At 45.3% G+C, this 230,686-nt stretch carries 192 protein-coding genes, 4 tRNA genes, 13 pseudogenes and 2 other annotated features (2 of these 211 cut by a window edge); of the genes and pseudogenes, 50 read left to right on the top strand and 159 right to left on the bottom strand.

The features are described 5' to 3' along the window. From L0M14_RS03910 to L0M14_RS03870, 10 genes are all read right to left on the bottom strand, one after another. Window positions 1-1,091 carry the 5' portion of a glycoside hydrolase family 88 protein gene (locus L0M14_RS03910; protein ID WP_235120937.1) on the bottom strand. Its footprint begins 31 nt before the window's first position, so 1,091 of the gene's 1,122 nt are visible here — the first part of the coding sequence; it begins with the start codon at window positions 1,089-1,091; its stop codon lies beyond the left edge, outside the window. Window positions 1,092-1,109: 18 nt separating this feature from the next. Further along, on the bottom strand, window positions 1,110-1,718 hold the full coding sequence (locus tag L0M14_RS03905) for a heparinase II/III family protein (RefSeq protein ID WP_405031038.1): 609 nt from the start codon (window positions 1,716-1,718) through the stop codon (window positions 1,110-1,112). A 68-nt stretch (window positions 1,719-1,786) separates the two neighbouring features. Next, complete coding sequence (locus tag L0M14_RS03900) at window positions 1,787-2,980, bottom strand: hypothetical protein (protein ID WP_235120936.1); 1,194 nt, start codon at window positions 2,978-2,980, stop codon at window positions 1,787-1,789. Between the two features lie 70 nt (window positions 2,981-3,050). After that, window positions 3,051-3,599 carry a helix-turn-helix transcriptional regulator gene (locus L0M14_RS31375; RefSeq protein WP_311198827.1) on the bottom strand — a complete coding sequence of 183 codons (549 nt, stop codon included), beginning with the start codon at window positions 3,597-3,599 and terminating at the stop codon, window positions 3,051-3,053. A gap of 82 nt (window positions 3,600-3,681) precedes the next feature. Then, window positions 3,682-4,665, bottom strand: a complete 984-nt coding sequence (locus L0M14_RS31370; protein ID WP_311198826.1) for a response regulator — start codon at window positions 4,663-4,665, stop codon at window positions 3,682-3,684. Further along, entirely contained in the window at window positions 4,658-4,960 is a 303-nt protein-coding gene (locus L0M14_RS03890) for a sensor histidine kinase (protein ID WP_235120935.1), read from the bottom strand. The genes L0M14_RS31370 and L0M14_RS03890 overlap by 8 nt, the downstream gene beginning before the upstream one ends. 26 nt (window positions 4,961-4,986) lie before the next feature. Further along, on the bottom strand, window positions 4,987-6,483 hold the full coding sequence (locus tag L0M14_RS03885; RefSeq protein ID WP_235120934.1) for a cache domain-containing sensor histidine kinase: 1,497 nt from the start codon (window positions 6,481-6,483) through the stop codon (window positions 4,987-4,989). A gap of 77 nt (window positions 6,484-6,560) precedes the next feature. Further along, window positions 6,561-7,958, bottom strand: coding sequence for an ABC transporter substrate-binding protein (locus tag L0M14_RS03880; protein WP_235120933.1), 1,398 nt, complete (start codon window positions 7,956-7,958; stop codon window positions 6,561-6,563). Window positions 7,959-8,073: 115 nt separating this feature from the next. Further along, the gene (locus L0M14_RS03875) at window positions 8,074-8,913 is read right to left on the bottom strand and encodes a carbohydrate ABC transporter permease (protein ID WP_235120932.1); all 840 of its coding nucleotides are present in this window, start codon (window positions 8,911-8,913) and stop codon (window positions 8,074-8,076) included. Window positions 8,914-8,946: 33 nt separating this feature from the next. Continuing rightward, entirely contained in the window at window positions 8,947-9,882 is a 936-nt protein-coding gene (locus L0M14_RS03870; RefSeq protein WP_235120931.1) for a carbohydrate ABC transporter permease, read from the bottom strand. A 226-nt stretch (window positions 9,883-10,108) separates the two neighbouring features. Here L0M14_RS03870 and L0M14_RS03865 point away from each other — a divergent pair, with 226 nt between their 5' ends. After that, the gene (locus L0M14_RS03865; RefSeq protein WP_235120930.1) at window positions 10,109-11,791 is read left to right on the top strand and encodes a methyl-accepting chemotaxis protein; all 1,683 of its coding nucleotides are present in this window, start codon (window positions 10,109-10,111) and stop codon (window positions 11,789-11,791) included. 122 nt (window positions 11,792-11,913) lie between these two features. Here the strand turns inward: L0M14_RS03865 and L0M14_RS03860 are convergent, their stop codons facing one another. After that, on the bottom strand, window positions 11,914-12,285 hold the full coding sequence (locus tag L0M14_RS03860) for a MerR family transcriptional regulator (protein WP_235120929.1): 372 nt from the start codon (window positions 12,283-12,285) through the stop codon (window positions 11,914-11,916). Window positions 12,286-12,396: 111 nt separating this feature from the next. On the opposite strand from L0M14_RS03860, the gene L0M14_RS03855 reads away from it, so the two are divergent. Both L0M14_RS03855 and L0M14_RS03850 read left to right on the top strand, forming a co-directional pair. Continuing rightward, the gene (locus L0M14_RS03855) at window positions 12,397-12,789 is read left to right on the top strand and encodes a carboxymuconolactone decarboxylase family protein (RefSeq protein WP_235122805.1); all 393 of its coding nucleotides are present in this window, start codon (window positions 12,397-12,399) and stop codon (window positions 12,787-12,789) included. Window positions 12,790-12,928: 139 nt separating this feature from the next. Then, the gene (locus tag L0M14_RS03850) at window positions 12,929-13,036 is read left to right on the top strand and encodes a YjcZ family sporulation protein (protein WP_235120928.1); all 108 of its coding nucleotides are present in this window, start codon (window positions 12,929-12,931) and stop codon (window positions 13,034-13,036) included. A gap of 62 nt (window positions 13,037-13,098) precedes the next feature. On the opposite strand, the gene L0M14_RS03845 is transcribed toward L0M14_RS03850, so the two are convergent. Then, window positions 13,099-14,361, bottom strand: a complete 1,263-nt coding sequence (locus L0M14_RS03845) for a mannosyltransferase family protein (protein ID WP_235120927.1) — start codon at window positions 14,359-14,361, stop codon at window positions 13,099-13,101. Window positions 14,362-14,641: 280 nt separating this feature from the next. On the opposite strand from L0M14_RS03845, the gene L0M14_RS03840 reads away from it, so the two are divergent. The 5 genes from L0M14_RS03840 to L0M14_RS03820 all read left to right on the top strand — a co-directional run bounded on the left by L0M14_RS03840 (window position 14,642) and on the right by L0M14_RS03820 (window position 17,720). Beyond that, on the top strand, window positions 14,642-15,658 hold the full coding sequence (locus tag L0M14_RS03840) for a glycosyltransferase family 2 protein (RefSeq protein WP_235120926.1): 1,017 nt from the start codon (window positions 14,642-14,644) through the stop codon (window positions 15,656-15,658). A 4-nt stretch (window positions 15,659-15,662) separates the two neighbouring features. Next, complete coding sequence (locus tag L0M14_RS03835) at window positions 15,663-16,118, top strand: GtrA family protein (RefSeq protein ID WP_235120925.1); 456 nt, start codon at window positions 15,663-15,665, stop codon at window positions 16,116-16,118. A 68-nt stretch (window positions 16,119-16,186) separates the two neighbouring features. Then, on the top strand, window positions 16,187-16,477 hold the full coding sequence (locus L0M14_RS03830; protein ID WP_235120924.1) for an alpha/beta-type small acid-soluble spore protein: 291 nt from the start codon (window positions 16,187-16,189) through the stop codon (window positions 16,475-16,477). Between the two features lie 469 nt (window positions 16,478-16,946). Then, complete coding sequence (locus tag L0M14_RS03825) at window positions 16,947-17,393, top strand: Hsp20/alpha crystallin family protein (RefSeq protein ID WP_235120923.1); 447 nt, start codon at window positions 16,947-16,949, stop codon at window positions 17,391-17,393. 108 nt (window positions 17,394-17,501) lie between these two features. Beyond that, window positions 17,502-17,720: a hypothetical protein gene (locus tag L0M14_RS03820; protein ID WP_235120922.1), complete on the top strand. Its 219-nt coding sequence runs from the start codon at window positions 17,502-17,504 to the stop codon at window positions 17,718-17,720. 299 nt (window positions 17,721-18,019) lie between these two features. On the opposite strand, the gene L0M14_RS03815 is transcribed toward L0M14_RS03820, so the two are convergent. Then, the gene (locus L0M14_RS03815) at window positions 18,020-19,279 is read right to left on the bottom strand and encodes a hypothetical protein (RefSeq protein ID WP_235120921.1); all 1,260 of its coding nucleotides are present in this window, start codon (window positions 19,277-19,279) and stop codon (window positions 18,020-18,022) included. A 33-nt stretch (window positions 19,280-19,312) separates the two neighbouring features. Between L0M14_RS03815 and L0M14_RS03810 the strand changes: the two genes are divergently transcribed. After that, window positions 19,313-19,672: a hypothetical protein gene (locus L0M14_RS03810; protein WP_235120920.1), complete on the top strand. Its 360-nt coding sequence runs from the start codon at window positions 19,313-19,315 to the stop codon at window positions 19,670-19,672. A gap of 3 nt (window positions 19,673-19,675) precedes the next feature. Here L0M14_RS03810 and L0M14_RS03805 read toward each other — a convergent pair whose 3' ends face one another. The 7 genes from L0M14_RS03805 to L0M14_RS03775 form a co-directional block, all read right to left on the bottom strand. Beyond that, window positions 19,676-19,936, bottom strand: a complete 261-nt coding sequence (locus L0M14_RS03805; RefSeq protein ID WP_235120919.1) for a hypothetical protein — start codon at window positions 19,934-19,936, stop codon at window positions 19,676-19,678. A 26-nt stretch (window positions 19,937-19,962) separates the two neighbouring features. Beyond that, window positions 19,963-20,205: a spore germination protein gene (locus L0M14_RS03800; RefSeq protein WP_235120918.1), complete on the bottom strand. Its 243-nt coding sequence runs from the start codon at window positions 20,203-20,205 to the stop codon at window positions 19,963-19,965. A 187-nt stretch (window positions 20,206-20,392) separates the two neighbouring features. After that, window positions 20,393-20,713 (bottom strand): hypothetical protein, encoded by a 321-nt coding sequence (locus tag L0M14_RS03795; protein ID WP_235120917.1) that lies wholly within the window; start codon window positions 20,711-20,713, stop codon window positions 20,393-20,395. Window positions 20,714-20,901: 188 nt separating this feature from the next. Further along, window positions 20,902-21,126: a DUF1128 domain-containing protein gene (locus L0M14_RS03790; RefSeq protein ID WP_235120916.1), complete on the bottom strand. Its 225-nt coding sequence runs from the start codon at window positions 21,124-21,126 to the stop codon at window positions 20,902-20,904. Between the two features lie 110 nt (window positions 21,127-21,236). Then, on the bottom strand, window positions 21,237-21,875 hold the full coding sequence (locus L0M14_RS03785; RefSeq protein ID WP_235120915.1) for a TetR/AcrR family transcriptional regulator: 639 nt from the start codon (window positions 21,873-21,875) through the stop codon (window positions 21,237-21,239). Between the two features lie 62 nt (window positions 21,876-21,937). After that, a complete protein-coding gene (locus tag L0M14_RS03780) occupies window positions 21,938-22,576 on the bottom strand; it encodes a YigZ family protein (RefSeq protein ID WP_235120914.1) in 639 nt (212 codons plus the stop codon). Window positions 22,577-22,734: 158 nt separating this feature from the next. Beyond that, window positions 22,735-24,090: a glucose-6-phosphate isomerase gene (locus tag L0M14_RS03775; protein ID WP_235120913.1), complete on the bottom strand. Its 1,356-nt coding sequence runs from the start codon at window positions 24,088-24,090 to the stop codon at window positions 22,735-22,737. 185 nt (window positions 24,091-24,275) lie between these two features. On the opposite strand from L0M14_RS03775, the pseudogene L0M14_RS03770 reads away from it, so the two are divergent. Next, window positions 24,276-25,153: pseudogene (locus tag L0M14_RS03770) on the top strand (NAD(P)-dependent oxidoreductase); the annotation flags it as partial. A gap of 27 nt (window positions 25,154-25,180) precedes the next feature. Beyond that, entirely contained in the window at window positions 25,181-25,567 is a 387-nt protein-coding gene (locus L0M14_RS03765; protein ID WP_235122804.1) for a PilZ domain-containing protein, read from the top strand. Between the two features lie 268 nt (window positions 25,568-25,835). Here the strand turns inward: L0M14_RS03765 and L0M14_RS03760 are convergent, their stop codons facing one another. Then, complete coding sequence (locus tag L0M14_RS03760) at window positions 25,836-29,531, bottom strand: carbohydrate-binding domain-containing protein (protein WP_235120912.1); 3,696 nt, start codon at window positions 29,529-29,531, stop codon at window positions 25,836-25,838. A 478-nt stretch (window positions 29,532-30,009) separates the two neighbouring features. Here L0M14_RS03760 and L0M14_RS03755 point away from each other — a divergent pair, with 478 nt between their 5' ends. Continuing rightward, on the top strand, window positions 30,010-31,053 hold the full coding sequence (locus L0M14_RS03755; RefSeq protein WP_235120911.1) for a LacI family DNA-binding transcriptional regulator: 1,044 nt from the start codon (window positions 30,010-30,012) through the stop codon (window positions 31,051-31,053). 224 nt (window positions 31,054-31,277) lie between these two features. Here L0M14_RS03755 and ppnP read toward each other — a convergent pair whose 3' ends face one another. Then, entirely contained in the window at window positions 31,278-31,595 is a 318-nt protein-coding gene (gene ppnP, locus L0M14_RS03750) for a pyrimidine/purine nucleoside phosphorylase (RefSeq protein WP_235120910.1), read from the bottom strand. A 233-nt stretch (window positions 31,596-31,828) separates the two neighbouring features. Then, a complete protein-coding gene (gene tkt / locus L0M14_RS03745; protein WP_235120909.1) occupies window positions 31,829-33,850 on the bottom strand; it encodes a transketolase in 2,022 nt (673 codons plus the stop codon). A gap of 274 nt (window positions 33,851-34,124) precedes the next feature. Between tkt and L0M14_RS03740 the strand changes: the two genes are divergently transcribed. Both L0M14_RS03740 and L0M14_RS03735 read left to right on the top strand, forming a co-directional pair. Beyond that, window positions 34,125-35,426 carry a DUF1800 domain-containing protein gene (locus tag L0M14_RS03740; protein ID WP_235120908.1) on the top strand — a complete coding sequence of 434 codons (1,302 nt, stop codon included), beginning with the start codon at window positions 34,125-34,127 and terminating at the stop codon, window positions 35,424-35,426. Between the two features lie 20 nt (window positions 35,427-35,446). Continuing rightward, window positions 35,447-36,676, top strand: a complete 1,230-nt coding sequence (locus tag L0M14_RS03735; RefSeq protein WP_235120907.1) for a DUF1501 domain-containing protein — start codon at window positions 35,447-35,449, stop codon at window positions 36,674-36,676. Between the two features lie 228 nt (window positions 36,677-36,904). On the opposite strand, the gene purU is transcribed toward L0M14_RS03735, so the two are convergent. Then, window positions 36,905-37,804: a formyltetrahydrofolate deformylase gene (gene purU, locus L0M14_RS03730; RefSeq protein WP_235120906.1), complete on the bottom strand. Its 900-nt coding sequence runs from the start codon at window positions 37,802-37,804 to the stop codon at window positions 36,905-36,907. 21 nt (window positions 37,805-37,825) lie between these two features. Continuing rightward, the gene (locus L0M14_RS03725) at window positions 37,826-38,953 is read right to left on the bottom strand and encodes a deoxyribonuclease IV (RefSeq protein ID WP_235120905.1); all 1,128 of its coding nucleotides are present in this window, start codon (window positions 38,951-38,953) and stop codon (window positions 37,826-37,828) included. Between the two features lie 120 nt (window positions 38,954-39,073). On the opposite strand from L0M14_RS03725, the gene L0M14_RS03720 reads away from it, so the two are divergent. Further along, window positions 39,074-39,514: a DUF2621 domain-containing protein gene (locus L0M14_RS03720; protein WP_235120904.1), complete on the top strand. Its 441-nt coding sequence runs from the start codon at window positions 39,074-39,076 to the stop codon at window positions 39,512-39,514. Window positions 39,515-40,131: 617 nt separating this feature from the next. On the opposite strand, the pseudogene L0M14_RS03715 reads toward L0M14_RS03720, so the two are convergent. From L0M14_RS03715 to L0M14_RS03625, 19 genes and pseudogenes are all read right to left on the bottom strand, one after another. Further along, window positions 40,132-41,495, bottom strand: a pseudogene (locus L0M14_RS03715) (sugar phosphate nucleotidyltransferase). Then, window positions 41,492-42,598 carry a glycosyltransferase gene (locus L0M14_RS03710; protein ID WP_235120903.1) on the bottom strand — a complete coding sequence of 369 codons (1,107 nt, stop codon included), beginning with the start codon at window positions 42,596-42,598 and terminating at the stop codon, window positions 41,492-41,494. Before L0M14_RS03710 ends, L0M14_RS03715 begins: the two are co-directional and overlap by 4 nt. A gap of 16 nt (window positions 42,599-42,614) precedes the next feature. Then, the gene (locus tag L0M14_RS03705) at window positions 42,615-43,952 is read right to left on the bottom strand and encodes a UDP-glucose dehydrogenase family protein (RefSeq protein ID WP_235120902.1); all 1,338 of its coding nucleotides are present in this window, start codon (window positions 43,950-43,952) and stop codon (window positions 42,615-42,617) included. A 32-nt stretch (window positions 43,953-43,984) separates the two neighbouring features. Continuing rightward, complete coding sequence (locus L0M14_RS03700) at window positions 43,985-44,575, bottom strand: putative colanic acid biosynthesis acetyltransferase (protein WP_235120901.1); 591 nt, start codon at window positions 44,573-44,575, stop codon at window positions 43,985-43,987. 22 nt (window positions 44,576-44,597) lie between these two features. Further along, window positions 44,598-45,887, bottom strand: a complete 1,290-nt coding sequence (locus L0M14_RS03695; RefSeq protein ID WP_235120900.1) for a glycosyltransferase WbuB — start codon at window positions 45,885-45,887, stop codon at window positions 44,598-44,600. Then, on the bottom strand, window positions 45,880-46,794 hold the full coding sequence (locus L0M14_RS03690) for a glycosyltransferase (protein WP_405031035.1): 915 nt from the start codon (window positions 46,792-46,794) through the stop codon (window positions 45,880-45,882). Before L0M14_RS03690 ends, L0M14_RS03695 begins: the two co-directional genes overlap by 8 nt. 40 nt (window positions 46,795-46,834) lie before the next feature. Next, the gene (locus tag L0M14_RS03685; protein ID WP_235120898.1) at window positions 46,835-47,095 is read right to left on the bottom strand and encodes a glycosyltransferase family protein; all 261 of its coding nucleotides are present in this window, start codon (window positions 47,093-47,095) and stop codon (window positions 46,835-46,837) included. A gap of 13 nt (window positions 47,096-47,108) precedes the next feature. Beyond that, on the bottom strand, window positions 47,109-48,458 hold the full coding sequence (locus L0M14_RS03680) for a hypothetical protein (RefSeq protein ID WP_235120897.1): 1,350 nt from the start codon (window positions 48,456-48,458) through the stop codon (window positions 47,109-47,111). A 14-nt stretch (window positions 48,459-48,472) separates the two neighbouring features. Beyond that, the gene (locus tag L0M14_RS03675) at window positions 48,473-48,787 is read right to left on the bottom strand and encodes a hypothetical protein (RefSeq protein WP_235120896.1); all 315 of its coding nucleotides are present in this window, start codon (window positions 48,785-48,787) and stop codon (window positions 48,473-48,475) included. Beyond that, window positions 48,787-49,629, bottom strand: coding sequence for a glycosyltransferase family protein (locus tag L0M14_RS03670; RefSeq protein ID WP_235120895.1), 843 nt, complete (start codon window positions 49,627-49,629; stop codon window positions 48,787-48,789). Before L0M14_RS03670 ends, L0M14_RS03675 begins: the two co-directional genes overlap by 1 nt. Continuing rightward, window positions 49,629-51,011: a lipopolysaccharide biosynthesis protein gene (locus tag L0M14_RS03665; RefSeq protein WP_235120894.1), complete on the bottom strand. Its 1,383-nt coding sequence runs from the start codon at window positions 51,009-51,011 to the stop codon at window positions 49,629-49,631. The genes L0M14_RS03670 and L0M14_RS03665 overlap by 1 nt, the downstream gene beginning before the upstream one ends. A 105-nt stretch (window positions 51,012-51,116) precedes the next feature. After that, complete coding sequence (gene gmd, locus L0M14_RS03660) at window positions 51,117-52,109, bottom strand: GDP-mannose 4,6-dehydratase (RefSeq protein WP_235120893.1); 993 nt, start codon at window positions 52,107-52,109, stop codon at window positions 51,117-51,119. Window positions 52,110-52,131: 22 nt separating this feature from the next. Further along, window positions 52,132-53,073: a GDP-L-fucose synthase gene (fcl, locus tag L0M14_RS03655; RefSeq protein ID WP_235120892.1), complete on the bottom strand. Its 942-nt coding sequence runs from the start codon at window positions 53,071-53,073 to the stop codon at window positions 52,132-52,134. A gap of 20 nt (window positions 53,074-53,093) precedes the next feature. Next, window positions 53,094-53,792, bottom strand: a complete 699-nt coding sequence (locus L0M14_RS03650; RefSeq protein ID WP_235120891.1) for a sugar transferase — start codon at window positions 53,790-53,792, stop codon at window positions 53,094-53,096. A gap of 11 nt (window positions 53,793-53,803) precedes the next feature. Continuing rightward, the gene (galU, locus tag L0M14_RS03645) at window positions 53,804-54,691 is read right to left on the bottom strand and encodes a UTP--glucose-1-phosphate uridylyltransferase GalU (RefSeq protein WP_235120890.1); all 888 of its coding nucleotides are present in this window, start codon (window positions 54,689-54,691) and stop codon (window positions 53,804-53,806) included. 249 nt (window positions 54,692-54,940) lie between these two features. Next, window positions 54,941-55,621 (bottom strand): CpsD/CapB family tyrosine-protein kinase, encoded by a 681-nt coding sequence (locus L0M14_RS03640; protein ID WP_235120889.1) that lies wholly within the window; start codon window positions 55,619-55,621, stop codon window positions 54,941-54,943. After that, window positions 55,602-56,351, bottom strand: coding sequence for a YveK family protein (locus tag L0M14_RS03635; RefSeq protein ID WP_235120888.1), 750 nt, complete (start codon window positions 56,349-56,351; stop codon window positions 55,602-55,604). The genes L0M14_RS03640 and L0M14_RS03635 overlap by 20 nt, the downstream gene beginning before the upstream one ends. A 113-nt stretch (window positions 56,352-56,464) precedes the next feature. Beyond that, window positions 56,465-57,231, bottom strand: a pseudogene (locus tag L0M14_RS03630) (tyrosine-protein phosphatase). Next, window positions 57,225-57,626: a hypothetical protein gene (locus L0M14_RS03625; protein WP_235120886.1), complete on the bottom strand. Its 402-nt coding sequence runs from the start codon at window positions 57,624-57,626 to the stop codon at window positions 57,225-57,227. The pseudogene L0M14_RS03630 and the gene L0M14_RS03625 overlap by 7 nt, the downstream one beginning before the upstream one ends. Before the next feature lie 166 nt (window positions 57,627-57,792). On the opposite strand from L0M14_RS03625, the gene L0M14_RS03620 reads away from it, so the two are divergent. Next, window positions 57,793-58,164: a helix-turn-helix domain-containing protein gene (locus L0M14_RS03620; RefSeq protein WP_235120885.1), complete on the top strand. Its 372-nt coding sequence runs from the start codon at window positions 57,793-57,795 to the stop codon at window positions 58,162-58,164. Between the two features lie 266 nt (window positions 58,165-58,430). On the opposite strand, the gene L0M14_RS03615 is transcribed toward L0M14_RS03620, so the two are convergent. The 16 genes from L0M14_RS03615 to L0M14_RS03540 all read right to left on the bottom strand — a co-directional run bounded on the left by L0M14_RS03615 (window position 58,431) and on the right by L0M14_RS03540 (window position 77,773). Next, entirely contained in the window at window positions 58,431-58,949 is a 519-nt protein-coding gene (locus tag L0M14_RS03615; RefSeq protein ID WP_235120884.1) for a tyrosine-type recombinase/integrase, read from the bottom strand. Between the two features lie 20 nt (window positions 58,950-58,969). Further along, the gene (locus L0M14_RS03610) at window positions 58,970-59,971 is read right to left on the bottom strand and encodes an LCP family protein (protein ID WP_235120883.1); all 1,002 of its coding nucleotides are present in this window, start codon (window positions 59,969-59,971) and stop codon (window positions 58,970-58,972) included. A gap of 275 nt (window positions 59,972-60,246) precedes the next feature. Further along, window positions 60,247-62,043 carry an ABC transporter ATP-binding protein gene (locus L0M14_RS03605; protein WP_235120882.1) on the bottom strand — a complete coding sequence of 599 codons (1,797 nt, stop codon included), beginning with the start codon at window positions 62,041-62,043 and terminating at the stop codon, window positions 60,247-60,249. 12 nt (window positions 62,044-62,055) lie between these two features. Further along, window positions 62,056-63,234, bottom strand: a complete 1,179-nt coding sequence (locus L0M14_RS03600; protein WP_235120881.1) for a nucleotidyltransferase domain-containing protein — start codon at window positions 63,232-63,234, stop codon at window positions 62,056-62,058. 13 nt (window positions 63,235-63,247) lie between these two features. After that, window positions 63,248-63,676, bottom strand: coding sequence for a lasso peptide biosynthesis B2 protein (locus tag L0M14_RS03595; RefSeq protein WP_235122803.1), 429 nt, complete (start codon window positions 63,674-63,676; stop codon window positions 63,248-63,250). A 36-nt stretch (window positions 63,677-63,712) separates the two neighbouring features. Then, window positions 63,713-64,006: a lasso peptide biosynthesis PqqD family chaperone gene (locus L0M14_RS03590; RefSeq protein WP_235120880.1), complete on the bottom strand. Its 294-nt coding sequence runs from the start codon at window positions 64,004-64,006 to the stop codon at window positions 63,713-63,715. Beyond that, window positions 64,003-64,953: an aldolase gene (locus L0M14_RS03585; protein ID WP_235120879.1), complete on the bottom strand. Its 951-nt coding sequence runs from the start codon at window positions 64,951-64,953 to the stop codon at window positions 64,003-64,005. The genes L0M14_RS03590 and L0M14_RS03585 overlap by 4 nt, the downstream gene beginning before the upstream one ends. A gap of 99 nt (window positions 64,954-65,052) precedes the next feature. After that, a complete protein-coding gene (locus tag L0M14_RS03580) occupies window positions 65,053-65,181 on the bottom strand; it encodes a paeninodin family lasso peptide (protein ID WP_235120878.1) in 129 nt (42 codons plus the stop codon). 38 nt (window positions 65,182-65,219) lie between these two features. Then, the gene (locus L0M14_RS03575) at window positions 65,220-65,348 is read right to left on the bottom strand and encodes a paeninodin family lasso peptide (RefSeq protein WP_235120877.1); all 129 of its coding nucleotides are present in this window, start codon (window positions 65,346-65,348) and stop codon (window positions 65,220-65,222) included. A gap of 40 nt (window positions 65,349-65,388) precedes the next feature. Beyond that, a complete protein-coding gene (locus L0M14_RS03570; protein WP_235120876.1) occupies window positions 65,389-67,329 on the bottom strand; it encodes an asparagine synthase-related protein in 1,941 nt (646 codons plus the stop codon). After that, window positions 67,329-68,567, bottom strand: coding sequence for a sulfotransferase family protein (locus L0M14_RS03565; RefSeq protein WP_235120875.1), 1,239 nt, complete (start codon window positions 68,565-68,567; stop codon window positions 67,329-67,331). Before L0M14_RS03565 ends, L0M14_RS03570 begins: the two co-directional genes overlap by 1 nt. A 129-nt stretch (window positions 68,568-68,696) precedes the next feature. After that, complete coding sequence (locus tag L0M14_RS03560; RefSeq protein WP_235120874.1) at window positions 68,697-70,103, bottom strand: hypothetical protein; 1,407 nt, start codon at window positions 70,101-70,103, stop codon at window positions 68,697-68,699. 117 nt (window positions 70,104-70,220) lie between these two features. Continuing rightward, window positions 70,221-71,072, bottom strand: a complete 852-nt coding sequence (locus L0M14_RS03555; protein WP_235122802.1) for a carbohydrate-binding protein — start codon at window positions 71,070-71,072, stop codon at window positions 70,221-70,223. A 101-nt stretch (window positions 71,073-71,173) separates the two neighbouring features. Beyond that, a complete protein-coding gene (locus L0M14_RS03550; protein WP_235120872.1) occupies window positions 71,174-72,397 on the bottom strand; it encodes a hypothetical protein in 1,224 nt (407 codons plus the stop codon). A gap of 184 nt (window positions 72,398-72,581) precedes the next feature. Further along, a complete protein-coding gene (locus tag L0M14_RS03545) occupies window positions 72,582-77,204 on the bottom strand; it encodes a carbohydrate binding domain-containing protein (RefSeq protein ID WP_235120870.1) in 4,623 nt (1,540 codons plus the stop codon). Between the two features lie 11 nt (window positions 77,205-77,215). Further along, the gene (locus tag L0M14_RS03540) at window positions 77,216-77,773 is read right to left on the bottom strand and encodes a DUF1565 domain-containing protein (RefSeq protein WP_235120869.1); all 558 of its coding nucleotides are present in this window, start codon (window positions 77,771-77,773) and stop codon (window positions 77,216-77,218) included. Between the two features lie 426 nt (window positions 77,774-78,199). On the opposite strand from L0M14_RS03540, the gene L0M14_RS03535 reads away from it, so the two are divergent. From L0M14_RS03535 to L0M14_RS03515, 5 genes are all read left to right on the top strand, one after another. Next, on the top strand, window positions 78,200-79,054 hold the full coding sequence (locus L0M14_RS03535) for an ABC transporter permease (RefSeq protein WP_235122801.1): 855 nt from the start codon (window positions 78,200-78,202) through the stop codon (window positions 79,052-79,054). A gap of 13 nt (window positions 79,055-79,067) precedes the next feature. After that, window positions 79,068-79,940, top strand: coding sequence for a carbohydrate ABC transporter permease (locus L0M14_RS03530; RefSeq protein ID WP_235120867.1), 873 nt, complete (start codon window positions 79,068-79,070; stop codon window positions 79,938-79,940). A gap of 41 nt (window positions 79,941-79,981) precedes the next feature. After that, a complete protein-coding gene (locus L0M14_RS03525) occupies window positions 79,982-80,644 on the top strand; it encodes an extracellular solute-binding protein (protein ID WP_235120865.1) in 663 nt (220 codons plus the stop codon). Window positions 80,645-80,715: 71 nt separating this feature from the next. After that, on the top strand, window positions 80,716-81,681 hold the full coding sequence (locus L0M14_RS03520) for an extracellular solute-binding protein (protein WP_235120864.1): 966 nt from the start codon (window positions 80,716-80,718) through the stop codon (window positions 81,679-81,681). Window positions 81,682-81,824: 143 nt separating this feature from the next. Next, the gene (locus tag L0M14_RS03515) at window positions 81,825-84,056 is read left to right on the top strand and encodes a helix-turn-helix domain-containing protein (protein WP_235120862.1); all 2,232 of its coding nucleotides are present in this window, start codon (window positions 81,825-81,827) and stop codon (window positions 84,054-84,056) included. 72 nt (window positions 84,057-84,128) lie between these two features. On the opposite strand, the gene L0M14_RS03510 is transcribed toward L0M14_RS03515, so the two are convergent. The 11 genes from L0M14_RS03510 to L0M14_RS03460 form a co-directional block, all read right to left on the bottom strand. Beyond that, entirely contained in the window at window positions 84,129-86,045 is a 1,917-nt protein-coding gene (locus L0M14_RS03510; protein WP_235120860.1) for a hypothetical protein, read from the bottom strand. A gap of 45 nt (window positions 86,046-86,090) precedes the next feature. Next, window positions 86,091-87,155 carry a beta-galactosidase BglB gene (gene bglB / locus L0M14_RS03505; protein WP_235120858.1) on the bottom strand — a complete coding sequence of 355 codons (1,065 nt, stop codon included), beginning with the start codon at window positions 87,153-87,155 and terminating at the stop codon, window positions 86,091-86,093. Window positions 87,156-87,377: 222 nt separating this feature from the next. After that, a complete protein-coding gene (locus L0M14_RS03500) occupies window positions 87,378-88,460 on the bottom strand; it encodes an RCC1 domain-containing protein (protein ID WP_235122800.1) in 1,083 nt (360 codons plus the stop codon). A gap of 180 nt (window positions 88,461-88,640) precedes the next feature. Further along, a complete protein-coding gene (locus L0M14_RS03495; protein ID WP_235120857.1) occupies window positions 88,641-90,878 on the bottom strand; it encodes a Calx-beta domain-containing protein in 2,238 nt (745 codons plus the stop codon). A 56-nt stretch (window positions 90,879-90,934) separates the two neighbouring features. Further along, window positions 90,935-91,660 (bottom strand): IS21-like element helper ATPase IstB, encoded by a 726-nt coding sequence (gene istB / locus L0M14_RS03490; protein WP_235120163.1) that lies wholly within the window; start codon window positions 91,658-91,660, stop codon window positions 90,935-90,937. 1 nt (window position 91,661) lies between these two features. Beyond that, window positions 91,662-92,141, bottom strand: a complete 480-nt coding sequence (locus L0M14_RS03485; RefSeq protein WP_235120855.1) for a hypothetical protein — start codon at window positions 92,139-92,141, stop codon at window positions 91,662-91,664. A 5-nt stretch (window positions 92,142-92,146) separates the two neighbouring features. Then, window positions 92,147-93,148: an IS21 family transposase gene (gene istA / locus L0M14_RS03480; protein WP_235120854.1), complete on the bottom strand. Its 1,002-nt coding sequence runs from the start codon at window positions 93,146-93,148 to the stop codon at window positions 92,147-92,149. A gap of 84 nt (window positions 93,149-93,232) precedes the next feature. Then, a complete protein-coding gene (locus tag L0M14_RS03475; protein WP_235120852.1) occupies window positions 93,233-94,618 on the bottom strand; it encodes a hypothetical protein in 1,386 nt (461 codons plus the stop codon). A gap of 854 nt (window positions 94,619-95,472) precedes the next feature. Then, the gene (locus L0M14_RS03470; RefSeq protein ID WP_235122799.1) at window positions 95,473-96,129 is read right to left on the bottom strand and encodes a dTDP-glucose 4,6-dehydratase; all 657 of its coding nucleotides are present in this window, start codon (window positions 96,127-96,129) and stop codon (window positions 95,473-95,475) included. Window positions 96,130-96,260: 131 nt separating this feature from the next. Further along, a complete protein-coding gene (locus tag L0M14_RS03465) occupies window positions 96,261-96,725 on the bottom strand; it encodes a hypothetical protein (RefSeq protein WP_235120843.1) in 465 nt (154 codons plus the stop codon). Beyond that, window positions 96,704-97,768, bottom strand: coding sequence for a DUF3231 family protein (locus tag L0M14_RS03460; protein WP_235120841.1), 1,065 nt, complete (start codon window positions 97,766-97,768; stop codon window positions 96,704-96,706). Before L0M14_RS03460 ends, L0M14_RS03465 begins: the two co-directional genes overlap by 22 nt. A gap of 187 nt (window positions 97,769-97,955) precedes the next feature. On the opposite strand from L0M14_RS03460, the gene cysC reads away from it, so the two are divergent. Next, complete coding sequence (gene cysC, locus L0M14_RS03455) at window positions 97,956-98,558, top strand: adenylyl-sulfate kinase (protein WP_235120840.1); 603 nt, start codon at window positions 97,956-97,958, stop codon at window positions 98,556-98,558. 47 nt (window positions 98,559-98,605) lie between these two features. Here cysC and L0M14_RS03450 read toward each other — a convergent pair whose 3' ends face one another. The 4 genes and pseudogenes from L0M14_RS03450 to L0M14_RS03435 all read right to left on the bottom strand — a co-directional run bounded on the left by L0M14_RS03450 (window position 98,606) and on the right by L0M14_RS03435 (window position 101,239). Next, a complete protein-coding gene (locus tag L0M14_RS03450; protein ID WP_235122798.1) occupies window positions 98,606-99,613 on the bottom strand; it encodes an HD-GYP domain-containing protein in 1,008 nt (335 codons plus the stop codon). Window positions 99,614-99,858: 245 nt separating this feature from the next. Continuing rightward, a pseudogene (gene rfbB, locus L0M14_RS03445) lies at window positions 99,859-100,832 on the bottom strand (dTDP-glucose 4,6-dehydratase). A gap of 214 nt (window positions 100,833-101,046) precedes the next feature. Continuing rightward, a tRNA-Leu gene (locus L0M14_RS03440) sits at window positions 101,047-101,128 on the bottom strand. 39 nt (window positions 101,129-101,167) lie between these two features. Further along, window positions 101,168-101,239: transfer RNA gene (locus L0M14_RS03435), tRNA-Glu, on the bottom strand. Window positions 101,240-101,392: 153 nt separating this feature from the next. Here L0M14_RS03435 and corA point away from each other — a divergent pair. Continuing rightward, window positions 101,393-102,322: a magnesium/cobalt transporter CorA gene (gene corA / locus L0M14_RS03430; RefSeq protein WP_235120838.1), complete on the top strand. Its 930-nt coding sequence runs from the start codon at window positions 101,393-101,395 to the stop codon at window positions 102,320-102,322. An 86-nt stretch (window positions 102,323-102,408) separates the two neighbouring features. On the opposite strand, the gene L0M14_RS03425 is transcribed toward corA, so the two are convergent. The 4 genes from L0M14_RS03425 to L0M14_RS03410 form a co-directional block, all read right to left on the bottom strand. Next, a complete protein-coding gene (locus L0M14_RS03425) occupies window positions 102,409-104,154 on the bottom strand; it encodes a methyl-accepting chemotaxis protein (protein WP_235120837.1) in 1,746 nt (581 codons plus the stop codon). 147 nt (window positions 104,155-104,301) lie between these two features. Further along, window positions 104,302-104,390: transfer RNA gene (locus L0M14_RS03420), tRNA-Ser, on the bottom strand. A 6-nt stretch (window positions 104,391-104,396) separates the two neighbouring features. Then, window positions 104,397-104,472 (bottom strand) — tRNA-Asn (locus L0M14_RS03415). An 18-nt stretch (window positions 104,473-104,490) separates the two neighbouring features. Next, window positions 104,491-104,964 carry a SprT family protein gene (locus tag L0M14_RS03410; protein ID WP_235120835.1) on the bottom strand — a complete coding sequence of 158 codons (474 nt, stop codon included), beginning with the start codon at window positions 104,962-104,964 and terminating at the stop codon, window positions 104,491-104,493. 198 nt (window positions 104,965-105,162) lie between these two features. Between L0M14_RS03410 and L0M14_RS03405 the strand changes: the two genes are divergently transcribed. The 3 genes from L0M14_RS03405 (at window position 105,163) to L0M14_RS03395 (ending at window position 106,649) form a co-directional block, all read left to right on the top strand. Further along, a complete protein-coding gene (locus L0M14_RS03405) occupies window positions 105,163-105,522 on the top strand; it encodes a hydrolase/acyltransferase (RefSeq protein WP_235120833.1) in 360 nt (119 codons plus the stop codon). A 135-nt stretch (window positions 105,523-105,657) separates the two neighbouring features. After that, window positions 105,658-105,822, top strand: a complete 165-nt coding sequence (cmpA, locus tag L0M14_RS03400) for a cortex morphogenetic protein CmpA (protein WP_235120831.1) — start codon at window positions 105,658-105,660, stop codon at window positions 105,820-105,822. A gap of 191 nt (window positions 105,823-106,013) precedes the next feature. Next, window positions 106,014-106,649, top strand: coding sequence for a hypothetical protein (locus L0M14_RS03395; RefSeq protein WP_235120830.1), 636 nt, complete (start codon window positions 106,014-106,016; stop codon window positions 106,647-106,649). Between the two features lie 614 nt (window positions 106,650-107,263). Here the strand turns inward: L0M14_RS03395 and L0M14_RS31795 are convergent. From L0M14_RS31795 to L0M14_RS03360, 7 genes and pseudogenes are all read right to left on the bottom strand, one after another. Beyond that, the gene (locus L0M14_RS31795; RefSeq protein ID WP_350340505.1) at window positions 107,264-107,485 is read right to left on the bottom strand and encodes a S1 RNA-binding domain-containing protein; all 222 of its coding nucleotides are present in this window, start codon (window positions 107,483-107,485) and stop codon (window positions 107,264-107,266) included. Window positions 107,486-107,608: 123 nt separating this feature from the next. Then, a pseudogene (locus L0M14_RS03390) lies at window positions 107,609-109,518 on the bottom strand (Tex family protein); the annotation flags it as partial. Window positions 109,519-109,657: 139 nt separating this feature from the next. Continuing rightward, the gene (locus tag L0M14_RS03385; RefSeq protein WP_028553893.1) at window positions 109,658-110,008 is read right to left on the bottom strand and encodes a type II toxin-antitoxin system PemK/MazF family toxin; all 351 of its coding nucleotides are present in this window, start codon (window positions 110,006-110,008) and stop codon (window positions 109,658-109,660) included. A 3-nt stretch (window positions 110,009-110,011) separates the two neighbouring features. Then, entirely contained in the window at window positions 110,012-110,293 is a 282-nt protein-coding gene (locus L0M14_RS03380; protein ID WP_311198824.1) for a CopG family ribbon-helix-helix protein, read from the bottom strand. Between the two features lie 250 nt (window positions 110,294-110,543). Continuing rightward, on the bottom strand, window positions 110,544-112,139 hold the full coding sequence (gene alr, locus L0M14_RS32190; protein WP_405030817.1) for an alanine racemase: 1,596 nt from the start codon (window positions 112,137-112,139) through the stop codon (window positions 110,544-110,546). 182 nt (window positions 112,140-112,321) lie between these two features. After that, window positions 112,322-112,411, bottom strand: a pseudogene (locus L0M14_RS32185) (SEC-C metal-binding domain-containing protein); the annotation flags it as partial. A gap of 1,517 nt (window positions 112,412-113,928) precedes the next feature. Then, window positions 113,929-115,227: an outer membrane lipoprotein-sorting protein gene (locus tag L0M14_RS03360; protein ID WP_235120827.1), complete on the bottom strand. Its 1,299-nt coding sequence runs from the start codon at window positions 115,225-115,227 to the stop codon at window positions 113,929-113,931. 497 nt (window positions 115,228-115,724) lie between these two features. On the opposite strand from L0M14_RS03360, the gene istA (L0M14_RS03355) reads away from it, so the two are divergent. Both istA (L0M14_RS03355) and istB (L0M14_RS03350) read left to right on the top strand, forming a co-directional pair. Further along, window positions 115,725-117,263, top strand: a complete 1,539-nt coding sequence (gene istA / locus L0M14_RS03355) for an IS21 family transposase (protein ID WP_235120825.1) — start codon at window positions 115,725-115,727, stop codon at window positions 117,261-117,263. 64 nt (window positions 117,264-117,327) lie between these two features. Then, a pseudogene (gene istB, locus L0M14_RS03350) lies at window positions 117,328-118,009 on the top strand (IS21-like element helper ATPase IstB). Between the two features lie 174 nt (window positions 118,010-118,183). Here istB (L0M14_RS03350) and L0M14_RS30875 read toward each other — a convergent pair. The 15 genes and pseudogenes from L0M14_RS30875 to rfbA all read right to left on the bottom strand — a co-directional run bounded on the left by L0M14_RS30875 (window position 118,184) and on the right by rfbA (window position 133,540). Further along, entirely contained in the window at window positions 118,184-118,309 is a 126-nt protein-coding gene (locus L0M14_RS30875; protein WP_260115435.1) for a hypothetical protein, read from the bottom strand. 73 nt (window positions 118,310-118,382) lie between these two features. Then, the gene (locus L0M14_RS03345; protein WP_235120823.1) at window positions 118,383-119,789 is read right to left on the bottom strand and encodes an undecaprenyl-phosphate glucose phosphotransferase; all 1,407 of its coding nucleotides are present in this window, start codon (window positions 119,787-119,789) and stop codon (window positions 118,383-118,385) included. A 5-nt stretch (window positions 119,790-119,794) separates the two neighbouring features. Then, window positions 119,795-120,660 (bottom strand): annotated as a pseudogene (locus L0M14_RS03340) (glycosyltransferase family 2 protein). A gap of 98 nt (window positions 120,661-120,758) precedes the next feature. Further along, window positions 120,759-121,706, bottom strand: coding sequence for a glycosyltransferase family 2 protein (locus tag L0M14_RS03335; protein ID WP_235120821.1), 948 nt, complete (start codon window positions 121,704-121,706; stop codon window positions 120,759-120,761). Next, the gene (gene rfbD / locus L0M14_RS03330) at window positions 121,703-122,557 is read right to left on the bottom strand and encodes a dTDP-4-dehydrorhamnose reductase (RefSeq protein WP_235120819.1); all 855 of its coding nucleotides are present in this window, start codon (window positions 122,555-122,557) and stop codon (window positions 121,703-121,705) included. The genes L0M14_RS03335 and rfbD overlap by 4 nt, the downstream gene beginning before the upstream one ends. A gap of 3 nt (window positions 122,558-122,560) precedes the next feature. Next, window positions 122,561-123,577 carry a dTDP-glucose 4,6-dehydratase gene (rfbB, locus tag L0M14_RS03325; protein ID WP_235120810.1) on the bottom strand — a complete coding sequence of 339 codons (1,017 nt, stop codon included), beginning with the start codon at window positions 123,575-123,577 and terminating at the stop codon, window positions 122,561-122,563. A gap of 13 nt (window positions 123,578-123,590) precedes the next feature. After that, window positions 123,591-124,136: a dTDP-4-dehydrorhamnose 3,5-epimerase gene (gene rfbC / locus L0M14_RS03320; protein WP_235120809.1), complete on the bottom strand. Its 546-nt coding sequence runs from the start codon at window positions 124,134-124,136 to the stop codon at window positions 123,591-123,593. A 265-nt stretch (window positions 124,137-124,401) separates the two neighbouring features. After that, a complete protein-coding gene (locus tag L0M14_RS03315) occupies window positions 124,402-125,307 on the bottom strand; it encodes an NAD-dependent epimerase/dehydratase family protein (RefSeq protein ID WP_235120800.1) in 906 nt (301 codons plus the stop codon). A 50-nt stretch (window positions 125,308-125,357) separates the two neighbouring features. Then, window positions 125,358-127,553: a glycosyltransferase gene (locus L0M14_RS03310; protein WP_235120798.1), complete on the bottom strand. Its 2,196-nt coding sequence runs from the start codon at window positions 127,551-127,553 to the stop codon at window positions 125,358-125,360. Next, entirely contained in the window at window positions 127,550-129,346 is a 1,797-nt protein-coding gene (locus tag L0M14_RS03305; protein WP_235120797.1) for a glycosyltransferase family 4 protein, read from the bottom strand. The genes L0M14_RS03310 and L0M14_RS03305 overlap by 4 nt, the downstream gene beginning before the upstream one ends. Window position 129,347: 1 nt before the next feature. After that, window positions 129,348-130,460 (bottom strand): class I SAM-dependent methyltransferase, encoded by a 1,113-nt coding sequence (locus L0M14_RS03300; protein ID WP_235120795.1) that lies wholly within the window; start codon window positions 130,458-130,460, stop codon window positions 129,348-129,350. 13 nt (window positions 130,461-130,473) lie between these two features. Next, complete coding sequence (locus L0M14_RS03295) at window positions 130,474-131,421, bottom strand: ABC transporter ATP-binding protein (RefSeq protein ID WP_235120793.1); 948 nt, start codon at window positions 131,419-131,421, stop codon at window positions 130,474-130,476. Beyond that, window positions 131,406-131,789, bottom strand: a complete 384-nt coding sequence (locus L0M14_RS03290; RefSeq protein WP_235120791.1) for an ABC transporter ATP-binding protein — start codon at window positions 131,787-131,789, stop codon at window positions 131,406-131,408. The genes L0M14_RS03295 and L0M14_RS03290 overlap by 16 nt, the downstream gene beginning before the upstream one ends. Window positions 131,790-131,801: 12 nt before the next feature. Beyond that, entirely contained in the window at window positions 131,802-132,590 is a 789-nt protein-coding gene (locus L0M14_RS03285) for an ABC transporter permease (protein WP_235120789.1), read from the bottom strand. A 69-nt stretch (window positions 132,591-132,659) separates the two neighbouring features. Continuing rightward, a pseudogene (gene rfbA, locus L0M14_RS03280) lies at window positions 132,660-133,540 on the bottom strand (glucose-1-phosphate thymidylyltransferase RfbA). A gap of 153 nt (window positions 133,541-133,693) precedes the next feature. On the opposite strand from rfbA, the gene L0M14_RS03275 reads away from it, so the two are divergent. Then, on the top strand, window positions 133,694-136,114 hold the full coding sequence (locus L0M14_RS03275) for an O-antigen ligase family protein (RefSeq protein WP_235120787.1): 2,421 nt from the start codon (window positions 133,694-133,696) through the stop codon (window positions 136,112-136,114). 154 nt (window positions 136,115-136,268) lie between these two features. On the opposite strand, the gene L0M14_RS03270 is transcribed toward L0M14_RS03275, so the two are convergent. From L0M14_RS03270 to L0M14_RS03230, 9 genes and pseudogenes are all read right to left on the bottom strand, one after another. Then, a complete protein-coding gene (locus L0M14_RS03270) occupies window positions 136,269-136,502 on the bottom strand; it encodes a hypothetical protein (protein WP_235120785.1) in 234 nt (77 codons plus the stop codon). A gap of 621 nt (window positions 136,503-137,123) precedes the next feature. Next, entirely contained in the window at window positions 137,124-138,752 is a 1,629-nt protein-coding gene (gene groL, locus L0M14_RS03265) for a chaperonin GroEL (protein WP_235120783.1), read from the bottom strand. A gap of 134 nt (window positions 138,753-138,886) precedes the next feature. Beyond that, window positions 138,887-139,168 carry a co-chaperone GroES gene (groES, locus tag L0M14_RS03260; protein WP_235120781.1) on the bottom strand — a complete coding sequence of 94 codons (282 nt, stop codon included), beginning with the start codon at window positions 139,166-139,168 and terminating at the stop codon, window positions 138,887-138,889. 319 nt (window positions 139,169-139,487) lie between these two features. Further along, window positions 139,488-140,245, bottom strand: a pseudogene (gene tatC / locus L0M14_RS03255) (twin-arginine translocase subunit TatC). A 70-nt stretch (window positions 140,246-140,315) separates the two neighbouring features. Beyond that, window positions 140,316-141,014 carry a twin-arginine translocase TatA/TatE family subunit gene (locus L0M14_RS31360; RefSeq protein ID WP_311198822.1) on the bottom strand — a complete coding sequence of 233 codons (699 nt, stop codon included), beginning with the start codon at window positions 141,012-141,014 and terminating at the stop codon, window positions 140,316-140,318. 39 nt (window positions 141,015-141,053) lie between these two features. Beyond that, window positions 141,054-142,064 carry a molybdopterin-binding protein gene (locus L0M14_RS03245; RefSeq protein ID WP_405031032.1) on the bottom strand — a complete coding sequence of 337 codons (1,011 nt, stop codon included), beginning with the start codon at window positions 142,062-142,064 and terminating at the stop codon, window positions 141,054-141,056. A 5-nt stretch (window positions 142,065-142,069) separates the two neighbouring features. Beyond that, window positions 142,070-142,561: a molybdopterin adenylyltransferase gene (mog, locus tag L0M14_RS03240; protein ID WP_235120777.1), complete on the bottom strand. Its 492-nt coding sequence runs from the start codon at window positions 142,559-142,561 to the stop codon at window positions 142,070-142,072. A gap of 19 nt (window positions 142,562-142,580) precedes the next feature. Beyond that, a complete protein-coding gene (gene moaC / locus L0M14_RS03235; RefSeq protein WP_235122796.1) occupies window positions 142,581-143,018 on the bottom strand; it encodes a cyclic pyranopterin monophosphate synthase MoaC in 438 nt (145 codons plus the stop codon). Window positions 143,019-143,084: 66 nt separating this feature from the next. Continuing rightward, window positions 143,085-143,705 (bottom strand): 5-formyltetrahydrofolate cyclo-ligase, encoded by a 621-nt coding sequence (locus tag L0M14_RS03230; protein ID WP_235120776.1) that lies wholly within the window; start codon window positions 143,703-143,705, stop codon window positions 143,085-143,087. A gap of 358 nt (window positions 143,706-144,063) precedes the next feature. Between L0M14_RS03230 and abc-f the strand changes: the two genes are divergently transcribed. Then, window positions 144,064-146,007 (top strand): ribosomal protection-like ABC-F family protein, encoded by a 1,944-nt coding sequence (gene abc-f, locus L0M14_RS03225; protein ID WP_235122795.1) that lies wholly within the window; start codon window positions 144,064-144,066, stop codon window positions 146,005-146,007. Window positions 146,008-146,725: 718 nt separating this feature from the next. Here abc-f and L0M14_RS03220 read toward each other — a convergent pair. The 7 genes and pseudogenes from L0M14_RS03220 to L0M14_RS03190 form a co-directional block, all read right to left on the bottom strand. Then, complete coding sequence (locus L0M14_RS03220) at window positions 146,726-148,285, bottom strand: 2-isopropylmalate synthase (protein ID WP_235120774.1); 1,560 nt, start codon at window positions 148,283-148,285, stop codon at window positions 146,726-146,728. Between the two features lie 316 nt (window positions 148,286-148,601). Continuing rightward, window positions 148,602-148,880, bottom strand: a binding site (T-box leader). A 169-nt stretch (window positions 148,881-149,049) separates the two neighbouring features. Then, window positions 149,050-149,291: a binding site (T-box leader), on the bottom strand. 76 nt (window positions 149,292-149,367) lie between these two features. Then, window positions 149,368-150,417, bottom strand: a complete 1,050-nt coding sequence (gene tsaD, locus L0M14_RS03215) for a tRNA (adenosine(37)-N6)-threonylcarbamoyltransferase complex transferase subunit TsaD (protein ID WP_235120772.1) — start codon at window positions 150,415-150,417, stop codon at window positions 149,368-149,370. Continuing rightward, a complete protein-coding gene (rimI, locus tag L0M14_RS03210; protein ID WP_235122794.1) occupies window positions 150,414-150,950 on the bottom strand; it encodes a ribosomal protein S18-alanine N-acetyltransferase in 537 nt (178 codons plus the stop codon). Before rimI ends, tsaD begins: the two co-directional genes overlap by 4 nt. Before the next feature lie 117 nt (window positions 150,951-151,067). Continuing rightward, window positions 151,068-151,700, bottom strand: a pseudogene (tsaB, locus tag L0M14_RS03205) (tRNA (adenosine(37)-N6)-threonylcarbamoyltransferase complex dimerization subunit type 1 TsaB); the annotation flags it as partial. A 71-nt stretch (window positions 151,701-151,771) separates the two neighbouring features. Next, complete coding sequence (tsaE, locus tag L0M14_RS03200; RefSeq protein WP_405031029.1) at window positions 151,772-152,260, bottom strand: tRNA (adenosine(37)-N6)-threonylcarbamoyltransferase complex ATPase subunit type 1 TsaE; 489 nt, start codon at window positions 152,258-152,260, stop codon at window positions 151,772-151,774. Between the two features lie 244 nt (window positions 152,261-152,504). Further along, on the bottom strand, window positions 152,505-152,687 hold the full coding sequence (locus L0M14_RS03195; protein WP_235120769.1) for an H-type small acid-soluble spore protein: 183 nt from the start codon (window positions 152,685-152,687) through the stop codon (window positions 152,505-152,507). A gap of 14 nt (window positions 152,688-152,701) precedes the next feature. Beyond that, window positions 152,702-152,869, bottom strand: coding sequence for a hypothetical protein (locus L0M14_RS03190; protein ID WP_235120767.1), 168 nt, complete (start codon window positions 152,867-152,869; stop codon window positions 152,702-152,704). Between the two features lie 167 nt (window positions 152,870-153,036). Between L0M14_RS03190 and ku the strand changes: the two genes are divergently transcribed. Continuing rightward, window positions 153,037-153,939: a non-homologous end joining protein Ku gene (gene ku, locus L0M14_RS03185; protein WP_235120764.1), complete on the top strand. Its 903-nt coding sequence runs from the start codon at window positions 153,037-153,039 to the stop codon at window positions 153,937-153,939. On the opposite strand, the gene L0M14_RS03180 is transcribed toward ku, so the two are convergent. Continuing rightward, the gene (locus L0M14_RS03180; protein ID WP_235120763.1) at window positions 153,932-154,879 is read right to left on the bottom strand and encodes an ATP-dependent DNA ligase; all 948 of its coding nucleotides are present in this window, start codon (window positions 154,877-154,879) and stop codon (window positions 153,932-153,934) included. The genes ku and L0M14_RS03180 overlap by 8 nt on opposite strands. A 222-nt stretch (window positions 154,880-155,101) precedes the next feature. Between L0M14_RS03180 and ligD the strand changes: the two genes are divergently transcribed. After that, window positions 155,102-155,983 (top strand): non-homologous end-joining DNA ligase, encoded by an 882-nt coding sequence (gene ligD, locus L0M14_RS03175; protein WP_235120761.1) that lies wholly within the window; start codon window positions 155,102-155,104, stop codon window positions 155,981-155,983. An 87-nt stretch (window positions 155,984-156,070) separates the two neighbouring features. Beyond that, window positions 156,071-156,388, top strand: coding sequence for a hypothetical protein (locus L0M14_RS03170; protein ID WP_235120759.1), 318 nt, complete (start codon window positions 156,071-156,073; stop codon window positions 156,386-156,388). Window positions 156,389-156,413: 25 nt separating this feature from the next. Here the strand turns inward: L0M14_RS03170 and cls are convergent, their stop codons facing one another. Then, the gene (gene cls / locus L0M14_RS03165; RefSeq protein ID WP_235120758.1) at window positions 156,414-157,844 is read right to left on the bottom strand and encodes a cardiolipin synthase; all 1,431 of its coding nucleotides are present in this window, start codon (window positions 157,842-157,844) and stop codon (window positions 156,414-156,416) included. A 293-nt stretch (window positions 157,845-158,137) separates the two neighbouring features. On the opposite strand from cls, the gene L0M14_RS03160 reads away from it, so the two are divergent. From L0M14_RS03160 to L0M14_RS03130, 6 genes and pseudogenes are all read left to right on the top strand, one after another. Beyond that, window positions 158,138-159,694 carry a spore germination protein gene (locus tag L0M14_RS03160; protein WP_235122792.1) on the top strand — a complete coding sequence of 519 codons (1,557 nt, stop codon included), beginning with the start codon at window positions 158,138-158,140 and terminating at the stop codon, window positions 159,692-159,694. After that, window positions 159,651-160,957, top strand: a pseudogene (locus L0M14_RS32315) (Ger(x)C family spore germination protein). Before L0M14_RS03160 ends, L0M14_RS32315 begins: the two are co-directional and overlap by 44 nt. 267 nt (window positions 160,958-161,224) lie before the next feature. Then, window positions 161,225-162,757 carry a GerAB/ArcD/ProY family transporter gene (locus L0M14_RS03145; protein WP_235120753.1) on the top strand — a complete coding sequence of 511 codons (1,533 nt, stop codon included), beginning with the start codon at window positions 161,225-161,227 and terminating at the stop codon, window positions 162,755-162,757. A 45-nt stretch (window positions 162,758-162,802) separates the two neighbouring features. After that, entirely contained in the window at window positions 162,803-163,807 is a 1,005-nt protein-coding gene (locus L0M14_RS03140; RefSeq protein ID WP_235120751.1) for a M23 family metallopeptidase, read from the top strand. Between the two features lies 1 nt (window position 163,808). Beyond that, the gene (locus tag L0M14_RS03135; RefSeq protein ID WP_235120750.1) at window positions 163,809-164,267 is read left to right on the top strand and encodes a bactofilin family protein; all 459 of its coding nucleotides are present in this window, start codon (window positions 163,809-163,811) and stop codon (window positions 164,265-164,267) included. Window positions 164,268-164,463: 196 nt separating this feature from the next. After that, window positions 164,464-165,210 (top strand): HAD family hydrolase, encoded by a 747-nt coding sequence (locus tag L0M14_RS03130; protein WP_235120748.1) that lies wholly within the window; start codon window positions 164,464-164,466, stop codon window positions 165,208-165,210. Between the two features lie 21 nt (window positions 165,211-165,231). On the opposite strand, the gene L0M14_RS03125 is transcribed toward L0M14_RS03130, so the two are convergent. Together L0M14_RS03125 and L0M14_RS03120 are read right to left on the bottom strand one after the other, a co-directional pair. After that, window positions 165,232-166,179 (bottom strand): ABC transporter permease, encoded by a 948-nt coding sequence (locus L0M14_RS03125; protein ID WP_235120747.1) that lies wholly within the window; start codon window positions 166,177-166,179, stop codon window positions 165,232-165,234. Beyond that, on the bottom strand, window positions 166,163-167,101 hold the full coding sequence (locus tag L0M14_RS03120; RefSeq protein ID WP_235120745.1) for an ABC transporter ATP-binding protein: 939 nt from the start codon (window positions 167,099-167,101) through the stop codon (window positions 166,163-166,165). Before L0M14_RS03120 ends, L0M14_RS03125 begins: the two co-directional genes overlap by 17 nt. 145 nt (window positions 167,102-167,246) lie before the next feature. Here L0M14_RS03120 and L0M14_RS03115 point away from each other — a divergent pair, with 145 nt between their 5' ends. Further along, window positions 167,247-168,449: a sensor histidine kinase gene (locus tag L0M14_RS03115; protein ID WP_235120743.1), complete on the top strand. Its 1,203-nt coding sequence runs from the start codon at window positions 167,247-167,249 to the stop codon at window positions 168,447-168,449. 66 nt (window positions 168,450-168,515) lie between these two features. Next, window positions 168,516-169,214: a response regulator gene (locus L0M14_RS03110; protein WP_235120741.1), complete on the top strand. Its 699-nt coding sequence runs from the start codon at window positions 168,516-168,518 to the stop codon at window positions 169,212-169,214. 72 nt (window positions 169,215-169,286) lie between these two features. Here the strand turns inward: L0M14_RS03110 and L0M14_RS03105 are convergent, their stop codons facing one another. From L0M14_RS03105 to L0M14_RS03050, 12 genes are all read right to left on the bottom strand, one after another. Beyond that, window positions 169,287-169,790, bottom strand: a complete 504-nt coding sequence (locus L0M14_RS03105) for a hypothetical protein (RefSeq protein WP_235120739.1) — start codon at window positions 169,788-169,790, stop codon at window positions 169,287-169,289. A 106-nt stretch (window positions 169,791-169,896) separates the two neighbouring features. Further along, the gene (locus L0M14_RS03100; RefSeq protein WP_235120738.1) at window positions 169,897-170,739 is read right to left on the bottom strand and encodes a hypothetical protein; all 843 of its coding nucleotides are present in this window, start codon (window positions 170,737-170,739) and stop codon (window positions 169,897-169,899) included. After that, window positions 170,721-172,133: a hypothetical protein gene (locus L0M14_RS03095; protein WP_235120736.1), complete on the bottom strand. Its 1,413-nt coding sequence runs from the start codon at window positions 172,131-172,133 to the stop codon at window positions 170,721-170,723. Before L0M14_RS03095 ends, L0M14_RS03100 begins: the two co-directional genes overlap by 19 nt. Before the next feature lie 146 nt (window positions 172,134-172,279). Continuing rightward, the gene (locus L0M14_RS03090) at window positions 172,280-173,653 is read right to left on the bottom strand and encodes a beta-barrel domain-containing protein (RefSeq protein ID WP_235120735.1); all 1,374 of its coding nucleotides are present in this window, start codon (window positions 173,651-173,653) and stop codon (window positions 172,280-172,282) included. Next, window positions 173,650-175,863, bottom strand: coding sequence for a peptidase domain-containing ABC transporter (locus L0M14_RS03085; RefSeq protein ID WP_235120733.1), 2,214 nt, complete (start codon window positions 175,861-175,863; stop codon window positions 173,650-173,652). Before L0M14_RS03085 ends, L0M14_RS03090 begins: the two co-directional genes overlap by 4 nt. A gap of 284 nt (window positions 175,864-176,147) precedes the next feature. Then, window positions 176,148-177,635, bottom strand: coding sequence for an anthranilate synthase component I family protein (locus L0M14_RS03080; protein WP_235120731.1), 1,488 nt, complete (start codon window positions 177,633-177,635; stop codon window positions 176,148-176,150). A 279-nt stretch (window positions 177,636-177,914) separates the two neighbouring features. After that, window positions 177,915-179,081: an IS110 family RNA-guided transposase gene (locus tag L0M14_RS03075; RefSeq protein WP_235120730.1), complete on the bottom strand. Its 1,167-nt coding sequence runs from the start codon at window positions 179,079-179,081 to the stop codon at window positions 177,915-177,917. Window positions 179,082-179,375: 294 nt separating this feature from the next. Then, window positions 179,376-179,528: a hypothetical protein gene (locus tag L0M14_RS03070; protein WP_235120728.1), complete on the bottom strand. Its 153-nt coding sequence runs from the start codon at window positions 179,526-179,528 to the stop codon at window positions 179,376-179,378. Window positions 179,529-179,621: 93 nt separating this feature from the next. After that, the gene (locus L0M14_RS03065) at window positions 179,622-179,786 is read right to left on the bottom strand and encodes a class IIb bacteriocin, lactobin A/cerein 7B family (protein ID WP_235120727.1); all 165 of its coding nucleotides are present in this window, start codon (window positions 179,784-179,786) and stop codon (window positions 179,622-179,624) included. Window positions 179,787-179,807: 21 nt separating this feature from the next. Then, window positions 179,808-179,972 carry a class IIb bacteriocin, lactobin A/cerein 7B family gene (locus L0M14_RS03060; RefSeq protein ID WP_235120725.1) on the bottom strand — a complete coding sequence of 55 codons (165 nt, stop codon included), beginning with the start codon at window positions 179,970-179,972 and terminating at the stop codon, window positions 179,808-179,810. A 52-nt stretch (window positions 179,973-180,024) separates the two neighbouring features. Further along, a complete protein-coding gene (locus L0M14_RS03055) occupies window positions 180,025-180,477 on the bottom strand; it encodes a GyrI-like domain-containing protein (RefSeq protein ID WP_235120723.1) in 453 nt (150 codons plus the stop codon). Window positions 180,478-180,708: 231 nt separating this feature from the next. Continuing rightward, the gene (locus L0M14_RS03050) at window positions 180,709-181,533 is read right to left on the bottom strand and encodes a hypothetical protein (RefSeq protein ID WP_235120721.1); all 825 of its coding nucleotides are present in this window, start codon (window positions 181,531-181,533) and stop codon (window positions 180,709-180,711) included. Window positions 181,534-181,982: 449 nt separating this feature from the next. On the opposite strand from L0M14_RS03050, the gene L0M14_RS03045 reads away from it, so the two are divergent. From L0M14_RS03045 to L0M14_RS03035, 3 genes are all read left to right on the top strand, one after another. Then, window positions 181,983-182,222 (top strand): hypothetical protein, encoded by a 240-nt coding sequence (locus L0M14_RS03045; RefSeq protein ID WP_235120712.1) that lies wholly within the window; start codon window positions 181,983-181,985, stop codon window positions 182,220-182,222. A gap of 103 nt (window positions 182,223-182,325) precedes the next feature. Then, a complete protein-coding gene (locus tag L0M14_RS03040) occupies window positions 182,326-182,817 on the top strand; it encodes an ATP-grasp domain-containing protein (RefSeq protein WP_235120704.1) in 492 nt (163 codons plus the stop codon). Then, on the top strand, window positions 182,814-183,500 hold the full coding sequence (locus L0M14_RS03035) for an ATP-grasp domain-containing protein (RefSeq protein WP_235120702.1): 687 nt from the start codon (window positions 182,814-182,816) through the stop codon (window positions 183,498-183,500). Before L0M14_RS03040 ends, L0M14_RS03035 begins: the two co-directional genes overlap by 4 nt. Before the next feature lie 58 nt (window positions 183,501-183,558). Here the strand turns inward: L0M14_RS03035 and L0M14_RS03030 are convergent, their stop codons facing one another. The 9 genes and pseudogenes from L0M14_RS03030 to gltB all read right to left on the bottom strand — a co-directional run bounded on the left by L0M14_RS03030 (window position 183,559) and on the right by gltB (window position 197,193). Continuing rightward, a complete protein-coding gene (locus L0M14_RS03030) occupies window positions 183,559-184,215 on the bottom strand; it encodes a response regulator transcription factor (protein ID WP_235120700.1) in 657 nt (218 codons plus the stop codon). 3 nt (window positions 184,216-184,218) lie between these two features. Next, entirely contained in the window at window positions 184,219-185,271 is a 1,053-nt protein-coding gene (locus L0M14_RS03025; protein WP_235120699.1) for an ATP-binding response regulator, read from the bottom strand. A gap of 49 nt (window positions 185,272-185,320) precedes the next feature. Beyond that, entirely contained in the window at window positions 185,321-187,249 is a 1,929-nt protein-coding gene (locus L0M14_RS03020; protein ID WP_235120698.1) for a sensor histidine kinase, read from the bottom strand. Window positions 187,250-187,397: 148 nt separating this feature from the next. Then, complete coding sequence (locus L0M14_RS03015) at window positions 187,398-187,865, bottom strand: carbohydrate binding domain-containing protein (protein WP_235120690.1); 468 nt, start codon at window positions 187,863-187,865, stop codon at window positions 187,398-187,400. Window positions 187,866-188,098: 233 nt separating this feature from the next. Then, a complete protein-coding gene (locus tag L0M14_RS03010; RefSeq protein ID WP_235120689.1) occupies window positions 188,099-189,262 on the bottom strand; it encodes a copper amine oxidase N-terminal domain-containing protein in 1,164 nt (387 codons plus the stop codon). A 1-nt stretch (window position 189,263) separates the two neighbouring features. Next, complete coding sequence (locus L0M14_RS03005) at window positions 189,264-190,325, bottom strand: S41 family peptidase (RefSeq protein WP_235120687.1); 1,062 nt, start codon at window positions 190,323-190,325, stop codon at window positions 189,264-189,266. Next, window positions 190,313-190,669, bottom strand: a complete 357-nt coding sequence (locus L0M14_RS03000; protein WP_235120685.1) for a S41 family peptidase — start codon at window positions 190,667-190,669, stop codon at window positions 190,313-190,315. The genes L0M14_RS03005 and L0M14_RS03000 overlap by 13 nt, the downstream gene beginning before the upstream one ends. Before the next feature lie 360 nt (window positions 190,670-191,029). Next, complete coding sequence (locus L0M14_RS02995; protein ID WP_235120684.1) at window positions 191,030-192,514, bottom strand: glutamate synthase subunit beta; 1,485 nt, start codon at window positions 192,512-192,514, stop codon at window positions 191,030-191,032. Window positions 192,515-192,601: 87 nt separating this feature from the next. Next, window positions 192,602-197,193 (bottom strand): annotated as a pseudogene (gene gltB, locus L0M14_RS02990) (glutamate synthase large subunit). Between the two features lie 399 nt (window positions 197,194-197,592). Between gltB and L0M14_RS02985 the strand changes: the two are divergent. The 4 genes from L0M14_RS02985 to L0M14_RS02970 all read left to right on the top strand — a co-directional run bounded on the left by L0M14_RS02985 (window position 197,593) and on the right by L0M14_RS02970 (window position 201,035). Then, window positions 197,593-198,564, top strand: a complete 972-nt coding sequence (locus L0M14_RS02985) for an HD domain-containing protein (protein ID WP_235122791.1) — start codon at window positions 197,593-197,595, stop codon at window positions 198,562-198,564. A gap of 45 nt (window positions 198,565-198,609) precedes the next feature. Continuing rightward, window positions 198,610-199,191: a thymidine kinase gene (locus L0M14_RS02980; protein WP_235120676.1), complete on the top strand. Its 582-nt coding sequence runs from the start codon at window positions 198,610-198,612 to the stop codon at window positions 199,189-199,191. Between the two features lie 93 nt (window positions 199,192-199,284). Beyond that, window positions 199,285-200,463, top strand: coding sequence for an MGDG synthase family glycosyltransferase (locus L0M14_RS02975; protein WP_235122790.1), 1,179 nt, complete (start codon window positions 199,285-199,287; stop codon window positions 200,461-200,463). Further along, window positions 200,457-201,035, top strand: a complete 579-nt coding sequence (locus tag L0M14_RS02970) for a hypothetical protein (protein WP_235120674.1) — start codon at window positions 200,457-200,459, stop codon at window positions 201,033-201,035. Before L0M14_RS02975 ends, L0M14_RS02970 begins: the two co-directional genes overlap by 7 nt. Window positions 201,036-201,289: 254 nt before the next feature. Here L0M14_RS02970 and L0M14_RS02965 read toward each other — a convergent pair whose 3' ends face one another. The 8 genes from L0M14_RS02965 to L0M14_RS02930 all read right to left on the bottom strand — a co-directional run bounded on the left by L0M14_RS02965 (window position 201,290) and on the right by L0M14_RS02930 (window position 212,979). Next, entirely contained in the window at window positions 201,290-206,131 is a 4,842-nt protein-coding gene (locus tag L0M14_RS02965; protein ID WP_235120673.1) for a X2-like carbohydrate binding domain-containing protein, read from the bottom strand. A gap of 193 nt (window positions 206,132-206,324) precedes the next feature. After that, window positions 206,325-206,654 carry a DUF2653 family protein gene (locus tag L0M14_RS02960; RefSeq protein WP_235120671.1) on the bottom strand — a complete coding sequence of 110 codons (330 nt, stop codon included), beginning with the start codon at window positions 206,652-206,654 and terminating at the stop codon, window positions 206,325-206,327. Between the two features lie 3 nt (window positions 206,655-206,657). Next, a complete protein-coding gene (locus L0M14_RS02955) occupies window positions 206,658-207,287 on the bottom strand; it encodes a hypothetical protein (RefSeq protein ID WP_235120669.1) in 630 nt (209 codons plus the stop codon). A 149-nt stretch (window positions 207,288-207,436) separates the two neighbouring features. Beyond that, a complete protein-coding gene (locus L0M14_RS02950; protein WP_235120668.1) occupies window positions 207,437-208,654 on the bottom strand; it encodes a WD40/YVTN/BNR-like repeat-containing protein in 1,218 nt (405 codons plus the stop codon). A 63-nt stretch (window positions 208,655-208,717) separates the two neighbouring features. Continuing rightward, window positions 208,718-208,930, bottom strand: a complete 213-nt coding sequence (locus tag L0M14_RS02945) for a CLC_0170 family protein (protein ID WP_235120666.1) — start codon at window positions 208,928-208,930, stop codon at window positions 208,718-208,720. 51 nt (window positions 208,931-208,981) lie between these two features. Continuing rightward, a complete protein-coding gene (locus L0M14_RS02940) occupies window positions 208,982-210,229 on the bottom strand; it encodes a Ger(x)C family spore germination protein (protein WP_235120665.1) in 1,248 nt (415 codons plus the stop codon). Further along, on the bottom strand, window positions 210,198-211,319 hold the full coding sequence (locus tag L0M14_RS02935) for a GerAB/ArcD/ProY family transporter (protein ID WP_235120663.1): 1,122 nt from the start codon (window positions 211,317-211,319) through the stop codon (window positions 210,198-210,200). Before L0M14_RS02935 ends, L0M14_RS02940 begins: the two co-directional genes overlap by 32 nt. Continuing rightward, a complete protein-coding gene (locus tag L0M14_RS02930; RefSeq protein WP_235120662.1) occupies window positions 211,267-212,979 on the bottom strand; it encodes a spore germination protein in 1,713 nt (570 codons plus the stop codon). The genes L0M14_RS02935 and L0M14_RS02930 overlap by 53 nt, the downstream gene beginning before the upstream one ends. A gap of 191 nt (window positions 212,980-213,170) precedes the next feature. On the opposite strand from L0M14_RS02930, the gene L0M14_RS02925 reads away from it, so the two are divergent. Continuing rightward, window positions 213,171-214,154, top strand: a complete 984-nt coding sequence (locus L0M14_RS02925) for a M23 family metallopeptidase (protein WP_235120661.1) — start codon at window positions 213,171-213,173, stop codon at window positions 214,152-214,154. Further along, a complete protein-coding gene (locus L0M14_RS02920; RefSeq protein ID WP_235120654.1) occupies window positions 214,151-214,591 on the top strand; it encodes a bactofilin family protein in 441 nt (146 codons plus the stop codon). The genes L0M14_RS02925 and L0M14_RS02920 overlap by 4 nt, the downstream gene beginning before the upstream one ends. Window positions 214,592-214,849: 258 nt before the next feature. On the opposite strand, the gene L0M14_RS02915 is transcribed toward L0M14_RS02920, so the two are convergent. From L0M14_RS02915 to L0M14_RS02875, 9 genes are all read right to left on the bottom strand, one after another. Beyond that, window positions 214,850-218,065: a cadherin-like beta sandwich domain-containing protein gene (locus L0M14_RS02915; RefSeq protein WP_235120652.1), complete on the bottom strand. Its 3,216-nt coding sequence runs from the start codon at window positions 218,063-218,065 to the stop codon at window positions 214,850-214,852. A gap of 175 nt (window positions 218,066-218,240) precedes the next feature. Continuing rightward, on the bottom strand, window positions 218,241-219,269 hold the full coding sequence (locus L0M14_RS02910; RefSeq protein ID WP_235120641.1) for an ABC transporter substrate-binding protein: 1,029 nt from the start codon (window positions 219,267-219,269) through the stop codon (window positions 218,241-218,243). A 14-nt stretch (window positions 219,270-219,283) separates the two neighbouring features. After that, a complete protein-coding gene (locus tag L0M14_RS02905) occupies window positions 219,284-220,048 on the bottom strand; it encodes an ABC transporter permease (protein ID WP_235120640.1) in 765 nt (254 codons plus the stop codon). Further along, window positions 219,981-220,820 carry an ABC transporter ATP-binding protein gene (locus tag L0M14_RS02900; RefSeq protein WP_235120638.1) on the bottom strand — a complete coding sequence of 280 codons (840 nt, stop codon included), beginning with the start codon at window positions 220,818-220,820 and terminating at the stop codon, window positions 219,981-219,983. Before L0M14_RS02900 ends, L0M14_RS02905 begins: the two co-directional genes overlap by 68 nt. A gap of 69 nt (window positions 220,821-220,889) precedes the next feature. Continuing rightward, window positions 220,890-222,143 carry a DUF445 domain-containing protein gene (locus L0M14_RS02895; protein WP_235120637.1) on the bottom strand — a complete coding sequence of 418 codons (1,254 nt, stop codon included), beginning with the start codon at window positions 222,141-222,143 and terminating at the stop codon, window positions 220,890-220,892. A gap of 256 nt (window positions 222,144-222,399) precedes the next feature. Further along, window positions 222,400-223,824: a DUF4179 domain-containing protein gene (locus L0M14_RS02890; RefSeq protein ID WP_235120636.1), complete on the bottom strand. Its 1,425-nt coding sequence runs from the start codon at window positions 223,822-223,824 to the stop codon at window positions 222,400-222,402. Further along, complete coding sequence (locus L0M14_RS02885) at window positions 223,817-224,335, bottom strand: sigma-70 family RNA polymerase sigma factor (RefSeq protein WP_235120634.1); 519 nt, start codon at window positions 224,333-224,335, stop codon at window positions 223,817-223,819. The genes L0M14_RS02890 and L0M14_RS02885 overlap by 8 nt, the downstream gene beginning before the upstream one ends. 192 nt (window positions 224,336-224,527) lie before the next feature. After that, window positions 224,528-225,199: a class D sortase gene (locus L0M14_RS02880; RefSeq protein ID WP_235120633.1), complete on the bottom strand. Its 672-nt coding sequence runs from the start codon at window positions 225,197-225,199 to the stop codon at window positions 224,528-224,530. Beyond that, window positions 225,192-230,686: the 3' portion of an Ig-like domain-containing protein gene (locus L0M14_RS02875; protein ID WP_235120631.1), read on the bottom strand. Its footprint extends 580 nt past the window's final position; the window shows 5,495 of its 6,075 coding nt (coding positions 581-6,075); the start codon falls outside the window, past its right edge — the gene reads right to left on this strand; the stop codon is at window positions 225,192-225,194. Before L0M14_RS02875 ends, L0M14_RS02880 begins: the two co-directional genes overlap by 8 nt.

Raw genomic sequence — 230,686 nt, 5'->3', positions numbered from 1 at the left:
AGGCGGGCCAAGCCCTCGACGAAATAGTAGTCGCCGTAAATCAGCGGCACATCAATATTTTTCCCTTCCGGATAGTGGCTCGTTCCATTCAGGATGAGGCCTTCTTCCGCTGGATCATCCCAAGCTCCATAGTTCGTGTACAGCGATTCCAGGATGCGCTCACCGGCTTTCCGGTATACCTCACTCTCTACAGCAGGTACTTTGTCGGCTAAAAGAAGCAGTCCGCTTGCGGCACATGATCCTGCAGAGGAGTCGCGGTACTTGGTAATTTCAGGCGGCAGTCGGAAATCCCAGTGCGGCACATGATCTTCGGGCAGTTGAGAAATAAAGTAGTGGGCAACGCGCTTGGCTGCGGCCAGATAGGTCTCTTTCCCCGTATGATGATAAGCCAGGGTGAGGCCGTACAGCGCCCACGCTGTGCCTCTTGACCAACCGGACTCAGGCGCGAACCCTTGACCTCCAAGTCCTTCGATGCGCTCTCCAGTGACGGGGTCGAAATTCACGATATGATACACCGAACCGTCCGGACGGATAAAATGCTCAACAACCGTGTCCAAGTGAGCCTCTGCGATGTGCCGATAGCGGGGATCTCCGCTTTCCTTCGACGCCCAGAAGAGCAGCGGCATGTTCATGCAGCAGTCGATGATCGCAATGCCGGCGTTATCCTCTCCTTCTCTCCAAGGGTTCCACGCGCGAATGTAGCGGCCTTGCAGGTTAAAGCGCGCAGCCAGCAGATTGGCTGCCAAAAATGCTCTGCGCCTAGATTCTGGCGCCTGGTTCAGCTTGTAATTCGCTATGCTGGTCAGCGTCCACATAAAGCCCATATCATGATCAAGGCGATAATAATCGTGCAGCACCTGATCGAGCGTCTCTTCGCACTCCTCGGCCAGCTTCCTTAGGCGCTCATTACCGCTTTCGCTGTGCAGGAGCCATAAAATTCCCGGCCAGAATCCGGCCGTCCACCAGTAAGGCTGCTCCAATACATACGTTCCTCCATTGCTTGCATGAGGAAATTGTGAACCGATACGCTGGCTGGTCCGCTCTACCTTCTCTAACGTCTTTTGCCATGCTCCCTCTACCCAATTATGCATCTTCGCATCTCCTTGACCTTATATAGATTCATGAATATATTCAAAGCGCACTGAAACGACGGTCGTCTCCGCAGGCTGCTTAACACTGAAATCAATCGCATACCACGGGGTTGGAACTCCAAAATGATCACTATACACGGATGGAACAATCACAGGATGAATCGCATCCTGGTCATAATGAATCCGAAGGCTCTGCCCATTACTTCCTGGAACGACAATAGTGCCTGCCGATTCCTGCAAAGGCTCGGTTCTTGTTACAAAACGCTCCACGATGCTTTGCGGCTCGGCTGTAAACGCATACGTGTCAACTAGCTCCAGCACTGGCTTCTCGGACTTGTGCCAAACGAATCTTCTTACAAGCTGCCGCAAATGAGGCACTGTGTAAGCTCCGGCTATATCGAGCTCGAACACATCCGCTTCCTCCGTCAGTTCCACATTCTGTACAACCGCTTTATAAGCCTGCCCCGCTTCTTGCAAACACCCATTAATGATAGGTACAGAGTGCCCTAATGAGCTATTGCAGGCATACGTATACCTCTCCGCGCCAAAGTAGCCCGCTGTGTATTCCCCGCTGCCCAAATCTGCGATAAAGGCCTCTCCGCTGCAGGCAAGGATGAACTGTCCCACATCATTATGATTATGAGGCTCATCGTTATGCCCTCCTTTAGCGGCAAAGCCATATTCGCCTTGTGTGCTTACGTTCCGGGATACAAGCCACTGAGCATGATCGAGATAATAGTCAGCCGCCCCCCATGTGGGACTTCCTGCGCAGGCTGCGCCCAAATGAGATTCCGCAGCGCCGGAGCGAACCGCGCGCAATGATCCTCCGTGAACGGAGCGCGCAACTCGGCAGGGGCCGGAGCCACATCCGGATAAAGCTGCGACAAGTAATGCGACAGTCCAAGGTGTACGCGTGTGTACTGCGATGAATCGGAGAAATTAACGGTCAAATCACCGGTTAAATAACTTTTTTGCTGAAAGAGCGCGATTTGGTGCACCTTACCCTGATCGAAAAGGTTCACTCTTCCCGAAGTCCGTTTCTGAAGCAAATCGGCAAAATAAGTGAAATATCCGAAGCCGTAGTTCCAGTAGCCAATTCCTTCCTGACAGGCTCCGTCCTCGCCAAAGCCCTTCAAATAACATTCCATACTGCCCAGAGCCTTGCTGATGATCTCCGTCAGCTTCTCTCCCTCTTCAAGGAGCAGCAGAGCTGCTGCGCCAATGGAGCCGGCACATACTGCCGCCCAGTTATGCTCCGCATCTTCCCAGTGGTAAGGGCCATGCTGCAGATACGGCCTGAATAAACGGAGGGAAACCTCCTCCTGAATCCGGCTGCGCAGCAGAGGAGGCAGGGATTCTCCCGCCAAGTTCAACAGCTCGCTGAGCGTAAAGCCAGTCTCCGCCGCAAACAAGTCGATATGTGTCCTCCGCTGCTTTCTCCCCCAAACAGATTCATCCCCGCTATCAAACGAACCGTCTGTCTCCAGACTTCCTCTGAGATGTGCAGGGAGACACCAGGAATATTCATTGCATACCGACCAAATGATGTCCTGAAGGGCATCGCGGTACTGCTCATTCTCCGGCTCCAGCAGAGTCAGCAGACCAAACGTCGTCAGTCTCCGTCTTCGATCAAAATAGACCTTCTCGAAAGCAAGCCTGTTTCCGTTTTCTTCAAAAAGCTTAAATAGCGAATAGGAAGACTCGGGAACCGGTTCAAGCAGCAACCGCTCTCCTTCCTCTATGATTTCTCGGATCAAAGCCTCATGAGGGGATGAGCAGCGCAGCGTCCGCCAATAATCCCTAGAGTCCGCTGTGGAAAGCAGAAATTCGGCGCTGACCGGCAGCAAGCCTTTCATGCCACTGCCAATGTCACTATGCTCTGCAAACATAAAGAGTCTCCTTCTTGGGAACTGTTAGTTGCCTATATCTATTCGATGCCGATAGAAGCCCATTCAACTTTTACCCCCGGTACTCCAGAGGCGTCACGCCGGAATGAGTCTTGAAAATTTTAATAAAATAACTCTGATTGTCATAGCCGAGCAGCTCGCAAATTTTACCGACAGAATGAGTTGTTTGATCAAGCAGCTCCTTCGCTCGTTCCATCTTCATACGAGTGATGTACTCAATGAAGGTTTCTCCCATTTCTTTCTTGAAGAGCCTGCTGAAATAGCTCGGGTTGAGGAACAGATGGTCCGACACCTCTTCCAGACTGATTCTCTTATCGAGATGCAGCGATACATATTTGCAAGCCTCCGCGACCTCCGGACGCAGATTGCTCGCGCTCGCCTTGCCGGTCCAATCTACAACCGCCCGCAAATGCTCGAACAGCCATGCCTTCATCTCGGAGAGCGAGTCAATATCAATAATTTCCTTGTGAAGCGTATCCGCCGTATAAGCGGAACGGGTAATTTGCCTGGATTGAAGCTTCAGCTTCATATCGAGCACGAGCTTAAGCATCCAGTCCTTCACGGTTTCCGGTGGGTATTCGCCATCGCTAATTCGATCCATCCAAGCTTCAACAGCACTTCGGATTTCATCTTCTCCCGATTTTTTGACAATCAGAAGCTCCCGGAACTCAGAACTGGCTTGATCATAAAAAGTAAACAGATCCTGACCCTGTTTCTGCAGGCTTAGAAGCTTTCTTGCGGATCATCGAGCCCGGAATCTGATAAAACCGCTGCGCATCGTTCTCCAGTAGTGGAAGCAGCTTGGCCTTGAGCTCTTCAGGACTGTCTGCGCTGTCTCCAATCACAAAGCTCATTTGAAGCTTCAGTGTTTTAAGAAGAGCCTCCTGAATCGTCTTCAGCGCAATAGCGATTTGGTCATAGACATTCGTTTTCAGGTCGGGACGGTAAGAGAACAGCAGGATGGATTCCTTGGACCCGTAGCCGATGTGAAGACCTTGTATGTGCAAGGACTGCATAACTTCCTCGAGCACGTTGTTGATGGCGAAGCGCAAGGTTTGTACAGATAGGAACCGCAGCTTGGCTTGGCGAAACGACTCGACCCGTCCCACGGCTGCAATGCAAGAGCTTCCCTCTTCCAGCAAACCATAGGAAGCCGCTTCTTTTCTCCACTCCTGAGGGGATAACACCGGTTGATGCAAAAAATTGCGAATCCACTGTTCTTTACGCACTTCCCTGGTTTCATCGACCATATGCAGGAGACGGGATTGTTGACCGCTAACCTGTTGTTCCGTATCTAAGCTTTCCTTAAATTGACCAAGCAGCCTCTCCAAATCAACAGGGTTAAGCGTATCCTTCAATAAGTACTCCTGTACGTTCATGCGCATCGCCTGCTGGGCAAACTGGAATTCACTATGGCAGGAGAGAATGGCAACACGTACATTCGGCTTCTCTTTTTTTAACAAACCGATAAACTCCAATCCATTCATCTTGGGCATTCCGATATCCGTAATGACAATATCCGGCAAATCCATGCGCGCTTGCTCCCAGGCATCCAAACCGTTATCATGCGTACCGATCAGGCGGAGGCCGAGCTCCTCCCAAGGAATCGCCTCTGACAGCAGCTCAATAACCGGATAATCATCGTCAACCAACATAACCTTATACATCCTCTGCCTCCTCTCGATACGGAATCTTCATGACAATGCAGGTGCCGTCGCCTGGATTGCTAATGACATCCAACCGGAATCCATCACCGAAGGTGAGCTTCATCCGTTCGAATACATTTCGCAGTCCAATGCCGGAGAAGCCGCCGCCTAGATCCTCCTGGCCGGAATCCGGTGGGGGACTTGAACTGATTTTGGCCTTTAAAGCCTCTACTTGCTGGACCGACATGCCTGTTCCATTATCTTTAATCGTCAGATGCAGCATTTTATTCTCCAGCGTTACACGAATTTCAATCATGCCAGCGCTCCGGTTCAATCCATGAATCAAGGCATTCTCGATAATCGGCTGCAAAAAAAGCGCGGAACCTTTACTAAAAAGGCATTAGAATCCACATCGCAAACCAGCTGCGCTTCTTCCTTCTGACGCATATTCATCAGACTCACATAGCTTCCAAGCAGATCGATTTCCTCATGCAGGGTGATCACGTCTTTGTCTTGGCTTACCGTCATTCGAAGCAGCTTGGATAAAGAGCCGATCATCTCCGCACTTTCCTGATCCCCGCGGCGCATGACCTTCATTCGAATCGAGTTCAGCACATTGAAAAGAAAGTGCGGGTTAATCTGCGCTTGCAGCATCGCCAGCTCCGCCTTCCGCTTTCGGGACTGTGTGTCCGACACTTCATGAATCATGTCATTAATCTTATCGAGCATCTGGTCAAATGAAAATCCGAGCCTCCCTACCTCGTCCTGTCCATGAATACCCGTTCGGATCAGCAGATTGCCCTTCTGAACTTTGGTAGCCGCCCGCCCAAGAAGTACCAGCGGCTTGGTAAACGTACTGAGTAAATACAAGAGAAGCAGTAAAAAAATCAAGAAAAATATCAATTGAAAGCTGAGAACTTTATTAAAAATGGTGCTTATATTCACGATCGCTTTCTTATAAGGCTGCTGATAAACCAGATGCCAATCTGTGAAGGAGAGCATCTGTTCCGTGATGAGATAATTCTCTCCCTCTATGGGTACAATGCTCGACGCTTGATTCCGTTCATTAAGTCTGGAATAGTCATACGTTGTTCCAACCATCTTCGGATCGGGATGGGATACGATATGATTGCTGCGGTCAACAATCATCACTTCCTCCTCCGTCGACAGCTTGTCAAAAATCTGATGAATCTGATTCTCCATCACCGTGACTATCACATAGCCCAGAATGGATTGGTCCCCATTCCGTATGGTTCTTACGACCGAAATTTGATAAGGACTGGGATGATCAAGCTGATCTTGCTGGAACACGGCCGGAGTCGGACCTGTCCAATAAGACTGGAATCCCTTGAGCCTCTCCACTTCGGGAAACCAGCTTTCCTTATAGAAATTTAGAGGATTATAGTCAGCTTGCGAGTAGTTCGTGAAGTATCGCCCGTCGGCCAGCAGAATCGTGACATAAAAGCGATCCGTCCATGTACCGATATTCTCCAATTGCTCCGTAATCCTGTTTTCTTCCCGGAACCTGTCGTAGATGTCCGCTTCATTGGAACCGTGCTCATTAGGTACGATTTTGAAATAGGTGCTGAATTGTGTGTTGGATTGCACGTAGTTGGCGATATTCAGCATATTTTTGATCATGCCTGTCACCAATTGATTCACAAGCATCAGGGATTCCTGTGCATTGGAGGTGGCTTGCTTCTTGACCGCATCCTGCGTCCAATAATTATAAAAATACAGAGAACACGCTGCAGGCAGCAGAATACACGCAAGCGAAGCTATCATCAGCTTGTATCGAATCGACCGAAAGGTGAACGCGCTACGAATACGGTTCCACATGAAAAGCAACCCCTAACCCTTAAAATAGAAATATGGGGCAGTTGTTAGCCGCCCCATATTTCTATCAGTATACCAAATTATTTTTTGTTTGCGGCGATAATCTGATTCGTGCGATCTTGAGAGTTTTTCACCGTTGTATCGATATCCTGTTTGCCGAAGATCAGCTTCTCGAACTCTTCGTTCAGCGCTTTGTAAACTTCAGCTTGATAGGAAGCTGCAGGAACCATTTGAGATGCTTTCGATACTTGTAGCGTCTTGATCAAAGAAGCCTTGTCGACCTTTTCAGGGTTTTTCGTAGCGCTTAGAATCGTATCGATGATTTTAGTCAGGTCCTCAGATTTCACTTTGCTCCAGGATGGAACGTTCTTACCTTGAACAAGCTGACCTTCCGTTGTGTACCAACGAACGAATTTGTACGCTTCTTCCTTATGCTTGGAACTAGCCGCTACGGATACGAAGTCTGTTGTCACAGGCGTGTAACCGATCGGATCGCTCGCGTTGTTTTTAGGGAATGGAGCTACAGCTACGTTGAAGTTCAAAGGTACCTTCTCCGTTCCGCCAAGCTCTGTATTCATCCAGCTGCCGATGGCCAGCATACTAGCGGATTGGTTAAAGAATTGTGTGCGGTAAGCAAGTTTCTGGGAAATCATATCTGCGTAAGGAACCGCGGATTTGTCTTCTTTCTCCATTTTGACACGAAGCTCAAGCGTTTTCTTGAAGTTAGGGCTATCCAAGTTGGAAGTTCCGTCTGCTTTCAGAATATCGGAATCCTGGGGTTGGTTTTCCATAGCCAGTTTCAAGTATTCCAGCCAACCGCCGTTTTGAGGACCGTGGAAGTATGTTCCGTAACGTTTGGAGGTTCCTTCGCCTTTCGTCAGTTTTTTCGCATAATCTGCGAAATCGTCCCAAGTCCAATCCGTAGGTACTTTCAGTCCTGCTTCATCCAGATGATCCTTGTTCAGAAGGACATACCATGGGTTGAATTTACCAGGAAGCGCATACACTTTGCCGTTGAGGTGAGTATCTACTTTGTACTCTTCTTCTTCTTTGTAATTGCCGTCCTTGGCGATGAACTCATCAATAGGGGCAGCCATACCCAGGTTTACACGCTGTGCATAGCTCGCAGGGTCACTGAACATCACGATATCCATCGTTTCGCCGGAAGCAGCAGCCAAGTCAAGCTTTTTCGTTGCTTCTTGGGTATCGCCTTTTTCACTCAAGCCCACAAGCTCTACTTTAATTCCTGGGTTCGCTTTTTCAAAAGCTGCGATCGTTGGCGTCCAGTTATACGTTGTATCCCTACCGTCAAATGCATAGAGTCGAAGATTTACCTGTTCTTTGGATGCTGACGTCGCTTGACCGCCAGTAGCCGCCGGTGTGGAAGCGCTGTTATTCGACGGTGCGGAGCTGCAGCCCGCCACGACACTAAGTACGAGACCTGAAGCGACTACACTGGACCATAATTTCTTTTTCATAGAAACCCTCCTTAGTTTATCTTGCTCTGTTCATAGTTCAGATTATATAGGTTACTGCTAGAAACCTCATGATCGTAATTTGACTGTTTTGCAAATATTTTGACTTTATTCGCTATTAGCCTTTCACACCGCCAACGGCAATACCCTCGATGACACTCTTCTGTCCAATGATGAACACGATGATCAAAGGAAGAATGGCAGACACGGTACCAGCCATAATCAGGGAGTAGAACTCGCCGCTCATGGAAGTGAATTTTTGGATAGCAATTTGCAGAGTAAGCAATTTCTCAGAGCGAATGAAAATCAGCGGATTCTGATAATCATTCCATGTCCAAATGAAGCGAAGAATCGCGTAAGTAGCAACAGCAGGTCTGACTAGCGGCAGAGCGATGAAATAAAAGATTTTGAAATGACCCGCTCCATCGATTTTGGCAGATTCAATGTAATCATTATGCAGTCCCATAAAGAATTGGCGCAGCATGAATGTCCCCAGTACACTGAAGCAGCCCAGCGCGACCAAGCCCAGATGGCTGTCGAACAAACCGATCGCACGGTATAAAATGAACTGCGGCACCAAAACCGCTTGTGTCGGAATCATGTAGGTGACAAGTACAATCAGGAACAACCACTTGCTTGCTTTAAATTGGACTTTGGAAAAGCCGTAAGCTGCCAGTGATGAGATCAGACAGGAAATCAGTGTTGTGAGAACGGCAACCTTGATCGAGTTCCAGTAATATAAGTAGAACTTGCTCTCTCCCAGCCACACTTCTTTATAATTCTCAATGGCCCTCCATTCATGCGGAATCCATTGCATCGGATATACGAATACCTCCGACTCCGCTTTGAATGAGGTCACAATCATCCAAATGAACGGCATTAAGAACAAAATACTTCCGGCAAACATAATCAGCGTAATGATAGACTTGCGGATATGTTCTAGTGTTGTAGAATTCATTGCGGCTCTCCTTTCTTGGCTCAATCAGCCCTATTAATAATTAACCCATTTCTTCTGCGCAACCCATTGCCCCCATGTGATAAGAAGGACGAAGAGCAGTAAGACGGTAGCCATCGAAGAGGCATATCCGATTTTTAAGTTCACAAAAGCTGTATCATAGAGATACCATACCATCATGGAGGTGGAACCGATTGGTCCGCCTTGTGTTAGAACGGCAATGATATCAAACACTTTAAACGTTGAGATAATTCCCGTAATCAGAAGGAAGAACGAAGTTGAAGACAGCATCGGAAACGTAATCTTCGTAAATTTGGTCCAAGTGTTCGCTCCATCGATATCCGCAGCTTCATACAAGTCTTTCGGTATAGATTGCAATCCTGCGATATAGATGATCATGTTAAATCCAATCGAAGTCCAAACGGTAATCATCATGATAGAGATAAGCGCAAAGTTCGGATCTGCAATCCATTTCGGCGGGTCGCTGATCCCGATCGATTTCAGAAACTCATTAATCGGTCCATACGATGGCTGAAACAGCACCTGCCACACGACCGCTACCGCTACGATACTGGATACATAAGGCATAAAGTAGGCAATTTTGAAGTAGCTCTTGGCGTACACATACTTGTCGATCAAGATCGCAAGTATCATCGAAATGATCATGTAAATCGGCACAGCCAGCAAAAATACCAGGTTATTGCGGACCGAGCGAATAAATTGCATATCGTGAAATAATTTTTGAAAATTCTCAAATCCTGTCCACTTGATGCCGTTCCAACCTGCTACAAAGTTCCAATCTGCGAAACTGAGTACGATCGTCGCCAGAATAGGCAGCAAGATCAGCACGCTTACTCCAATCAGCATAGGACTGACAAATAGGAATCCTGCCAACGTCTCCCCTTTTTGCAGGGAACGGGAACGTTTGCGGGTAGTGACCTTGGCGTTCACTGCTGCAGCTTGTTGTTCCATACCTTTCACCTCGTCGTGTATTGATATGTTCTCATTATAAAAAAATTTTTCACAGCATGATGACGGTATTTTGATCAAATCCAATACTATTTTTACATCTTTGCAGTGGAAGCATTTAACAGGTATGAAACAAATTACGACTTTTATTGATGTTTTTCGACAAAACAACCGATATAATGGAAGAAGAGTAACTGATATAAATATTCGGGAGGGTAAATAAGCAGCTATGCGCATAACAACAAAAGTTTTGACTGCAGTCGCCTCTTTGGCAGGACTTAGTATTGCTCTAAGCCTCGCCATGTTCGTACAAAACCAATTAACGGAAAAAGACTATAACCATGTCATCAATCAGCAGGAAGAACAACGATATGTCATCCGTTCCATTCAATTCCGTTTAGCAGGAATGTCCAATGATGAGCGGGCGCTGCTGCTGACGGGCGACACCGGTTATCGGGATGAAATCTTGAGTAAGCGAGAAGATACTTCCAAGCTGCTCAAAGAATTGGATTCCGTAAGCGATGTGCAAACAGCTGAGTTTCGAGAAAAATTGAACACGAATTATCAAGCCTATCTGAGCGCCAGTGATCTAGTTCTATCCGCGGCTGCCAAGGGTAATAAAGCTGAAGCCTCACGCATTCATCTGGGAGATGAACGTAATGCCCGCAAAGAGCTGGACCCCGTGATCAGTGATCAGATGAAGCAATTGGAAAGTGATTTGAACGCACAAATTGACATTATTCATGCAAGAACTTCCGCACAAAGAACCGAAATTATGGTAGTGCTGTTGTTCACACTGCTAATTGCAGCTGTTATTGGACTCATCATGATACGAACGCTCCGCCCCCTACGCAGAGTCGCTGATCAGCTTCAGGATATCGCTTCCGGCGATGCCGATTTAACCGTACGCATAGACCTTACATCCAAGGACGAAATCGGTGCGGTTGCCGGTGCTTATAACCTGATGGTCGAGAAGCTGCAGACTCTTTTGCTGCAGGCACGAACAACCGCCAGCCACGTAGCCGCCTCCTCGGAGCAAATGATGGCAGGTGTGGAAGAATCCAATAAAGCCATGGAGCAAATCTCCACTTCCGCCCAGCAAGTCGCTGAAGCTTCAGAAGATCAAATGCGGCAATCCGAGCAGGCCATGGACATAACCGAACGACTGAATAACGGCATGCAGGAAATTAATGCAAACAGTCAGCAGGCGGCCAGCTTATCAGAGTCGGCTACCTCTCTTTCCAAGAACGGGGTTTCATCTGCAAATGAAGTGCTCAGCCAAATGCAAGTGCTTAATCAAACTGTTCATGAGACGGCGGGAGTCATTCGCAAGCTCGGGGAACGCTCCGAAGAAATCGGCAGCATCGTGATGCTCATTCAAGACATCTCCAATCAAACCAACCTGCTTGCGCTTAACGCTTCTATTGAAGCAGCCCGAGCCGGAGAAATGGGCAGAGGCTTTGCCGTAGTGGCGGGTGAGGTACGCAAATTAGCTGAGCAATCGTCGCAATCTGTGTCTAAAATCAATGAACTGGTCTCTTCGATTCGCGAAGAAACTCTCCTTGCCGAGAAATCCATGGAGCAGGGAACACACATGGTCGCTGTGAGTTTGGAGCAGGTGAATGCGGTCAATCAATCATTCATTACGATCGATAGCTCTATCACCCATGCAGCCGATCGGATGCAGCAGGTATCCACCGCCATCGAGCAGGCGGCTACCGGAACTGTCCACATTGCGGGTATGCTGGAGAGTGTCAATTCAAGTTCAATCAGATGGGCCAGCTCCTCACAAGAAACTGCTGCGGCCACTGAAGAACAGCAGGCCTCCATGGAGGAGATGGCGGCTTCAGCTGCATCCATGACGCGAATGGCCGAAGAATTGTCTGCTTTACTTAGCAAATTTAAATTGTAAGAAAAGATAAGAGCAGAGCTCCTACTAACGAGGACTCTGCTCTTTATTTTCTTCCTTTGCAAAATTGATATTTGGATTGCATACATACATGTGACCTAATCAGGGAGAGCTCGCTCTTTCTTTTATGTTCCCTCCTCCATCCGCTTATAAAGAAGTATTTTCTTCTCAATGCTGCCCGCATGCTCAAGCAGCTCCTCGATATGCCGCTTCACTTGGTGATGATGCTCCTCAAGCAGCCTCCGCCTCTCCGTCACAGTCGAATCCCCTTGGCTGCGCAGCTGAGCATACCGCTTCATCTGGGCTATTGGCATCCCCATATCTCTGAGCCTTATCAAAAATTCCAGCCACGACAAATCAGCTTCCGTGTATTGCCTATAGCCGCTGGCGTCCCTGGAAACATGTCGCATTAAGCCTATCTTCTCATAGTATCTCAGCGTATGGGCACTTAAGCCGGTATGCTCGGAGATTTGTTGAATATTCCATTGTTTATCCATGCTTCTAGTATACCTCGAAAAAAAAGCTGCGAAAACCACTTGCATTAGAGCGCGCTCTAAGCCTTACCATAAGCGTATGCTTTTTATACGAATGGAGGAATAGCGATGACAATGACTGGCACTGAACGCTTTGAAAGAGGCTGGGAAAAATTGATGGAGGTTGACGGAGAAGGCGGCAAACGTGTGGTCGATTCCCTTCAGGCCGTAGCCCCGGATCTGGCACGATATGTAATTGAGTTTGCTTTTGGAGATATCTACTCACGGGAGGGGCTGACGTTACAGCAGAGGCAGCTGGTCACGCTTGCCGCGCTGACAGCTCAAGGCGGATGCGAGCCGCAGCTGCAGGTACACGTGAATGCTGCGCTCAACGTAGGTCTCACCCCGCGTGAAATTGTAGAAGCTGTCATGCACTGTACGCCATACTCAGGATTCCCCCGGGTTCTCAACGCCATGTTTGTGGTGAAACGAGTCTTCGAAGAACGACAGCTGATCGAGGAGGTTTAGCATAAACCAAGTAGGCCTCCCCCCGTAATATTCGTACTAGCCGTATGAAAAGAGCAATAACATTTTTGGGATACGGGACATTCATCCATACTCCTTCTAGACAAAAGACATATAGTGTATGGTGAAGGGAGGGATTTACATGAGTTATGGTTGCGGAACTGGAGTTGGTTACATGAGCACAACTGTAGTCCTTGTTTTATACATCCTCTTGGTTATCGTTCTTAGCACATTTGGATTCGGACTGTAATAGCATACAAAACGGCTGGACGTTCCAAGACGTACCAGCCGTTTCTCTTGTTTGAACGACATTTAGATGACAAAATAATAGCCGTTAAAATAACCGATGGTCGTGATCACGTTGAGTATGATAAAGAACATGAGATACAGGAGTCTGACGTTGTCGTGCTTTGCTGAAAGACTCATCAAATACATATAAAAAGGAAGACTGACCATCATATAACGCACTACACTGACCAGAAACAGCGGTTGACTGGAAAACGGAATCACGATAAGCAGAACGCCGTATATGTAAAAAAGCAATTCCTTTCGATCCCGAAGCAGCTTCTTACCACTCGTCAACAGATAGGCGATGAAGATGACAAAGACAGCAGTTGAAACTGTAAAAGCAATCAAGCCATTGTCCCAGCCATCAGGCGTGGAGAAATAGGGATTCTTCAAAAAACCAACATAGTTTGTAAAAGGGGCTGTGGTATAGCGGAACCAATGCAGGCTTTGCTCATGGAAGGGAGCCAGCCAATCTCCGGTGATGCTCTTCATGTGCAGCAAATAAAGGCCCATTGGAACAAGAGACAGCATACTATAGAGCGCATATTTCAAGTAGCGCCGCGTCCAGTGAAGGCCTTCATCTAAACAGATCGTCCCCAGTACAAAGGCAAGATTCACAAAGCCCGGAACTCTGGTTACCGTCGATAAGCTTGCCGCGAGAAATGCAAGCCCATACTGCTTATTCCCGGAGTAATAAATGGAAGCCGCGGACAGCAGCAGAAACAAACTCTCCGTATACGGAACAGAGTAGTAAAGGGACGAGGGATAAATCAATATCAGTAGGAGTACGCTGCCCGCTTGGCTTCTGCTAAAACCCCGCTGTAAGGCAATGGCATATACGTAGAACAGAGCCCCCAGTAAAAAAAGATTGGATAAGATCATACCGACAATGGATGGATCCAGCCTAATGATTATACCTGACAAATAAATAAGCAAAGGGTATAAAGGGAAAAACACCCAATTGGCTGCCGTATGCGGCTCATCCATCTTCACTTGATCGTAGCCATGCTCCGCGATTTTTAAATAGGAATAGGTATCGAATTTAATAAAATCTTCAAGCTCCAGTTTCCTCGTACTGTCCAGCTTCTCAGGCAGCTTCATCGTCCATTCGGATACACTGCCTGGTGCATCTTGCTGATAAGTAGGCCGCACCGAGAATTCGCTGAACAAATTCATTCCAACATAGCCGGTGAAGAGCAGCAGCGCTCGGCTAATCAGCATCAGAACAACAACAGACATCACGATGCGAACGGACATCGGCTTCTTCGCCCGATCCACTCCATCCATCTTCCTCACAACTCCTCACACTTTCCTCATATCCTTACCGGTGAACATTCGCTTAACAAATTTCACTTTACGGCCTTACAAGATGAAGTCCAAGTTAATTTTTTTGTAAATACCTCCTTTAATAGAAACATCATCCATATTTATAGCGTTTATTAGATGGACGCAGCTAGCGAGCAAATGGTTTTCATTTATTAAATTAAAATTTCGCTGACGTTTGCGCTATAATGAATGCAAGATATGGAAAAGCTAACCTACTCTTCAAGGATGGAGACGAAGACTTGTGACTAATCCCGTTTTAACCATCGTCGTGCCCTGCTACAACGAGGAAGAAGTGCTGCCAGAAACAGTATTTCAACTGAGCGGCGTTCTGGACTCATTAATCGAGGAGCAGCTGATCTCCTCTTCTAGCACCATGCTGCTTGTTGATGACGGCAGTAAGGATGCGACATGGCCATTGATTGAACAATTTCACTCGGTTAACCCCTTTGTAACAGGACTCAAGCTGGCCAGAAATGCCGGTCATCAAAGAGCTTTGTTGGCAGGACTCATGAAAGCTAGGAGCTACGCCGACTGCGTCGTCTCTATTGATGCGGATTTACAAGATGACGTGGATGCAATCCGCGAGTTTGTTGTCCGATACCGCGAAGGCTATGATATCGTATATGGCATTAGACAAAGCCGCTCTACGGATACCTGGTTCAAAAGAGCCACTGCGCAAGGATTTTATAAGCTGATGACCCGAATGGGCGTCAACATTCACTATAATCATGCCGACTTCCGACTCATGAGCAAGCGGACGCTGGATGAGCTTGATAAATTCCAGGAAGTGAATCTATTCTTACGCGGCATGGTCCCTTTGCTCGGCTTTCGTTCTACGAAAGTGTATTATGACCGCAAGGAGCGGTTTGCGGGAGAATCCAAGTACCCGCTCAAAAAAATGCTGGCTTTTGCCTTCGACGGCATTACATCGTTCAGCGTTACACCTATCCGCTTTGTAACTGCGATGGGATTCGTTCTGTCCGCGCTTAGCATTGTCGCTGGCATTTACGCAATTATCGGCAAACTCTTAGGTTCTACCGTAACCGGCTGGACTTCGCTTGTCCTCTCGGTTTGGCTGATCGGGGGCGTGCAGCTGCTCGCGTTAGGGTTGATTGGAGAATATGTTGGAAAGATTTACAAGGAAGTCAAACGCCGTCCTCTATATATCATTGAAAAAGAAGCGATATCAGATAGCACTCAGCTTGCACAGTCCCATCACCAGCATCTAACCAAGTCGGCACCATCATCAGGTAGTTAATAAGATGAAACATTTACGACGTTTATTAACGGGCAGCTTCGTTCGCTTCCTGCTCGTGGGCGTACTCAATACACTTGTCGGACTAGGGAGCAGCTTTGCGTTTTTTAACCTTGCACACCTGAATTACTGGCTATCCACTTTCGCCGGCAACACGATCGGAGCTATCGTCAGCTTTGCCCTGAATCGGACCTTCACGTTCCGGTCTGAGGTCAGCATAAAGAACAGCTGGTGGAGATTTGCAATCGTCATCGGCTGTTGCTATGGTATCTCCTATGGATTCAGCTGGTTCCTTGCAGGTACAGCGTCCCGCCTGCTTCCAGGGGTAGGTCCTACTCTCCTTCACAATGCAGCTATTTTAGTCGGAAACGGTTTGTATACGATTGGAAATTATTTAGGTCATAAATATTTTACGTTCCGAAGTTTTGCCTCCAATGCCCCGGCAAATCCTCAGCAAAGCTGAAATTACATGAGGAGGCATTCTGCTAAATATCCCAATGCAAGGGTATCCTAGCCATGAGGTGATCAATCATGGCTCGAAGAAGAAGCAATCGGGCGATAGTCCCCGGTTCCGAGCATGGCTTGGGCCAGCTTAAGGCCCAAGTGATGAAGGATAAGGGCTACCCCGTGAACCCAGATCGTCCCGATCTGGTGAAGTACGAGGTAGCCCGCACGCTAGGCGTGCCGCTTACGCCCGGCTATAACGGGCAGCTGCGATCCGAAGACGCCGGCCGAGTCGGCGGTCCGATTGGCGGCGCTATGGTGCGCGAGCTCGTGCGCATGGCGCAGCAGCAGCTCGCGCAGCAGCGTACAGAGAGGTAAGATAACTCCTAGCTAAGTGGGTGGAGCCTTAGCTCCGAAGCAATTCAGGTACTTATGCGGGGTCTCTACACCTGCAAGTTCTAGAATGGTAAGGAAAAGCGGCGGTCCACGGACCGTTGCTTTTTGATTTTCGCTTTGTTACACATTTTTGTTCCTATTCAAATATCGTTCTGTAGCGCCACTTGGTAGCACGCTGTAACAACACGCGATTCATGGGAGCGCATATGAGTTACTTTTTCCGACTCGTTAGTAAACATGATAGGATTTGTTGTTAAAGAGAGTTATCGGAATCACGAATAGGCAGTATGTTAGGGCGGCCGCCCTGATTTTTAATAAATGAAAATTGAAGCTCAATCGTTTTGGAAGAAGCTTAGTCTACGGAGAGTATGCCATATTCCGCCAAGAGCTCACATAGGCTAGAAGGAGGTCAACTTCGAAACGTAAGTCTGAAGTCAGTAGGTGATGCCCATTGAAGCCGAATAATAGCAATCGTACGCCCAAAACCGACTGGAAAGGGCTTCAAGCACAAGCAGGCGATGTGCTGGGACCTGATTTCTGGCAGGATATTGCCAGCGTCCTCCCGCTTACCGGCCCCAGAGTCGATATGTATGAAACGGCCAATGAAGTCGTAATTATCATCGAGGTTCCCGGACTCTCCTCACCTCAGCAGGTGCAGCTCTCCGTCGTCGAATCGAATCTGGTTATCAGAGGGACTCTGGTTCGCCCTTACCAAGTGTTGGATGAACAAATGAAAATGTCCGAGCGGTTTTTCGGTTCCTTCGAAAGGCGAATTCCTCTGACCGGAAGAGCGCTGACAGATCGAATGCAGGCCCGATATCATAACGGTTTGCTCATTATACGAATCCCCTTATCCCCGGCATCAGGTGAAACTCAGATCCCCATTCACTTCACCTAACGTTTGGCCATCACGGCTAAGCGTTTATTGGATTACACAAAGAGGGATAAATGCTCCGGTTGTCCCCATATATATAGAGTAATCAGAGTCATCAAGGAGGCATTGACCATGGTACATATTCGATTTCAAAATATCCATATAGACTCCATCCAAGACTCTTCAAGTGTCAATAAAGGGGATAATCGAATTGTTGGACGCAAGCATCACAGTAAGTCCAATGACGGCTTCGGCGAAATATCCGGTAAAAACAATCAAGCGGCAGCGAACTCCCATGTTGTCATCGACCGGGACCGAGTTGACACCCCTCAGCACAATCGAAAAGGCTAAATTATGGGTATGTGGTTTTTTAAAAAGCAGACGCCGCCCAGTAAACCCGCTCATGCTGCTCCAGTCCCTACTCCTATTCCTAGTCAGACTGATTTCCCTACTCAGGCTCGTACTCCTTATCAAAAAACAGTAAAGGAGCTGACGGCTGTCAAAGAGCAATCCATGGTCAAAGATTTAGAAGCCAGGATTCAGAAATTAGAAGAACGATTGGCAGATATTCATTCGAAAAGGCCGGAAATCCGCATCGATACACTGCATGTGCATCAACCTGTCCTAGAAAATTTGACCTTTCGTCTCGATCATATCGATATCAAAGAGTTAAGTGGCTCTCTCAATCTGGGTAACAATTTCGGCGCCAAGCCGAACACCTCTTCAAAAGAGGGAGCCGATCGCGCGGCGAGCTCGGGCGCGGCCGGATCCGCGGAGGCTGCTCGCGCGGCGAGCTCGGGCGCGGCCGGATCCGCGGGAGCTGCTCGCGCGACGAGCTCGAGCTCGGCCGGATCCGCAGGAGCCGATCGCGCAACGAGCGCGGGCGCGGCCGGATCCGCGATGGCAGCTCGCGCGGCGAGCTCGGGCGCGGCCAGATCCGCGGAGGCCGCTCCCGCGGCGAGCTCGGGCTCGGCCGGATCCGCAGGAGCCGCTCCCGCGGCGAGCTCGGGCTCGGCCAGATCCGCGGAGGCCGATCGCGCGGCGAGCTCGGGCGCGGCCAGATCCGCGGAGGCCGATCGCGCGGCGAGCTCGGGCTCGGCCGGATCCGCAGGAGCCGCTCCCGCGGCGAGCTCGGGCTCGGCCAGATCCGCGGAGGCCACTCGCGCGGCGAGCTCGGGCGCGGCCGGATCCGCGGAGGCTGCTCGCGCGGCGAGCTCGGGCGCGGCCGGATCCGCGGGAGCTGCTCGCGCGACGAGCTCGAGCTCGGCCGGATCCGCAGGAGCCGATCGCGCAACGAGCGCGGGCGCGGCCGGATCCGCGATGGCAGCTCGCGCGGCGAGCTCGGGCGCGGCCAGATCCGCGGAGGCCGCTCCCGCGGCGAGCTCGGGCTCGGCCGGATCCGCAGGAGCCGCTCCCGCGGCGAGCTCGGGCTCGGCCAGATCCGCGGAGGCCGATCGCGCGGCGAGCTCGGGCGCGGCCAGATCCGCGGAGGCCGATCGCGCGGCGAGCTCGGGCGCGGCCGGATCCGCAGGAGCCGCTCCCGCGGCGAGCTCGGGCTCGGCCAGATCCGCGGAGGCCACTCGCGCGGCGAGCTCGGGCGCGGCCAGATCCGCAGGAGCCGCTCCCGCGGCGAGCTCGGGCTCGGCCGGATCCGCAGGAGCCGATCGCGCGGCGAGCTCGGGCGCGGCCGGATCCGCAGGAGCCGATCGCGCGGCGAGCTCAGGCGCGGCCAGATCCGCGGAGGCCGATCGCGCGGCGAGCTCGGGCTCGGCCAGATCCGCGGGAGCCGATCGCGCGGCGAGCTCGGGCGCGGCCAGATCCGCGATGGCCGATCGCGCGGCGAGCTCGGGCTCGGCCAGATCCTCTGCCTCCCCGGCAGCGGAGCGAACATCGACCGGACTCCGCTTCAAAGTTCCATCCAATCCTTCTGGAGGTGCTTAATCATGTCATCCTTCATGTCGCCCAATTTCATTATTGGCTCGATCCGAATTGGATCCGTCGAGAGTGCCTCCTGCATCAATATGGGCAATAACTGGCCTACCGGATTTGAAAGCACGCAGAAGACCGTCCAGGGCTTCGGCTCCGTCGCTGGCGACCACAATCAAATTGTAGGTACCCGCTCTCTGCTGAACGATTCCGATTTCCTAGATATGTTGAATATTGAAGGTAATGAGACGCCGGAGTGGCTTCAAGAAATAATTGTGAACAGCTCAGAAGCCGCTGGCTTTTCCATACCTGAAGATACTCCCTCTCCTTCTGAGGAAGAAGAATCTTCATACCAAGAAACACCTTCCGCGAAATAACGCTCAAGCACGCCCGATAATAAAGTCACCTTTGGTATACGGGGCATCAATAATATCGTTATCGTAGATGGTGTTAATACTGCCGCTAACTTGGTTGTTCTCGCCGCTCACAGAGCCTTGGGCGCTATTCTCCTTGCTGTTGCAGGACCATAGCAATTGCGTATTGGTGCCAATGAAAATTCCTGAGGAGTTTTGAATCGAGATCACATGAATCTGGTCAAATTGAATGGACGGCGGCTGAACAGCAGCAGCTGCAGCTCTCATCAATACCTCCCTGTTCATCCCATCACCTACGCCTGATTCGTAATTGCCGGTTTGAAATCCTGATCGTTAATCGGAGCATCAATGAAGTCGTTATCGTAAATAAAGTTAACCGTGTTAGCTACCATGACAGTCCCTATATTCTCTCCCGAGGCTATGTTGTTTTTACTGTGCGCATCCCAACTGGACTGAGCGTTCTCCCCGATTCCGATGGTTGCATTGGTATTGAGCGAGTTAATATTAATCATGTTGAACACGATGGAACTTGGCATACTTCCACTCCTTCCGCAGGTAGGCTGGAGCCTATACTTGGCGAAAACCTATATGTTAGCCTATTCCACCATGGAAGGATAGGTGCTGATTTTTTCCAAATACCCGCCGCGAAAAAAAAGAAGAAGGGCTCTATCTTCATCCAGACAGAGACCCTTCCTATTTACTTGAAGCGAAAATAACGGAGCTTTAGAACCAGAAGCCAGGGCCTCCGAAGCCGCCAAAGCCGCCGCCATATGGGTAGCCTCCAAAACCTCCACCGAATCCTCCGCCAAAGCCGCCGTATCCTCCATAGGCATACGGAGCCGTGCCTACTGCCAACAGATCAAACAAAACAAGCGGAATAATGGCTTTTGTTTGAACTTTTTTTCCTTTTTTAGGAGCCAAATATAGTGTATGTCCGCTGATCCGAACCAATTTCCCCGATACTTGTGTTCCGTCTTTTTTCAAGGCAAAGATTTCTTTGCCCACCAGCTTTTTAACGTCATCTTTGCGAATCTTAGTTGACATGTACGTCCACCTCCTGTAGTATCAGCCAGTCATTTCTCTATACTGTACGCATAAGTGTGACAGGGTGATTGGATAATTGTCCGTTACGCTCCTAAAAAATACGCAAAGATCCCGCGCCAACACGAAAAAACGAGCTCTCTTTTTCCAAGAGAACCCGTTCCCAAACAGTAGCCGCTACAAGCGTAGGATTACGCTTTTCGCAGTTTACCTAGCTCAGAAGTAATCGCGTCGATTTCGCTGATGCTGAATTTATCCTTGCTCACGACCATATCATACAAATCCTTAAGATCCTCGTAGGCATCCTGCTTCATATTCGAAGCTTTAATGGATCCGCCGGTCGCCATGCGAAGCTTCTTTTTTATTTCTTCAAACATAAATTCGACATTTTCTTCAGACCATTGATTCAAATCCATTCGTAACCATTCATCCTTTCCTATGCACGGGTCGTCTTCCGCTATATTGTAACACGTTTGTCTCAAAAAAGAAGGTCACCAATATGCTTAGACGCTGCACCGCACTAAACTTATGCGGAAGGATTCACCAAGGAAACATGAGCACGCTGCTGATCCAAAGAATCGATACCTACACTTATACAAATTAAACGTACATGCTCTTCTGCCAGTTTACGCACTTCTTCATAGGTTTGACCGAACTGAATGCTGTAGGAGATAAAACCGTGTAAAGACATAAACAGATTCCAAGGGAGCATATACTTCTTGCTTTCCATTCCATGCTGGCTTGCGAGCACCTGCCTGATAACAATGGCAAACATCTCCATACACTGTGCCTGCTCTGTTCGGGAATACTGCTGAAGCTCAGGCTCGTTAATCATAAACATCATTTCGTAATGATTCGGGTTATGAAGTCCAAACCATATGAATTCCAGCATCAGCTTGTGAAGCAAATTGACATTAAAGCCCTGCTCACGCATAATCATTTCCTTTTGCCGCTGCAGAAGCATGGAAAAGTCATCCTTGATTAAGGCATAAAACAGCTCCGCCTTATCATTAAAATGATAGTACAAAGCTCCATGACTGTAACCCATTGCTTTTGCAATGCTTCGCATCGTTAAAGCGCGATAACCGTAAGTATTGAATAATTCCCGAGATTCCGCAAGAATCCTTTCTCTGCTAAGCTCTTGTGCGACTGCTTTCCTCGCCATCCTAATCCCTCCGCATCCTCAGCTGTATGAAATTGTCTCTCTGGTCCTTCAGAATCTGCCGATTACGGCAGACTCTTATGAAACTTGTACTCGCACTCTCCCATAACGACAACGGCTTGACCCTGGGTAATATCCGTTACCCAACTCACAAACGACTCCGCTTGGTCTGCTATCGGGTAGCAAGTAGCGGTGACCTTATCCGTAAATCCGACGTCTCCGAGCAGCATTCCCTGATTCCTAAGTTCATTCTCCAGCTTTCCGTACCACGTGTAATCGACCTCGACCTTAACTAGACGATGATTGACCTTGTACACCGGCTTCGCTGCTTCAATGCCCGCCACAGCTCCATCCGTATACGCACGAATGAGTCCGCCCGCTCCGAGCATAATCCCTCCAAAATACCGAGTTACGACGACTGCGATATTTTTGAGTCCCTGATGCTTAATGACCTCCAGAATCGGTTTGCCGGCAGTACCGCTAGGCTCCCCGTCGTCCGACTGCTTCTGAATTTGGTCTCTTTCTCCGATCACGTAAGCCGAACAATTATGAGTAGCAAGTGCATGCTCTTTTTTAATAGAGTCAATAAATGCAATAGCTTCCTCTTCCGACTCTACGGGCCTAGCGTGACCGATAAATCTAGATCTCTTAATAACAATTTCTGACGATCCGTACGATTCAATGGTTTTAAAATGTGCTAACATAGCCGACCTTTCCAGAATAGAAAGAAACACCTGTTTCATCCATTCTACACATATCAGAATAGTTCTACAATATAGCAAGAAAATTTACCACATAAATTATGGAAAAAGACAGAGATAAAAAAACGACCGCCCCCTAAGGTTTGATCGTTTTTTTTCTACTAATTTTGCAAGCGAGCTTCCAGCTCAGCCTTTTCTTTCTCATAGCCCGGTTTGCCCAGCAACGCGAACATGTTCTTTTTATAAGCCTCAACACCCGGTTGGTCAAAAGGATTTACGCCGAGCAGATAGCCGCTGATGCCGCAAGCTTTCTCGAAGAAATACACCATATAACCGAACGAATACGGCGTCATATCCGGCAGTGTAACGATCAGATTAGGCACTCCGCCGTCTGTGTGAGCCAGCATTGTTCCTTCAAAAGCTTTCTTATTGACAAAATCCATCGTCTTCCCGCTCAGGAAGTTAAGACCGTCCAGATTATCGCTGTCCGTACCGATGGTAATGTGGTCTGCGACTTGATCGACCTGGATGACCGTCTCGAACAGAATACGATTACCCTCTTGCACGAATTGACCCATAGAGTGAAGGTCTGTTGAGAAATCAACGGAAGCCGGATAAATCCCTTTGTTATCCTTGCCTTCGCTTTCGCCAAAAAGCTGCTTCCACCATTCGGAGACAAAGTGCAAAGACGGTTCATAGTTGACGAGAATCTCGATCGCCTTCCCTTTGCGATACAGGGCATTACGAACCGCTGCGTATTGATAGCTGAGGTTTTCACTCAGATTAGGGTTCGAGAATTCCTTGCGCGCGTCAGCCGCGCCTTTCATCATCGCTTCGATGTCAATGCCAGCCGCAGCAATCGGCAGCAGTCCTACTGCAGTCAGTACCGAGTAGCGTCCGCCTACGTCGTCGGGGATAATGAAGGACTCGTAGCCCTCAGCTGTCGCGAGCGACTTAAGTGCGCCTCTTGCTTGGTCCGTTGTTGCATAGATGCGTTTGCGTGCTGCTTCCTTGCCGTACTTCTTCTCAAGCACTTCACGGAAAATACGGAATGCAATAGCCGGCTCAGTTGTTGTTCCGGATTTGGAAATAACGTTAACGGAGAAATCTTTGCCTTCGAGCAGCTGCAGCAAATGAGTAACATAGGTAGAACTGATATTGTTACCCACGAAATAAATCTCAGGAGTCTTACGTTTATCTTTAGGAAGAATATTATAGAAGGAATGCGACAGCATCTCAATCGCTGCACGGGCACCCAGGTAGGAGCCGCCGATCCCGATCACGACTAATGCATCTGAATCAGATTGGATTTGTTTCGCTGCAGCTTGGATGCGAGCGAACTCTTCACGATCATAATTTTCAGGAAGATCCACCCATCCTAAATAATCGGAACCTGCACCTGTTTGGTTATGTAATTGATCATGTGCCGCTTTCACCTGCGCAGCCATATAATCAACCTCATGCTGAGAAATAAAGGATAATGCCTTACTGTAATCAAACTGCAGTTTAGTACTCAATACTCTCTCCTCCACTCTATTTTTTTCCTTTTCCTAGCATACTTATTTGGTCGCATAAATGCAAGCAAGAAGAAGGGGGTTTCACATGCTCCAATGATGCCTTCCAGATTCTTTGAAGTTCTTGCGCACTCCCGCTTTCGCACCGCCTATCCGGCATGATAAAATGATGCTTGAGGTGATACTCCATGAAGCATATTGGATTCATTGGGCTTGGCACTATGGGCAAACCTATGGCAGCCAACCTGATTCAAAAAGGTTATACCGTAACCGTATATAATCGGACCGCCGAAAAAACGGACGAGCTTGTCAGTATGGGTGCTGAAGTCGCCCGCACTCCTGCAGAGGCTGCGCAGCTGCGGATGTGCTGATTACTATGATCAGCAACGATGATGCTTTGCTCGAGACGTTCTACAGCGAACACGGGATTCTGAGCGGGCTGCACCCTGCGCTCACGATCATCGACTCCAGTACCGTCGCTCCGCAGACGAGCCAGCGGCTCGCAGAAGAGCTGGCTGCCCATTATGTAGATTTCCTGGACGCTCCCGTTACGGGCAGCAAGCCGGCAGCAGAAGCCGGAACGCTTACGTTCATGGTTGGCGGCAGCAAGGAAGTATTCGAAGAGCATTATGATCTGTTCATGGCTATGGGCAGCAAAGCACTTCACCTGGGCCCTTCCGGGTCGGGCTCATATGCCAAGCTGGCGCACAACACCATGGTTGGCATTAACATGGCAGGACTTGCTGAGGGACTAGCCATTGCGACAAAAGCCGGTGTGAACCCGGCCCAGTTCCTGGAGATTGTCCGCTCGGGAGGGGCGAACAGCAAGCAAGTTGAACTGAAAGGCGACAAAATCATCGATCGCGACTTCAGCAATCAATTCTCTCTGAAGCTAATGCTGAAGGATTTGCTTCTGGCAGGAGACCTGACAAGCAAGTTCCAGCTCCCTTCTCCCATGCTGCATTCCGCTGCCTCTCTGTATCAAATGGGCTTAAGCAAAGGGCTTGGCGAAGAAGATCTGTGCTCTGTGGTTCAATGCTATGAGGACTGGATTCAACAGCAGGTCGTACGCCCGTCCGAGGAAGCTGTGCAGATGAAGGAAGCTGAAGCACCAGCCTCAGTCTTATCCGGACGCGAACGCCGTAGAGATACGCGAGTCAAGCTGGATATCAAGCTGCTGCTTTCCATTTATCAATGGGAGCAAGAGGGTTCATTCTCCGGTCAAAATATCGAGGGCATCTTGTATGACCTGTCTGAAAGCGGGCTGCAAATTTCTTCCGAATTCCCGCTTGCCCCGGATATGTTTATTGTCATTCACTTTCCACAAGAAGCGGAGCTGCCGCCAATTACAGCTCGGGTCATTCGCATCGAATCGAAGGACGAACAGTTCCGCTACGGCTGTATGCTGTCAGGGCTTCCGCCTTACGTGCGCATCAAGCTGGAGCAGTATATCGAACAGAACATTGAGCGTGCGCTGTAATCATGCGGGTGCTGCTTAACTGAAAAGAGCCTGCGGCTTTAGATCCGCAGGCTCTTGAGTTTGTTGATAAAGTGTTCTCATTACGAGCTTCAGTAGCTTTTCTCCGATTGCTGTTGACATTTTGTTATTTGATTGAATAAGTGCCTTCTAAGGTGATAACGAAACTGTCCAAGGCAAACGCTACGCTTCTCCGAAAACTACTGAGCCCTCCATTTCTCTTTATCACATCTAAGAGCCTGCGGCTTTGATTCCGCAGGCTCTCTTAATTTTACTCAGCAATCAATCGAGCAAGCACTTCCGCACACTCTGCTCGAGTAGCGGTTCCTTGTGGTACGAACTGCCCCTCATCCCTGCCGTTCAGCAAGCCAAGTGCATGCGCCTCTTTCACAGAGCTCTGGGCCCAGTCGCTAATGCTGCTGCCGTCAGCAAATGGCTGCTCAGGCTTCGTCCCGTCGGAGGTGGCCACGCCCTTGGCTATCTGATAAGCGCGAACCAGCATGACGGCCATCTCTTCGCGTGTAATCGTCTCATTCGGAGCGAATTCCGATGAGGCGCGCCCCTCGACTATGCCCGCTTCGCTGGCAGCAGCGACCGGTTCGGCAAACCAATCGGCCGACTGTATGTCTGCAAATGCAGGAATGCGATTTGCTTTTAAGCCCATAGCACGGGCTATCATTGCGGTAAACTCAGCACGTGTCACTTCTTTGCTAGGAGCGTAGTCCGTATCATTTACCCCTTCGATGATATGCTTGGCAGCCAGCTTCTTGATAGCTTTTCCAGCCCAGAAGGATTCGCTGACATCGCTAAACGATTTGTCATAGCTTAGAACGGCATAGCTGCTGAAGTGATGAATAGCTGCCTCCATTTTGCCGTCAATCAGCTTACCGCCGACATATTCTAACTTACCATCCTCAGCGATGTAGTAAATGCCCAGCAGATCTTGATCCGCATGCTCATCGACTTGTAAGGCAATCGTGATAGGCTCATCGAATTGAGAAAGCGTAACTTCTTTCCCATCCTTATCTGTAATGGCAAGCGTGAAATTCCATACCTCACCTGCAGAAGCTACTTGCGCATGATTTTGGTGTGCAGCTTTGTCAAGCAGGGAAGCATGCTCCCCAGGGGAGGACGGTTCCATACCGAGAGTAATCGTAGCATCCTCGAGCTTGTCGGCTGTAACAAGGCTGCCAAGCTTTTGGAGAACGCTGCCCGGAATCTGAACTCGAATCTGGTCATTGCTCAGTTCTATCGTTTCCGTCTTATCAATATTTGCAGCCTTTGCAGGAAGGATGACTTTCGCGGTTCCTTTTGCTATGGCTACGGCAATCTTCCCTGCTTGGTCAGCTTGTGGCAGGTTCATGATCTCCGAGTTCTCTGTTGTGCCTGTGCTGGTACCACCGCCGCCTCCTCCAGTCGATTTCCGAACTGGTACAGCCGCTTTCTCAGCAGAATATACACTTTCGCCAACACTATTGGAGGCTGTTACTACATAATAGTAGGTGGATCCGTTTACAACATTGGTGTCTACGTAGGTTGTACTGCTTAAGTTTGTGCCTACAGCTGAATAAGGACCGCCCGATTCTCCGTAGCGCTTCACATGATAATACGTCGCTCCTGTTACTGTAGACCAATTCAGTGTTACTTGCCCGTTTCCGGCAGCTGCACTCAAATCTGCAGGCGCTGCAGGGACGCCCTCTTGTTCGGTATCATTCGTAAATCTGACATTGTCCAAAAACATGCTTCCTGCAAAATCGCTGCCCACATCCGCTACGATAATGGAGATATCCCGCATGAGCGTATCCGCTGCCAGCACTTTGCCATCCTTGATATGATCCAAATCAAAATAAGCATGATACCCATACAGCCCGTCGCTTGTCTTCTCCTGCTGAGATAAAGCCGCTAACGGAATATCAACATTCTCCGCAGCTTGCGCCCAGTAGCCCAGAGTCGGCGGCGCCAAGGCCAGGTTGATAGATAAAACTCCAGCACTTGCCCGTTCCGGCTTCAGATAAAAATCAAAGGCAAAGTACTTATTGTCACCTCGAGTGGCATTAATATTGCCTAACATAATACGAGGCGCCGATGCCCAGCCGTCTGTCGGCTTCACATCCGGGTATGCTGCATCCCAAGAAATCGCCTTCGATCCGTTGGCATCCTGAATGGTAAGAGCTGTCTTCACACCCGAGGCCGCGTCCCAATTCCAGCCTTGACGCGTACCGTCTTCAAAATTCGAAGGCAGCGCTGCGACTCCAATTGGCGCATGCTCCACTGGCTGCTCTGTCACCGTGCGGTTGCCTGTTATCGTAAGATTGTCTAATGCAATCTCCTCAGTCCCCGAAGCCCCTACAAATAAAATAAGGTTAGTCAGCTTACTATCCGCCGTATCCTTTGCAATCGAGTCAAAATTCGGAGAATCTGCTGTTGTGATCGTAAGCTTTGCTTTATACGTGCTGTCATCCTGCTGGACAAAATCAGCCGGCTGCACAGCTACCGCACGCAGCGGATTCGCCCAGCCGTGGGTCGAGCTCTGCGGTATAGCTGCAATCGATACCGTTGTCGGTGCTGCGGCGATCACGTCCATCGTCAGCTTCTCCGCTCCAAAAATGTCCGGCTGAGCGGACCAACCATCAACGGAAAGGCGTACATTCGCCCAGTAGTTGCCTTCAGATATATCGCTGCTGGCGCTCATACCGGTAAGCAGAAGCGCATTGCTGCTATTACTTAAAGTGACCGACTTGACCGGACTGTCGCTGTTCACTCCAAAGCCTTGTAAGGTCCCGTCATTAAAGTCCCAGAGCTTCGTCGTAAAGCTCGCCTTGGTTCGGTCGATAGGCTCATAGGGAATACCTTTAATTCTGGCTCGCACATATTCTCCCGATACCGTTAATTCTTCCGGAGCCCATACTTGATCTGCTCCCGGGTCTAGCTTAGTGCCCACGCTCTTCCCAAGCTCAAAGGGCAGGAAGGCCGCAGAGGTTTCGCTTTTGTTCGTCAAAGACCAGTTCGCCCAACTGATGTTGTTCGCATTCAAAAACTCAATCCAGTCATCAGCCTTATCGAGGAAAGGTCCGTTGTTACCGCTGGCCTCGCTCGTTCCCCATTCTGTCGCAAACAGTGCCACGCCATGCTCAAGTGCATACTTTGCATTACTCATCACGTTTGTTCTGTCGCTGGAATCTGCCGATGGCATATGCGTGCCGGTATAGAAATGCACCGTATACATCGTATTGTCATCCGCTATCGGATTGTCCGCAGCCAGATCAGCCCTTTGGCTCCAATTTGGACTTCCCACAATGACGATATTGGTGTTACCGTTATCGCGCAGCATATGAATGATGGGCTCCGCATACGACTTAACTGCAGCCCAGCCTGCTGCGTCATTGGTCACTCCTGGCGTATTTCCACCGTTTGGCTCATTGGCCAGCTCATACAGAATGTGTTTATCGTTCGGGTAAAGTGTAGAAATTTCCTGGAAAAAATCTTTCGCACCTTTGTAGGTCTCAGCATTCGGGTCCCCCGGATTATGGACGTGCCAATCGACAATAACATACATATCGTTAGCTATTGCATAATTAATTCCGTCGATGACCTTTTGCTTGATCTCAGGGTGAGTCGCATAGCCATCCTCGCCCACATACATAGCTAGGCGAATCAGATTTGCCCCCCAGTCATGCGACAATGCGGCAAATGCATTGTTATTGATGATTTCCGGGTACCACTGCAAGCCGTGCGTGCTCATCCCTCTTAATTGGATTGGGTTTCCTTGAGCGTCGCCGAGGGTCTTCCTCCCGTTATTCTCGATTAGCTGAAGCGCTCCACCAACCGAGGGCTTAACAGCGGGAGCAGCTTCCAAATGCTCATAATTGCCGGCCTCCGCACTCACTTTAACTGGTACAGACGAGACCAGCAAAATTACTATAGCTAGTAATGTAAAAAATTGTTTCATGCTTGCTTTCGTGTTCATCGATAGCCTCCTTAAGCATTTAGGTCGCTATAAAAATCTTAAGCGCATTTACTTGTAACGAAAACGTTTTCGTTTTAGCATACGAATAACCCATATATCATTGCTGTACTAGACTTATTAATCTGATCTTTAACTTTCATAAGCTTATGTGGAATGAACACGCGTTTATTCTTGGGTTGAATGGAACGAAGTTTTGTCGAGCTTGCTAAAAGATGACTGAATGCTTTTTCGATTACCGATTTACCAGCTTCTCTCTCTTGGCTGCCACGACATTATCACCTACTTTTCTTTAAAAGGATCTCAGAGACTTGGACCATATAAGCGCTTTCATATCTCTGCTGCATGATGAGACACTAGGTGTCTTCGCTGATATTTTTGATTATAGCATACTTTTTCCAAGATTCAACGAAAACGTTTTCCCTTTTAGAATCATTAATGTTGCCACATCCATTGCATCCTACTCACAAACAGGCTATCCTTGAAGAAACAACAAGAAAGAAATAAGGTGCCTCTCATGGTTCGAAATATTCGAGACATTGCAAGGTTTGCGGGAGTGTCCGTTGCCACTGTCTCTAAAGTCATAAATAATTATCCGAATGTAAGTTCAAAAACAAAAGAACGGGTCCTCCAGATTATTCGCGACGAGCAGTTTATTCCAAACTCTACAGCGCGCGGGCTGGTAAAGGGCCGTTCCAATACCATCGGCATGTTTCTTACTACGGGATTATCCCACCCGTTCCTTGTCAATGTCTTGGCTGGAATGGAATCCGTCCTCAAGGAAGTCGGATACGACATCATTTATTTAGCCAATTCTGAATGGAATTCGGATTATAGTCTTGTTCGCCACTGCATGAGCCGGAATGTTGAAGGAGTTCTCATCTTTGGCTTTCAACGCCATGATTTTAATTTTGATGAAATGCTTCAATCCGAAATCCCTTCCATGTTCATTGATATGGACGTTATTGGACCCCGGGCCGGATATGTGACATCGGATAACGTGGAGAGTATGAAGACTGCCGTTCGCTATTTGCAGCAATTGCAGCATCGGAAAATCGCTTTTGTTGCAGGTCAGCTGGATTCCTATGTAGGTAAGATTCGATTCGAGGGCTATCGACAGGCATTAATGGAAGCAGGCTTGCCTTATGTATCGGAGTATATTTCCATAGGCGACTTTACCAAGGAAAGCGGCTATAAAGCTATGAAATCCTTCATGGAGCTGGAGGTTCCCCCTACTGCGATCATATGCAGCTCGGACATGGGCGCTATCGGTGTGATCGAAGCTGCTGGGGAAGCAGGGATATCCGTTCCCGGCGATGTCTCGGTCGTAGGATTTGACGATATTGAGATGTCGAGACATATGTACCCGAAGCTGACCACAATTCGGCAGGATTTCATGACGATCGGCAGCCAATCCATCTTGCTTCTCAATAAGATGATTCATACACCTAATTTTCCTCCGCCTGCTCTCATCGTTCCTACAGAGCTTATTGTCCGGGATTCATGCGCGGTGTGTAAGGAATGAAAAAGGACCTCTACAAAGTAGAGCCAGACTGTTCATTACGAGCTTCAGTAGCTTTTCTCCAATCCGTGTGAGACATGTTGCTCTTTCCGTCGCTAGGAAATTACAAGGCGTCTCTACTTCGTAGGTAGGCAAATTGCGCAGCCCAGATAATTAAAAAACTCCCGCTTTCCCCTTGTCGTACCCTAAGGTACAGACAACAGGCTGCGGGAGTTTTTGTTCGTTCATTACTCGTTGATGTACGAGCAGATGTAATCACTAACCACGGATACTTCCAGCTTGAACTTGGAGTTCGCAGGAACCGTGAACTCGCCTTGTCCGCTGATGGAGATCCATTCGCTGCTGCCTGGCAGCAGCACTTTCAATTCACCGGATTGGATTTCCATAATTTCTTTGGCATCCGTTCCAAATTCGTATTCACCTGGCATCAGGATGCCAAGCGTTTTTTTGGTTCCGTCAGCAAATACGACGGTACGGCTTGTTACTTTGCCGTCAAAGTAAACATTGGCTTTGGTAAGCACGGTTACATTTTCAAAGCTGGACATGATCTACGTTTCCCCCTATGGTTAGTTGCATCCCGCGGCAAAGGCTCGTCTGGCGAACCGACTGTGCCGGTTCAGTGCTATGGCCAAGTCTGTGAGCAAGCAGCCGGAGAAGCCTGCCAAAGTAATCAAACCCTAGTCAAACAGCGGGTCGTGATCACTTGTCGGCAGGCAAAATCCCGACGTATGCTCAAACGCTGCCGCGAGATGCTATTATTTCATTTCATGAATACATATTAGGAAAGCAAAGCCTTCACGCGAGCTACCACATTTTCAACGGAGAAACCGTACTCTTTCAGGACGCGGTCTCCAGGAGCGGAAGCACCGAATGTGCTGATTCCCAGAATGGAGCCTTGATCGCCTACATACTTTTCCCATCCTAATGGATAAGCCATTTCTACAGCAAGACGTTTCTTCACTTCAGGTAGAATAACGGAATCCTTGTACGATTGCGGCTGCTTCTCGAACAGCTCCAAGCTTGGCATGCTGACAACGCGAACGTGGATGCCTTCTGCTTGAAGTTGTTTTTGAGCTGCTACAGCCAATTGAACTTCGGAGCCTGTCGCCAGGATCTGTGCATCCGGTTTGCCGTTAGCTGCATCGGAAATTACATATGCGCCTTTGTCGATGTTCGCTTTAGCAAGCTCTGCGGAACCTTCCAAGATTGGCAGATTTTGACGCGTCAGCACCAAGGCTACTGGACCTTCCTGTTGGGATAACGCATAGCGCCATGCTTGGGAAGTCTCGTTACCGTCAGCTGGACGCATTACAGTAACACCCGGGATAACGCGAAGAGCAGGAAGCTGCTCGATCGGTTCGTGAGTCGGACCGTCTTCACCAACAGCGATACTGTCGTGTGTCAGCACGTAAACAACCGGAAGCTTCATCAGTGCAGCAAGACGAATGGAAGCGCGCAGGTAATCGGAGAATACGAAGAAAGTCGCTCCGTATACTTTCAGACCGCCGTGAAGCGCCATACCGTTCAGAGCCGTACCCATACCGAACTCGCGTACACCGAACCACAGGTTGCGGCCCGCATAGTTAGCGGATGTGTAGTTGCTTTCGCCTTTGATCATGGTGTTGTTGGAGCTTGCAAGGTCGGCAGAACCGCCAATCAATTGCGGCAATTTGCCCGCAATGCCATTGATGGCATTACCGGAAGCTGCGCGTGTAGCCAATGGCTTGTCTTCTGTGGAATAGACAGGAAGTCCAGCGTCCCAGCCAGCAGGAAGCTCGCCGTTAACAGCCATATTGAATTGAGCCGCCAGCTCAGGGTGTGCGGATTTGTAAGCATCCATCAACTTGTTCCAAGCAGCTTCAGCGTTACCGCCGTTTTCTTTTACTTGTGCGTAGTGAGCTCTTACTTCATCCGGTACGAGGAAGTCAGGCTCTTCCGGCCAGCCGTAAGCTTGCTTGGTCAGCTTCGCTTCGTCCGTGCCAAGCGGTGAACCGTGAGGGCCTGCGTGTCCGCCTTTTCCGCCTTTGTTCGGGCTTCCGAAGCCAATTGTTGTACGAACTTCGATCAAAGTAGGTCGAGTTGGGTCCGCCTTCGCTTCTTCCAGAGCTTTGGAAATTGCAGCAAGGTCGTTCTCTTGCTCTACGCGCAGATACTGCCAGTTTGCAGATTCAAAGCGTTTTTGAATATTCTCGGAGAAAGCCATGTTCAGCTCGCCATCCAAGGAGATATCATTGGAATCATAAAGCATAATCAACTTGCCCAGCTTCAGGTGACCTGCCAAGGAAATCGCCTCGTAGGAAACGCCCTCCATCAAGTCGCCGTCGCCGCAAATTGCGTAGGTATAGTGATCAATTACATTGAAGCTATCTTTGTTGTAAGTTTCTCTAAGATGCGCTTCAGCCATTGCCATACCTACAGCCATACCTACACCTTGTCCAAGAGGACCGGTTGTTGCGTCTACACCTGCTGTGTGGCCGAACTCAGGGTGACCAGGCGTTTTACTTCCCCATTGACGGAAATTCTTGATTTCATCCAGGGAGAGATCATATCCGCAAAGGTGCAGCATGCTGTACAGCAGCATGGAGCCATGTCCTGCAGACAGGACAAAGCGGTCACGGTTTACCCATTTCGGGTTAGCCGGATTGTGCTTCATATGCTGTGTCCACAGCACATACGCCATGGGAGCTGCCCCCATTACGATACCTGGATGGCCGGATTTAGACTTTTCAATCGCGTCGATACCGAGAGTACGGATTGTATTCACCGCAAGCTGCTCGATCGTTTGATTCGTAGCTGTCATGAAACGTTCCTCCTATATATGTTCATTGGTTTTTGATTCTTTTACTTGTACATACAAGTTAATTTGCTCACTTGCATTATTGTACCATTTGCTTTGAGGCTTTGCCACATTAACGGATAAAATCTTAGCTTTTTGATAATAAATTACCAGACCTTATCTTTTCTTTTTTTTGATTTTTTGCGTTTTAGATTTTTTTCACCGTTAACGAAACAAAGCGTATCATAAGAACGTCTATAATAATATATATTTCTACATATTTCACGGAGGTGAAAAAGTGTCGCAAATTTGGACAGAACACGAAGTCATACATCTGCTTAATCGTGCGTCCTTTGGTGGGACTAAATTAGAAATAGATGCTTGTCTTAAACTAGGAAAGCTAGAAACTGTCAACCGTCTAATTACCGGACAACCATTAACAGATTATCCGCAATCAATGAAGGAGATGAATGATGTAATATGTGATGGTATTGCTTTAAATTCCAATCAACTAGGTGATCAACAGTTATATTGGTTTTATCGCATGATCAACACAAGCGCGCCGCTTATTGAGAAAATGACTCTATTTTGGCACAGTCATTTTGCCACATCAATTGGGAAAGTTCATTTACCCCCTTTAATGTTGAGGCAAAATGAACTTTTCCGAAGGTATGCTCTGGGATCTTTTAGAGACTTACTTAATGAAATAGGTACCGACCCAGCTATGATGATGTGGCTTGATGTTGGACAGAATCGAAAAGGCAGTCCCAATGAAAACTATGCGCGAGAGGTTATGGAACTATTTACTTTGGGAAGAGGCTGCTATAGCGAACAGGATGTTAAAGAAGCAGCCCGCTCCTTTACGGGCTGGAATTACGACCGTGTAAATGATCTGGTCGATTTGGATCCTGCACAACATGACTCAGGAATGAAGACCGTGCTTGGTAAAAGCGGCTTCTTGGATGCAGATGATATTATCAATATCCTAATAGGACAAGACGCATTATATTCATTCATAGCCAACAAATTACTTCAATACTTTGCTCTTCCCAACCCTCCTCAAACATGGGTTGCAGAAGTAGCCTCTCAACTAAAAAAATCCCAAAATATTGGAGATACCATTTCCACTATTTTTTTATCAGACAAATTCTACGAAGAACATGTTGTAATGTCCCTTATAAAGTCGCCAGTCGAATATATCGTTACTCTAAGCAGATTGCTTCCTTTGCCTTTCAACAGATACATAATTAATATTGCAAAAGCAATGGGACAAGAATTATATAATCCTCCTAATGTAGCCGGTTGGCAAGGTGATCAAGCTTGGCTATCCACAACTTATCTATTCTCTCGCTTTCAGTTTGTAGAATGGGCTGTTAAATATATCAGCATCTCATGGCTGCAGCCATTTTCTGAAACTGAAAAGATGCCAACTTTAGACAGAATTAAATTCATGGGAAGGCAGTTAAGCATTCCTGTTCTAAGTCCCGCTACATTATATGGGTTAACCAATTTCGCAAGTACAAGTCGACTACATACAAAAGATGAAGTATGCCCATTCATACATCTCATGCTCATGTGTCCAGAAGCTCAACTGAAATAATGAGGAAGGAGGATTAGTTCATGAATTTGACTAGGAGAGATTTCTTAATAAAAAGTTCTCAGCTAATTGCCACAATTAGCTTAGGCGGTTTCTCTAGAATCGGACAAGCAGTTTACGCCAATAATGATGCTGCGACTTTACCAGTAAAATCACCCACTCTTGTAGTCGTTCAACTATCTGGCGGTAATGATGGATTAAACACAGTTATTCCCTATACAAACGGCCGATATTATGACGCCAGACCGACTCTCAGATACAAGCAAGAGGAAGTACTTCCTCTCAACAATCAAATAGGATTACATCCTTGTTTAAGAAATTTACAATTTATGTTCCAAGATGGAAAACTCGCTATTGTTCAGGGTGTTGGGTATCCAAAACCAGATCTCTCTCACTTCCGCTCCATGGAAATCTGGCAAACAGGTGTACCTGAATCAATTGCAACAACGGGATGGTTAGGAAGGTATATAACATCGTCCTCCGCGGATCACCACCTTCCAGCTATCCAAATAGGCGCTGGTACCGTGAATAAAGCTTTCATATCTCCCGGTTCGGATGTTCCGGTTGTTCAATCTTTAGAAACATTTCGAGCATTTACTTCAAGCACACCTGATGCTTATCAAAAAAATCTAATAAAATCAGCTCTAAACATCTATCAAACTCATTCTCAGAATGATTATCTACAAGTCGTAAGCCAAAGAGGGCTCTCGGCATTTAACAACCTTGAAGCAATCAAATCCATCGTCAGCTCTTATGTAAAAAAAGCCGATTATCCAAACACACAGTTTTCTCAGGATCTACAGCTTACTGCAAAACTAATAAGCGGAAAAGCGGGAACCCAGATTTACTATTTGCAACTAGGTGGTTTTGACGATCATGTTCAAGAAAAGCAACAACACAAAGAAACATTAAAAACATTAGACGATGGTCTTGGAGCGTTCTTTAAGGATCTTAAGGAAAACGGAACACACAATGATGTAATCATTATGGTTTTTTCCGAGTTTGGTCGCCGATTAAGGGAGAATAGCAGCGGCGGCACCGATCACGGCACTGCCGCACCTGTATTCATAATAGGTGAAAGAGTGAAAGGAGGGCTTTACGGTTCACACCCCAATCTCACCACTCTTATTAATGGTGATCTTAAATGCGAAGTCGATTTCCGTTCAATATATCATACAATAATTGATAAATGGTTACATGGCGATGCCACTAATACCCTTGGGGGAACATTTGAAAATTTACCATTTATATAAAGTAAACAGGGTGTAAAAAGTAAGTTGATCTGGATTACTATATTTACACAAAAAAAATATTATAAGACAAATGGGCATCAGCACTATATTGCTTCTCTATGGTGAAAGAAGTCATATAGTGCTGATGCCCATTTAAAACTTAGTTTATAAGACGTATATATGTCTAGACAACCTTTTGTATGTGTACGGACTGATTATATGTGCCAATTTAGTACAACATTCATTTTATTAATTAAATACAACTGTTTTATTGTTATGAACAATGATTCGATCCTCGACATGCCAAGAAACTGCCCTAGCCAGAACGATCCGTTCGATATGCCGCCCAATTCGCTTTAAATCCTCTACGTTATCACGGTGACTTACCCGCTGTACATCCTGTTCGATAATTGGTCCGCCATCCAGCTCTTCTGTCACATAGTGCGCTGTTGCGCCAATGATTTTCACACCGCGATTATGCGCTTGAGCATAAGGCTTGCCTCCTACGAAAGCAGGAAGGAACGAATGGTGAATGTTAATGATGCGATTTGCAAAATGCTCGATAAACGCAGGTGAAACGATCTGCATATATCTAGCCAAAATGATAGCATCCACATTGTCACCAACAACTTCAAGCTGACGTTGCTCGGCATCTTTTTTCGTATCGGCAGTTACCGGGATATAATGATACGGGATTCCAAACGGTTCTACGAGCGATCTCATATCGTGATGGTTACTGATTACCATAGCGATATCCGCATTCAAATCACCAGCTCTCCAATGCCATAGCAATTCGAGTAAACAGTGATCCTCCTTGGACACAAAGATGGCAATGCGCTTCTTCTGCGCGGCGAGCGATAAACTCCAGTCCAAACGGAAATGATCAGCCACTTTTGAAAAATCATGTTTTAACTGCTCAACCCGAGCACTTAAATCAGGTAAATCAAACTCAATTCTGATGAAGAACATTCCGCCTTCCGGATCCATCGTGTATTGATCTGATTGTACAATATTTGCTCCGTATTCAAATAAGAACTGAGACACCGCTGCTACGATTCCCGGCTGGTCAGGACAAGAAATTAGCATCCTAGCGCGATTGATTGTGGTGTCCCCTCCTCTTAAAGGAGCCGTATTACTCGCTTGATTCATGATGTTCCTCCTGCTATTATGTTAGTCGTTCTTGAGTGCTTCTTGGCCTGCAAACCACACGGTTAAGCGATGATTAATCTGTTCCTCGGTTAATTCGGGCAGCAAACGTTCTTCGTGAATGATATCGTATAAACGTTCCATAGGTTCACGACCATCCGCTTTCTTTGCCTTCGCATCGCTTTTTAACAAATCCCAAGTATTCAAAACAAAGTCACGATAATGAATGTCTTTCTTCGTAAGCAAGTGATCGATACGTTCCACATGATCAAGGAAATCTCCACCAAAGCGTTCACTCAGATTTCCCGATAAAAGTGCTATCTCTGCTTCATACATAGGGCGCTGAGACTTATCCTCTTTCCCGATCCATGGAGTCTCGAGGATCATCGGCAGATGCTGCAGCTTCTCATGCCGTGCAACATTATTCATTGCTTGAAAGCCGATCCATCCTGAACCTACAGGGGCATGTCGGTCTTTACTGGCTCCTCGCGCATTCTTACTATCGTTCAAGTGAATGACGCCTAATTTGCTCAAACCAACCACACGATCAAAATGATCCAGTACACCATCCAGGTCATTAACAATATCATATCCTGCATCATGTATATGACAAGTATCCATACATACTGTCAATTTGTGATTATCCGCAACTTTGTCCATGATCGCAGCGATTTCTTCAAAACTTCTTCCGATTTCTGTACCCTTGCCCGCCATCGTTTCCAGAGCAATATTCACCTGTGTGTCTTTTACTCCAGCCAATACTTCATTAAGTCCATCAGCGATACGAGCAATACCGTATTCGGCATCTTTATCCGTATAAGCTCCCGGATGTAAGACAATATTCCGAACTCCAAGATAATCGGTGCGTCGAATTTCCTCTTGTAGGAAACGGACAGCCAACTTGAAAGTGTCTTCTTTATAGGAACCAAGATTAATGATATATGGGGCATGCACGACAATTTCATGAATGCCATGCTTATCCATCAAAGCTTTGCCTTCTTCAATAAACTGTGTTTCTATCGGCTTTCGACGGGTATTTTGCGGTGCACCTGTGTATATCATAAATGTGGAAGAACCATAAGAAATTGCTTCCTCAGCAGCATTTAATAATCCTTTATCGGAAAAAGAGACGTGTGATCCAATTTTGGGCATGATCGTTAACTCCTTTATATAGGTTTACTACTCCCTTATTTTACTCGCTCTGTCGCAAGAAATCTATAAATGAGGTATAATTCATACATAAACTATAATGTTATTTGAGGTGACAAATATATGAATGGTGATTTTTTTATGTGGTTTATTATCTTCTGGGTGTTTATCCTGCTCTTCTTTATGTCGGTTGGTGGTTACTTCATGTTCCGCAAGTTCTTAAAAGTATTGCCCAAAGAAGATGGAAAATCAAAACTGGATTGGCAGAATTATTACGTCGACAATTCCAGACATCTATGGACAGATGACTCCAAAAGATTCCTGGATCAGTTGGTATCTCCTGTGCCAACTCCATTTAGAGACATTGCCAAGCATTCCATTGCCGCAAAAATCGGCGAAGTCGCTTTGGAAGAGGGGGCATCCAAAGTTACTAGAGATCACTGCATAAAAGGGTATATTCTAGCTACTCCGAAGCGAGACTACAAAAGTTTGACAAGCTTTCTTGAGAAGCAGCAAATTGATTATAGTTCTCATAAGCATCTACTGGAAAGAGCAGGCTATTGAAATTAGTGCCTGCTCTTTTTTTGCACGAGAAATAGATACAGGACCTGACAGAAAGATGGAACAATATCAGCTGTACAAGCACCTTGTACGCTTTTTTCCTTACCTGCAACAAAAACAAACGACACAGGACTTAATCCCATGCCGTTTTGGATTTACTTTTATTACAGGTCAGGTCTTTGGGTTTAACTTAATGACATTGATTCATACAGTGGCCTTTTTGCTACAAAAAATATCTATGCTGTAAAAACAATTGGCGTAGGGAAATTGAAGCTCTTATCCATCTGGCTTATCATTCCCAGTTGAAGATCAGGAAATACACCACAAGCACATTCTTTACAATGCCCCAATGGTATAGTATTTCTATAAAAGCCTGTCTTAAAAACGGTCTCCGCGCTATTTTTCTTCATTATATTATTACAACTAACGCAAAACACTAGTTCTGAATTACTCACAAATCACCAACCCCCCCAAAGTAACTTCTTTGTCGTAAAGTGTTACAATATGTATATTGCTATCATTATATGATACGTTATGTAACAAATCAATACATTTAAAAAAAAATAAAAAAAACCCTGAAATTGTCCATTGGACAACTCCAGGGTTATATTATTCTTGCATTAAATTACACATTGAGCAATCTCATGCCAATCCATATACAATCGAATATTATCCTCCTCGACCAGTTCACTTCCGTTTGCACTTCAATGAATTCTAGGTCAGTAATGGCCTTAATACTATGGCGGGAACGAATTGGAATTTGAATGACATCACCCGATTTTACATGAATAAGCTTTTCATTCAGGACTAGTTCACCTTCCCCGGAAATAATCGTCCAAGTCTCACTTCTTTTATGATGAAGCTGATAGCTAGAATTCTTATCTTTAAGAATGCAAATTCTTTTTGTTAGAACATAATTTTCGTCTGATAGTTTGCTATAATCTAAAACCTTGTACCAACCCCAACGTCTTTCTTCGTACATCGGTCTTTGGTCTATATTCTTCATAATATCCTTAATTCGTGGGCTAGCTGTTTTATCAGAAACTAAGATTCCATCAGGGCTTGTTGCCACTACTATGTCTGACAGACCAATAACAGTAACGGGTATCTCCAATTCGTTCACTACATGAGTGTTCAAAGAATCACTACTAATAATCCCGTTACCTATTACATTTGAACCAACTTGTTCAGTCAGAGTATTCCAGGTTCCCAAATCCTTCCAATAACCATCATATGAAGTGACAACAACATGGTTCGCTTTTTCCACCACTTCATAATCAAAGCTAATTTTATTTAAACGTCCATAATTTTTAGACAACTCATCATAATGAATAGGCAGACCCTTCTCAATTAAAAGGTTAATAAGATAATTTAATTTAAAAGCAAAAACCCCACAATTCCATAACGCTCCCTGGTTGATCAGAGTTTTCGCTTGGTCTTCATGGGGTTTTTCAGTAAAATGACTAACTTTATTATACAATCTGCTCGAATCAAACGTTTCAGGCACAATATAACCATATTTCTCCGAAGGATATGTTGGTTTCACACCAATTAGTGCCAAATCAGCTTCAGATTCTTCAATAATTTGTTTAAGTTCTTTAATTTTCCCAAAAAATTCATTTTCCACAAAAGGATCAACCGGCAGTACTGTAACCACTTCATTCAAAGATACCCCTGCAATAGAATACAAGTACACAGCTGCTAGAGCAATCGCCGGGAACGTATCTCTTCTTTCAGGTTCAACAATGATTGGTGCATTGGAACCCAGCTGACTGTATATCATGTCCAATTGTCCCTTACCTGTTGCTACATAAGTGGATTTTTCCAAACCAACCTTGCCAATTTGCCTCCATACTCGTTGGACCATAGATTCCATCTCTTTGTGTTCATTTTCTAGTACTTTCAAAAATTGTTTGGAACGCGAGTCGTTCGACAGCGGCCACAAACGCTTTCCCGATCCTCCAGACAATAATACAACTTTCATAATTTATGCCTCCTATGTTTCATTTCTATAATTTCATTAATGCGTTGTACAATACTTTGTTTATCATTTAGTGCTGTGTGATCACGATTGTACTTATTTATTATTTGATTGATCTGATCTTTAGTTAAGGATTCCACCCGCAAATCATCCCAGTCCTTTAAAGAGCATAAACGCTTATGCTTCAGGTAACGAATGGTGTTTTTATCTTCATTCATATCGTTTCTTTTAAGAATCAAGAGGGGTCTGTTTGCTAGTACCGCTTCGCTAGCTGTACCCCAGCCAGCCTTCGTAATAATTAAATCGCATGCCGCGACATAGTTCTGTGATTCTAAATAATGATGGGGAATCACTGTAACATTCGGATGATTGAAACCATGACTGCTAGAAACAATAAATGCAACCTCGGTGCTGTCCCAGATTTTCCACGAAGATATAATATTCATATTAACTTTCATACCGAGACCTACATACACAAGCATTTTCGATTGCTCTATATTTGCCTCATCTCTGATCCTTGCTACTTCCCCCATATCCAACTCCCTGCTGACCAACTGAAATGAATCATTAGAGAGTCTTCCCCATAATGGTTCGTTCGCACCGCCAAATGCTAGATAATGATCCATTTTGCTGTAAGCATTCTTTAAAAATACAAGTTCATATTCCGTTAGCCAGTTACGGTACGCCGTGTACCACGTAAAGTTCGATAAACCGACCGAAGGAATCCCTAAAGAACTTGCACTAATAAATGGAATTGGGGCAATATCTGAGATGACCAGCTCCACCTTTAATTCTAAAAGAAAGTCAACTTCTTTCTGCACTCTTTCATCGACCGATTCTATATATAACCGATACTCTTCCTTCAACTTAGTTATATCCGGTTCTAGTGAGCCTTGTTGTAAAAAGTATCCTATATCATTATTAACGTTGCGGTATTGTACCTGACTATATGGAGCCATCGACTGCTTAATAAAATCCATCGAAAATGAAGTACAAACTATTACACGCAAGTCAGGTCGAATTACGATTAACTCACGAATAATCGCTATGCACCTCGTAGCATGTCCATAACCATAATCAGATATATAATAAGCAATAGTCTGCACCTGACACTCCTCAGAATTAATTGACTCTTTCCAATTCTTCAGCATTCTTTAAACGATTGAAGTGAGGACGTCCGATCGAATAATACTGAAATTTTGAATTGACGAGTTTGTTTTCATCGAAAACGTTTCTTCCATCAATCAATACCGGCGTTCTTACGACTTTGCCAAGTTCTTGCAAATCGATGTTGCTAAACTCATCCCACTCTGTTAACAAACAAATTGCATCAGAACCAGCGGCTGCTTCCATCGCATTATTGCAATACTCCAGTCCAACGATACCCGAGAAAACTCTGAATTTTTCCATTGCAATTGGATCATAGACTTTAAGTTTAGCACCCAGCTTCACCAAAGTTTCTACTATCTCAATGGAAGGTGCCTCTCGAACATCATCCGTATTAGGTTTAAAAGCCAGCCCCCAGATGGTGATCGTTTTATCTTTAAGATCTCTGTAAACATCCATTAATTTATTCGTTACGTTGAACCGTTGATCTTTGTTCACCTCAACTACTGCTCTGAGTAATTTAAAATTGTATTCTACATTCCCAGCAATTTGAATCAGAGCGTCCGTATCTTTAGGGAAACAGGATCCTCCATAGCCGATGCCAGCAGATAGAAATGATGGCCCGATTCTACGATCCTGCCCCATACCTTTGGCCACCATAGTGACATCCGCGCCTACCTTCTCGCATATATTCGCAACTTCATTAATGAAGGATATCTTCGTAGCTAAGAAAGCATTTGATGCGTACTTAATCATTTCCGCGCTTCGAACATCAGTAACGATAATATTTTCAGTAAGAGGTTTATGTAAATCACAAATCTGTTGTTCCGCTCTCTTGTTATTCACACCGATTACGATGCGATCCGGATGAAACGTATCTTTTACAGCAGAACCCTCTCTTAAAAATTCAGGTACTGAAACTACGTCAAAATTATGAGCGGTCAACTCACTCATAATGCTTGCTATATGTTCGTTAGTTCCTACAGGCACTGTGCTTTTAGTCATAATAATTTTATATCCGTTCAAAGCAACTGCAACTTCTCGAACAGCTTGTTCGATATATTGTAAATTCGCTTCTCCATTTGGCAGCGAAGGAGTTCCTACGGCAATAATAATGATCTCTGCACTTTTTACTGATTTAGACAAATCACTCGTAAATGATAGTCTGTTCTCCGAGACATTATGTTCAATCAAGTCTTTCAGACCTGGCTCAAAAATGGGAACTTCTCCTCTAAGCAGCATATCAATTTTGGATTTATCCTTGTCCACACAAGTAACTTCATTGCCAAGATTGGAAAAACAAACACCTGATACCAGACCGACATACCCAGTTCCTATTACAGTTATTCTCATAACTACTCCTCCTATTTCTTTGCATATTCTATTTATACTGCTTGTGCTTGTGTTGAGCTGCTTTCAGCCATTTCAAAACGATGTTTTAGAAATTTTGCAGGGCTTCCACCATGCACTTCATTAGTGGGAATATCTTTCATAATGGTACTTCTGGCCGCAGCTACGGCCATCTCACCTACGGTTACACCTGGGTAGACAAACACATCGCTTGCAATCCAAACTCCATCATGTACGCATATCGGCTTCGTAATTAAGCCGAATTGAGGATCTTGTATATCGTGGCTTCCCGTGCACAAATAAGCATGCTGTGAGATAACGCAGTGTTTCCCGATTGTAATAAAATCCAAACTATAGAACTCTGCGTGGTCCCCCACCCATGAATGATCTCCGATTGTAACTTTCCACGGGTAAGTGAATCGGGCACTCGAACGTATTTGGACGTTTTTCCCAATATTTGCACCGAATAGTCTGAGTAAAAACCTTCTCCAGGCATACATATTGTGAATAGAAAATCTGAAAATGCTTCCTTGAACTAACCACCAAAGCAGGACGATAACCCCACTTCTCCCTCTTGAATACCAGTCCTGATTATATTGATCTAACCTAATTTTGTTTTTCACCATTGGTACCCCTACTTATCATCATTCAGGAATGCCCCTGTGCTTTTACACCATTGTTCGTAACTGGTGTGAAACCAATAAAGCTTTTGTAGTCTTTTACAAAGTCTTTCATTATGTTTTCAATGCTCAGACAGTTCACAGCATAATCTCTGGCATTTTCCCCATAAGTTTGACGACCCACTTTATCGTCCGACAGATTCAAAATGGCATTTGCCAGACTTGATACATCTTCAGCAGGAACCACTAGCCCTGCATTAGCTTGTGTAATAACCGAATGAACTGCTGTGTTCGCATCCGCTGTAGCAATGATGGAACGTCCACTTGCAAGCATGCCGGTTAACTTGGATGGCATAACCAGATCCGAAGCACTTTTCTTTTGAATCAATGCGTGAGTATCCGCTGTGTTCAGCAGTTCATTTAACATATCCTTAGGTTGAAGTGGCAGAAAATAGACATGTTCCAGACGATACTGCTCCGCCATTTTCACAAGTCTAGTCTTAGAAGCACCGTCACCACACATGATAAACTTGATGTTTGGACGCTCCTTCAATAAGTTCGCGGCTTCCAGCAGATATTCCAACCCCTGCTTTTCCCCCATGTTTCCGGAATATAGGACTACGAAATCATATTCTTTAATTCCTAATTGGTTCCTATAACCTTGCGGTATCTCTTTCATAGGAAAAATATCCGATACAACGACCCAATTGGGAAACAGACGTATCATATCCCTTGAAATCCCTTTGTTAGCTATCCGATCATTCATAGACTCCGAAATTGACGACACAATAGTAAACTTTTTCATCATCCAACGTTCAATGTTACGGACAATGGAGCTAACCGCCTCTTTGTTCGGAAGAATCCCTAAATCGAAAGCTGCGTCTACCTCTAAATCCTGTACATGGAGCCATGACTTAACATTGAATATTTTTGAAAATAAAAGAGCCATTGGCGATATGGCCAATGGCGGTTCGATTACTAATATTAGATGTGGCTTCCAAAACATTTGTTTGATCACCACAGGAATGCTAGAAAGCGCAAACGAAGCAAGATGCAGCAAGCGCTTTAAGCCAGAAGGGCTTCGTGGAATCCACAGGGGACATCTAAAAACCTGTGCTCCACCAACATTCTCCTTGATATACTTAAATGCCGAATATCCTTGTCTAACTTTCCACTCCGGATAGTAAGGTGGAGCAGTTATTACCCTAACCTCATATCCATTCTTGGTTAGCCATTCTACCATTTCAGCATTATATTTACCGATTCCCGTTAATTCGGGAGCATAATTAATGCTGTACAATAATATTTTGTTAGACACTAGCATCCCCTCTAACCTTAAAGGATTGCGGTCTTCTTTCCCTAGTTCGAAGTATGTTCGTATACTCCCTTTCCAAAGCCATCCCGATCTTATCCCATTGGTAATAATCCCTTACCATATGTTGAGCATTATTGCCGATAATACTTCTTAATTCTTCATTTGCCAAAAGTGCATTAATTTCCTTAGCGAATTGTACATGATCACACGACGAGACCTTACCTGCCCGATTCGATTCAACTTCTCTCCAGATATTAATTTTATCCGAGATAACAACAGGCACACCACAAGCCATCGCTTCAACAACTGCAATACCGAAGTTCTCAGAATATGATGGCAATGCAAACACATCTGCATCTCTTAATACCGCCAGTTTATCCTCACCTGTTAACATACCTGTAAAAATAACTTTATCGGTGAGATTTCGCTCTCCGATCCATTCTCTTACTTTATCCCCAAAGCCTTCATTATCTGGACCGGTGATAACTAGAACTGCATCCTGATGTTGTTGTTGTACAAGATCGAAAGCCCCAATCAGGATGTCGAGACCTTTTTTAAAGTTAATTCGACTAAAAAATAAAATAATTTTCTTACCATTTAATTCAGGATATTTCTTACGAAACGTCCCGTTTTTAGGTAAGTGATCATACTCACTTACGTTTAGTCCGTTAGGCACTACAAAGCCGGGAGCATTGAATGTCACGGGTTCTGCAAGCGTCATTTCTTCTGCAGCCGTATAATGCAGAGCTGCTGCTTCTTTTATATTTTTGTTTTCAAACAAAAGTTCCATTACCATTTTTCTCAGGCGATGCCGTTTGTACATAAAGGGATCTAATGTTCCATGAGGACGGACAATGTAGGGAACTCCATGTTTCCGGCAATAATGTCCTGTCACTAGACTATGGAACAAATATAAGGAATGAGAATGAACGATATCAAATTTCGGTATATCATTTTTTAAGTGCGTTCGCAAGTGGCAATGAAGTATGCCAAAACCTTGGTTGCTGGACAGGAAAATATTTAATTTCTACGCCATTTTTCATCACAGGAGTATCCAAAGGCACATCCAGATGACTGTTTCCGTCAATATTAGTCGTGTAAATGCTAACCTCATGACCTAGTCTGACTAAAGCACTAGCCATCTCTATTCCAGCTTTGACTGGTCCGCCATACCTCGGGGCCAGATGGGGTAAAACATGTAGAATTCTCATGAAACTCCTCTTCCTATAATTGATTTAGAGTGCCTATAGGGGGTGTTCTTAATGAATTAGAACGACCATCAACAGTATCTTGTTCATTTTTCTCAGACAAGGAGGATTTCCATTGAAGTAAGAAATACGCGACACTGAAAAGAATTAAAAAAGCATATTGCTCGAGTATATTCGTTGCAAAGCATAAAACCACGCCTACAATTACTAATACAACGGTATCTGTCGCGGATATTTTGGAATTCCTTATTTGCAGCAGAACCCAGCCTGCCACTAAAATGATTGCTATAAGCAGAGCTACGAAACCATATTGAACAATAATTGCGTTAATAGTACCGTCAACAATCTCAGTTTTTAAATCCAAATTATATTGTTTGTTTAACAAGACGCTAGTATTTGTTCCGTAACCGATACCCCTTCCGAATAAGACATTAAATGTAGGGTTATTTTCAATAAAATCTTGTATCACCTTAATTCTGCCATCCTCGAGTTGAACTTGAAGAATATCACCACGTTGAGCAACTTTTGTTACAATTTGTATCAAATAAGGTGCAGCAACGCTAGAGAAAAATAACATACTGATTAGTAAAAAGTTTAACTTATTCGATTTATCATTCTCTATTAAATGTTTAACAAGACAAGCTGCCATGATTAAAACACATGCTATGAGTGCAGCACGTGTTCCGGAAATACCTGCAACTACGAAGCAACAAAGCTGTAATATGTTCAAATACTTCAATTTAAGCTCAGCGAATTTCTTGCTTCTGAGAACATAAAAAACGCTGGCGCTTCCAACTGCAAAATATCCGGCCAATGAAATACCGCCGAAAGTACCTAATAGCCTCAGTGAAAATGGATTGGTAGCTCCATACACTTTCATATAAACCATATACTGAGCGACAATTACTATGAGCTCAATAAATAATAATCCAACTAATACATGAAAAATAGACTTAATAAATTTTAATTCACGAAAGGTTTCTGTTAACTTTACGCATGCTAAAGCCAATATTAAAGGGCGAATCCCTGCCACTAGCTGCGGAACATTCATACCTTTCATCTCGATAACCAAGACTGAACCACCATAAATAATGATGAATAATACGGAGTAGTATAGTAGTGCATTTTTCATAAATGCCTGTTTGCTTCTGATTCCAATATCTTTTATAAAAGATAGCAGCAGCAGCAATATGAGCAAATAATCCTTTAAAAACCGTAAACTAATTCCAAACAATGGCTTGTTGATCCCAAATTTGTAGTATGATACTTTGCCATATACAATATCATTGAGTGCTTCAGGCAAATATGGCAACACGGAAAATATAATAAACAAAATAACTATACTTTTTATTAACCTATCCAACATTGTCACCTTTTCTCTTAAGCATTATTACGCATCAGTGTCTTGATCATGCTGTCCCCAACATTGATAGGAAGAAACTTGTCTCTTATTTTTATAATTCCTTTAACTTTCTCCTCGGTAACATTATTTTGAATGTCGGTAATAGCCATATCGATCATTTTTGCTAATTCCTTAGGATCATCGTTCTCATAAATATAAAATGAATTTTCGCTGAATTTATCCATATCGCCAATATTAGATGAAATGATCAGGTTACTCGTTGCAATGTAGTCAAATATCTTAGATGGAAATGACGCCTGTGCAAATTCAATGTTCTCTCTTTGCGGATTCACTAATATATCCGATTCGTACATATGTTGAATCGATTGCTCGTATTCAGGAAACCCAAATATTGAATTCTGGAATCTTGACCAGTCTCCAACATTTTTCCAAGAGGCCCTTTACCGGATATTTTTAAAACGAAGTTTTTGTCCGTATATTTCAGTGCTTCTATTAATACATCAATGCCTCGCTCATGATCCAAACCACCCGCATACATCAACGTGATCGGATGCGTCTTTGATTTTGAACTACTTCGTTTAAATGCAAGTACTTTTTGGTTCGTTAATCCGTTTAGAATATAATATGGTTTACTTCTTATTCTGGAGATTAAATGTCTGGATATTAATATAGCCCCATCAACATATTTGCTGACAACCTTTTCTACGAAGTTAAATATGTGTCTTTTTCTCCCTATATTAGGCAAAGAAAAATAGCCATCCTCATAATCAACGATAATTTTTACTCCTAAAAATATTTTGCACAGAAGAGCGGCTAATGCAACTTCGGGTTTGTAATTCCAAAATAAGATATAATCTATTTTTTCTTTTTTATGTATGTTACTTATGCAAACTGTCATAAGCACAATCGAACTTATGATATTCAAGAGTGGTAAGTCCCAAATACCTACGTAATATAAATCATTATCAAGTTTACTTTTAGTACCTTTGTATATTTTTCCGCTTTTATTATTAACTAATCCGCTGGACAGAAGTGAAACCTTATGACCGTTTAGTTCCAATGAACTTCGAATCTGATTGATTTTATTGTTTGCAGCTTGCGCAAACGTACTTTGATTATTCCTAACTGATAAAACATCATCCAACATATAGTTGCACAGATATAAAATCTTCACTATAAGCCACCTTCTTCAACTGAAGCATTTCGCATCAGGGCAGATTTCTTTTTTGAATAAAACTCGAAATACACTTGAATTGGTCCTGCGACCGAAAACAACGATAATGAACAGATGGTTGCCAGTATAATACCGGAATTTCCAAGATGCATATTCTTTGCTAAATAAATGCCTAAGGGAATATTGATACAACCGCCAATAATTAATGCAATAAGTTGAACATTGGTCTTATTAATACCATTTAGCAGATACGCAAATATATTGTTCCAAATAGATAATGCAGTGTAAATCCCCATTAAAACAAAAACAGATTTGCTAATCGAAAATGATGTACCCATCCATACATGTATAATTGGATTTGCTATAATAATTAATCCTGCAATACTTATCACGAGTGGAACCATTAGGAGCATCAATTTATTCAAAGTTCTCCTGATCCAGCTATAATCCTTTCTTGTATAAGCATCCGTATATGCTGACCATAATGGTGCCATAATTAGTGAAGCAATAATGGTAAACACACTAAAAAGCTTAAACACGATTTGATATTCGGTTACGTATTGCGGACCTAGGGTTTGCAAAATAACCATATTACTGCTCATGGTGATAACCATCGCCATAATTTGCAATATAAAAAATTTGATTCCTACATTAAATATTTCACCAACAAGTGAACGGTCAACATACGAATAATGCGGTCTTATATTGGTATATTTAAATTTAAAGATATATATATTGGAAATGACTAACGTTAAGAGTGACACCATACTAAAGATAATGCTCAAACTGATTAAACTTGAAAATCCAATTAGATGAAAAACATAAATCAAAATAACAATTGCGATATTCGTCAATAGAGTTATTAAACCAGGTATGAAGGAATTCTGATTGGCAAATGCAACCGAATTGATTAAGGAAAACAAAAAAACAAACAGATAACTAATTATAATTATGCTTATAGAGATGTCTATTGAAAATTTACCATTTGAAATGTTAAATATATTGTCCCATTGTAATAGAGGATTCACGATTAAAAATATAAGTAACAGAGCAATTACTATGATTGTCATAACAACATACGCAGTGCTGACGTACTTCCTGCCTAACACGTACTCTTTTAATGCAATCTTTTCTGCAAGTCTATACCTTAGTCCATTCCCTAACCCCAAATCAAATAAAGTTATCCAGGATAACACGGACAATATGGTTAGCCATACGCCGTAAGTTTCTCCATCTTTAAGAAAATCATAGGTGCTCCTGACAAGTAAAAAACTGATTATCACTGAAAGACCTTTAACGCCAAAATTAATAACTATATTTTTAATAACCTTTGAAGATCTGCTTGAATCATTTGTCCAAATTCTACTCAAGAGGGCTCTCATTTTGAATCTCCTAGTTCAGAATCAATCCACCGATCACGTTAGATGAAGAAATACAAAAAATCGACCAACGAAGAGGTCGATTTTTGCATTCTTTATGGGTACTAATTAGGTTGCATATACGAATTGATTATATCTGCTCTCAGCTTCCACTCTCTTGAGGTCTTCATCGACCATCATATGAATTAATTGTTTAAATCCTACTTCCAGTTCCCAGCCTAATTTTTCCTTAGCCTTGGAACAGTCACCGAGCAGAAGATCAACCTCTGCAGGTCTCACAAATGCTTGGTCGATGACAACATGATCTTCATAATTTAAGCCTACGTAAGAGAAAGCTACTTCAAGTAATTCTTTAACTGTATGCATTTCACCAGTAGAAATGACATAATCGTCCGGCTCATCCTGTTGGAGCATTAGCCACATTGCTTTTACATAATCGCCTGCAAACCCCCAGTCACGCAGGGAATCCAGATTCCCCATTCTCAGTTCCTTTTGAAGTCCAAGCTTAATTCTCGCTACGCCATCTGTTACTTTACGTGTAACAAACTCCAAGCCTCGACGAGGGGATTCGTGGTTAAATAGAATACCTGAGCATGCAAACATATCGAAACTTTCACGGTAGTTTACAGTTATCCAATGGCCGTATACTTTAGCAACTCCATATGGACTGCGTGGATAGAATGGAGTCGTTTCTTTCTGTGGAGTCTCTACTACTTTACCAAACATCTCACTACTGGATGCTTGATAAAATCTTGCATCAGGTTTAGCAATGCGAACTGCTTCGAGCATATTTGTTACACAAATTGCAGTAATTTGTCCAGTTGCGATAGGTTGTGGCCAAGATGCGGCTACGTAGGACTGAGCTGCCAGGTTATATACTTCATCTGGCTGAGAAATTCTTACCGCTTCAATCAGAGAAGCCAAGTCTGTAAGGTCACCAGAAATCCATTCAATTTTATCCTTAATATTTTGTACATTTTCAAAATTTTGAGTACTAGTCCGGCGACGTAAGCCATAAACCTTATACCCTTTACTTAATAAAAGCTCTGCCAAATAAGATCCGTCTTGTCCTGTTACTCCAGTAATAAGTGCTGATTTCATATGATTTCCTCCATTTGTTTTATTATTTTGTTACTAATACGTGATTGTCTAAAAACCATTGATATGCGGATCGAACCCCATCTTCAAGTGTGATCTTCGCTTGCCAGCCTAAATCATTAATTTTGGCAACATCAACTAGCTTCCGCGGGGTTCCATCAGGTTTCGTCGTATTAAAATATAATTCACCTTCATACCCTACGACTTGCTGGACTAATTCGGCGAGTTCCTTAATGGAAATGTCATCCCCTACACCAACATTGATAATTTCATCATCTTCATACGTTTTCATTAAGAAAAGACAAGCATCAGCCAGATCGTCAGCATGCAGGAACTCACGTTTCGGAGTACCTGTACCCCAAATCTCTACTTGTGGCAAAGAGCGTTCCTTAGCTTCATGAAATTTACGTATCATCGCGGGCAAGACATGTGATTTTTCCAAATCAAAATTATCATTAGGGCCATACAAATTAGTAGGCATTACTGAAATATACTTTGTCCCATATTGTCTATTGTAAGATTGGCACATCTTAATGCCGGCTATTTTGGCAATTGCATAGGGTTCGTTAGTTTGCTCTAACTCTCCCGTCAACAAGTACTCTTCCTTAAGCGGCTGAGGGGCGAGCTTCGGATATATACAAGTTGATCCAAGAAACAAGATTTTTTCAACTTTTGTTTGATAAGCGGCCTCAATTATATTTGTTTGAATAAGAAGATTATCTCTGATAAAATCGGCAGGATAATCATTATTTGCAACAATTCCCCCCACTTTTGCCGCAGCCAGGAATACATAATCAATGTTCTCCTCATTAAAAAACTGACGAACTTCTCCATAATTTCTTAGATCAAGTTCTTTGCTGTTTCGGTATACTAAGTTGGAGTAACCTTCAGATTGCAACTTCCTTAATATGGCGGACCCTACTAGACCTCTGTGACCTGCCACATAAATTTTTGCACCTTTTTCCATAATCCACCTCATTCTAACAATTAAAATGCATCCTTTGACCCTAGTAGTACAGCGAAAGTTTTACATATTATTTTAAGATCGTAAAAAATCGTACGTTTGGTTATGTACTCCAAGTCGAGTTCTACCATCTCAGCGAAACCAACATTACTTCTCCCGCTTACCTGCCATAAACCAGTACAGCCAGGTGTAACCGCAAGTCTTTGTCGATCATATGCAGTGTACTCCGCTACTTCTCTTGGAAGGGCAGGTCTTGGACCAACAAGACTCATATCACCCTTAAGCACATTCCAAAGCTGGGGTAACTCATCAATACTCGTTTTTCTAATAAATTTACCAATCCTGGTTACACGCGGATCATCTTTCATTTTAAACATTGCACCGCTAACTTCATTCTTGCTCAAAAGTTCCGGCAATAAAGCTTCAGCATTGGTTACCATGGAGCGAAACTTGTACATTCCAAATTCCTTCCCATCCTTACCGACGCGAATTTGTTTGAAAAATACAGGACCTTTACTGTCTTCTGCCTTAATCATAATGGCTACGATCAGCAATATCGGAGAAAGAAAGCATATACCAAGAAGTGATAAACTGATATCTGATACTCTCTTAGCAAATTGATAGAAAGGTAGGTTTCTGCCAAGTGTAACGGTTTTACCAACGGACGGATTTTTATATTGTCTGTTCCTCTCTACTGTTGCCTCTAGTTCAGATACACTCATAGTTCAACCTCCTATACCGCGTATATACTTTTCTTGCTTAAAATTTCTTCTAAAGCAGCTAACAGTGGACCGCTTAATTCTTTATTCATCAATGCAAAGTCTAGTGAGGTTAAAATAAAACCAAGCTTTTCACCTACATCGTATCTTGTACCTTCAAAGTTGTACGCGTAAACCATTTCCAGATCATTTAGCTTTTGAATGGCATCGGTCAACTGAATTTCACCACCTGCGCCTACTTCTTGACTTTCTAAAAAGTCGAAGATTGCTGGTGTTAGAATATATCTTCCCATGATTGCCATATTGGAAGGCGCCTCAGCTCTGTTCGGCTTTTCGACTAAATTCTTCACCTGAAATAGTCTTCCGTACTTATCCAATGGGTCAATGATACCGTAACGGTGAGTAACATCATCAGGAACATTCTGGACTCCAATTACCGATTTTCCCGTAAGTTCAAACTGCTTAATCAGTTGAAGCAGACATGGCGTCTCGGCTTTGACAATATCATCGCCAAGCAAAACCGCGAAAGGCTCATTACCAATAAATTTTCTTGCGCACCAGACTGCATGCCCTAATCCTCTTGGTTCCTTCTGCCTTATGTAATGGATATCAACCATTTTCGAAGATCTTCTAACTTCTTCCAACAACTCTAACTTTTTGCTTTCAAGAAGTTTCTGCTCTAATTCAAACGCACTGTCAAAATGATCCTCAATCGCTCGCTTACCTTTACCTGTAACGATGATGATGTCTTCAATGCCTGATTCAATTGCTTCTTCTACGATGTATTGAATTGTTGGCTTATCTACGATAGGAAGCATTTCTTTAGGCATTGCCTTTGTCGCGGGTAAAAACCTCGTACCCAAACCAGCAGCAGGAATAATGGCCTTCTTTACTTTTCTCACTTAGTTACCTCCATTTCTATGTTTACTCCTAATCCACCTATTATAAAAGTGTTAGGTATTCCGTCTTTGTTTCATAAGACAGAATACCTAGCACTTTTACGTGCTAGTAGGGCATCTAACCCCTCCTCACAACATACCATTGACGATTAACGTCTAAGGCGGGAACCGCCCACAGCATGCCCGAGTATCTACAGTGATAAAGGTACAGTAGACATTACCTCACAGCTTTCATGCTTCATGTTTGTACATTTAATTGTAGTAGAAGGTCTCACTCTTCTTATTAGGCTTATTATTAATGACTACACCAAGAATTTTTGCTTTGACTTGTTCGATTTTTGCAATTGCTTTTTTAGCAAACTGCCGCTTTACCTTCCCATGATTCACCACAAACAACACACCATCACACATGGTCGATAAAATTTGAGGATCAGTTACTGCTAAAGCAGGCGGTGAATCAATCAGTATCACATCAAATTCATCAACAAGCTTTTCTAGAAGTGCTTGCATTCTCATTGAAGAAAGTAATTCGGATGGATTTGGGGGAACCGGACCTGACGGTATAATTGACAAGTTGGGAATGTCTGTATCTAGAATAATATCTGGGGCGGAATTCTTATTAGCTAGCAAGCTAGTAAGTCCGATTCTATTGGATTTTAGAAAGAATTGGTGAAGCGAAGGATTTCTTAAATCAGCATCAATCATAAGTACTTTCCTATTTTCCTGTGCATAAGAAACAGCTAAATTTGCAAGTGTTGTTGTTTTACCTTCACCAGGAATGGATGAAGTAACTAGAATCTTTTTCAATTCCGTATCAACCGAAGAAAAGGTCAAGTTCGTTCGTAAGGTTCGGTATTCTTCTGAAATATGAGAACTAGGATTCATTTGTAGAATGAGATTATGTTGTTTACTTTTATTGGTTAACACTGACACTAGCTTCACCACCCCTACTTTGACGTTTTGAACTACTTACACTAACATCCTTCATTTTCATTTTTGAGACTGATATTAATGTTGGAATACCAAGATAGTTCTCGACATCTTTTTCCGTCTTTATTGTGTCATTCAGATATTCGAGCAGGAATACGATTCCTAAAGAAATCATTAAAGAGACCAAGAAGCTGATTATGATATTGTTTTGTGGCTTAGCGTTAATAGGTGCTGGATTATCAATTCCTTTTGCTTTATTTAATATGGTTACATTGTCTACATTCATAATGTTTGGAATCTCTTCTTTAAAGACCTCGGCGACAGCATTCACAATTTTTGCTGCCATTTGGTAAGAACTATCATTTACGACTATTGTAATAACTTGTGTTTCATTAGCAGAATTAATCGATATTTTTCGACTCAACTGTTCGGATGAAAGTTTAATATCCGGATATTTCTCCACAACTTTATCCATAATACTTGGCGTTTTGATAATTTCTTTGTAAGTATTAACCAATAGAATACTTGCATTAATTGTTGCTGTATCGATATATTGGACCCCTTGATGTTCGGATGATTTGTTGACAATCAGTTTGGCGCTAGCTGAATAAATTGGCTGAATATATGTATAGCTGTAAATTCCTGTGATAACACATGCGATAACAACCAAACTAATAATTAACCACAATTTTCTCCATACTATTTGCAGATATTCTCTCAATTCGAACTCCATAGTAGCCTCCATTTTTACTTTATAGATACGTTTTGTATCTAAAATACTAAGATACATTTCGTATCATGTCAAGCGTAATTATTCCTTTTTTAATTCCCTGTTGTTGTTTATGCCTATATTCTAAGTTTCCATAAATCAAAATACTTCTTCTTTTTCACTTCTGTAGGAATGGATCTATTTCGAACTAGACGAAAGGCATTATCTTTAAACTGTTCAACTAAAGATTTTCCTATTTTTTTCTCTAGAAATAAATATCCTTGTTTTAAAAGTATCGGTCTCGATGTTACATTATGGCCATCTGATCCTACGAAATGTATCATCCCACTTTTACACAATTCAACTGCGAAATTCTGTATTTCCTCCCATGTGCACCCAATAACGATGAAGCAGTAACTTGAAATAAAACACCTTGATCAAAAAAAGACCTGATGGAGGACTTATTCTTCAGAAATCCAAAGTTTCTTTCCGGATGTGCAATAACAGGTACAATCTGTAGAATGGACAACTCATACAAAAGATCATGAAAATTAGTAGGAATTCCATAGGAAGGGAGTTCCAATATCATAAATCGTGATTGATTAATTGTAGTCAGCTTTCCTGTATATAGTTCTTCAACGATTGACTTTCGAACATGTATTTCTTGACCGGTTATGACAGTTAGATTTACTTTGACGGACTCTAATGCAGCGTTCATTTGACTTACCTTTAATTCGATACTTTTAGCATCATTAACGTACTTCCCTTTGCCATAGTGAGGAGTTGCCACAATAACACCTATATCATTCAATACTGCTCCTTTCGCCATTGCGATACTTTCTTCTAAGCTTCCCGCTCCGTCATCAATGTTCGGCAAAATGTGGCAGTGGGTATCGATTAACATACAATATCTACCAACGCCTTATTTGCGTAGTCAAGATTAAAGTACTCATATTGTCTCGCAGCTTTTCTGCGATGAATTGCATCATTTTTTATAACTGTACTCAAGGTAATCAATGCGTTGTCAACTTCCTCTCCTCTCCATTCAAAAAGGTATTCATAGTCTAACTTAGTTTTCCGACAATCCTTCATGTCCCCTTCAAGTGTTATTACAATTTCATTTACAATAAATTGAAAACAACACACTACATTTTCATTTTTAGGCAACCTTAAAAAAGACCTAAACACCATACCTTTAGAATCCATATCAGTTATATTCAATTTCGTGCTTTTCGATGTTACTTTTTTCCTTTGATCTCTGAAATTCTCATCAAACAATTTTTTATTACTTTCATACATTATTCTCCCCTAACAACGACTTCTCCCAGTATACGGATACAATATGTATCGGTATATACAGTATAAATTCTATATTTGCCGTTTTCTAACTATAAGAAGACTGGTATAATAGTTCTAACAAACTGGTTATACTGTTTATAAACTTATCGATTGTGAGGAATTAATTATGAGTAAATATGGTGACAGAATTGCCCTACTGCGTGATAAGCACGCGCTTACGCAGGAAGAGCTTGCTAATAAATTGGGAATTTCTAGAGCTTCACTATCTCACTACGAAACATCGAGACGCGAACCTGATTATGACACAATCAATAAAATCGCCACTTTTTTTAAGGTTTCTATTGACTATCTACTTGGCAGAACGAATTCTCCTGAACAAGTTTTAGACGAAGACATTAAGGAATTTGCAGATAGTCTTGAATTGTCGGATGATAAAATTCTTGAGAAGTTTTCACTAACAATCGATGGGAATAAATTAACTTCTGAAGAAGCTAAACGATTTATTGCTTTTGTAAGGGCTGAACGTTCTCTAAAATAGTTTCTTCCTTACTGGATTCATTAATGCTCATTAATTTGTACTTACTTTCATCTAGTTTCAGCACTTTCATTATTTCCATAATGTCGAGTTTAATAACATCCTGTTGATTCATGGATTAACCCCCAATTTTTAACTCTACTGAAGATTTTTTCAGGCGTCATTGATACGTTATGTACCTAATTTATGATACATCATGTATCATGTCAAGGATATTTTGAAAATAAGTTATGAAAGCGTTTAGATTAATTAGGAGATTCCCTTACTAGTTATTTCATTTGATCACTTTGTACACCAATATATCTAAGAGTAACCGAGGGTGCAGAATGGTTAAATAGATCCCTAAGTACTGTCAGATTTCTAGTTTTTTGATAGTAGTGATACCCAAATGTTTTTCTCAGTGTATGAGTGCCAACATCATCCAGGCCAGCTTGCTTAGCAGCCTCGTTCAATATTCGATAAACACGAATTCTTTTGATAGGCTTCCCTGTTCTTTGAGACGGAAATAAAAAGTCATCATCGGTCATGTACTTTACATATTCATAGATCCATTCAACCAACTGATTACTGATAGTAAAAGTCTTCTCTTTCTTCGTTTTCCCCTCTTTTATCGTTACTTTATTTTTCCCTTTTAGATCCTTTACTTTTAAAGTTAACAAGTCATTTAAATGAAGACCTGAGTTTATCCCGATTGTGAACAATAACCAATCTCTATCGGATTGGTTTTTTAATATTGCCTGAATTTCTTCAATTTTATCCTGGTCTCTTATCGGCTGTACAACTTGCATGATTATCATCCCTTTCTTTCCTATTGGAAATTTATTGTCATTATTTTTTGAACTTCTTCCGAATCAGGCAGCCAATAATATAACTTTTTATTTAATAAAGGATCTTCTTCATAGCCGCTTTTTCCGGGAATCTGAATGTATTTTAGATCCTCACTATCTACTCCTTTAAATAAGCGCACTAGACTTAATAAATCCGTATCCGTAAAATTGGTATCAACTAAATCTTTCTTTAAATCAGGAAGCATGGCGATTGTTTTCCATATTTGGTCTGGAGCTAATAAGCGTTGGGCTACACTTCTCAATATTTTAAATTGCTCATTCTGACGGCCAAAATCTCCGTTTGAGAACGCCCATCTTTCTCTAATAAGCTTCAGTGCTTCTTCACCATTGATATGTTGCACTCCGGCCGATAATTGTTTGTGGGTACCTTTTAACAAAACATCTTGATCAAGTTTAACCTCGACCCCATCCAGAGAATTTATCAAATTCATAAAACCAGAGAAGTTCGTTTTTACATAATAATGTATTGGTATTTGCAAAAAGTTACTTACTGTTTGTAGGACTTCTTCCGTCCCTTCTCTACTCCCTCCCCTCTGTTCACCCAAATAATGAGCATGATTTATTTTGGTGTAACCGACCCCTTCTATATATACTCTGGTATCCCTAGGAACTGATACAATTGTCGCTTCTCTTAGATCTGGAATTACATGAACCACCATAATAACATCTGAACGGGATAGTTCGTCCGCACGGGCATCTATCCCTAGAACAAGAATATTAAATGGTTTACTGACTCGAGTACTGGGCTGCACTGGTTCTTTAGACCCAAAGGTAATCTGACCTTGCTCTTTGTTTCCCCCTCCAAATGTAAGCGCTTGAATATTTCCACTCGGCGTTACCAGAGCAGGAATGTCAGAGCTGCCGAAATGTCTGAAAGGATCGCTAAACCAACTTATTGCCAAACAAATAAGGAGTATGGTACCTAAAAAGGCAATGGCTATTAAAATTTTTCGTCTCCTCATCAGCAAGCACTTCCCTCTAATCCCGAATGATACATATTGTATCATTTATTAGTTGTCTTTACAACCGTTTTATAAGCACACAGTCTTATTTTTCGCAAGTCCCTCCTTATAGTAGGACTAATTTTCCCGCGAAATAGGATACAAAGACCCAATATAGCTTTTAAACAATTAGTAAATTCATCCTACATTCACTACATTTATGATACAAATTGTATCATATACAAGCAGACTACCTTCAGATACTGCAATACCTGAAAAACAGTCCCTCGCTCTCTCTAACTTACCTCTGCTTGATACCCTAACAGCTTACTAAACAGACCTTTAGATTCCTGAGATAACTTTTGATAACTACCTTGTTGAGTTACCTGTCCGTGTTCCATTACAATGACTTGATCAGCACTGCGAATAGTTGATAACCTATGAGCGATGACAATAATGGTCAACTTTCCCTTCATATGCTCAATCGCTTCTTGAATCTTTTTCTCATTTTCGCTATCCAGCGCGCTAGTAGCCTCATCAAGTACAAGTATGGATGGTTTACGTAATATGGCTCTTGCTAGAACAATACGTTGTCGTTCGCCTCCAGAGAGCCTTACTCCACGATCTCCGATGATCGTATCAATGCCCTGAGGTAATCTTCTAACAAAATCATCGGATGCTGAGAAGGCTAATGCTTCCCATAATTGTTCGTCACTTGCACTAGGATCTACCATCATCAAATTTTCTCTAATACTCGCATGAAACAAGAAAGGATCTTGTGCGACGTAACTAATTGAACTTCTCAATGGAAATAACATCTCTGAAGTGAGGGGATCGTTATCTATTAGGATTTCACCTTGTTCCGCTTGAATTAAGCCCATTAGAATATCGATTAAAGTGCTTTTTCCTGCACCTGATTTTCCCACAATAGCAGTCATACCTCTAGCTGGTATGAACAGATTAATATCTTTAAGTGCGTATACTTTCTCATCTTCATTATAACGAAAACTTACTTGGTTACATCTTATACCGTCTTCAATGATAAGTGATTCTGTAAATTTGTAATTCTGTGCTGTCAATTCTCTTGCAGCTTTGCATTGATTTTGCAAATTCGTTACGGCTTGAAAGGCTGAAAACATAGAAACAATGTATTCCACACTAGATTGAATGGATGTAAACCGCGGCCACAAACGTGAAAAGATGATAATAATTAGCATAAGCTGTTCCGCTGACACTCCAAGAATCTCAAACGATAGAAAAATAAATAGCGCCACTAATACAGCAGCTGATATCTTATGGAAAAACTGAGTTTTCGAATTTAGTTTTACAAAATTGACTGCATTCGACTGTATTTGGTTACATACGCTTTGAAACCAATCTAAATGGGACTTTTCAAGTCTATTACTTTTAATATCTTTAATACCGTTAAAGTGTTCTGTTATTCCATTAAAATATACTTGTGAAAGTTCTGATGATCGGTCACCTAACGTTTTAGCCCGCTTCACATTTTTTCGCATAAATACAAAAATAGCCAAACCACAGATCAGAATCAGAACAGTAAGCTTAGCTGAGAGTAAAAAAGCAAAACCAATTTGTATGAAGGTGAAGATCACAGATGCTGCCAATTGTAATACGAAGTTAGTTCCTTGCCCGACACGCGCTAACTCAGTCGTTAATATGTGACTGAATTCCGCTCTTCTCTTTTTCACGAAAAATATCCAATTCGCTTCAATTAGAGAACGATACGTATCCCATCTTAACTTCCTGATAAAGCCCTGTTGGATTTTCATACTGAGAATAGTTTGGTTTCTTTGCAGTAGAGCTTGAAGGATAACCACAAATATATAGAATGCTAATACACTAGGTAAATTTAGAACACCAGATAGACTCATCATAATTTTTGATAGCCATGGTATAGGAATCATATTATGAATATCCATCTTCAAAATCCCAATTATGCTTAACATGGGAAGCAGTAAGTAAATTCCGATTCCATCTATAAAACTGACTATAATCATACTAATAAAATTGATGATTAGCTTGTAACCCGCAACCAAATACAATTTTCTTATGTAATACAACATATTACCCATTCCTGTCCCACCTTATATTGAAGAATGCTGTTTTATTTGCCTCATTAACCAAAGAAAGGGACGCAATGGAACATACAGAAAATGCAGGGCTTTTGGCAAGGGCAATGCTTCTGCATCAAGTGAACTTGGATAAAAGCGCCGAATGATGAAATTCCATTTTTGCTGCCCCCACCTCAACAAATACATATATTTGCGATATAACTTATCAAGTTCCGCATGAGGTTCGGAACATAAATTCACAGTGTTCTTAATAAAAATAAGAGAGTTTCTTGCCAACTTACGCTGTAATTGCCCCTTAGTAATACTCAAAATCTCTTGATCAATCGGAGTCTTGAATAAATCTGAGACCAACAACAGCGCCTGACCTCCGACATGAGTGCAGTTATATTCCAAAAGCAGTTCGCGTAAAACCGGCCATTCCAATCCTTTATGTACAATCTTGTCAATGTCCGTGATCCATCGTAACCGGAACCAGGCATGTCTAGCACCATGAGATACCAGGAATAAAAATAGATCTTCTTTCCCAAGAAAATGAACAGGATATTTTGTTATTGCACTGACTCTGCTTCTGTCCCAAAGCAGTTCGAATCCCGGTTCCTTCCCCATATCAGGATTCAATCGCCAATGCAATTCTATTTGTATCCTCTTTTCCGGATGTAAAAAAGAAATATGGTGAAATCTCCATTTCCAGTCTTCCAAGACACGTGGAAATTCATGGTCCACCACATATCCTTGGCTCACTAGAATGCTTTCCGCTCTCTCAACATCATCTATTGAGACTAAGATATCTAGGTCTTTAGATGTACGAAGTGACACATCCCCATATAGTTCCTGAGCTAGTACAGGCCCTTTAAGCATAAGCGAACGAATGTGCCGCTCGCCCAATTGCTTACAAATGCCTTCCATCTCGCTGCTCAGATATAACATTTGAAACGTATTATTATTGTAATACGAACGAAGCGATTGAAGTACATAACTGGGAACAACATCGGATTCCAATGCATTTAACCTTACATATACAGCTGGATAGACCCTATGATGCTTTGCTATTTGCAAGAAGTACTCCCAGTCCATTCCATCCGGTTTGCATTGTACAGTATCGCCGTCACTTATATCGCTCTGTAACAAGATTAGCAACCAGTTTAACTCTTTAGGAAATGTATCATTTCTCAAAACGTAGTCGTTTTCCATCACTGCTTCTCCCTTAGCCCTCTAATCGCTTCATCTGTTTTCCAAACGTCTCTACAACGGTAAAACGTCTCATAGTCTCAGCACCTGAAATATAGAAGGGACCGCTTCGCAGCCATGCATGTGCGATCATTTTTCCTTTGGCATCTTTTGCCGTTCCTAAGTATAAAGTACTTTCTATTCCCCTTCTCTCTAGCATCTTCATTCCCGCTATGGCCATTACTAGACATTTACTTTCCCAAAATGTATAGCGACTCATCATTTGAATAGCTCGGGAGATATCTATTATCAAAGCTTTATGTACACAGTTCTCAGTGTGGGGGGTCTCAAGCCTTCGATCACCTAGTGTCGGTGCGACTCTAGAGAAAGGTAATGATTTCAGAATACGCGCCCATCCCAAATAAAAGAAAGCCTCAATTAACAGTAACTGCATAGAGATTCCCATCGAAAAGAAACGTTTCACTTTCTTCCACAATAGACTCTATTCCTCTCTGATTTGAATTAAACCTTCTCTAGATAAGTGCTCTAAAAATGAACACACATGTTGTTCACATACACTTGGTGATATATCGTACTCTTCTCCTAACAGGGTTACAAGCCGATTCACCTGCGTAGGACCATCGATTAATTCCCATATACGTCCTCCTGTTGCCCCGAGATTATAATATTTTCCGGTTGCAACGCTTAACATCACTTTTTCTCCGTCCATATTACTTACAAGATTCCCTTCATTTTGAACAACTATATGATTTGGAGTAACGATCAGACTTGTCATTTAGCAACAGCCTCCTCTTTATTTTCCATGACAGTTTGAACGATTTGTTCAACCAAGTCGAATGCAGTGAATTTTTTTGTAGAACGGCGCATTTGATACATATTTATGAGTTCAACAATACGGGTTGACATTGAGAAATGCCATTGCTGAAGCCCTAGTTTAGATATCAGTGAACTTCGATATGTATGCCGCATTATTGTATGGAGTCTTTCTAATCCATGTAAAGGGAGCATCTCTACGGATTCTTCGTCGGACTTTGTAAGTTCAAAAACCCCTGCAAGCGGTATTGCTGTCGATACGAAGTTTGACAGTACAGGCACTGCATACTTCGTCTGTTCTTGATATACCGGGGAATATTGTTCAGACTGCATACCAAATTGATGGATACTCTGTTCCCACAACTTTTGTTGAGGATAGGCAGGATGAACCCAAGCCATCCGATTCTCAGATGATACTGTTACTGCAATCACATCATCCGTCAGTAATGGATATCCTCTTTTAATAAAAGCGGATGCTAATGTGGATTTACCTGCACCGGATTCACCGACAAAAGCATATGCTTTTCCATCTATCACTACAGCGCTGCCGTGCAATGGCAATACGTTGCGCTGCATCAATGTTGCTCCCATACAAGTACCCAGCAAAAATAAGCGTATTTTATCATGGTCAGCTTCTGTGCAGGGTGAAACCAATATCTTTTTTCCTTCATCTATACGATAAATAGCAGCCTCCGGAATTTTAAATATGAATTGTTTATCATTGACAATAAAATTTGCTCCACCTATGGATAGGTTATTCCATACAGAGTTCAAATCACTAAACTCAATGACAAGATCAGGATCTGCAGTTTGCTTGCGATCATCCCATGGAAGCAATTCCGGCAATGGAATATCACTGGTCAGATGCATGCCGAAGGCTTGATACGCGTATTTCCTGTTCTCAGCCATTTCCTTCACTCTCCAATCCTTATAATTTGCAATATAAAAGAAGAAACGGCTGCCGCCGTCTTTCGACAGGACAGCGCCGTTTCACATTGCATGAATAAATTAGGACTGACTGTATAGATCAGCATCATGAGCAGTAACCCAGTCGATTTGCGTCGAACCTTTACCAGCCATAGTCATGCTTACTTCCAGTACTTCCAAAGCAGGCTGTTGCCATTCTTTCTTTTGCATTGCACTCACCTCCCCTTAGACCAATCCTATGTAACGTATTATGACGGATCGTAAAGGTCAGCATCGTGAGCGGATACCCAATCGATTTCTTTCGTACCTTTACCAGCCATTGTCATACTTACTTCCAGCACTTCCAAAGTAGGTTGTTGCCATTCTTTCTTTTGCATAGTATCACCTCCTTTCAAGTCATATAATTTATGCATAAATTCACTTATACTCGTCAAATTTTTTTAGAAATCGATAAACAATCAAGCTATGCATCAACAGTCTTGCTTTGGGATCGGTCGCATGTTCGGGCATAGGATTCTTCAATTCCGATAAAGCAGTCCGAATCGTATCCATATTCAAATATTCGGCAGCTACTTCATCTTTACATAACTGTTGAATTTCATCTATGAATGAGTCCCAAGCAGGAGTCATGCGGTGAACCCAATCTGCCGGTTGTACACCACGAACTTTTTGATTTAAACGAACTTTATCCGGTAAATATTGATGAGTTGCTCTGCGAATTAACGACCTATCTTGACCGTTCTGTATGTATTGTTCAATTGGAACCGATAAACAAAACCGGACTACTCTAGGGTCGTTGGTCGGGTCTCGCTCTAGCAGACCATAGTCCAACGATAACTTCGATGCGAGCGCTCCATTTTTATTGGCAATTGATAAATTTGTAAATTTCTCTTTTCTGACCTCGATCGCATCCGCATTTACGTTACGAATATTTAAAACTTTTTCCGCTAATTGGTCGTACACGTTAGCTCTCTGCGCAAAGTTAGGGTTTATTAAATCAGATACTCCTGTAGAGTCAGCTGACGTTTTCTTCTTCGACAGGAACGGAAAGGCACTTTTCCCTACATACTTTAACAGCCTGGATCTTTTGCCGCCGGTTAGTTTGCTGTATTGGTGAATTTCACGTGATAAGTGAATCCATTTCATCCTTTTCATCAACATGGTGTAATATTCTAGCGTCGGCCCCCAAGAAATGGTAAAATTCCCCCTTGCTCCTGTAAGCAGCACTCCGACATTTTCATCACGCGCTTTCTCGTATAAACCTTTTATCCAGAATGAATTTTCAAAATATTTATAAGGCACTTCCAATAATGTTAGCAATTCGTCGATCTCTGAGTATGGACTTCTACCGCTAAAATCCAGATAGTTCTCTTTGATATTCCCTACAAATTGAGCTGTCGATTGAATAAATGGCCGCTCATTGGCTATTAGCCTCTTTGAGGTCCAATCTACAAAATCACTCACAGGTACATAGCTGTAAGCATGAATAGGCTTTCCTTCTTTACGCAAGGTGGCAGCAGCATAGCTCACTACAGCGCCTGAATCTAATCCTCCACTTAGGGCTGCGCCAATCTCCTTATGAGTCCGAAGTCTCGAATCTACAGCCTCTTGAAACACTTCTCGAAAGGCTTCCACGTATTCTTCATTTGTTTTCAGATAAAGAGGACTCACTTCAGAAAGTACGGCATATCGCGTGGTTGAAATTTTTCCGTTTTTCACCGTAAACGAGTGAGCCGGTGGAAGCTGCCGAATATGTGCATAAGGAGTTGCATATAGGTTTTCTGACTCGTACATATCCGGAATGGTAAGAAATTCTGCTAGCCATTGTTGATTCAATACTTTTTTTATCCCCGGTAATGTAAACAATGGAAAAATTGCTGTAGAGAACACAAATCTTCGTGAGTCGTTGCAATAATACAATGTCCTATTTCCAGAAAGATCGCGCGCCCCAAACAACTGCTGTTTTTTTTCATCCCAAATCACAAAAGTAAAATCGCCGATGATGTGTTCGGGTGCCATTTCGCCCCATTTAAGATAGGTCAGCAGAATTAATTCCCCATCAGAAATGTGATTTCTGACTTTATAGTCAATTTGTAATTGCTGAAACAATTCATCGCGGTTGTCTATAATAGCATCTGCAGTAATAGCCAAGCCGTACTCAGTCTTATGCATAGGCAACGTCTCGACAATAGATTCTGGAGCAATCCACTGAGCATGACAACCTAGAAAGACAGAACCATCCCGCCATGTATGGGTATAATCGGCGTGATATCTCTGTAATGCTTGCATTAACTTAGCACCATCTTCCCAGATTACCGGTTCCCCTTCGTGGCAATATATCCCTACAATTGCACTCATTATTCCCTCCCGCGATGAACCAGATATTCCGATGCCCAGCTTGATATCCGATTTCCAAATGGAACAATTGACTTTAGGCGATTGATTTTCCCCCGTAGCTCTTCATGTTTTTCCAATTTGCTCCGCAGGCGTTTTTGCTCAATGTAGCTATTTTCCAATCTTATTTCTAATGAACTTAACGTTGTCTGCAATTGGATCAGCTGATAATTGTCATTCTTGCTAGTAATCTCTTCTTCAAACATTTGATTATGAAGTTCGTGCACTTTCATCTCATATTGATTCTCCCACTTATGGCCTGACGCATCATTCAATTGTTCTGTACGGAATCGAATCAATTCCATATCTGGTTCAGCATCAAACTTGACACCCGTCCATTTCTCTGCTTCTTCCAATACATCACTATATCCCAATTCATGAAATATTCGAGCTCCTAGAACTTGACAATACATCTCAACTTCTTTCTTACTCAGTATGTCTTTCCAACTATCGATGGAATCACGATGAGGTTCCGAATGTTTCGCAAGAAATGGATCACCTACACCCATACTGTAAAACAAATCTGACTTTGATGAATGCATCTTTTCCCCATATTTTTCCAAGTCCTCTTCGTACGTAATCTCAAGAAATTTACATACCTTTCTCATTTCTTCAACAGGATTAGAAACCAGTTTTTCATATTGCAATCGATAGGCTAATGGATGGTTGGATGAAAAATAATGATAGTAACGAAAAAAACCAACAGTCAAGTCCGTCATCTTAATATTAAATTGAGGATTCAGCAAATCATTTTCAATACTAAATCGACTGTTTGTGAGTGACTCAACCTTTTTGTAAGAGGAAAGAATACTTAGAGGATTTCTTATCAACCAAATTCTTTTGGACTGAGGAAATAATGAATCTATGAATTCTAGTAAATAGTAGTATCGAGGCGACTTGTCCACAACTATTTCCGCTTCACTGCTTTGTAGTAAGCCGTTATATACTTGAAGTGAGAAAGACCTAGCAGCCTTTTGAAATACCTCGTCGGGAACAATACCGTTAAAAAACTGATTAATGATCCCCATACCGCCATATGGACGATGTTGGTTATGTTTCAAGTCAAGTAAACTCATCAGAAACCACATCTCTTGTGTTGCAAAAATCTTGCTGTGATTCTGAAGCATGACAGTGGCCAATGAGCTTCCGCTCCTTGGAACACAGAGCAAAAATACGAGGTTTTTACCTTGAGCATTAATCAACGAGCATCCCCCTGCAATCTTCAATCTTATTTATAATACAATATGTATCATATAATAACATAAAATAGATCCGTTTTGTATCATTCGCTCAAAATTTTTTTTGTTTTTCATTAAATTTGAATTATTCCATTATTTAGAATTTGTAGGCGAGTTAGTTAGCATCTTTAACATTAACTCCGACCCTTGATTTCGAAGGATCTTATATAGATCATATATTTTATAGAAAAAACCGCTTCCGTTAGTCGATGGTTTAGCTTTTAAATATGAAGACTGACTGACTTCTAAAATATTTCCTGTAGATTTCGGAACTACATCTGTATTACTTCCAAGACCAAAATAAAAATTACCTTCTATTTCTTCAAACGACCTTGCAAAAGTCTCCTGCTTAAATTCAAATAATTCAGTCCACTTAAGCAGATCATCCTCATTACTGATATAGACCCTATTTATATATTGATCTTTACCAATTTTCGTATACGCTAACACATAAACCGCATCTTTTCTCACAAGAATATCCGTTGGCAAGGTATTCAGATCCGGGAAAATTACTGTATCCGCTGATTCCAAATCATTTGCAACTACCAGCCCTCGAGGAATCCATTGATGGTCGTTATATATTTCCCCCGCAATATACAAAAGCTTATCGTTTATTGGAGTTGTACGAACCATTTTAATATAGGGAGCTGTAGGGTTCTGTTCATCCATAGCAATGCCAGGCAGCATTTTGCCTCCATATATGTCTGTTTGTTCGGTTTTGAGTAAATGACTGCTTCCCTTATAACTTCCTTTGATCGTTAATAGATGATTCTCGTCTGACCACTTATTGTTTTTAGGAAGCATTCCACTTGAAGCATAAAGTTTATTATGAAACTCAAAGAGAGCGTACGCTCTCTTTGGTCCATAGCCTTCGATGGAATCTACCTTTTCCCATGAATTCCCCTCATCTTTTGACATTAATACATCAGCCGAATTATTGGAGGCAGTAGCAGCAAACAATTCTCCGTTATAAGCAGCCATATCATACACATGAACCGCTTTTGGCAAATTCCTGAATTTTATCCATTTATCATTATCAAGTTTGTAATAATTGCCGAAGTCCCATCCTTCTCCCCGAGCATCATGTCCAGGTATATATAGGTCCCCGTTCAGTACTTTAAAAATATCAATTTGTTCTTCATCTACTGACTTTCCATTCTTAGACCCAACGACTTGCTGTGTGAAGAATTTATTATTTGCAGGATCTAAATAATAGACTGGAATTGGTCCCGCATTAGGTGCAGGTTCCTCATTACTGCTATTGCCGTGTCCCAAATAAATTTTCCCATTGAATACTTGCATATCCCAAACATTCCGCGCATAAGCAGCTTTATCGATAAATGGCTGCCCAACCAGTTTAACGTCCGATGTTACATCATTTACATGATTGTAAGAATGGTCCGATGCATGGGCCTTTAGACTACTTACATCCATGGATGCTAGTAGTGCGAGACCGCATGTGACGATTAAACTTAACGTAATACAGAAACCTTTTCCCATTTTCATTACTCTCCCATATGGAACAGAAACACCCATTTCTTTGATACTATTCGTATCATACCATCAAGTTTCAAAGTTGGCTACATACTTTTCAAACAAATCCTTTTCTTGATATTTCTAATTAAATATCTCAATATAATCCAGTCTTGCTTGAGCTTTCCCTTTAGCAATTCCGACGACTTTGATTACATCATTACGATGAAGTGTAATGCTACTTGTCGTAAATGACTTAAATTCATCAGCAAGTCCTTCAGCTGGACGAGATGCTGTCCAACTTTCTAATAACACATTGTTAATATAGAGTTTGAACTGTGACTGTCCCTTGTTTTCAGCTAGATAAGCGATTCTAATGTAAAAACTCCCTGTGTCTTTGTTAAATATCACTGACGCACTACCTGCCTTTTCTGTTGCGATTCCCTCACCATTGCTATACTTATCTTGACTTCTCTCAATCTTATAACCCTTTAGCTTTGCCTTTTCAGCTTCTCTCTTTAAAGGTTCGGAATATTTCTCAGTTCTGCCCGACTGATTCTGAATATGCTCACTGAAATCAGTGTTATTCAATTGAGTAATATTCTTTACCTTGCAGTTCGTGCTCTCTTGATAAAATAAGTCGTTTGCCACCTGTTGCAATACATTATTCTCGACCGAAATATACTCGCTGCAACTGTCATGATAGATAGCGGCAATAGGAGCATCCATAGCCCATTTTCCACGCATGATATTTGAAATGTAATTTCCTGTTACTTGTGTACCTATTTGCCGGGCGAGCGTGTAAATTCCCCCACCATCATCCAAAAGCTTCATAACATTGTTAATCTTATTATTGCGAACGGTATTATAACCCGCAGTCTTATTTGGACTCTTGATATCAGATTGGTTACCTACCTGAATCCCCATGTATGGAGCATCGCTGATTTCATTCCGTTCTATAGTCGTATTCCTAATCCAAGATGCCATAATACCCATACCGTTATGGACAATTTGTCCAGGGTTATTAATTCTATTATTGGCAACCAATATATTTGCTGTAAGATCTTCATCAATTGGATTAATAACTCCACTAGAATCTAGGCATATTGCGTTACCCCCACATTTTCAAACCAATTATTCTTAATTTGGCTATTCTTGACTCCTTTAATAAACTGCAAACCGTTTCCTGCTGTGAACTGAACAAAGTTATTATCGAAAGTAATATGACTGGCATATTGAACTTCAACTGCACCTGCGCTTACCGTACCGAATATCTGAAAGCCCTGCGTGGCAACCATTCCGTGTGAGTTAGGCCAGTTCCAGTTGGTGTATTGAAAGTGGATTCCACTGAAATAAAGGTCATGAACCTGATTCTCTCTGGTTCCGTCTATAGATATCAGCTTGTCCAATTGAGGCGCTATTACAACTGCTGTATCCATATCTTCCCCCATCCTAGGCTTGTAATAGAGCATCTCATTCGCTTCATCCAGAAACCATTCCCCTTCCATATCCAAAAGCGAGAGATCGTTCTCAAAATAATACGGATTATTTGTATAGAATTTGTTTCCTTTCGCTGGATTCAGCCCGATATCTGCTTCGGGCATTTTTATGAATACACGTGATTGCATGTGATCGTTAGGGTCATCTTCAATTAAGGAAATTCTTAATATTTCATGGTACCAATGCGGATGAACAATCATTTCTAAGCCTGATTGTAGTTGACTAATATTCGGTAAATTGGATTTCTTTACGACCATATACTTTTCATTCACATCCGCTCCTTGGGTCGTAAAGTAAGTACCCAATGATTCGCTATCCGTTGCATTCGGAAATCTCGCCCTAATTGCCGGTTCACCATTGACATAAAGCTGTCTAAAAGGCTTAAGTCCTTTCAAGCTTATTCGGTAAATCTGCTTTTTATCGTCGAACAATTTCCAATGGTTAGCGTCCAAACGCTTTCCCCCGCTAAATATCGGCACCTGATTGGGATAAGCCATATAGTAGACTTGATGTCCATTTGAGCCCGAATCCTTAGGGCTAAATCGGATAGTATCCGCCATCGAGTATTCTCCTGACATCAAATAAACGATGATATCCCCGCTCATATGGCTATTCACTTTTGAAACCTCGACCTGCGCCTTTTCAATGGTCATGAACGGATGAGAAGAATCTCCCTCGTTGCGGTCATTGCCATTTACAGGATCCACATAGAAAACTTTTTGCACCTTATCTCCGGCATTGTGAATCCAAAAAGGAATCAGAAAACTGATAATAAAAACAAATGAAAAAAGCAAAAATCTCCGCGGAGTCAAATATTTCATGGCAGTCCTCCTAAACCGTTGTCAGTACTTACCTAGCTTATCAGTACAAATATATGTATGCACCCTGTACTATCTTCGATGCCAACCCTTCAACTCCGGATAACCTATAATCGGCATTTCCAGGAAGGTGAAAATAAAACAAACCATAGGGTTGCGAACTCCCCTACGGTTTGTTTTATGCACGTCATTTTTTAGGAACAGTTACTTGAGTGGAGGCAACCTTTACGTTGCCGGCCAGATCTGTTGCCGTGTATATGATTGTATAAATTCTTCCTGTACCACTCTCCAACCGCTCTGCCCGGAGACTAAATTCAGTATCATAAGATCCGATATCGGTGCCTTCAATGTCAGCTCCGATTTTATCCGAGCGACGATCAAACCAACTTAACCATTTCTCCAGAACCTCACCATTCAACGCTTGAAAAACCGATTTCATTAACTTGTCACGATCTTCTTGATCTAGATTGATAATTACACGCTGCAAATCTTGCATAATGTCATCGCTTTTCCGCAACTCCCCATACGGCCCATACAGAGAAATTCCCCTATGCTCTAATTCTTCTTTAGCCGCAGTCGAAAGATGTAACTGCTCCATCAGCGCATTCTCTATAAATATAGCCGCTTCTTCTTCATCAGGCTCATTGGAGGTGATCGAAGTAAGGACAATGGATGAGATGCCGGAACCTGACCCGTTATCACTAGAAGTTACTTTCACTTTAATGGGTATCATTTTTCGATTAGGAGGGCTCAGAACTGGCTTATTTACGGTTAATTGTAAATTCGGCGGAGTCTTATCTATATTGGATACAGTTGCCGTAGCCGACCCTCGATTGCCTGCAGCATCTGTAAATTCAAATGTGAAGGCCCCATTCTCTGTAAACGTATGACCAAGCTCTCCTGCGTTGTTAGTTACGACGATCGGCTCACTCGGCGTTATGGTGGCAACAACGTTCTGATTGGTTGGTCCCGTCGTGCTGTAAGAAATTGTCGCTGTCGGTGAAGTACCGTCTACGATTAGCATAATCGGTTCAGATGTAAACAGTTTTCCATTGTACGTACCTCTCACTCGAAATGAGATCATCCCCTCTTTTTTACTAGTTAACCGACCGTTTACACTTTCGACAAACGCAGGTCCATAAGCTGACAGCGTTACTGTTTCTAAATTGTTAGTGTAAATTACTGGCGGAATAGATGGTGCTGGAATATTGTTGTATACATTTTGTACCACTGACGTATTACTGGAGCCATAGGTTGAATCCGTGACCGTACCATAGGTCGAATCTGTTACCGTGCTTCCGCCGTTCCCAATGGAATCCATAGGTGGAGTAATGATTAACATGTTTGTATTGTCATTTACACCTGTATACGTAAAATTACTCGATTCATAAGTCGCTTCAATTACAGAACTATCACTGCTCAGAAACCGCAGTTCGGTTTGACTTAAATCTGCCGCACTGCCATCTCCCAGTTGTCCGGTAACCGTGAAAGTTCCGGTTTCTCCAACAGCGAAAGAAGTTTTATCCACGCTTACATTTATATGATCAATCACTTCCCGCTGCACGCTAATATCGTCCAAATAGAAAATTAACTTCGTTTTTCCGTCCCCGATTCGAATCCACATATCAGCATTAGCAGTATCATTGGGACCTGTATACACAAAGCTTGATTTCAATTGCGTCCAAGTGGTACTTACCGGAGTCGTTGCGAGATAATCGTATCTGGGTGTTCCCGTTATATGGTCAAGAATCATTTGAGCGTCCCCAGTACCCGATTCTAACCTCACCATAGCAGAGACTTGATACCGGACATTTTTTTCAAGAACTAACTTTTGAGAAGCCATTCCGAATGTTCCGGTCATCGTAACCTTCGCGGAACCAGCGCTGTTATTATTCGTCTGAGAAGTAACTCGAGTCAATGTCGCATTATAAGGTGTCCAACCGCTGGTATTGGCTTCGAAGTCGCCATTAAATACCTGTTCTGGTATTTCCCTAATGGTAAAATCATCAAAATAATAGGTGGTTCTAGTTTGGCCGTTACCGATCCGAATCTGAATGGCTCCAGAACCGTCGGGATTTGTACCCGTGTACTTATACCTTGCCTTCACTTGTCTCCAGGTGGTATCCACAGGAGTATTAGCAGCTAGATAGTCATATCTGGGCGTTCCCACTGTATGGTCAAGTATGATTTGAGCTGTGCTCGATCCTGTCTCCAATTTAACCCATACGGAAACTTCGTATAATTTATTTTTTTCAAGCATAACATTTTGATAGGCCATTCCGAAGCTGCCAAACATAAACAGTTTACCGGCCCCATCCGAGTTGTTATAGGTGATTCCTGTGTCCTTGGTAAGATTGGCATTATAAACACTCCAATTTTTCGTGTCATACTCGAATTGGCCATTTTTTATTAAATTTTCAGCACCATAGTTTTCCAACTCATAACGCAAATCCAGACCAACAAAACCAGATCCCGGTTGAGATCCACTTATATAGGACTGCGGCCGCAGCGTCAGATCATTTGATTTGTAAATACCGTAATCTACAGATGCAACTGAACCCAATGGCTGTATGGAAGCAGCCTCATACCATTTGTCACCTCCATATACCTCTAGACTGAGTACATAATAGGATTTTCCAGGCTGAAGCCGGACTGATTTATCCAACTGAACATATTTCATCTGACCTGGTGTGGCCCCTGCCAATGTAACCTTCGCTTGCGCTACGATCGCCTCTGTGTCTGCTTCTACAATCATAAGCTGATGCTTGCCTATATTGCCCTGTACGACTTTACGTCCTATGCTGCTAACGAAGAGAGGTTGGCTACCTACGGTAAATTTATATCCTAACCAACCTCCCCAATTGTTGCGCGGTACTGACGACATTGCTGTATTAAATACACCGGAGGTGTTTTCCAAATCTACCGGAAGCTCTATAGGATCGGGCTCTGACGGTCCGTTATCAACAGGCGGAATCATAACTGCCGCAGGTGAATCAGATGGACTGCCTTCATATAAAATATTCAAACCGACGAAGCTGTTGCCAGTAACATAGTCTTCTTTGTATGAAGTTCCCCATACCCCCTTATTAATAGTAGCCGCCGATCCGTTACTTACTACTAAATCGCCGTCATACCATACGTCACCGCCGTTGGCTTCCATACTCATCAAATAGTATGTTTTATTAGCTTGCAGTTGGACCGGTGCGGGCAGCTGGACATATTTGAAATCACCTAGCAATGGGGCCTTGGACATCTGAATCGTCACTAATGTACCAGGCACTTCCAGATTAGTGGCAGCGTCTACGATTCTCAATTGATGCGGTTCTACACTCCCAGGGAAATGAAGTCTTCCAAGAGCGGTAACGGTCATAGGAGAACTTCCTACAGTAAACTTCATTCCTACCCAGTTGGCGTAGTTATTCCTAACCTTTCCCGCCTTAAGGATTCCCGTCACTAACCCGGATTTCCCGGTAAATATGACCGGTATCGGCTCAGGAAGCGGAGTGGGATGCGGACGATGGTCACTGACAGCCGTTAATTGCTGCGGCTCTGTAATGATATCCTTGTATGCAGACTCTAATCCTGCATTAGCCATTATTGCCTGAGCCTCTTCAGGCCAATTCCCATCTGAGACATAAACCGTATTTGTTACATACGTGCGTGTTCCCAGATTCACTTTCAAATAAGTGTCCGAGTACGTTCGGTTTACCTGAATGTCATTGGCAGGATTCACGTATAAATTAGTTGGGGAATTCTCTACAACATTATCCTCAGCCGTAATCCATGAACTTCCTTGATCAAAGTAAATAGCTGATTGATCATGCTCCTGATCCTTCAAATAATTCCCTCTTATCTGCATATCATAAGAAGTTCCCAACGTGTAGATAGCACCGCCGTCATTCAAAGTAAGCATGACATTGTGGATGTAATTATTCTCGATTCTTACTCCGCGATTACTTGTATCGTATTCCCCCCACCCCCATCCAATGGTAATTCCGGAATAAGGAAGGTTGGCAATTTCATTATGGGTAATATGCATGTCTTGAGGGTACGATGCAAATATAGCCACTGCCGACCGGTATTCGACCCCCAAATTATAAAAATAGTTATTCACGACATCGTTACTGCGCATAACCAGTCTCGGATCAAATGGATTGTAAATAGAAACATCCTTATTGCTCATTTCGCCCATTTGAATTCCGCTACCCGAAATATCCGTGAATGAATTCCCCTGAAAAAGGTTATCTTGACTTCCCTTTATCACATTAATGGAAGCGCTCCCCAAATGTGTAAACCGACATCGTTCGAATTGAATCCATTTCCCCGTTTGGATGAGTACCGCCGCAGGTGTTAACGTTTCCGACATGTTCAAAGTCGCCAAATCTAATTCTCGGAGAATGTTGGATTGTACATCTGCATGACCATAGTTTGAATTGGGTCTAAGCCACGTTGAATATTCAAACGAGAGACCCACAAATTGAATGTTATGAACCGGATTACTCACATCGCTTCCTTTTACAGATAGCAAGGTTTCAACTGTTGGCACTGTAACTACTGCAGTAGTCATGTCCTCTCCCTGACGTGGTTTGTAATACAAGGTATCTGTCACTCTGTTAAGATACCACTCACCATCTTGATCCAACAGTTCGTAAGCGTTTTCAATATACCAGGGTGAATTTACCGATGTTCCGCCTTTGTTCCGCAGATTATACCAAGCCGGCTGTTTCATCTTGATAAATGTACCGTTTTCTGTAGAACTTACACTCTCCACGCCTCCGCGGGGATTCGTCCATTTTTCATTGAAAACCATCTCAACATCGCTTATGTTGCCCCACCCGGTAATATCAGAAAACGAGGTGGTAATTCCATCAGCATTAAGAATGCTATCCGGAAGTCCCCCTCGCTTCTGGCACGAACCGCGCGTTTCCCGTTTACATAAAGCTGCCTTGTTTCGATATCGGATCCTACAATAGCTTTGTAGATATTACGATCCGTATCATACAGCACCCATCCGGTAATATTGCGTCCGCCGCTTAATATGGGCACCTCTCCAGGGTAAGCTTGGTAAACCACGTTGTGTCCATTGGTTCCGGAGTCAACTTCCGTCAATTGCCATGTTTCACTCATTTCATACTTTCCTCCGCGGAGATAGATGATTATATCGTCCGACATGTTTGCGTTAATAACTCTAACTGCATCACGTGCTCTCTCTATTGTACGAAAAGGGGAACTTAGCGAACCAGGATTGGCGTCATTTCCATTGGAAGGATCCACATAAAAACTTGCTTGCTCACTTGCGTTGGCATAATCAGCTGGGTGCAACCAAACAGGAAACAGCAAACTCAACACCAACATCACTCGAAAAATTTTTGTAAGCACTATGGAAAACCTCCTTCTTCCAGATGTAAGCGCTACCACATTGACAGTCATAATTTTGCTCTGGATGTGACTGCTTACTCTTGATGTTTACATTAATCATAGAGCTCAAAATGTATCCTTCGCAATAAACATGAATTTGGATACACAATTCTTCAAGGGGAAATAAGCCGATTGTGTCGACATCCCTGAATCTTATAAGTTGTGCATCGTGGAAACTTGTTTATAGACTCAGCAATCTCTCTGATTGTATGTTGTTAGTACCCGCTCCGCTTGTCGGAAACAAAACAAAATATGATTGGAGAATCCGCCATGCAGCAATCTTTAGAAACTAGAGAGTCGTTGAAGTCTCATCCCACAGGAATCATCTCACAGGCAGTAGGAGTACACGGAAAAAGGCGCTTTATTCAAAACATTCCATGGGTGCTTATGTTTATCCCTGTGATTGTGTATTTTGTGCTTTTCAAATACATTCCCCTGCTCGGAAATGTGATCGCTTTCAAAAACTATAACTTTTCCGACGGAATCTGGGGGAGCCCCTGGATTGGGTTACACAATTTTCAGCTCCTGTTCACTGATCCAATCGCATTTAAGACGATACGGAACACCTTTTTCATCTCGCTGCTGTCCATCATTGTTAACTTTCCATTCCCGATTGTACTCGCGCTTATGTTTAATGAAGTGAGGAAGCTTTGGTATAAGAAAACCGTACAAACATTACTGTATCTCCCGCATTTTTTATCTTGGGTCATCATCGGAGGCTTGGTAGTCAATCTATTCGCTTTGGACTCAGGAACAATGAATCAATTACTTAATCACTTAGGCTTACAGTCATACCCTTTCCTATACAACATGTCTTCCTGGCTCTCCATTTTCCTGGGAGCAGGCGTTTGGAAAGATGCGGGGTTCGGAGCCATCATTTATCTGGCCGCCTTATCGATGATCGACCCTGATTTGTATGAAGCTGCTAGTCTTGATGGAGCAGGTAAGCTTCGTCAAATCTGGCATGTGACATTACCCGGAATTCGCCCGACGATTATTATCATTCTCATTTTGTCCATGGGGAGATTTATGGATGTTGGGTTTGACCAAATTTACAACTTGCAAAATCCGATCGTATCCAATGTCTCTGAAGTCATTTCAACTTATATTTATCGGGTGGGTCTGCAAGGCGGTCAGTTCAGTTTAACAGCAGCTATGGGTTTATTTGAGGCTGTGATCGCCTTTATACTCGTCTTTACCATGAATTACATTGCCAGAAAATTCGGCCAGGGACTCTGGTGAAAGGAGTTGACTTATGAGAGCTTCAAGGGGAGAACGGATTTTTTACTCAGTGAACTACATTCTGTTATTTTTGATATCAATCACTTGCTTATACCCCCTCATCAATATCTTAGCAATTTCCCTAAGCAGCAATGACGCAATTATATCGGGTAAAGTGCAAATTTGGCCTGTTGGATTCAGCCTGACATCCTATGATGCCATCATGAAAGGAAGTTCTGTCTTAGACGCCTTTAGAAACAGTCTCATCATTACCATTGTCGGCGCGGCAATCTGCATGCTGTTCACACTGCTGGCCGCCTACCCTCTTTCGAGGAAGGAATTCTACGGCCGTAAGGCCTTTACCCTGGCAATTGTGTTTACCATGCTGTTCAATGGCGGATTAATTCCGAATTACCTGCTGGTCAAATCGCTTGGACTTATCGACAGCTATTTTGCTATTTGGCTTCCTACAGCTATTAGTGTTTATAATATGCTCATCATGAAAAGCTATTTTGAAAACCTGCCGCAAGAACTTGAAGACGCAGCTCGGATCGACGGTGCTTCGGAATGGACATTTATTATTCGTATTGTCCTCCCTCTCTCTGCTCCCATGCTCGCGACCATCGCATTATTTTACACTGTCGGGTTATGGAATTCTTTCCTTAACGTATTGATTTATATCAATGACCCGCTGAAATACAATTTGTCCGTCTTAGTTCAACAAATGGTCAGCAGTCAATCCATCATCCAGGATTTTTCTAATAACTTGGAAGAGATCAGCAAGCTTACACCGGAAGGTGTAAAGGCAGCAGGAGTGATCATACTGATCTTGCCGGTTATGATTGTATATCCTTTTGTTCAAAAATATTTTGTTAAAGGGGCGATGATAGGAGCTATAAAGGGGTAGGGTGCAGTGCATATTACACATAAAGTGAGGGGATTATCAGCATGAGAAGAAAAGGAATATTTGTAATGCTGAGTATGGTATTAATGGGAACCGTTTTCATTGGCGCTTGTTCGAATGACAACACTCCACAACCGTCAACATCCACATCTACGGAACCAACGAAAGCACCAAGAGGAAAAATATCAGCAACCATCTATGAACGCGGAGATGTTCCCAAAGAGGAAGGTTCTAAAACCGAGAATCGTTGGACAAAATGGATTAATGAGAACGGCCCTGTGGATGTCACATTCGTTAGTGTTCCACGTTGGGAATCCGCGCAAAAGTTAAATACACTGTTCGCCTCGGATTCAGCGCCTGATCTGATTGCTGAGTATGATTCGGTCATCAAAAATCAACTTTACGCTCAAAAACAACTCATGCCGCTCGACGATGTTATTGATAAGTACAGCACGGTCTACAAGGAAACACTTCAAACTTATCCGAAACTCCGCCAATTAGGTATTCAGGACGATGGAAAGCTTTATGGTATAGGCAAAGTAAGCGAAGTTGTTCCCCAACATATTCTTTATATTCGTACGGATTGGCTGAAGAAACTCAATCTTCAAAAACCCACTACTCTCGATGAGTTTTTCGCAGTTGCTCGTGCATTTGCCGAGAACGATCCGGATGGGAATGGAAAAAAGACACTTACGGAATCAATCTAAGCTTCGTAGGAGGAAAAATTGTAGATGATATATTCGGGATTACTCTTGACTCCTTTGATAAAAATCCGTGGGTGCTTGACGATAACGGGAAACTCGTCTTCGGATGGGAGAGACTACAAGCTTCTCTCGATTTTAAAAAGAAACTGTATGACGCTGGTATCGTAGACAAGGACTATTTAACAGATGGCAAAGGTGATAAAGCCAAGCAGGACTTCGTAACCGGAAAACTCGGAATGTGGGGCGCAAACGGAGCCGATATTGCCTCCTTTAAAACGTTGAAGAAAAATAATCCAAATGCGGAAATTGCCGCTTTAGCTCTACCTTCAACTTCTTTTGGCCAATTCAGCCCGCTGATCTCACAACCTGTCCAAATGATCAGTGTTGTTAACGCCAAAGCCAAAGATCCCGAAGCCGTCATTCAATTTGTTGATTTCATGAACTCCGATAAAGTGAGCAGTGTCATTAATTTGTCCCTGGAGAAAGGAGCCGGACTGGAAGGCGTTCATTACAAAGTTGGATCAAGCGGTTGCCGTGAACCTATTGATTTGGAGAAAAACAAAAAGGAACTCAGTTACCTCGGAGATTTTACCGTATACACGAAAAATACAGATCCTTCCGATAAATGTTCCAATACGAATCTGACTCTCCATCCTATCGAGCCGAGTATTAAAACCGAAGCGAATGTAGCCGACTATGAGTTGAACAAACAATTTGCGGCCGCATATCAGTCTGCATTCGACGCCTATCTGGATAAATCAAGACCGATGATCGGAGTTATTTCCGGCTCCTATCTGCCCGCTCTTCCTCAAGACATGGCTTTAAACCAAACCAATGGCTATAAAGCAATATTGGATATCTTATCCAAAAGTGTAATCAGCGGCAGCAGCTACCCCTCTGACAAAGCTATCAAAGACTCTCAAGCCGTATGGGCTACTTCCAATGGAGCCAATATCGAAACATGGATGGCCGACTGGTTTGTCAAAAATAAAGATAAAGTTCTATTAACGAAAGATTATTACGATTTCATTAAAAAATAGCCTGAGCTTTCTGATTGATCCCACAGCTCCCCTCGGCCAATCCGATCGGGAGCTTTATGTTTATTGTAAAGATGTACTCCTTTTGGGGAAAAGTTGCATATACTGTGATTAAATCACTCTTTTTCTAACAATTGGAGATCATTATGATGAGAAAAAAAACGTGGCTGCGCTTCTTTTATTCTTACTTATTTGTTTTTCTGGTGATTATTCTCATGCTGTTTTTCATATTTCTCTATAGTATCGGGAACAGTGCAAAGAGAGAAGCGGAGAGTGCAAACTATATATATGCACAGAATGTTCTAAAAACTTTTGATAATTACCTCAGCAACATCCAACAAACAGTTATTTTACAAATACTTACAAATACAAAAATGCAGGAATTTTTCACATCTAATTCCGATAGTCCACTAGTCAATTATGAATTATACTCCAAGCTGAAAGATATCGTATCCTCCAATCATGGAATCGATTCGATATATGTATACCGAACTTCCGATCAAAAAGTGCTGACTGATTCATTTACTGTCTATCTTGAGGATTTCGAAGACAAGCAGTTTATAAAGAAACATGTTGGTGGTTTGCAGCAATGGCAATGGAGCACACCGCGGACCTATACTTTCTCAAAAGGGAGCTCTGAGCAGCAAGTCGTATCGATGGTTCATCACGTTTCCCTAGGAACATCCAGCCAAGGTATCGTTGTTGTCAATCTTTTAGCTTATTCCCTAGTAGATACATTAACCGAGCTAACCGATTCAGAAGTTCACTATGCCTTTTTCACTGATCGGGACAATCGTCCGATCCTAACTCATCTCATCACAGCTGACTCCTTAATTAAGGATACAAGGTTTCATTACAAGTCTGAGATTACGGGATGGACGCTGAACACCGGACTAAAAAACCGGACGATCGGACACTTTTTGTCCCTTCTCTCCTTTTCCTGGCTGCTCTTTGCAGGAATTGTGGTTTTGATTGGTATCGGTATGTTATTCTACGTATTTCGGAGGAATTACAAGCCCATTGACATGATATCTGATCGTATACAAACGTTCATTAAAAAGAACTCCTCCAATTTGGAGCTAGATCCATTTGCCTTTATCGAAACCTCCATTGAGAAATTGATTGCACAATCACAACAATATGAGAAACAGGCCGCAGAAGACCAATTACTCAGGCGCACTTACATTCTACGAGAACTAATATTAGGAAATCATCATGCAGACCAGTCGGCATGGCATCAGGAATTACAAGTACTTGATATTGAAGACGATAAGTACTCTTATGTAGTGCTGTTAGTTGAAATAGATGAGTATGGTCATTTCGAGCAAACTTATTCATCCAGAGACCAAGCTTTACTGAAGTTTGCAATCCGATCCGTAATTCAGGAAATCTCTGATCAATATACTGTTTCATTATGGAATAACTGGATGCAAATCCATCGGATATGCCATCTGATCCAGATTGAACAAAATAAAGATCTTACTTCATCTATCATTCAGATGTGTAATGAATGGCGCACTTGGGTCGAGGACCAAATCAGATGCACCATTACGATTGGGATTGGCATAACCGTCAACGAATTGACATCCATACCATACTCTTATGAGACAGCTTCCGATATGCTGGAAATGAAAGTGACCTTTGGACATAATCGAATTATCACTCATGAAATGGTGTCCCGAAATCGTGATATTTTGAAATTCGATTCATTGGAGACGATACGCAGCATGACACGACAATTTATTACTCAGAAAAGCAATTGGGAGCAGACGTTTTTAACGGTTTTCAAGCAAATGCATGCGAACCACTTATCCCGTTCGGCTATTGCCAGTTTATGCGATTACATGCTGTATCAATTAAATTCAGAATTGAAAGAACTACCCAAAGAACTGCAGATCATCTGGAACTCCGAGTTCCTTCCACTTCTAAACAATATCAGCAAGCAGTTTGATACGATTGAAAAGTTGGAGCATTCATACTTCGCCGCGCTTAGTTCTATGTCGACATATATCCAGCAAAAAAGAGAGAATAACTCTCATTATCGGGATATGGACGCTATCAAAACTTATATCGAGCAACACTACAGCGATAGTAACTTGAGCTTAAACCAAATCTCGGAGCAATTCCAATTGAGCCCGCCATACTTCAGCACCTTGTTTAAGGAAATCAACGGCGAGAAGTTTATTGATTACTTGACGCGAATTCGTATGGATCATGCAAAGTTGCTTCTTCGATCTTCAGAAACTTCCATTCAGGATATCGCAATATCCGTCGGTTATGTTCATTCTTTTTCCTTTATTCGTGTGTTCAAAAAACTGGAAGGAATGACCCCGGGCGAGTATAGAAAAAATCATCAGACACAAAAAGAAGATAACTAAAATAAAAAAATCCCCTTCCGTTAAACATTCGTTTCGCGGAAGAGGGATTTATTGCATGTAATTAAACAGAGTTTATATAAATGGCAGTTTGCTGACATCCAGACCCGTCGCGGCTAAAGCAACATCTCCAATCGGACGCCCATTTACAGACATATATCTGATCCCTTCACTAACAGGACTGTACTCGCAAGCAAGTTTAACTCCTCCTCGTTCGTATACGGTTTGTCTGACTGTTCTGTCTCGCATATGAATGTTGGTCAAATATTGATCAGAACAGCGATGCGACGATACAGCCTGTTTAAATAATTGAAAAGAACCATATTGCTGTTCGGATCCGAATTCGGTTATGAATCCGCTTCCAGTTAAAAGAAACTCTTCCTTTGAGAAATCCCTTTGCCTACCCTCATAATTGTAAAATGAAAGTATCATAAATCCATTGCTCTTTTCCGCTCGGATCGCCCGCTTTCTGCCATGATTCGTTGGGACTAGCGGGAAAATTGCCGTATATACTTGACCAATTTTCAGAAATATTGGGCATAGTACGACACTTTCACCAACTAAATTTGATACTTGCTGCTCTCCGAACCAAAGTTCATCCGGCTCGCCTTCTGTAATGGGCATAATTAGCATTAATCGCAGACTGGTTACCTGTTTCCGTCCATAAACTCTCGGTTTATACAACATCATCGCAGTACTTTCATGATGCAATCCGAGCTTCCGTCCTTGATCCCAGAATAGATAAGGACCATTACTGGTACCTAACTGAGGGTACCCGTTAGTTTGACCTGGCAGCGTATCATTAATACTGTATCTTGAGAATAACATCCGTACATCATGACGCCCTTGTATAGGCGGTGTATATATCCCTAAAAATGTATCAGTTTGACTTCCACAGTGCCATTCCCTCGAAGCCACTCCAAGCGAATACCCTTCCGTCATATACGTTGAGATTCGGCCCGTACCGGAAGCATACTCGGGAAGGAATTCAGCGAAGGATTGCTGATCTGGACCGGCATCAGGATCGCTCCACAGCTTTTGGACTCCAATTACTTCATCCGTCGAAGCGTTGAATTCCGTTGTCGCTTCCACCGTAAACGGGTATTTCCTATTCAAAAACCACTCCGCTAGTTCTACAGGCAGATGAAAATCAGCTGCAAGCAGATGATGATCCGATTCTTTAAATCGGGAAGTCATCTCTTCGTTGTTAAATCCAAAATGATTGATTATATTGCCGAATAACACGTATATGATAGACGGATGTATGCCATGTTCGAGGAGAGTCGGCATATAGCTCCTGGAGTAGGGTCCCGCTAAACGGCAGGCCGGAAGATAAAGATGGGACAAATACTCGACCCATATTCGATGTTCACATTGCTTTGCCATTGCCGACATTTCTTCATCCACATGAAGCTCGGGTATTGCAGATAATGCATGTATCTGCAGGATCGTATAGCTGGGACTGTTATACTCGGAAGGCGCTCCCCTCCTGCGCAGCATTTCCGCCAACTGACCTAATCTTAGCTTCCCTTTCTCAACCAGTTCTGGACGTTGAAATCGAAGTCCTCCTGCCATTAATGTATACGAGCTTATGCAAGGGTAGTTATCATTAACACCGACGAAGTCATGATCACGGCCGGCAAATTCATCCAAATGTTCGTTGCTGTAAATAATCAGTTTTTCCTTTACGTCCGAATCAAGTAAATCAGCAACTGTATTTAGCAAAAACAAAGAATAATACGGGAGAAAATGGCATGTCCCCATACTTAAACGTCGGATAACGGCATTAGCCTTCCGTACTGCTTCCGTTTCGCGGCCGTGCAAGTAGGTAACGCAGCATTGCATAAGATCCGCAGGTCTTGGAGCATGGCCCATATCTTTCCCTATATAATCGCCATTCCATGAAAAAAAACGATGATGTTCCTGTGAAAAAGAGTAAAAAATCTCTTGTTTGCGCTGCCTCTGTCCTTCTAAATCATAATAATCATTCATTGATATCACCTCATCTGACCTGTTAGTCCCTTATCCTAACTGAAACTATAAAGTTAATTGATGTTCCAGTCCTTCCACTAGCATCAATAAAGCCATAGATTGTCCATAAGGCATAGGGCAGATAGGAATGTCTTTATATTCTTGCAGCGTTCGTCCCATTCCGGTTCCGTACGAAACGCCTCTTACAATGCCGTTCGCATCAATTTGCTTTACAACAGCATGCCACGCTTTTATCCCCGTATCCATAAATTCCGTAGACAGGTAACCTTTACGAATCGCCTTCAGTATTCCGTACGCGAATGCGGCAGTAGCTGAAGTCTCAACGTATGATGTCTGATCATTGAGTAATGTATGCCACATCCCTTCTGCCGACTGCAGGTTAGCCAATGTGCGAACCTGCGATTCCAAGGCGGTGAGCAGCACTGACTTCACTCCATCCGGAAGAGTAACCATGTCCAGGTAATCTACGAGACCTGCTGTGTACCAGGAATTCCCCCTCGCCCATAAAGCTTCAGCAAAATGATGACGTCCTTGGAAAGTCCATCCGTGAAAAAACAGCCCTGTCCTGCGGTCCGTTAAATACTTCAAATGCAACAAAAATTGGCGAATACTTTCTTGCACCAAACTGTCTTCCTTTACAATCACACCCATCCTTGCAATAAACAAAACAGTCATGTAAAGTGTATCATCCCAAAGTTCACCTTCATTTAATTGACCGGATACCACATGCTGTATACCCCCCTCCTCAGTACGTGGCATCTCCTTCATGACATAACCAACCCATTCACGACACAATGCCAAATAATCTTCCCTTCCCGTCTCCTCATACAAATAGGTCAGCGTTAACATCGGACACATCGTATTTACGTTTTTCGGAGGAAGTCCTTTAACCATTTGGCCGTCGTACCACTCTACAAGTTCTTGCAAAATTTCCATCCGTTTCGTACTCCGATAGTATAAGTACATGGAATGAAGCCCTACGCCTTGGGGCCATTCCCAGTTATCCATGGAGACGATACCAATTGGACATGTTTCTTCGATGGGACTTTTTAAGTGCTTCATTTGAGCAATAACTTGCTCGATGACCTTTTCTACAGATGGCTGATTCAATCGATATTCAACTCCCTCTTTTGGAATGATCACTTGTCAATTCATTATCATCATATGAGTGAAGAACACACAATAAACAATAATTTTGTCAAGTATACATGAATTCAGGATGATGCCCATAACTATAAAAAAAACGCTCTCAATCTTTGCCGCGAAAGCAAGACTGAGATCGTTTTGGAATTATGAAGTATCCCATTAATGATTTTCACCATAACTCATTCCTTAATAAGCAATAGAAGGGACTAAAGGTAAAGCAAAAGGGGAAATTTTTTTAAGGGTGGTGCCGTCTCCTAATTGTCCAAACTCGTTTTTGCCGCATCCCCAAACCGAGTGGTCCCTTAGTAAAGCAAACCAATGATTCGACTCAATACTAATGTCAATGGCATCATGCAAGACATCTTTAGGGATCAAACTATAACTGACGGACTCTGTACCAATTCCTAGTTGCCCTGTACCATTGTTTCCCCATGCCCAAACTTTTCCATCATTACTTAGTGCATAAGAACTGTATGCACATGCACCAACCTCAATAATGTTAGACATATCCCTAACTTTAACAACAGTTGTCCTCTTGCTCTTGGTTCCGTCTCCGAGCTGACCGGAACTATTATCCCCCCAAGCCCATACAAATCCACTTGAGTCTAAAGCCAATGTGTGTCCTATACCAGCATTGATTGACACAATATTTGAAATCCCCGGAACTTGCTGCGGCTTGTTCTGATTAACATTAGTTCCGTCTCCCAATTGAGAAAATATATTGTTGCCCCATACCCACACCGTACCGTCTGACTTAAGAGCAACGGAATGATAATTCCCACAAGTAATTGCTGTAACATCAGGAAGGTTGGCAACGAGTACAGGTTTAACTTTATTGATGATAGTTCCATCTCCGATCTCACCTGAGCCGTTGTTACCCCATCCCCAGACTGTTCCGTCAGATTTTAAAGCCAAGGAGTGCGCATTGCTTGAACTAATCGCAATTACATTTGAAAGCCCTATTACTTGTACTGGCCTTGTTCTTCTGCTCCTAGTGCCATCTCCAAGTTGACCAGAACTGTTGTCGCCCCATCCCCATACCGTTCCATCTGTTTTAAGAGCCATTGAGAAGGTGGTACCCGAGCTCACAGCTACGACACTATTCAGGCCCGCTACATATTGTGGGGTACTATAATTTTGAGTGTCCCCAATTCCCAGTTGACCGAAATTATTGATTCCCATGGACCTTACTGTACCATCGGAGTACAGGAGCAAACTGTGGCTTCCTCCAACACCTTGATCGCTGAAACTAGGCTTTAATTCCACCATCAATCTATCATCTCCTTTCCTAATAGTCTATGCATATATCTTCAGTCCTGTGATAGAATGAACTGATTTAGGCCATTTGGATTATTCGTCCGCATAACAAAACCGCCAAGAGTCTCCTCCTGACGGTTTATCGAAAACAGATGTTTCATATTTCCCTTGTTCCATACATTTGTGTATGAATTAATCATCATCCCTAATGATAAATGTGGTCCCCGTATCTGCCCCTAATATCGCTTTATCTGAAGGAGCATATAAACCTAGGTATAATGTTTCTAATGATTCTCTTACGGTATCATTCACGATTTTAACTTGAATCGTTTTCTTCATCTCACCATCTGCGAAATGCAGCTGGCCTGATGAAGAAAGATAATCTTGCCCTGCTACGGCTGACCTGTCTTTAGTTGTATATCTAACTGTTATTTCTCCGCGACTCCCCCCGCTGCGATATACAGTGGCAGTCACTGTGCCCGAGCTCTCGTCAGTTTTGGTTAAAATAGAACTGAACTGTAATTTCCCTATAGGTTCTGGATCCTTTTTGAGGAATACGGTTGATGAGAACGATACATTTCCTGCTCGATCTTCGGTATAGATTTCCAGATGATGTTTTCCGTTTGCCAGACCATAAGTTTCAGCTATTACCGTCTTTATGGATAAGTCATATTTAGCCTGAACAGCATTCCCATCCAAATTGACTCGAATGGAATCCGTATTAATCCCAGAATTCTCATCAATTAGTTTAGCTGATATTATAGGCGATGATATAGTTACTGCCATTCCGTCTGTTGGTTCAACATTACTGATAATTGGTCCTGTGGTGTCTAAATCAAAAGGACCTTTTACAGTTTTTGCAGTGATCTTAGGTCCATTTTTTGACCAATGCTGATGATCACTACTAGCTTCGACACTAAATTCATACGTAGTATTTGTCTTCAACCCGTTTACATCAAATTCATTCATATTACTTGGAAGTGTAGCTATGTTTTGACCGTCTTTATACACACTGTATGATACCGTTTCTCTTCCTGCAGGTGCCCATTGCAGTTTAAGACTTGATTCTGTTATTTCCTTTGTACTGATAATTTGATGTTCAGACCAGAGCAGTTGAGGTTGAATAAATTTCTTAAACTCATCAGCAATCACTTGATATCCCTTTAAACTTGGATGAATATCCGTTGTCGGCAGATTCAAGTTATAATCATCCGCAATCGCATCTTTCACCGGTACGAATAAACCACCCTTTGCCTGTACGGCTTGAGAAACCGCATCATTTAAACCATCCAATACTTGCAAGATCCCGATCTTTTGGATGTCTGTAAAAGGGGCATTATGGAGGGCATCATAATAACCCATAACATAAACTTGCACGGCAGGATTCAGTGACTTAATTTGAGCCACAATCTGGCTCATATTTCCCGATACAGAATCAATGAGCTGCTTTGCTTGTTCCGGACTTAATTGATATTGATTCGTCTCTAAAGCCTGCAAGAATTCATTAGTACCTGCATCAATAGTCACAATCTGAGCTCTAGCTAAATGACCCTTTATATCCGATCCACCCGGCCAATCAAGAGCATTATTTTGAATATCAGCCAATATCTGACTCGATGTGTAGCCAGGAACTATGAAGTTTGTATTGGTTCCATACAAAGCGTCCTTATGGAACAAATAATTGGAAATATAACTAGGATAACCGAAATCTATTGATTTTGTTGGTGTCATACCCGCAGCTAAAGAGTCACCAAGCGCTACATAATAATTTTTTGAGGGATCACCCATCAAAATACTGAACTGATGTTCTGAATGATCCATACGGTATCCATTTCTATCCTTGAGATCAATGCTTATTTTATGTTCTGTACTTGGATCCAAGCTATCGGTCTGAACGATTATATGAGAAGACCCACTTACATACTCGGCTGGTACCTGGATGTCATCCAGCTTCACAAGAATTGATGCCGGGTCGATCCCCGCATCACTTAACTTTAATCCAACTACTATTGTTAGAGTATCCGAATAAGTGTATTGCCCATCTTTGGGGCTAACAAAAAGAATTTCCGGATCTGGCTGATCCGTATTGATTCTATAAACTTGATTAAACGTTGTCGCCCCCATCCATTGACCGTCTATCGGGAACAGGTTTGTTGTGGTAAATGGAATTCGGACTTCCCCTCGTCTTTGTCCCATTATTTGATTACTGACATAGAGCTTTCCCGTATTTTCATAGAAATTGCCCTTCATATAAGCTATATCTCCGTTGTTCGAGAGAGTAACTAAACCATAGATATGTTCAGCTACTTTTTGTTCGGTTCCATCAGGAGAATGAATCCATAACTCTCGATTGCCAACATCCCAACTATCCTTCTTTTGGCTGTTATCGATGCGAATATAAGCAACCCATCCGTTATTTGTTTTTTGCAAGTGAAAAGTGCCTAGTTTTGCTGCGAAAAATGCCTAGGACACCTGCCAGTTAAAACTTACTGCGGAATTCGCTCCATAGCTTGTTTGAATCGGAAACTCTCACCACCAAAAGACAGGATATGCGCGTGGTGTACCAGGCGATCAACAAGCGCAGAGGTGAGCTTCGTGTCCCCAAATATCGAGGTCCATTGACCGAATTCTAAATTGGAGGTCACGATCACGCTCTGCTGTTCATAACAATCGGCAATGACGTTAAACAGTAGCTCCGACCCCGTTTGGCTAAAAGGGACATAACCTACCTCGTCCAAGATAATTAGATCCATTTTCCTTAGCTTCTCTCGAAAGCGACTCAGCGTGCCTGCTGCGAACTTCTCTTGCAGGATCGCCACAAGGTCTGAAGCTCGAGAGAATTGTACCGCATGCCCTCGCCTGCAAGCCTCCACCCCCAGAGCAGTGGCCATATGGGTTTTACCTGTTCCGACCGCACCCATCAACAGCAAGTTTTCTCGTCTTTCTAACCATGTCATATCCAACAATATGTCGAGCGTACAACCAGCAGGAAACGTAATATGGTCTTTCACATACCCCTCAAAGGTCTTCAAATGGGGGAAGCCTGCCTGTTGGACAAGTTTCCCTAGTTTTGCCCGTCGTCTGCCTTCTCTCTCGGCCAATAACAGCTGTTCCACTAATTCCTGTGTGCGTTCGTCTTGCTGTTGAACGACATATTCTACCACATGAGCCAGGCGGAGCTGCCGGCATAGTTCTGTCAGATCATTTCTCACCTCAGCTCACCCCCATTAGGCGATCATAACGCCCTAGAGAATCGCTTCCCTGCGTACCAGGCGGAGATAGCGTTTCAACCCATGCTGCTGGAATATCCCGGTTCATTTGCTTTAATCCAAGCGCAGCTGTTACCTGAGCAATCGTGGCCTCGTTATGTGTCTCCTGCAGCGTTTGTCCAATCTGTGTGATCGGGTAAACACCTGACCAATGGGCTAGCGCCTGCAATCGCTCTTTGCGCAACATCAAATCTGTTATGCGAACATACTGTTGAACCGCTTCTGGCAGCATCCGGACGAATTGCGAATGGTTGACGCTTCGGGGCTTGCGCAGCAGGTTGGTGAATACCTGTACCCATGGAACATCCGCTGTTCTGCCGGTGTACGGTCGTGGTACTTCTCGTACTGTCTGCTGTCCTTGTGTCAGGATAACATGCCGATCCCAGAAGGTCTGAATGAGTACTTCACTGCCAGGTGAAACCAAGCCGACTAACGGGAAGGAGGTGTTCTCAATTCGGATTTCCCGTACTTGTTGACCACTGCTGCACTCATTCGGTAGGACTCAAAAGTCACTTCAGGCAGCGTTAGCAGATGACGACGGTCCTCTTCCCATAGACTAGCGATACGCTCTTTCTTGGCGTAGTGTGGACGCTCACGGTCCTGCTGCGCCTGCTCGGCAAAGTAGGCGGCCAACTGCTCATGGCTTTCATAGATGGGAATAGGTACAGCCCAATTTCGCTTGGCATAGCCACATTTGCTTTCGACATGCCCTTTTTCGTGGCCGCTGTATGGATTACAGAATACTGCTTCCATCCGGTAGTGAGCACAGAATCTTTGAAAGCCTTCCGTCAACTGTCGTTCTCCATGTTTTTCGATGTGAACTACTGCAGCGGATAGGTTGTCGAACCAGACCCGACGAGGAACACCACCCATTTGTGTAAAACACTGCTTCATACCTTCTAGGAAGCATTCCTGGTTTTCTGCTGGTGTAGGGTAGAGGAATGCTGCATTGCTTGAAGGAAATGAAACCACCAGCAGTTTGTAGGTAAGCAATTGCTGATCACGACTAACCTGAATCGTGGTGAAGTCGACTTGTGCTTCTCCTGGTGGATGTTCTAGTCGTTCATAAGATTTCGCACGCTCCAAGACCATTTCATTCTTTCGTCTCTTAACGTAGGCTAATACCGTACGTTGTCCACCCGTGAATGCATATTCGGCTTGCAATCGATGAAAGATTCTCACCCCAGTGTGTCTCTGCTTGCGAGGGAGTAACTGATCCTCCTCCAGCCACGTATCCACAATTTCCATAAAAGGCCCCATCACCGGGCTATTGCTTCTTCGTTTATTGATGTTTTCATTCCAATTATCTTTATCTGCATACCGTTTGGCTGTTCTCCAATGAATCCCTACTTGTCTTGCAATCTCATTCACCGAGCAGCCTTCTGCTTCACGTAAAAATTTGATATACTCTTGTTGAGGCATTTTCAGCATTCCTTCCAGTCTCCTTCGTCAGTTCTCGCAAACCTAACGATAGGAGGATAATAGGATGCTGGCAAGTGTCTCTTTTTTTGCATTTTAGCTAGGCACGTTTACGCTGCAATATTCGGCACTTTTAGTATGCAATATACAGTTATTCACCAGGATTTCATTTGGAGCTGGATAGATTAAACTTTGACTTAGCTCGGTAATACCCAACTCACGATCGCCGTCATCGTTATGAAGGAGAATGGAATATTGACTATTTATGCTTGATTCATTTCGTGGAAGCTCTTTCAAGAATACTGAAGTAGTCCCATCACTCCCTATCAATTGGTAATCTGGCAAAGGTGTTAAAAGCAACGAAGCACCCATATCTTCCTTATACTGTTTAATAACTCCATCCTCTTCATATATGGCCGTACCGTCTTGTAAAAGCTCAATCATCTTTTTACTTTGGGAAATTTGCTTTTCATTACGAGTTAACAAATTCCTGAGAACCAAGCCATCCTTTATATAGAGCAAATAATTTCCTTTTATTTTTGTCACATTGTTAATTTCGGTGTATTTGTCTGTGTTAAGAACAAGGTTAAATTGCTCATCTATCCATTCGTATATATGTTCTCCATAATCAGAGCCATCGGAGTCTTTAATAATAGCACCGTTTGCGGTCAAACGGCCCTCTTTGATCAATGAATTCAAACTATTGGGAATGGAAGCGATTAAATGACATGAATGCAAATCCCTTATTTCAAAATTGTTATTTTGAAGGAGTAGGACTCGATCCGAATCGAAGTCAAGCAACCTTGCATTGGGATAACTACTTAACAAGGTCAGACGACTGCTATTGGAATCTACATAAACATTCCTCTTCTCTTCAATCCGCTGTCCAGCCGAGTCGTAACCGGTAAACTTTAAAGTAACTAATTTTCCATCATACTCAGAAAGTGATATTACTGTATCGAGAGTATTGACGTCAGACATAATTTGTTTGCCATTTGCCTCTAGTGTAACTTTTTGGCAGCCTAATGTACTGTCATCTGAACATGTCATTTGTACATGAACATCTCCAGTTGTTATTGAGGAACTATCGGGTTGTTGTACAGCCAATGTCGGGGGGTCATCATAATTAACACGTAAGGGTATGGTCGCTATATGACCTTGGTTATCCGTTGCCGTAATAGTGCCATTCTTTATACCTTTACCTAAGGATGAAATATCCATTTGTGCTTGCCATGTCTCTGAATCAACACTTACTAAATCTTCGGATATAGAATCTAATTGTGCCGTCACTCTTGTGATGGGATAATTGTAATAGACAAGCACTCTCACCTCAAAAGTACCTCTAACGTTTCCGACCACCCCAGGGGACTGCTTTATAATGGTAATTCCATCATCTGCAGCATGGGAATACCAAGGAGATATCGCTAGAATAAAGGCGGACAACATCAATATAAATATCCATTTTATATAGGTGCCTTTCATACAATACCCCCATAATCATATTGATACATTATGTATCAATATGATTATGGAATACTTTTTATTTCTTGTCTACTCCTTCGTTACAAAAGTGATATTTGAAATGAATCACTCCATTCCGATTTCGATGCTGCGACAGCCTTCGTTGCCAGATAGCCAAAGTGAATCATAGATTGAATCGCGTCCGAATTCAGAGTGACACATAGATTAGCAACCTCTAGATTGATGCAAATCCAGCGGAACTGGTCTGAATGTATTACCAAAATCATGAATAAGCTCGACGACGAATAGGCAGAACGTCCATTGATCGTATCCGTTCGATTCGCACACGATAAATAAAATTGGAGTAAGCAAAGCCGCTATAACGCAGCTCTGCCTTCCCTTGTAAACTTTGATATCAAGTTTTATATTAGATCCTACAGCAATTCCGATAAAACAAAAAAACATTGCCAGCCACTCAGGCCCTAACAAGATCCCCATGACTACAAATCAATCGGAGTACATCAGTCCAACGGTCGCAAAAAAAGCCGTTCCTACATATGGCAGATGTGCATATGGTCCGTTATCTCCACCAGCTCGACGTCACATCATATTTAACTTTCTTCCCTAGTAGCATTTCCAATAAGAACGCCCCCCATCTACAACTTTTTTCCATTTTTCAAAAACGGATAATATGGGAGTAATTACCTAATTACTAATATTTTATCTATCAAACAGGTTATCGGGGCTATATGTAAAATAAAATTAGCTCCGTTAGACACGGGGGCATAATAGTAGAAATATAAGCTGTCTCCCCTCTTAGATTAGAGTCCTCAAACGAAATGTAGATTGTCGCTAGACGTATTTTTTAGGTTTTCTCAACCTACACTCTGAAGAGCTTTCCACCATGTTCTATTCTCAACATACCAATTAATCGTAATCCGTAGACCTAGTTCAAAATTGTAACGGGGTTGCCAATCCAAGTCATTCATAATCTTGCTAGGGTCATTAGCATATCGGTAGTCTTGCCCCTGACGGTCATCAATAAATGTAATTAACCCCCTCATTTTTCCTATTATTTCCAATATTACTTGTACCACGTCAATGGTACGCCTTTCTTCTTGTGCTCCAATGTTATATATTTCTCCTGGTAATCCATTATTTAAAATCGCATCGATTGCTGTTACATTGTCTTGCACAAAGAACCAGTCACGGATGCTTAATCCCTGCCCGTGTATCGGAATTTCTTTATTATCCAAAGCTTTTTTTATCTTCATAGGGATTAACTTTTCTGGATACTGTGAAGGTCCATAGATATTTGCAAATCTAACAAAATTTACTGGCAATCCATATGTGTGGTGATATGATCTAACAAGGTGATCTACAGCCGCTTTACTAGCTGAATATGGATTATTGGGTAAAATTGGTGAGGACTCCGTGAAATACCCCGTATCATCTAATGAGCCATAAACTTCATCCGTGGATATCTGAATGAATTTTCGTATATCGGAACATTTAGAAGCTTCAAGTAATATTTGTGTACCAACTACATTAGTATGAATAAAAGGTGTTGAATCTGATATTCATCTCAATAAGCTCCAAAATGTGTTAACAACAAAGGAGTTGAGTCCATGTAAGTGAACTTAACTCCTTTTATTTATTGATATTAAGCTCTACTCTTCCGATTGATAGTGACTTGCAAAGTAACTCCAATAGTGATACCAATGAAACACAAAAGCATAGCAAGCCAAACCGGTCCCATCAAAAACCCTAAAATCACGCATCGATCTGAGTACATTAATCCAACTGTCGCTAGAAATGCCGCGCATACATAAGGCAGAGTCGAATATGGAGTGCTCCCTCCTCCAGCATCTTTGACAGCATCCCACATTGCAAACATGTATAAGCAGGGATAGAACATTATCCATTGATAGTCCGTATGTAAAATTGCACTGGGGATATCTCCTTGGAAGCTTAATAAGATGACCTCATTGAGATGAGACTTCATATTCACAACAAACTCCAAGCCGATGAATACAATACCCTTCACATACTTTCCATTTAGCAGTTGTCCAAATCCCGGCAGTGCGATACTCCATAATAATTTTTCTAACCTTTCATGCAGCTCCATAGGCCCAGGCTCTTTCTTAGGCTAAGATTTTTGTTGAATAATTTTATTGCGGTCCTCAGATTGAGGGGCTCCTCCATCCAGCCATGCTTGATCATAAGCCTTCCGCCTTCTTTGGCGAATGTTAAAATATCCTTGGATATATTGCCCATCACGACCGGCAAGTCGCTTCGCAAGCTGAAAGCCCCTCCGATTGTGCTGCTCCCGAGTCCAAAGTTTGTCAATAAATTGGTCAGGTACATCATTAGTTTATCGGAGAATGGGGATATGGTGGAGTTCGTCGCCTTACCTATCCATGTTGATGTTACTTCTAAACCGCTCTCAACGAGCACCTTTGTAAGCGTATCGACAATTTTTCGGGCAAGATCATACCCTTTCATAAAATAGTCTCGAGCCTCAGAATGAGCAGCTGCTTGAGCAAAACCAATCATCATTTGAGCACCAACAACATTGGTTTCGATAGCCTGATACATGTGTCCGATTTCAATTGTATTTAAAGATCTAACACTGGCAAACAGTCGCATTCCTTTTAAATAGTCTTCATCAGTAACGAATCCGACTCGATCCGGCATGGACACGTAAGGCGGGCGTCCTAGTACATTTCTTTTTTCTAAATAACTGGTTGTTTGATCATAAAGAGCCTGGGCCTCCGCTGTGAACTCCAAATTCGCTTGCTTCACATCCTGACGATAAGACATCGTAAAATGCAGAGCATACAGTCCGATCTGAACCTTACTAAGCATACGCAGCCAGAGGATATCAAAGTAGGGATCAAACAGGCGCGGAACGCCTCGCTGCACATCACTCTCCGTAAAACCTTGCGGAATCACAGCTTCTTCCTTAAGAAGCATCTGTTTGATGGATTCGAGATGGACTTGTACTCGTTCATAATGTATTTCAATAATAGCTCTAGCCTCCGGCTCTTGGCCGCAGTCAAGTAAATGCTCGATCAGTCTAAGTTGTAGCGTTTTTTCCTGATAGGCCATCCACATTGTTCCTACCTCTGCGGACGTTAGTGGAAGCTGTGCATATGCCGTCGATGTCATCGTCAATCCCCCGTTGATGTAATTACCATATCTTCCTTCAACAATAAGATCTCACTAAGTGCAAAAAGCTATTCTCTGATGCGCTATAAATCCGCTGATTGCGACTACTGAAGTTTTCCCCTGTACAAACTTCGCTTCGTGATACATAATGATACAAAATAGATACATTTTGTATAGAGGTGTGTATATGAACCCTTCTCATAAATCCATCACTTGGCATCATCCCTCTGTTTCCAAACTAGAACGGTATCAACTAAATGGACATAATAGCTGTACATTATGGTTTACTGGCTTATCTGGTTCCGGTAAATCAACCTTAGCATTTAGTTTGGAAAAAGAATTGCTTACTAGAGGTATTCGCTCCTATGTGCTCGACGGCGATAATATTCGCCATGGATTAAACTCCGATTTGAGCTTCTCGGAGCAAGACCGCCGCGAAAATATACGCCGTATAGGGGAAGTCTCCAAACTCTTTGTTGATGCGGGGTTGTTTGTTCTGTCTGCATTTATATCTCCCCATACCCAAGACAGAGAAATGGTAAGAAGTTTATTTCAACCAGGTGAATTTCTTGAGGTATATGTAAAATGCTCTTTAGAAGAATGTGAGTATCGAGACCCTAAAGGTTTGTATAAAAAGGCACGTAGAGGTGACATCCATCACTTCACAGGCATATCTGCCCGTTATGAAGTTCCCGTTCAACCGGATATCCTAATTGACACAGAAACATCAGGTGTTCAAGAATCAGTTCAATTCATCATCAAGCAACTGGAAGAACGAAATATTCTCTAACGAAAATAAAAAGCCCCACTTCTGATTGGAAGGTGGGCTGGGATATATTAAGAAATCACTTGCTTGATATGGATATGCCGCTCTTTACTTAGGTCAAGAAACAGCTCATTCACACGCACCAATGGATTCGTATCATCCGTAGGATTGATGTAAATCACTTCTCCCCATCTTCCGTCGGTTAGCTGCACCCTGCGTCCAATGAGACTTTGAATCATATTATTGAGGAAAGTGGCTACAATCTGTGGATCGAGCTCACCAAAAAAGCCTTGTCTCATTCGGCTGACGATTTCATAAAATGGCATAGCCTCGTGGTAGGGTCTTGTTGAAGACATTGCGTGGAAAATGTCCGCTACCGCTACAATGCGGCTCATGGGGTCCATCTGCTCACTCTTCAGCTTAAGAGGGTAACCGCTTCCATTCATTCGTTCATGATGCTGCAGCGCTACTAATGCAACGCGATAGCTGAGTCCGACTGTTTCCTTAAGCATATTATATCCGTAGATCGTATGCTTCTTCATTTCACTGAACTCATCTGCTGTTAATTTTCCCGGCTTAAGTAGGATCTCTTCGGAAATATGAATCTTGCCCACGTCATGCATCGTCGCGGCAAGCGACAACAAAGCAACTTCGGCCTCCGCTAGATTCAACCATTTGCCTATTAGAGTGGATAGAATCCCAACACCAATATTATGACGGTGCGTGTATTCGTCCTTAGCCTTCACAGCTTCAAATAATTGAAAGATATTGGGATGATCCGCCGCTTCTTGAACAATCGGGATCAGTTCATTTTTCACTTCAAGCAATGGAATTTTTTTATGAAGCCGAATACGTTCGAACAGCTCTTTCGCATATAGCGTAGCCTTCTCCACTAGCGCTTGGGAAGTATCCTTGTCAGATTCTATTTCTTCATCCGATATGAAGATAATATCCGCAAGATCGATACGATGCTGCTGAAGTAAATTCAAATGCTCCTGATCCAACACAGATTGACCCGGAACGAGTACAAGCCCAAAGCTTGTCGTCACATCATATTTAACTTTCTTCCCTAGTAGCATTTCCAATGAGAGCGCCCCTCGCCTTCAACTATTTTCCATTTTTCAATTATATCCGACAATTTAAGCCGCTACTATGGGAGTAATTTCCTATTTATTAATAAATTAAAAATTAATCAAATTAGCCCCATTAGATACGGAGCATAATTGTAAATTATATAAGTAATCCTTCTTATAGTTGTTTAAGATTCATACGAATTGCAGTGTTCGCTTTCTTTGTTGAGCTAGAGAACTACTTTATTAGTTTTTCAACCGACGCTTTGAAGGGATTTCCACCATTTTTTGTTTTCAACATACCAATTAATCGTAATCCTTAGACCAAGTTCGAAATTATAACGTGGTTTCCAATTCAAGTCCTTCATAATCTTGCTAGGATCATTAGCATATCGATAGTCTTGCCCCTGACGGTCGTCAATATAATTAATTAACCCCTTGATTTTCCAAGTATCTCTAGTATTTCGTGTACCACATCAATTGTACGTCGTTCTTCTTGTGCTCCAATATTATATACTTCTCCTGATAATCCTTCATGTAATATCGTATCTATTGCGGATACATTGTCTTGCACAAAGAACCAATCACGTATGCTCAGTCCCTGTCCGTGTATCGGAATTTCTTTATTTTCCAAAGCATTTGTTATCGTCATAGGGATTAACTTTTCTGGATATTGTGAAGGTCCATAGGTATTTGCAAACCTAACAATATTCGTTGGTAACCCATATGTGTGGTGGTAGGATCTAACAAGGTGATCTGCAGCCGCTTTACTAGCTGAATATGGATTATTAGGTGAAATTGGTGAGGATTCCGTGAAATACCCCGTGTCATCTAATGAGCCATAAACTTCATCCGTGGAAATTTGAATGTATTTTTGTATACCTGAGCATTTAGAGACCTCAAGTAACACTTGTGTACCAACTACATTGGTATGAATAAAAGGTGTTGAATCTGATATACTTCGATCGACATGTGACTCTGCTGCAAAATTAATAATAATATCAATCTTGTTATCCTTAATAATTGATTCAACTAAGACACGGTCACATACATCACCAACTACTAGACGGTAATTTTTCGCACATTGGACATCTTTAAGATTTTCTAAATTTCCCGCATAATTTAGTTTATCAAGATTGACTAAATTGTAAGACGGATGAGTATGTAGAATATGTTTAATAAAATTACTCCCAATGAAACCGGCTCCACCAGTAACTAAAATATTCAATTTACTCCCCCTCCCAACCTTTTGATACGAATTGTAACAGGATGCCTTTGAGTTTTCAACCACATTCCCCAATATAAAAATTCTTTAATTCCTATAGGTTTAATGTTAGTTATTTAGTTAGTTCCGAGGGAGGGAATAAATGAATCAATAAAAAACCTAGTCCAAAATAAGCAAAAAAAAGAAAAATCCTTGTTGTAAAGGACTTTTCTAAGTATGCGGTCGGCGGGATTTGAACCCGCACGCCTTGTGAGCGCCACCCCCTCAAGATGGTGTGTCTGCCGTTCCACCACGACCGCGTATATGTGGGAAGATTGCTCTTCCTATGAAATAAAGGATGACCCGTAGGGGATTCGAACCCCTGTTACCTCCGTGAAAGGGAGGTGTCTTAACCCCTTGACCAACGGGCCATGATGCGTCTAGATGAACTATGAAGCCCGTTTTGACGACAATTGTTATTATAGCGGATAGTCTCCATGTTGACAAGCACAATTTATGGAAGAATGCTGCATGCGTATGATATGCTTACAGGTAGACTGAATAACTTGAGGTGTATGTCAGACATGCTGTTATTTCAACCCCAAACCGGCGCCGTCCATGAGCTTCCGGTTCAAGTTCCCCAAGAAGGGGACGTGGCCTGGATTCGCATGCAGAGCCCCACTTCCGACGAAGTGAAGCAGGTACTTGGCGATCTGTTTCACTGCCATCCACTATTGATTGAGGATGCCATTAAATTAAATCAGAGACCTAAGCTTGACACCTATAATGATCAGATATTCATTACTTTTTTTGCAGTTTCTGAACAAATGCAGCCCCAGGAGATTGGTATCGTTGTTGGGAAGAATTATGTGATTACCGTGTCCAAGGAGCACATCCCTTTTCTAGATCAGCTGTATCATTCTTGCGCGGAGATTGGAGGCAAACTGAATCATCCAGGGTCGATTCTGCACTCCCTGCTTGATCGCTGCGTCGATGACTATGCGATTGTCGTTGACCATATCGAAGACAGACTGGAAGAGATGGAGCAAGGTATTTATCATAATCCGGCGATTCGTATCGCGCAGGATATTTTCCAGCTCAAGCGGACTCTTCATCAGCTTCGACGTGTCATCGCAGAAGAGAAAACCATTCTCACAACGATCAGCCACCATTCTTTTCCTTACACACGTGCGGAAGATAACGCTTATTTCCTTGATATTGTCGATCACATCTCCCGTGTTGTGGATTCTCTAGACATTTTCAGGGAGTCGCTAACAGGGTTACTGGAGCTTCAGATGAGTATGAAATCCGATCGAATGAATGAGATTATGAAAACACTCACTTTATTCAGCTCGATCTTCCTCCCGCTAACCTTCATCGTCGGTCTGTATGGAATGAACTTCAAGAATATTCCTGAATTCAATTGGGATTTCGGTTATTTATACGTCTGGATCCTGCTTGTTGTTGTCGGAGGCTGCATGTGGTACTTCTTCAAGCACAAACGTTGGTTCTAGTCCTAATGCATGAATAGGGGCAGTGCATCCGACAGAAGAACGATCTGCTCTCTGCTAGGATACACTGCCCCATGCTTCTTGAAGGCCTACTGGATTTTAAAATAAGAAACGGAATCATTCAGTGTTGTCACGACGGCTTTCAACTGTTCAGCAGCCGAAGCAATGTTCTCCATCATGGCGAGCTGTTCTTCCGTTGCCGCCGCTACATTCTGGCATTTCCCCAAAATTAGTCCCGTAGCGTTCGAGGATTGCTCCATTGTTGCCGACACTTGCTCGGAGCTCGCTGACATTTGCTGGGCTACCGCGGAGGTCTCATGAATTTGCGATACGATCTGACGAACCGATTGTAAAATCGTCTGGAAGCTGTGATTTACGTCATCCATGATCGCAGAACCCGCTGTCGCTTCCCGTCTGGTCGCGTCCATTGAATCCGATACATTGGAAATTTCAATTCTCGTCTCCAGAATTAACGCGTTGATCCCCTCAGCTGATTCAATGGATTGGCTGGCAAGCTTGCGAATTTCATTAGCCACCACATGAAACCCTCTTCCATGTTCACCTGCTCGTGCCGCTTCAATGGAAGCATTCAGAGACAACAGATTCGTCTGGTTCGCAAAGCCTGTGATGCTGGAAGCAATTTTACCAATCTCATCCGATTTTCGTGTAAGTGATTGAACGGTTTGCGACAGCATGTCCACTGCGCCAAGAATGTGTGCCATTTGCTGACCCAGCTTGTTCAAAAGCTCGTTGCCTTTTTCCGCATGGTTAGACGTAACACTCGAGTGCTCGGACATGATCCCCGAATTCTCAGCCACACGTTGAATCCCGATAGCCATTTCATCAACCGCTCTGCTTGTTTCCACACTGCTGCGTGTCTGAAACTCTGTATCCTGCGTGACATCCTGAATATTCTGAGCCACATGTTCTGCTGAAGCGGCGGATTCCTTCGAGCTGTCGTTTAATTCGATAGCAGCGGTATGCACGTATTCGGTGTTTCGAGCAATCGTAGAGACAAGCTCTTTCATTTTGGCTGTCATCATGTCAGCAGATTTGGATATGAGGCCAAGTTCATCCGAGGAGTAGCGCTTCTGAGGCTCCATAGTGAGGTCTCCATCAGCAACTCTACTTAAAAGCTGTACAATACGACGGATGGTAACCATGATTTTACGTATAATCGCGATTCCCGAACCGAAGACAATCAGAGTAATTAACGCGACCGAAGAAAGTGTGACCCACATCATTTTCCTGGAATCAGCATGCTTCTTATCAATGTTCACCTTCGCATAAGTATCCAATATTTCCTCGATCTGATCTAAAGAGTCTCTACCTTTATCGAATTTCTCTTTTAGCTTCGTATCCGAGATGGCACCTGGTACAGGAGTAGGAGACTCTACATTTTGAGATGCCGTTTGTACCCACTGATCAAATGATTGATGAAAATCGGATAAACTCTGTTCGATGCTCTCTTTAGAGCTCACATGAGTGAGCTGAAGCAGCCCTCTGTCATCGAGGATCTTCTTGGCTTGCTCGACACGATCGTTTGCCTGCTGAATGTTCTCCTTAAAGGCTTTCAACTGGTTGGATCGATCCTCTGCATTCAAACGAACGCCAGAAGCTACTTGTTGGTACGCTGTCATCGCTTGGTACATGTCCCGGTCCGCGTTCAAGATCAGCGTAGTCGACTGACCTGTAGTACCATATAAGGATTCAGCTAGATCGTCAATATTCGTAGCGTTCATCTTAATGAAATAGATACTGGATCCCAGGTACAACATGCAGGGAACGAGCAGAATAAGGATGAGTCGAATTCGAACCGATAAAAGCTTTTTCATAAACAATAATAACCCCCTGATGTGAAATGTAGCTGTCCCTAGTTTATCGGTTACATGTTAAAAAACATTTAGCTTCGATCAAAAATACACAAAAAAATAAACCTGATCCGCTTCGCAAATAGCAGTCAGGTTTATCTTAAAACAATACGGAGAGAGAGGGATTCGAACCCTCGCACCGCTTACGCAGTCTAACCCCTTAGCAGAGGGTCCCCTTATAGCCACTTGGGTATCTCTCCAAAATATGGCTCCCCGAACAGGACTCGAACCTGTGACAACTCGATTAACAGTCGAGTGCTCTACCAACTGAGCTATCAGGGAATAACAATTCTTATTTTATTATGATGATGTTTGTAAGTCAAGTGTATACGATTTCAATTTCCCCCTGCATTTACCGCAGGAATATTTCCGTACATCCATCTTTCTCATCCGGTAGTACTCCGTTTTGCAATCAACGCACTCCAGACGGTACTTGTATGTACGTTTCTTGGAAGCGCGCGGTAGAGAACGGCAAAATCTACTGCCTCCGACCTGTTCGAGCAGTGATTTAAAATCCTGATCACGATGCTGATATCCCCGCTGCGTAATATGAAGATGATAGTGACACAGCTCATGCTTAATGATTTTCTCAATCTCTTCCCGTCCGAATGACTCCCATTGCAGCCAGCTGATTTCGATATCATGAGACTTGGTGAAGTAGCGTCCCCCGGTTGACCGCAGCCTGCGATTAAAGCGGGCTTGATGTACGAATGGCCGACCGAATGATGACAAAGAGATGTGCTCTACCCACTGCTGCAGCTCCCGATCATCCATCCCTATATACGCCCCTTTGCAAAGTTCTCACTTGAATTTGTACCGTATGAACAGCTATACTGTCAAGTAGAAAAGAATAAAGATGCCCCCAATGAGTGGAGCCTTGACTGTAAAAGCCGAGTAGATACTTTGCGGGACAGAATGAATTCAAATGTACAATAGACCAAGCCTTTCCTGAGAGGGGAATTATCGATTATTATGCCACAGATGCGATACGCCATACTTCAATTGAACGATCAACTCGAATTCGTGGAAATGCCTTCGGCTTATATGTATCAACTTACAGCACTCAATCTGCGCTTACATAAAGAGGTTGAGAAGCTGACAGCCGACCACGTGCCTGGACTTCCTAAAGTCATCGCAGAATGTGAGAATCTGGAGCTCATCGGAACAGCGTTCAGCCTGACTCACGGTTTGGACTACATGAACAAGCTAGAGCAATCCTTCACCTCCATTCAAGAAAAAACTTATCCGATTGTTTCTTTGTTAACCGAGATTCGCGCCCTTCAAGCCCAGCTTGAGCAGTGGTACGAAGAGGAATTTGAGAGCCAGTCCTAAGTCAAGGAATTAGAGGACCAGGTTACAAGCAAGTAATCTGATATCCAGTCCAGCCCCAAACAATTCTTGGACCTGCACCGGCTGCGCCCAACCTACATATCCTAGTTTTACATAGGCGAGGAAGGGGATGGGCATATGCCGCAGTGGCTCTGTAATCAATTAATGCGGGCCTTCCAAAATAAAAACCGCAGACAAATTCGATTATTGAACGATAGCTGGTTCTTTTATCGTACCCGCCGCTCCCAAGAGGAGCTGTCGGACTCACCGACTCCAGAGGGTTCAGGGAAACGAAAATATTAACGGGAAGCCGATGCCTTTGATGAAGGGTGTCGGCTTTTTGTAATGTTGGGCTTGCAATTAACCTTCTCCCCCACTATAATGTAAATAAATGTAATAGGATTCGGAGTGAAGCACACTCGATCATGCAGATGCTTTCTGCATATCGGGTGTGTTTTTTTGTGCACTCTTACAAAGGGGGAACATCTTAAACTATGCATGCTGAGCTGCAAAAATATGTGAAGCAATTCGAGCAAGAAGCAAAAATAAACGGCTCCTGCCATCTAACCTTGGGTCAGACAGATCTTTTATTTTTACAAGAAGTATGGGGACCTGTTTTCCATTACAACTTCGAAGGACTTAAGGTCGAACATCAAGTTCATTCCGTTTTTTTCTTGCCTCAGCAGGGCGCAAGGGTTCTAATTGAGATTCAAATCGGAGATGGCGAGGATGATCTGAATGCAACTGCCCATCACGAAGACCAACTGCTTTGGCAAAATGATTTGATTTTGGCGGGTTGGAAGGTATTGAGGTTTTCCAAGAAGCAATTGGAGCGCTATACGCCCTTATGTAGAAAACAGTTAAAAAAAGCTTTGCCGCAGCGAAGCGAATTGATGAAGGATCTGCCGATTGACCAAGAAACCGATGTGTGGGAGCTAAGAAAGATGATCGTGGTCCAAATGGCCATGAAACACAACGGTATGATTAGTCCCAGACAGGTAGCTGCAGAATTTAACGTCAACATCAAATCCGCCGCAGAATGGTTAAAGCGTCTTGCCATCGAAGGAATGCTGTCGTTGATTTCGGGCCAAAGAGCGGCCATGTTTTGTTTGAATGACTTCGCTAAATAAAAGTATGACAGCGGGACATTGAGGAAACTTGATTCTATGCGGAGGTGATTGGGGAATCGAACAACGTAGGCCTGGCTATTCGTCGAAAATAAGGGGGCGATGCAGCGAATCAAGGTGGGCTGCAGCACACTGGAACCAAAGCTTTTAGCATAAAGTTGCCAGGAAAGGAGGTACATCGGATTTATGAAGCTTAGGCTTATTCTCGCCATGAGAATTCTCTTACTTGTTACGAGGAAACGGCGATTTGCAGTTGCGGTGTAGGATGACTGTATTCTCTGAAAAGCCGGTCACAACATGTTCCTTGAGAATCCAAATCTAATGAGGATTTATACCGTATTACATAAGCTTTTGGTGCGGCGGAAAAGTCTCAACGCACCTCACTTTGCGTGATAACCTAGTAAAAAAGCAGTTGAAGTGCTTTGCGCACTCAACTGCTTCCAGCTGATAAAGTGAAATCGAAGGCTCAGTAGTTTTCGGAGAAGCTTAGCGGGCGCTCGGAGAAAATCCTCTGAAGCTCGGAATGAACACTTTTATCAACAAATTCAAAGCAGTTGAAATGCTTCACGCACTCAACTGCTTCACCAAATCTTTAAGGATAGTAGTAACATAACCTCTTAGGACTGGGGCTTTTTCATTGTCAAGCTGACGCGGCCTTTCTTGGTGTCCACGCCGAGCACCCACACCGTCACGATGTCTCCTACGGAGACAACATCCATCGGGTGCTTCACGAAGCCGTTCTTGAGCTGGGAAATATGCACAAGTCCATCGTTCTTAATCCCGATATCGACAAAGGCGCCGAAGTCGATAACGTTGCGCACCGTGCCGGTCAGCTCCATGCCCGGCACAAGATCCTCTAGCTGCAGCACGTCTGTGCGGAAGATTGGCGCGGGGACTTCGTCCCGCGGATCTCGCCCCGGACGCTGCAGGCTGTCCATGATGTCCCGCAGTGTCGGGACACCGACCCCAAGCTTGGGAGCCAGTTCCTCCGGCTCCACAGTTTGCAGCAGCGAGAGCAGCTGCTGCGAACCCAGCTGCGCCAGCTCCAGGCGCAGCTCCTAAACAGCCGATCCACCACCTCGTAGGACTCCGGGTGGATCGGGGTGTTGTCGAGCGGATTGCGGCCGCCCGGAATCCGCATGAAGCCGACGCATTGCTCGAAGGTTTTCGCGCCGAGGCGCGGAACCTTCGACAGCTCCTGTCGGCTGCTGAACTTGCCGTTCTCCTCGCGATACTTCACGATGTTCTTGGCCAGTGTCGCGTTGACGCCGGACACGTAAGACAGCAGTGACGGCGAGGCAGTGTTCAGGTCCACGCCGACATGGTTCACGGCCGACTCCACGACGGCCTTCAGATTCTCGTCGAGCCGCTTCTGCGAGACGTCGTGCTGGTACTGCCCGACGCCGATCGCCTTCGGCTCGATCTTCACCAGCTCCGCGAGCGGATCCTGCAGCCTTCGCGCGATCGAGATCGCGCTGCGCTCCGCGACATCGAGGTCCGGGAACTCCGTCTGCGCCAGCTTGGACGCGGAGTAGACGCTTGCCCCCGCTTCACTGACGATCAAGTACTTCAGCTTACGGTCCTTGATCTCCCCGATCAGCTCCGCAACAAACTGCTCCGTTTCACGGGAAGCCGTCCCGTTGCCAATCACGATCAGCTCCACGCCGTACTTGCTGATCAAATCTTTGAATTTCGCCTTCGCTTCTGCCACCTTATTGTTAGGCGGTGTCGGATACGTCACGGCGATTTCAAGCATCTTACCGGTGTCGTCAATGACGGCCAGCTTACAGCCTGTACGGTAAGCGGGGTCGACACCGAGCACGACATGACCTTTGATCGGGGCCTGTAGCAGCAGATTACGCAGATTTTCCGCGAAAATCTTAATGGCCTGCTCCTCGCCCTTCTCGGTCATTTCGTTGCGAACCTCACGCTCGATGGAAGGAGCGATCAAACGCTTATAGCTGTCTTCGATGACCGCTTGCAGCACATCTCGAACAATCGAAGGGCCCTTGACTACTTGCTTCGCTATGTATTCATGAATCCGATCCGGCTGAACGTCGAGAGATACCTTCAGCACTTCCTCCCGCTCCCCGCGATTAATCGCTAGAATGCGGTGCGGAGGCAGCTTGCGTACCGGCTCCTGGTACGCATAGTACATCTCATAGACGGACTCCTGCTGGGCGTCCTTCGCTTCCGTACGCAGGATCCCTTGGTCCTGCGTGTGACGACGCACCCAAGCGCGGATCTTTGCATCGTCGGCGATGTTCTCAGCCAAGATGTCCATCGCGCCCTGAATCGCCTCTTCAGGGCTTCTTACGCCCTTCTCCGCGTTCACATAAGCAGCTGCCTCCTGCTCAAGTGAGCCTTGACGCGGCTGCTTCCATATCCATACGGATAGCGGCTCCAGTCCCCGCTCTTTGGCTACGCTTGCTCTAGTCTTCCGCTTCTGGCGGTAAGGACGATAGAGGTCCTCAACCTCCTGCAGCTTCACAGCCTTCTCGATGGACTGGCGAAGCTCATCGGTAAGCTTGCCCTGCTCGTCGATCAGGCGTACCACCTCGATCTTGCGATCCTCTAGGTTGCGAAGATACTGCAGACGCTCCTCAATGTCCCGGAGCTGGTTCTCATCCAGCTCCCCGGTCATTTCCTTTCGGTAGCGCGCGATGAACGGAATCGTATTGCCTTCATCGAGAAGTCCGACCGTTGTCTTAACCTTGCCTCCCGGTAATTGCAGCTCAGCCGAGATTTGCTTTAGAATTCGCTCTTGTATCTCGGCTTTCTTCTCTTCAGTTAGCTGAACTTTACCGCTAGCCTCATTGAACTCAACAGCCGCCCCGCCTCCTGCTGCGCCATCATCTTTTGCCCAGAGCATATTCGGATTTAACCGCTTCATTCCATTCATTCAAGTTCCCCATTTCTTCTTACTTATGTATCGACGCTGCCTGATCTTCCGAAAGCCGGCAACGCAAAAAACGAGGGGATCCATCACCCTCGTCCGTTCCAGATCCTATTCAAAATTCTATCAGTCCCACGCTAATTTGCAAAGCGTCGTCAACTTTCCGCATCGTTTCTTCATCCAAATGCGTGATTTTGTCCGTAAGCCGCTGCTTGTCGATCGTTCGAATCTGTTCCAACAGAATCACAGAATCTCGGTCGAATCCGTGGGTCTCCGCATCGATTTCTACATGCGTAGGCAGCTTTGCCTTCTGGATTTGCGCCGTAATCGCAGCCACGATCACGGTAGGGCTAAAGCGGTTGCCGATATCATTTTGGATGACTAGAACAGGACGAACGCCTCCCTGCTCCGACCCTACCACCGGCGAAAGATCTGCGAAAAACACATCGCCACGTTTCACAATCAATGTCTACACCCCGCTTACTAAGCGATCCACCGTCGAATCGGCATCTTCCTCCGCTTGAAACGCCTCAGATGCCATACTGAGATTGATTTTGGCCATTTCCATGTAACCGCGCTGCATAGATTCGCGAATACTGCGCTTTTTGCGCTCGATCAAATAGAGCTTCATCGCCTGGCGAATAAACTCGCTTCGATTCGAGTTCTCCTTCTCAACTATTCCATCGACTTCTTGCAACAAATTGTCAGGTAAACTAATCATGATCCTTTTCGTATTATGCGCATTGCTCACCCTTCTCGCACCCCCAGAAACGATACAAAGACAATATTACCAGTATGCCATACTGACATCCAATTTATACAATTACATATATGCATCAGATATATCAGATATGTTACACACTGGATATTACATTCTTAATACGTACTATTCGCTATACGATTCTGATATTCCTTTTAAAATGATGAAGTTCCTACATGGTAATTTCTTGCTCAGCGCCTTTCCGTGCGGAAAATCACAGCGCCAAGCGAATGATTAAAGCTTAAAAACGGTGACGCATCAAGGGATTAATAGCATCCTCTCTAATACCTCCACGAACATATACACGTGCTACCCGATGCGAAATCATACACGTAACTTCGTAATTAATGGTGCCCAGCTGGCGCGCCACATCCTCTGCCGATATCCGCTCTCCCTGCTGCTCACCTATTAAGACGACCTCATCACTTATACTTACATCGGGTACATCCGATACATGCGCCATACACTGATCCATACAAATCTTGCCCACAACAGGCACACGGTGGCCGCGGATGAGCACCTCAGCTTTTCCCGAAAGCATTCTGGAGTATCCATCTGCATATCCGATCGGCAGTGTAGCAATCTTTTCATCTGCTTTGGTATGATAGATGGTTCCGTAGCTAACTCCGGAGCCGGGCGGCAGCGTTTTAAGATGAACAATTCCCGTTTTCAAGCTAAGCACAGGCTTCAGATCTACTCTCTGCTGGTTCACTTCTTCCGATGGATACAGCCCATACATACTGATTCCCAAACGAACCATATTATAAGTAAGATCCGGCAAATCGATGGCCGCGGCGCTGTTACCCGCATGAAGAACCGGGAATTCTACACCTTGCTGCTTAAAATGATCCACAATTCGCTTAAATTTGCTGTACTGCTGGTGCGTATACGCCTTATCTTTCTCGTCCGCATTCGCATAATGCGTGAAAAGACCCTCCACCTCAACATTCGGCAGCGCGAGCGCCTGCTCGATGAAAGGAATCGCTTCATGCTCCGTCTGTAAACCGAGCCGTCCCATGCCTGTGTCGAGCTTGATGTGGATTTTTAGCTTTTTCTTAGTAGAAGCTTCGGCTTTACTCGCGTTGTTATTTCGAGTATCGCTTGTTTTATTTGAAAATAAGGAGCTTACATGAACGCGCTCTTCTGTCGAAGTTGATGCAGCCTCGAGATACGCTAGGCCAGAAGTTCGATCTTGATCTTGTTGTTGCTGTTGTTGTTGTTGCTGTTGTTGCTGTTGTTGCTGTTGTTGCTGTTGTTGCTGTTGTTGCTCTTGTTGCTGTTGTTGCTGTTGTTGCTGTTGTTGCTGTTGTTGCTGTTGTTGCTGTTGTTGCTGTTGTTGCTCTTGTTGCTGTTGTTGCTGTTGTTGCTGTTGTTGCTCTTGTTGCTGTTGTTGCTGTTGTTGCTGTTGTTGCTGTTGTTGCTGTTGTTGCTCTTGTTGCTGTTGTTGCTGCTCTTGTTGCTTGCTCTCTTGCTGCTCTTCCTCCGCTTGCCTCTGCAGCGTCTCCAACACTTCCTTGCTATATACCGTAATGGTGATGTCCATTTGGCGAGCAATTTCTACTCCATCCGGAGGCGTGTATCCCAGCACCAGAATCGGCGCGCTTATTCCCGCATTACGAAGCTCCAAGGCTTCATCCAAAAATGCAACACCCAAGTAATCCACACCAGCGGCGATCACCTCTTTAGACACTCCTACAGCCCCATGTCCGTACGCATCCGCCTTGACTACCGCCATCAGCTTCATTTCCTTTGGCAGTACCTTCTGAAAGCCTTCTATGTTGCTGCGCAGCGCATCCAATGAAATTTCCACCCAAGTAGGCCGATAAAAAGCATCCATCGACGTTCACCTCTTATACCCATTCTCATTAGCAAAGGACAAGGGAAGACCGGCTCATTGTGAGCGACCTCCCCTTACCTGTTCCGAACCCCGTCGGAGCAATAAATCTATGTTAATACCTACGGCGAAAACCTGTCAACACTCATTGGTGCAGGGACATGCATGAACTCTTGCCTATCTCACTACAAGCAGCACTTCTTATACTTCTTGCCGCTGCCGCATGAGCACGGATCATTGCGACCCGGAGTCGGTTCGACGCGGATTGGCATTTTGATATGATGGACGGTACGTCTTCGCGATTGTGTCAGAACACGTGACTGCGTCTGTGATCCAAAGACCGTAAAAGGTTGAGTTCGAGCAGAAGTCGAGACCTGAGCACTTACGGGAGCTGATACCGTACTAGTACTTGTCAGTACAACTGTTTCTTCGTCAATCTTCGTATCCACACTTCCATTACCCCAATACCCAAACACTTGATGCCCTGCTTGAGTGACAGCCATGAGCTTCGGCGTTCTTTCAAATGCATACTTAATTTCATTAGGCTGCGGAAATTCAGCAGAAATGAGCTCAAAACGAACCAAGATAAGTGCAACCGTATGGAGAAATACATCTGAGGAACCTTGCGATAGCTGTCCCTTTAACTTATTTTGCATCCAATCACTATATGCATCTTGATTCTCGTTAACCGGCCAGGCAGCTAGAATTCCCGCTATCTCTTGCCTTGATTCTTGAGTAATATTAATGCTGTCTGAATCAACGCTTTGCATCTGACTTTGCTGCAGGCTCTCCCAATCGACTTTATTCCATAAGGCATCGAGCAATAGGGCCAGTTGCTCCTCTTCCTTAAGAGCTAGATAACGATTCACATGCTCCGTAGCTAAACCCTGCTGCTTGGATACCGTGAATAACCCTAACTGAAGAGCCGCTTGATACATAAACTGTGATACAGGGATATCCTCTTGATTCAGCGTCTGCTTATAAAACCAACCTGTGCCCAGCTTCTCGTCGAGCTGCTTCCAAAACTTACGCGGCAAATGCTGTCTGGCCTCAGTCAGCTTGATCTTGCCGGCTTCTCCTAGCTCCTGTAAGAACAGTTGAAAATCCCTTATCATCGGAGGTATAGGCGCTTTTGCTTGCCTCCACATCGTCAGCAGGCTCTGATCTACAGAAAAAGAAACTTCTACGGTTTCAACCTGTGCCTCTTCTTGTTCTTGCTGCTCCAAATAAGCCTCAAGGCTGTTGCTATTGAGCCACTCTTCATACTCCCATTCTTCCGATGCTCCTGTATAGGCATCATGACGGTTTAGGAAGTAGTCTTTATGCTTGCAAACCCGCACAACATCCTGATACTGCTCTGACGAAATTTTGCTTTCCTGCTGCAAAAATTGCGCCCATCTTTTCAGAGATGATACATAGTTCGTTACTTCCGTTCTCGTACTTCCCATCACCTTGCGAATATAAAAATGTCCTAAAAAATCTACTACCGTCTCTCCGTCCAGCTTGGAATATGGAATATCATATTGAGCCAAAAAAGCCTCTGTGAAGAAAAACATACGATCCACATGCTTGTCCACGGTGTCTGCCTTTAGCTTTCCTTCTTCGTGCAGATGACGGGCAAACAGATCCACTTCATTTTTCCAAAACAGTACTTGCTCTTCCCACTCAACATGTCCAACATTTTCAGTCATAACTTGTTTACCTACTCCTTCTCTACTTCTACAATAGTTCATTATAACAAAAAAACCTCCATCCGGCTCATGCAGGATGGAAGTTCTTGTGACAAACTCTATTACTTTCCGGATTGGCCTTGCACTGAAGTTGCGATATTGATCATTTCCGAGACTGGAAGATCGCCTGTAGTCAGTCGGAATTCTACCCCATCATTCGTCCAAGTCAACGTCTTCTTATCATCACCAGTTAGCACCGCGATAGTGAAACCAAGATCCACGATATCACCTGGTTGGAAGGAAACGGTTTTGCTTTGAGGCTCAACCTCGATGAGCGAGTAATTATATTTGCCCTTATAGCGGAGCAATACCGCAGGATCCTCGCCAAGCTTCATATCCGTAATGTCCTGCTTCACTACATCTTTAGGGAGATAGGAAGGCTCGATAATCCCGATGCTTTGCTTGACAGAGGCTGTTTGCTTGCTGTCTTGGCCGGCTGCTGCCTGACCATTGGCGTTGGCTTGCTTACCTGTCGTTTGGCCTGCAGTACTTGCAGTTTGGTCATTGGCATCACCTTGCTTGCCGTCTGTCTTACCTCCATTGGCTGCTACTTGGCCTTTTGCTGTACCTGCTGTGCCCGTTCCCTTGCCACCTTGGCCGGAAGCTTGATCAGACTGCCCGCCGGTTGCCGTCAGATTTTGATCCATAGCCGACTTACCGGATGCATCCTGGTCGCCATCTGATACCGCCACATCGCCCATTGTCGGCAGCGTCTGCGCGTCCCAAGCCGTCATATTGCGCTCCATTTGGAAATAATCCTTATCAAACTTCGCATCAAACTCAAACTTCGTGAAATTCACCTGCACCATCACATTCTGATTCGCATCCGACACCTGCACCTGCTGCGGTGCTAGATTCTTCTTATCCAGCCAAATCTTTTGGCGGGCCAGCATCTCATTCTGATAATTCGCCGCTACATCAAACACATACGCTTCATTCTCCGTCGTGAACTGGCGCTCCTTATCTGCAATAATGCTCTTCGCCAATGATTGGAACAAATACACCTGACCTTGATTCTCCGGCCAATCGCTTTGGAAGCGGAAGCTTTTCTTCAGATGAGGCGTCAATACAAACACACCTTCTTCATTCCGAAGCACAATCTGCGTAATATCTTTAGAAGCATTCGTCAAAGCAATTCTGTAGAAATGCTCCGGCGAATACGCCACTTCCACCTGATACTCTTGAGGCTGTTGACCCGTATGTAAGATCATGTTCCCAGACGCCTGATAACTGCTTTGCTTGCTAATGACATGATCCAAATCCTTTACAATCGAGCCTGCATCCTTCTTCCCCATTCCGCACCCTGCGAGAACTACTGCTAAGCACATCATAACGGCTACCATCCATGTGACGCGGCGCATCCCATCATCCCCTCACAACTCAAATTAAAGTCAATTAGTACATGCATATGAGGGGACTTGGACGATTATGCAGACGAGTTGGGGCTTGGCTAGGAAAAGTTCGGGACAGGGTTGTTGCCGCAGGCTGTGACAACATTGCCTCTAATTAATGCTGCAGCTTTAGGCCTGTAATGTCATTCACACAGCTCGCAACGCAATTCAGCTTGGGGATTTAGAATAATGTTAAGGAGTCTTTGGATTGAACCTTTCTGTGTGGATCTAGAGAGCTAGATTGATCTAGTGTAAGCCTGTGTTAGTGTGATCTAGTGCAGTCAGTGCAGTCAGTGCAGTCAGTCAGTCAGAGTCAGTGCAGTGCTGTAACCGGTAAAATGGAGTCAACAGAAAACAACAAATAAGAATGAACACTCTTTCCATCTCATACCCCACCCTATTAAAATCATCTTAGATCATAAAGATTAGGGTGAGGAAGAGATATGAGGCGCTTAGAGAGGTGGCATATGTACTTCTCCATACTCGGAATGAAGGAGCAGGGCTTAAAGATCACACAAATTGCACGAAAGCTAGAGGTATCCAGAAATACGGTGTACAAGTTCTTGGAAATGAATCCAGATGAATTTAGTAAATATTTGGAACAACTGGAGACTAGACAAAAGAAGTTAGATGGATATGAATCGTCCATTCTACAATGGTTGCGGGAATATCCCGACCTGTCGGCTGCTCAAATTCACGACTGGCTCAAGGAACGGTTTCAGGTGCAGAACATTTCAGAGGGAACAGTGCGAAACTACGTAAGGGACCTTCGGAAAAAGTACAACATCCCCAAAGTCATGCAAGCCAGACAATACGAGGCTGTACAAGATCCTCCTCCGGGTTATCAGCTACAAGTAGACTTCGGGGAAACAAAGCTCCGGAATCTTCAGGGAAATTTGGTGCGGTTGTGGTTCATGGGATTCGTCTTGTCCCATTCCAGGCATAAATATGTACAGTGGTTGGACCGTCCCTTTACTACGAAGGATGTGGTGGATATGCATGAGGAAGCGTTCGCATTCTTCGGTGGGATCCCGCAGGAGATTGTTTACGACCAGGACCATCTGCTTCTTACCAGCGAGAATCATGGAGATTTGTTATTCACGCATGAGTTTGCAAGTTATGTTAAGCAGCGGGATTTTCGAATCCGAATGTGCAGGAAACAAGATCCTGAAAGTAAAGGCCGCATCGAAAATGTAGTCAAGTATGTAAAGCGAAACTTCGCAAGGCATCGCCTCTTCGCTAACCTAGACAGGCTCAATGAAGACTGTGTAGCTTGGCTCCATCGCACGGGAAATGCCAAGATCCATCACACCACTAAAAAAATACCGGCCGAAGTCTATGCTCTTGAAAAAGAGCACCTCCGCCCGGTCCACACAAAAATAAACTCGCTACCACCAAGTATAACAAGGACCGTTCGGAAGGACAACACCATTTGGTATGAAGGAAACCGGTATTCAGTTCCGCTTGGAACCTATGACGGGACAGACAAGCAAGTGAGTATTCAGGTTACGGAAATGGGGCGCCTAGCGATTCGAGATCTGGACAGCGGGCAACTATTGGCCGAACATCCACTGGCCACAGGCAATGGACAACTCGTTCAGAACACCAATCACAAACGAGATCGAACGAAGGGCATTGCAGCCTACATCCAAACCGTAGCGGAAGCATTCCCAGACCCAACAGCGGCTAGCCCCTTCCTAAACGAGATTTACAACCGTAAGCCCCGGTACATTAGGGACCAATTACAGCTCATTCAGCGTGCTTTGGAGCCCGCAGAGCCGGATGCTGTAACGAAGGCTTTGGGTTACTGTATCAAACACCGTTTGTATCGGGCAACCGACTTTGCTGATGCAGTGGAGCATTACAAGAGGCCGAGACCACCGGAAATTCCCTCAGAAGCTCCTCTAAAACTGCTAAGCGATCAAGATCAGTCCAAGCGTAAAGTCAAGCCCCAAATTCGGGAGTTCGACGCCTACAAGGCCATTCTTACGGGGGGACAGCGATGAATGAAGTGACTGTAGACTTAGACAAGCACTACGAAATCTCAATCTAACGGAAGCGGCTCAGGTCATCGAGCAAACATTAATGGAAGCGGACTCCAAGGAATGGACCTGCCGCCAATTCTTGCAATGGCTCCTGCAGTACGAAATGAACCGCCGCGAAGAAAAGCAACTCGCCAAACGGTTTCGCTGGGCTCTGTTTCCGGAGATTAAGAGGCTCGACGACTTCATGCTAGAGGAGCAGCAGTCGCTCAGCAGACGGCAGTTTAACCAACTAAGAGAGCTACTTTGGCTCGAGCAAAACTACAATCTAATTTTTCTGGGGCCGCCGGGCGTGGGAAAAACCCATTTGGCCATAGGTCTTGGCGTGGAAGCATTGAAAAAAAGGGTACCGGGTCAGTTTTATTACGATGGACGGTCTCATTCAATTATTGAAAACGGAGACCATATCAAGGGTCTCTGGGTCCAAGCTCAAACGGCTATACCGATCCCAACTTGTGATCATGGATGACTTGATGTTTATGGCCATGGACCGTTATGAAGCCAACTTATTCTTTCAGTTTATAAACAAGTTATATGGGCAATCCTCGATCATCTTGACCTCCAATAAGGGTCCGGATGATTGGGGAGAGCTACTAGGCGATCCTGCCATCACCACAGCAATCCTGGACAGAATTCTGCATAAAAGTGAAATCATCCAGCTCCAAGGGGACAGCTATCGGTTGAAGCATCGACAGACCATTTTCAGCTAAAACTGTTCAAACTTATTTATCGAAAAATGCTCAAATGGACTTGACGGTTACAAGTGCACTCCTGTCCGATCCAGTATAGTCCACTCCAGATTACTTTTCTGCTCCTGCAAACAGGCAAAAAGCTGCTCCGGCTTCAAAAGCCAAGCAGCTTCTTTGTATGTTGATGATCCTAAATTACCACATGTACACGATCCCGCCAATAATAGCAGCCCATATGAGGGAGCCGCAAACCACACCGACGATCAAGCCTCGTCCAATGGACAGGTGCTCTTCTTGGTAAGCATCTTCATGATCGATCATAAAAAAACCTCCCCGTACCAGTATATACACCAGTATGGGAAGGATGCCCACGAAATATGCTGTCGAAGCAAATTTAATATGCATTTTTATTGATGAAGCCGTTGACAATGGTTTTCCAGATGATTTTGATATCAAACAAAAAAGTCCAATTCTCAATATAGAAAATGTCGTGCTTAATGCGTTCTTCGATGGACGTATCGCCTCTTAATCCGTTGCTTTGAGCTAATCCGGTAATACCAGGTCTAATATGATGTTTAACCATATACTTCGGTATTTCTTCCTTGAACTGTTCAACGAAATATGGACGCTCGGGCCTAGGTCCTACAACACTCATATGTCCGAATAGAACATTAAAGAACTGAGGCAGCTCATCCAAGCTGGTCTTGCGTAAAAAGGCTCCAAACTTCGTCCGCCGCGGGTCGTTCTCGACCGTCCACTGGGTATCCGACGCCCCCTCCGGCATGATCTTCATACTTCGGAACTTATACATCATGAACCGCCTGCGGTTCAGACCTACGCGTTCTTGTTTGAAGATAACGGGGCCTGGTGAGGTGATTTTGATACCGATGTAGATGAAGGCCATAACAGGTGATGTAATGAATATCGCGATTGAAGAAAAAACAATATCGAATGCTCTCTTCAACAGCCTGTTTCTCAGTTCATCAAGAGGTATGTCTCTCACATTAATTAAAGGCATATCTGCAAAATTATCAAAGAATGGACGAGAGGGAAGAAAATCATAGAAATCGGGAATAATTAATGCTTTGACGCCGGCTTTCTCACATACGTTAATAATCGTTCCAAACTTCCTGTGTGCATCTAGAGGCAGAGCAATGATGACTTCATCAACAATAAGCTTGTTTAGAATTGTTTGCAGTTCATCAATCTTCCCGATAATCGGCTTGTAGTGAGAGTATGAAGCATCGTGCTTCTCCTGATAATCGTCGAGAAAACCCACAACCTCATAGCCCAATTCCGGATGCTTCTTAAGATTTGTATAGAATTTACGCCCTAATGATCCTGCCCCTAGAATTAATACATATTGCTTGTTATAGCCTTTTTGCCTCATGTTCTTTAAAGAAAGCTTGATTATATACCTGTAAAAGCTAATGACCAATATATTATTTACAAGAAACAGAAACAGATAGGATCGGGACACATCGACTTCTTTGAAAATATATAAAATACTCAAAAGCAAAAGCAAACTAAGCAGATGAACTTGAACGATTTTAAAAACCTCAAATGAAAATTGCTTTCTTCTTTTAGGTGTATAAAAATTAACAAAATAACTAATTCCTATAGCTAATGCCCCATAAATAAAACTCCACAGCATATAATGCTTAAAAGGCAAAGGACCATCAAAGGGTATCCAACCACTATTAAATTTGAGCCACCAAGAAAACAAAAAGACGAGCTGAATACAGATGAAATCTGTAATCGCATATAACTGAGTTAGAAAACGCTGGCTCTGGCGGATCAAATAAATCACCTCGAAACACGTAGTTTGTTTGCCATAAGTGAAAGTATAAACTTCAATCCAACGCCAGTATACACCATCCAATTCACAGGCCAAGCATACTTACTGCTAAAATGCTTTCGGTGAAACAAGATCATTGCCCGATGAAATTCATAAATAATCTTGAAGGGCTTTTTCCTGCTGCTTGCCCCTTTATAATGTATGATCTTCGTACGCGGATAATAATAATTTTCCCAACCCGCTTCTTTAATTCTATAACACCAGTCTATATCTTCACCATACATAAAAATTCCTCATCAAGCATTCCTACTTGATCAATTGCTTCACGTCGCACAAGCATGAATGCCCCGACCAGAGAATCGATCGGATACTCTTGATCCGGGTCTAAATAACCTAGCTGATATTGATTGAAATATGGAATGTTCGGGAACAGCTTAGAGAAACCAAAAGCATAGTAAAAGGATGCTGAAGGCGTTGGGAAGCCTCGTTTGCAGGCTTTGTCCAGAGACCCGTCAGGGAGGACGATTTTACAGCCGCTGGCGCCTACGTTAGGGTGTTCGTCCATGAAGCGAAGCATTGTCTCGAGCGTGTCTGGTTGAACAACTGTGTCAGAATTAAGTAATAGAATGTAACGGCCTTTGGAGAACTTAATACCTTGATTGTTGGCTTTGGAGAAGCCTAGATTTTCTGAATTAGCTATACAATTTACACTGCTAAAACGGTTAGAAACAGCTTCCAAAGTTTGATCCGTTGAAGCATTGTCTACAAGAATTATTTCATAATCGTATGATAAATTCGACGAAAGCACCGATTCAATACAATTTATAGTGAGTTCCCTAGTATTATAATTGACAATAATAATGCTTAAATCCATGGATACCCTCATTTACATTTGATTTATTTATTATAGCACGTAGAAAAGGGGAAAATCACATAAAAAAAAGCAAATCCTTTATCACAGATTCGCTTCTTCTAAATAAACCAAGAATAAAGTTCGCTATCGCTTATTCGTTGTTTACTTCGTATCATTTTTCTTTTAAGTTTTAATTCTGGAATTTTTCGATAAAAATCGAACCAAGCTTTTAGTAAACCAGGTTCAAGAAATATAGAATACATAAGGCTTAATATCTCGTAGAATAAAAAAGGAGCTATATGTTTTATTAAAATCAGTAGATTATCATTTTTATAAATCATTTTATATCGATTAATATATGACAATCTTCTAACATACATAGATCTTGTCTTTCTCTCCCCTTGCTTCCAACCTCTTTCATGATACCCGATTGCCTTGGGATTAAAGTATGCCTTCCACCCCATTAAGCGGGCCCTCCATGCTATGTCTACATCCTCTTTATAGGCAAAAAAATCTTCATCAAAAAACTGACCTTTTATACTTATTTGATCAATCATTTCCCGACTGTACATTGCCGCGGCTCCTGACACACCAAATACTTCTTCAGCAATTGAATATACATCCTCGGGTTCATGCACTCCTCGGTCAAATGCCCTTCTTGCTTTGTTTATGACCAATCCTGTGCTGTCTATCTGCTTTTTATTACCTTTAAGTAATAACTTTCCACAAGCACTTCCTATTTGAGTATCGAAACCAAAACTTGCGACTAATCGTTCTATAAAATCCTCTTTTATGATTAAATCCGGATTCAACACTAGACAATAATCCGAATCAGACATCCGAATAGCTTGATTATGTCCACCTGCGAAGCCGTTGTTTCGAGAATTATAGACAATTTCACATTTTTTTATCCATTTTCTCAAAATTTCTTTTGTATAGTCTACAGAATTATTATCAATTACGATGATCTGCTTAATTGGATAGGTTTGGGACACAACAGCTTGTAAGCACTCATCTATATGCTCAGCACTATTATATGTAACAATATGAACCGTTACAGTACTCATCGGGTTAGTACTCTGCCAACTCCTTTAAAAAAAGATTGCAATCCTTCTCTCCAAGGTCGTAAATCATCGAATCCATTAGTGCGAATTGCCATATGTTCCAAAACTGAATAACTTGGTCTATAAGCAGGACGTGGAAAATCTTTAGTTAAACAGGGCTCCAAGATTATTGAATTGCCTAGCTCCTCAAATACTGCACTGGCTAATTCAAACCAAGAGCATGAACCAGAATTTGAAGCATGATAAATGCCGTATTTCTCTGTCTTTATCAACTGTTCTAAAAATAGTGTTAGATCAACTGTATAGGTCGGAGAACCGGTTTGATCATTAACTATTTTGAGTCCATCTCTTTCCCGAGCTAATTTAATTATTGTTTTTACAAAGTTGGCGCCGTGTAAACCATAAAGCCACGAGGTTCTTACAATAAAATATCGTGATGAGAGAGATTGTACAAGTTCTTCTCCAGCTCTTTTAGATTTACCATAGATATTCTGAGGGTTAAGCATATCATGCTCCCTGTATGGTGTGTTAGAAGTCCCATCAAACACGTAATCAGTACTAATATAGCATATCTTAGCTCCAACTTTCTCAGCTGCAACAGCAATATTACGTGAACCCATTGCATTGACTTTGTATGCAATATCTTCATTTGTTTCAGCTAGATCAACTGAAGTATAAGCAGCGCAATGAATGATAACGTCCGGCTTCCAGTCTCCAATTACAGCAAAGCATTGTGCATCATCTGTAACATCAAGCATTTTTCTGCTTAATCCCTGCACTTCGTGACGAGATTTAAATAATTTAGCTATATCAAGACCTAACTGCCCCTCTGCTCCTGTAACCAATACCCTCATTGTTTAAACACCTAGACGTGATCCATATTGTTGGTCAAAGTATTGCTGATACTCTCCTGACTGAATTCGTTTCCACCATCCCTGATTATCTAAGTACCAGCGAATCGTCTTTTGAATGCCAGTTTCAAAATTATGAACAGGCTTCCAGCCGAGCTGCGTAGTAATTTTAGTTGCATCAATACCATAGCGTCTATCGTGCCCTGGTCGATCTTTTACAAATCGAATCAGAGACTCGGGCTTACCAAGTTCTTGCAGAATAGTCTGTACGATATGAATATTAGTACGTTCATTATTACCGCCAATGTTATAAACCTCTCCGTTTACACCTTCATGCAATACTAAATCAATTGCACTGCAATGATCTTCAACGTAGAGCCAGTCACGAATATTCAATCCATCTCCATAAACAGGAAGCGTTTTATCAGCCAAAGCATTAGCAATAATTAATGGAATCAACTTTTCTGGGAATTGGTAGGGTCCGTAATTATTTGAGCAGCGAGTAATATTAACAGGTAAACCAAATGTTTCATGATAGGCACGTACTAATAGATCAGACCCTGCTTTACTAGCCGAATATGGACTATTGGGAGCCAAAGGAGTTTCTTCAGTAAAAAGACCAGTTTCCCCTAATGAACCATACACTTCATCGGTAGAAACATGAACAAATTTCTTTACACCAAATTTCTTAGCACTTTCAAGCAAATTTTGTGTCCCTAAAACATTGGTTTTAACAAAAATATCCGGCTCTAAAATACTTCGATCTACATGTGATTCTGCTGCGAAATGAACAATTGCATCGAATCCAGTTGATAGTAGTTTATCAACTAAATCTTTGTTTGTGATATCTCCTTTGATAAATTGATAGTTAGAAATACCCTCTATTTGAGATAAATTTTCTAAATTCCCTGCATAAGTTAAAACATCATAATTAATAAATTCATAAGTTGGATATTTATTTACCATGTACAATAAATAATTGCTACCAATAAATCCAGCTCCACCTGTTACAAAAATTCTCAAGCTATTCAACCCCTTATTTTATATCAATAGCATCAACTAGCAATGGGTGATATTTATCCCTCTCTGACAGGATTGGGTTAACTACAGGCCAATCAATTCCTATATTAGGGTCATTCCATCTGATCCCTCTATCATGAGCAGAGGAATAGAACTCATCTACTTTATATTGAACTTCCGTATTAGGCTCTAAAGTACAAAAACCATGTGCAAATCCTTTAGGTACTAGTAATTGTTGCTTATTCTCTTTACTCAAAATAGTAGCCATCCAATCACCAAATGTAGGTGAATTTTGTCTTATATCCACAACTACATCAAAAATTGCTCCTGCGATAACCCTTATCAATTTCGCTTGTGCTTTCGGAGCGATTTGATAGTGTAGCCCTCTTAATATTCCCTTGGATAAAGATAGTGAATGGTTATCCTGCACAAAATTATAAAAAATATTATTCTGCCTTAATATATCTTCGTTGTAAGTTTCCATAAAAAAACCACGATCATCCTCGTGACATCTAGGAATAATAATCGAAACTCCTTCAAATTTGGTTTTTATTATCTCCATATATATCAATTCCTCTTCTTAGTATTGGGCTTTGCCTTTAATAACATACCGGCTTAGAAGGAATGTAATAGAAGTGTTCTAAGTTTGATTATCTCTTAAACTGTTTTTTCTGTGAAAGTCCAGTCTTTCATGCAAGGGTTGCGGTAAGAAGCCATGGACGTTTTGTTAGATCTTAAGCTGATTAGAAATAGCCCCAATAAACGAAAAGGCGAAAATATTATCTAGAAAAATTTTTTATTAACGATTTTGTTCAACATTAAAAATATTAAATTTTATCTATATATAATTTTATTCCATTGCTTAAACTATACTTGGGTTCCCACTTTAATTCTTTAGTAGTTTTTTTTATATCCAAAACATTTGCTCTCACATCGATACTTCTCGCCTCGGTAAAACTCACTAAGGCTTTTTGTCCTGTTACTGACGAGATAATATTTATAATATCTATCAAAGTACTTCCTTTCCCTGATCCAAGATTAAGTATTCTATGTTCTCCTGAGTATTCGAGAAGTGTTGATAAAGCTTCAATCACATCATCAATATAGATGTAATCTCTAATAGTTAAACCATCACCCCATATTTGTATTTCTTCATTTTTTAAAACTTTATTAATAAAAATAGGAATAACACCTTGACCTTTTCTTCCATTTTGTCCTTTACCATAAGGATTAGATAATCTGACTACTTGGTAATCTAATCCATATTCATGAAAATAAAAAAACAAATATTTCTCAATTGTTAATTTCTGAATTCCATATGAGCAAATCGGATTGGTTGGGTGATCCTCCGGAATTGGGGTAATCTCAGTTTGTCCATAAATCGTTCCACCTGAAGATAAAAAAATTATTTTTTGAGCATTACTTTTAACAATATCATCAAGCAATCGGATTGTTGTACATACATTTGAATTAACATCAAAATATCTATTCATATTTGATGTAGCGGGAACGGTAGTACTTATTAGATGATAAACAACATCAATATTTTTTAGATATGGCTTGAAATCGATAATATCAATAAAATCAGCTTCTACGCATTCTATATTAGTCATATCGAATCCAATATTTTTTATGGTTCTATCAATTATTCTAATTTTATGTCCCCGTATTAAAAGAGACTTACACAGGTTTGAACCAATAAAACCGGTTCCTCCTAGAACTAAAACATTCATTTTAGTATCAACTCTATTCTTTTAAACTTATTATATAAACTTAAAGTCGTTTACTTGAAAACTCTATTTAGCTTCATTTTAAAGAAAGTTTTTATTAATCGATTTCCCCACTTAGAATTAGCCATCCTCATTAATTCATATTTAACTGCGTGTTCACTCTGAACAGGCCCTATGTGTGCCTGACCTGTTGAATATTCAACGGAGGGATGATCAAATGTTGGATTATTCCATAAGTACCCAGGGCCATTAGCCACTAAAAGGTTATAGATCTCAAGCCCAAATTTTTCATATAATTTGGGATGATGTGACGATAATTGATCTAATAGATAAGTCACCATATCTCGATTAAACTGTCTAGACATTGATTCCGGTCTTACTCGATATTGTACAAGTGCTTCTGGTATACTAATCCCAGAGTAACCATTCTCACACATAGTTACCCATCCCTCAAAGTCTTCTAAACCATACTCCATAATAATACGATTTCTGCCAAAATTTAAAAAATCTTCTCTTCTGACAACAACAAATGCAGTTAACATGTTCATACCAAGAAGATATGGAAATTCCGTATTAAAAGTAGGCCAGATTCCCGTCCTTGCTCCAAAGAATTCAACCCAACTATAAACAAATGATATGTTTGAATACGTTTCTAATAAATCCACTGCTTTAGTGTAAAAGTCGGGATCTACAAGATCATCTGCATCCAAGAAAGCAATAAACTCACCGAGAGCATGTTCAGCTCCAATATTTCTAGCGTTAGCAAGACCAGCATTTTCAATATCTACAATTCTCACAACAGAATTCTTTCTATTTTTTATTTGATTTAATATGTCGATTGACTTTTCATCATTTGATCCATCGTTAACAATAATAATCTCAAAATTCGAATAGGATATCTTAAGTGCACTTTCTAACGTTTCTTCTATATAATCTGCCAAATTATAATAAGGAATAATTATTGATAATAGACCTTTTTTGCTATCTATAATTTTTGTTTTAGGGGATTTCTTGGGAATCGATTGACTAACTGGATATATCTTGTCTTTGGTTTTTTCCATCACTTGATTATAAAATGTAAGCCTATTATTATAATTATTATTAAGGTTACATAATCGATTTATTTGATTGTATCCATTTTGACCTAAAACCTGTAATTCCTTATTTTCCATTTTAAGTAAGTCTAAAATTTTAATTTGAAAATCATCTTTTTTATCCCAATCGAATATATATCCATTTTCTCCGTGATTCTCAACCATTTCTGATTGACCGCCACTTTGGGACACTATCACTGGGATGCCTGCACTCATCGCAATTATGCAGTTATAGGGATAGTTCTCGTACAATGATGGAATAATCGCAATTCTTGCACTTTTTATCTCATTATTTAATTGGTGAGGAGGAACCGTTGATTTAAATATCAACTTTTCACCCTTTATCCATCGCTCATATTTCTTTTTTAACCATTCTCCTAGCTTTACTCCTCTAGGATGAAAATATGTGTCCCCACCAAGTAAAGTCAGCTTATAATTATGACCTTGAAGCCAGAGCTTCTCCATTTCAGTAATTAACTGAACAACTCCTTTCCTATATTCACTTCTCCCCAAATATAAAATATCTGTCGTATGATTTTCATTTGGATTCCAAACAGGTTCATCTACTACATATGGTAGAGGAATTACAGTGATATCTTGCTGTGGAGCATAAGTTTGGATTTGACCTTTGAGAAATTGACTTTGGGTAACAACTGAATCCGCGGCATTGATACAAAACTTCTCCATTTGTCCAATCCAATAGGTTGGAAATTCATATCTAGGTAATTGATTAATTCTCGCCAGTTCAAAAGTAGGTGTATGCAGGTGCACTATTATTTTGGTATTATCTAACCTTTTATCCTTTAAATATTTCCTTTGCAATAAATAATAACCAATAGCATTATAATCCTGAACTTCAATAATGTCAGGTGCTTTGCCTTCTTTATCAATTAAATCTAGAGTTTCCTCTGCATATTGATATGCCAAAGCAGCCCAATATCCTAACCATTGATATTGGGCTCCTATCATATGTTGAAATCTTATTATTCTTAGATTATTTTTAGGGTACTCCATAGTATAACTATTCGAATCTCTTACAATTACTGTTACTTCATGATTTTGTTTGGCAAACATAAAAGCTACTTGCTCTATATACATGGAAATTCCACCACCAAAGTCAGGAGGAAATTCGCTTGTCAGATACCAAATTTTCATTTTAATTTCGTTCCCTTCTTATTGGCAAACAGAAGTTTGACTAGAGATTTCTTACTTTCGAGCAATTCTTTTAAACTCTTTAATTCAGCATCTTTTTGAAATAATTGCTCTTTTTCACTTTGCAACTGAATTTTCAACTCTTCAAGTTTACTATTTTTTTGGCTAAGTGCGTTTTCATGTTCTACTTTTAAATGGTTATGTTCAGAAACAATGAATTTCCACTCGTTCAAAATTCGGTTAGCTTCGTTATTTGAATCATTAATTTCATTTTGAAGAATTTCAATCTCATTTTTAAGCTGTTTGATATAATTTTTATTACTATCCCATTCTAAGATAAGACGGCTATTTTCTCCAGTTAACTTAGAGATATTCTCAGCATATGTTTCATTAATTTCTTTCATCTTATCCCATTCCAAAATAAGACGACTGTTTTCTCCATTTAATTCAGAAATATTCTCAGCATATGTTTCATTCATTTCTTTCAATTTATCCCATTCTCCAGCAAGCCTTTTAATTTCATGACTGAAATGGTAAGTACGTTCAATATTGGTGAGTAATAGTTGTTCGAGAATATTAATATTTCTTTGTTTCTTATCTTTTTTATAATGATGTTCAATTATACTTTTATAAAAATTAATTTGCTTTGAATAAATAGCGAATAATGCGAAGGATTGGGCTCTTTCTTGTGAGAGTACACTTAGTTCATTACGATAGTTTTCGTCGTTTATTATATATGTCAATTTACTATATAAATCATCAGCATCTCCGTTAGCAAAGGAAAGTCCGTAAGATCCGTTATCTATTACTTCCTGTAATGCTGTTTTGTCGCTTACTATTACGGGTGACCCCATTGTCATTGCTTCTACACACACATTTCCGAATCCCTCAAACCTTGATGGGAAAACACTTACATAAGCATGCTTATAAAACCATACTAACTCTTCTAGGGATAAAGGGTCTATCCATATAAAAAACTTTTGTAACTCATTTGGTATAATTTCCAGCAACTCATCTTTTATCATTCTGTTGCTTATAACATTTACAACATTTCTACCGATAATTACAAATTTAAAATTTGCCTTGTTAAGTTGTAGAAATTTCACAGCAGCTCTAACAAAAATATCTATTCCTTTGAGCACTTCTAATCTGCCAACAAACAAAACAAACTTATTTTCAATTATATCTGATATATTATTCTGTGCTATACAATCAGAAGGTAATTCGATCATGTTATAGACGACTTCGATATCTAGTCTGCCTAACCTTTTAGATATTGTGTCCTTCATAAAATTACTAATCGCATAAAGATATTCAACATTTTTTATCGCAAAATCTTCTTGTCGTGTTATTGAGTTCTCCACAGTATCGAGTTGATTAGCAACATTACACTCATAAGTTGGCGCATGAAGTTTGATTACAAAGGGTATATTTTTGAATTCATTTCTAGCGTTTTTATATATAATCGAGAAAAAGGATTCTCCAAAATAATCAGCAAATTCAACCAAGTCAATTGGATTGTCTTCATGAACTTGTTTTAATTTCAAATACGCACTGTAGGAGTATGCGTAATTAAAATCTTCAAATAAAGTGGATCCTTCCTCTACATCCACCCCATGTACACTGATGTTTGATTGCTTAGACTTTTTATTATAAGCATTCGCATTTTCTTTTGAAGTTATAATGATTACTCGATGGTTGTGCTCTACAAGTAATTTAGTTAAATTATGAATGTATACTCCGATCCCTGCTTTTTGGAAGGGATACAACTCCCGCGAGACCAAGCATATGTTCAAATTAATCTACATCCTTTAGATTGATAATTACATCAATAATCTTTTGATTTGCACTATACAAATCTACTTTCAAAAGAAATGCATCTCCATTGAAAATTTCTATCTTCCCACTCCAAGGATGAGATAAGCATTTCAACTTTAGATTCTTTCCAATAATCTCGAATTGAACTTCCGCACCAATTTGGCTTGCAATTAGGCAATTTCCTGTCGGGGCATTTTGGTCAGCTCTGGTCATCCAATTACTGTCTTTTTTTATTTTATTTAAATCAACTGCTGAAACAATGTCAGAAGAAACATGGTAAATCCACACTTCATTTCCATTTGACTTTATATTATTATCATTGCTTAATTTTATTGTTATTAATGATTTTTCATCTTTAATTGCATTACTAATCTTCATTTCCCCCTCATTAATGACTATCTCTAAATTTTGCACACTTTCATGTTTTTTGATGTACAGTTGATTTAAGTATTCCTGAGTATAATCCAACTCATTCTTAATTTGATTCACTTCGCCTTCAATTTGAAGTTGTTGAAGAAATTCATTAAAAATGATATTATTTCGCGACATTAAGATTGTTGCAAAATCACGGCAGATATAATCTTTAAATAGCCTAATACGCACAGTAGGATACGTATCAAAATCACTCACATACCATTCACTCTTGTGCTCTTCGTATTGGTTGCCGTATACATCACCTTGTTCCCAACTATCACCAATTGGAATATTAATCATGACATAATCCGAAGAATCTAGTGCGAACGCCAAAAGTTTATGTCCCTCGTCTTTATAGAAGTGCTCCAAAACATCTCCAAAAATGATCAAATTGTATTTATCCTGTGATGTCCTTAAAAAATCACTAGCGTCCATTTCCCAGATTTTTGTATAGAAAAAACGGTGATACTCATCAATATTTGCAGAAAATGCTTCAATTCCTTCAATCCTAGTCTCCCAAGATTCCCGACCTACACGCCCATTCCACACATCCAAAAATTCCCTACACAAAACTCCCCATCTTCCGAATCCTACCCCCACGTCTAGAATAACCTTAGGGCTTATTCTTCTAATGAGGTCTATACAGTACGAAACATTTTGCCAATTAGATGTTCCCATAGTTTGCTACCCCTCATTGAATTTCATACTTTATATCAAATTTTTGGTAGTACATATACCAAACTGGACGTTCGGGGTTATATGTACTTTTGAAAGTATAGGCTAAATCTACATGATCAAGGATAGTAAGGTCAGCAATACTCTTTGTATCGTTAATTGTTACTCCTATACTGAAAGTCATATCATGTTTAAGAAAGTTTGGTGCACTGAAGCACACCCTAAGCTTATCTCCTTCTTTAATCATCGGAAATACTAATTTCTCTTCAAAGGTAGTAAGCCCCGTTATGTCGATGCCATTTTTATCTCGGATTCGGATACAGCAGTTTAAATCATTTATATCTTTATACGACTCAAGGTAAATCTCAATATTCATTATTTCTCCGAACTCAAAATGATCAGCTTCTATTCCTTGTTCATTGGTCATCATTACCTTTTGAATACGTACATCACCAGTACCGTAACGATTATCATCAAAACTATTAGCAACACTTTCATCACTTTGATCATCTTTATCTATATTCGAATTAACAGTTTGAACATTCTGAGATGCGGTCTGATTCATCGTTATTATTTCTTCAGCCTCTGCTTTATATATCTTGGTTCTGATATCCATTAAGTACTTATCAGTAACAGTAATAGCATTACCATCGGCTTTTATTTTTCCATGCTCGAGATAAATACAACGACTACAAAGACTCTTCACAGCAAATGTATCATGACTGACAAAGATAACAGTGACACCTTTTTCAATTAGATCTCTCATTTTATTCATGCATTTATGCTGGAAGCCCATATCTCCGACTGATAAAGCTTCATCTACAATAAGCAAATCAGGATCTATATTTATAGCCACTGAAAAGGCTAACCTCGCATACATCCCACTTGAATAGGTTTTCACTGGTTGATTTATAAAATCCCCTAAATCAGCAAATTCGATAATTTCCTTTAGTCGTGATTGCATTTCTTTTTCGAAATTCCCATAATCATACCATACGAGAAAATGTTCTCAATACCGTTATACTCGGGATTAAAACCTGCCCCTAACTCCAATATCGCAGACACTCTTCCAAAAACTTGTACATTACCTTTGCTTGGCTGAACAATGCCTGTAATAATTTTAAGTAGTGTTGACTTTCCAGAGCCATTTTTACCGATAATACCGACGTTCTCACCTTTCGATATAGAAAAACTAATATCGTCAAGTGCACGAAATTCTCGATGGTAACTCTGTCTGCTGAAACTAAATGTTTCTTTTATCCGATCAATTGGTTTATTATATATTTTATAAATTTTTGAAACATTTCTCACTTCAATGATTTGGTTATTCATGTAACCCCCTGCTTACAACACGTCGGCGAAATGTGGTTTTAATTTCTTAAAGAGTAATCTTCCTAAAATCATTATAACAAATGTCAATATCCAGAAATATAAAGTATTCAATGGCCTTTCCCAAAACCATACATCATTAATTAAAGAATCCCTGTATCCTTGAACAATGTAATAAGCTGGGTTTAATTTAAATATAAAAATCCAGTTTGATGATAAGATTGTTTGATTCCATACAATAGGTGTTAACCAAAAGCCAAATTGAAGAACAATAGAAACCATTTGACCAATATCCTTTAAAAATGGAACCAACGCTGCTGTCAAATACGAAAATCCTAAAGCTAATACAAAAATACAAATGGAGTAGTACACTATTTGAAAGCTATGAATAGATAAAGGTAATTTAACGAAAATGCAGATACAAAATAACAATACTACAAAGAAAATATGAATAAATGTTGATACTAAGATTTTAATAACAGGTAAAATATTTATATTAAACATAACTTTCTTAACTATATAGGTGTACTCTACAACACTCGTTGTTCCGCCCATCACTGCTTCTGAAAAATAAAACCATGGTATTATTCCACATATAAACCATATTATAAAAGGCACATTTTCTACCGGGGTTGTCCTAAACCCAACTTGAAAAACAAACCAGTAAATTAATATCGTCATCATAGGCTGAACGAACGCCCAGGATGCGCCAAAAAAAGAACCTGCATATTTATTTTTAAAATCATTCAATGCTAAGTTAATTATTGTAACTCTATTTTGATACAACTCTTTAAATAAGTTCATTATTCCTCCAGGAATTTCAATACAGTAGTTTTATTAAATTTATTCAGGGTCATCATGTAAGTTAGCTTTTTAATTTAGCAGATTATCTTGTTGGAGCTGTTGCATTAAATAATTACCATATTGGGTTTTCAAGAGAGGTTTTGCTAGCTCTTGCATTTTTTCTATTCCAATCCATCCATTTCTGAAGGCAATTTCCTCGATACAAGCTATGTAGGTTCCTTGGCGCTTTTGAACTGCTGCTACAAAATTAGAAGCATCAAGCATAGAGTCATGTGTACCAGTATCCAACCATGCCATCCCTCGACCTAAAATTGTAACTTTCAAACCCCTTCTTCCAAATAAAGCCTATTCAAGTCCGTTATTTCCAGTTCCCCCCGTGAAGATTTTTCAAGACTCTTAGCTTTTTCAATCACTGTATTATCATAAAAGTATAAACCTGGAATTGCATAGTTAGATTTTGGAAGAGCAGGCTTTTCTTCAATTGAGATGACGTTACCTAATTTATCAAATTCAACTACTCCGTAAGCTTTTGGATCTTGAACATAATAACCAAAAATACAAGCACCCTTTTTCAATGAGCTGGATTCTTTCAATTGAGCTGTAAAACCATGCCCCCAGAAAATGTTATCTCCTAATACCATTGCTATTGGATCATTTCCAATAAACTCTTCACCTATAACAAACGCTTCTGCTAAACCGTTGGGTGCATGTTGAACTTGGTACTCAAATCTCATCCCAAGATCTGAGCCATTTCCTAGAAGCTCTTTAAAACCTCCAATATCTCGTTCTGTTGAAATAATAAGTATGTCTCTTATTCCAGCTAACATTAGAACTGATAAAGGATAATATATCATTGGTTTATCATAGATTGGTACCATTTGTTTTGATGTTGCTTTTGTAATTGGATATAACCTAGTACCAGATCCCCCTGCTAGTACAATACCTTTCATAATGAGACTCCTTATCATAAGTAAATTAATAATTACTGAAAATCTTTGATGTTTTGCTTTGAATTATTATATAAATAATATCCATTTGGAAACTCCCTACCAGTATGCTAAAATTAATCTCGAACTTTAGCGAAAGAAGGAGACAAACCTGTCATGAGTGCAAGTAAGAACACATACGCGGCATCGCGAGCAAAAGCGACCGGAACGATTTCAACGGATTCAAGCTCAATCATTTTCTGGATCTTAGCTTCCTTTACTGGTCTATTCCTCTTCTGGGCACCTTTCCAGAGAGCCCTGTTCAACGGAGGTTCGTACGATTTCGAACGTTCCATTTATTCAGCTTCTATCTGGTCTAGCACCATCCTTGTACTTGTTGGCATCTACGCAATTTTTCGTTTCAAGCTCCAGGAACAATCGGATTTACTTACAATCCTTGTTCTCCTATTGCCTTTGACATACATCGTCTCTTTGTCGAATGCAGCATCTCATTATTTGGCAATAAACAAAGTATATATCCAGTTGCTGTATGCAACCTTCTTCATTTTAGGTATATTTCTGACAAAAAACAAGCGTGGAACGTCGATTGCTGCCGGATTGCTGATGGTCTCCGGATATTTGGTAGTCATGTTCGGTCTCTTATATTGGTTAGGTAATGGAAACTTTGCAGGTCACCTAGTTGGATGGTTCGCTATAATGGATGCTGCCAACCCGTTAGTCTATAGAGACGCCATTATGACCGACGCCAACGGCTTACGATTAACTTCCGTCTTCCAATACGCTAATACATACGCAGCTTTCCTCATGGCGTTCATTCTTAGTGGGTTATTCTTCATTGTAAAATCTCGCAAATGGCTCTCCATTTTGCCACATGCATTACTTATGGTACCGATGATTGTATCTTTCTGGCTAACATTATCCCGCGGTGCGCTGGTCATTCTTCCAGTTGTTTTTCTTATCATTCTGTTTTTCCTGTCGTTTAGTAGACAAATTCTTTCACTTATTCAACTAGCTCTTGCGTTTGCCGCTTCTCTTCTTATTTTAGAAAAAATTACGGATATCGGAACTCAGCTGCAAACGAAACCCAGTGCCGCTTTATCGTGGAACGGTTGGTGGGTTTTGCTCTCGGCTTCCATAGTTTTCGCAGTGATCTCTATCGCTATTCAATTGTTCCTGGCTCCAGCACTCGAACGCTTTGCAGAACGTTTCAAAGAGCGTAGATGGTTGCAATTCGCTCTGCCGGTTGCAGCAATTGTACTAGGAATATTGGGAGCGATTCTTCTTTTTGGAGATACAGGTGTTAAGAATATCCTTCCAGAAAACGTGAAAACACGTATTGAAAATATTAATTTCCAGCAGCATTCCGTATTGGAACGTGGAACTTTTTACATGGATGCGATTAAGCTTTGGAAAGACTATCCGGTTATTGGAGCCGGCGGTGGAGCCTGGGCCGCCCTCTACGAGAAGTATCAAAACAATCCGTACACAAGCCGTCAGGCGCATAACTTTGCACTTCAATATTTAGTTGAAGCTGGTGCTCTTGGTTTTTTAGTATTCGTTCTGTTTGTTGTTGCAGTGTTTTATTTCTATATTCGCAGTTATGTGAGAAGCAATACAGAAGCTCGCGATCAACACTTTCTGTTTTTTATCATTACAGTTTCGCTGCTCGTCCACAGTATGATTGATTTTGATCTTAGTTATGTTTATATGGGGGCGGTGCTATTTTTGACACTAGGACTAATGGTCGTCAAGGACTCTTCCAAACCTCTCAGTATCAAGATTGGTGCTGTCCAAAAGGTATACCCTTCCGTTTTAATTGTTATCGCTGTAGTTGTATTCTACTTAACAGCTCAAAATGTTTCAGCCAACAGCTCCTACAATCAAGCTTTAGAAGTAGCCAAAACCAGCAAGGACTACAACACAATCGTAGCTCCGTTGGACAAGGCAATAAGTTTGCACCCAGCGCATCCGGATTATCTGTTAACCGGGCAGCTCAGCAGGATAGGTATTTTGCTCCAAGTATCCAATCAGTTGAAAACGCAGGATGCGAAAAAGAGTGATGAATTCTTTAACCAAGCTCAGAGTTTACTGGATCAACTAGCAGCCAAAGAACCTCACAACCGTATGGTTGTTCTTGAGCAAATATATATGTACCAGCAAAAAGGCAAGCAGCAAGAAGCTCTAGATCTAGCTCGTTCCCAAATATCTAATTACCCTTGGTATATTGATCTGTACGAGAAGACCGCTGCTCTAGACATTGAGATGTCCAATCAATTCAGAGAAAAGAAGGACTTGAATGAAACGAACAAGCTGATGAACGATGTCTTGAATACTTATAATGAAGTACTTCAGCGTGTAGAGTCCCTCAAAAATCTTCCTAAAGGACAATTGCAAGGCCGTGAATTCGCTGTAACTCCTGCCTTAGCAGTAAACGTAGGACAAGTGTACTTTATGCGTGGAGATTACGTAACAGCTGCTGACACGATGAAACCGCTCATCACTGATCAATTAGATGATCAAACGATGAGAGTACTTGTTCGTTGGTACTTGGCTGCACTGCAAAAGCAAGGGGTCTAACGACCAGGCTTTGTATGACAAGCTCATAGCAAAAGATCCTAATGAGAAACAAAATATTGAAACCATTAAACAAACTGATTTTTCGTTAAAATAATCACAACCGACAAGAAGCCCCTAGAGATCTCTCTAGGCGGCTTCTTTTTGCACTTCCCGACTACCGTCTAAACCGCGGATCCATACCGCAGAACTCATCTCGTTCCGAACAAGTGTACACATGCTGATACACCGGTACGCAGAAGTGTCTGTTCACGATTTCGATCGGGTGAACGACTTGCACCACTTGCGGGTGATAGTGATCTCTTACTACGCGTTGCGGACTTGTCATTATAGGATCAGTTGGCGGACATTCAACTTTGCCTTGGTTTCCGATTACTCCTTGATAAGCCATTCTCAAGATCAGCTCCTTCATTGGTTATACTTTACTATACGAATGACCATGGGTTGGAGCGTGTGCGTTTGCCTACTGGGCGAAAAAATCTTTGGGCATACAAGCAGGTACCATGAGTCACGACTTCGAGCCTTTGTATTAGAATCTGTCGCTTGTCTCACAGCCGAGATTGGCCTTGGCAGTGCTCATGTTCATGGATGCTTTCATGCCCGTACTCGTGACTGTGACTGTGATTGTGATTGTGATTGTGATTGTGAGCGTGCACGTGGCATATCTCGTGACTGCTGGTGAGTGTATTCGTGCTCGTAAATGTGGTCGTGCTCGTGGCCATAATCATCCTCGTGATCGTAGATCCTATCATGGTTTAATCTTAATGCAAGCCTTAAAAGCCAATCAACCGTCTTACACTCCGCTTAGCAGGACTCTGTTCACAAGACCGATTCTGTACGCGGACTAGCTATTTATCTTTGACAAGTAGGGAGTACTTCTACTTCTGCTTAGCACCCTCATACCGCTACCATACGACCTTCCAAGCACGCAAAAAGCCCCCGGCCCCGATCCATAAGGATCCGGAAGCCGGAGGCTTCTTTCGGCTGATGCCGAATTCGCTCACGCGAATTCTTACATCATGCCGCCCATTCCACCCATGCCGCCCATGTCTGGCATAGCTGGTTTGTCTTTTTCTGGCTTGTCAGCGATGACAGCCTCAGTTGTCAAGAACATAGCCGCTACGGAAGCTGCGTTTTGCAGCGCGGAGCGTGTTACTTTCGCAGGGTCTACGATACCTGCTTCGAACATGTTAACCCACTCGCCGGAAGCTGCGTTGTAGCCTACGCCGACTGGCTCGTTCTTCAGGCGCTCAACGATAACGGAGCCTTCTTGACCTGCGTTAGCAGCAATCGTGCGGATAGGCTCTTCCAGAGAGCGCAGGATGATGTTTACGCCTGTTTGCTCGTCGCCGGAAGCTGTTACAGCCGCAACTGCTTTATACACGTTTACAAGCGCTGTACCACCGCCAGAAACGATACCCTCTTCAACAGCTGCGCGAGTAGCGTTCAGAGCGTCTTCAATGCGAAGTTTGCGCTCTTTCAATTCGGTTTCAGTCGCTGCGCCAACTTTGATAACGGCTACGCCGCCGGAAAGTTTAGCCAGACGCTCTTGAAGTTTTTCTTTATCGAAATCGGAAGTTGTTTCTTCCAATTGTGCGCGGATTTGAGTTACACGAGCACCGATGTCTTTGCTATCGCCAGCGCCGTCAACGATGATGGTGTTTTCTTTGGTTACGCGAACTTGACGCGCGCTTCCCAGCTGATCAACAGTAGCAGATTTCAGATCCAATCCAAGCTCTTCTGTGATCACTTGGCCGCCAGTCAGAGCAGCGATGTCGCCCAGCATAGCTTTGCGGCGGTCGCCGAAGCCAGGAGCTTTAACGGATACGCAAGTGAATGTGCCGCGAAGTTTGTTAACAACGAGTGTAGCTTGTGCTTCGCCTTCAACGTCTTCTGCAATGATCAGAAGTTGTTTACCGGATTGAACCACTTTCTCCAGAACAGGCAGGATTTCCTGAATGTTGGAGATTTTTTTGTCAGTGATCAAGATAAACGGATTGTCGAGGACAGCTTCCATTTTATCTGTATCAGTAACCATGTAAGGGGAAGTGTAACCACGATCGAATTGCATACCTTCTACAACTTCAAGTTCGGTAACGAATCCTTTGGATTCTTCAACGGTGATAACGCCGTCTTTACCTACTTTTTCCATAGCCTCAGCGATCAATTGGCCCACTTCTTCGTCAGCAGCGGAGATGGATGCAACTTGAGCAATGGATTGTTTGCCTTCGATAGGCTTAGCAATGACTTGAAGCTCTTCTACAGCAGCTTTAACCGCTTTTTCGATACCTTTGCGGATAACCATTGGGTTCGCGCCTGCAGTTACGTTTTTCAGACCTTCGCGAATCATCGCTTGAGCCAGAACTGTTGCAGTTGTCGTACCGTCACCGGCTACATCGTTTGTTTTTGTTGCTACTTCTTTAACCAGTTGAGCACCCATGTTCTCGAATGCATCTTCCAGCTCGATTTCTTTTGCGATCGTAACACCGTCGTTTGTGATCAGCGGGCTGCCGAATTTTTTCTCAAGCACGACGTTGCGGCCTTTTGGACCCAGAGTTACTTTAACAGCATTTGCCAAAGCGTCAACCCCGCGAAGCATCGCGCGGCGTGCGTCTTCACTGAACTTAATATCTTTTGCCATGACTTAAATTGCCTCCTTATAGTTCACATGTATTCTTATCTTTCACACCCGAAGCGGTGTGGTACTTGTCACAACATACATACTCTGTATGTAAATGGGTAAAAATGTGGTTACGCGGCTCTATGACTGCTAAATTAGGCTAAAACAGCGAGGATGTCGCTTTCGCGCAAGATCAACAGTTCGCGGCCTTCGTATTTCACTTCAGTTCCAGCGTATTTGGAGAAAATAATGCGGTCGCCTTCTTGTACTTCAAGCGGAACACGCACGCCATCTTTCAATGCACCTGCGCCAACAGCTAAAACTTTTCCTTCTTGCGGCTTTTCTTTAGCTGAATCTGGCAGCACGATGCCGCTGGCAGTTGTCTCCTCTTTCGCAATGGCTTCAATGACTACGCGATCACCTAACGGTCTGATCATGGAAAAATAGCCTCCTTTAGAAAATGGGTATTGGTAAATTTTCTTTTATTAGCACTCGAATGTCTTTAGTGCTAACAACAATTCTTATGATAATCATTCCAGAAGCATTTTGCAAGTCCTTTTACACATTTTTCAAATGTTTGGGCACCCCCCTCATTCTATCCAAAACCTTTCCAATTATTCTTTGAAAAAGGAAATGAAAGTACGAGCGGCATCCAAGGCTTTCCCCACCCCCTCGGCATGGAAGCATCGATTACCATAGAAAAAAGCGACCTGCAACAACGCAGACCGCCTATGTATATTCCTACTAGTTCAACCGCTATTTAGCCCCATATTCCTTTTCCCATTCGGCATCCTTAAGCAGCTGTTTCCGATAAATGACCCGAGATAGTAACACACTGATTTCGTACAAAAGGATAAGCGGCACGGACACTAATATGGCTGATATCGCATCCGGAGGCGTAATGACCGTAGACAGAATGACAAGCAGCATATAGGCATAGCGCCTGAACTTATGCAATCTTGTTGGATTCAGTAATCGGATTTTGGTCAAAAACATCACGACAATCGGCAGTTCAAACAGCAGCGCCAGCGGCAAAATGATGTTGAACATAAAAGCGAAGTACTGCGCCACTCCGTACAGTTCGTTGATTTCCAGGCTTTTGCTGATGGATGAGGTAAAGTAAAAGGCCATCGGAAACACGACGAAATAACCGAACGAAATCCCCACCAAAAATAGAAGGAAAGCTGCCGGAATATAAATGATCGAAGCTCTCTGCTCGACGTCTCTGAGACCCGGCTTTACAAAAGCCCAAATATGGTACAGCGCTACCGGAAGGGTAAATAAAATCCCTACGGCAAGGCCGAAGTTCATATACAGGCGAAGTGCATCCCAAGGGAAAAAATGTTCCACGCGATCCCATTTGCAGGGGGAATCTCTTTAAGAAATAGGATAATCGGCTTGGCGCATATCAGCCCCGCAACCATTCCGATCACCAGCACAATCAATATCCACATAATGCGCTTGCGAAGCTCGGTTAAATGCTCAACCAGCGACATTTCTTCGTTTGTTGACATGTTTCACCAACCTAATCTTGTGAAGTGCAGCGATCTCCTCGTCCACACTTTCATTAAAAGTTCTCGAAGCCTAATCCGGCAGCCGCTTCGGATTACGTGACGGCCCGGACGTGTCCTTGACCACGGGATCAGGGCGCAGGTTTTGAACAGTCAGCTCCGGGGTGCCCTGTAAAGACTCCGTGTCTGAATGAGAGCTTACCTGAGTTGACCCAGCAGCCGCAGCTTGACTAGGACCATGGACAGAGGCCTGCAAGTGTCTATCTGATGCCAAAGGCTGCACGGTCACATGTGTTAACTGAGAAGCGCTGTGTCCGCTACCGTGTGCCTCCACCTGCTGCACAGTTCCTACCGATTGGCCCGATGCAGCCAGAAGTTCGGCTGTTTCCGTTGCCACGGATACGCCTAATGGGTCAGCTGCTGTCCGCTCCGCAGCCTCACTCGGCGCAGTTTCTTGCTTCCGCTCAGCTCCCGCATGCTTGGCAACCCCTCGCTCATCCGCAGCCTCACGTTGCTCACCTCCCGCACTAGCCCCGGTTCCCTGCTCTCGCTCCGTTGTCACCGGCTGTGCAGTTTCCTGCTTTCGCTCAGCTGCCGCCGGCTTTGCAGCAGCTTCAGGCTCGACGCTCAGCAGCTCGCGCGCGCCTTTCTTAAACTCATGGATCGTCCGCCCCAAGGCGCGACCGAATTCCGGCAGCTTCTGCGGGCCAAAGAGCAGCAGCCCCACAATCGCAATCAGCAGAATCTCGGTAAATCCGATATTTTGAAACAAAGGCTCTCAACTCCCTTCGATTCCGAACAAACAGCCATACTAACATTGATAAAAGCCGCCGTACCCCATCTCCGTAATGTCCTGGCGTACGATTTCCTCGCCTGCGCAAATCCGCGGCAGCAGGACGTCAAAGGAGGTGTACGGGTCGTGCATGACGCAGCCCGGCAGTCCCATGACCGGCAGATCGCCTAGATAGGCAATCATCAGCATCGAGCCCGGCAGCATCGGCGTGCCGTAGCTGACAATCCGCGCCCCGGCTGCTTTGATCGCGCCGGGGGTGCGGTCGTCGGGGTCCACGGACATGCCGCCCGTGACCAGAATCAGATCCACGCCCTCTGCCTGGAAGGCGTGGATCTCCCGAACAATCGCTTCGCTGTCATCCGACACGAAGCGTTGGTCTACGACATGGGAGCCGAGCGCGGCGACCTTCTCCTTCACCACCGGGCCGAATTTATCCTGAATTCGGCCCTTGAACACTTCGCTGCCGGTGGTGATGACACCGACGCGCAGCTCCTTCAGCGGCTTGACTTCGACCAAAGCCGCTCCTTCTGCACGCAGCTCAGCCGCGATGCGCTCAACTTCTATGATCTTGGCTTCGTCCACGATCAAGGGAATGACCCGGGTGCCGACTAGCGAAGCGCCCGGCTTCACAACAACATTCGTCATGACGGTTGACATGACGATTTGATCCATCGCGTTCACGCGATCGATAAACGTTCGGTTGATCTTGACGAGTCCATGAATCGCCGATTTGACATTCACCTTGCCCTCGTGCGGCTCCGTCAGCGTCACGTTATCTCCCTGTATCGCCCGCGCCATGCGCAGTGCGGCCTCGTCCTCATGGAGATAGCCTTCTTTCAACTCCATGACATAGATATGTTCCTTACCGATGCTAAGCAGCGCAGGAATGTCCGCCTCACTGATCTGATGTCCTTTGCGAAAGAGACATCCCTTGAACTCACCTGGCAAAATCTGCGTCAGATCGTGAGGCAGAATCATACCTACGGCATCCTCCACCTTCACTTCCCGCAGCATACCTTCATTTTCTATGCCCATTACCCATGGTCACCTTCTTTGCCCGTCAAAATGCCCAGCGCATGGGGCAGCTGCTCAATGATCGCCATGAGGTTTTCTTGAACCCCTTTGGGACTACCGGGCAAATTGATAATCAGCGTCCGCCCGCGAATGCCCGATACAGCCCGGGAGAGCATGGCTTTCGGCGTTTTTTGCATGGATATCATGCGCATGGCCTCCGCAAATCCCGGAGCCACCCGATCGATGACATTGAGCGTTGCTTCCGGCGTTACATCTCGGGGGGCGAGCCCCGTGCCACCGGTTGTCAGGATCAAATCAGCCTGATAGTAATCCGTCATTTCGATGAGTGAAGCCATGATTTCGTCCATCTCATCCGGCACGACCCGGTATTCAATGATTTCCCCTTGAATCTCTTCCTCCACCAGCTCGCGAATCACCTGTGCGCTAGTATCTTCTCGTTCTCCTCGGTAACCGCGATCACTGGCCGTCAAAATCGCAACCTTCCAGCTCATCCATGTCACCTCTCCCTAATTATCGATCACTGCGATGAAAATCCCCGTTCTTTCCTCCGGTTTTGCTGATGAGCATCGTGGATCTGATCTCCATATCTTTTTGTACAGCCTTGCACATATCGTACACAGTCAGAGCGGCCGCAGAAACCGCAGTCAACGCCTCCATCTCCACTCCGGTCTGTCCGGTCGTACGCACAGTAGCTTCTATGTATAACTCATCCGCGCCGTTATCGCTGAAAGCAATATCAATACCAGTAAGCGGAATAGGATGGCACATCGGAATCCATTCGGACGTCTTCTTGGCAGCCATGATACCGGCTACTTGAGCGACAGCGAGTACATCGCCTTTTTTCAACTTGCCCTGCTTGATTAATTCCAGCGTTTCGGGGTTCATCTTTAGAGTTGAACGCGCTGCAGCTGTGCGCTTCGTCTCTGCTTTGTCGGAGACATCCACCATCCGCGCCCGTCCTTGTTCGTTAAAATGAGTCAAATTCGAGGACTCGCTCAAGCGCACTCACCTCTTTTATTTATATAATTCCTTCGATTCCGTTACGATCCCGTCTACACGAAAATCATGCCATGAAGAAGGCACTTGAGGAATCAATTGAATATCAAAAGCTGCTGCAATCGCAGGCGGCCTAGGCAGCCCTTGTGCGGCAAACAGCTGCATAAACCGGTCATAGTAGCCTCCGCCGTAGCCTAACCGTCCAAATTCGGTATCAAAAGCAAGCCCCGGCACCAAAATCATCGAGACCGCCGCAAGATTACGCTCAACCGGAGAATCTTTATACGGCTCCCGAATATGGTAGGAACCCGTTTCCAAATCGTTCTCGCTCTGCACGATATGCAGATCCATCGTCTTCGTATCTGGCACGACTCGCGGCAGCAGCGTCCGAATCCCTTGACTCCAGCACCATCTCATAAGCGGAGTGACATCCGGCTCAGAACGAAACGGCATATAAGTAAGCAGGCTTGGAGCTGCACTTTCGGCAGCCTGTCCCGATGCGAGAAGCTTGTCCGTGCATATCCGTATCAGCCGCTCATTGATTCTTTGTTCCTTTTCTATACGTTCTTCAGCGTTAATGGAAGCCCGTTTTTCCTCCATCACCTTACGCAGCTCTATTTTTCGCTCACGGATGTTCATTCATGATCAGCCCTTCCCTAGCGAGGAGTGGTTTCCCTCATTTTAACATAAACATGAAAAAAAACTACACTCGTGCGCTAGCCCCTCATCCAAATCGCCTTACAGATGCATCATCAGCACCATGAGTCCAAGCTATATCCTAACGGGATCCGGCAGCAAATGAGTGTGAATATAACGATTTGTCAACAGAGGTGCCCTTACAAGTCGGCGGTTCTGATACCTTTACCCTCTATCTTGCCCCTAAGTGGCATTCCGCATGAAATCAACGCTTAAGCAAATCCAATCAACGTTATCCAAAGGAATGGTGTATACTAGTGAATTGATGGGTTTAATTATGAAAGCAGGAGGCACAACCGGCATGCTATTGCAAGTTTCAAGCTTATCCAAAAGCTACGGCGTCAGATCCGTACTTTCCAATATAACACTTCAAATTGAGAATAAAGAACGAATTGGGCTCGTCGGTGTCAACGGGGCGGGCAAATCGACGCTTCTGCAAATCATTAACGGCGATCTTTCCTATGATAGCGGCGACATTTTCAAAGCAAAAGAGACAAAAATCGGCTATCTCCGTCAAAACAGCGGGCTGAATACGGACAAATCGATCTGGGACGAGCTGCTCAGCGTTTTCTCCGGTCTCCTGGAGACAGAAAAAGAAATTCGTGAGCTCGAAGCGGCTATGGCTGACCCGAAGCTGATTGAAGACGAAAAAAAATATGAGACCACGATGAACCGCTACGCGCAGAAGTCCGAATGGTTTAAGGAGCAGGGCGGATACGAAATTGAGGCCAAGATTCGCGGCATTTTGCACGGAATGGGCTTTGGGCTGTTTCCACCCGAAACAAAAGTAGATACTTTAAGCGGTGGACAAAAGACCCGTCTGGCTCTAGCTAAAATGCTGCTGGAAGAACCCGATCTGCTTATGCTTGATGAGCCAACCAACCATTTGGACATCGCCACACTGACTTGGCTGGAAGGCTACCTGCGGGGATATCCCGGCGCTATACTTGTCGTATCCCATGACCGCTATTTCTTGGATGCGCTGGTCACCTCGATTTATGAAATCGAGCGGCACAATTCCAAGCGATACACGGGCAATTACACCCGCTATATTGAGATCAAGGAAGCCGATTACGAGATTCAGATGAAGCATTACGAGAAACAGCAGGATGAGATCGCCAAGCTCGAGGATTTCGTACAGCGTAACATCGTCAGAGCTTCCACCACTAAGAGGGCGCAAAGCCGCCGAAAAGCACTTGAGAAAATGGAGCGGATGGACAAGCCGTTAGGAGACTTGAAGAAAGCTTCCTTCTCTTTCGAAATCGAACAGAGCTCAGGCAAGGAAGTGCTGCTGGTTGATCAAATCGCACTGTCCTATGATGGTAAAAAGCGGCTTGTCGAGGATGTCACCTTCCACCTGCGCCGGGGAGAAACAGCTGCGCTGATCGGTCCGAACGGGATCGGTAAATCAACACTGCTGAAAACACTGATCGGGCAGCATGTTCAGGATCTGGGAACCTATAAATGGGGAGCGAATGTAACCATCGGGTACTACGATCAGGAACAGACTGGGCTCAATCCCGCAAACTCCGTGCTTGACGAGCTTTGGAATGCTTATCCCCATCTGGAAGAGGCACGCATTCGAACTGTGCTTGGCAGCTTTTTGTTCAGCGGAGAAGATGTTTTTAAAAAAGTATCCTCTCTAAGCGGCGGAGAGAAGGCTCGCGTAGCACTGGCCAAGCTCATGCTGCAAAAAGCCAACGTCCTCATTCTTGATGAGCCGACGAACCATCTGGACTTGTACAGTAAAGAGGTGCTGGAAGCGGCTTTAGTCGATTACGAGGGAACTTTGCTTTTTATTTCTCATGACCGATATTTCCTTAATAAAATGGCTGAGAGCATGCTGGAACTGAGCAGCTCCGGTGTGACCTCCTACCTGGGGAACTATGATGACTATGTAGAAAAGAAAGCCGAGCTGGCGGAAATGGAAGCCAAGCGTCTGGCTAAGGAAGCGGAGAAAAAGCAAGCCGCTGCAACTGCAGCCGCAAGTACGGCTCCATCAACTGGCAGCTATGAAGCGGATAAGCAGGCCAAGCGCGAAGAGCGCAACCGCCAGCGTAAAATTGAACAGCTTGAGAAGGATATCGCCCGCTTGGAAGAGGAGATAACAGCCCTCGAGACCGAGCTGGCCGACCCAGAAGTGTATAACAACTATGTGCTTGTTCAAGAGAAGACTTCCCTCTCGGAGCAAAAGAAAGCCGAGCTCGCCGCTTACTACGAGGAGTGGGAGACGCTGCTCTCCTAGACAGCAGTTTGCATGTGCATTTCCGGCTTCGTTAGGGCTGGCTGTAGCAGTGTTCCAACTGTGCTCGATGATCCACACTTTGCGCTACGCTTCTCCGAAAACTGCAAAGCCCTATATTTACCTTGATCAACACTCTGACCCGTACGGTTTGTACGGGTCTTTTTTGCGTCCACTACTGGTCAGGTTGTCGCAGGAATTAGCTTGTGGATAGATCGCACATAGACTGGTTATGGCCAAGTAAGAAATGGTAAAGAGAGCCGGCTTAAAGAGCGAAGATGATTTATTTAACCAACGGTTCAATAAATGTCGAACGCTAAACAGAAACAGCTTGTGGACAACCTCAACGAAGCGGATTGTTACCCACAGGACATCTTGCGTTAGTGTCGACTCCTGTCCTTTAGTCCCACAATTCACTGTCACATTTTCGTGCATTTTGCAGAGTGTTTGTCTCTATACACAGCCCTTATTCGCTGAAAATACAGACTATTCACTTATTCACAACATTATCCACAAACAAAAAAGAGGCACAAATCGCCTCCATTACAGGGTTTTTTAAAGTACTTCACACTTTTATCCACATTATCCACAAAAATATGTGCAAAAGTTATTCCAAAATGCTAATTTCTCAAACCCTTGTCACATCTGCACTTCACGATGTTATACACATTATCCACAGGGCATGTGGATAATGTTACCCACATGCCCTGTGCATATAAATTTAGGCGGAGGTCGCCTCGGATGGCGCTTTATTTTGCATGCGCACCGCTTGATTACAGGCAGCAACGAATGCTTTGGCAACCGACATCAAGATGTCCTGGTCCATGCCTGTATTCTTGAAGGATTCGCCTCCGATGACCAGCGTCACCTCTGCTTCGCCAGTCGCCTTCTCACCAGTGGACAGCGAATGCAGCTCCAGATCGGAGAACTCCACAGCCATCGGCATCGCTTGTCTCAGGCTTTGCACGATCGCCTCGACCGGTCCTTCGCCAACAGCCGCATACATATGCTCCTCACCGGTCTGATTGTTGCGAATGGCGACCTTCGCCGAATGAGAGCGTTCTTTGCCGCCGCTGCTAGCTACTTGAAGCTGGGTTAAGGTAAATGCTTCAACATGACCCTCAACCGCAGCTCCTACCAGCTCCATCAATTGATCGTCGGTCACAATCTTCTGAGCATCGGCCTTCTCTTTGAAACGAGTGTACAGCGTATCCAGCTCTTCCGACGTCATTTGTACACCGAATTGGCCTACACGATGCTTCAGAGCATGACGTCCGGAGTGCTTGCCCAGAATGATCATGGAACGCGGGATACCAAGCTTCTCGGGATCCATGATTTCATAGGTGCTGCGGTTTTTCAGCAGGCCGTCCTGATGAATGCCGGCTTCGTGCTGGAACGCATTTCTGCCCACAATCGGCTTGTTATACGCGATAGGAAAGCCCATGATGCGGCTCACCATCTTGGAGGTGTTGAAGACCTCGCTTGTCACAATGCCGGTTTCTACCCCCATCGTCTGTTTGCGCGTTTCAATCGCCATGACCAGTTCTTCCAGCGAACAGTTGCCGGCGCGCTCCCCAACACCGTTGACTGTCACTTCTACATGCGTAACACCTGCTGAGATCGCAGCCAGACTGTTTGCCACGGCAAGCCCCAGATCGTTATGACAGTGGGCACTGTATTCAACCCTATCTCCGCCTCGAACACCGGCGCGGACCCGGCGGAACATATTGCCGTACTCCTCAGGCAGGGCATAACCAACGGTATCCGGAATATTCAGGATCGTCGCTCCTTCCTCAATCACAGCTTCCAATACCTCGAAAAGGAATTCATCGCCAGTTCGAGTGGCATCCATGGGCGAGAACTCGATGCGATCCACGAACTGCTTCGCATAAGCAACCATGGAGCGAGCCATCTCTACGACCTGCTGGCGGGATTTCCGAAGCTGAAAATCCAGGTGAATATCCGACGATGATAAGAACATGTGAATCCGCCGCATGCCTGCATCTTGCGTAGCCTTGACAGCTGCGTCGATATCTTCCTTCACCGCGCGGCCAAAGCCGCAAATTTCAATTTGCTGCAGCTCCCGTGAGATTTGCTGCACAGCATGAAAGTCGCCTGGACTTGAAATCGGGAAGCCTGGTTCAATCGTGTCTACGCCCATGCTGGCCAATTGCCGGGCAATGCGAATTTTTTCCTCCGGATACAGAGATGCTCCTGGAGCCTGCTCGCCGTCTCTCAAAGTCGTATCAAAAATACGAATGCGTCGTTTGTTAATTTCCATAGTTCATAACCTCCGTAAATTTTGGATTTTCGTTGTATATAGAATCTGTCACTTATAGGTTTATCAACATGTATCCTGCTGTAGTATGGATGTGGTCATTCCAGAAGTGATTTATGTCAGTTAGGGTCCGGTCGCACTGCAGTTGCGCCCAGCCTTATACCTCACGTCCTCTTCTTTCATGTTCGTCCTCACATGTGTCCCTGCTCAACTAACTCGAAGTTTATCACGGCTATACCCACTATAAAATGTGGAAATAAGATAAGCCTCTATCGTGGTCTTCTTATGCGATACAAAAAAGACCTGCCGTCTCTTAAACTAAAGAGACGACAGGTCTTTTTACCCGCGCGGTACCACTCTTGTTGACTTCGCTTCTGGAAGTCCACCTCAGATACGACGATCGCGCTATAATAAGCATGCCGTCGCATCACCTGATCACGGGGGTCAACCGTTCATGCCTAGCAGCCACTCTGGATGAGGGCTGTTCAACCTGACCGCTTCCAAGCGAGTTCAGAGTGTCGTCGGTCTGCGTCGCATCAACCCGCAGCTTTCTGTACCTTTGACTGTTACTCTTACTACTCTTGTTCATTGCGTTTGGTATATGGGGTATTCGGTTTGTTGGATGAAAGGGATGTGAGTCCGCCCGCTTCAAGCTGTTGGCAGTGCTAGCCATGCATGGATAAACGGCTTTGATCAAGCAGGATTCGCTCCGAATTTCAACGTTTATCAATGCTGCTGACCAACAAAAAAAGCCTGCCATCTCTGTAAAAAGAGACGACAGGCTGTTGCCTTCCGCGGTACCACTCTTGTTGTTCCGGAATACCGGAACCACTCATGTACCCGATCACGGGGGTCAGCCGTCAAGACCTGCCGGAATGCCGGATCCTTGGCACCCTATCAGTCTTACCGCTCCCGGGCGAGTTCAGGCGACGTTTCGTCTGCGTTTCACCAATCCGCAGCTCTCTGAGCGAAACCGTGCTTCCTTACTATTCCCGTTCGTTGCGTTTGAAGTATTGATGATGATTATAGTATGCAGGTTTGGCGAAGTCAATGCATGGTAGTAAAAAATTCCAAGATTTAGGCTTTTACCACTCTTCCAGCTTCAGCAGCGGCTCTGCCTTCAAGTCAAGCTGTGAGAACTCCTGCTTGTCCCATTTGAGGAACGCGGCGGCGGCAATCATCGCCGCATTATCCGTGCACAGGCTCAGCGGAGGCACGAGCAGCGGCACGCCCAGCTGCTCTGCGCGCTCGGCAAGCCGGCCGCGCAGCCCCTTGTTCGCGGCGACACCGCCCGCGAGCAGCAGCTGCTTCGCGCCGTACTCCCGCACGGCGCGCGCCGCTTTCTCAACCAAGACGTCGATGACGGACTCTTGGAAGCCTTTGGAGATTTGCGCGGTTTGCAGCGCCTCTCCGCGCATCTTGGACTGATTCACGACGTTGAGCACGGCGGATTTCAATCCGCTGAAGCTGAAGTCGTAGGAGTCCGCTTCGAGCCATGCGCGCGGCATGGTAATCTCGTGCTCGGCCGCAGCCGCCAGGCGGTCGACGTGCGGCCCGCCCGGATAGGGCAGGCCCATAGCGCGAGCGACTTTGTCGTATGCCTCGCCTGCTGCGTCATCCCGGGTCCGTCCAATGATGCGGAACCGTCCGGGCGCTTCCATGTGCACCAGCTCGGTATGTCCGCCGGAAACGACAAGCGCGATCAACGGGTACTCCAGCTCATGAACCAGCTGATTCGCATAGATATGCCCGGCTATGTGATGGACACCGATTAGCGGAAGTCCGAGTGAGAGTGCTAAGGCTTTAGCTGCCACGACACCTACCAGCAGCGCACCGACAAGTCCCGGCCCTTGCGTAACGGCAATAGCCGACAGGTCGCCCAGCTGGATGCCTGCGTTTTCCACAGCTTCCTGCAGCATCCACGTAATCGATTCCACGTGCTTGCGCGAAGCCACTTCAGGGACGACTCCTCCGTAGCGCTGGTGAGTTTCGATTTGGCTGGAAACCACGTTCGAGCGAATGATTTTCCCGTTTTCCACAATAGCAACAGAGGTTTCGTCACAGCTTGTTTCGATCGCTAAAATATAAACCGGCTTTGCCGGATCCAATTGTTGATGATCAGGTTTTGTAATCACGTTATTTCTCCATTTCCTACAGTCGGGTCTTGGGTACCATTTTTTGACCGCCGCATCCTGGGCAGATCGGCCCACATGATAATCGCATCTTCACGGTTGTCCGTATAGTAGCCTCTCCGAACGCCTACCGAACGGAAGCCGAGCTTTTCATACAAATTTTGCGCGATATGATTGGAGGCTCTTACTTCGAGTGTCATTCTAAGCGCTCCCAAAAAAGCAGCCGTCCGCATGAGCTCCCTCAGCAGGCGCTCACCCAGTTTCTTGCCCCGGTACATGCTGCGAACAGCAATATTGGTCACATGCGCCTCGTCCATAATCAGCCACATGCCCCCGTATCCGCCTATATGTCCGTCAATCTCCAAGATCATATACTTGGCGAATTGATTATTCGTTAGCTCATTTTCAAAGGCTCCTGCCGTCCACGGCGTTGTGAACGACTCCTGCTCAATTTCGCAAATTTCCGGGATGTCCTCAAGACGCATCAACCGGAATTGTATAGACCATGCAGCCAGGTCCGCCTGATGCTGCTCCATGTCAATTGCCCCCTTTTGCGCTTTAGCCAAAAGATTGACCTCCGCCTCCGGCAGCTGGGTATAGTTCGGCACCAAGGTGTGAGTATCGTCGTAATCACCTTGAATCCAGCGCGGATAAGCAAGCTTACCGACATATTCGGCCTCGATTTGATATGCCTGCTGAACAACCTGACCTGTCCAGTTTTCCTGTAAGAACTGGATTTGTTCGGCAAAGCCGGCCGTTTCCCCTACGAATACGACTCGAGCGGGCTTATAAGCCGATGCTTCGATCTTCTCCGCTATCTGCTTCACCCACGCCTCCATCAGTCTGATGCCGTCAGGCATCACCTCTAGCGGCCGCGCACTCTCTTCCCCGCCTTTCACCAGGCATTCATAAATCCCAGTAAAAGCTTGCTTGCGCCTAGCATCCATCAATGGAATCACCCAAGTCGGCTGATTAACTTCGGAAGGACTGTGTTCTCGTTGCACTTGATCAAAGCCGCCCCAAGCCATCGCTTCCAAGCTGGACACGCCGATTAGCGGAAGACCCAGTGACCACGCCAATGTTTTCGCAACCGAAACACTGATTCTGACGCCTGTATAGGACCCTGGTCCTCTTCCTACGGCTATCGAGCCAATATCTCTGGCCTGTAAGTCTAATGACTTCAGCAGATCCTGAATGTGCGGCAGCAGTCCGATCGAATGGTTTCGCTCCGCTTGTGAATGGATTTCTCCGAGCAGCTTGCCCTGATTTAATACAGCCACTGTCATCGAGGAAGTGGATGTATCCATAGCCAAGCAATATGGATGCTGGTTATCTCTCAACGTATCTGTCATTGTACTCATTGTAGTTGTCCGTTCTCCTTCATTTGTAAACACCAGTTCCTGTAAGGATCGCCGTATGGTATCAATTGAAACATACGAGTCGTTTCGCCGGTGTAGGCTATATGGATGGATAGCCGGTTCTCGGGCAGCAGCTCTTCGATGAGACTTGACCATTCGATCAAAGTTACGCCTGCTCCATAGAAGTAGTCATCCAGTCCCAAATCATCCGCCTCATCTTGTGAGATGCGATACATGTCCATATGGTAAAAGGGTAACTTCTCCCCTTCGTATTCTTTCACAATCGTAAACGTGGGACTGTTAACCACCTCTCGAATCCCCATAGCTCTGGCAAAGCCCTGTGAAAATCGAGTCTTTCCCGCGCCTAAATCCCCGTCCAGCGTAATCACCGTACCCGGCTCCAGATAAGCAGCGAGAAGCTTGCCTAACTTGTCCGTGTCCGTTTCGCCGTTGGAGTGATATGTATAAGTTCTATTGGATGGAACCAGTGTATCTCAGCCCTTTCCTTCCGTATCCGCTTGCTGCTCCTATTATAGTCCTCGTTCACCTCGAACGGCAACTATGTGCTCGAGGTGTTTTGTGGGACAATGGGGATAACGATGTTTCCATTAGTGACGCGGTACCACTCGCTTATCAGATCTACTATGTTATAAATATCTTTTATTAGATAGAAAAATGGCCTGCTCTTACGAAATAAGAGCAAGCCAAAGCCTAATCTGTAGCCCTATTATCTTAACGCACTTCTTCCAGCTCCTGCACAGAAACCGTCCTTGTATCTGCAGGATTTTCTTCGGAGTGCACCTTAGCCGTAGCGAGCTTGGAATCTACACTGTCGATCCACACGGGCAGGCCATGAAGCTCGACTTCGATCTTATCGTCAGCCGCTAAAATCTGTTGAGCGCGATGAATGTCCATGGTAAGCGACTCCTCTACACTTCATCCATAACGGATTCCGGATGATCCATTGTATCCGTTGTCGATTCTTCGATCAATCCATTGTGAATGGTTACGGTGCCTCCGCCTAGGCCCTCATTGATCATGCGGTCTATATCCATAAAATAATCGTCCTTGCCTTCATACTGCGTATCCTGCGCCATGTGAGAACCCTCCTTGTTCGAATGAGATTTTGTACAGCATCTATCATCATTAAGTTTCCCTGATTTCAAACCTTCATTCTCTTAAATCTATGCCGTATAAAGGAAATCTTCTTCGTTAATACTGATAGAATCGAGGAATCGTCACTGGAATCGTAAGGAGGATGCCTATGCATACCGTATGGAAAGGCGCTATCAGCTTCGGCCTTGTTCATGTGCCTGTCAAAATGTTCTCAGCTACAGAGGACAAAGATATTTCTATGAAATATATTCATAAAGCTTGTATTACCCCGCTCTCTTATGTGCGTAAATGCAATACCTGCGAGAAAGAAGTAGAGTGGGAGGAAATTGCGCGCGGGTATGAATACGAGCCAGGACGTTTCGTCCTCTTTGAGAAAGAGGAGCTTGAGGCTATATCAGGTGAGGCTAACAAGGAAATTAAGATTTTGGATTTCGTCCATTTAACGGATATCGATCCGGTCTATTTTCAAAAAACTTATTACTTAGCTCCCGGGGATACCGGCGCCGGCGCTTACAATCTGCTGCTCGAATCCATGAAGCAAACCGGAAAAATCGGCATCTCCAAAGTATCTATACGCTCCAAAAGCTCATTAGCGGCGATAAGGGTTATTGATAATTGCCTTGCGATGGAGACGATTTTCTACCCGGATGAAATCCGTCCCATTAGTCAGGTTCCTAATTTACCAGAGAATTCGAATGTAAATGAACGGGAGCTGGAAATGGCGAAACTGCTGATCGGACAGCTTTCCACACCTTTTGAACCTGAAAAGTACAAAGATGAATACCGCGGCCGGCTCTTGGAAGCCATTGAGCACAAAGTGGCGGGCGAGGACGTTCAGACGGCTCCGGAAGTGCAAAAAACGAGCGTTATCGACCTTATGGCCGCGCTGCAGGCTAGTTTAGACGCAGTAGCGCCTTCCCCGTCGGACAACGATAAGGTCACACTTGAAGCCGATGCCACCGTCAAAGAAACCAAGAAGCCTAAGACCCGGGCAAAGAAAGAGAAAACGAAAGACAAAGAAAAAGAGAAAGAGACAGAAGCAATTACCTAAAGATACATTCCTGCGGCGGAACGTCTACGAAAGCCTGTATGGACGGCTGCCGCAGGGTTCTTCCTTCCTTATACCGCCACTCCGTGTACTGAATTTTCACAGCAAGCTGCGGCTTCACCCAGTATGCGCCCTTCATGTCGGGATGCGCAGAGCAGAACGGCATCGCCGCGATCACCATTGGCTTCAAAGTATCCGTAAGCTCAGCCCACTCTTTTCTGGGCATTTTCCCCGTACCCACATGTCCAATAAAGTGAAGCCGCTGCTGATCATCGTACACACCTACTAGCACCGCGTTGACGATGCCCCCGTTCAACGTAAATCCGCCGATCACCGCTATGACATCGCCATAATTTTTCACCTTGACCCACCGCTGATCCTTGCGGTCGCAGGCGTATGCGCTGCTCGTATCCTTACTGATAATTCCCTCCATCCCCTGCTGCTTCATCAGATCAAACAACGCCTGTCCGTTCGGATAGGCAGGCACCACTTGTACGGTCTGATTGGGAATGATGATGCTGGTAAGCAGATCGATTCGTTCACTCAGCGGTTTATCCGTGACCCACTCACCGTTAAGGTACAGCACATCGAAGACCATATAAGCAATGGGGACCGCTCTGCGGGAGGATTCGATCCGTTCAGCTCGTCTTACCCCGTCACGACGCATTACTTCATGAAACGACGGCTTACCATCCGCGGCAAGCGCAATAATTTCTCCGTCCAATATGACCGAGTCCGCCTTACAGTATACCGATACATCCGTAAGCTCGGGGTAGTTCATCGTCCGTTCGTTCCGTTTGCGATTGAACAACCGGCACTCGCCGCTCTCGTAATAGACCAGCATCCGGACTCCGTCCCATTTGACCTGGTGAATCCACTGCGCTGCGGCAGGAGCTTGCGATGCGGACATAGGTTCAAAGGGTATAACAGGCTCTAGCTTCATGACTTACCTCCACTGGGCTTCTACTCATTACCATTAGTTTCCGCTAAACTGCCTGCCGCTATGCATCTGGCGGATGTGACTACCGCAAATTATGGCGTTATGTTTACAGTGTAGGGCAGTCGATAACGGGGGCCCGGAGGGCTCAGTGTTCAGTGCTATTTTATATAGCATGGTCATTGGAAATACTAGAAATAAGTAACTTTCGAGAGGAGCCTGCTGCATATGGCCGTTACTACCAAAGGTGTTCTGATCGTAGAAGGTCATGAGCTGACCATTACGAATCCGACTAAACCCTTGTGGCCGGAACAAGGAATTACGAAAGCGGATTACATACTGAAGCTTACTGAGCTCGCACCGTATTTACTGAAGTACTGTAAGGACCGCCACTTAACCACGATTCGGTATCCGCATGGCTACAATGACAAATCGTTTTATCAAAAGAATGCGCCGGAGCCGCTGCCGGAATTTGTAAAGCTTGCTCCTCTTAAGGGAATCAACTATGTCAATCTCGACTGTGTGCCTACTCTCATATGGCTGGCTAATCTAGCCTGCTTGGAATTCCACCCGTCCTTTCACCACGTCGGATCATCGCTGCCTGCCGAATGGGTCATCGATATGGATCCTACGCTTGAGGATGAGCCGCGAATTATGGAGGCCGCTGTGATCATCGGAGAGATTCTCGACTCTCTGCGCATCGAGTCCATCGCCAAGACCTCAGGCGCCACCGGCGTGCAAATTTATGTTCCCATTCAACCGGGATATACATTCGAGCAGCTTCGGCGAATCGGGCATTTCGTTGCCAGCTATGCGGTCAAGAGGCACCCTCACCTGTTCACGATAGAACGCTTTAAGAAAAACCGGGGCAGTCTCATCTACTTGGATTATTTGCAGCACTGGTACGGGAAAACTCTTTCCGCGCCATACACACCAAGAGCTACTCCTTACGCTTCGGTATCAACTCCTTTGCAGTGGAATGAGGTGGAGGCCCGCCCCCATCCTAGAGAGTTCAATCTTCATACGATTATGGGCAGACTTCAGCAAAAAGGCGACCTGATCGCGCAGGTCCCCCCGCAGAATTTGGACATGATTTTAGCTAAGCTGTAGGTACTGATATGCCTTATAGGCAGGAATTTGTGCATATTTGTCTAATTTAAGTTAGGATGGAGGGAACGTTTCTCGAAGGAGGTTGCTATGAAACAACGAATAACACAGCTTCAGATTGCCGAATTATCAAGTGAACAAACCGACAAGCTCCGCAGCCGGTGGAAGCCTCAAGAGGGCGACTATATCGCCATCGGCGACCATGAGGAAATGATTTATTACTTGAACGGCGTAGACCGCATCAAATCGCTGCCGCTGCTGAACGTAGGTCAAATTCTTCAATTCTTAAGTGAGCATGGACGTATTCACGCTATGCACCAGGATGACCGTGAGTGGGTCGTGAATGACCGGTACCGAGCCGGCGAGCTTTGTGATGCCCTTTGGCAAGCGCTTATCGACTGCCTGTAAGCTCTCTCGGCCCCTCCCTCCTGTTTTAAAACAAAGGTGAGAGCAATCTTGCGATCACTTCCTTTCCTTTTTCATAGCGTGATCGTTTCTCGAACTCAACCAGCCTCAGCTCCTCGCAATCCTTCAAATCCTGCATGAAATCAGTTTCAATCCTCTTCATGATATCGCGGTCAAACATCACCGCATTCAGTTCAAAATTGCTGAAAAAACTTCGCATATCCATATTGGCGGTGCCCACAGTGGCCAACATATGATCAATAATTAAAATCTTTGCATGAATAAACCCCTTACGGTATAAATAAAACCGGACTCCGGCCTGCATCAGCTCCTGCAAGTACGATCTGGAAGCATATTGAACGATACGGGAATCACCTTTATAGGGTAAAATGATGCGGACATCCACGCCGCTGATAGCGGCTGTTTTCAGCGCCATGGCAATGCTGCCGTCCGGTATAAAATACGGCGTCGTCATGTACACCCGCTTCTTCGCTGCGGCAATGCCGGCAAAGAACATCTCTTGAATCGAATCCCACTGGGCATCGGGACCGCTGGAAATCATCTGAACTAAGGAAGAATCGGGCTGCCCATGCTCGGGAAACAAGGCATCCTCCGTCAATTTCTGTCCGCATACAAAGTGCCAATCGGTCAGAAAGGTCATCTGCAGGTAATAGACCGCATCACCCTGAAGCTTCAGGTGGGTGTCCCGCCAAAAGCCTAGCTTCGGATCCTTCCCCAAGTATTCATCTCCGATATTGATCCCCCCCACAAAACCGATTTGTCCATCTACGACAACGATTTTCCGGTGGTTGCGGTAATTCATTCGTTTATCAAAGAAAGCAATGAGCGGCGGCAGAAAGGGATGGACCTCGATCCCGGCCTGACGAAGTTTTTTTATGTACGAAGAAGAAAGTGAATAACTGCCGATGCCATCATAGATGATTCTTACCTTGACGCCCTCTTTCGCTTTTTGAATCAAGATTTCTTGGAATTTAGTTCCAATCTGATCGTGGCGTATGGTATAAAACTCAACATGAATGTGAGACTGCGCTTGTTCAATCGCCTCCAGCATGACGGGATAAGCCGCTTCTGCATTGGTTAGGACTGTGACCTGGTTTCTGCTTGTGATCGGTGACCCGGGGATATTGTGAAGCAGCCCGCACAAGCGGGAATCGCTGTACAATTCACACAAGGATGAGGTGGAACCCACATCTGACGCACCTCCCGGCATGCGCAGCTGACGCTGTATGTCGGTCATTTTATGTCTTGTCCTTCGGCGAACAATTTTGCGCTGTGAATATTCTTTGGCCAGAAAATAATACATGATAAATCCAATGATCGGAAAAATAAACAAAACGAGAAGCCAGGCAACGGTCTTAGCAGGCCTTCGGAATTCGCCCACCAGAATTGTCGCCGTCTGAAAGACAAATAGCAGCAGTAGCATTAAAAGCCAGAACATCGCTCTCTCCCCCTCGAGTCCTTTCCATACCTGCTTACAAGGTACGTTCTGATAGCTTATACCAACCAAGGTAGGTGTATACAATCTCACGTGACGATGCCTCCCCCAAAAGTAAAAGTTACCAAGATTCGTAATAAAATCCTTTCACAGCGAACAAAATATAGTTGCTTTCACTTGTGTTCGGCAGGAGGTACACCATCATGAAGGACAGATCCCAAAGCATCATGAAGCGGTTATTGCGCACACGTCCACAGGGCAAACCAGATGGCGAGCCGCTGGAACTGGCGGATGCGATGGATTACCACTTTATTGAGGAGCTGAAGAAGGCCAAATTATCACTCCTGCTGGAGGAGAATCATTCCTTTATTAAAGATATTTTCAGGGACTGCTCGGATGTGGTCGTGCGCGAATTTGAGATCCAATCCGGAATCCCCGCGCTGCTGCTGTTCGTCGACGGTCTGGCCAATACGCAGCTGCTGAACGACACCATGAAATCGCTCATGCTGCTGGGCGGCGGGGAGACATCGATTGAGCGGATCGTCGGGACGATCCTGCCTGTCTCGCAAACACAGGTCTCCGACAATTATGGGGACCTTCTCGTTTCGATCCTGAGCGGCGACACCGCTCTGCTCGTTGAAGGTAACGCAAAGGCGATCCTGCTGGGCATTCGCGGAACGGAGAAGCGTTCGGTCGCAGAGCCTGAGACGGAAACCGTCGTTCGCGGACCGCGCGAGGGCTTCGTCGAGAGCCTCAGGACGAATACATCGATGGTCAGGCGCAAGCTAAAGACGCCGAGACTCAAGATGAAATCGATGACGATCGGCAAAGAAAGCAATACAAATATTGTCGTGTGTTATATGGACGATATCGCTATGCCGTCCTTGGTGGAGGAAGTCGTCAAGCGATTGGAGCAGATTCAAATTGATGCCATTATGGAATCCGGCATGATTGAGGAGCTCATCCAAGACGATGCCTACTCGCCCTTTCCGCAAATGCAGTATACGGAAAGACCGGATGTCGTTACCGGCGCCTTGCTGCAAGGAAGAGTGGCCATCATCATAGACGGAACGCCATTTGCCCTTGTCGTGCCTTTTATTTTCATGCAAATTCTGCAGGCCAACGAGGACTATTATGAACGCTTTCAAATCGCCACCTTGCTGCGCTGGCTGCGCTATGTGTTCATGTTCCTTTCGCTGACCACACCGGCTCTGTATGTAGCGATTACTACCTACCACCAGGAGCTGCTCCCAACGACGTTAATGCTGAGTGTGGCCGCCGCCAGGGAAGCCATCCCGTTTCCCTCTGTCGTCGAAGCTTTCATCATGGAAATCACATTCGAGGCGCTCCGTGAAGCAGGCATCCGTCTGCCGAAAGCCGTGGGCTCTGCTGTTAGTATTCTCGGCGCTCTTGTCGTCGGACAAGCCGCCGTCCAAGCCGGCATTGTATCGGCTCCGATGGTCATTGTCGTATCGATTACAGGAATCGCTTCATTCACTATTCCGCGTTTTAACGGCGCCATCGCCATTCGCATGCTGCGCTTTCCGATCTTGATTGCAGCGGCTCTATTCGGCTTCTACGGCATCTTCCTGTGCTTGATGCTCCTGCTGGGCCATCTGGCCAACCTTCGCTCCTTCGGTGTGCCGTATTTATCACCGCTCGGACCGCTCTCATCAACAGACTTGAAGGATGTTATAATCCGGGCTCCTTGGTGGGCGATGAAGAAGCGCCCGGCTTACATGCCGCTGCAGGACGGAACTCGTATGGACAACCAGCTGCCTGATCAAATCATGCAGGATGGCGGATTAGATGGAAGCAACATTCACCATGAGCACCAATCAAGCAAGGAGTGATGGCACCATGGCTAATTCAATGAACCCGCTTCATCGAGCCATGACTTCGATGCTGAACAAGATAGCTGATAGGCGTTTATTATTCGATCGGGTGAACCCACGGCTGCCCGCGCTGATTGGTGTTCTTACTTCAGCATGCCTACTTCTGACCGGCTGCTGGGACAGGATTGAGACGAACGATGTCGCCTTTGTACTTAGCTCCTCTGTCGATCTCGAGGATGACGGGAAATACCGGGTATCCTATCTTGTCCCCCTTCCCGGTTCAATGGGCGGTGCCAGCGGAGGCGGAGGAGGTACTTCCGGTAATAACAGCTATTACATTGACTCCGAAACGGGAGCAACAATGCGGGAAGCCACAAGCAAGCTCCAAAAGAGGATGTCGCGCAAACTGTTTTTGTCACATCGCCGGACGATTATCATCGGAGAAGAGATGGCAAAAAGGGAATTAGCGAGATGTTTGACGTCGTCCCACGAACACCGGATAGCCGATTAACCTGCTTTCTTGTCGTCACAAAAGGCAAAGGATATGAGCTTCTGAATGCTAAGCCTAAATTTGAACGTTTCCCGGCAGAGGCCATCAGGGAACTGGTCAAATCCCCACAAGCCATGCCGACAACAACAAAGGATATCGGGATTGCGCTCAGCTTCAACAGCGACCCTATCGTCTCCTTCCTTGAGAAGCGCGATAGCCAGGGATCCAAGCCAACCTCCAAGGAAGTCCAGTTGATTGGTTATGGTCAATTCCGTGGTGACCGAATGGTCGGTACTTATCAGGAGGAGGAGGCCAACGGACTTATGTGGCTTAGAAACAAAGTCAAAGAGCATTCGATTACCTTCCCAATCGACGAACAAGGCGATGATATCAGTATTTTGGTATCCAAAGGGCAAGCATCGTTCAAACCGAAGCTGGATGGGGACAACGTATCCTTTGATGTCAAGATCGAAGCATGGGGAACGGTCCGCGAGGACTTGTCTAACCAGGACACCAACGAGTCGGATGTGCTGCATAATCTGGAGCAGAAGTTCGCAGAACAAATCAAGAAGAATGTACAGGCATGTCTGAAACAAATGCAAAATAAAGGCACCGATTCTGCTCAACTAGGCCTAGTTGTATGGCGTAACCATCCGGATGCGTGGAAGAAGCGTCTAGAGCAGAACTGGAGGACTTTGTTTAAGGAAGCATCCTTCAACATTCAGGTAACAGCCACAATAACCGAAACAGGTCTTATTAACCAGAATGTGATTAAGGACGGAATGCGATAGTGAACACATTATTCAGTCTCGGTTTTCTTTTCATTATGCTTTTCAGTCTGATGTTCGATTGGGGCATGCTCCGTAAGCAGAAGAGAAGTATCAAATTTTGTTACACTCTCGCGTATTTGGCTGCGTTTGGACTGTTTGCAAGCAAGTATTTGCATATAAGCTTCCCGATGCCAACCCAATTCTTTATTCATTACGTATCGCCATGGGTCAGCAGTATGATCGGGGTTTAAAAGAAGTAGATAGCATGGAAAGCGGTGACTCGATTGTATGGATAGCAAACAAATTATTAACCAGAGACAGCTCGCATGGCTCGCCTCTTCCGTGATAACGAGCGGAGGTATCCTGACGCTCCAGAATGTCCTGATCCGAGTCAGTGAAATGGACGCCTGGTTCAGTTATCTCATCCCTGTCTTCTATGTCTTTGCTATCGCTGCTTTCTTTGGATACTTGAGCAAACATTACCCGGGGAAGCATATCTTCGAGATTACCATGGAAGTGCTAGGTAGATGGGGCGGGACTCTGGTCAATCTTGTCATTCTGTTTCACTTGTGGCTTATTGCCGCCAGAGATGTTGGTTCTTTGGCCAAGTTCAGCTCGACCCTGCTGCTTCATCACACACCTATTGAGATCTTGATTCTTCTTCCCTGCTTGGTGCTTTGCTATTTTGGCAAGAGCAGCGTAGAAGTCATTGCCCGCGTTAACGACCTGTTTTACCCGTTATTCGTCGTTTCCGTCATGGCAATGCCTTTACTGCTATCCAATGAGTTTTACTTGAGATTGATCTCGCCAGTCTTGACGGCCCCTGTCTATAATCTTACTTTCAGCAATCTGCTTACCATCGGCAGTGCTGGCGATATCTTTATTCTTGGGGCCTTCTTGCATACCGTCTACAACGCCAGTTATATTCGCTCTTCCATTCGTCATGGCGCCATGCTCGGTATTTTTTTGTTGACATTGCTCATCTTTATGGTGTTGATCGTCCTGGGTCCGAAGATGCCGGGCAATTTCCTGTATCCGACCTATAATTTGGTACAAATGATCCACGTCACCGACTTCTTGGACCGGCTGGATATCGTCATGCTGACGGTATGGTTTCCTACCATTGCCTGCAAAATGATCGCTCTTTATACAGCTCTGCTGCTTGGAATTAGCAGCTTGTTCAAGGAGCGTAACTATCCGATATTCAACAAACCGGTTGCCATGGTTCTTGTGATGACAACGATCATGTCATTTCGAAGTACGACAGAGCTGCTGTCCTTTGCTAACTTTAGCTCGCCGGTTATTGTGCTGGCCTATCAGCCTGCCGTCATGATCCTTCTGTTTGTCGTTGTGAAGATCAAAAGCAGAAAGCTGGGAATGGGGAATCAAGAGAAACAAGAGAAACAAGAGAAACAAGAGAAACAAGAGAAACAGTGGAATCAAGCGAGTCAGGTGAGCCAGGAGAAACGGGGGAACCAAGTCAATCAAGCGAGTCAAGGCAATCAAGACAATCAAGACAGTCAAGGCGATTCAAGAAGTCAAAGCAAACACCAGCCTGCATCCGGCGGGTCGGACGCACAATCAAAGAGCAGAGCAGCGTTTTGGAGCAAGAATCTTACTTACTCGCATTGGCTTTGGATCGGCAATCTCTTGATGCTGGCATCTCTGGGCAGCATGGCAGCCGGCCTCGTGTTCAGCCGATACAATCCGCAGTCAGGTACCGTATGCGCATCCTTATATGGATGCTGCCTGACCTTAACCGCATTCACAACATATATGGAGGTGAGTCGGATTAAACAATCCCAAGCTGGTAACAAATAACTTATTCTTGTCCAAAAAATCTGAATAGGAGCTTATAACGTTGTTATGAAACTCAAATGGAAGCCCAAAAAACTGACGCTAGTCATTATTCCTGAGGCGAATCAATCTATCGTCAGATTTCGAATTACCAACCTCTTCACCTATGCAATAGCGACATGCGGCAGTCTTCTGCTTGCTATCTGTTTGATGACCTATGCCTTGCACCTGCATACCAGTAAAGCAGCAAGCGTACTCAAATCCCAGCTTCGCGGGGAGAAGCTGCAGCTAAGCGCAGCATTAACCTCCAAGAATCAAGCCATCGAGCAATTGCAAAATGAAGTGATTCAGCTTTCTCAGCAAGCCGAGCAAATGAAAGCCAAGGTTGAACAAATGAAACAACTGGAACATGAACTCAAAGCGCTGTCACTGGACGATGCAAGCTCCAAGGAAGCTTCCGGAGCGAGCTCGGCTGTCGCCCAGGCTGAGAAGCTGATGATAGGCCCGGCCTTGGGTGTCGGCGGAAGCTCCAAGTCCGTCTCCCAAGACGATATCTTGAAGCTGGGCGAGCAAACCTCGGCCTCTCTAACCGCGCTGAACACGGAAGTCAGCAAGCTAGGGCTGAGTCTCGCGGAAGCAAAACGTCAGCAGGAAAAGCTGCGGGCCATACCGAGCATTTGGCCCACGACGACCAAGCTGGTGACATCGAATTACGGGTACCGCAAGGATCCTTTCACAGCGAAGCCGAGCTTCCATGCAGGCATTGACTTTGGCGCCAAAGCGAATGAGCCTGTTTTTGCTGCCGCTGATGGTAAAGTAGTGAGCACAGGAACCGACCGCTTCCATGGTAATAACATTATTGTGGAGCATACTTCCGGTCTGCGTACCTGGTACATGCACTTAAACAAAATGTTTGTACGTAAGGGAGAGCATGTGGAAAAAGGCCAAAAGATCGGCCTTGTTGGTTCCACAGGGCGAAGCACCGGCCCGCATCTCCATTATGAGATTCTCAAGAACGGCAAAAGCGTTGATCCCAAGCCCTATCTAAAAACAGTACGAAAGGAAGCCAACTAGCATGTTTAAAACAAGGAAATCGTTATTGAACCCGAACACGACCGACACCTTAATCGGAGAAGGAACTTTGTTCGAGGGCTGCATCCGCTCGGAGGCAAGCATCCGGATTGAGGGTCAAATTATCGGAGATGTGACATGCAACGGGGATGTGACGATCGGTGAGCACGGCCATGTCCGCTCGGACATTACAGCCCGTGATGTGGTCTTGGCCGGTATTGTGCATGGCAATATTACTACCTCCGGCAAGCTTACGATCACTTCAACAGGCACGCTGCTTGGAGATATAAGCGCCGCTTCCATCACCATCGAAGAAGGCGGAGTATTTCAAGGAACGAGCAAAATGGAAAGAAAACAACCTTCACTTGCATCACAAGGCAGCGGCGATCCTGATAAAGCTGCAAAGCCGGCGCCTCAGGCGGGAGAAAGCTTGAAGGCTCCTGCCGTTGCTATATCCAATTAAGGACACTTCTTCAATGTTCAACGTCGCATGACTGTTGTCAGACACATGATGAATTGGAGGCTGGTCCTTATGACAGCTACTTTACATCATCGACTTGGCGTGCCCGGTGATTCATGCGAGTGCGGTTGCCGAATTGGGTTGACATGGTATAATGGTTGGAAATTCCTTATTTCTGGCTGATGCAGGAGATACGCAGATGAAAGAACAAACGATTCTATTTGATCTCGACGATACACTCATACACTGCAATCGATACTTCGACTTTGTCATCGACCAATTCGTGGACCGTATGTTGACCTGGTTTTCCGGGCACCAATTAACACCGCAACACATTAAGAAAAAGCAGGTGGAAATTGATCTGGCCGGCGTACAAATTCACGGCTTTAAGCCGGAGCGGTTTCCCAAATCCTTCGTCGAAACGTATCACTGGTTCTCAAACGTCCTAGGCCGTGAAACCAGCGAGACGGAAGAAGCTCATCTCATGGATCTCGGCCATACGGTTTATTCCTATACTGTCGAGCCTTACCCGCTCATGCATGAAACGCTCGACGCCCTCCGAAGCGCCGGGCATAAGCTATATCTGTACACAGGCGGAGATGCAACGATTCAAATGAAGAAGGTGGCGGATTCCGGCCTTCACGATTACTTCGACGACCGAGTTTTCGTCACCGTGCATAAGACAAAGGAATATATGAAATCTCTCGTGCACGAGCAGCGCTTCGATCCGAGGCGGACCTGGATGATCGGCAACTCCGTTCGAACGGATGTTCTCCCCGCCCTTCACGCAGGCATCCATACCATCTATATCCCAGCCCATCAGGATTGGGAGTATAACACCGGAACCATTGATGTGGAGCCCCAAGGCGCCTTCTATCAATTGGAATCGCTGCGTGAAGTGCCGCCAACCATCGACGAGTATGTGAAAAAAACTGCTTCCCTCTAAGGAAAGCAGTTTTTGCTGTCTTCAGGCCGCGATGTCTCTTCTTCGGAATATTTCCCAAGATAGCACGTTAAACAGCAGGAAGTAGAACAGCAGCACACTGATGGAGAATCCAAGGCTCATGCCATCAGCCAAGGGCTTGCCGTCCAAATATGGAGTCAAGTCCGTATTGGCAAACAAGAAGTACTTGCCCCATGAATAGCGCAGCAAGAGCATCGAAATCACTTGTCCCGCAAACATGATGAAGATGCTAATGCCGATGGCCAAAGAAGAGCTGCGGAATACCGTGGAAATCATAAATGCCAGTGTCACAACCATCACTAGCTCAACGAGCTTTAAGCTGTAGTCCGCCATCATATGAAGCGGCATGCTGCTTACCTGAATCGCTCCGCCCTCGCCCAAAGCCGTGTACGGCATATTGAAGTAACTGAATCCATAGATCAATCCGCTGATGAATACCGCGCTGATGAACAAGATGACCAGCAGGAGAGCAGCAAACAATAGCGTAGCCATATACTTGGATAATAGAATTTTCGAACGGCTGGCCGGACGAATCAGCAGCAGCTTGATCGTTCCCCATGTAAATTCGCCCGCCACCATATCTCCGGCAATGATCACGGTAAACAAGGTGACGAATTGGATCAGGTTGGCTGCATTTTGAACACCGCCCCACATAGTCATTTCCACAGGAGGAATATCGTGGTCGAGGGCATATTGCTTGAGCTTCATCTCCTGTTTCAGCTGTTCCTTGAATGTAGGCGAAAGCTCGGGATTCGTCATCTCTTTGGCCGCTTGATCCATAGAGCCCTGAGTCATTTCTTTCCAATTGGCCAGCTGATCTTCTTTGCCGGAGTGTGAGAAGATGGCCACGATCACAACAAACATGACCAGCAGCAAGATTAGAATCCAGGTTCGCAGCCTGCGATATATTTTCATATTTTCATTTTGTATGAGATTAAGCAATTTGATCACTTCCCGTCATTTCCAAAAATTGATCTTCCAACGACTTATTAGCCGTACGAATGCCAAATACGTTGATTCCCGCTTCGACAAAACGCTTGTTCCAAGCCGCAACCTCCGTCCGATCCAGCGTCATCACTAGCGTTTCGCCTCTCAGCTCATAGACAGCCTCTAACGAAACCTCCTTCACAAGATTCCTTGCCGCATCCAGCGGCTCCAAGTCAAATACAACCTGCAGCTTATCATCCGCCTGTCTGAAATCTTTAATAAGCCTCACATCGACCAAGCTTCCGTTCTGGATAATAGCTACCCGATCGCACATCAGCTCCATCTCGGACAACAGATGGCTGGATACGATCACGGAGATGCCTTCTTCCCGAGTCAATTTGCGTAAATGATCTCGCAGCTCCCGGATCCCGGCTGGATCCAGTCCATTGGTCGGTTCATCCAAGATCAGCACGGAAGGCTTATGAAGCAGAGCCTGTGCAATGCCCAAACGCTGACGCATGCCTAGGGAATAGGTTTTTACTTTGTCATGAATCCGATTTTCCATCCCTACCAGCTTAATGACCTCCTCGATCCGCTGCGCGGATATGCCAGGGATCATCCTCGCATAATGAACCAGATTATGGTACCCGCTCAGAAATTTGTACATTTCCGGGTTCTCTACAATCGCGCCAATATGGCGGATCGCTTCCTCAAAATGTGTGCGTATGGAATGACCTCCGATTCGGATATCCCCCTCCGTAATGGACATCAAGCCCACCATCATGCGGATGGTCGTAGTTTTGCCCGCACCGTTAGGCCCCAGAAATCCAAATACTTCGCCCCGGGGAACCTCAAAGCTGAGCTTATCGATAATGGTTTTGGCGCCGATTTTTTTGCACACTTGCTCCATTTGTACAATAGGTAAAGCTGCATCTGCCGTTTTCATTCGAGCACTCTCCTCTTTTATTTGAAAAAGTCATATATAAAGTCACATGCCATCATGACTTGCCTCACTATGGAAATTCCGTGTAATTATGTACAATGAATATAATGCGAAATAAAGCGAAATGAAGCCGTAAAGGAGCCCGACTATGATTCAAAGAAGACCTTGGCATGGTGTGGAATGGACGCTCTTTATTCTGTTATCCGGAAACACGATGCTTGGACTTGTCTATGTGCTTCTCCATATGAATGAATTTAAACATATTTCCGTTCCGCTTACCATTGTTTTCCTGCTCCTCTCCTATGGATTGCCGCTGCTATTCTGGCGTCCTGGATATGTTAGCTGCCAGTTGTATCCGTTAGCGGTCCTCATAACGAATGCTCCTCTTCAAATCTATCTCTCTTGGAGGGAGCAAGATATCTACTCTATTATTAATTGCCCATTAATGGCCGTTGGATTCCTCACTGATCGAAAAAATGCATGGTGGATTGCACCTATTTACATATTAGCCATGCCTGTCACCTATTATTTCTTGGTAGATTCAGAGCAAATCGTAGGTGAGGTGTTCAGCCAAGTGTTATATGCGGTGCTTTTTTACACTATCGGTATTTCCCTGCAGCGTGTAGTCTCCTCTAATGAAAAAACCGAGACGCTGCTTGCCGAGAATCAACGACAATATCAATTAATTCACGAGCAGAACAACGTTCTGGAGCAGTACGCCAACCAAATCGAGCAATTAACGCTTGTGGAAGAACGCAACCGGATGGCTCGGGAGCTTCATGATACAGTCGGACACACCTTCACCTCTGTCATCATGGGGATGGATGCCGTGTCGTACTTGATCGAAGCAGCCCCGGACAAAGCCAAGGAAAAGCTTGACGTCTTGCGCGATGTGACCCGCAGCGGGCTGGAGGAAGTACGCAGGAGCATCCATCAGATGATGCCCCATGGGGACGATATGCTGCTCTCCTATCAATTGAACCGATTAGCCAATGAGTTCGCCGTTCATACTGGGACGCAGATTCGCTTCAACACCGAAGGCCAAGAATATGAGCTTCCCAAACAAGCCAAGCTTTCCTTGATTCGCTGCTTGCAGGAGTCATTAACCAACGCGAAGCGGCACGGCAGAGCCGCCGCCGTTGAGGTCAGACTCGCCTATACCGATGATCAGGTTACCCTGCTGATTGAAGACGACGGTGTCGGCACGGACCGGCTGAATGCCGGCTTCGGCATCGGGGCCATGCAGGAACGCATCAGTGCGCTGCAAGGGACACTGCAGATTCGCTCGGCACTAGGCCAGGGTACCGTCGTCAGCTGCAGCATTCCTGCTCCGCAGCAGCTGGCACTCTAGCCCAACAAATAAAAGTACGTGATACAATACAAAAAGTTACTTATCCGTGAGGAGTGAGAAAAGCCCATGAGTTCAACGCCGCTAAAGCTTCTCCTGGTCGATGACCAGGATTTAATCCGTGAAAGTCTTCACATCGTCCTCGACATGGACCCGGACATTACCGTCGTCGGCTTAGCCGAAAACGGGCACACGGCCGTCCGCTTATGCGAGGAGCTTTCGCCTGACATCGTGCTGATGGATGTTCATATGCCCGTGATGGACGGTGTTGAAGCCACCCGCCAGATCAAAGCAAAATGGCCGCAAATCCGCGTGATTATCTTGACTACGTTCCAAGAGATCACGTATGTCGTTGACGCTCTCGGAGCCGGGGCCGAGGGGTATCTGCTCAAGGCCATCCACCCGAAGGACCTTGCTGCCGGCATCAAGTGGGTGCACCAAGGCGGCACGCTGATCCCGCAGGACATCGCCAAAATGCTCGTGCAGCAAGCAAGAAGCGCATCACACGCTGAAGAAGCGGGCGATGCGACGAAATCAGCCCTGGCACCGCCCCAAGACACAGCCCGCACAGACATATACGGACTCAGCGAACGCGAGGTTCAAGTGCTCCACTGCATCGCAGAAGGGCTCAGTAACAAAGAAATTGCCGAGAAGCTGTATCTATCCGAGGGTACCGTCAAGAACTACATCTCCAGCATTTACTCCAAAATGGATGTGCGCGACCGCATTCAAGCGTCGCGGAAAGCTTTGGAGGAAGGGCTGCTATAGCTTCGCATTAAAAAGCCAATTCCACTGCGAATCCATCAAGATCCGCATGAAATTGGCTTTTTTACTCTCATTCTATTCAAATAGCTTCTCCAGAAATGTTTTCCTGCGCTTTCGTATTTTCGCGTAGCTTTTCATCCGGGAATACGTCTGTGTCTCGCTGCTAACGCCGGGGGCATCCTTGAGGTCGGCAGCATGCTCATTAGAAGTAACCAATCCGTACTCTGCCTCTATGGAATGAGCAATGCCGTCTATCCCGCTACGAAGCTCGTTATACAGAAGCGCACTGCTGGGCTGACCTCCGCCACCTGCTTGGTGCTGCCGAAGATATTCCTCCAGCATGGATGTAAACTGGGCAAGCATTTGCTCCTGCCGCCGATGCTGAAGCTGGAACTGTTCCTGCAGCTGTCGCTGCAGCTCTTCGACCCGTCTGGTTAAGGCTCTTACTGTCATTTGGAGTGAATCAAGCTGCCCCTGCACAGCCGTAGCGCCTTCGCTGTCAGCCGCATGCACAGTCTCCCCTTTAGTAAGCAATAATGCGCTTAACTCCTCTTGTGCCGAATTCCCTTTCTTATCCAAGTGCTCACCTCTAGACCGCTCGATGTAACGGCTTCCTGAAGCCGAAGCCTGATGCTTCTATTGTACAACTGCGGAGGACGGGCGGCAAATCACACATCAAGCTGAGCTATTCCAGCGACGCAAACCAGCTAACCGGCTTGCTCGTAATCAATCGTTTATGGCCCAAATATTCATCGTACAGCTTCAAACGGAATTTACCGCTGTAATTGACATGCTCGATAAAGTCGGAATCGTGATTCTCCATCTCGTATTTTCCTTTGCCCAGCTTAATGAACTTGCCGCCGGTTTCACTGATATCCGAAGCAGCAGCTTCGAGGTCTATGCTTTCCGACGTGGTCACGTCGGACTGCTCATCCGTAATTTCAATAATCAGCCTGTGCCCGGCCGTGCTAGTCTGCGTGAGCAAATCTTTGCCAAGCTCCGTATGGAAGCTGAGTGTAAGCTCCTCCGTAATCATATTGACGCTTGTTGAAAAATTAGATAGCGACAGCGTATACGGAAACATATCGATCTTCTTGAGCGTATCCTGCGGCTCCTGCTCACGGTCCGGCAGCTCGAAGCCTGTCACGTGAAAATACGCATCCGGTGTCTCATCGAGCGTGGCCAGTTGATTTCCTTTAACCGACTGCCCGATCAGCAGCTGCATCCCCGTTTTGGGGCTGCCCTTGGGCATCAAGGCGGAGATCGTCACCAAGCCCTTGCCTTGGGGGATAATTTTACTGGAGGTCTCGGCAACTGTGGCCGGATAGAGCGTATTCTGCGAATCCTTAATAAATGCGGATAGCTTGGAATGATTCACAAATCTTGACTCCAGATTTTTCATTTCAACCTGGACGATGAATAAATCAGAGGTTTCATTCGTGTAGGTTTGAACATTTTTCACGGAATAATCGGCATGGTGCCCTACTTGGGCGGAAGCCCACTGATCATTTATAGAAAGTACAGGCACACTGGCAAATTCCTGATCATAAAAAATTCCGCCAAGTCATTCGTAGCGTCATCCTCATCCAGTTCCTGTAATACAAATTTTACTTTTGTAAACTTGTAGTTATAAGCGACTTTGCCGAGAGCCTGAAAATGGATAGCCGAATCACCCGCAAAACCTGTCATGTCATCCGATTTCACAATGGAAGCCTCTACCTTCACTGCATCATCCAGCATAAAGTACCCCTTGAACACCGGTATAGGAAGAGATTTAGTTCCGGTATTCTCAATTAGCAGCTCGGCTGCCAAGATATCCTGCTCTTCCCATGGGAGCCGCTGGATAGACCTAAAGCTTGCCCGATAAATACCGTCTTTCGTGGAAAAATCGACTGCCTCGCCGACTGGCATTTCATTTCCTTCCGTCACTGACAATAGAAACGAAGCAACAGGCACGGACAAGCTCTTCTCGACGCCGGCGTCCGTCACAGTCAATTTTTGTGATACAATCAGCTCCCAGCCATCCTCCAGCTTGACCTGCGCGGGAATCGTAGAAGTAAGCTGAATCTCTTTGGATTCTCCGGGATGGATCGGCGAAGACTTGCCTGATTTGCCAAATTGTACAGGATACAGAGCCCCGTCAGCCGTGCGTATATCATAGCGGTAATCCGGCACTTCAAACGATAGATCACCTTTATTCGCTAAAGAGACATACACCGTGACGAGGTTGTTTTTGTCATTTTTATTTAGCAAAACCCGTTTCACCAACGTTTCTACCGGTACACCTGACATATAAACCCGCTTACTGGTATGCTCAGCAGCTGCTGCCGAGTAGCCTGCATCCGGTATAGCAATTTCACCGACAGGACTTTCGAAGTCCGCTTGGCTGAAGTCCCACTTGAACAGCTTGATGATCAGGTCTTGTTCTTTCACCGCTTGTCCAACGGATGCATAGAACGTCAACCTTTCGCTCGCTCCAGGTAAAATGACATGCTTATTCTTATCCTGCGGAATCAGCTGCGGCATGTAAGTAGTCCCAGACCTCGTCACCAGCCGGACCCAATAATCATCAAATACAAGTTCATTCGAACCTTGATTATGCACAATCAGGGTAAAGCTTGCTCTCCCGGTTCCCTGTTCCTCTGGCAGCACGTATAATTGCTCCAGCTCTACATAACTTACATCATTCAAATAGACAGGTGCCAGTGCTGCATCTGCAGCTTGTACCTTGTTATTTGCCGAAGCTGCCTGCGTATGCGGAACACCGAGCATTCCACTAAGCATGCACATACATACAAGCAGCGCCCGTAGGCGCCCGGTCAGTCGATATAGCCTTAACATTATGAACTTCAGTAAAGTTTCTGCGACCGTTATTGACAACTCTGCCCACAGGTGCCGCTTCTTTTCGGTTCCAGCTAACATGTCAGCACGCTCCTTCGTGAACTTCTTGTGCTCTCTTTGCTCTCCTCTTGTATTCCACTTGACCTCTTCTTGTACTCTTCTTGTACTATTCTTGTACTCTTCTTGTACTATTCTTGTACTATTCTTCATCTACCCTTGCCAATGAACTAATCTTTAAGATCAATTTTTTCTAACAAATAGTCCAGAATGGATTTGCTGCCCGTCACAACATTGGCTTCAGCCAGCATGCCAGGCTTGATATGGCTCACTTCCCCTTTGCTATTGTACAAAGGCTTATTCTGGATAGCGGCTTCTACCGCGTAATAGCTGCTTCCGCTCTCCTGGTTGAGAATCGCGTCCGCGCTGACTGTTGTAATTGTTCCTGTTAGCTCCCCGTATTCTTTGTAAGGAAGGGCCAGGAAGTGGTACTTGATTTGGTCGCCGGCTTTAATCTTGGCGATATCTTTATTGGGGATCGACACCTGAACCGTATATTCGCTGCTGGCCTCAGGCACGATCGTTGCAATTTCCGTACCCGCTCCAACCAGGTCTCCCTCTCGCAGCTCCACCAGCACATTGACGATCCCGTCGGCTGACGCTTTGATTTCCCGGTCCTCCGAGTCGAAGGAAGATACCGCAAGCTGCTCGTCCAGCTTTTTGATTTGATCTTCATCGGCTTGAATCGCATTATTTAGCTCCACGTATACCTTATCGCGCTCCAGCTTTAGCGTTTCAAGCTTCCTCTTGCTGTCCTCAATCGAAGCACGTAGATTCAACTGATATTCATTGACGTAGTTCTCGTAATCCAGCCGGGCATCGTCAAATTGCTTCTTCGCTGCTTTTACATCTTCAGCTACAGCCGATTTTGTTACCTGCACGTAGGCTTGCTCCTGCTGTTTTTGCGTATTCTCCAGCTTAGCTTTCTTAATCTGATAATCCTCGTACTTGTTATAATATTCACTCGTATTCTCCGTAAACAGGTTGCGTCCCTCACGAATGGATTCATCCAGCACCTGCATACGGGATAATTCTTCCTCTATCTGCTTGACGCTAATTTTATTGCTGCTTAGCTCCAGCATCAGATTTTGCAGGGTCACCTGATCCGATTGAAAGTCCAGCTGCTGATGAGCCTCTTCGCCGCCGTTTTCCTCCATTAAACCCGCCTTGAACTTCAGTAGACCCGCCAGCTCTGCCTTCGTCTTGTTATAATCTGCTTGAAGCGATCTCCCCTGCACATCGACATCCTTGCTTTCAAAGCTTACGAGAAGATCTCCTTTTTTCACCTTTTGACCGGCTTTATAATGAACGGCACTAACTGTCCCCGTCACTTTATTTTTAATGGTGCTAACCTTCTCGTTCGGCCTCACTACTCCGCTGCCCTTTACCACCGTATCGATTTCCCCGAAATAGGACCAAATCAAAGCGACAACGAGCAAAGTAACTAACAAGTATAAAAAGATGGAAATCGCCGGATGCGCCTTCGCCTCATAGAGCTCCCGGCTGTCGGTCAGCTCCTTAAGCTCCCTCATCACCATACTCATATCGCGGTCACCCACTCTTCCGATTCCTTGACGCCAGGTATGCCCGGAAGCTGATCTTTCCAGAGCTCGTAATACTTGCCGCCGCGCTGCATCAAATCATGGTGAGTGCCTGTTTCGATAATCTCGCCGCGCTCCATGACGAATATACGATCGCAGCGCATAATGGTACTTAACCGATGGGCGATGATGATGGTAGTAATCCCCTCAAAATCATTAATCGTATCGGAGATAGCCTTCTCCGTCGTGGAATCCAGATTGCTTGTCGCCTCATCCATGATGAGAATGTCGGGATTCTTCAGGATCGCTCTCGCTATAGCCAATCGCTGCTTCTGCCCGCCCGACAGGTTCGATGCATTCTCTTCCAATAAGGTGTTGTAGCGCAGCGGAAGCTCATTAATGAACTCGTGTGCTTTGGCAATTTTGCAGGCTTCTACAATATGCTCGAGCTCGGTGTTATCGTCGATACCCAAACATAAGTTCTCGCGGATCGTTCCGCTGAAGAAGAAATTATCCTGGGGCAGATAGGCAATTTTATCCCTCAAGTCTCCAAGATGAATATCCTTAATGTTATTGCCGTTAAATAGAATTTCGCCCTTCTCCGCCGCATAAAAATTCATCAGCAGCTTGATAAAGGTTGTTTTCCCCGAACCGCTTTCTCCTACAAAAGCAACCTTCTCGCCGGAACGAATGTTGAAATTCAAATTTTTCAGCGTCAGCTGCCTGGTGCCGTAGCGGAAATCCACGTTTTTAATCGTGATATCGCCTTTCAGCGTTGCAGGATGTATCTTCTTCTCTTCATCCGCTGCCCTCTCAGGATCAAGGTCGAGAATTTCTCCTAGCCGGTCAGCCGCAACGACCGCTGTTTGCATGGAAGGCTGCAGATTGATCAAATTTTGAATCGGGTCCAGGAAGTACGCCAGCAGCGCATTGAACGTAATCAGCTGCCCCATGGTGAGATTCCCCTTCATCACCTCATAGGCGCCAATCCATAGAATGACAATTCCGCCAACCGCCTGCACAAATCCTTTTAATGAAGACTGTGTGTTATGAGAGAGCCCTAGCTTGAAAATGGACCGCAGCAGCGCGATAAACTTCGTTTCCGTTAAAAACCCGGCTTTGTCTTCTGCGTTATAGGCCTTGACTGTCTCAATGCCGTTAATCGACTCCACGATATAGGAAGTGAGCAGTGCGTTCTTCTCCATCTGGTCGCGGTTGATCCGCTCAAACGGCTTATGAAACGCAAACACGATAATGGCATAGAGCGGCACCATGATGGCCGTAATGCCGAAGAGAAAAGCATTTTGGGCATATAAAATAATACCGCCGACCACCACCATAATCGTATCGATCATCATCGTCAGGGTCGCCCCGGAAATGGCATCACGGACCTTGGAAGCATCCTGCAAGCGGGAGATTACCTCCCCCGTTTTCCTCGTTCCAAAGAAATTCATCGGAAGCTTGAGAACATGGTGATAGTAGCCAAGAATCAATGAAATATCCAGCTTTTGGCTTAAAAACAGCAGCAGATGACTGCGGAACGCGCTTAACAGCACTTTAAACATAGTTAGCGTAATGACTCCGATGGATATGATATGCAGTGTTTTTTGCAAATTGTAAGGTACGATCTCATCCAATAAAAAGCGGAAGTAGAATGCACCCAGAATGCCAAGAATGGTGTACAGTAAGGAACCAAGGAAAATGGAGAACAGCAGCCGCTTGTGAGGCAGCAGCAGTCCAAAGAAACGCGCAAACAATCCTTTGGTCTGATCCCCTTTTTCAAATGTAGGAGACGGGACCATCAGGATTAAAATACCGGTCCAGATTGCAAAAAAATCCTCCGGCGTGTATGTGACCAATCCTTTCGCAGGGTCGGCAATAATAATTTCTTTCTTCGTAATGCGGTGAATGACGACGTAATGCAGCAGAGATTGATCGATAATCACATGGGCGATCGCCGGCAGCGGGAACTCCTCAAAGAACGCCTCTTGACTGCCTTTCACCCCTTTAGCCGTGAATCCCAGCTGCTCTGCAGCCTTGATGACCCCATAAGCATTGGTCCCCTGCTTGTCCGTTCCTGCCACCTCTCGAATTTTAGAAATCGGAACCTTAAGTCCATACTGCTTGCAGATGGTTGCCAGGCACGCCGCTCCGCAGTCTTTCATGTCGTTTTGCTTAATGCACACATACGATTTGAACATAGGAAAGGGCATTTCATTTCCTCTCTTCTCTTGTGATGAACAACCATGTAATGACTGCTATGTTTCATCGTATCGGGGCAGAGCAATCTCGTATAGATCCCAAATAGGACATGCTTGCGAAGCAAGCACGATAGTCGAAACTGTCAAATAAAAATAAGCAAGCCGTCACTGAATCAGCAACAGCTTGCTTTTATTTGTTACAGTCATATCATATTTCGTGAGTTCCATTACACCAAATTTGGTCATCAACACAGCCTCTGTTCTGAGACTTCCCGCCAACCACCTCACCTATGGCTTCATGCTGAGTTCCTTTTTTTCATCGACATAGCCTGCAGGCAGGCTTTCATTTTGTTCTCCGTCTCGGCGTATTCATGCTCCGGTACGGAATCCGCCACCATACCAGCTGCGGCTTGCGTGTAACAGTAGTCGTCTTTGACGAAAATGGTACGAATCGTCAGGGCACATTTGAGATTTCCTTGGAAGTCAAGGAACAAAATGCCTCCGGAATAAAATTCGCGCTGCACCTTTTCCATCTCGGTTATGATTTCCATTGCACGAATCTTCGGCGCACCTGTAACCGTCCCAGCCGGGAAGCTTGTTCTGAGCGCATCAATTGCATCCTGTCCTTCCTGCAGACGGCCTTGCACGTTGGATACCATATGGATCACATGGGAGTAAAACTCAGTCCCCATCAGCTCATCCACATGAATCGTGCCTGGTTTACACACACGACCCATATCGTTGCGCGCCAGATCAACTAGCATTACGTGCTCAGCAATTTCCTTCTCGTCTTGCAGCAGCTCTTGAACGATTTCTGCTTCCGTCCTCGTAGCGGAGTGCCGCTTGCGAGTGCCGGCGATCGGTCTGTGGTACACAAGACCATTCTCGACCTTTACCAATAGCTCAGGTGAAGCGCCGATCAGGAAGCAGCCGTCAAATTTGATAAAGAACATGAACGGCGAAGGGTTCAAATGTCGCAGTTGGCGGTAAATCTCGATAGGCTCTGCTTGAAGCAACATTCGGTTTCGACGCGAAATTTGCACCTGAAAAATATCGCCGGAGCTAATATACTCCTTACAAGCTAGCGCGTTCCGAATGAACTCCTCCCTGCTCGTATTCGATACAGTTTCATGCGGCTCAGGACCGACGGCCTGCTTCGTCAGCAATGGCACATGTTCCTCCAGCGGTGCCAGCACTTCTTGAACTAACTGCTGCAGCTTCATTTGCTCCCGATGGTACGTTTCCTCCAGACTGCCTTGCTTCGTTTCTTCGATGAACACGTTCCGAATGACTGACACGGACCGATCGAGATTGTCGATCACCACGAGATTGCGGGGTGCGACGAACCGTGCTAACGGTGTTTCCAACTCCCTAGACTGCGGGAAACTGACATTCTCGACGAACTGCACGCACTCGTAAGTCAGAAAGCCAATCAATCCATTCTGATATTTCTCTGTCGAATCGGTAACAGCTTGATAACGTTTCTTCAGTTGCTGCAGAATATCGAATAAATTGCCTGTGCGAATTTCCTTTTCGCCGTTATCATATTGAATTTCAACATGGTCCTCATAGCAGACCACGGTCATGTAGCTATCAAAACCCAAATAAGAGAAACGGTCATGCTTCTGCGATCCGATGATCCCCTCGAGCATAAACAAATCGGGTTTATCCAGAAAGCGATAAATAAGTGAGATTGGCGTCTCTCCATCAAGTATCAACTTCTCGGAGAGCGGGACCACCGTAGCGCGCTGGGCGCAGTTTATAAATTCCTGTAGATCACGCATGAATGTACCCCTCCCAAGTTATGTTCTGTATCCTTCTATCTCTTCCTATGAAATCGACCATGAAATCTCTTTCTTCCCTTTCCAAATATTGTAATGCAACCTAGTATACATGACTTTCATGCTTTGCAGCAATATATGTTAAATCTGTACATGATAAAATAAAACCAGCTAATGTTTGTCAAGCATCACCATCTTGGTACCCGAAAGAATTTTTGTTATACTATTTATGAAAATGACAAATAAACCTCCATTGGCGTGGAAGTTTATGGAATTTATTGGTTATGTGTGATAGGGCTCGCCTCGGGTGAGGATGGCATAGACGTGATGGAGAAGCTTGTTGGCGCAAGCGATCACGGCCACCTTGTAGGGCTTGCCCTCTTTCTTTTTCTTATCATAATAGGCCTTGATCCGTTCATTTTTCCCTTTGCGTAAACCACATTGCACAGCCAGGTACAAAGCACGCCTTAATCGTTTAGAACCTCGCTTGGTGATTTTGCTGCTTGTAGCCGTAAACTTTCCTGAACTGAAAACACTAGGGTCGAGTCCTGCGTAAGCGACAAGCTGTTTGGCATGTCCAAACTGAGTAGCATCTCCGATCTCAGCAACCAGTGTGGCTGCCAATTTATCTCCAACACCTGGGATTGTTTTTAGAAGAGCCACTTCAGGGATCACAGCGACCGTTTCTTCGATTTGCTGCTCCAAATGCCCCAGCTGCTCTTGGAATGCAAGCAGCAAGCCTAGCATACTTTGCAAAGCTATTGTTTGTGCTGAGCTCCGTCCTTGACTTGGAGTAACACTTTGAAGCTGTGCCAGCTTTTCTCGAACCCAGGTTTGCCCGTGGGATCTTTGTACGGTTTCCAGAATTGTTTCCTCTGTAATCACTACCCCACTTAAATATTGCTGCAAAACTCGCATTGCCGTTGGGGAATACAGATCATAAGACACACCTTCGAAGGCTGGAAAGACTTGGTCAAGCAACGCCCGCATATTCAGCTTGGCTTGCACATACATCGCTGTTATGAACTCATGCTGCCTTGTTAGATGCTGGAGCTCTAAAAGTTGCTTGTCTCCATTCCGATGAGGTTTAACATCGCCACGGTAATACATCTCTGCTAAATGCCAAGCGTCTGCGGTATCTGTTTTTACTTTTCGTAGTTGAGATCCTTTGGCTCGTTTGGATTGAAGTGGATTAATGACCATATGGCAAACCCCACTTCGTTCCATATAGGCAACGAGTCCTCGATGGTAATGCCCCGTTGCTTCTAGGACCACGACTGGTTCTTTTCCCGTTTTAAGTCGTAGCTCTCTAATCCATTCCCCAAATTCTTCGAATCCTTCTTCCGTGTGGACGATATTCTTCGATTTCCCTGCTACTTCATTTCGCGAAGTGAATGCTTGAGCCACACTCATTCCTTTCGATACATCCAATCCTACAACTGGTTCCATTTCACCATTCCTTATTGAATTTTCACCGGCATTCCCACGATAGCTCCAACGCCATAGCTTCGCTTGTGATACGAGATCTAGGTCTCTACCAGCTCAAACATGGTTATTGGGTGGCAGTGGGAGAACAGTTTTATTTCCGGGGTTTTCCCCCTAAAAACCGCTCGTTCTCCCGGCTACCGCCATCTTATACCGAACCTAAAAAAAGGCCAACCAGATTTTTCTGGCTGACCTAATAATACGAAAAAAACTGAAGCTCCCCTATAAAGGTGCTTCAGTTCTACGACACTTCAGTAGTTAATGGCTCAGGTAATAAATCATCTTACCAATGCTTTCTCCCGCTCTCATAATCTGTTGAAAAGCGACTGCCCCCAACAAACCTACGACAACCCATAGAAGCACAGGATTTTTTTGAAAGAAGCTTTGTACATCCAGCAAAAAACGGTTCATACGTATACACCTCATTCTTCTTGTCGCTCGACAATAGGGAAAAGAGCCCCGTGGGGCTCTTAGTTCAATCTATGTAAGATAGCCTGGTTGTTATTACTTCTTAGCCGCTGCCGCTTCTGCATCTTTGTATCCGTTGTAGATGCCTACAGCCAGAGCAGAGCCTACGAAAAGCACAGCTGCCGCAATAATAATCCAACCGCCGTTAGTTTCGAACAATTCTTGCTCATTCATTTCTCTCATGCCGATTGTTGTTACCATGCGTAATTCACCTCTCTACAATTAATGAGTTACGTTATAAATGGCTTTGCCGATTTTCTCGCCGCCTGCTTCAATGGCGTTCCAAGCAACAGCTGCCGCTGCTACTGCCGCAATGATCACCGGCCATGAGCCTCCATTGATTTCCATTACTTCTCTTTCGTTCAACTCTACGAAACCTTTTGTCATGTCATTCACCTCCTTTCATAAGCCTTTCAGCTGACTTACGCTGTGTAAATATCTATGATGGGTTCTCCCCCATTACCATATCATTCTCGTTCACACTCACGTGATAGCTCACACGGATCGGATTCAATTGATTCACTTGAATAAAATCCACCAGCTTGGCGTAGGTTTGATGAATGTCCATATGACCGCCGGTGTGTCTCGTGTACAAAGCGCTCACGATGGAGAATTCCGATCTGAACTGATAGCAATCCAACGGTTCAAAGGAGCCACTCACCGGCAATAAGAACTCCATATCAATCCACTGCTCGCCGTTTACCAACTCAGCCCCGTAGGTTGCTGTGATCATCGGACCATTCTTCGATAGTCCTCTATGCTTCAACATTTGCATAAAAGCTTCCAATTCCCGCTGTACATCCTGCTGTCTCATTTTCTTGCGGAAAGAGGCAACATTATGAAACTGCAGCTGCTTTCCCTGCTCAATAAGTATCGAATTCGTTTTTATCATCTCATCACTGCCTCTCCGATCGCTTGTTCACTCAGGTGCTTGTCCCGTCTGCCTTGAGACAAGAATAGCACACGATAAATTGACCATATATATCCAATATAGGATATAACAACGGACTGTTTTTCTTCTGTATTCTTGATAGAATGCCAAAAAGCATGCTGCGCTTTTCTGCAAGAGCACTAGCATGCTTGATGACCTTGGCTCACGAAAACGTTTTATAAACGTGTCGGATTAGGCCAAAAATTTTCTCATAAACTGTCCTTTATCGGATACCTTGGTCTTCACATACACCTTTTTCAGCAAATTTCGGACGGTGCCTTCCGTAATGTTCATCACTGTGCTCATTTGCAGCGCGCTTTGATTATGAAGCCATCCGTAGGCCACTTCCTTCTCGCGGGCGGTTAATCCGAATTGTTCGAAGTCCGCGTAAATCTGTGTCCGGCGTGACTGCGGATTTGAGGCCTGCCACTTGGCTTCGATCACATGCACAGCCTTTTCTAACAGTGCGACCGGGAAGCATAAGTTACTGCCTGTCCGCAATGTCAAATCCAGATAAGCCACAATCTCGTTATCCTGGTAGATGGGCATACAGATGCAGCTCCAGTCTCTAAACATTTGCAAAGTGTGCTCAAAGCCTTGTACAACGAATAACGAATGCGTTTGCATAGATGCCGAAATGCCATTAATGCCGGCATGCTCAAGGGAGAAAGAAGTTCCTTCCTGTACACCATAATGACGAATATCCCGCAAAATCTTGGGTCTACCCTCTACATGTATGACGATACCTTCTCTATCCGCCATAATAAAAAAATGAGGAGTAGCGATTCTTCCCGTAAGCTGGGAAAGCTCTTCTTGTACGATCGAAATAAACGGCGACTGGGTTTGCAGCCATTCCTTCAACCGGCTTTCTGCTACCAACGGAACCAGTTTCTCAGTTTTACTTTTCATTCCTGCCTCTATACATCTTCGTTCCCATTGCTTCAGAGTTTCAAATGAAATATCAGAGCAGTCTTTCCAGTGCTTTGTCAGCGCCTCGGCGTGCCCAAACAAACTCATTCTACGATTCTCCTTTGGCTATGTGATAATTCCGATCTCGGCAAAACGAGTGTAAATGTCCCTCCCTGAGTACTATTCGAATATGAGTGGCAATTTCTATCGAGTTGTCTATCAGTATACATGAAAATAGATGACAATTTTGTCGAACTCTGGATATAACATGTCATTTTTAATAATTTCATACGATTTTAACATATAGGTCCAGAAATTCATCGCATTGTCTTATACTCAGAATCTTATATCCTCCAAGGCGCTCGACATAATCCCTTTATTTCTTTAAGGAAAATGTAATCAACCCCCTGTGCGCGACTAAGGAGGTTGTGCTCGTGGAATAGCTACTGAAGCTAGTAAGAGGACCCACTCTATCGACTAGTTTGCCGCTTGTATCCTACTTGGGATATTGGCAGTCAAACGAATGTACGTTACATTCAATGCAGAAGAGGGGGTGAATGATGATGAAGATTCAATTCGATGCGCAGCAGCTCGAACTGCTCCGTCAACAGTTTGGAACAGGCGCTGATTTGCAGGAAGTGGAGCTGAATGAGATTAACGGAGGCCTAAGCCTCACCGATATTTCTAAGCTCACGTCCATGCTTGTAGGCGAAGAAGGCTGTACATATCCAAAGCCCGGCCCGATTATGACTACGATGGCTCTTGGTGAGGAAGGCTCTCCTTGGTATACGGTCTAATCCATTTATTCGGAGAAAAGCTACTGAACCTCGTAAGGGAACCTGCTTGATCTACAGACTGAGGGGGCAAAGCCCCCTTTTCATGGAGCAAAGGAGTGATCAAATGATTGTCATCGTTAACCCTATGGGCGATCCTCATGGACAATATATGGCGGAGAAGCTTCGCAGTATGCGCATTGATCATATGGTCCTAGGCTCGCCGGAAGTCAATGACTACGCGCTGCGCGAAGGAGCTTTGTACTATAATGGACAGCGGTTAGAGCCTGTTAGCGGCGTTTACTACCGCAGTATAACGAACATGAAGCCTACGGTCGTGCAAGATGCCCGAAATCCATATAATGAACACTCGCGGTACATGTCCTGTATGGAAGCAGTTCACGCTTGGCTGAGTATTCTTGACGAACAGGGAAGCATGGTTATGAATCCTCCCGGCAATCACTCCAAGTATGTTCAGCTCTACGCCTTGCAGCGGCTAGGTATCCGCATGCCGAAAACCTTAGTCACTTCTTCTCCTTCTCTCGCCCGCACGTTTGTACAAGAAGTGGGACAAGCGGTTTGCAAACCGCTGGGGGAGGAAGCTTCTGCAAGCGTGTGACTGATGACGTCTTACATGCATTTGAACACGCCTATCATGAGCCTGTTATTTTTCAAGAAGAAATTATTGGAGCGGATGTCAGGGTCAATATGCTGAACGGTCAAGTGCTATCGGCACATGTTATATGTAAATCCGATGCGTCCATCCTCGATTACCGAACGGACCCCGCCTATCATACTGGGCAAGCACAATACGAGCCGGTGCAGCTGGATGCAGCAACCATCACGGCATGTGACCTGGCAATGAAGAAGCTTAGCCTCCGATTTAGCGGAATTGACCTCAGAATGACTCCTCAAGGGGAATTCGTGCTATTGGAGTGCAACAGTATGCCGGCTTTCCTGGACATCGAAATTAAAACACACTCCCCCATTGCTGATAACATCATCGAGGCTATGATTCGTGGGGACAACATGAGCACTCATGACCGTTCCCATTCGATGGAGCGTTTATCGAGTAACCGTATTGAGAGCAGGACCCCCATTTACGATAAAGAAGGTTACTTCTTTGACTATCATCAAATCGCTGAAGCCTATTGGCGAAGTGAGCTTTCTCATGAGGGAAGAACCATTATCAAGCTTAACGACGCCCAACAGAAGCAGTTCTTGAGTGAAACTGGCGAGGTTAAGCAGTTTATGCAGCTTGAGCGTCAATCCGGACAGTTGCACATCATCGGGTTATGGTAATGAAATGGCATAAAAAATGGCTGTAGAGATTCCCTCAACAGCCTGTAAGCCTTATTCATTATGGAATAAATTCATCGAGCAATCCAAGCTTTTTGGCTGCTAGCGCCGCATCTTTACGTCGATTTGTTTTAAACTTTTTATTAATGCTGGTGATGTAATTCTCAACCGTATGCTCCTCGATGGTCAGTAAATCTTTGATTTCGGCAGTCTTTTTCCCCAGATAGACATAGGACAGAATCTTTCTTTCCTGATTAGTGAGAAGTCGGCTGATCTTCTCTTTTCGGATGCGTTGAAATTGATTCCTAACGATGACGGCCGCTGACGCGTGGATTCCTGCTTGATTGTTGTGCGCCTCACGGATTGCGACCGGGATATCCTTGTATTGGGAAGATTTCATGATATAGTTACAAGCCCCCATCACAAACGATTCCCATACCATCTGTTCATCATCCATGGAGGACAGCATAATAACATGGATTCCGGGCTTCATCTCCAGCATATCCTGAATGGCGTCTAGACCGTCCGCCTTATTATGAAGCATGATATCCAGCAGAACAACATCCACTTCGACATGCCTCATGAGGTGCATCGCATCCGCCTTGGTAGAAACCGAGCCGAGCAGTATAATATCCTCTGTCTTCTCTATCACCCACTTGATTCCTTCAATCCAATCCGGATCATCCTCTACAAGCAGAACTCTAATGGGTTCAGACATAACCTAGCCCCTTTCACCTGTTCTGAAGAAGGTTACGATTACTTTGGTACCTCTTGCAGTACTTTCGACAGATATACATCCTCCGTGCTTCTCTATGACTCTCTTGCAGTAGCTGAGCCCCAGACCGAAATTGCTCTCTCTTCGTTTGGTTGAATAATAGGGTTCGAATATGAATGGCAAATGCTCTTGCGGTATCCCACTGCCCGTATCCATAATTTTCAAATAAACGCGCTCTTTTTCAGCTGTCACATCGATTGTGATTTCACCTTTGGAGGGTTCGATGGCTTCCTTCGCATTTTGTACCAAATTATAAAGAACTTCTTCCATGTGTACGGGATCATATGCCATGAAGACGAAACTCTTACAATGGAAATTTATGCGTATGTTCTCCTTCTCACATTGAGTCCGAACTGTATTCACGACTTGACGTATCGTTTGGACGAGGTCCCCTTGGGTCAGGTAAAGCTGGATATCCGCTGTAAGATCATGGATGCGGCTGATCATTCCCAGCAGATGAGCATTTTTCTTCATAATAATATCCGTATCGCGAATTAAAGATTCGATCCCGTGAGCTTGTGCATATTCTCTAATTTTTTCGTTAAAAAGTTGAATCATGCCTACATCGTTCTTAATCGCATGGCGCAAAAATGAAGTGCCGGTCTGCACCGCTTCCTTCACCATACACAGCTCAGCAGCAGCCTTCGCCACTTCGATATGAGCATGGACCCGCGCAAACAATTCATCCTTGGAGAACGGTTTTGTCAGATAATCGTTAGCTCCGGCTTGTAGGCCTATCACAATATCTCTTCTTGTATTTTTGGCGGTTAATAAAATGACTGGTAGCTCACTGTGCGTGTAGAGCTCTCTTATCTCTTGACACACCTGCAGCCCGCTCATATCCGGCATCATGACATCTAATAAAACAAGATCGACTTTGTCCTCTCTGATGATCGTCATAGCTTCTTTACCGCTAAGGGCTGTCATGGTCTGCCAATTCCGCAGACTAAAATGATTGACCAAAACCTGTATATTGACAGGATCATCGTCTACAACCAAAATTTTGACCCCGCACCAATTGCGGGTTTCTGGCCAGCTGCGACTTCATCTAGGCTTGTCGAAGGTATGGGACTACTGGGACTGCTATCCCCCTAGAGACTATCCGATCCTGCTCATAAGCGTCTGCCTGTGCTCCTGTGGGCAGCTTGAACGAGAACGTAGTGCCCTTCCCTATATCAGATGTTACCTCAATGGTACCTCCATGCAGCTCCACCAAATATTTCGTTACGGATAAGCCGAGTCCGGTCCCGCCGTGTTTTCGCGTATCCGAACCGCTTAGCTGTTCAAAGGATTGGAAGATGCTTTCCAAGCGATCTGCAGGAATACCTGGTCCTGTATCCGAAACCCGTACCTCCGTGAATCCCTCTAGCCTTTTCGCTGAAACTCGTACCTGGCCCTGTTCCGTAAATTTAATTGCATTTCCAACTAAATTGTATAAAATTTGCTGAATGCGGTTTTCATCCCCTGTAACATACATGTTATCCGTAATGGAGCTAACGATCTCTAGCTCTTTATTACGAATCAGCGGACTAAGCATCGCGACAACGGTATGCACAACACCTTTTAGTTCCACATTCTCTTTCTGAAGTTCAAGCTCACGATGCTTTAATTTCGAATAATCCAGGATGTCATTGATCAGATTGCTCAATCGTTTGGCGCTGGAGACCATCATATCTAAATTCGAGCGAACCGTAGAATGAATAGGTCCCCCGATTCCATCCAGGATCGATTCCCCAATCCCGATAATTCCATTTAGAGGCGTTCTCAGCTCATGAGATGTATTGGCTAAAAATTCATCCTTCACATTACTTAACCGCAGCAATTCTTCATTCTTGGCGGCAAGCTCCCTGGAATAACGCTCAATATTTTGATAGACCTTGACGTATCTTCGTAAGTGTACATGCAGAATGGATACAATCAGAACGAATAAACCGTATTGCGCAACGGAATAGTCCTGGTACGGCATCAGATTTAACGTCACCAACACGTCGTACATGCCGAATAGCATATACGTGATAAACCCAACGGCCAGAATCTGATTATCCGGATGATGTCTGGCTGAAATGACAACCACACAAATCACTATAATCATACTGATCAATAGTATCATATCGAAAAGATCATAAAACTGCTGCACACTGTAGAGCCCAAGTAGCTGACTTACCGCAATCCCAGCAAACAGCAGCAGATGTGTGATCCATACGAAACGGAAAACATAAGGAAATGTCCCTAGGAATCTTTCGATAAAAATGGTGAACAAAACCGGAACAATGTAGAGGGACAAAAAGCGGAATTCCAGCCAAAACCAAGGATGATCCCATAGGAAGGTTTTGATATACGTTCGAGCAATGAAAACATTGGTATAAATCATCAAAAACAACGCAAAGAAAATATAATAGAAATTCCGTTTCTGTCGTACAGCCAGGATGAGAAAGAAGATACCGATGGCCACCGTTAAAATAGGTATGATCAAACGGAAGATATCGTTCTTTATTAGGAACACGACCAGATTGGATTTCTCGTCGACTTTGACCTCGCCTTTAAAACCAATACGTTCAAAATCAGAGTGAATGCGAAAATAAATCGGTTTACCGCCCCAATCCGGCTCCAGCGGAATCAGATTTAAGTTCCATCCCTGGCGCTTCCCCTGATTACCGAATGAATAGATGCGCTCTCCCTCTATATAAACTTCATAGTTCTCATAAATCTCGCTGACAAATAAAGTGCAATCTTTGGAGCAGCTCAGCTGCTGCGGCAAGCGAAACTTGATCCACATTCCATCATCAAGCTTCTTCTTGACTGCATTCAGGTCATTCGTCGAATACCGAATGATTTCGTCGGCTTCGGATATGTCACTGTCTCCCCAACCATACTCATACACAGTCTGGATGCTGTCGTGCATTTCCCTTGTAGACTGATAATTAATCGCAATAAATAAGAGACTAACGGCAACGTACAGAATCAGAACCTTTCTCATGCTTCGACATAATAACCCCCTCATTCTCTGAAATCTTCAAAATGACAATAAAACTTTTTCCATTATACCTAATCCTAAATGGAATCTCTGTCGAAATTTGTATCTATTCTCTTATAAATCAAAATGTTTACAAATTTATGCCCGATTCTCAGAGGTCTTTCCAACGCTGCACGGTGATATCGACACTCTGTATGCCACCGGTTGTTGTTAAGGAACGATTGGGAATGTCGGTGCCGCTAGCATCTACTTCAACTGAATCCCAAGAGCCTTTTGTTAGCTTGTATTCCAAATTTGTGCCTGGAGGAATCTGAAGCTTGAGTACATAGGTGCCATCGACGTTTTTGGTCATTTTATAGGAAGGGTCGGATGTGTTCCAGGTGTTCACATTGGATGACAAATAGATATCCGCATCTGCCTGCGTAGGGTCCGGTACGGTAGCTGTGATCGTCAGTATGCTCGGATGCGGCTCACTAGCCGTGATCGTGCCGCTCTCAAATGTGGATGTGCCCTCGTTAAAACGATAATTATTTCCTCCGTTATTATCCCAAGTTCCGCTGCCATCGTTGAACACAGCCGTTAAACCGTTTACAACGAAAAAAAACCTAATGCCTTTCACTTTGTTTCTCTCCTTCAATTCTCTCTTTATAGTGGTACAAACGTTTGCACAAATGATAGATTACCATGGAATGTAAGAGAATTATAGGTTTTATAAGAAAATAATGTAAAATTGTTATGTCTCTGCTATCTGAATATGATGCTATTTGATAAAGAAAAAACCTCTATCGTTGGTTTAGAGAACCAGATAGAGGCGTTACACGAATCGAGATCATCTTACAAAAGTACTGCTTCTTAATGCAGCATCGTAATCGTTAATTCATCGCTTTCGGCGATTTTCCAGGTTCCGTCTTCTGCTTTTTTCACAATCGTGATCCCTTCCGTTTCCATGTTGGCAAAATCAGGACCGCTTACCTTCTCCAGCTTCGCATCTACTTTCACGACAGCACGATCATCAGAAGCTTCCAGAATCGTCACTTTGGTATTGGTCATTTTGAAATCAAATACAGAAGCCAGCTGCTGCCATTGGTTCCATTCCTGGTCGAGATTCGGATAATCGTCCGCATAAAGCTTCCGTAAAGCGGTGAAATCCTCTTTCTCCGATAAGGCCCGATCCTGCTCGATGACATCCAACACTTTTGTTTGTTCTTCCTTGGATAACGTTACTTCTCCAGCCTTGAACTCATCTTGCTTCAAGTAATCGATGCTATCAATAACGGTCTGATAGGTTTTCCATTCTCCGCCGACACGATGCAGTTGTACTACGGCTACAGACTTGTTGTCCTTGAACTCAGGCCCCTTTACTTTCTTAGCCGTGCTCGTAAGCTTAACCTCCGCCTGATCGTGATCCACTTTCATCAGCTTCATATCATTAATGGTATAACTCAGATCATACACCGTGAAAATCTGAGACAAAGTCGCTTTTGTAGAATCATAGACTGGCGAGCTTTCGTCCACCGTATCCATGACCGCCTCCAGGTTCTCTTCTTGAGTCAGCTTGGTTTGCCGTTCCAGCGTATGCTTGATCTGCTGTTCCGTATTTGCGATATACACCGTTTGCGTTCGTCCGTCCCAGCTTACTTCACGTCCCGAAGCTTCCCCGATGAAGCGAAGCGGAACAAAGGTAACTCCCTGCTCAATCAGGGGCGCTACCTCCAGCTCCTTGGATTCCCCGCCTACAGTAACGGCTTTGCTGCCAATCGTCAGCTTCAGGCTGGCCTGCTCCCCTTCAGCTGTGACCTCCTGCTTGTCGCCGTCCCAATTGACCTTCATACCGAGGGCTTCAAAGGCACTTCGGAATGGAACCATGGTCGTGCCACTATCGATAAACGGCTGCACCTCGAATGTAATCGGCTTATCATCAATATACACCTGCACCTGCTGCTCACTTGCATGAGCGCTCCCCATCCCGGCAAAAATCGTACAAACCGCCATTCCTGAAAGTAACCATCGCTTCATCCTAATCTCTCCTCATTATTAGTGTTAGTATATGTCCATCTCTTTGCCAGTTCAGCTCAGGGAACTGCTTCTGAAATTCGTGCAGCTCCACTAAGCACATTCCGTCCTTCAGTACAGCCTGGGACGATTGTTTTGCAGCAAAAAGTGCTGAAAGCTTATCTGTCGAAATCCTTACCTCTGAAAGCTCCGAGTCCCACCCTACAGTCCCTCCGATCAGCTCCGAAAGCAGTCTGGAAGGCAGATACTCGCGTCCGTCCTCTACAACATCAGGTACGACTACGGGGAGTGGCATGTCATTCAAGTTCGCTCCTGTTTCATACAGCTCAAGTTTGGTTTGCTTGGCTCCCAATGTCCGCAGCGCATGAATGACAGGCTCTAACTCACCGTTTAGCTCCGTGTCAGGCTGAATGCCGGCGTGATTAACGACATGCTGCTTAGGCGTCAGCCACTCCGTATAAGTCACCTTAAGCATCCCCCCGCTGATTAGCGGAACCAGCTGTTGGGCAACGCCTTTTCCATAGGAACGGGTCCCGATGATATCTGCCAGATTGTTATCCTGCATGAAACCTGCAAACATTTCAGCAGCACTAGCCGTGTGCTCGTTAATGAGTAGAGCAGTCGGCAGCTTGAAATCCGCACCGTCCTCAAATTGCATAGGCTTCCCTTGAGGATGCTCGCGGTCTATCGCGTACATAAAAACTCCCTCTTGCTTGAAAAAATGAGCCAGCTTCAGTGCAGCATCCACATAACCGCCGCCATTGTTGCGAAGGTCGATCAGCAGCGACTTCATCCCTTGATCCTGCAGGGCGTGCAGCGCATCTGCAAATTCCTTATCCATATCTCCTGCAAAGGAATGGATGTGGATATAACCAATATGGTCTGTAAACATATGAAAGGAGATGACGGGGAATTGAACCTCCTCACATATAACCGCAATCTCTTTGCGCTCCTCATTTCTTCTGATGGTAAAGGAAACCTGATCTTGAGCTTTCTTGTTCGAGAGAAGCTCCATGATCGCATCCATCGACTCTCCGGTGATCGGTGTCCGATCTATCGCATCCACGTAATCCCCTGGCAGCAGCCCCCTTGCTCAGCCGGCGACTTAGGAAACACCTCCGCAAGAAATACCCCCTTGTCGTTACGCTGAATGGAGATGCCTATACCAACTTTCTGCTGATTAATGGCTTGTTGAAATTCCACGGCTTGTTTAGCATCCAAATACGCTGTATAAGGATCATTCAAGGAATCCACCATTCCCTTGATAGCTGCATCGGTCAGCTCCTGCTTTGATTTACCGCTAATATGCATATTGGAAAGTAAACTAGCAATTTCATCGAATCGATATTCGCTCGAGTCACTCTTCTCTGCTGCGAAGGAACGCAGCGTGCAGGGATAGAGAAGAGACATGAAGGCAGCTATCAGGATGATTCTGCTACATGTACGGTTGATCGGGTATCTCCTCCTTGTTCCGGATATCGACATTTCATTTACCTAAAGACGGGTAAAATTGATTATATCCAATTGGTAAGGACTGGTATATATCCCAAATAGGATATTGATGTGGCAGCAAGGCAAAGGATACAACGATATCTACTTCCTATAAGGACAATAGCGTGGTCGTCAAAGTTATTTCGATGCAAACGCAAAAAAACTGCTTGCATGTGTATGTGTCTACATGCAAGCAGTTTCTACAGGTATTCATTGTACTTTTTACAAACAGCATTTCGAAACCTAAATCCAAATTGCCGAAAAATTCCAAACGTCTCATTATGGCAAATTCGAAGATCCCATTAAATAACGGTCCACCTCGCGGGCGGCAGCGCGGCCTTCATTAATCGCCCATACGACAAGGCTCTGACCGCGGCGCATATCGCCCGCGGCGAATATGCCTTCCACATTCGTTGCGAACTTGCCATATTCGGCCTTCGCGTTCGAACGCTCATCCTGCTCAATGCCGAGCTGCTCTAGGACGGTCTTCTCCGGTCCGGTGAAGCCCATGGCGATCAGCACTAGCTGAGCCGGGTATACCTTCTCGCTGCCCGGAACTTCGACGGGGACGAATTGGCCCCGCTCGTTCTTCTGCCATTCAATCAGAACGGTGTGAAGTTCTTTCAGGTTGCCGTTCTCATCGCCGACGAATTTTTTCGTCGAGATCAAATACTGGCGAGGGTCATCGCCCTGCACCGCAGCGGCCTCCTGCTGACCGTAGTCCACTTTCAGAACCTTCGGCCATTCCGGCCAAGGATTGTTCGCTGGGCGCGAATCGGGCGCCTTCGGCATAATTTCGAATTGCAGCACGCTTTTACATTTGTGGCGCAGAGAAGTTCCTACACAGTCCGTGCCCGTATCGCCGCCTCCGATGACAATGACATCCTTGCCTTCAGCCGAGATGTATTCACCGTCCGCATGCTCGGAATCGAGCAGACTTTTCGTGTTTTTGCTAAGAAACTCCATGGCGAGGTGGACGCCCTTCAGTTCGCGGCCTTCGATCATTAGATCGCGGCCCTTGGTCGCTCCTGCACAGAGAACGATCGAATCGAACTCCTCCTGCAGCTTCTCCACCGGATAGTTAACGCCCACATGCGCGTTCGTTACGAACGTAACCCCTTCCGCTTCCAGCAATTCGACGCGGCGCTGAACATAGCTCTTATCCAGCTTCATGTTGGGGATGCCGTACATCAATAGACCGCCGATTCGGTCCGCACGCTCGAACACCGTCACCCAATGTCCGGCTTTGTTCAATTGCGCTGCACACGCAAGCCCCGAAGGTCCCGAGCCAATGACCGCTACCTTCTTGCCCGTGCGAATCTCCGGAGGCTGGGGAGTAATCCAGCCTTCGGCAAAGCCTTTGTCGATGATGGCTTTCTCGATACTTTTGATCGTAACCGGTGTATCCTTCAAGCCTACCGTACAAGAGCCCTCGCAGGGAGCAGGACATACCCGCCCTGTAAATTCAGGGAAATTGTTCGTCTTATGCAGACGGTTCAGCGCCTCTCTCCACTGCCCGCGATAGACCAGATCGTTCCACTCGGGAATGAGATTATTGACCGGGCAGCCGGCGGCCATGCCGCTGATCAGCTTGCCCGTATGGCAGAAAGGGATGCCGCAATCCATGCATCTGGCTCCCTGTGTTTGCAATTTGTCATCCGTAAGCGGTGTGGCAAATTCCTTCCAATGGCCGATACGCTGCAGCGGGGCCGCTTCGGATGCGACTTCACGACTATATTCCATAAAACCGGTTGGTTTACCCATTGCGTTTCCTCCTCAGAGATAGGCTACAAATAAAATAGTCATCGATAACGGATATGAAGATGACGGGTTTATAACCGAGGCAATTGCCTAGTTACCGCCTACGCGGGAAACATCCTTCATATTCGCCTCGAATGCGACCATGATAGCCTCCTGCTGGCTCAGACCGGATCGTTTGACCTTCTCGATCGCATCGAACATCCGCTTGTAATCCTTCGGAATGACCTTGACGAACTTCCAGACATATTCATCCCAATGATTCAGTACGCGATGAGCAACCTCACTGTCCGTAAACGTGGCATGATGCTGGATCATCGTTTTCAGCTCATTCATTTCATACGTTTCTTCCAGCTGCTCGAGGAGCACCATTTCCTTGTTCACTTTATCCGTGAAGTCGCCCTTCTCGTCCAGCACATACGCGATCCCCCGGACATACCGGCCGCAAAGTTGCGTCCTGTCGAACCGAGAACGACGACGCGCCCTCCCGTCATATATTCACAGCCATGATCGCCAACACCTTCAACTACGGCCCGCACACCGCTATTGCGCACGCAGAAGCGCTCGCCTGCAATACCGCGAATGTAGGCATCGCCGTCGGTTGCCCCATAGAAAGCCGTGTTCCCGATGATCACGTTCTCTTCAGGCACAAAGGTGGACTCGGCCGACGGGAAGATCGCCAGCTTGCCGCCCGATAAGCCTTTGCCCACATAATCGTTGGCATCTCCCTCCAAGGAGAGCGTAATGCCTTTAGGGACAAACGCCCCGAAGCTCTGTCCGGCGGAACCGTTAAAATGCAGACGAATCGTATCGTGCGGCAGCCCTTCCGCTCCATATCGGCGCGTGACCTCGCTGCCAAGAATTGTTCCTACTACCCGGTTCGTATTGGTAATCGGTAGAATATCATGAACATGTTCCTTGCGCTCAAGAGCCGGTTCACAGATTTGAAGCAGCTGTGTCACGTCCAAGGAACGCTCCAGCCCGTGATCCTGCTCCATCTGGCAGTAGCGGCCAACCTCTTCGCCAACCTCAGGTTGATGCAAGAGCGGAGCCAGATCTATTCCTTTCGCTTTCCAGTGCTCGATCGCTTGCTTCGATTCCAAAATATCCGTGCGTCCCACCATCTCCTCGATGGTGCGGAAGCCCAGCTCCGCCATCAGCTCGCGCACATCCTGCGCAATAAACGTCATGAAATTCACGACATGCTGCGGATCTCCGGCGAATTTCTTGCGCAGCTCCGGATTCTGCGTGGCTACGCCAACCGGACAGGTATCCAGATGGCAGACGCGCATCATCACGCAGCCGATCGTAATCAGCGGAGTCGTCGCAAAGCCGAACTCCTCGGCCCCTAGCAGCGCCGCCATAACGACGTCGCGTCCGGTCATTAGCTTGCCGTCGGTCTCGACAACGATGCGGCTGCGCAGGTTGTTGAGCAGGAGCGTTTGATGCGTCTCGGCGAGTCCCAGCTCCCAAGGCAGACCCGCGTGGCGGATACTCGTCTGCGGGGACGCGCCTGTGCCCCCGTCGTAGCCGGAGATCAAGACGACGTCCGCCTTGCCTTTAGCTACACCCGCAGCGATGGTGCCGACACCAACCTCGGACACCAGCTTCACGCTGATCCGCGCGCGCGGGTTCGCATTCTTGAGATCGTGGATCAGCTCGGCGAGATCCTCGATCGAATAGATGTCATGATGCGGCGGAGGCGAGATCAAGCCCACGCCTGGAGTCACCCCGCGGACCTCGGCGACCCAAGGGTACACCTTTGTCCCCGGCAGCTGTCCGCCCTCGCCGGGCTTGGCGCCCTGCGCCATCTTGATCTGAATCTCGTCGGCATTGACGAGATAATTGCTGGTGACGCCGAAGCGGCCGGACGCCACCTGCTTAATGGCACTGCGGCGAAGATCGCCATTCGCATCCGGCGTGAAGCGCTCCGGATGCTCGCCGCCTTCGCCGGTGTTGCTCTTGCCGCCGATGCGGTTCATCGCGATCGCGAGTGTTTCGTGCGCTTCCTTACTGATGGAGCCATACGACATGGCCCCGGTCTTGAAGCGCTTGAAGATCGACTCGATCGGCTCCACCTCTTCGATCGGAATCGGCGCACGCTCTCCTTTGAAGCTAAGGAGGCTGCGCAGCGACATGAATTTATCATCTTCGCGCTGAATCAGCTTGACGAAGTTTTTGTACATCGCGTAGTTGTTCGTACGCACAGCGGTTTGCAGCGCATGTACCGTTTCCGGCGTATAGAGATGCTCTTCTCCATCTTTGCGCCACTGCAAATCCCCGCCTGTATCCAGAACCGGATCGCGTCCCTCCTGCTCGGAGAAGGCGCGGTTGTGCCTGATCAGAGCTTCCTGCGCCACGACCTCGATACCAATACCGCCCACTGGCGTAAAGGTCCAAGTGAAGTACTGATCCACAAGTTCCTGGCTCAGTCCAATAGCCTCAAAAATTTGCGCTCCGCGATAGCTCTGGATAGTGGATATGCCCATTTTGGCTAGAACTTTGACGACCCCTTTGGTAGCAGCCTTCAGGTAATTGTAGGTCGCCTTTTCGATATCCACGCCAACCAACTGCTTGCGGCGAATCATATCGTCCAGTGTCTCTAGCGCCAAATACGGATTGATAGCGCCAGCTCCGTAGCCCAGCAGCAGTGCAAAATGATGCACCTCTCGCGCTTCCCCGGATTCGACGATCAAGCTGACCTTCGTACGCGTCCCCTCGCGGATCAGGTGGTGATGAAGGCCCGAAGTCGCCAGCAATGCCGGAATCGGCGCTCTCTTCTCGTCCACCCCGCGGTCGGACAGAATCAGCAGCGTGGCTCCCTCTTCAATCGCTTGGTCGGCGGCACGGTACAGCTCCTGCATAGCCGACTCCAGTCCGGGCGCTCCTTGCGAAGCTTCGAACAACGCCGTAAGAGTCACGGTCTTGAAGCCGTCACGCTGAATATAACGCAGCTTGGCTAGCTCTTCATTAGTCAAGAACGGCGTTTTCAGGCGAATTTGGCGGCAGCTTTCCGGCTCCGGTTGAATCAAGTTCCTCTCGGGACCGATTGTCGTTCCCTGTGCAGTAATGATTTCTTCAAAGTTTGCATCGATCGGCGGATTCGTGACCTGTGCAAACAGTTGTTTAAAATAGTTATACAGTAATTGAGGGCGGTCCGATAATACGGCCAGCGGCGCATCGATCCCCATGGAACCGACAGGATCAACACCTGTTTTTGCCATAGGTTCAAGTGTTTTGCGCAATTGCTCGAATGTGTAGCCGAAGGCCTGTTGGCGCTGAAGGACCGTATCATGATCAGAGCCCAGCACAATCGGAGCGTCTTCAAGCTCCTCGAGACTCACCAAATGCTGGTCAAGCCATTGCCGGTAAGGCTGCTCGCCTGCAATGCGGCTCTTGATTTCCTCATCGGACACGATGCGTCCTTCCACAGTATCCACCAGCAGCATACGTCCCGGTTTTAGCCGCTCTTTGCTTACGATCCGCTCTGGCGCAATATCCAGGACGCCGACTTCGGAGGCAAGCACAATCAAGTCATCACTTGTTACATAATAACGGGATGGACGCAGCCCATTACGGTCTAGAACGGCTCCGATCATGCTGCCATCCGTGAAGGCGATAGCGGCCGGTCCGTCCCAGGGCTCCATGAGCGTACTATGATATTCATAAAATGCTCTTTTCTCATCGTCCATGGATTCATGCTTGGACCACGGCTCCGGAATCATCATCATGGCAGCATGAGGCAGCGAACGCCCGGACAGCATCAAGAATTCCAAGGTGTTATCGAACATCTGGGAATCCGAGCCATCGGTATCTATAATAGGAAGAATCCGTTTGAAATCTTCGCCGAATACATCCGTATTGCACATGGCTTCCCGTGCGCGCATCCAATTCACATTACCGCGAAGCGTATTGATTTCTCCATTATGGATCAAATACCGGTAAGGATGCGCCCGCTCCCAGCTTGGGAACGTATTAGTGCTAAAGCGCGAATGTACCAAGGCTAGAGCTGTTTCTACCTTCTCGTCCTGAAGCTCCAAATAATAAGCGTCTACCTGCTCCGGTGTGAGCATGCCTTTGTATACGATCGTTCTGCTCGATAAACTTGAATAATAGAACTGAAGATCGCTATACGCCTTGCGGATAGCGTTCTCAGAAAGTTTACGAATGATATAGAGCTTGCGCTCAAATTCGAGATTGTCTGTTACATCAGCGCTCTGTCCGATAAAAACCTGCCTGATAAAAGGCTCCGCGGACCTCGCTGACTCTCCGAGCGAGCTGTTATCGACAGGAACTGTTCTCCAACCCAGGAACTGCTGGCCCTCTTGCTTGACCATTCCTTCGATGATGGCTTCACATGCCTGTCTGGCTTCAAGCTCCTGCGGCAAATACACCATGCCCACTCCATAGCCACCTGCTTGCGGCAGCTTGATGTTGTCTTCTTCACAAGCAGTCTGCAGGTAGGCATCCGGAATTTGCATCAAAATACCAGCGCCGTCACCGGTATTGGTTTCACAGCCTTGACCACCGCGATGGTCTAAATTGCATAGTACACGAAGCGCTTGTTTCACGATGTCGTGAGACTTTACGCCTTTCATATTGGCAACAAAGCCAATGCCGCAGGCATCGCGCTCAAACTGAGGATCGTACAATCCCTGCTTGGCAGGTAACCCGTTTCTTTTCATGTCGTGCAACCTTTCTTTACTGGATTTTGGCGGTGCTTTGTCCGAGGTGCGCTTTAAAGTAGTAAAATCCTATAATTAACTTCTCTTATCACCCGATCCCTCCATTCTTCAATTGGAACATATAGAAAAGAAAGGGTTTTCAAGCCGTTGCTATTGTATTCTTCATGAATCGGCAGAATCCTCTCGTAAGATGACATGTATTGGAAATAATTCTATGAATCGTCCGACAAAAGAATGCCTTATACAGAGGATAAAAAATACTTCAACCAGACATGTTTGCCCATGCTTGTTCATAGGCTCAAGATAGCGAAGCTTCCATATTTCATGCTATGATAGCAATTGCTGCTGTTTGGAACCGCGCATCCAGATTCTACACCTTAGGAGGACTCTCTTTTGAATATGGAACATACGTTTACATCCGGGATGATCTGGGAGCCTTTGTACCGTCTTGAGGTGGAAGCTCATCCGGTTGAAATTGCACTCTTCCGGTCACAGCCGGTTCGGCGCCTAAAATTCCTGCACCATTTCGGTGCTTCGGCTTTATTTTCACCTATGAATCATTCACGATTTGAACATACCGTCGGCGTATGGGCTTTAATGGCCTATTTCTTCCCCGACCAATTGCCGCTGCGTCTTGCAGCCTTACTTCACGATATCGGACACCTCCCCTTCTCTCACGCTGTGGAGAGTACGCTTGGCTTCGATCATCATGAGCGGACCGGCCAGCTGATTGCACGAGGGGAAGTCGCTGACATTCTACTTGAGCACGGCTTGCAGCCCGAGATGATCGTTAACATTCTTCAAGAAGCAAGCCCGTTAACCAATAAAACAACCCAGATGGGCCTTGATCACTTGGACAGCTTCCTGCGGGATACGTACCATGCCGGTCGTTACTTGATCGCTCCTCATGAGCTTATTCGCAAGCTTGTGATGAGGGGGCATTACATAGAAGCGGATCAGGATGCAGCTTATGCCCTGGTTCATGCCGTCGTGGAGGATCATCGTATTTTCTTGAAGCCGGAATTTTTGGCAATGGATGCCTTACTTGCGAAGGCGATCACCCATCATTGTGAGGCTCACCCCGGGGCCAGAGCGCTGATTCCCGCACTTACAGATAACGAGCTGATCCAAGAGCTGCTTCACAGCGAGCATACGGCCTCTAGGGAAATCATGAATGTATTGATGTACGAACCTCATCGGATTCAAATCGCATCCGAGCCGATTCCAGGCAGCATTCAGGTCAATATTCGAAAGCTGTATACAAAACAGCCGCTCATCTCCGGCAAGCCTGCATCTGCGGTGGATTCCGCCTGTCAAGTGAAATTGGACGAGCTCGACGACTTATCGGCCACTTATTTTTTCACCATATAACCACTCAGTTTACATTCATATATAGCACAGAGAGGACTGGCAGCTTTGGCAAAGTTATATTTTCGATACGGAACGATGAACAGCGGCAAATCGATTGAAGTACTGCGCGTCGCCCACAACTATGAGGAACAAGGCAAGAAGGTACTGCTGTTCACTTCCGTCGTCGACGACCGCTTCGGCGTTGGCAAAGTCGCTTCCCGAATCGGGATGCAAAAAAACGCAATCGTCGTTGACGATCAGCTGGACATGATTAAGATGGCACGGGAAGAGCAACCCAACTGCATCCTTGTTGATGAAGCTCAGTTCCTAAACAAGAAGCAGGTTGGACAGCTGATTGACATCGTTGACGACTTGAATATACCGGTGATCGCGTATGGGCTCCGAGCGGATTTTCTGGGACAGCTGTTTGAGGGCAGCAACGCTCTGATAGCCGTAGCCGATACGATTGAGGAAATCAAAACCGTCTGCTGGTACTGTGACAAGAAAGCCATTATGAATATGAGATGTAAGGACGGAGATCCTGTCTTTCACGGCGAGCAGATTCAAATCGGCGGTAATGAAAGCTATGTGCCGGTTTGTCGAAAATGCTATGCAGCGCGGCGAAAGCAAGCTTTAGCCGGATCTTGAGCGATCAGCTCCCCCTCGGTTTCGGCAATTAGCACGATGTTCATCAATGAGAAGATCGGTTGTTCTTATGGAGAAAGGTAAAAGGTGAGTACCTTGCGTAAAAAACGGATCTTGTTATTATCCGAGGGCTTCGGCAAAGGACATACTCAAGCCGCTCACGCGCTTGCAGTTGAGCTTAGACAAAACTCTTCCGATATCATTACCCGTGTGATCGAGTTAGGGGCATTTTTGCATCCAACACTGTTCCCCTTGATTTTTTCGGCATACCGCCGCACGGTGACTACGCAGCCTAAGCTCTATGGCATGCTTTACCGCCATCAGCAAAATAAATCGCTAAACGGCATTACCGGTTTAGCCTTGCACCGCCTGTTCTATTCACAGACAAAGGCCGTCGTAGAGCAGCTTAAACCAGATATTATCGTATGTACCCATCCGTTTCCGAGCATTATTGTCTCTCGCTTGAAACGATCTGGGCTTCGTGTGCCGTTGTTCACCGTCATCACTGATTATGATGCGCACGGTTCCTGGATCGATCCGGCTGTCGATAAATATCTGGTATCCACCGAGAATGTCCGCCAAAAAATGCTAGAGCGAGGGGTTCCCGCCGAGCATGTGGATGTCACCGGTATTCCGGTTCATCCCAATTTCCGCAGGCAGCACAGCAAGGCGCAGATTCTTGGGGAATTTGGTCTGAGGGACATGCCCACGGTCATGATCATGGGCGGTGGCTGGGGGATTTTCAAAAAAGAAGTGACAGAAGATCTATTGGGCTACATCGCCACTTGGCGGGAGCGCATCCAGCTCTTGATTTGCGTGGGCACCAACGAGAAAGCCAAGCTCAAGCTTATGGAGGAGGAAGTCTTCCGGCATCCAAACGTTCACCTGATCGGGTATACACAGGAGATCAACAAGCTGATGGATATTTCGGATTTGCTGATCACCAAGCCAGGTGGTATGACTTGCTCCGAAGCCATGGCCAAAGGCATTCCCATGCTGTTCTACCACCCCATTCCGGGACAGGAGGAAGAGAACTGCCATTATTTTGAAAAGCAAGGCTATGGGCAAATCATCTCCTCACCAGCAATCATCGATCACTGGTTTCACATTCTGCTTGAGCAGTATCCGCAGTTAATCCAGCGCAGGTCCACGATTCGCAGATACCAGCAATTTCGCGCTTATGAATGCTCGCGCACCATCATCCAATATTTGCAGATGTCGGAGAAACTCCCCTGCATCCAGGCATCAACCCGGGCACCGCTCATACAATGGTAAAAACCATCGATGAGGCGGTGTTTGTTTATATGGAGCCTATGCAGCGATTCGGAAAGCCTTTCATCTTCGTTTATTTACTCATCTGGTTCATCGGCAGTCTGTGGGCAATGGCGGCTCTTGGCAGCAGTACGTACCAGGGAACTTGGTTTGGGATCGATATTCAAGCTTACAAGGATTACATGTCATTTGGATTCGCCGGAGCTCTAGGTGGAACCTTGTACGGTCTCCGTATGTTTCATGAACATTACTTCGATTTGACCAAGCAATGGATTTATTGGTATGTCATGCGGCCTGCCGTTTGTTTTGGCTCCGCTATTGTGACGATTGTGTTATTCGAGAGCGGTATTTTGCTCCTTCAGGTAGGCGACTCCATGGCCGCGCGCATTAGCGTTGCTTTTCTTACGGGATACGGATATGGAAAATTTATGGAAAAATTACGTGCGCTTACGGATACTTTTTTTAATGGAAACGGCGGTGGCAACGGAGGCGGGAATGGCAGTGGCAATGGAAGTGCCTCGGGTAACAGTTCTGATACAGGAGATGCCGGTTCAGATGGGCAGCCTCCGAAATAGAGGAGATGGGATACAAAAGGGCTGCCCGGAGGCAGCCTTAGTTTGTTGATAAACTAGTTTCCATTACGAACTTCAGTAGCTTTTCTCCGATCGCTGTTGACATTTTGTTATCTGATTTGATTAACCCTCTTTTAAAGGGTACAACAAACTGTCAAAGGCGACCGCTACGCTTCTCCGAAAACTACTGAGCTCTACATTCCAGTTTATCAAAAGTCTCAGGCTGCCCGGAGGCAGCCTTTCTGATGTTTAGTTGATTAGTTGATTAGGCCCGATTGACGCAGGAGTCTTTGTACAATGACCGCTACCTCTGCTCTGGAAATATTGGCTTTCGGTGCAAGCTCATCGCTGTTTCTACCGGAAATAATGTTGGCCCCCAGACAGCTTGCTACACTTTGTGCAGCCCAACTCGATACGTTTGATGCATCGGTGTAGGTGAGCAGCTTCTCATTACCGGCTGAATTAGCTTGGAGCCCTGTTAAGCTCATCGCTTTGGCGATCATCGTCATCGCTTGTTCTCGGCTGATCTTATCCGTAGGTCGGAAGGTATTATCTTCAAAGCCACTGATCAGCTTGTGCTCGTAGGCTGTCTGGACCGCCGCGCTGTACCAATCTGACTTGTGCACATCTGCAAATGCGGATGGGCTAGTTTCCAGTTTCAAGCCAAGTCCGCGAACCAAGATCGCTGCGAATTCAGCCCGTGTGATATCTTGATCCGGATTGAACAGACTGCTGCCGATTCCACCAATGACAAGTCGCGAGCCCATATCGTTGACTGCGGCTTCGGCCCAATGATTCGTAACATCATTGAATTGAACCGGATGATAGACAACGGAATACGTGCTGTTGGTCAAGCTTTTTACCTTAGCGGTATACTTGCCGTTAGTCTTAACAACTTGGGTAGGAACATGCCTTACTGTTCCATCCTCGTCTACAACAACTGCTGTTGTAATTTTGCTTGCGTCTACTCCATCCTGAAGCACGATAGATCTCTCCACGTAAGCATTAAATTGAGAAACATTCACTGTCTTATCACCATAAGTCGCAGTGACGTTAAAATCAACCGGAGTGGACACGAGGGTAAGCCCCTCTCTATTTGCCGCTTGTTCTACTAACTTGGTTGTTTGTTCAGATGGTTTGGTAATAGCAATGTGTACTTTAATATCTTGAAGCTCTGTTTGTGCTCCTATCGTTTTAGATAAGGAGCTGATATTGATTTGACCCGCTGGCAGCGTATAGGTCGCATCATCTGTTTTGACCTCTACAACGGCTTCTTTCTGTTCCATGTCTTTGACCATCTGCCCGTTTAGTTCGCCAATCACAATATCCGATTTTGTCGTGACAGGAATGGTTACTACTGATTTTTGGCCTTCACTAGCCAGCTTTTCTTTAAGTTGATTTGCGTCGATCGCAATAGTAGTGACTGTTTGATTGTTTACCTTACTGCTTACTACCGTACCCAGATTCTGTGCTTTTCCGTTAACCAGCACTTGTGCTTTCTGGTCAGATGGGGATGACGCTGCTGAACCGCCGCTTTGGCTGCCGGATGAAGACTTCGGCGTAACCTCGTTGGATGGATCGGAGGCCTGGCTGTTGCCTACTTGATTGATGGCTTTTACAGTAAATTTGTAAGCTACACCATTGGATAACCCCGTAATGACAGCAGGACTGCCTGTTACTTGGATCTTCGCATTATCCGGTAACGTCGTAATTTCATAGCCGGTAATACTGGAGCCCCCATCGGCAGGTATCGAAAACGTAACCGTAGCTTGGTTTTTACCAGCCGTTGCTACTACGTTCGTTGGTGCTTCCGGAACAGAAGCTCTAGGAGTAGCTGCGACTTCATTGGAGTAAAGACTCTCCCCATCATTGTTAAAAGCTTTAACAACATAGTAGTATGTTGTGTCGTTATTCAAACCTGTCACATCGTAACTGTAAACAGATGCTGCCACCGATTGAATTTCGGGACCATATACATTCGAAGTCGTGCTTTGATAGATTTTGTAACCCGTCGCTGTCTCTACAGGACTCCAGCTCAGTTGAACTTGAGTATTCCCTTGAGCCGCTAACTGCAGGGTTGGTGCTGATAGTACTGAAATCGGAATAATTACAGGTGTTGTATCGCTAACCATAATCGTCAGCGTCTGTGTGGCTCCTGCGTTGAAGTTAAATGTCAACGTCGTTGTGCCTACCGACTGCGCAGCCAGGTACGATTTGTTGATCGTTACTGTTGAACCGGAAACCGTGTAGTCTGTTCCGTAGATCAGCGGCGTCAATCCGTTCACCACACTGCTTATGGTGTTGCCGTTTGGCGTCAACGTCGTCGTTACATCATCGTAATGTCCTGCTGATGTGTCAGCTGTGTTTTTATCGAAAGTTGCTGTCGTCGGGCTGATCGTGCTGTCTTGTACCGTTGGTGTTGTATCGCCAACCGTAATCGTCAGCGTCTGTGTGGCTCCTGCGTTGAAGTTAAATGTCAACGTCGTTGTGCCTACCGACTGCGCAGCCAGGTACGATTTGTTGATCGTTACTGTTGAACCGGAAACCGTGTAGTCTGTTCCGTAGATCAGCGGCGTCAATCCGTTCACCACACTGCTTATGGTGTTGCCGTTTGGCGTCAGCGTTGTTGCAACATCTTCGTAATGTCCTGCTGATGTGTCGGCTGTGTTCTTATCGAACGTCGCTGTCGTCGGGCTGATCGTGCTGTCTTGTATCGTTGGTGTTGTATCGCCAACCGTAATCGTCAGCGTCTGTGTGGCTCCTGCGTTGAAGTTAAACGTCAACGTCGTTGTGCCTACCGACTGCGTAGCCAGGTACGATTTGTTGATCGTTACTGTTGAACCGGAAACCGTGTAGTCTGTTCCGTAGATCAGCGGCGTCAATCCGTTCACCACACTGCTTATGGTGTTGCCATTTGGCGTCAACGCCGTCGTTACATCTTCGTAATGTCCTGCCGTTGTGTCAGCTGTGTTCTTATCGAACGTTGCTGTCGTTGGATTGATCGTGCTGTCTTGTACAGTTATTGTTGTATCGCTTACGTCAACGGTTAGCGTCGGATCCGTTCCGCCGCTCATATCCAACGTGAACACTTGATTGCCTGTTCCCAGTGTCGCTAAGTATTCCTTTTTAATCGTCACTGTCCCGTTGGACTCTGAATAGTTTGATGCACCAATCGTAGTGCCGTTCAACGTCACGTCAACGAACGTATTACCGTTCGGTGTGTTCATCGTCGTTACGTCCTGGTAATGTCCTGCTGATATGTCAGCTGTGTTCTTATCGAACGTCGCTGTCGTCGGGTTGATCGTGCTGTCTTGTATCGTTGGCGTTGTATCGCTCACATCTACGGTTAGCGTCGGATCTGCTCCGCCGCTCATATCCAGCGTGAACACTTGATTGCCGGTTCCCAGTGTTGCCAGATATTCCTTCGCGATCGTCACCGTTCCGTTGGACTCCGTGTAGTTAGTTCCGCCGATTGTAGTCCCGTTCAGCGTCACATCTACGAGCGTGTTGCCATTTGGCGTCAACGCCGTCGTTACATCTTCGTAATGTCCTGCCGTTGTGTCAGCTGTGTTCTTATCGAACGTAGCTGTCGTTGGGCTGATCGTGCTGTCTTGTACAGTTATTGTTGTATCGCTTACGTCGACGGTTAGCGTCGGATCCGTTCCGCCGCTCATATCCAACGTGAACACTTGATTGCCTGTTCCCAGTGTCGCTAAGTATTCCTTTTTAATCGTCACTGTCCCGTTGGACTCTGAATAGTTTGATGTACCAATCGTAGTGCCGTTCAACGTCACGTCAACGAACGTATTACCGTTCGGTGTGATCATCGTCGTTACGTCCTGGTAATGACCTGTCGTAGTGTCAGCTGTGTTCTTATCGAACGTTGCTGTCGTAGGTGAAATCGTGGCTCCTGCGTCAGCTGCACCATGCAAAACAAATCGATTAAACATAGGATCAAATACTCCAACTTTGGTTTCAAAACCACTTAACATGGTTTGAAGACCTACAACCATTTCATCAGCCGGTAACACCGGATTAAAACCGGAGGCAAGACTTCCATCATTCGGGATTTCCTGTGCATTTAATAAACAACTAGCATCACCAACATAATAAAAGAAATGATCCGAAGCAGAAGCGAGCAAACCTGCCGTTGTATCTCCTCTGTTCACGAAGTCAGTGTTAACTTCTAGACCGACAGTTGAACCAGTGTCATCATACTTTTGAATAAGAAGCTGGTCTCCCGCTACAAATAACACTGCATAATTATGATCAGGTAATCCGATCACCTGGAGCGGAAACGAGTTGCTATTTTCCGCATTTGCATCGTCCTTTAACTTAAACAATTCTTTTCTTTCGGTTCCGTCATTATTGTACAAAACTGCTCGGTCGAAAGGATTTGTCGTACTCGCATCTCCATTTACGAAATGTCTGGATACAATCATGTAGCTTCCATTTCCGTTGGAGGCTATAGAGTAGAGACTAGGATCCCCTTCTGTTGCATCTCGATTCAAGCCTAAATCCACTAAGGCTCCAACCGCCGACCCGTCTGGCTGATAAATTTGGGTAGAGTATCTTTTAGAATCACTCGAATACCACATGAATACGATATTGCCGTTGGATAACTCAACTGGGGTGAGCTCCGTTGAATCCGATACGCCAAAATCAACTCGGTGTGTGGACACGTTTAGATTTTCATCAAGAACAATAAAATGATCGCCGCTCGACTCCCAAGCAATCAACGTATTTCCCGATTTCAAATAGATCACTTTCATACTTTCCGGACTTCCTGCTGCAGCGCCCATCTCATCATTCAAATTCACTTGGGCAATGTCATTTCCTACCTTATCAATAATTCGATAGAGGGTGACCGCGGATTCGGGATCCGAATATAGATACCCTGTTTTCCCGTAAGGGAGCGAAACCGCGTGATTAATAGAAGCATTATCACCATCAATATCAATGGTGACTGCCGTTCCCAGGTCCACATCAGCTGCATAAGCTTTTTGAATCCCTGGTAGAAAAGGTACTGTTCCTGTGAATACCAGCAGTAGACCCATTAACAAAATCATACTTGTTCTAGTTGCGTTTCTAATGATCATTTGAACCTCCTGTTAGAGTGTCGAATCGATTGATATACACTTCAACAAAGAAGGACAATTAACCTTCATAAATCGATATATTACGACAAAAATCGACTTTCACCGCAAAATTCGAAATTCCCTCCTCAATCTAAGCTCAATAAGACAAAAAAAGACCCGAGTCTCCCCGGGTCCCTAACCTTTAGCTCTATGCTTACCTTTCCACAATCACATCCGCACTGAATGCCCCGCTTTGCTCTTCTTCAGCCTCCCAAAGCAGTTTGACCAACAACCGATCTGCCCGAAATGAGTAATAAGCCGACAGATACACAGACACCGCATCAATTACATCTTGTTGGTTCAAACGATAATGTCTCCCATAATGAAGCCCTTTTGCAGAGAAGCCTTGGTGTTCATCATGGAACAACTGTACATCATGAACATTGTGAGGAGCACTTCCCTCCACTCTGCCTCCATTCTCTTGAGCGGCTATATAGACATGTACGGCATCGAGTACGTCTTGCTGATCCATCCAAATTTTCATGGTTTAATAGCTCCTTCTTCTACGGTTTCCGAATATACGCATCAAAATCCCAACCACGACCAAAATCAGAATGACATCTAGCAAAAGCGAGAAAAACGAGAATGATTGATGCACGTAACCGCCGCCATAGGCCGGGTAATAACCGCCCCATGGATGCAGCATCGAGCCTAGGAATGAGCCTGCCGCAAATGCTCCGACGACAGGCCAGAATGAGCTAACCCGCTTCCCGCTTGGAATACTCGTAATGTACGTGCTGTTCTTGTAGTAGGTTTTGCCTGTGTAAGGATTGGTTGTACTGCCGCCTGTAACATTGGACGAAGGGCGTTGATAGCCTGTGCTGCTGGATGTGCTGCCAGAGCTCGATGTTGAGTTGGACATACTCGGAACCGTCGACTTACTGGAGGCTCCTCCGCTAAAGCCTGAAGACGTCGAACTGCTGGAAGAGCTGTTTGTCGAAGTGCTAGGCGACGTTTTACTGCTCGAACCGCCGCTAAAATTGGAAGTAGACTTAGAACCTGTCGAGAACGATCCTGATCGGGATGATGTACTGGGCTTGCTGCCCTTTGCATACACCATGGATGTATTAGCCGCTAATAAGAAGACAAGCATAATAGCCAATATTTTTCTTTTCATAAATGCCTCCACCTTGTATTTAAGACTTATATCTACTACTACGTCGACAAGATTCGCTAAGTTTCAATTCGTAAAAAGAAGATGCAAAAAAAGCCACCGGCCCGAACGGGACCGGAAGCTTTCATTGAGGTTATCGGTGCATCATTACATTATTTTTTCACATCAAAAGGAAAGGTGTGGACTTGCTTCCAATTGACCCCTCCATCGTTTGTCGTATACATAACGGAAGGCTTTCCATTGTCCGTCGAAATCAACCAGCCTTGCTTGGCATCAGCCATAGCGAGAAGCAGGCCTGTATTGCCTCCGAACGCCGACTTTCCAATCGTCCAGGTTTTACCGCCGTCCTTCGTCCATCCGATCGTGTTCTGCTTATCCTCATCACAGGCCGGACATTCCCCTGCCATAAAGGCTACCGATGGGCTAGCTACATACAACGTCCCCGGCTTGCTGCCTCCATTCACAGGACCATCCGTGTAGTTTAGAGGAAAGCCTGGTGCAGGACCTCCCCCTGCAGATGATTGAGCGAGAACTGTCTTCCAAGACTTACCGCCATCTTCGGTGTGAAATAAAGAATAAGACGTTTGGGTCATTCCCGTGCCACCTATTAATTCTATCCAGGCGTCATCCTTGCCTGCCGAGCGAATCACAGCTCCGTTGACAGGTTCAACAGTCTCCTTGGACATGACCTGTTTCCATGTGCTTCCGCCATTCTGTGTTCGCATCACTAGTACGTTCTGACCTTTTTGCTGAACGGCCCATCCATTGTCCTTATCATGAAAGTAAGCATCTCCAACTATAGAATCGGGAACTGGCAATTGTGACCAGCGCATTCCCCCATCTACAGACTTGGCATTCGCGCTGTAGGCTTCTTTCTTGGAAACAAAATGCAAAAATCCTTGATTTGGCACTGCGCCTGCCTCTTTCCAATGCTTGCCTCCGTCAGTTGTAGAAAAAAGTGCCCCTGTTTCAGCTAATGTAACCCAAGCCTCTTGATCATTCAATGCAAAGATCTGCTTTACTTCGCCAGGCGATTTCCATTGAACCTGCCAATGAACTCCTCCATCATCCGTTCTCGCAACCCAATTCTCTCCGCCGCTCCAACCGTGCTGCGCATCAGCGAGACGAAGCGCTGTAACCTTACCTGTCGCTTCTTGCTTTTGTCCTTGTGACGGTTCTTGTGCCGCTTGAGTTGCCGCGGGGCTTTCGGCGGGTTTCACCGACGGAGTCGGTGTCGAAGCCGCTGTTGTAGGCTCGGGAGTCTTGGTATCCTGAGGCGTGCTAACCCCACCTGAAGATCCAGTCGATTGTTGGCAGCCTGCCAATAATATGGTCAGCATCGTAACAGTTATCCATGATTTTCGAAGCATGTGAAGTCCCTCCTTTCTTAAATAGACGTAGCCAGGTTCGTAAAAGGTTGCGGGCTATGGCGGTTACCAATAGATTTTTTGCCAAATCCAGTTTGTAAGAAAGGCAACACTGCCCGCTACAATCTGGAACCAGCCGAGATAACGCGCGATGCGCTCCTCTTTTTGATAGCCTCTTGAAGCGTAGCCGGATACGTCAAATTTTAAGATGAGGATTCCTGAGAGCCATAATAACAAAACGGTGAACTGTATGTAACCAATCGATAATCCGGATGCCATGATCTCCTCCAGCGTGTCTACGCAAACGAAATAGCTTTGACAGCTTCTGAATTATGTCGCCTTCATACCTACACGGCGAATTTGTACATGTACACTGACGTCAACCTGAATCTCTGCATACATCCGCTGCCAGTTTTCTTTCGTTTGGATATTCTTGTTCCAATACCTCCACTTCTTGGCTCTCACATGCTCCCCGAATCCGAAGATATCAGCTCCGTCTTTTTGCGTCTTTTCAATTAAGTTTTTGTAGGCCTTTTCCGCCTGCGACTCCATCTCTTTTTCCACGCTCTGAATGATGTCATGGCTTAGTGTAATTTGTTCTCTGGATTTCTCCCGGATATTCCCTTCCAGATAAATTTTCAATTGAATGCGGGGCTTATCATCGACAATATCCACACGGGTCAAAACTTTCCGGCTCCTGCCGCTGTATTCGACAAATTCATTCGTTCCCGGTACGGACACATACGTTTGTCCACCTGTTGGGTTCATCCCCGTAATTCCCATATAGAGCACAATGGCTTGGGGATTCGTTCGGCCTACCATTTTATTACCACGGAAGTAGGCAAGTCCGCTAATGCCGATGTTATCTCCCTCTCGAACTTCTGCATAAGGTAAATAACCTTCTTTTCCCTTTGCCGAAGAGGAGCTCCAGAATATGCCTAAGAAATCGTTGGGAAACCGGCCCATTTTTACGGATTGATCCATGGTTGTCATTAGATATAAAGTCGGCACTCGTTCCAATTGAGGGGATGCTTTCATAATATCCATGGCCTTTCCTTTGGAAATGAACATCCAGTTCATTCTGCGAATCTCCGGATTTCTCCGTAAAAAATCGTTCAAATTTTCCAATCCTATGCGAGCTACAGTTTCGGAAATCACAATAATTCGCAAATGGCCAAAAAATAACGGAGGAGCTACGCGCTGCTGCAGACTATTAATGGCATCGTCTAATGTATGGCCTACGCTCGACACTACCCATACCGTGCTGATACCCCCACCGCCTCCGCCGCTTCCTCCGCCTCCACTCCCGCCTGGTCCAAGAGGTATTCGTCCGGGGACGGCAATCTGAACCGTAATCCTTAGCATCCCCTGTGTCTTACCGGGCATCTTCCCTCTCAGATGGGACACTTGATCCTCATGCTCTTCGGCTCCTTCCTCCGCTTCATCCACACCAATCCCCAGTACCACTGCTCTTTCTTCGATCTCCTGCCTGTCCCAACAGCCTGTTAAACAAACAAGAAGAAGAACGGCTGCTAACAGTCTGAAGCTAGCCTGTGTCTGCTTGGCTTTGATCTGCATGAGGCGGCCTCCCTAATCTGCGCATTCTTGCAACCATAAGCAGGAAAAGCGGGTACATAATCGTCAGAATTAAGCCGTATCGGCCGATTACTTCAATGACGTCGTACATTTGCAAAATGCTCTGCGGCATCATAGCCATCATAAATAGCATGGGAAGCACGAATAACGACAGCATCTTGTGATCGCGCAGCCTGAAGAGCTTACTAATCAGATGGATAGTTAAATAATAGCTGGAGAAGATCGTCGTAAAGACCGCGGTTACCCAGACAGCAAGAAATGCAGCATCCAAACGCTCCAATATATTTCCTGGCAATGTCGTGGTCTTGGCAAGCTCCAAGGTTGGCCAGAGCAGATGCTTGGTTTCTTCAGGACCGAATACCCCCACACTTGCAAGCACGATGCTAAAATATAAACCGCCCGCTACAAAGAGCCCCCACATGCTTGCTTTCATCGCTTTTTCCGGTCTCCGCATGGCAGGGATGACAATCGTTTGGACAAAGGAACCCTGAAAAAGAGCTGCAATGACCAGAACACCTTTGACCAAGCCGTGCGGCTCATTTCCCCAGATGGGCATTAGGTAATTGACATCCGCATTTTTCAAGGACAAGATCACGATCAATATGCCGGGAGCTAGAATCATGGGCAGATATAAGTGATGGACATAAGTAAATGTTGACATGTCATTGCGTGCCGCTAACGTCGCAAGCAGCAGCATAATGATGACCGTTACTTCCAGCGGCGTTTTTTTCAATACGGATGTAATCACGACCTCACCGAATTCTCTCGCGGCCAAGGATGCGAGTACCGCAAAGAAGAGGATAATGAGTGAGCTGCCGATCCAAGACGGCCATTTGCCGATAATCTGCTCACTGTACTGTACAATCGATTGAGAAGGAAATTTCATACCTAGCCTGGTAATGACCCAAATGCCTAGGCAAGCAACCATAATAGCCAAAAGTGTAACAAGAGGCCCTCCTGAATCAGCTGCTCTTACCGCAAAAAGAGGAAGCGGCAATACGCCGACTCCGATAATCGTGCTAATGAGAATGGCTGCTGCCTGAATCGTTGTTATCTGACGCGGATACTCCAACAGAATCCCCCCACTTCTCATTTCCGACTTTCAACGGATCGAGCGTATTATGAGACGGTTGTTTCAAATGGTCTGTCACTTGTGTTCCTACCCGATTACGATTGGGAGTATGCAGGAGCGAAGGACGCTTCTTCATCCACCACAAAGGTCCGCGAATCACCGTGTCCTTCATCGCTTCGAAATTTCCCGGCACCACAGGCGCCATGTAGGGAACACCAAAGGATTTTAACGATAGCACATGATTAACGATGAGAATTAATCCTACGACAACTCCAAATAAACCGAACATTCCCGCTAAAAACACGAGTGGAAAACGCAGGAGTCTTAGTGCCAGAGCCGCATTGTAGGCCGGAGTCGCAAACGAGCCGATCGTCGTTAGGGCAATCACAACAACGGTGATAGGACTTACGAATCCCGCAGCAACCGCAGCTTGTCCGATCACGAGCACGCCTACGATCGACAGCGCACCGCCAATTTGCTGGGGCAGCCGTAAGGTTGCTTCCCGCAGCACCTCCATAGAAACTTCCATCAGCAGAACCTCAACGATCGACGGAAACGGAACCCCTGCCCGTCCTCCGGACACAGCAACGGCAAACTTGGTCGGAATCAGCTCCGGATTGAAGGAAATGACCGCTACATACAAGGACGGTGTGACTAGCGAGAATACTAAAGCCAAAAGCCGGGCAAGCCGAATGAAGCTAACCATCAGAAAACGTTCGGAATAATCTTCCGTAGTCTGATAAAACTGGGTAAACACGGATGGTGCAATCAGAGCAAACGGAGACCCGTCCACGAGAATAATGACCCTCCCCTCCAACAGATTGGCGACGGCTTTGTCTGGCCGCTCCGTATTCTGAATTTGCGGAAAAGGAGAAAGATGATTATCTTCAATAAATTGCTCCAAGTACCCTACGTCCAGAACTCCATCAATATCAATAGCCGATATTCTAGATATCACTTCTTCGACAAGCGCATCATTCACGATGCCTTTGATATAACAAACGGCGACCCGCGATTTCGTTACTCTGCCGACCTGCATGCTTCTCACCGTAAAATCGGAGGTTGGCAGTCTGTATCGTAGCAAGGAGACATTCGTACCCAACTGCTCGATGAACCCTTCCCTGGCTCCGCGTATGACTTGTTCGGTCTGTGGTTGGGTGATGGACCTTTTTTCCACCATGGTTGTTCCAATGAGCAAGGCCTCGTCCATGCCATCAACAATGACCGTCGTTTCCCCGCGCAGGATGACCTCGATGACCGAAGAAATTTTATTCTCCAGCTTGCCCTTGCTATGATAGAGAACCTCGTTCATGAGCACGCCTTTAAGCTTTTCCGGTCCCATCCTTTCCTGACTATACGGATTGTCGAGTGACATGAGCGGTCTCATCACGTCCATATTCACAACATCTTGATCGATCATATTGAGAAAATACAAAATAGCCGCTTCATATTGACCGAATATGAGAAAGCGGCGAACAATAAAATCGTCATTATCGCCGAGTAAGGATTGGATCAAGGACAAAGTCCCTTCCAGATCCCCGGAGAGCTTATCTTGATGATGCTGCTCCAAATACCTATCGGGTATGACTTTTTTGGGTTCAGAAAATTGTGAGTTACTATGAGATACCGGTCTGTATTTCATCCATTTCCAGACGGACATAAGTCAGCCCCCTGCTCGATGCACTTCCAATGTTGTTCTAGTATGTCCTGCCAATGCAGGGAATATGTACTAGCACACGATAGGCGATACCCCTAATAATTTTGTCCTCTTAAATAGGCATGACTCTAAACATTGACGAATACAATCGAAAGCAGGAGGGGGACTTTGTTACGGAAAGGATGGAGAATCGGTTGAAGTTCATCTGGGGTAAAAAAGAACTGACGTTAATGATTATTCCGGGCGCCAACCGCCGAACCGTAAGAATCAAGCTTCCGCAGAGCAGTCTGTATATCGTGCCAAGTGTGATTCTGCTCGTCTTGATCGGATTTTTGGTGGCCATTCACTTGATGAACATCCATTTCCGTGAAACGAAAGACACCATGCAGCAGACGTTTGATGGACAAGAGAGGCAGCTAGTTGATCAAATTACGCTTAAAGATAGCGAACTGGAACAGCTTCAAAATAATTTGATCGACCTGTCACAGCAAGCCGACGACTTCAAGGGAAAGCTCGAAGAGATCAAAAAGCTGAATCATGTCGTTCAATTGATGAGTCAAACAGGAGGGACAAGCAAGAACTCGCAGCCTTCCGGAGTCACCACAGACGTCGGAGGCGAAGATGTGCCCGTCAGCTCCGAGCAGGTCTCGCAAATGGTAACTGATACCAAGCAGGATCTAACTTCTCTGGTAGGAGATATCAACGTCCTTCTTGCCGATTTGACCGAGTCGGAATCCAAGCTTCAGGAGGCGGAACGAATTCGAGAGATTACACCTACGCTGTGGCCAATCGATTCGCATACGATCACATCGGATTTTGGTGTGAGACGGGACCCGTTTACACAGAAGCCAACGATGCATACCGGTATTGATTTTGATGGGGAATTAAATGACCCTGTCTATGCTACAGCCGCAGGCAAAGTGATTGAAGCCGGATATGACGATCAGCATGGCAATCATATCATCATCGATCATTCACGTGGCCTACAAACCGAGTACATGCATATGAACAAGCTTCTCCTCAGACGCGGGGATACCGTGGTCAAAGGCCAGAAAATCGGACTTGTCGGAACAACCGGAAGAAGCACGGGAACTCATCTTCATTATGAAGTACATAGGAACGGTGTACAGATTAATCCTTATCCTTATCTTCTAACGAACAGAAAGGGTGATCGATGATGCTGGGCAGTAAAACCAATAAGATCGATGCGAAAACAACCGATACCTTGATCGGTGAAAGCACCATATGTGAAGGAAAAATCATGTCGGAAGCCAGTCTTCGTATCGAGGGACAGCTAAATGGGGATGTCGAGTGCGCGGGAGATATCACGGTAGGGGAAAATGCCGTTGTGCAGTCAAATATTAGCGCCCGGGATGTGCTCATAGCAGGCAAAGTAAAAGGGAATGTCCACTCCAAAGGCAAGCTCATTATCTCTAGTTCCGGTATCCTGATCGGAAATATTGATGTGCGTTCCTTTATCATTCAGGAGGGCGGAATTTTTCAAGGCAGCAGTACGATGAATCAAGGGCAGGCGGATCGGTCGAGCGGCAAGGTCATAGATGCCAAGGCGCATAAGCAGCAAAAAAACGAGCAGCAGGCCGCAAGCGGCAGCTGAGGAAAATAATCGTCTATAAAGAGTGAAGAGCTCCGTAGTTTTTAGGAGTAGCGAAGTAGCGAAGTAGGGAGTACTTAGAGAAAAGACGGCTTAGGCTTGTCATGGAAACAGTTTTCAAGGAATGAGATAAACGGCTTACTCCGCCCTTTAATGACGAGTACGTTTATAAAAAATGTAAGCCGAATTATGGAGTGAAACATATAAATTTGAACAAAGGAACCGTCAGACGTTATACACGTCATTACGGTTCCTTCTTAGTTAACGCCCCATAAACATTGGTTTGATTTGCTGGAGTACCAGCTTTACATCAGCAGCATCAAAGATGCCATCGCCAGTAAGATCAACACCGGTACCTTGAATCCATCGCAGCAGTTCCTCCACATGAATACCATCTTGATCCGTGTCCAATTCCAAAAGCTGCTCCTTCATCGCTTGGACCGCAGGTGAGCTTTCTATTGGGTCTGATGGGTCTGAAGGATCCGATGGTTCTGTCGGGTCCGTTGGGTCAGCCGGATCTGTCGGAGTAGAAGGGTCCTCGGGATCTGGGTCTGCTGCTGCTTCCAGTCTTGTAACCAGGATCGTGTACAGCTTCTCGCTGCCGTCCTCTGCGATCACCTTCAGCTTGATCGTGTTCAAGCCCACGTTCAGCGGTACGCTCGACGCTTCGCCGCTTACCACTTCCGTGTACTCCTCCGCATCGTTCACGAGCATCTGCACCTGCGCCGTCACATCCGCGACCGCCGGAAGGATGTCCAGGCTGCTCGTCGCGTTGCTCACATCCGCCAGCGTGAACGTGTCTTGGCCTCCCGACAGCAGTTCGTCCAAGCTCACTCCGCCCACACTTAGGTGGCCGAGGTCGAACAAGCTGCTCGCCAAGCGATTCACCAGGATCGTGTACAGCTTCTCATTGCCGTCCTCCGCGATCACCTTCAGCTTGATCGTGTTCAAGCCCACGTTCAGCGCCACGTTCGTCGCTTCTCCGCTTGCCACTTCCGTGTACTCTGCTGCGTCGTTCACGAGCATTTGCACCTGCGCCGTCACATCCGCGACCGCCGGCAGGATGTCCAAGCTGCTCGTCGCGTTGCTCACATCTGCCAGCGAGAACGTGTCTTGGCCTCCTGACAGCAGTTCGTCCAAGCTCTCTCCGCCTACGGTTAGGTGGCCGAGGTCGAACAAGCTGCTCGCCAAGCGATTCACCAGGATCGTGTACAGCTTCTCACTGCCGTCCTCTGCGATCACCTTCAGCTTGATCGTGTTCAAGCCCACGTTCAGCGGTACGCTCGACGCTTCTCCGCTTACCACTTCCGTGTACTCCGCTGCATCGTTCACGAGCATCTGCACCTGTGCCGTCACATCCGCAACTGCTGGAAGGATGTCCAGGCTGCTCGTCGCGTTGCTCACATCCGCCAGCGTGAACGTGTCTTGGCCTCCCGACAGCAGTTCGTCCAAGCTCTCTCCGCCCACGCTCAGGTGGCCAAGATTGAACAAGCTGCTCGCCAAGCGATTCACCAGGATCGTGTACAGCTTCTCACTGCCGTCCTCCGCGATCACCTTCAGCTTGATCGTGTTCAAGCCCACGTTCAGCGGTACGCTCGACGCTTCGCCGCTTACCACTTCCGTGTACTCCGCCGCATCGTTCACGAGCATCTGCACCTGCGCCGTCACATCCGCAACCGCTGGAAGGATATCCAGGCTGCTCGTCGCGTTGCTCACATCTGCCAGCGAGAACGTGTCTTGGCCTCCTGACAGCAGTTCGTCCAAGCTCTCTCCGCCTACGGTTAGGTGGCCGAGGTCGAACAAGCTGCTCGCCAAGCGATTCACCAGGATCGTGTACAGCTTTTCACTGCCGTCCTCCGCGATCACCTTCAGCTTGATCGTGTTCAAGCCCACGTTCAGCGGTACGCTCGACGCTTCTCCGCTTACCACTTCCGTGTACTCCGCTGCATCGTTCACCAGCATCTGCACCTGTGCCCTCACATCCGCAACTGCTGGAAGGATGTCCAGGCTGCTCGTCGCGTTGCTCACATCTGCCAGCGTAAACGTGTCTTGGCCTCCCGACAGCTGCTGATCCAAGCTCACTCCGCCCACACTTAGGTGGCCGAGATCGAAGAAGCTGCTCGCCAAGCGATTCACCAGGATCGTGTACAGCTTCTCGCTGCCATCCTCCGCGATCACCTTCAGCTTGATCGTGTTCAAGCCCACGTTCAGCGGTACGCTCGACGCTTCTCCGCTTGCCACTTCCGTGTACTCCGCCGCATCGTTCACGAGCATCTGCACCTGCGCCGTCACATCCGCAACCGACGGAAGGATGTCCAGGCTGCTCGTCGCGTTGCTCACATCCGCCAGGGTGAACGTGTCTTGGCCTCCCGACAGCTGCGGATCCAAGCTCACCCCACCTACGGTTAGGTGGCCGAGGTCGAACAGGCTGCTCGCCAAGCGGTTCACCAGGATCGTGTACAGCTTCTCGCTGCCGTCCTCCGCGATCACCTTCAGCTTGATCGTGTTCAAGCCCACATTCAGCGGTACGCTCGACGCTTCTCCGCTTGCCACTTCCGTGAACTCTTCCGCGTCGTTCACGAGCATCTGCACCTGCGCCGTCACATCCGCAACTGCTGGAAGGATGTCCAGGCTGTTCGTCGCGTTACTCACATCTGCCAGCGTGAACGTGTCTTGGCCTCCCGTTAGCTGCTGATCCAAGCTCACCCCGCCCACGCTTAGGTGGCCGAGGTCGAAAATGCTGCTCGCTGCGCGTACAACTTTCAAGACGTAATGCCCAGCAGCGGCTCCAACATCAAAAGGAAGAACATCAATCGGAATCAGGTTTTCTCCGACCTGGAGCGGAATCTCTCCCGATTGAACCGCATTCGTTACACTCGTGCTGTTCACCTGTAAGGAAGCCGCCGGATCATCAAGTGCACCTGTCAAATGGACGCTGGTCGTGCTATTTGGCACATTGGCTGTGTATGTATGTTCAGAAGAGCTGAACGGTTTGTCAAAACTAATACCTTCTCCAAGCTGCAAGCTTTTCAGCAAATTATCATCCGGATTCGGATAGTACACATCGATATCGTAGGTCTTTTGATTTAAGATCGAAAGCTGCAAAATATCCAACGGATCCAATACAGTCACTCGAAATTTAAAAGCATTATGACCCCGATTGATTCCGATGTATCCCGTAGACGTCCAATCCGGCAGAATTATCCATGAGCCAAGGTTCATGGAGTATTCTAGTGTAGATAATAGGTTTGCTTTCTTAGCTGCTGTATAATATTGGGCGGGCTGCGAGCTCGGAATAACAACCTGATAGCCCGTGTAAGTCGTAGCGTTGAACACCGGCGTTAACAAGCCTGCCCCCTGGGATATGGTTGTTAAATCAGCGTTCGTGTCCACATCCTCCGCTCTGCTGACAGCAGGCCATTGCGCACATAACAAAAGGACTAACAAGCTGCCGGCTAACACTTTGTTGGAACCCATAACGTTCTCCTTTTCCTTAAAACAACTCTCTCCATATCGACATAAGATCGTTTCTAGTCTATGGATTTGTACAAGTATTGTACCACAGATAGAGTCAAATTTTGTCGAATATTGAAATAAAATATTAAAATTAACACAAAAAAGCTGGCTGCCTCCTGGGCAACCAGATCCTCCGTTACTTGCCTTGTTTCACTTCCTCCAACAAAGACAGGTCAACAAACTGGCTTAAATCAAGGTCTTCTTTTCGAACATCCTTGATATAACGGGCGTCGATGGATACCCGGGTCATCTCTTCCATGACTTTTACATCTATATCCGGCGTTAGCTTTAAGCGTGAAATGGACGCTTTGATTAAAGCTTTATCCAGTCCTTTGCCGCTGAATTTTTTCAATTCATTGTTAATCAGTTCATAGGACTTGTCTGGCTGCTCCTTCATAAAAGCAATCGCTTCAAGATTCGCTCGAACCGCTCCTTTGACCATGTCCCTCTGTCCCTTCAGGAATTGGTCGCTCGCAACCATGATAACAGTTGGATAATCGCCATGATTCGGCGGAATTTGATCCCAATCTACCACGATATGGCCTACGCCCGCCTTTTCAATTTGGGTCCCCCAAGGCTCGGGAACGAGCGCAGCGTCGATCTCCTTTTGCCGGAACGATATGAGCGTATCCGAGGGAGAGCGAACAATGAGGTGAGCGCTGCCTTCACTCTTGCCGACAGGCACTCCTGCCTGCTGAAGCAGCATGCGCAGCGAGATATCGTTCGTATTGCCTTTCGACGGTATAGCAACCGTCTTATCGGCCAAATCTTTCACGCTGTTAACGTTCGAGCCATTGCTTGCAACCAGCACAGCGCCTCCGTTATTGGAGCCCGACACAACGCGATAATTCTTGCTTTTCAAATAAAACGTAGTCGCCGGACCCGGACCTACGAAGCCAATATCAATATCTCCCGTCGCCATAGCAATCGAAAGGTCAGAGCCGTTATCAAAAGCCGTAACCTCAATTTCGACGTCATCGCCCCAAGCTTGCTTGAAGTAGCCGTTCTCCAGCGCAATATACGCGGCAGCGTGGGTTACATTTTTGAAGACCCCCAGCCTGACTTTCTTCGCTTTCCCGTTCGGACCTACCGCTATTTCACCGCATGCCGTCATCATCCATGAAGCGATCAGCAGCATCGTTAACATCCATGCCATTCTTCTCATCGCGTGTGCTCCTGTCATGATTTCGACCCGGCTAAGCCGTATCGCTCCAGCACTTTATCTTCCAGCCTCTTGAAGCAGAAATGGTCCGACAACGTGCCCAGGACAGCAATCATAATGACAATACACAGCATAAGCGGTGTATCGCCTAAGTTACGCCCATCCTGCAGAAGCTGACCTAAGCCGACTCCCTTAGCAATCAGTTCCCCTGCTACCAGAGCTCTCCAGGCGAAAGCCCAACCCGTCCTCAGGCCGTTAATCAAATAAGGGAACGCCGCAGGAATCATCACTTGAATAAACAGTTTGAAGCCATTACCGGTCCCCATCGTTTGCGCGGCGCGCAGGTAGATCGGCGGGATATTCTTGATTCCGGTGCGGCTGGAGAGCGCCATGGTCCAGGTTGCGCCGAGAGCAGTAATAAAGATAACGGAGGTTTCGTTAAGACCGAACCAAATAATAGCAAAAGGGAGCCAAGCGATACTGGGTATTGTCTGCAAGGCTACTACCACAAAGCCAATGGTATCGTCGAGCAGCCTGTAACGGGCGAATAAAAATCCGAGCGTCGTGCCGACCACGGTAGAAATCACAAAGGAAACGATCAGTCTGATCATGCTTGCTATCGTCGCTTGCAGCAGTTCTCCATGTACATAACCATCATAGAACGCCTGTAAGGTCTGCGTTACCGAAGGAAATTTCCATCCCCAGCCGAAAATTCTAAATCCCGCCTCCCATGCTATCAGCAGCAGTACCAGAAAAATCGTTCTTCTTAATGCTGTACTCATCGCCGGTTTCCTCCCTTACTACTTTTTCGAGTTCATCGGCGAGCGCAGCCATAATCGAATTTTCCACGTGATGCAGGACCGAATCTGCACTATCTCGGGGCCTTGCTGCTTTTACGGTGAACTCCTTCTTGATCTTGCCGGGCCTCGTAGACATGACAACTACCCGGTCGGAGAGAATGACGGCTTCGCGAATATTGTGCGTAATGAATAGCACCGTTTTCCCCGTACGCATCCAAATCTCTTCCAACTCTTTATGCAAAATGAGCCGGGTCTGCTCATCCAGCGCTGCAAACGGCTCATCCATCAGCAAAATTTCCGGGTCCATCGCCAACGCGCGGGCAATCGCCGCACGCTGCCTCATACCGCCGGACAGCTCATGCGGATACCGGTCGGCAAACCGGCTGAGATGAACCGCTTTGATCTGCTCCATCGCCATCTCCTGGCGTTCCTTCTTGGCGATCCCCTTCTGCTTCAAGCCGAAAGCAACATTGTCCAGCACCGTTAGCCAAGGGAAGAGGCCATGCTCTTGAAAAACGACAACGCGATCCGCGCCTGGTCCCTTCACTTTCTTGCCGTTCACCTCAATGGTCCCCTCGCTGAAGGTTTCGAATCCCGCTACAAGGTTGAGCACCGTTGATTTGCCGCAGCCCGAAGGTCCCAGCAGGGAGACGAACTCGCCCTTTTTGATCGTAAGTGACACGTTATCCAGCGCTTTATATTGGCCGCCTACACGCTGTACGAAAGTTTTGCTTACATCCTCAATTTTAATCAAATCTTATTCCTCCGTTCGTACGGGCCCCGTTCTTTTGAAAGCAAGGCAACAAATACCCCACTTTTATACCTAGCCGCCTACAGCCAGTTTTAGACCGGATAACACCAGTCCGATCAAAAATCCGCAGATCGCACCGTTTACACGAATCCACTGCAAGTCTTTGCCGACCTTGTCTTCCATCATGCTGATCAGCGTTTCATTGTCGAGCTTATCCAAATTATCCTTGACCAATTGCCCGATCTTGCTATGATTTCGCTCCAAGTATCCGGTTATCTGATTGCTGATCCACTTCTCGCCCTTCTCCATACGATCCGCATCGGATTTAAGGGATTCGATTAGCTTGGAGGCAAGCGGCACCACATGCTTGGCAATAAAATCAGGCTGTTCTACTACCGTAACAACCTTCTCCTTCAAGCGGTGAAGCAGGGCAGACACCTTTTCTTCCATAGAAACAAGCTCCGGCAGCCGCTCCTTCAAACGGTTTAGCTCCCCAATCAGCTTCTCATTCGTGTCCAGCTTGCCAAGCTCCTGCTTGAAATAGCCCAGCACGGCCTCGCGGCGCGGATGCTTCTGCGTCCGCATCTGCTCAATGTACGACAAAATGAAATTTTGCAGGATACCGCCAATCTTCTCTTCACTGAGCATACCGATGAAAGCATTCACCGCAAACGCCATAAATCCGTTGGATTGCAGCCCTTCAAAGGCTTTGATCGCCATCGTTCCCAGTTGATCCCGGGTTGCTGTCTTCACAGCCCAAGCCTCCGCTTTGTCCAACACAAAATCAAACGCTTTACCGTCATATCCATTATCTGTAATATGCCCGATCGTTGATCGTATCAGCTGAGCGGTATCGATATTCCCAATTACCTTACGCAGTTCCTCAACGAGCAGCGGTGTGAGCTTGTCCACGTCGATCGCTTGGATCGCCTGCAAGATGACTCTTGACAGTCCCTTGTGCAGGGCTTCATTCTGCAGCTGGCCCTCCGCCAGCTCCAGTCCGCGCTCAAGAAAATGAATCTGCTGCAGCCTCGCGCGAATCGTTTCTTTGGACAGCAGCTCATTTTCTACCGTGGAAACGAGTGCTTTCGTAATTTTCTCCCGGTTCTTAGGCAGCAAGGCTGTATGCGGAATCGGCAGGCCTAACGGGTGCCGGAAGAGTGCACTGACGGCAAACCAGTCGGCCAAACCGCCGACCACGCCTGCTTCGAATCCTCCCTGCAAAAATGCGCCCCAAGCCGCTGAAGTGAACGGCATCGTCGCCAAAAAGCCTGCACCCATGACACCTAACGACACTGTTGCGATATATTTGGCTTCTTTTTTCATCGTTGTTCGACAACTCTTTCTCTATTAGGAATTTTTCTTTGTCCTCTATTCTAACACAAATCATGCTGCAAAGATTACAAAGGGAGTCTCCCTATGCAAAAGAGGCTCTCCCTGGCAATCAGCCGCGGGAAAGCCTATTCATATTATGGAAACAACGGAAATAACTCACGTAGATAATCTCTTCGTCCATGCAAAATACGGTGATTGAAATAAAATAACATCCCATTCTACACTCGAATACAATCTTCATGATCTGCTACTTAATCCGAATGTCATAAGGCTGACGAATATAACCAGGATAACTATAAATCGTGAATGTCAGGGGCTGTTGATAGGCTTTGTTCTCGATATAGAACAAGTCGTGCTGTACGTCAGGCTGGGATGAAGACGAATACCCGCTCACAGTCTCCCCCTTGAGTGCAGCTTCGTTATAGTTCTGTCCGCCTGCATCCACAAACCCATTTTCAAACAAGCTGTACATCATGTGATCTTCAGCATCCAACCCGCTAATGGCAAAATCCAGTTTCGTGTATTCATTCGTAGAAGTAACGTCGTGCAGTGCGATTTTATCATCGGGCGCTTCCAGCACTTGTTTCGTCTCCGTGTTCACCTTGACCGTCATCTGATCTTTATCCAGTGCGCGGAACCAAGTTCCTTCTACGTGCAAAGAGGAGGGCTTGATGAAATACGGACTCTCAAAATTATAGACCGGATGATCCTTCGTTACACTTGCCGAAGTATTGTTCCAAATTCGTCCCTCGTCATCGACTAACCAGATATCTCCCGCTCCAAAAATTTGCTTCGTATTGTCCGCACCATAATCCATATACAAGGATACGTGAAGCGGAGATACGACCGCCTTCGTGAAGGAGACGGCTTGCCCCTCGACCTGAATCGTTTGGTTGATGTCATATTCTTGCCGAAGTCCCGCGAATTTCGCCTGGTCAATCGGAATGCGCAGCTCATACTTCGTTCCTTCATCCCTCGCTAGGTCCAGCTCAAAACTATCATCCGTACCTGCTTGTAAGGATTTGGCTCGTTCAGACGAAAGTGACGGTTCAGGTCTAATCAGGTTTACTTGAAAAGTAACCTCGTCTGGAAATACAGCATCCTTGGCTAAATGAAAATCTGCCGTTCCGCGTTGAATACCTGAAGAAAAGTCGTCTTGCTTCGCTTCGTCAGGGTAGTTAAATCCAATACTTGCCAGAAGAGGCTGGCCCGAGGCATCCAATAAACTCGGCTGATCTAGTTGAACAGTTGTCCCCTTCACCTGATCCGGCAGCTCGATCTCATAAAACATCACCATTCTGGCATCATCTGCGATAATGCCCTGCACCGTCAGCTTCACGCCGTCATGCTCATCCGACACTTGAACCGGCTGCACAAAATCGTGATCGACAGCGAGCTGAATCCCTTTATCCATGTTATGGGAAATCAAATCAACGAATCTTTCAAACCCGGGGATGTCCCGAACCATCGCGGCAAAAACCGGAGATACCCGAATCGTAAACAAACAGGCCGCAAAAAGCAGACAAGCTGCGGCTAGGCCCCCTATTCGGCGTCTAACAAGCTTACGGCCGTGCATTTGCTTCATCTGCGCTTGCCAGATCCCCTCGGATATCGCAGCATCGACCTTTTCCGATAATTCCAACGACATGTCTGTATCCTGTGGATTATACATGCTCACCCTCCTTCCGAAATGTATTCCTCAGCTGCTGTAACGCTTTGTTCAGCCAAGTTTTCACAGTTCCCTCCGGCTTTTCGAGCAGGCTGGCAATTTCCGTCAAGGTCAAGTCCTCATAATACTTCAGGATGATGATGTGTCTCAGCTTTGGCGCAAGCCGATCGATGGCCATTTGCAGGCTAAGCTTATCGTCGAGTGCCAAATCTGCTGCAAGCGGCTCCGGTAAATGAAATAGCGGGAGCATGTTACGCTTGCGTTTTTGTTCGTCAATGCAATAGTTAATCAAAATACGAATAAACCAAGTGTGAAAATATCGCGGTTCCTTCAATTTACTCAGCTTCAAGTAGGCCCGGCAGGTCGTTTCCTGAATGGCTTCCAATGCATCTATTTCATTCTTTAAATAAGCGTACGCAATCGAATACAATCTTTGTTTGTCGGCACTGACTAGCTGCTGAAAGGCTTCCGTATCACCTATTTGGGCCGCCCTCACTTTCTCTTCTGTCGACAACTCCTCGCCCCTTTCCTCATGCCCCCATTAGACTGTGGAACGGTTCAAATGGTTTTGGGTGGGAGTAATTTTTTTTTGAAACTGTGCGGTTTGCTTTGAAGAAGGTAAGGTTGTTCTGTTCATTTTGAAGGCCGAACTCCAATAAAAAAGAGGCCGTTCACACTGACAAAAAGTGCAAACAACCTCTTCGGTTTAAGATACATGTACTTGCTTAGCAAAAACTACGAGCCGCTGTTTATTCGAATACAAAGGATGACACGTAAGCAGCGTTACGATCGATTCCCCTTCGACCGGATCAAGCACGCTGAAATCCGTCGGTGTCACGATCTTTTTACGGAGTACCTGGTACGTGAGTGTTTGTTCACGGGTCTGGATCGTAAATTGATCGTTTTCCTTAAGCTCATCCAGCCTGTTAAAAAACTTGCCGAAGGTATTGGAACGATGGCCCGCAATCATATAATTTTGCCCAGTGATACCAAGCTCACCGCTCTCCGAAAAATGTCCCACTGCAAACCGAAGCTGCTCAGCATCCGTTCCCTCGACGATGGGAACCTCCAGATGAATCTCCGGAATCGTAAGTATGCCCAGTGTCCGGTCATCATCAGGCACTTCCGGAGCAGCCTGCTTGGCTTCAAGCTGCCCCGGCTGCTGTTGCTGCGGCACCGATTGCGTGGAATCGATCTCCGCATCCATCTGCGTTTCGGCTAAATGATTCCCAGTCTGCTCTTTGCCCATCTCTGCTGCCAAAGCTTGGAAGGCCGCGATCCGCTCATCGGTATGCATGCGCTCCGCTAGCACAAGTCCGCCATACACGGCAAAAGATAACAACCCTAGCGCCAGAAACAACCAGCTCCACTTACGCATCCGGCCGCTCGTCTTTTCGTTTGCGTCTCAGGAAGAAGCCTAGAGCGCTGAAGAAGGCTCCGGATACAAGCAGCAGACTGCGATCCATAGCCGAGCCTGTCACCGGAAGCTTACGAACGGCTTGACCCGTACCAGGTTTTGCTTCGGCATCGCCTTTACTGCTATTCGGCAATGCTTGGGCCTCTCCGGTTCCACCGTTTACTGTGGCATCATTGCCTTGGGTCACCGGTTGCTCTGAAGAGCCGCTCTCGGTTGACGGATCAGGCTTAACAGGCTCCGTCGGTACGGAAGCTTTATCTGGCTTGGCAATGACACCTATACTTACTTTCGTTTTCAATTGATGGTCCAATTCATCTTTGACAACAATGATAAACGAGTCTGTGCCTTGATAGTCTTTGTTCGGTGTATAAATCCATGAGCCGTCATCTTTCAAATCAACCTTGCCGTTAACTGCCGGGGTCTCGATTTTGTAGGTTAGTGTTTCCCCCATATTCACGGTCGTTACTTTGCCGCTTACAGGGGATTCTACGGTCGTTATTTTTGCAGTAGGAGATGTAATGGCAGGCAAATTCTCCGTCGGTACAGGCGCTGGCGTCGATGGTACATAGCTAGACCCTGACGATGGAGCTGCCGGCACAATAGGAACCATTGAGAAGCTATGCTCCACGATCGTATTGCCGACATGAATGTAACCGCCCCTGATATAGCTGTCATCGATTGTACGATCCGTCATGTCCTGTCTGCTGTCATACGTTACATAGCCTGATTTTTCAGCAATAATATAGTAATCCTTATTTGGAAAAACCATCCAAGCGTACGAACCACCGTCTTTCGTCATTTGCGGATCCACGTTATCGTTAGGCTTAAATCCAGGTAGAACAGGCAAAGGAACAATTGTATTGGTATCCTTAAAATACAGCGTCACCTTCACGCCATCGATCGGATTACCCGTTGCTGCGTCTGTTACAACCCCATACGGGTCAATTAAGGAAGTCTGAAGGGATACCTCTCCCTCATTATTAACCTTAACGTTCATCGTTTTACCTGCAAGAACTTGACCGTCAGGCAGCGTGACCCCGAAATTGACTGTGTATTCCTTGCCTTTCTGCGCACCTGTGATCGTAAAGGCGCCGTCCTTATCGATTTTGATCTGAACGTTTCCCGTCTCATCATCAGCTACTACAGCGCTTAGTTGTACTTTGGCTTCCGAACCGCCTTCTGCCGGAGTCTCATCTTGATTGTAAAGGTCCATAAAGTCATTCATTTTCTTTACTGTATTCGTGGTATGATCCACGGCTAGAAGCTGACCGGTAATGATTTTATCGGAATAGTAGTCCTCGCTCTTCCCGTTAAACTTCTCAACAACAGCCTGCTGCTTGATATCTACAGGTATCGTCATACCGTCTTTGGTAATGGTCGTATGAATGACAGGCGTATATACATAATTTCCGCGCGGTACGATAATGCTGTATTTCCCGTAAGTATCCGTCGTAACCGTAGCTGCAAAATCAACGACACCGTCTTTGTCAAAGTCCTCGCTTACATCCACGATAGCGCCAATGACCGGTAAACCGGTCTCACCATTGATAACAATTCCGTTAATCGTCGACGGCATGAAATACATCGTAATGCTACCTTCAGCAAATAAGTCGTTAGCAGGATCATTCACCACAGCCTTAACCTGCTTAAGCACAGGTACGGTCGTCTCGATGGCTGGCGAAGTCAATCTTACAATCGCTTTACCGCTGCCGTCAGTTGTAGCACGAATCTTCTTCTTATCGGGATTCGCTGAGCTGTTGAAGGTGCCGTCTTCTGCTTCAAACTCAACATCTACAAAAGAAAGAGGCGTTCCGTCCTGATAGGTTAGCAGTGCTGTGAGATCCGATGTTTTTTCGCCGTCCGCAAGAATTTGCTGCGGATCTGCCGAAAGCGTCAGCTGCAGCTGCTTGTGCGCGATCTCCACTTTATTGACCGATGAAGCGAACCCGCCGTTTCCGTCACTCACGGTTATCGTAAAGAAATCCGTCCCGACAAAGCCTGGTGCAGGCGTGTATGTCCAGTCACCATAAGTGCTGTTCGTAACCGTTACCGTGCCATGGCTCGGCCAACCGGCCACCGAGTATGTGAGATCATCCTTATCTTCGTCATGCCCTTCCACTCTATGGCTGATCGGCATGTTCATCAAAGTCGACCACTCATAATTAGGAGCCGTCGGCGGATGATTCGGATAGGACTGTCCGCTCGGAGGCGTTACCGTAATCGAGACAATAGAATTGGCCGTACCTCCCTTGCCATCCGTAACCTCGACAATAAAGTGATCAATACCTGTAAACGATGAGTTTGGCGTATAAGTCCAGTCCGTATAGGTCGAATAAGTGACAGTCGTGACCGTTCCATAGTAGGGGCCTTGATTCGTGAGCAGATTGAAAATGACATCGTCTCCATCCGGGTCTGCGGCGATAATCCTCCCTAACACCGGCGTTACATTGTCCGTTAATGCTGTATAATTCGGTACCACCGGATTTTGGTTATCTGTTGTTACCGTAATGGTAACCGTCGCAGTCGCCGTTCCGCCGTGACTGTCGCTAGCCGTAACCTCAAAACTGTCTTCCCCAAAGTAATTCGTATTTGGCGTGTACATGTAGCTACCGTCTGTTAGAACGGTCGCCGTACCATGCTGCGGCAAACTACCTAGCGCGAACGTTAAGGTATCGTTGTCCGGGTCGCTGCCTGTGACCTTGCCGCTAATCGATGTATTCTGCGGCATCGTCTTCTTATCTCCGCTCACTGCAGGCGGATCATTCACCGGCGTTACGGTTATGGTAACCGCTGCAACCGCCTGCCCCCCGTGTCCATCGCTTATGATGAGATCAAAGCTATCAGGCCCGTTAAAGTCAGGGTTCGGCGTATAGGTATAGGAACCATCTGCATGAACCGTTACCGTCCCGTGCTGCGGGCTATTGTCCGGGTCAAGGGTAAACTGTAAGACATCTTCGTCATCCGCATCCTGCCCCGTAACCTTGCCATTCACTTTCATATCTTCAAGAGTAACCTTGCTGTCACCAGTCGCTGTCGGCACATCGTTCACCGGTGTTACCGTAATCTCAGCTGTAACGACCAACGGCTCATCTTCACCGTTAGCAACAATCACCTGGAAGCTGTCCGGTCCATGGTAGTTCGCATTCGGCGTATACGTGTAGCTGCCGTCTGATTTCAAATCTACTGTACCATGCTGCGGCTTGTGCGCAGGGTCCAGCGTGTAGACCAGCGTTCCTCCGTCTACGTCGTTTCCAGTCACAGCTCCGTCTACTGCCGTGTCCTCCGGCGTCGTTCGGCTGTCTCCTGCTGCCGTGGGCGCATCGTTCTCCGGCGTTACGGTGATCGCAACAGTCGCATTCGCCTGACCACCTTGTCCATCACTCACGATCACCTGGAAGCTATCCGGTCCGTTGTAATTCGCATTCGGCGTGTACGTATAGCTGCCGTCTGACTTCAAATCTACCGTACCATGCTGCGGCTTGTTCGCAGGGTCCAGCGTGTAGCTCAGTGTTCCTCCGTCTACATCGCTTCCCGTCACAGCTCCATCTACCGCCGTATCCTCCGGCGTCGTCCGGTTGTCTCCTGCTGCCGTAGGCGCATCGTTCACCGGCGTTACCGTGATCGTGACCGGCGCATTTACCTTTCCACCGTCACCGTCATCTACGATCACCTGAAAGCTGTCCGGTCCGCTGTAGTTCGCATTCGGCGTATACGTATAGCTGCCGTCTGATTTCAAATCTACCGTACCATGCTGCGGCTTGTTCGCAGGGTCCAGCTTGTAGAGCAGCGTTCCTCCGTCTACGTCATTTCCCGTCACAGCTCCGTCTACTGCCGTGTCCTCCGGCGTCGTTCGGCTGTCTCCTGCTGCCGTGGGCGGTCTATTTGTGATGGTAACCGTCACTGTTGATGTCGCCGTACCACCGCGCCCATCCGTTACATCGACAGTAAACTGATCACTTCCCAAATAGGAAGCATTCGGCGTGTATTCCCATTGTCCATTAGCATTCACGGTAACAGAGCCATATTCAGCATCGGAATGCAGTGAATAAGTTAACGTATCTGAATCCGGGTCAAGGCCGGTCACCGTGCCTGTTATCTTGGTTATTCTGTCCGTGTCTTTACTGTCATTACCGGTTGTTGGAGCATGATTCGGCTGATATCCGATAGCACCAAAAGAGTAAGATCCTGATACATCCGCTTTACTCTGAACGGCATTAGAGGTCGTCAGCTTATAGCCTGCCAGAGCAGGGTCGTTCTCTTTTACAGATATCTCTACTTGGCCCGGAGCCACATGAGCTGTGTAAGTCCCGTTGGAGTCGGTCACTACATCCTGTTCAACCCCCAGACTATCCTTCACGTGTATAGAAATGCCGGCAAAACCCGCATCGCCCGTACTATTGCCGTCTCCATTCGTATCACTGAACACCTTGCCGCTGATTGTACCATCAATCACATACAATTCTGTGGACACTGCTGCACCGGGAACATAAGTCCATGTGTCAATACCCTTAAAATCACCGTAACTGCCGGAATATTTCTGAGCGCCATTAGAGCTATCCACGCCGCCTATCGCGCTGCGCGGATTCGGAGCCGTCTCTCCGCTGGCGGCATCCAGATTCACATTACCGGCTTGCGTCTTATAGTTAGCATCATTATAAAAAACCGTATTCACGTTCATACCATTTAAATACGTAGATGGGTTTGCGGGAGAAATCAATTTGATTTTGATCCCATTAGGGTTGCTTTCCACATCCAGCATAGGAAAATGATACTCCCCGCCCTTCATTCTGATCTGCACTTGGTAGGGTTGATTGCCCGGGCGTGCCGGAAGCACTGCGCCATTCTGATCCTTGCCGTCCCAGAGGACCGTATTGGTCCCCTGCTTGGCAATATCCTCGATGACCAGATCGTCCGACAAAGTAAAGTTACCATCAGGCTTCCCGTCTGCACCATTTGTATCAACAATAATCATATAACTGGTCAGATCATCCGCATCAAAGGTGAACGTGCCACCTTGACCGACGAACGTTTTGTTCCCCAGCGCAGTCTCTTTGCCAGTGAAACCAACCTGTTTCGCAGTTTCCGGCGTAACAGGCGTGGTTTGAATTCCTGCTTCGCTCAGCTCAGGATCCGGCACATTCAAAAACACGCGATGAGTAGTATCCGTTTCCGTATCCCCAACCAGATGATAAATTCCATTTGCATCTTTGTAGGTAGGACTTTGTACAGCCGTGTTTCCAATAAAGCTGCTTAACGTATTGTCCGTACCGGCATCCGTGGAATGATAAAGCGTGCTGCCGTCATTCTTATCTATATATCCGCGATTATTGGACATGAAGATAAACCCGTATGGATCCATGCCATTCAGAGATGTCTTATATTCATAACCATCCTTGGTCAAAATGTACAAATCGGAATTCAAGGATTTGGAATTACTTCCCATATTCA

Origin of the sequence: Paenibacillus hexagrammi, from assembly GCF_021513275.1 — a bacterium.
Lineage (GTDB): Bacteria > Bacillota > Bacilli > Paenibacillales > NBRC-103111 > Paenibacillus_E > Paenibacillus_E hexagrammi.
Note: the sequence above shows the minus strand (reverse complement) of the source record. Positions and strands in the feature narration are given on the sequence as shown.

Coding starts and splice junctions, on each gene's coding strand:
- L0M14_RS03900 (WP_235120936.1), bottom strand. CDS start 2,980: ATGTTTGCAGAGCATAGTGACATTGGCAGTGGCATGAAAGGCTTGCTG.
- L0M14_RS31375 (WP_311198827.1), bottom strand. CDS start 3,599: ATGGATCGAATTAGCGATGGCGAATACCCACCGGAAACCGTGAAGGAC.
- L0M14_RS31370 (WP_311198826.1), bottom strand. CDS start 4,665: ATGTATAAGGTTATGTTGGTTGACGATGATTATCCGGTTATTGAGCTG.
- L0M14_RS03890 (WP_235120935.1), bottom strand. CDS start 4,960: ATGATTGAAATTCGTGTAACGCTGGAGAATAAAATGCTGCATCTGACG.
- L0M14_RS03885 (WP_235120934.1), bottom strand. CDS start 6,483: ATGTGGAACCGTATTCGTAGCGCGTTCACCTTTCGGTCGATTCGATAC.
- L0M14_RS03880 (WP_235120933.1), bottom strand. CDS start 7,958: ATGAAAAAGAAATTATGGTCCAGTGTAGTCGCTTCAGGTCTCGTACTT.
- L0M14_RS03875 (WP_235120932.1), bottom strand. CDS start 8,913: ATGAATTCTACAACACTAGAACATATCCGCAAGTCTATCATTACGCTG.
- L0M14_RS03870 (WP_235120931.1), bottom strand. CDS start 9,882: ATGGAACAACAAGCTGCAGCAGTGAACGCCAAGGTCACTACCCGCAAA.
- L0M14_RS03865 (WP_235120930.1), top strand. CDS start 10,109: ATGCGCATAACAACAAAAGTTTTGACTGCAGTCGCCTCTTTGGCAGGA.
- L0M14_RS03860 (WP_235120929.1), bottom strand. CDS start 12,285: ATGGATAAACAATGGAATATTCAACAAATCTCCGAGCATACCGGCTTA.
- L0M14_RS03855 (WP_235122805.1), top strand. CDS start 12,397: ATGACTGGCACTGAACGCTTTGAAAGAGGCTGGGAAAAATTGATGGAG.
- L0M14_RS03850 (WP_235120928.1), top strand. CDS start 12,929: ATGAGTTATGGTTGCGGAACTGGAGTTGGTTACATGAGCACAACTGTA.
- L0M14_RS03845 (WP_235120927.1), bottom strand. CDS start 14,361: ATGGATGGAGTGGATCGGGCGAAGAAGCCGATGTCCGTTCGCATCGTG.
- L0M14_RS03835 (WP_235120925.1), top strand. CDS start 15,663: ATGAAACATTTACGACGTTTATTAACGGGCAGCTTCGTTCGCTTCCTG.
- L0M14_RS03830 (WP_235120924.1), top strand. CDS start 16,187: ATGGCTCGAAGAAGAAGCAATCGGGCGATAGTCCCCGGTTCCGAGCAT.
- L0M14_RS03820 (WP_235120922.1), top strand. CDS start 17,502: ATGGTACATATTCGATTTCAAAATATCCATATAGACTCCATCCAAGAC.
- L0M14_RS03810 (WP_235120920.1), top strand. CDS start 19,313: ATGTCATCCTTCATGTCGCCCAATTTCATTATTGGCTCGATCCGAATT.
- L0M14_RS03805 (WP_235120919.1), bottom strand. CDS start 19,936: ATGAGAGCTGCAGCTGCTGCTGTTCAGCCGCCGTCCATTCAATTTGAC.
- L0M14_RS03800 (WP_235120918.1), bottom strand. CDS start 20,205: ATGCCAAGTTCCATCGTGTTCAACATGATTAATATTAACTCGCTCAAT.
- L0M14_RS03795 (WP_235120917.1), bottom strand. CDS start 20,713: ATGTCAACTAAGATTCGCAAAGATGACGTTAAAAAGCTGGTGGGCAAA.
- L0M14_RS03790 (WP_235120916.1), bottom strand. CDS start 21,126: ATGGATTTGAATCAATGGTCTGAAGAAAATGTCGAATTTATGTTTGAA.
- L0M14_RS03785 (WP_235120915.1), bottom strand. CDS start 21,875: ATGGCGAGGAAAGCAGTCGCACAAGAGCTTAGCAGAGAAAGGATTCTT.
- L0M14_RS03780 (WP_235120914.1), bottom strand. CDS start 22,576: ATGTTAGCACATTTTAAAACCATTGAATCGTACGGATCGTCAGAAATT.
- L0M14_RS03765 (WP_235122804.1), top strand. CDS start 25,181: ATGAAGGAAGCTGAAGCACCAGCCTCAGTCTTATCCGGACGCGAACGC.
- L0M14_RS03760 (WP_235120912.1), bottom strand. CDS start 29,531: ATGAACACGAAAGCAAGCATGAAACAATTTTTTACATTACTAGCTATA.
- ppnP (WP_235120910.1), bottom strand. CDS start 31,595: ATGTCCAGCTTTGAAAATGTAACCGTGCTTACCAAAGCCAATGTTTAC.
- tkt (WP_235120909.1), bottom strand. CDS start 33,850: ATGACAGCTACGAATCAAACGATCGAGCAGCTTGCGGTGAATACAATC.
- L0M14_RS03735 (WP_235120907.1), top strand. CDS start 35,447: ATGAATTTGACTAGGAGAGATTTCTTAATAAAAAGTTCTCAGCTAATT.
- purU (WP_235120906.1), bottom strand. CDS start 37,804: ATGAATCAAGCGAGTAATACGGCTCCTTTAAGAGGAGGGGACACCACA.
- L0M14_RS03725 (WP_235120905.1), bottom strand. CDS start 38,953: ATGCCCAAAATTGGATCACACGTCTCTTTTTCCGATAAAGGATTATTA.
- L0M14_RS03720 (WP_235120904.1), top strand. CDS start 39,074: ATGAATGGTGATTTTTTTATGTGGTTTATTATCTTCTGGGTGTTTATC.
- L0M14_RS03705 (WP_235120902.1), bottom strand. CDS start 43,952: ATGAGAATAACTGTAATAGGAACTGGGTATGTCGGTCTGGTATCAGGT.
- L0M14_RS03700 (WP_235120901.1), bottom strand. CDS start 44,575: ATGGTGAAAAACAAAATTAGGTTAGATCAATATAATCAGGACTGGTAT.
- L0M14_RS03685 (WP_235120898.1), bottom strand. CDS start 47,095: ATGAGAATTCTACATGTTTTACCCCATCTGGCCCCGAGGTATGGCGGA.
- L0M14_RS03680 (WP_235120897.1), bottom strand. CDS start 48,458: ATGTTGGATAGGTTAATAAAAAGTATAGTTATTTTGTTTATTATATTT.
- L0M14_RS03665 (WP_235120894.1), bottom strand. CDS start 51,011: ATGAGAGCCCTCTTGAGTAGAATTTGGACAAATGATTCAAGCAGATCT.
- gmd (WP_235120893.1), bottom strand. CDS start 52,109: ATGAAATCAGCACTTATTACTGGAGTAACAGGACAAGACGGATCTTAT.
- fcl (WP_235120892.1), bottom strand. CDS start 53,073: ATGGAAAAAGGTGCAAAAATTTATGTGGCAGGTCACAGAGGTCTAGTA.
- L0M14_RS03650 (WP_235120891.1), bottom strand. CDS start 53,792: ATGAGTGTATCTGAACTAGAGGCAACAGTAGAGAGGAACAGACAATAT.
- L0M14_RS03635 (WP_235120888.1), bottom strand. CDS start 56,351: ATGGAGTTCGAATTGAGAGAATATCTGCAAATAGTATGGAGAAAATTG.
- L0M14_RS03625 (WP_235120886.1), bottom strand. CDS start 57,626: ATGTATGAAAGTAATAAAAAATTGTTTGATGAGAATTTCAGAGATCAA.
- L0M14_RS03620 (WP_235120885.1), top strand. CDS start 57,793: ATGAGTAAATATGGTGACAGAATTGCCCTACTGCGTGATAAGCACGCG.
- L0M14_RS03615 (WP_235120884.1), bottom strand. CDS start 58,949: ATGCAAGTTGTACAGCCGATAAGAGACCAGGATAAAATTGAAGAAATT.
- L0M14_RS03610 (WP_235120883.1), bottom strand. CDS start 59,971: ATGAGGAGACGAAAAATTTTAATAGCCATTGCCTTTTTAGGTACCATA.
- L0M14_RS03605 (WP_235120882.1), bottom strand. CDS start 62,043: ATGGGTAATATGTTGTATTACATAAGAAAATTGTATTTGGTTGCGGGT.
- L0M14_RS03600 (WP_235120881.1), bottom strand. CDS start 63,234: ATGGAAAACGACTACGTTTTGAGAAATGATACATTTCCTAAAGAGTTA.
- L0M14_RS03595 (WP_235122803.1), bottom strand. CDS start 63,676: ATGGGAATCTCTATGCAGTTACTGTTAATTGAGGCTTTCTTTTATTTG.
- L0M14_RS03590 (WP_235120880.1), bottom strand. CDS start 64,006: ATGACAAGTCTGATCGTTACTCCAAATCATATAGTTGTTCAAAATGAA.
- L0M14_RS03585 (WP_235120879.1), bottom strand. CDS start 64,953: ATGGCTGAGAACAGGAAATACGCGTATCAAGCCTTCGGCATGCATCTG.
- L0M14_RS03580 (WP_235120878.1), bottom strand. CDS start 65,181: ATGCAAAAGAAAGAATGGCAACAGCCTGCTTTGGAAGTACTGGAAGTA.
- L0M14_RS03575 (WP_235120877.1), bottom strand. CDS start 65,348: ATGCAAAAGAAAGAATGGCAACAACCTACTTTGGAAGTGCTGGAAGTA.
- L0M14_RS03570 (WP_235120876.1), bottom strand. CDS start 67,329: ATGAGTGCAATTGTAGGGATATATTGCCACGAAGGGGAACCGGTAATC.
- L0M14_RS03560 (WP_235120874.1), bottom strand. CDS start 70,103: ATGGGAAAAGGTTTCTGTATTACGTTAAGTTTAATCGTCACATGCGGT.
- L0M14_RS03555 (WP_235122802.1), bottom strand. CDS start 71,072: ATGGGTATTATGGCATCTTGGATTAGGAATACGACTATAGAACGGAAT.
- L0M14_RS03550 (WP_235120872.1), bottom strand. CDS start 72,397: ATGAAATATTTGACTCCGCGGAGATTTTTGCTTTTTTCATTTGTTTTT.
- L0M14_RS03545 (WP_235120870.1), bottom strand. CDS start 77,204: ATGGTTTTCAATGAAAAATGGACGAATCCCCGCGGAGGCGTGGAGAGT.
- L0M14_RS03535 (WP_235122801.1), top strand. CDS start 78,200: ATGTTTATCCCTGTGATTGTGTATTTTGTGCTTTTCAAATACATTCCC.
- L0M14_RS03530 (WP_235120867.1), top strand. CDS start 79,068: ATGAGAGCTTCAAGGGGAGAACGGATTTTTTACTCAGTGAACTACATT.
- L0M14_RS03525 (WP_235120865.1), top strand. CDS start 79,982: ATGAGAAGAAAAGGAATATTTGTAATGCTGAGTATGGTATTAATGGGA.
- L0M14_RS03515 (WP_235120862.1), top strand. CDS start 81,825: ATGATGAGAAAAAAAACGTGGCTGCGCTTCTTTTATTCTTACTTATTT.
- L0M14_RS03510 (WP_235120860.1), bottom strand. CDS start 86,045: ATGAATGATTATTATGATTTAGAAGGACAGAGGCAGCGCAAACAAGAG.
- L0M14_RS03500 (WP_235122800.1), bottom strand. CDS start 88,460: ATGGTGGAATTAAAGCCTAGTTTCAGCGATCAAGGTGTTGGAGGAAGC.
- istA (WP_235120854.1), bottom strand. CDS start 93,148: ATGCTGAAAATGCCTCAACAAGAGTATATCAAATTTTTACGTGAAGCA.
- L0M14_RS03475 (WP_235120852.1), bottom strand. CDS start 94,618: ATGAAAGGCACCTATATAAAATGGATATTTATATTGATGTTGTCCGCC.
- L0M14_RS03465 (WP_235120843.1), bottom strand. CDS start 96,725: ATGGAGCTGCATGAAAGGTTAGAAAAATTATTATGGAGTATCGCACTG.
- L0M14_RS03460 (WP_235120841.1), bottom strand. CDS start 97,768: ATGACATCGACGGCATATGCACAGCTTCCACTAACGTCCGCAGAGGTA.
- cysC (WP_235120840.1), top strand. CDS start 97,956: ATGAACCCTTCTCATAAATCCATCACTTGGCATCATCCCTCTGTTTCC.
- L0M14_RS03450 (WP_235122798.1), bottom strand. CDS start 99,613: ATGCTACTAGGGAAGAAAGTTAAATATGATGTGACGACAAGCTTTGGG.
- corA (WP_235120838.1), top strand. CDS start 101,393: ATGCTGTTATTTCAACCCCAAACCGGCGCCGTCCATGAGCTTCCGGTT.
- L0M14_RS03425 (WP_235120837.1), bottom strand. CDS start 104,154: ATGAAAAAGCTTTTATCGGTTCGAATTCGACTCATCCTTATTCTGCTC.
- L0M14_RS03410 (WP_235120835.1), bottom strand. CDS start 104,964: ATGGATGATCGGGAGCTGCAGCAGTGGGTAGAGCACATCTCTTTGTCA.
- L0M14_RS03405 (WP_235120833.1), top strand. CDS start 105,163: ATGCCACAGATGCGATACGCCATACTTCAATTGAACGATCAACTCGAA.
- cmpA (WP_235120831.1), top strand. CDS start 105,658: ATGCCGCAGTGGCTCTGTAATCAATTAATGCGGGCCTTCCAAAATAAA.
- L0M14_RS03395 (WP_235120830.1), top strand. CDS start 106,014: ATGCATGCTGAGCTGCAAAAATATGTGAAGCAATTCGAGCAAGAAGCA.
- L0M14_RS31795 (WP_350340505.1), bottom strand. CDS start 107,485: ATGGAGCTGACCGGCACGGTGCGCAACGTTATCGACTTCGGCGCCTTT.
- alr (WP_405030817.1), bottom strand. CDS start 112,139: ATGGATGCTTTTTATCGGCCTACTTGGGTGGAAATTTCATTGGATGCG.
- L0M14_RS03360 (WP_235120827.1), bottom strand. CDS start 115,227: ATGCGCCGCGTCACATGGATGGTAGCCGTTATGATGTGCTTAGCAGTA.
- istA (WP_235120825.1), top strand. CDS start 115,725: ATGTACTTCTCCATACTCGGAATGAAGGAGCAGGGCTTAAAGATCACA.
- L0M14_RS30875 (WP_260115435.1), bottom strand. CDS start 118,309: ATGATCGATCATGAAGATGCTTACCAAGAAGAGCACCTGTCCATTGGA.
- L0M14_RS03335 (WP_235120821.1), bottom strand. CDS start 121,706: ATGAGTACTGTAACGGTTCATATTGTTACATATAATAGTGCTGAGCAT.
- rfbD (WP_235120819.1), bottom strand. CDS start 122,557: ATGAGGGTATTGGTTACAGGAGCAGAGGGGCAGTTAGGTCTTGATATA.
- rfbC (WP_235120809.1), bottom strand. CDS start 124,136: ATGGAGATAATAAAAACCAAATTTGAAGGAGTTTCGATTATTATTCCT.
- L0M14_RS03315 (WP_235120800.1), bottom strand. CDS start 125,307: ATGAATGTTTTAGTTCTAGGAGGAACCGGTTTTATTGGTTCAAACCTG.
- L0M14_RS03310 (WP_235120798.1), bottom strand. CDS start 127,553: ATGAAAATTTGGTATCTGACAAGCGAATTTCCTCCTGACTTTGGTGGT.
- L0M14_RS03300 (WP_235120795.1), bottom strand. CDS start 130,460: ATGGGAACATCTAATTGGCAAAATGTTTCGTACTGTATAGACCTCATT.
- L0M14_RS03295 (WP_235120793.1), bottom strand. CDS start 131,421: ATGCAATCACGACTAAAGGAAATTATCGAATTTGCTGATTTAGGGGAT.
- L0M14_RS03290 (WP_235120791.1), bottom strand. CDS start 131,789: ATGAATAACCAAATCATTGAAGTGAGAAATGTTTCAAAAATTTATAAA.
- L0M14_RS03285 (WP_235120789.1), bottom strand. CDS start 132,590: ATGAACTTATTTAAAGAGTTGTATCAAAATAGAGTTACAATAATTAAC.
- L0M14_RS03275 (WP_235120787.1), top strand. CDS start 133,694: ATGAGTGCAAGTAAGAACACATACGCGGCATCGCGAGCAAAAGCGACC.
- L0M14_RS03270 (WP_235120785.1), bottom strand. CDS start 136,502: ATGGCTTATCAAGGAGTAATCGGAAACCAAGGCAAAGTTGAATGTCCG.
- groL (WP_235120783.1), bottom strand. CDS start 138,752: ATGGCAAAAGATATTAAGTTCAGTGAAGACGCACGCCGCGCGATGCTT.
- groES (WP_235120781.1), bottom strand. CDS start 139,168: ATGATCAGACCGTTAGGTGATCGCGTAGTCATTGAAGCCATTGCGAAA.
- mog (WP_235120777.1), bottom strand. CDS start 142,561: ATGAGCTGGAAGGTTGCGATTTTGACGGCCAGTGATCGCGGTTACCGA.
- moaC (WP_235122796.1), bottom strand. CDS start 143,018: ATGGTGGATGTCTCCGACAAAGCAGAGACGAAGCGCACAGCTGCAGCG.
- L0M14_RS03230 (WP_235120776.1), bottom strand. CDS start 143,705: ATGAACATCCGTGAGCGAAAAATAGAGCTGCGTAAGGTGATGGAGGAA.
- abc-f (WP_235122795.1), top strand. CDS start 144,064: ATGCTATTGCAAGTTTCAAGCTTATCCAAAAGCTACGGCGTCAGATCC.
- L0M14_RS03220 (WP_235120774.1), bottom strand. CDS start 148,285: ATGGAAATTAACAAACGACGCATTCGTATTTTTGATACGACTTTGAGA.
- rimI (WP_235122794.1), bottom strand. CDS start 150,950: ATGGAGCAGCATCAGGCGGACCTGGCTGCATGGTCTATACAATTCCGG.
- L0M14_RS03195 (WP_235120769.1), bottom strand. CDS start 152,687: ATGGACATTCATCGCGCTCAACAGATTTTAGCGGCTGACGATAAGATC.
- L0M14_RS03190 (WP_235120767.1), bottom strand. CDS start 152,869: ATGGCGCAGGATACGCAGTATGAAGGCAAGGACGATTATTTTATGGAT.
- ku (WP_235120764.1), top strand. CDS start 153,037: ATGCATACCGTATGGAAAGGCGCTATCAGCTTCGGCCTTGTTCATGTG.
- L0M14_RS03180 (WP_235120763.1), bottom strand. CDS start 154,879: ATGAAGCTAGAGCCTGTTATACCCTTTGAACCTATGTCCGCATCGCAA.
- ligD (WP_235120761.1), top strand. CDS start 155,102: ATGGCCGTTACTACCAAAGGTGTTCTGATCGTAGAAGGTCATGAGCTG.
- L0M14_RS03170 (WP_235120759.1), top strand. CDS start 156,071: ATGAAACAACGAATAACACAGCTTCAGATTGCCGAATTATCAAGTGAA.
- cls (WP_235120758.1), bottom strand. CDS start 157,844: ATGTTCTGGCTTTTAATGCTACTGCTGCTATTTGTCTTTCAGACGGCG.
- L0M14_RS03160 (WP_235122792.1), top strand. CDS start 158,138: ATGGATTACCACTTTATTGAGGAGCTGAAGAAGGCCAAATTATCACTC.
- L0M14_RS03145 (WP_235120753.1), top strand. CDS start 161,225: ATGGATAGCAAACAAATTATTAACCAGAGACAGCTCGCATGGCTCGCC.
- L0M14_RS03140 (WP_235120751.1), top strand. CDS start 162,803: ATGAAACTCAAATGGAAGCCCAAAAAACTGACGCTAGTCATTATTCCT.
- L0M14_RS03135 (WP_235120750.1), top strand. CDS start 163,809: ATGTTTAAAACAAGGAAATCGTTATTGAACCCGAACACGACCGACACC.
- L0M14_RS03130 (WP_235120748.1), top strand. CDS start 164,464: ATGAAAGAACAAACGATTCTATTTGATCTCGACGATACACTCATACAC.
- L0M14_RS03120 (WP_235120745.1), bottom strand. CDS start 167,101: ATGAAAACGGCAGATGCAGCTTTACCTATTGTACAAATGGAGCAAGTG.
- L0M14_RS03115 (WP_235120743.1), top strand. CDS start 167,247: ATGATTCAAAGAAGACCTTGGCATGGTGTGGAATGGACGCTCTTTATT.
- L0M14_RS03110 (WP_235120741.1), top strand. CDS start 168,516: ATGAGTTCAACGCCGCTAAAGCTTCTCCTGGTCGATGACCAGGATTTA.
- L0M14_RS03095 (WP_235120736.1), bottom strand. CDS start 172,133: ATGTTAGCTGGAACCGAAAAGAAGCGGCACCTGTGGGCAGAGTTGTCA.
- L0M14_RS03090 (WP_235120735.1), bottom strand. CDS start 173,653: ATGAGTATGGTGATGAGGGAGCTTAAGGAGCTGACCGACAGCCGGGAG.
- L0M14_RS03085 (WP_235120733.1), bottom strand. CDS start 175,863: ATGCCCTTTCCTATGTTCAAATCGTATGTGTGCATTAAGCAAAACGAC.
- L0M14_RS03080 (WP_235120731.1), bottom strand. CDS start 177,635: ATGCGTGATCTACAGGAATTTATAAACTGCGCCCAGCGCGCTACGGTG.
- L0M14_RS03075 (WP_235120730.1), bottom strand. CDS start 179,081: ATGGAACCAGTTGTAGGATTGGATGTATCGAAAGGAATGAGTGTGGCT.
- L0M14_RS03070 (WP_235120728.1), bottom strand. CDS start 179,528: ATGAACCGTTTTTTGCTGGATGTACAAAGCTTCTTTCAAAAAAATCCT.
- L0M14_RS03065 (WP_235120727.1), bottom strand. CDS start 179,786: ATGGTAACAACAATCGGCATGAGAGAAATGAATGAGCAAGAATTGTTC.
- L0M14_RS03060 (WP_235120725.1), bottom strand. CDS start 179,972: ATGACAAAAGGTTTCGTAGAGTTGAACGAAAGAGAAGTAATGGAAATC.
- L0M14_RS03055 (WP_235120723.1), bottom strand. CDS start 180,477: ATGATAAAAACGAATTCGATACTTATTGAGCAGGGAAAGCAGCTGCAG.
- L0M14_RS03050 (WP_235120721.1), bottom strand. CDS start 181,533: ATGAGTTTGTTTGGGCACGCCGAGGCGCTGACAAAGCACTGGAAAGAC.
- L0M14_RS03045 (WP_235120712.1), top strand. CDS start 181,983: ATGATGATGAAGATTCAATTCGATGCGCAGCAGCTCGAACTGCTCCGT.
- L0M14_RS03040 (WP_235120704.1), top strand. CDS start 182,326: ATGATTGTCATCGTTAACCCTATGGGCGATCCTCATGGACAATATATG.
- L0M14_RS03030 (WP_235120700.1), bottom strand. CDS start 184,215: ATGTCTGAACCCATTAGAGTTCTGCTTGTAGAGGATGATCCGGATTGG.
- L0M14_RS03020 (WP_235120698.1), bottom strand. CDS start 187,249: ATGAGAAAGGTTCTGATTCTGTACGTTGCCGTTAGTCTCTTATTTATT.
- L0M14_RS03010 (WP_235120689.1), bottom strand. CDS start 189,262: ATGAAGCGATGGTTACTTTCAGGAATGGCGGTTTGTACGATTTTTGCC.
- L0M14_RS03000 (WP_235120685.1), bottom strand. CDS start 190,669: ATGTCTCTTCTCTATCCCTGCACGCTGCGTTCCTTCGCAGCAGAGAAG.
- L0M14_RS02995 (WP_235120684.1), bottom strand. CDS start 192,514: ATGGGTAAACCAACCGGTTTTATGGAATATAGTCGTGAAGTCGCATCC.
- L0M14_RS02985 (WP_235122791.1), top strand. CDS start 197,593: ATGGAACATACGTTTACATCCGGGATGATCTGGGAGCCTTTGTACCGT.
- L0M14_RS02970 (WP_235120674.1), top strand. CDS start 200,457: ATGGTAAAAACCATCGATGAGGCGGTGTTTGTTTATATGGAGCCTATG.
- L0M14_RS02965 (WP_235120673.1), bottom strand. CDS start 206,131: ATGATCATTAGAAACGCAACTAGAACAAGTATGATTTTGTTAATGGGT.
- L0M14_RS02960 (WP_235120671.1), bottom strand. CDS start 206,654: ATGAAAATTTGGATGGATCAGCAAGACGTACTCGATGCCGTACATGTC.
- L0M14_RS02955 (WP_235120669.1), bottom strand. CDS start 207,287: ATGAAAAGAAAAATATTGGCTATTATGCTTGTCTTCTTATTAGCGGCT.
- L0M14_RS02950 (WP_235120668.1), bottom strand. CDS start 208,654: ATGCTTCGAAAATCATGGATAACTGTTACGATGCTGACCATATTATTG.
- L0M14_RS02945 (WP_235120666.1), bottom strand. CDS start 208,930: ATGGCATCCGGATTATCGATTGGTTACATACAGTTCACCGTTTTGTTA.
- L0M14_RS02940 (WP_235120665.1), bottom strand. CDS start 210,229: ATGCAGATCAAAGCCAAGCAGACACAGGCTAGCTTCAGACTGTTAGCA.
- L0M14_RS02930 (WP_235120662.1), bottom strand. CDS start 212,979: ATGTCCGTCTGGAAATGGATGAAATACAGACCGGTATCTCATAGTAAC.
- L0M14_RS02920 (WP_235120654.1), top strand. CDS start 214,151: ATGATGCTGGGCAGTAAAACCAATAAGATCGATGCGAAAACAACCGAT.
- L0M14_RS02915 (WP_235120652.1), bottom strand. CDS start 218,065: ATGGGTTCCAACAAAGTGTTAGCCGGCAGCTTGTTAGTCCTTTTGTTA.
- L0M14_RS02910 (WP_235120641.1), bottom strand. CDS start 219,269: ATGAGAAGAATGGCATGGATGTTAACGATGCTGCTGATCGCTTCATGG.
- L0M14_RS02905 (WP_235120640.1), bottom strand. CDS start 220,048: ATGAGTACAGCATTAAGAAGAACGATTTTTCTGGTACTGCTGCTGATA.
- L0M14_RS02895 (WP_235120637.1), bottom strand. CDS start 222,143: ATGAAAAAAGAAGCCAAATATATCGCAACAGTGTCGTTAGGTGTCATG.
- L0M14_RS02890 (WP_235120636.1), bottom strand. CDS start 223,824: ATGTATAATCCACAGGATACAGACATGTCGTTGGAATTATCGGAAAAG.
- L0M14_RS02880 (WP_235120633.1), bottom strand. CDS start 225,199: ATGCGTAAGTGGAGCTGGTTGTTTCTGGCGCTAGGGTTGTTATCTTTT.